198 protein-coding genes, 1 tRNA gene, 1 pseudogene and 1 riboswitch (2 of these 201 only partly in view) are annotated in these 230,686 nt (G+C 57.9%); of the genes and pseudogenes, 105 read left to right on the top strand and 95 right to left on the bottom strand.

The annotated features are described in order from the left end of the window. From AC5FXY_RS00235 to rplS, 8 genes are all read left to right on the top strand, one after another. On the top strand, positions 1 to 419 hold the 3' end of the coding sequence (locus tag AC5FXY_RS00235; protein WP_493554618.1) for a M43 family zinc metalloprotease. 3,097 nt of this gene lie to the left of the window's left edge; 419 of the gene's 3,516 nt are visible here — the last part of the coding sequence; its start codon lies beyond the left edge, outside the window; it ends in the stop codon at positions 417 to 419. Positions 420 to 682: 263 nt separating this feature from the next. Further along, on the top strand, positions 683 to 1,498 hold the full coding sequence (panB, locus tag AC5FXY_RS00240) for a 3-methyl-2-oxobutanoate hydroxymethyltransferase (protein WP_493554619.1): 816 nt from the start codon (positions 683 to 685) through the stop codon (positions 1,496 to 1,498). A 285-nt stretch (positions 1,499 to 1,783) separates the two neighbouring features. Continuing rightward, the gene (locus AC5FXY_RS00245) at positions 1,784 to 2,500 is read left to right on the top strand and encodes an RluA family pseudouridine synthase (RefSeq protein ID WP_493554620.1); all 717 of its coding nucleotides are present in this window, start codon (positions 1,784 to 1,786) and stop codon (positions 2,498 to 2,500) included. A 186-nt stretch (positions 2,501 to 2,686) separates the two neighbouring features. Then, positions 2,687 to 3,448: an acyl-CoA desaturase gene (locus tag AC5FXY_RS00250; protein ID WP_493554621.1), complete on the top strand. Its 762-nt coding sequence runs from the start codon at positions 2,687 to 2,689 to the stop codon at positions 3,446 to 3,448. 276 nt (positions 3,449 to 3,724) lie between these two features. Further along, complete coding sequence (locus AC5FXY_RS00255) at positions 3,725 to 4,273, top strand: 30S ribosomal protein S16 (RefSeq protein ID WP_493554622.1); 549 nt, start codon at positions 3,725 to 3,727, stop codon at positions 4,271 to 4,273. Between the two features lie 128 nt (positions 4,274 to 4,401). Continuing rightward, positions 4,402 to 4,992 (top strand): ribosome maturation factor RimM, encoded by a 591-nt coding sequence (gene rimM, locus AC5FXY_RS00260; protein ID WP_493554623.1) that lies wholly within the window; start codon positions 4,402 to 4,404, stop codon positions 4,990 to 4,992. 106 nt (positions 4,993 to 5,098) lie between these two features. Beyond that, positions 5,099 to 5,836 carry a tRNA (guanosine(37)-N1)-methyltransferase TrmD gene (trmD, locus tag AC5FXY_RS00265; RefSeq protein WP_493554624.1) on the top strand — a complete coding sequence of 246 codons (738 nt, stop codon included), beginning with the start codon at positions 5,099 to 5,101 and terminating at the stop codon, positions 5,834 to 5,836. 92 nt (positions 5,837 to 5,928) lie between these two features. Continuing rightward, positions 5,929 to 6,285: a 50S ribosomal protein L19 gene (rplS, locus tag AC5FXY_RS00270; RefSeq protein ID WP_493554625.1), complete on the top strand. Its 357-nt coding sequence runs from the start codon at positions 5,929 to 5,931 to the stop codon at positions 6,283 to 6,285. 87 nt (positions 6,286 to 6,372) lie between these two features. On the opposite strand, the gene AC5FXY_RS00275 is transcribed toward rplS, so the two are convergent. Then, positions 6,373 to 6,780, bottom strand: a complete 408-nt coding sequence (locus tag AC5FXY_RS00275; protein WP_493554626.1) for a hypothetical protein — start codon at positions 6,778 to 6,780, stop codon at positions 6,373 to 6,375. Positions 6,781 to 6,935: 155 nt separating this feature from the next. On the opposite strand from AC5FXY_RS00275, the gene AC5FXY_RS00280 reads away from it, so the two are divergent. After that, positions 6,936 to 9,923 carry a M1 family metallopeptidase gene (locus AC5FXY_RS00280; protein ID WP_493554627.1) on the top strand — a complete coding sequence of 996 codons (2,988 nt, stop codon included), beginning with the start codon at positions 6,936 to 6,938 and terminating at the stop codon, positions 9,921 to 9,923. Between the two features lie 121 nt (positions 9,924 to 10,044). Next, positions 10,045 to 10,533 (top strand): inorganic diphosphatase, encoded by a 489-nt coding sequence (locus AC5FXY_RS00285; RefSeq protein WP_493554628.1) that lies wholly within the window; start codon positions 10,045 to 10,047, stop codon positions 10,531 to 10,533. Positions 10,534 to 10,613: 80 nt separating this feature from the next. Here the strand turns inward: AC5FXY_RS00285 and AC5FXY_RS00290 are convergent, their stop codons facing one another. Beyond that, a complete protein-coding gene (locus tag AC5FXY_RS00290; protein ID WP_493554629.1) occupies positions 10,614 to 11,318 on the bottom strand; it encodes a hypothetical protein in 705 nt (234 codons plus the stop codon). Between the two features lie 264 nt (positions 11,319 to 11,582). On the opposite strand from AC5FXY_RS00290, the gene AC5FXY_RS00295 reads away from it, so the two are divergent. The 5 genes from AC5FXY_RS00295 (at position 11,583) to AC5FXY_RS00315 (ending at position 15,351) form a co-directional block, all read left to right on the top strand. Then, complete coding sequence (locus tag AC5FXY_RS00295; protein WP_493554630.1) at positions 11,583 to 11,990, top strand: 6-pyruvoyl trahydropterin synthase family protein; 408 nt, start codon at positions 11,583 to 11,585, stop codon at positions 11,988 to 11,990. Further along, entirely contained in the window at positions 11,983 to 12,648 is a 666-nt protein-coding gene (gene folE, locus AC5FXY_RS00300; protein ID WP_493554631.1) for a GTP cyclohydrolase I FolE, read from the top strand. The genes AC5FXY_RS00295 and folE overlap by 8 nt, the downstream gene beginning before the upstream one ends. A gap of 109 nt (positions 12,649 to 12,757) precedes the next feature. Further along, positions 12,758 to 13,687, top strand: coding sequence for a TIGR01777 family oxidoreductase (locus AC5FXY_RS00305; protein WP_493554632.1), 930 nt, complete (start codon positions 12,758 to 12,760; stop codon positions 13,685 to 13,687). Between the two features lie 103 nt (positions 13,688 to 13,790). Beyond that, on the top strand, positions 13,791 to 14,042 hold the full coding sequence (locus AC5FXY_RS00310) for a BPTI/Kunitz domain-containing protein (protein WP_493554633.1): 252 nt from the start codon (positions 13,791 to 13,793) through the stop codon (positions 14,040 to 14,042). 43 nt (positions 14,043 to 14,085) lie between these two features. Further along, positions 14,086 to 15,351: a hypothetical protein gene (locus AC5FXY_RS00315; protein ID WP_493554634.1), complete on the top strand. Its 1,266-nt coding sequence runs from the start codon at positions 14,086 to 14,088 to the stop codon at positions 15,349 to 15,351. On the opposite strand, the gene AC5FXY_RS00320 is transcribed toward AC5FXY_RS00315, so the two are convergent. The 8 genes from AC5FXY_RS00320 to AC5FXY_RS00355 all read right to left on the bottom strand — a co-directional run bounded on the left by AC5FXY_RS00320 (position 15,337) and on the right by AC5FXY_RS00355 (position 22,735). Next, entirely contained in the window at positions 15,337 to 17,733 is a 2,397-nt protein-coding gene (locus AC5FXY_RS00320) for a penicillin-binding protein 1A (RefSeq protein ID WP_493554635.1), read from the bottom strand. The genes AC5FXY_RS00315 and AC5FXY_RS00320 overlap by 15 nt on opposite strands. An 81-nt stretch (positions 17,734 to 17,814) precedes the next feature. Continuing rightward, positions 17,815 to 18,162 (bottom strand): hypothetical protein, encoded by a 348-nt coding sequence (locus tag AC5FXY_RS00325; protein WP_493554636.1) that lies wholly within the window; start codon positions 18,160 to 18,162, stop codon positions 17,815 to 17,817. 76 nt (positions 18,163 to 18,238) lie between these two features. Beyond that, positions 18,239 to 18,691: a hypothetical protein gene (locus tag AC5FXY_RS00330; RefSeq protein WP_493554637.1), complete on the bottom strand. Its 453-nt coding sequence runs from the start codon at positions 18,689 to 18,691 to the stop codon at positions 18,239 to 18,241. Further along, positions 18,673 to 19,476: a hypothetical protein gene (locus AC5FXY_RS00335; RefSeq protein WP_493554638.1), complete on the bottom strand. Its 804-nt coding sequence runs from the start codon at positions 19,474 to 19,476 to the stop codon at positions 18,673 to 18,675. Before AC5FXY_RS00335 ends, AC5FXY_RS00330 begins: the two co-directional genes overlap by 19 nt. 82 nt (positions 19,477 to 19,558) lie before the next feature. Further along, the gene (locus AC5FXY_RS00340; protein ID WP_493554639.1) at positions 19,559 to 21,220 is read right to left on the bottom strand and encodes a DUF4153 domain-containing protein; all 1,662 of its coding nucleotides are present in this window, start codon (positions 21,218 to 21,220) and stop codon (positions 19,559 to 19,561) included. Positions 21,221 to 21,248: 28 nt separating this feature from the next. Beyond that, a complete protein-coding gene (locus AC5FXY_RS00345) occupies positions 21,249 to 21,638 on the bottom strand; it encodes a hypothetical protein (RefSeq protein WP_493554640.1) in 390 nt (129 codons plus the stop codon). Between the two features lie 41 nt (positions 21,639 to 21,679). Continuing rightward, positions 21,680 to 21,979, bottom strand: a complete 300-nt coding sequence (locus AC5FXY_RS00350; RefSeq protein WP_493554641.1) for a winged helix-turn-helix domain-containing protein — start codon at positions 21,977 to 21,979, stop codon at positions 21,680 to 21,682. An 84-nt stretch (positions 21,980 to 22,063) separates the two neighbouring features. Then, a complete protein-coding gene (locus AC5FXY_RS00355; RefSeq protein ID WP_493554642.1) occupies positions 22,064 to 22,735 on the bottom strand; it encodes a hypothetical protein in 672 nt (223 codons plus the stop codon). A 398-nt stretch (positions 22,736 to 23,133) separates the two neighbouring features. On the opposite strand from AC5FXY_RS00355, the gene AC5FXY_RS00360 reads away from it, so the two are divergent. From AC5FXY_RS00360 to AC5FXY_RS00370, 3 genes are all read left to right on the top strand, one after another. Beyond that, the gene (locus tag AC5FXY_RS00360) at positions 23,134 to 23,919 is read left to right on the top strand and encodes a class I SAM-dependent methyltransferase (RefSeq protein WP_493554643.1); all 786 of its coding nucleotides are present in this window, start codon (positions 23,134 to 23,136) and stop codon (positions 23,917 to 23,919) included. 149 nt (positions 23,920 to 24,068) lie between these two features. Then, positions 24,069 to 24,956: a UbiA family prenyltransferase gene (locus tag AC5FXY_RS00365; RefSeq protein ID WP_493554644.1), complete on the top strand. Its 888-nt coding sequence runs from the start codon at positions 24,069 to 24,071 to the stop codon at positions 24,954 to 24,956. A 30-nt stretch (positions 24,957 to 24,986) separates the two neighbouring features. After that, positions 24,987 to 25,628, top strand: coding sequence for a hypothetical protein (locus AC5FXY_RS00370; protein WP_493554645.1), 642 nt, complete (start codon positions 24,987 to 24,989; stop codon positions 25,626 to 25,628). Positions 25,629 to 25,688: 60 nt separating this feature from the next. On the opposite strand, the gene AC5FXY_RS00375 is transcribed toward AC5FXY_RS00370, so the two are convergent. The 3 genes from AC5FXY_RS00375 to AC5FXY_RS00385 are packed head-to-tail and all read right to left on the bottom strand — an operon-like array spanning position 25,689 to position 27,158. After that, entirely contained in the window at positions 25,689 to 26,336 is a 648-nt protein-coding gene (locus tag AC5FXY_RS00375) for an SDR family oxidoreductase (protein ID WP_493554646.1), read from the bottom strand. Then, positions 26,326 to 26,484 carry an NAD(P)H-binding protein gene (locus tag AC5FXY_RS00380; RefSeq protein WP_493554945.1) on the bottom strand — a complete coding sequence of 53 codons (159 nt, stop codon included), beginning with the start codon at positions 26,482 to 26,484 and terminating at the stop codon, positions 26,326 to 26,328. The genes AC5FXY_RS00375 and AC5FXY_RS00380 overlap by 11 nt, the downstream gene beginning before the upstream one ends. A 17-nt stretch (positions 26,485 to 26,501) precedes the next feature. Then, positions 26,502 to 27,158, bottom strand: coding sequence for a DsbA family protein (locus AC5FXY_RS00385; protein WP_493554647.1), 657 nt, complete (start codon positions 27,156 to 27,158; stop codon positions 26,502 to 26,504). 138 nt (positions 27,159 to 27,296) lie between these two features. Here AC5FXY_RS00385 and AC5FXY_RS00390 point away from each other — a divergent pair, with 138 nt between their 5' ends. Further along, on the top strand, positions 27,297 to 28,178 hold the full coding sequence (locus tag AC5FXY_RS00390) for a DUF3667 domain-containing protein (RefSeq protein WP_493554648.1): 882 nt from the start codon (positions 27,297 to 27,299) through the stop codon (positions 28,176 to 28,178). A 185-nt stretch (positions 28,179 to 28,363) separates the two neighbouring features. Here AC5FXY_RS00390 and rho read toward each other — a convergent pair whose 3' ends face one another. Further along, positions 28,364 to 30,508 (bottom strand): transcription termination factor Rho, encoded by a 2,145-nt coding sequence (gene rho, locus AC5FXY_RS00395; RefSeq protein ID WP_493554649.1) that lies wholly within the window; start codon positions 30,506 to 30,508, stop codon positions 28,364 to 28,366. A 443-nt stretch (positions 30,509 to 30,951) separates the two neighbouring features. On the opposite strand from rho, the gene AC5FXY_RS00400 reads away from it, so the two are divergent. Further along, positions 30,952 to 31,389, top strand: a complete 438-nt coding sequence (locus AC5FXY_RS00400) for a hypothetical protein (protein ID WP_493554650.1) — start codon at positions 30,952 to 30,954, stop codon at positions 31,387 to 31,389. 147 nt (positions 31,390 to 31,536) lie between these two features. Continuing rightward, the gene (gene serS, locus AC5FXY_RS00405) at positions 31,537 to 32,811 is read left to right on the top strand and encodes a serine--tRNA ligase (RefSeq protein WP_493554651.1); all 1,275 of its coding nucleotides are present in this window, start codon (positions 31,537 to 31,539) and stop codon (positions 32,809 to 32,811) included. 199 nt (positions 32,812 to 33,010) lie between these two features. On the opposite strand, the gene AC5FXY_RS00410 is transcribed toward serS, so the two are convergent. The 5 genes from AC5FXY_RS00410 to polX all read right to left on the bottom strand — a co-directional run bounded on the left by AC5FXY_RS00410 (position 33,011) and on the right by polX (position 37,726). Further along, complete coding sequence (locus AC5FXY_RS00410) at positions 33,011 to 33,667, bottom strand: hypothetical protein (RefSeq protein ID WP_493554652.1); 657 nt, start codon at positions 33,665 to 33,667, stop codon at positions 33,011 to 33,013. A gap of 227 nt (positions 33,668 to 33,894) precedes the next feature. Further along, a complete protein-coding gene (locus AC5FXY_RS00415) occupies positions 33,895 to 34,164 on the bottom strand; it encodes a UBP-type zinc finger domain-containing protein (RefSeq protein ID WP_493554653.1) in 270 nt (89 codons plus the stop codon). A gap of 12 nt (positions 34,165 to 34,176) precedes the next feature. After that, the gene (locus AC5FXY_RS00420) at positions 34,177 to 34,644 is read right to left on the bottom strand and encodes an OsmC family protein (RefSeq protein WP_493554654.1); all 468 of its coding nucleotides are present in this window, start codon (positions 34,642 to 34,644) and stop codon (positions 34,177 to 34,179) included. Between the two features lie 119 nt (positions 34,645 to 34,763). After that, positions 34,764 to 35,828, bottom strand: coding sequence for a glycosyltransferase family 9 protein (locus tag AC5FXY_RS00425; protein WP_493554655.1), 1,065 nt, complete (start codon positions 35,826 to 35,828; stop codon positions 34,764 to 34,766). 128 nt (positions 35,829 to 35,956) lie between these two features. Beyond that, on the bottom strand, positions 35,957 to 37,726 hold the full coding sequence (gene polX, locus AC5FXY_RS00430; RefSeq protein WP_493554656.1) for a DNA polymerase/3'-5' exonuclease PolX: 1,770 nt from the start codon (positions 37,724 to 37,726) through the stop codon (positions 35,957 to 35,959). A gap of 122 nt (positions 37,727 to 37,848) precedes the next feature. Here polX and AC5FXY_RS00435 point away from each other — a divergent pair, with 122 nt between their 5' ends. From AC5FXY_RS00435 to AC5FXY_RS00450, 4 genes are all read left to right on the top strand, one after another. Further along, positions 37,849 to 38,253, top strand: a complete 405-nt coding sequence (locus AC5FXY_RS00435; protein ID WP_493554657.1) for a hypothetical protein — start codon at positions 37,849 to 37,851, stop codon at positions 38,251 to 38,253. Between the two features lie 126 nt (positions 38,254 to 38,379). Further along, positions 38,380 to 38,814 (top strand): EVE domain-containing protein, encoded by a 435-nt coding sequence (locus AC5FXY_RS00440; protein WP_493554658.1) that lies wholly within the window; start codon positions 38,380 to 38,382, stop codon positions 38,812 to 38,814. A gap of 348 nt (positions 38,815 to 39,162) precedes the next feature. After that, on the top strand, positions 39,163 to 40,647 hold the full coding sequence (locus AC5FXY_RS00445) for a hypothetical protein (RefSeq protein WP_493554659.1): 1,485 nt from the start codon (positions 39,163 to 39,165) through the stop codon (positions 40,645 to 40,647). Positions 40,648 to 40,714: 67 nt separating this feature from the next. Further along, the gene (locus AC5FXY_RS00450) at positions 40,715 to 41,278 is read left to right on the top strand and encodes a DUF4252 domain-containing protein (RefSeq protein WP_493554660.1); all 564 of its coding nucleotides are present in this window, start codon (positions 40,715 to 40,717) and stop codon (positions 41,276 to 41,278) included. A gap of 563 nt (positions 41,279 to 41,841) precedes the next feature. On the opposite strand, the gene AC5FXY_RS00455 is transcribed toward AC5FXY_RS00450, so the two are convergent. After that, the gene (locus AC5FXY_RS00455; protein ID WP_493554661.1) at positions 41,842 to 43,293 is read right to left on the bottom strand and encodes an OmpA family protein; all 1,452 of its coding nucleotides are present in this window, start codon (positions 43,291 to 43,293) and stop codon (positions 41,842 to 41,844) included. 272 nt (positions 43,294 to 43,565) lie between these two features. After that, entirely contained in the window at positions 43,566 to 44,858 is a 1,293-nt protein-coding gene (locus AC5FXY_RS00460; protein WP_493554662.1) for an aminopeptidase P N-terminal domain-containing protein, read from the bottom strand. A 492-nt stretch (positions 44,859 to 45,350) separates the two neighbouring features. Between AC5FXY_RS00460 and AC5FXY_RS00465 the strand changes: the two genes are divergently transcribed. The 6 genes from AC5FXY_RS00465 to AC5FXY_RS00490 all read left to right on the top strand — a co-directional run bounded on the left by AC5FXY_RS00465 (position 45,351) and on the right by AC5FXY_RS00490 (position 54,757). Further along, complete coding sequence (locus tag AC5FXY_RS00465; protein ID WP_493554663.1) at positions 45,351 to 46,400, top strand: glycosyltransferase family 9 protein; 1,050 nt, start codon at positions 45,351 to 45,353, stop codon at positions 46,398 to 46,400. A 161-nt stretch (positions 46,401 to 46,561) separates the two neighbouring features. Then, on the top strand, positions 46,562 to 47,800 hold the full coding sequence (locus tag AC5FXY_RS00470) for a M16 family metallopeptidase (protein ID WP_493554664.1): 1,239 nt from the start codon (positions 46,562 to 46,564) through the stop codon (positions 47,798 to 47,800). Between the two features lie 73 nt (positions 47,801 to 47,873). After that, positions 47,874 to 48,320 carry a YDG/SRA domain-containing protein gene (locus AC5FXY_RS00475; protein ID WP_493554665.1) on the top strand — a complete coding sequence of 149 codons (447 nt, stop codon included), beginning with the start codon at positions 47,874 to 47,876 and terminating at the stop codon, positions 48,318 to 48,320. A gap of 166 nt (positions 48,321 to 48,486) precedes the next feature. Continuing rightward, the gene (locus AC5FXY_RS00480; protein ID WP_493554946.1) at positions 48,487 to 49,131 is read left to right on the top strand and encodes an O-methyltransferase; all 645 of its coding nucleotides are present in this window, start codon (positions 48,487 to 48,489) and stop codon (positions 49,129 to 49,131) included. Between the two features lie 117 nt (positions 49,132 to 49,248). Continuing rightward, on the top strand, positions 49,249 to 52,209 hold the full coding sequence (locus tag AC5FXY_RS00485; protein WP_493554666.1) for a TonB-dependent receptor: 2,961 nt from the start codon (positions 49,249 to 49,251) through the stop codon (positions 52,207 to 52,209). A gap of 229 nt (positions 52,210 to 52,438) precedes the next feature. Continuing rightward, entirely contained in the window at positions 52,439 to 54,757 is a 2,319-nt protein-coding gene (locus AC5FXY_RS00490; RefSeq protein ID WP_493554667.1) for a LysM peptidoglycan-binding domain-containing protein, read from the top strand. Between the two features lie 229 nt (positions 54,758 to 54,986). Here AC5FXY_RS00490 and AC5FXY_RS00495 read toward each other — a convergent pair whose 3' ends face one another. Continuing rightward, positions 54,987 to 56,054: a fatty acid desaturase family protein gene (locus AC5FXY_RS00495; protein WP_493554668.1), complete on the bottom strand. Its 1,068-nt coding sequence runs from the start codon at positions 56,052 to 56,054 to the stop codon at positions 54,987 to 54,989. Positions 56,055 to 56,480: 426 nt separating this feature from the next. On the opposite strand from AC5FXY_RS00495, the gene dnaE reads away from it, so the two are divergent. Further along, positions 56,481 to 60,167 (top strand): DNA polymerase III subunit alpha, encoded by a 3,687-nt coding sequence (dnaE, locus tag AC5FXY_RS00500; RefSeq protein WP_493554669.1) that lies wholly within the window; start codon positions 56,481 to 56,483, stop codon positions 60,165 to 60,167. A gap of 191 nt (positions 60,168 to 60,358) precedes the next feature. Next, complete coding sequence (gene trxA, locus AC5FXY_RS00505; RefSeq protein ID WP_059072360.1) at positions 60,359 to 60,688, top strand: thioredoxin; 330 nt, start codon at positions 60,359 to 60,361, stop codon at positions 60,686 to 60,688. A 64-nt stretch (positions 60,689 to 60,752) separates the two neighbouring features. Here trxA and AC5FXY_RS00510 read toward each other — a convergent pair whose 3' ends face one another. The 5 genes from AC5FXY_RS00510 to AC5FXY_RS00530 all read right to left on the bottom strand — a co-directional run bounded on the left by AC5FXY_RS00510 (position 60,753) and on the right by AC5FXY_RS00530 (position 67,030). Continuing rightward, positions 60,753 to 61,694, bottom strand: coding sequence for a TonB family protein (locus AC5FXY_RS00510; protein ID WP_493554670.1), 942 nt, complete (start codon positions 61,692 to 61,694; stop codon positions 60,753 to 60,755). 949 nt (positions 61,695 to 62,643) lie between these two features. Continuing rightward, a complete protein-coding gene (locus AC5FXY_RS00515; RefSeq protein ID WP_493554947.1) occupies positions 62,644 to 63,108 on the bottom strand; it encodes an Lrp/AsnC ligand binding domain-containing protein in 465 nt (154 codons plus the stop codon). 88 nt (positions 63,109 to 63,196) lie between these two features. Next, positions 63,197 to 63,529: a hypothetical protein gene (locus AC5FXY_RS00520; RefSeq protein WP_493554671.1), complete on the bottom strand. Its 333-nt coding sequence runs from the start codon at positions 63,527 to 63,529 to the stop codon at positions 63,197 to 63,199. A gap of 129 nt (positions 63,530 to 63,658) precedes the next feature. Next, positions 63,659 to 64,807 (bottom strand): isoaspartyl peptidase/L-asparaginase family protein, encoded by a 1,149-nt coding sequence (locus AC5FXY_RS00525; RefSeq protein WP_493554672.1) that lies wholly within the window; start codon positions 64,805 to 64,807, stop codon positions 63,659 to 63,661. A gap of 27 nt (positions 64,808 to 64,834) precedes the next feature. Then, positions 64,835 to 67,030: a protein-disulfide reductase DsbD family protein gene (locus AC5FXY_RS00530; protein WP_493554673.1), complete on the bottom strand. Its 2,196-nt coding sequence runs from the start codon at positions 67,028 to 67,030 to the stop codon at positions 64,835 to 64,837. A 147-nt stretch (positions 67,031 to 67,177) separates the two neighbouring features. Between AC5FXY_RS00530 and AC5FXY_RS00535 the strand changes: the two genes are divergently transcribed. After that, positions 67,178 to 68,512, top strand: coding sequence for a hemolysin family protein (locus AC5FXY_RS00535; RefSeq protein WP_493554674.1), 1,335 nt, complete (start codon positions 67,178 to 67,180; stop codon positions 68,510 to 68,512). A 77-nt stretch (positions 68,513 to 68,589) separates the two neighbouring features. Here the strand turns inward: AC5FXY_RS00535 and AC5FXY_RS00540 are convergent, their stop codons facing one another. From AC5FXY_RS00540 to AC5FXY_RS00580, 9 genes are all read right to left on the bottom strand, one after another. Continuing rightward, a complete protein-coding gene (locus AC5FXY_RS00540; protein WP_493554675.1) occupies positions 68,590 to 69,105 on the bottom strand; it encodes a gamma carbonic anhydrase family protein in 516 nt (171 codons plus the stop codon). 82 nt (positions 69,106 to 69,187) lie between these two features. Next, positions 69,188 to 70,171, bottom strand: a complete 984-nt coding sequence (locus AC5FXY_RS00545) for a radical SAM protein (RefSeq protein WP_493554676.1) — start codon at positions 70,169 to 70,171, stop codon at positions 69,188 to 69,190. A 94-nt stretch (positions 70,172 to 70,265) separates the two neighbouring features. Beyond that, positions 70,266 to 71,030, bottom strand: coding sequence for an endonuclease III domain-containing protein (locus AC5FXY_RS00550; protein ID WP_493554677.1), 765 nt, complete (start codon positions 71,028 to 71,030; stop codon positions 70,266 to 70,268). Positions 71,031 to 71,080: 50 nt separating this feature from the next. Beyond that, positions 71,081 to 72,508 (bottom strand): alkaline phosphatase D family protein, encoded by a 1,428-nt coding sequence (locus AC5FXY_RS00555; RefSeq protein ID WP_493554678.1) that lies wholly within the window; start codon positions 72,506 to 72,508, stop codon positions 71,081 to 71,083. A gap of 137 nt (positions 72,509 to 72,645) precedes the next feature. Then, positions 72,646 to 73,356 carry a YiaD family glycine zipper/OmpA-like lipoprotein gene (locus AC5FXY_RS00560; RefSeq protein ID WP_493554679.1) on the bottom strand — a complete coding sequence of 237 codons (711 nt, stop codon included), beginning with the start codon at positions 73,354 to 73,356 and terminating at the stop codon, positions 72,646 to 72,648. A 412-nt stretch (positions 73,357 to 73,768) separates the two neighbouring features. Next, positions 73,769 to 74,071 (bottom strand): YMGG-like glycine zipper-containing protein, encoded by a 303-nt coding sequence (locus tag AC5FXY_RS00565; protein ID WP_493554680.1) that lies wholly within the window; start codon positions 74,069 to 74,071, stop codon positions 73,769 to 73,771. A 188-nt stretch (positions 74,072 to 74,259) separates the two neighbouring features. Then, on the bottom strand, positions 74,260 to 75,009 hold the full coding sequence (locus AC5FXY_RS00570; RefSeq protein WP_493554681.1) for a YiaD family glycine zipper/OmpA-like lipoprotein: 750 nt from the start codon (positions 75,007 to 75,009) through the stop codon (positions 74,260 to 74,262). Positions 75,010 to 75,224: 215 nt separating this feature from the next. Then, a complete protein-coding gene (gene accD, locus AC5FXY_RS00575) occupies positions 75,225 to 76,112 on the bottom strand; it encodes an acetyl-CoA carboxylase, carboxyltransferase subunit beta (protein WP_493554682.1) in 888 nt (295 codons plus the stop codon). Positions 76,113 to 76,256: 144 nt separating this feature from the next. After that, positions 76,257 to 77,309: a class I fructose-bisphosphate aldolase gene (locus AC5FXY_RS00580; protein WP_493554683.1), complete on the bottom strand. Its 1,053-nt coding sequence runs from the start codon at positions 77,307 to 77,309 to the stop codon at positions 76,257 to 76,259. 314 nt (positions 77,310 to 77,623) lie between these two features. Here AC5FXY_RS00580 and AC5FXY_RS00585 point away from each other — a divergent pair, with 314 nt between their 5' ends. Continuing rightward, positions 77,624 to 78,601, top strand: a complete 978-nt coding sequence (locus tag AC5FXY_RS00585; RefSeq protein WP_493554684.1) for an OmpA/MotB family protein — start codon at positions 77,624 to 77,626, stop codon at positions 78,599 to 78,601. Positions 78,602 to 78,669: 68 nt separating this feature from the next. Here AC5FXY_RS00585 and AC5FXY_RS00590 read toward each other — a convergent pair whose 3' ends face one another. The 3 genes from AC5FXY_RS00590 to AC5FXY_RS00600 form a co-directional block, all read right to left on the bottom strand. Then, the gene (locus AC5FXY_RS00590) at positions 78,670 to 79,902 is read right to left on the bottom strand and encodes a hypothetical protein (protein ID WP_493554685.1); all 1,233 of its coding nucleotides are present in this window, start codon (positions 79,900 to 79,902) and stop codon (positions 78,670 to 78,672) included. A gap of 262 nt (positions 79,903 to 80,164) precedes the next feature. Beyond that, the gene (locus AC5FXY_RS00595; protein WP_493554686.1) at positions 80,165 to 80,623 is read right to left on the bottom strand and encodes a hypothetical protein; all 459 of its coding nucleotides are present in this window, start codon (positions 80,621 to 80,623) and stop codon (positions 80,165 to 80,167) included. 7 nt (positions 80,624 to 80,630) lie between these two features. After that, positions 80,631 to 81,770 (bottom strand): cystathionine gamma-synthase, encoded by a 1,140-nt coding sequence (locus AC5FXY_RS00600; RefSeq protein WP_493554687.1) that lies wholly within the window; start codon positions 81,768 to 81,770, stop codon positions 80,631 to 80,633. Positions 81,771 to 82,361: 591 nt separating this feature from the next. Here AC5FXY_RS00600 and AC5FXY_RS00605 point away from each other — a divergent pair. Together AC5FXY_RS00605 and AC5FXY_RS00610 are read left to right on the top strand one after the other, a co-directional pair. Further along, complete coding sequence (locus AC5FXY_RS00605) at positions 82,362 to 83,075, top strand: TVP38/TMEM64 family protein (protein ID WP_493554688.1); 714 nt, start codon at positions 82,362 to 82,364, stop codon at positions 83,073 to 83,075. A gap of 108 nt (positions 83,076 to 83,183) precedes the next feature. Beyond that, positions 83,184 to 83,257 (top strand) — tRNA-Arg (locus tag AC5FXY_RS00610). Between the two features lie 104 nt (positions 83,258 to 83,361). On the opposite strand, the gene AC5FXY_RS00615 is transcribed toward AC5FXY_RS00610, so the two are convergent. Together AC5FXY_RS00615 and AC5FXY_RS00620 are read right to left on the bottom strand one after the other, a co-directional pair. Further along, a complete protein-coding gene (locus AC5FXY_RS00615; protein WP_493554689.1) occupies positions 83,362 to 84,069 on the bottom strand; it encodes a LytR/AlgR family response regulator transcription factor in 708 nt (235 codons plus the stop codon). Between the two features lie 57 nt (positions 84,070 to 84,126). Continuing rightward, positions 84,127 to 85,206 (bottom strand): sensor histidine kinase, encoded by a 1,080-nt coding sequence (locus AC5FXY_RS00620; RefSeq protein ID WP_493554690.1) that lies wholly within the window; start codon positions 85,204 to 85,206, stop codon positions 84,127 to 84,129. Positions 85,207 to 85,528: 322 nt separating this feature from the next. Between AC5FXY_RS00620 and AC5FXY_RS00625 the strand changes: the two genes are divergently transcribed. The 4 genes from AC5FXY_RS00625 to AC5FXY_RS00640 all read left to right on the top strand — a co-directional run bounded on the left by AC5FXY_RS00625 (position 85,529) and on the right by AC5FXY_RS00640 (position 92,859). Further along, positions 85,529 to 86,440 (top strand): ABC transporter ATP-binding protein, encoded by a 912-nt coding sequence (locus AC5FXY_RS00625; protein ID WP_493554691.1) that lies wholly within the window; start codon positions 85,529 to 85,531, stop codon positions 86,438 to 86,440. Next, a complete protein-coding gene (locus tag AC5FXY_RS00630; protein WP_493554692.1) occupies positions 86,437 to 90,060 on the top strand; it encodes an ABC transporter permease/M1 family aminopeptidase in 3,624 nt (1,207 codons plus the stop codon). Before AC5FXY_RS00625 ends, AC5FXY_RS00630 begins: the two co-directional genes overlap by 4 nt. Before the next feature lie 351 nt (positions 90,061 to 90,411). Further along, positions 90,412 to 91,305, top strand: coding sequence for a carbohydrate kinase family protein (locus AC5FXY_RS00635; protein ID WP_493554693.1), 894 nt, complete (start codon positions 90,412 to 90,414; stop codon positions 91,303 to 91,305). A 132-nt stretch (positions 91,306 to 91,437) separates the two neighbouring features. Beyond that, positions 91,438 to 92,859, top strand: a complete 1,422-nt coding sequence (locus AC5FXY_RS00640; protein WP_493554694.1) for a Glu/Leu/Phe/Val family dehydrogenase — start codon at positions 91,438 to 91,440, stop codon at positions 92,857 to 92,859. On the opposite strand, the gene AC5FXY_RS00645 is transcribed toward AC5FXY_RS00640, so the two are convergent. Then, positions 92,835 to 93,773: an alpha/beta hydrolase gene (locus AC5FXY_RS00645; protein ID WP_493554695.1), complete on the bottom strand. Its 939-nt coding sequence runs from the start codon at positions 93,771 to 93,773 to the stop codon at positions 92,835 to 92,837. The two genes, AC5FXY_RS00640 and AC5FXY_RS00645, sit on opposite strands and share 25 nt — an antisense overlap. 318 nt (positions 93,774 to 94,091) lie before the next feature. Between AC5FXY_RS00645 and pulA the strand changes: the two genes are divergently transcribed. Beyond that, entirely contained in the window at positions 94,092 to 96,107 is a 2,016-nt protein-coding gene (pulA, locus tag AC5FXY_RS00650; RefSeq protein WP_493554696.1) for a type I pullulanase, read from the top strand. A gap of 131 nt (positions 96,108 to 96,238) precedes the next feature. Here pulA and AC5FXY_RS00655 read toward each other — a convergent pair whose 3' ends face one another. After that, on the bottom strand, positions 96,239 to 98,962 hold the full coding sequence (locus AC5FXY_RS00655; protein WP_493554697.1) for a S8 family serine peptidase: 2,724 nt from the start codon (positions 98,960 to 98,962) through the stop codon (positions 96,239 to 96,241). 478 nt (positions 98,963 to 99,440) lie between these two features. Between AC5FXY_RS00655 and AC5FXY_RS00660 the strand changes: the two genes are divergently transcribed. After that, complete coding sequence (locus AC5FXY_RS00660) at positions 99,441 to 100,085, top strand: sce7726 family protein (RefSeq protein WP_493554698.1); 645 nt, start codon at positions 99,441 to 99,443, stop codon at positions 100,083 to 100,085. Here the strand turns inward: AC5FXY_RS00660 and dinB are convergent. Further along, positions 100,082 to 101,122: a DNA polymerase IV gene (dinB, locus tag AC5FXY_RS00665; protein ID WP_493554948.1), complete on the bottom strand. Its 1,041-nt coding sequence runs from the start codon at positions 101,120 to 101,122 to the stop codon at positions 100,082 to 100,084. The genes AC5FXY_RS00660 and dinB overlap by 4 nt on opposite strands. A gap of 179 nt (positions 101,123 to 101,301) precedes the next feature. Further along, complete coding sequence (locus AC5FXY_RS00670; RefSeq protein ID WP_493554699.1) at positions 101,302 to 101,499, bottom strand: hypothetical protein; 198 nt, start codon at positions 101,497 to 101,499, stop codon at positions 101,302 to 101,304. 373 nt (positions 101,500 to 101,872) lie between these two features. Here AC5FXY_RS00670 and AC5FXY_RS00675 point away from each other — a divergent pair, with 373 nt between their 5' ends. From AC5FXY_RS00675 to AC5FXY_RS00690, 4 genes are all read left to right on the top strand, one after another. Then, positions 101,873 to 102,745 carry a hypothetical protein gene (locus AC5FXY_RS00675; RefSeq protein WP_493554700.1) on the top strand — a complete coding sequence of 291 codons (873 nt, stop codon included), beginning with the start codon at positions 101,873 to 101,875 and terminating at the stop codon, positions 102,743 to 102,745. A gap of 405 nt (positions 102,746 to 103,150) precedes the next feature. Then, positions 103,151 to 106,252: a T9SS-dependent M36 family metallopeptidase gene (locus tag AC5FXY_RS00680; protein ID WP_493554701.1), complete on the top strand. Its 3,102-nt coding sequence runs from the start codon at positions 103,151 to 103,153 to the stop codon at positions 106,250 to 106,252. A gap of 246 nt (positions 106,253 to 106,498) precedes the next feature. After that, on the top strand, positions 106,499 to 107,515 hold the full coding sequence (locus tag AC5FXY_RS00685; RefSeq protein ID WP_493554702.1) for an NAD(P)/FAD-dependent oxidoreductase: 1,017 nt from the start codon (positions 106,499 to 106,501) through the stop codon (positions 107,513 to 107,515). Between the two features lie 148 nt (positions 107,516 to 107,663). Continuing rightward, the gene (locus tag AC5FXY_RS00690; protein ID WP_493554703.1) at positions 107,664 to 108,002 is read left to right on the top strand and encodes a 2Fe-2S iron-sulfur cluster-binding protein; all 339 of its coding nucleotides are present in this window, start codon (positions 107,664 to 107,666) and stop codon (positions 108,000 to 108,002) included. Positions 108,003 to 108,438: 436 nt separating this feature from the next. On the opposite strand, the gene AC5FXY_RS00695 is transcribed toward AC5FXY_RS00690, so the two are convergent. The 3 genes from AC5FXY_RS00695 to AC5FXY_RS00705 form a co-directional block, all read right to left on the bottom strand. Continuing rightward, positions 108,439 to 109,008 carry a hypothetical protein gene (locus AC5FXY_RS00695; RefSeq protein WP_493554704.1) on the bottom strand — a complete coding sequence of 190 codons (570 nt, stop codon included), beginning with the start codon at positions 109,006 to 109,008 and terminating at the stop codon, positions 108,439 to 108,441. Positions 109,009 to 109,134: 126 nt separating this feature from the next. Continuing rightward, complete coding sequence (locus tag AC5FXY_RS00700; RefSeq protein ID WP_493554705.1) at positions 109,135 to 109,824, bottom strand: 3-keto-alpha-glucoside-1,2-lyase-like domain-containing protein; 690 nt, start codon at positions 109,822 to 109,824, stop codon at positions 109,135 to 109,137. Between the two features lie 102 nt (positions 109,825 to 109,926). Beyond that, positions 109,927 to 116,208, bottom strand: a complete 6,282-nt coding sequence (locus tag AC5FXY_RS00705; protein WP_493554706.1) for an alpha-2-macroglobulin family protein — start codon at positions 116,206 to 116,208, stop codon at positions 109,927 to 109,929. A gap of 123 nt (positions 116,209 to 116,331) precedes the next feature. Here AC5FXY_RS00705 and AC5FXY_RS00710 point away from each other — a divergent pair, with 123 nt between their 5' ends. The 3 genes from AC5FXY_RS00710 (at position 116,332) to AC5FXY_RS00720 (ending at position 118,074) form a co-directional block, all read left to right on the top strand. Further along, positions 116,332 to 116,640: a porin family protein gene (locus tag AC5FXY_RS00710; protein WP_493554707.1), complete on the top strand. Its 309-nt coding sequence runs from the start codon at positions 116,332 to 116,334 to the stop codon at positions 116,638 to 116,640. Positions 116,641 to 116,667: 27 nt separating this feature from the next. Next, positions 116,668 to 117,099 (top strand): hypothetical protein, encoded by a 432-nt coding sequence (locus tag AC5FXY_RS00715; RefSeq protein ID WP_493554708.1) that lies wholly within the window; start codon positions 116,668 to 116,670, stop codon positions 117,097 to 117,099. A 213-nt stretch (positions 117,100 to 117,312) separates the two neighbouring features. Beyond that, positions 117,313 to 118,074: a fatty acid desaturase gene (locus AC5FXY_RS00720; RefSeq protein ID WP_493554709.1), complete on the top strand. Its 762-nt coding sequence runs from the start codon at positions 117,313 to 117,315 to the stop codon at positions 118,072 to 118,074. Between the two features lie 39 nt (positions 118,075 to 118,113). On the opposite strand, the gene AC5FXY_RS00725 is transcribed toward AC5FXY_RS00720, so the two are convergent. Then, a complete protein-coding gene (locus AC5FXY_RS00725; RefSeq protein WP_493554710.1) occupies positions 118,114 to 118,692 on the bottom strand; it encodes a DinB family protein in 579 nt (192 codons plus the stop codon). Between the two features lie 222 nt (positions 118,693 to 118,914). Between AC5FXY_RS00725 and AC5FXY_RS00730 the strand changes: the two genes are divergently transcribed. From AC5FXY_RS00730 to AC5FXY_RS00740, 3 genes are all read left to right on the top strand, one after another. Then, positions 118,915 to 119,730 carry an Hpt domain-containing protein gene (locus tag AC5FXY_RS00730; RefSeq protein ID WP_493554711.1) on the top strand — a complete coding sequence of 272 codons (816 nt, stop codon included), beginning with the start codon at positions 118,915 to 118,917 and terminating at the stop codon, positions 119,728 to 119,730. Positions 119,731 to 119,765: 35 nt separating this feature from the next. Further along, positions 119,766 to 120,503, top strand: coding sequence for a LytR/AlgR family response regulator transcription factor (locus tag AC5FXY_RS00735; protein WP_493554712.1), 738 nt, complete (start codon positions 119,766 to 119,768; stop codon positions 120,501 to 120,503). Between the two features lie 386 nt (positions 120,504 to 120,889). Continuing rightward, positions 120,890 to 121,258 carry a hypothetical protein gene (locus tag AC5FXY_RS00740; protein ID WP_493554713.1) on the top strand — a complete coding sequence of 123 codons (369 nt, stop codon included), beginning with the start codon at positions 120,890 to 120,892 and terminating at the stop codon, positions 121,256 to 121,258. A 22-nt stretch (positions 121,259 to 121,280) separates the two neighbouring features. Here AC5FXY_RS00740 and AC5FXY_RS00745 read toward each other — a convergent pair whose 3' ends face one another. Beyond that, a complete protein-coding gene (locus AC5FXY_RS00745) occupies positions 121,281 to 122,789 on the bottom strand; it encodes a hypothetical protein (protein WP_493554714.1) in 1,509 nt (502 codons plus the stop codon). Between the two features lie 611 nt (positions 122,790 to 123,400). Between AC5FXY_RS00745 and AC5FXY_RS00750 the strand changes: the two genes are divergently transcribed. The 3 genes from AC5FXY_RS00750 to AC5FXY_RS00760 all read left to right on the top strand — a co-directional run bounded on the left by AC5FXY_RS00750 (position 123,401) and on the right by AC5FXY_RS00760 (position 127,161). Further along, positions 123,401 to 125,149 carry an ABC transporter substrate-binding protein gene (locus tag AC5FXY_RS00750; protein WP_493554715.1) on the top strand — a complete coding sequence of 583 codons (1,749 nt, stop codon included), beginning with the start codon at positions 123,401 to 123,403 and terminating at the stop codon, positions 125,147 to 125,149. Positions 125,150 to 125,443: 294 nt separating this feature from the next. Next, positions 125,444 to 126,175, top strand: coding sequence for an ABC transporter permease (locus AC5FXY_RS00755; protein WP_493554716.1), 732 nt, complete (start codon positions 125,444 to 125,446; stop codon positions 126,173 to 126,175). Beyond that, positions 126,172 to 127,161, top strand: coding sequence for an ABC transporter permease (locus AC5FXY_RS00760; RefSeq protein ID WP_493554717.1), 990 nt, complete (start codon positions 126,172 to 126,174; stop codon positions 127,159 to 127,161). Before AC5FXY_RS00755 ends, AC5FXY_RS00760 begins: the two co-directional genes overlap by 4 nt. Before the next feature lie 657 nt (positions 127,162 to 127,818). Here AC5FXY_RS00760 and ftsH read toward each other — a convergent pair. Both ftsH and rsfS read right to left on the bottom strand, forming a co-directional pair. Then, complete coding sequence (gene ftsH / locus AC5FXY_RS00765) at positions 127,819 to 129,942, bottom strand: ATP-dependent zinc metalloprotease FtsH (protein WP_493554718.1); 2,124 nt, start codon at positions 129,940 to 129,942, stop codon at positions 127,819 to 127,821. A gap of 172 nt (positions 129,943 to 130,114) precedes the next feature. After that, positions 130,115 to 130,501 carry a ribosome silencing factor gene (rsfS, locus tag AC5FXY_RS00770; RefSeq protein ID WP_493554719.1) on the bottom strand — a complete coding sequence of 129 codons (387 nt, stop codon included), beginning with the start codon at positions 130,499 to 130,501 and terminating at the stop codon, positions 130,115 to 130,117. A gap of 42 nt (positions 130,502 to 130,543) precedes the next feature. Between rsfS and AC5FXY_RS00775 the strand changes: the two genes are divergently transcribed. The 5 genes from AC5FXY_RS00775 to rlmB all read left to right on the top strand — a co-directional run bounded on the left by AC5FXY_RS00775 (position 130,544) and on the right by rlmB (position 137,333). Next, positions 130,544 to 131,317 carry a biotin--[acetyl-CoA-carboxylase] ligase gene (locus AC5FXY_RS00775; RefSeq protein WP_493554720.1) on the top strand — a complete coding sequence of 258 codons (774 nt, stop codon included), beginning with the start codon at positions 130,544 to 130,546 and terminating at the stop codon, positions 131,315 to 131,317. A 272-nt stretch (positions 131,318 to 131,589) separates the two neighbouring features. Beyond that, positions 131,590 to 132,048, top strand: a complete 459-nt coding sequence (locus AC5FXY_RS00780) for a T9SS type A sorting domain-containing protein (protein ID WP_493554721.1) — start codon at positions 131,590 to 131,592, stop codon at positions 132,046 to 132,048. A 153-nt stretch (positions 132,049 to 132,201) separates the two neighbouring features. After that, positions 132,202 to 135,195 carry a glycosyltransferase family 117 protein gene (locus AC5FXY_RS00785; protein ID WP_493554722.1) on the top strand — a complete coding sequence of 998 codons (2,994 nt, stop codon included), beginning with the start codon at positions 132,202 to 132,204 and terminating at the stop codon, positions 135,193 to 135,195. Positions 135,196 to 135,312: 117 nt separating this feature from the next. Continuing rightward, on the top strand, positions 135,313 to 136,533 hold the full coding sequence (locus AC5FXY_RS00790; RefSeq protein ID WP_493554723.1) for a GWxTD domain-containing protein: 1,221 nt from the start codon (positions 135,313 to 135,315) through the stop codon (positions 136,531 to 136,533). Further along, positions 136,488 to 137,333, top strand: a complete 846-nt coding sequence (gene rlmB / locus AC5FXY_RS00795) for a 23S rRNA (guanosine(2251)-2'-O)-methyltransferase RlmB (RefSeq protein WP_493554724.1) — start codon at positions 136,488 to 136,490, stop codon at positions 137,331 to 137,333. The genes AC5FXY_RS00790 and rlmB overlap by 46 nt, the downstream gene beginning before the upstream one ends. A 172-nt stretch (positions 137,334 to 137,505) precedes the next feature. Here the strand turns inward: rlmB and AC5FXY_RS00800 are convergent, their stop codons facing one another. Together AC5FXY_RS00800 and AC5FXY_RS00805 are read right to left on the bottom strand one after the other, a co-directional pair. Beyond that, a complete protein-coding gene (locus tag AC5FXY_RS00800; RefSeq protein ID WP_493554725.1) occupies positions 137,506 to 138,591 on the bottom strand; it encodes a mannose-1-phosphate guanylyltransferase in 1,086 nt (361 codons plus the stop codon). 80 nt (positions 138,592 to 138,671) lie between these two features. Next, positions 138,672 to 139,652, bottom strand: coding sequence for a KpsF/GutQ family sugar-phosphate isomerase (locus tag AC5FXY_RS00805; protein ID WP_493554726.1), 981 nt, complete (start codon positions 139,650 to 139,652; stop codon positions 138,672 to 138,674). 79 nt (positions 139,653 to 139,731) lie between these two features. Here AC5FXY_RS00805 and recQ point away from each other — a divergent pair, with 79 nt between their 5' ends. Both recQ and AC5FXY_RS00815 read left to right on the top strand, forming a co-directional pair. Beyond that, the gene (recQ, locus tag AC5FXY_RS00810; protein ID WP_493554727.1) at positions 139,732 to 141,963 is read left to right on the top strand and encodes a DNA helicase RecQ; all 2,232 of its coding nucleotides are present in this window, start codon (positions 139,732 to 139,734) and stop codon (positions 141,961 to 141,963) included. Positions 141,964 to 142,069: 106 nt separating this feature from the next. Further along, positions 142,070 to 142,594, top strand: coding sequence for a dihydrofolate reductase family protein (locus tag AC5FXY_RS00815; RefSeq protein WP_493554728.1), 525 nt, complete (start codon positions 142,070 to 142,072; stop codon positions 142,592 to 142,594). A gap of 68 nt (positions 142,595 to 142,662) precedes the next feature. On the opposite strand, the gene AC5FXY_RS00820 is transcribed toward AC5FXY_RS00815, so the two are convergent. Then, positions 142,663 to 143,079, bottom strand: a complete 417-nt coding sequence (locus tag AC5FXY_RS00820) for a BrxA/BrxB family bacilliredoxin (protein WP_493554949.1) — start codon at positions 143,077 to 143,079, stop codon at positions 142,663 to 142,665. Positions 143,080 to 143,595: 516 nt separating this feature from the next. Here AC5FXY_RS00820 and AC5FXY_RS00825 point away from each other — a divergent pair. Together AC5FXY_RS00825 and AC5FXY_RS00830 are read left to right on the top strand one after the other, a co-directional pair. Beyond that, a complete protein-coding gene (locus tag AC5FXY_RS00825) occupies positions 143,596 to 144,648 on the top strand; it encodes a tetratricopeptide repeat protein (RefSeq protein ID WP_493554729.1) in 1,053 nt (350 codons plus the stop codon). Between the two features lie 26 nt (positions 144,649 to 144,674). Then, positions 144,675 to 146,735 (top strand): OmpA family protein, encoded by a 2,061-nt coding sequence (locus AC5FXY_RS00830; protein ID WP_493554730.1) that lies wholly within the window; start codon positions 144,675 to 144,677, stop codon positions 146,733 to 146,735. A 236-nt stretch (positions 146,736 to 146,971) separates the two neighbouring features. Here the strand turns inward: AC5FXY_RS00830 and AC5FXY_RS00835 are convergent, their stop codons facing one another. After that, a complete protein-coding gene (locus tag AC5FXY_RS00835) occupies positions 146,972 to 147,304 on the bottom strand; it encodes a hypothetical protein (RefSeq protein ID WP_493554731.1) in 333 nt (110 codons plus the stop codon). 10 nt (positions 147,305 to 147,314) lie between these two features. After that, complete coding sequence (locus AC5FXY_RS00840) at positions 147,315 to 147,599, bottom strand: hypothetical protein (protein WP_493554732.1); 285 nt, start codon at positions 147,597 to 147,599, stop codon at positions 147,315 to 147,317. Positions 147,600 to 147,738: 139 nt separating this feature from the next. Here AC5FXY_RS00840 and AC5FXY_RS00845 point away from each other — a divergent pair, with 139 nt between their 5' ends. The 5 genes from AC5FXY_RS00845 to AC5FXY_RS00865 all read left to right on the top strand — a co-directional run bounded on the left by AC5FXY_RS00845 (position 147,739) and on the right by AC5FXY_RS00865 (position 152,930). Further along, positions 147,739 to 148,392 carry a LutC/YkgG family protein gene (locus AC5FXY_RS00845; RefSeq protein ID WP_493554733.1) on the top strand — a complete coding sequence of 218 codons (654 nt, stop codon included), beginning with the start codon at positions 147,739 to 147,741 and terminating at the stop codon, positions 148,390 to 148,392. After that, entirely contained in the window at positions 148,373 to 149,158 is a 786-nt protein-coding gene (locus AC5FXY_RS00850; protein WP_493554734.1) for a UDP-2,3-diacylglucosamine diphosphatase, read from the top strand. Before AC5FXY_RS00845 ends, AC5FXY_RS00850 begins: the two co-directional genes overlap by 20 nt. Before the next feature lie 34 nt (positions 149,159 to 149,192). Beyond that, positions 149,193 to 150,050 carry a hypothetical protein gene (locus AC5FXY_RS00855; protein WP_493554735.1) on the top strand — a complete coding sequence of 286 codons (858 nt, stop codon included), beginning with the start codon at positions 149,193 to 149,195 and terminating at the stop codon, positions 150,048 to 150,050. A 183-nt stretch (positions 150,051 to 150,233) separates the two neighbouring features. Further along, positions 150,234 to 151,682 carry an amidohydrolase gene (locus AC5FXY_RS00860; protein WP_493554736.1) on the top strand — a complete coding sequence of 483 codons (1,449 nt, stop codon included), beginning with the start codon at positions 150,234 to 150,236 and terminating at the stop codon, positions 151,680 to 151,682. Positions 151,683 to 151,928: 246 nt separating this feature from the next. Further along, a complete protein-coding gene (locus tag AC5FXY_RS00865; RefSeq protein WP_493554737.1) occupies positions 151,929 to 152,930 on the top strand; it encodes a ComEA family DNA-binding protein in 1,002 nt (333 codons plus the stop codon). A 58-nt stretch (positions 152,931 to 152,988) separates the two neighbouring features. Here the strand turns inward: AC5FXY_RS00865 and AC5FXY_RS00870 are convergent, their stop codons facing one another. Beyond that, positions 152,989 to 153,777: a phosphatase PAP2 family protein gene (locus AC5FXY_RS00870; protein WP_493554738.1), complete on the bottom strand. Its 789-nt coding sequence runs from the start codon at positions 153,775 to 153,777 to the stop codon at positions 152,989 to 152,991. 150 nt (positions 153,778 to 153,927) lie between these two features. Between AC5FXY_RS00870 and AC5FXY_RS00875 the strand changes: the two genes are divergently transcribed. Further along, complete coding sequence (locus AC5FXY_RS00875; protein WP_493554739.1) at positions 153,928 to 154,812, top strand: hypothetical protein; 885 nt, start codon at positions 153,928 to 153,930, stop codon at positions 154,810 to 154,812. A gap of 80 nt (positions 154,813 to 154,892) precedes the next feature. After that, entirely contained in the window at positions 154,893 to 155,771 is an 879-nt protein-coding gene (locus AC5FXY_RS00880; protein ID WP_493554740.1) for an SDR family oxidoreductase, read from the top strand. Positions 155,772 to 155,933: 162 nt separating this feature from the next. On the opposite strand, the gene AC5FXY_RS00885 is transcribed toward AC5FXY_RS00880, so the two are convergent. The 3 genes from AC5FXY_RS00885 to AC5FXY_RS00895 form a co-directional block, all read right to left on the bottom strand. Next, on the bottom strand, positions 155,934 to 157,652 hold the full coding sequence (locus AC5FXY_RS00885; protein ID WP_493554741.1) for a hypothetical protein: 1,719 nt from the start codon (positions 157,650 to 157,652) through the stop codon (positions 155,934 to 155,936). Between the two features lie 209 nt (positions 157,653 to 157,861). Beyond that, complete coding sequence (locus tag AC5FXY_RS00890; protein WP_493554742.1) at positions 157,862 to 158,356, bottom strand: gliding motility lipoprotein GldH; 495 nt, start codon at positions 158,354 to 158,356, stop codon at positions 157,862 to 157,864. 3 nt (positions 158,357 to 158,359) lie between these two features. Continuing rightward, positions 158,360 to 159,817, bottom strand: a complete 1,458-nt coding sequence (locus tag AC5FXY_RS00895; RefSeq protein WP_493554743.1) for a PSP1 domain-containing protein — start codon at positions 159,815 to 159,817, stop codon at positions 158,360 to 158,362. A 607-nt stretch (positions 159,818 to 160,424) separates the two neighbouring features. On the opposite strand from AC5FXY_RS00895, the gene AC5FXY_RS00900 reads away from it, so the two are divergent. After that, complete coding sequence (locus AC5FXY_RS00900; RefSeq protein ID WP_493554744.1) at positions 160,425 to 161,231, top strand: M57 family metalloprotease; 807 nt, start codon at positions 160,425 to 160,427, stop codon at positions 161,229 to 161,231. Positions 161,232 to 161,478: 247 nt separating this feature from the next. On the opposite strand, the gene AC5FXY_RS00905 is transcribed toward AC5FXY_RS00900, so the two are convergent. From AC5FXY_RS00905 to AC5FXY_RS00945, 9 genes are all read right to left on the bottom strand, one after another. Beyond that, positions 161,479 to 164,139, bottom strand: coding sequence for a S8 family serine peptidase (locus tag AC5FXY_RS00905; RefSeq protein ID WP_493554745.1), 2,661 nt, complete (start codon positions 164,137 to 164,139; stop codon positions 161,479 to 161,481). A gap of 299 nt (positions 164,140 to 164,438) precedes the next feature. Then, positions 164,439 to 165,338, bottom strand: a complete 900-nt coding sequence (locus tag AC5FXY_RS00910; RefSeq protein ID WP_493554746.1) for an SDR family oxidoreductase — start codon at positions 165,336 to 165,338, stop codon at positions 164,439 to 164,441. 69 nt (positions 165,339 to 165,407) lie between these two features. Further along, a complete protein-coding gene (locus AC5FXY_RS00915) occupies positions 165,408 to 166,088 on the bottom strand; it encodes a peptidylprolyl isomerase (protein WP_493554747.1) in 681 nt (226 codons plus the stop codon). 35 nt (positions 166,089 to 166,123) lie between these two features. Beyond that, entirely contained in the window at positions 166,124 to 166,741 is a 618-nt protein-coding gene (locus AC5FXY_RS00920; protein ID WP_493554748.1) for a GNAT family N-acetyltransferase, read from the bottom strand. Between the two features lie 142 nt (positions 166,742 to 166,883). Next, positions 166,884 to 167,840, bottom strand: coding sequence for a hydroxymethylbilane synthase (gene hemC / locus AC5FXY_RS00925; protein WP_493554749.1), 957 nt, complete (start codon positions 167,838 to 167,840; stop codon positions 166,884 to 166,886). Between the two features lie 85 nt (positions 167,841 to 167,925). Further along, a complete protein-coding gene (locus AC5FXY_RS00930; RefSeq protein ID WP_493554750.1) occupies positions 167,926 to 169,068 on the bottom strand; it encodes a DNA polymerase III subunit in 1,143 nt (380 codons plus the stop codon). 35 nt (positions 169,069 to 169,103) lie between these two features. Next, positions 169,104 to 169,376, bottom strand: coding sequence for a hypothetical protein (locus AC5FXY_RS00935; protein ID WP_493554751.1), 273 nt, complete (start codon positions 169,374 to 169,376; stop codon positions 169,104 to 169,106). Positions 169,377 to 169,381: 5 nt separating this feature from the next. Continuing rightward, entirely contained in the window at positions 169,382 to 170,626 is a 1,245-nt protein-coding gene (locus AC5FXY_RS00940; protein ID WP_493554752.1) for a GlmU family protein, read from the bottom strand. Between the two features lie 175 nt (positions 170,627 to 170,801). Further along, positions 170,802 to 171,047: a type B 50S ribosomal protein L31 gene (locus tag AC5FXY_RS00945; protein ID WP_493554753.1), complete on the bottom strand. Its 246-nt coding sequence runs from the start codon at positions 171,045 to 171,047 to the stop codon at positions 170,802 to 170,804. 202 nt (positions 171,048 to 171,249) lie between these two features. Here AC5FXY_RS00945 and AC5FXY_RS00950 point away from each other — a divergent pair, with 202 nt between their 5' ends. The 3 genes from AC5FXY_RS00950 (at position 171,250) to AC5FXY_RS00960 (ending at position 173,156) form a co-directional block, all read left to right on the top strand. Then, entirely contained in the window at positions 171,250 to 171,666 is a 417-nt protein-coding gene (locus AC5FXY_RS00950) for a hypothetical protein (RefSeq protein WP_493554754.1), read from the top strand. 157 nt (positions 171,667 to 171,823) lie between these two features. Beyond that, positions 171,824 to 172,408, top strand: coding sequence for an RdgB/HAM1 family non-canonical purine NTP pyrophosphatase (gene rdgB / locus AC5FXY_RS00955; protein WP_493554755.1), 585 nt, complete (start codon positions 171,824 to 171,826; stop codon positions 172,406 to 172,408). A gap of 115 nt (positions 172,409 to 172,523) precedes the next feature. Next, positions 172,524 to 173,156, top strand: coding sequence for a uridine kinase family protein (locus AC5FXY_RS00960; protein WP_493554756.1), 633 nt, complete (start codon positions 172,524 to 172,526; stop codon positions 173,154 to 173,156). A gap of 83 nt (positions 173,157 to 173,239) precedes the next feature. Here AC5FXY_RS00960 and AC5FXY_RS00965 read toward each other — a convergent pair whose 3' ends face one another. After that, positions 173,240 to 174,889 carry a BatD family protein gene (locus AC5FXY_RS00965; RefSeq protein ID WP_493554757.1) on the bottom strand — a complete coding sequence of 550 codons (1,650 nt, stop codon included), beginning with the start codon at positions 174,887 to 174,889 and terminating at the stop codon, positions 173,240 to 173,242. Between the two features lie 232 nt (positions 174,890 to 175,121). On the opposite strand from AC5FXY_RS00965, the gene AC5FXY_RS00970 reads away from it, so the two are divergent. The 7 genes from AC5FXY_RS00970 (at position 175,122) to AC5FXY_RS01000 (ending at position 181,325) form a co-directional block, all read left to right on the top strand. Next, positions 175,122 to 175,859: a ferritin-like domain-containing protein gene (locus AC5FXY_RS00970; protein WP_493554758.1), complete on the top strand. Its 738-nt coding sequence runs from the start codon at positions 175,122 to 175,124 to the stop codon at positions 175,857 to 175,859. A gap of 27 nt (positions 175,860 to 175,886) precedes the next feature. Next, a complete protein-coding gene (locus tag AC5FXY_RS00975; protein WP_493554759.1) occupies positions 175,887 to 176,810 on the top strand; it encodes a ferritin-like domain-containing protein in 924 nt (307 codons plus the stop codon). 428 nt (positions 176,811 to 177,238) lie between these two features. Next, positions 177,239 to 178,009: a ferritin-like domain-containing protein gene (locus tag AC5FXY_RS00980; RefSeq protein ID WP_493554760.1), complete on the top strand. Its 771-nt coding sequence runs from the start codon at positions 177,239 to 177,241 to the stop codon at positions 178,007 to 178,009. 45 nt (positions 178,010 to 178,054) lie between these two features. Further along, positions 178,055 to 179,068, top strand: a complete 1,014-nt coding sequence (locus AC5FXY_RS00985) for a ferritin-like domain-containing protein (protein ID WP_493554761.1) — start codon at positions 178,055 to 178,057, stop codon at positions 179,066 to 179,068. A 197-nt stretch (positions 179,069 to 179,265) separates the two neighbouring features. Further along, a complete protein-coding gene (locus AC5FXY_RS00990; RefSeq protein WP_493554762.1) occupies positions 179,266 to 179,997 on the top strand; it encodes a ferritin-like domain-containing protein in 732 nt (243 codons plus the stop codon). A 16-nt stretch (positions 179,998 to 180,013) separates the two neighbouring features. After that, positions 180,014 to 180,895 carry a ferritin-like domain-containing protein gene (locus AC5FXY_RS00995; protein ID WP_493554763.1) on the top strand — a complete coding sequence of 294 codons (882 nt, stop codon included), beginning with the start codon at positions 180,014 to 180,016 and terminating at the stop codon, positions 180,893 to 180,895. Positions 180,896 to 181,130: 235 nt separating this feature from the next. Further along, complete coding sequence (locus AC5FXY_RS01000; RefSeq protein ID WP_493554764.1) at positions 181,131 to 181,325, top strand: hypothetical protein; 195 nt, start codon at positions 181,131 to 181,133, stop codon at positions 181,323 to 181,325. Here the strand turns inward: AC5FXY_RS01000 and queG are convergent. The 5 genes from queG to AC5FXY_RS01025 all read right to left on the bottom strand — a co-directional run bounded on the left by queG (position 181,317) and on the right by AC5FXY_RS01025 (position 185,535). Then, complete coding sequence (gene queG / locus AC5FXY_RS01005) at positions 181,317 to 182,300, bottom strand: tRNA epoxyqueuosine(34) reductase QueG (RefSeq protein WP_493554765.1); 984 nt, start codon at positions 182,298 to 182,300, stop codon at positions 181,317 to 181,319. The two genes, AC5FXY_RS01000 and queG, sit on opposite strands and share 9 nt — an antisense overlap. Before the next feature lie 118 nt (positions 182,301 to 182,418). Further along, complete coding sequence (locus AC5FXY_RS01010; RefSeq protein ID WP_493554766.1) at positions 182,419 to 182,619, bottom strand: helix-turn-helix domain-containing protein; 201 nt, start codon at positions 182,617 to 182,619, stop codon at positions 182,419 to 182,421. Between the two features lie 3 nt (positions 182,620 to 182,622). Then, positions 182,623 to 183,150, bottom strand: coding sequence for a DUF2975 domain-containing protein (locus AC5FXY_RS01015; RefSeq protein ID WP_493554767.1), 528 nt, complete (start codon positions 183,148 to 183,150; stop codon positions 182,623 to 182,625). Positions 183,151 to 183,403: 253 nt separating this feature from the next. Next, positions 183,404 to 184,453, bottom strand: a complete 1,050-nt coding sequence (ruvB, locus tag AC5FXY_RS01020) for a Holliday junction branch migration DNA helicase RuvB (RefSeq protein WP_493554768.1) — start codon at positions 184,451 to 184,453, stop codon at positions 183,404 to 183,406. A 143-nt stretch (positions 184,454 to 184,596) separates the two neighbouring features. After that, positions 184,597 to 185,535 (bottom strand): hypothetical protein, encoded by a 939-nt coding sequence (locus AC5FXY_RS01025; RefSeq protein ID WP_493554769.1) that lies wholly within the window; start codon positions 185,533 to 185,535, stop codon positions 184,597 to 184,599. Positions 185,536 to 185,745: 210 nt separating this feature from the next. Here AC5FXY_RS01025 and AC5FXY_RS01030 point away from each other — a divergent pair, with 210 nt between their 5' ends. Then, on the top strand, positions 185,746 to 186,777 hold the full coding sequence (locus AC5FXY_RS01030; RefSeq protein WP_493554770.1) for a hypothetical protein: 1,032 nt from the start codon (positions 185,746 to 185,748) through the stop codon (positions 186,775 to 186,777). 114 nt (positions 186,778 to 186,891) lie between these two features. Here AC5FXY_RS01030 and AC5FXY_RS01035 read toward each other — a convergent pair whose 3' ends face one another. From AC5FXY_RS01035 to AC5FXY_RS01050, 4 genes are all read right to left on the bottom strand, one after another. Further along, positions 186,892 to 187,329, bottom strand: coding sequence for a DUF2267 domain-containing protein (locus AC5FXY_RS01035; RefSeq protein ID WP_493554771.1), 438 nt, complete (start codon positions 187,327 to 187,329; stop codon positions 186,892 to 186,894). A 79-nt stretch (positions 187,330 to 187,408) separates the two neighbouring features. Next, complete coding sequence (locus AC5FXY_RS01040) at positions 187,409 to 187,840, bottom strand: hypothetical protein (protein WP_493554772.1); 432 nt, start codon at positions 187,838 to 187,840, stop codon at positions 187,409 to 187,411. 215 nt (positions 187,841 to 188,055) lie between these two features. Continuing rightward, entirely contained in the window at positions 188,056 to 188,826 is a 771-nt protein-coding gene (locus AC5FXY_RS01045; protein ID WP_493554773.1) for a DUF8737 domain-containing protein, read from the bottom strand. A gap of 70 nt (positions 188,827 to 188,896) precedes the next feature. Further along, positions 188,897 to 189,820 carry a helix-turn-helix domain-containing protein gene (locus tag AC5FXY_RS01050; protein WP_493554774.1) on the bottom strand — a complete coding sequence of 308 codons (924 nt, stop codon included), beginning with the start codon at positions 189,818 to 189,820 and terminating at the stop codon, positions 188,897 to 188,899. Between the two features lie 228 nt (positions 189,821 to 190,048). Here AC5FXY_RS01050 and AC5FXY_RS01055 point away from each other — a divergent pair, with 228 nt between their 5' ends. Then, positions 190,049 to 191,239, top strand: coding sequence for an MFS transporter (locus tag AC5FXY_RS01055; RefSeq protein ID WP_493554775.1), 1,191 nt, complete (start codon positions 190,049 to 190,051; stop codon positions 191,237 to 191,239). 3 nt (positions 191,240 to 191,242) lie between these two features. On the opposite strand, the gene AC5FXY_RS01060 is transcribed toward AC5FXY_RS01055, so the two are convergent. After that, the gene (locus AC5FXY_RS01060; protein WP_493554776.1) at positions 191,243 to 191,584 is read right to left on the bottom strand and encodes an HIRAN domain-containing protein; all 342 of its coding nucleotides are present in this window, start codon (positions 191,582 to 191,584) and stop codon (positions 191,243 to 191,245) included. 47 nt (positions 191,585 to 191,631) lie between these two features. Beyond that, positions 191,632 to 192,246 (bottom strand): annotated as a pseudogene (locus tag AC5FXY_RS01065) (acyl carrier protein); the annotation flags it as partial. 86 nt (positions 192,247 to 192,332) lie between these two features. Here AC5FXY_RS01065 and AC5FXY_RS01070 point away from each other — a divergent pair. Both AC5FXY_RS01070 and AC5FXY_RS01075 read left to right on the top strand, forming a co-directional pair. Further along, a complete protein-coding gene (locus tag AC5FXY_RS01070) occupies positions 192,333 to 192,794 on the top strand; it encodes a DUF4268 domain-containing protein (RefSeq protein ID WP_493554777.1) in 462 nt (153 codons plus the stop codon). Between the two features lie 78 nt (positions 192,795 to 192,872). Then, positions 192,873 to 193,286, top strand: a complete 414-nt coding sequence (locus tag AC5FXY_RS01075) for a hypothetical protein (protein ID WP_493554778.1) — start codon at positions 192,873 to 192,875, stop codon at positions 193,284 to 193,286. A 79-nt stretch (positions 193,287 to 193,365) separates the two neighbouring features. Here the strand turns inward: AC5FXY_RS01075 and AC5FXY_RS01080 are convergent, their stop codons facing one another. Together AC5FXY_RS01080 and AC5FXY_RS01085 are read right to left on the bottom strand one after the other, a co-directional pair. Continuing rightward, positions 193,366 to 194,100 (bottom strand): hypothetical protein, encoded by a 735-nt coding sequence (locus AC5FXY_RS01080; RefSeq protein WP_493554779.1) that lies wholly within the window; start codon positions 194,098 to 194,100, stop codon positions 193,366 to 193,368. 69 nt (positions 194,101 to 194,169) lie between these two features. After that, entirely contained in the window at positions 194,170 to 195,402 is a 1,233-nt protein-coding gene (locus AC5FXY_RS01085; protein WP_493554780.1) for an acyl-CoA dehydrogenase family protein, read from the bottom strand. A gap of 281 nt (positions 195,403 to 195,683) precedes the next feature. Between AC5FXY_RS01085 and AC5FXY_RS01090 the strand changes: the two genes are divergently transcribed. The 3 genes from AC5FXY_RS01090 (at position 195,684) to aroC (ending at position 199,425) form a co-directional block, all read left to right on the top strand. Continuing rightward, positions 195,684 to 197,504: a TrkH family potassium uptake protein gene (locus AC5FXY_RS01090; protein WP_493554781.1), complete on the top strand. Its 1,821-nt coding sequence runs from the start codon at positions 195,684 to 195,686 to the stop codon at positions 197,502 to 197,504. A 21-nt stretch (positions 197,505 to 197,525) separates the two neighbouring features. Beyond that, entirely contained in the window at positions 197,526 to 198,206 is a 681-nt protein-coding gene (locus AC5FXY_RS01095; protein ID WP_493554782.1) for a potassium channel family protein, read from the top strand. A 139-nt stretch (positions 198,207 to 198,345) separates the two neighbouring features. After that, positions 198,346 to 199,425 (top strand): chorismate synthase, encoded by a 1,080-nt coding sequence (aroC, locus tag AC5FXY_RS01100; RefSeq protein ID WP_493554783.1) that lies wholly within the window; start codon positions 198,346 to 198,348, stop codon positions 199,423 to 199,425. Between the two features lie 13 nt (positions 199,426 to 199,438). On the opposite strand, the gene AC5FXY_RS01105 is transcribed toward aroC, so the two are convergent. Further along, entirely contained in the window at positions 199,439 to 200,788 is a 1,350-nt protein-coding gene (locus AC5FXY_RS01105) for an HTTM domain-containing protein (protein WP_493554784.1), read from the bottom strand. A 491-nt stretch (positions 200,789 to 201,279) separates the two neighbouring features. On the opposite strand from AC5FXY_RS01105, the gene AC5FXY_RS01110 reads away from it, so the two are divergent. Continuing rightward, the gene (locus AC5FXY_RS01110; RefSeq protein ID WP_493554785.1) at positions 201,280 to 201,900 is read left to right on the top strand and encodes a NifU family protein; all 621 of its coding nucleotides are present in this window, start codon (positions 201,280 to 201,282) and stop codon (positions 201,898 to 201,900) included. Between the two features lie 317 nt (positions 201,901 to 202,217). Here the strand turns inward: AC5FXY_RS01110 and secDF are convergent, their stop codons facing one another. From secDF to AC5FXY_RS01125, 3 genes are all read right to left on the bottom strand, one after another. Continuing rightward, positions 202,218 to 205,193: a protein translocase subunit SecDF gene (gene secDF / locus AC5FXY_RS01115; RefSeq protein WP_493554786.1), complete on the bottom strand. Its 2,976-nt coding sequence runs from the start codon at positions 205,191 to 205,193 to the stop codon at positions 202,218 to 202,220. A 144-nt stretch (positions 205,194 to 205,337) separates the two neighbouring features. Next, positions 205,338 to 205,703 (bottom strand): hypothetical protein, encoded by a 366-nt coding sequence (locus AC5FXY_RS01120; protein WP_493554787.1) that lies wholly within the window; start codon positions 205,701 to 205,703, stop codon positions 205,338 to 205,340. A 200-nt stretch (positions 205,704 to 205,903) separates the two neighbouring features. Then, the gene (locus AC5FXY_RS01125) at positions 205,904 to 208,408 is read right to left on the bottom strand and encodes a TonB-dependent receptor (protein WP_493554788.1); all 2,505 of its coding nucleotides are present in this window, start codon (positions 208,406 to 208,408) and stop codon (positions 205,904 to 205,906) included. A gap of 60 nt (positions 208,409 to 208,468) precedes the next feature. Continuing rightward, a riboswitch (TPP riboswitch) is annotated at positions 208,469 to 208,571 on the bottom strand. Between the two features lie 379 nt (positions 208,572 to 208,950). On the opposite strand from AC5FXY_RS01125, the gene AC5FXY_RS01130 reads away from it, so the two are divergent. Next, positions 208,951 to 209,196, top strand: a complete 246-nt coding sequence (locus tag AC5FXY_RS01130; protein ID WP_493554789.1) for a hypothetical protein — start codon at positions 208,951 to 208,953, stop codon at positions 209,194 to 209,196. Between the two features lie 14 nt (positions 209,197 to 209,210). On the opposite strand, the gene AC5FXY_RS01135 is transcribed toward AC5FXY_RS01130, so the two are convergent. The 4 genes from AC5FXY_RS01135 to pnuC are packed head-to-tail and all read right to left on the bottom strand — an operon-like array spanning position 209,211 to position 211,730. Next, positions 209,211 to 209,624, bottom strand: coding sequence for a GNAT family N-acetyltransferase (locus AC5FXY_RS01135; RefSeq protein WP_493554790.1), 414 nt, complete (start codon positions 209,622 to 209,624; stop codon positions 209,211 to 209,213). A 1-nt stretch (position 209,625) separates the two neighbouring features. After that, positions 209,626 to 210,507 (bottom strand): aldose 1-epimerase family protein, encoded by an 882-nt coding sequence (locus tag AC5FXY_RS01140; protein ID WP_493554791.1) that lies wholly within the window; start codon positions 210,505 to 210,507, stop codon positions 209,626 to 209,628. Between the two features lie 6 nt (positions 210,508 to 210,513). Further along, complete coding sequence (locus AC5FXY_RS01145) at positions 210,514 to 211,092, bottom strand: AAA family ATPase (RefSeq protein ID WP_493554792.1); 579 nt, start codon at positions 211,090 to 211,092, stop codon at positions 210,514 to 210,516. After that, positions 211,092 to 211,730, bottom strand: coding sequence for a nicotinamide riboside transporter PnuC (gene pnuC, locus AC5FXY_RS01150; protein WP_493554793.1), 639 nt, complete (start codon positions 211,728 to 211,730; stop codon positions 211,092 to 211,094). Before pnuC ends, AC5FXY_RS01145 begins: the two co-directional genes overlap by 1 nt. 133 nt (positions 211,731 to 211,863) lie before the next feature. Here pnuC and AC5FXY_RS01155 point away from each other — a divergent pair, with 133 nt between their 5' ends. Continuing rightward, on the top strand, positions 211,864 to 212,190 hold the full coding sequence (locus AC5FXY_RS01155) for a rhodanese-like domain-containing protein (protein WP_493554794.1): 327 nt from the start codon (positions 211,864 to 211,866) through the stop codon (positions 212,188 to 212,190). 79 nt (positions 212,191 to 212,269) lie between these two features. Beyond that, entirely contained in the window at positions 212,270 to 214,810 is a 2,541-nt protein-coding gene (hrpB, locus tag AC5FXY_RS01160) for an ATP-dependent helicase HrpB (protein ID WP_493554795.1), read from the top strand. Positions 214,811 to 214,824: 14 nt separating this feature from the next. Here hrpB and AC5FXY_RS01165 read toward each other — a convergent pair whose 3' ends face one another. Beyond that, on the bottom strand, positions 214,825 to 215,661 hold the full coding sequence (locus tag AC5FXY_RS01165) for an FRG domain-containing protein (protein WP_493554796.1): 837 nt from the start codon (positions 215,659 to 215,661) through the stop codon (positions 214,825 to 214,827). Positions 215,662 to 215,887: 226 nt separating this feature from the next. Here AC5FXY_RS01165 and AC5FXY_RS01170 point away from each other — a divergent pair, with 226 nt between their 5' ends. The 9 genes from AC5FXY_RS01170 to AC5FXY_RS01210 all read left to right on the top strand — a co-directional run bounded on the left by AC5FXY_RS01170 (position 215,888) and on the right by AC5FXY_RS01210 (position 227,076). Further along, positions 215,888 to 216,655, top strand: a complete 768-nt coding sequence (locus AC5FXY_RS01170) for a DUF2490 domain-containing protein (RefSeq protein WP_493554797.1) — start codon at positions 215,888 to 215,890, stop codon at positions 216,653 to 216,655. A gap of 138 nt (positions 216,656 to 216,793) precedes the next feature. Next, positions 216,794 to 218,272, top strand: a complete 1,479-nt coding sequence (gene guaB, locus AC5FXY_RS01175) for an IMP dehydrogenase (protein WP_493554798.1) — start codon at positions 216,794 to 216,796, stop codon at positions 218,270 to 218,272. Positions 218,273 to 218,463: 191 nt separating this feature from the next. Continuing rightward, complete coding sequence (locus AC5FXY_RS01180) at positions 218,464 to 220,542, top strand: GAF domain-containing SpoIIE family protein phosphatase (protein ID WP_493554799.1); 2,079 nt, start codon at positions 218,464 to 218,466, stop codon at positions 220,540 to 220,542. Positions 220,543 to 220,562: 20 nt separating this feature from the next. Continuing rightward, positions 220,563 to 220,892 (top strand): STAS domain-containing protein, encoded by a 330-nt coding sequence (locus tag AC5FXY_RS01185; RefSeq protein ID WP_493554800.1) that lies wholly within the window; start codon positions 220,563 to 220,565, stop codon positions 220,890 to 220,892. 27 nt (positions 220,893 to 220,919) lie between these two features. After that, a complete protein-coding gene (locus AC5FXY_RS01190) occupies positions 220,920 to 221,330 on the top strand; it encodes an ATP-binding protein (RefSeq protein ID WP_493554801.1) in 411 nt (136 codons plus the stop codon). Between the two features lie 108 nt (positions 221,331 to 221,438). Beyond that, positions 221,439 to 223,760, top strand: a complete 2,322-nt coding sequence (locus AC5FXY_RS01195; protein ID WP_493554802.1) for a peptidylprolyl isomerase — start codon at positions 221,439 to 221,441, stop codon at positions 223,758 to 223,760. A gap of 266 nt (positions 223,761 to 224,026) precedes the next feature. Beyond that, the gene (locus AC5FXY_RS01200) at positions 224,027 to 225,403 is read left to right on the top strand and encodes a peptidylprolyl isomerase (RefSeq protein WP_493554803.1); all 1,377 of its coding nucleotides are present in this window, start codon (positions 224,027 to 224,029) and stop codon (positions 225,401 to 225,403) included. A gap of 132 nt (positions 225,404 to 225,535) precedes the next feature. Then, the gene (locus AC5FXY_RS01205) at positions 225,536 to 226,501 is read left to right on the top strand and encodes an AAA family ATPase (RefSeq protein WP_493554804.1); all 966 of its coding nucleotides are present in this window, start codon (positions 225,536 to 225,538) and stop codon (positions 226,499 to 226,501) included. A 113-nt stretch (positions 226,502 to 226,614) separates the two neighbouring features. Then, positions 226,615 to 227,076 (top strand): hypothetical protein, encoded by a 462-nt coding sequence (locus AC5FXY_RS01210; RefSeq protein WP_493554805.1) that lies wholly within the window; start codon positions 226,615 to 226,617, stop codon positions 227,074 to 227,076. A 95-nt stretch (positions 227,077 to 227,171) separates the two neighbouring features. Here AC5FXY_RS01210 and AC5FXY_RS01215 read toward each other — a convergent pair whose 3' ends face one another. Then, complete coding sequence (locus AC5FXY_RS01215; RefSeq protein ID WP_493554806.1) at positions 227,172 to 228,056, bottom strand: SDR family NAD(P)-dependent oxidoreductase; 885 nt, start codon at positions 228,054 to 228,056, stop codon at positions 227,172 to 227,174. Between the two features lie 217 nt (positions 228,057 to 228,273). Between AC5FXY_RS01215 and AC5FXY_RS01220 the strand changes: the two genes are divergently transcribed. Further along, positions 228,274 to 228,813 (top strand): GNAT family N-acetyltransferase, encoded by a 540-nt coding sequence (locus AC5FXY_RS01220; protein ID WP_493554807.1) that lies wholly within the window; start codon positions 228,274 to 228,276, stop codon positions 228,811 to 228,813. A 30-nt stretch (positions 228,814 to 228,843) separates the two neighbouring features. On the opposite strand, the gene AC5FXY_RS01225 is transcribed toward AC5FXY_RS01220, so the two are convergent. Continuing rightward, entirely contained in the window at positions 228,844 to 229,887 is a 1,044-nt protein-coding gene (locus AC5FXY_RS01225) for a lipid A deacylase (RefSeq protein ID WP_493554808.1), read from the bottom strand. A 266-nt stretch (positions 229,888 to 230,153) separates the two neighbouring features. Here AC5FXY_RS01225 and recA point away from each other — a divergent pair, with 266 nt between their 5' ends. Continuing rightward, on the top strand, positions 230,154 to 230,686 hold the start of the coding sequence (gene recA / locus AC5FXY_RS01230) for a recombinase RecA (protein ID WP_493554809.1). It continues 556 nt past the right edge of the window; the window shows 533 of its 1,089 coding nt (coding positions 1–533); the start codon lies at positions 230,154 to 230,156; its stop codon lies off the right edge, out of view.

Here is a 230,686-nt window from a genome sequence, read left to right on the forward strand (position 1 = left end):
TTGCCGGTCACGGCAATAGCACCCAGCGCTGGGACTACGAATTTGCCGATCAACAAGTGTCGCGCTATACTTCCCACTTACTTTACTACCGCCTCCGGCAGGTAGATACCGACGGCTCGGTACAGTTCTCGCCGGTTCGAACGCTGCGTATCGATGGGCTGCAATCCTTGTCGGTCACGGCGTCACCGGTACCCTTCAGCCACAGGGTAACGGTGGAAGTATTCGCCGCCGAAAACGGCCCTGCCGCCTTCCAGTTGCAGGACGCCCTCGGTCGCACCATACTCTCCCAAGCCGCTACGCTGTCCAAAGGGATAAACGCGGTGGAGATGGTAAAAGTAGCTAGCCTTCGTAGCGGCGCTTACATGCTGGTGGTGCAGCAGGGAGGCAAGCAAGTGCGCCTAAAAGTTGTGCGGGAATAACCCAGCCTTCCCTGTTCTAAAGCCCCGCTCGCTGCTTGGCGAGCGGGGCTTTATGTTTTGAACATGTGTATTTACCAGGGTGACGTACTGATGCAGTGCACCTGCTTTTCTTGTCGCCGGCGCGGCCAGGGAAGTAGGCATTATATCGCGCACGGCGCTGGACCGGATTACCTTCCTAGCTAAACGCCGAGGCAGCCGTTTTGCCAAAAAAACCGCAGTTTTACCACTTCTACCTTTACACCTCAACACCTCGTTCTTTTTCGATGTCGCAGCACAAGGAAATCAAGCGCGTCACCACGCACCAACTGCTGACCATGAAGCAGCGCGGCGAGAAAATCTCGATGCTCACCGCCTACGACTACTCCATGGCCAAAATCCTGGACGGCGCCGGCATCGACGTGCTGCTGGTGGGCGACTCGGCCTCCAATGTAATGGCGGGCCACGAAACCACGCTACCCATTACCCTGGACCAGATGATCTATCACGCTGCCTCGGTAGTGCGGGCGGTGGGCCGGGCCTTTGTGGTGGTGGACATGCCCTTTGGCTCGTACCAGGGCAACTCTTCCGAAGCCTTGCGCTCGGCCATTCGCATTATGAAGGAGTCGGGCGGGCACGGGGTCAAGCTGGAAGGCGGTGCCGAAATCAAGGAGTCCATCATTCGCATACTCACGGCTGGCATTCCGGTAATGGGGCACTTGGGCCTCACGCCGCAGAGCATCTACAAGTTTGGCACCTATACAGTGCGCGCTAAGGAAGAAGCCGAGGCCCAGAAGCTCATCGACGATGCCAAGCTGCTGGAAGAGCTGGGCTGCTTTGCCCTGGTACTGGAAAAAATTCCGTCCACCCTGGCCAAGCAAGTGGCTGAACAGCTCACCATCCCGGTTATTGGTATTGGCGCTGGCCCCGACGTAGACGGTCAGGTGCTGGTAGTGCACGACATGCTGGGTATCACTCAAGAATTCAAGCCCCGTTTCCTGCGCCGCTACGCCGAACTCGGCGACCTGATGCACCAAGCCGTGACTCAATACATCGAAGACGTGAAAAGCCGCGACTTCCCCAACGAAAAGGAAGCTTACTAAGCAGTAGGTCGACCCTCCAACCCAAGCCACCGGGGCGCTAATCAACCGATTGGCGCCCCGGTGGCTTATTACATCATGATCTGGAAACTCATTTTGGTGGCTTTCTCCTACTTGGCCAGCTTCTTGTCTGCTTCCGCAGGCGGCTATTCCAAACTCTGTCGTTAATTTGCATTTACCGTTGGATGGTGCGGCTCCCGGCTCCTGTGATGAGCGTGCGGTTTTGCTGCTGAGTTGACTTTTGCTGAGCCTCCCCCGACGCTGTGTTACCTTTTTCGGATTTCTATAGTGAATAGACCTGCCATCTGGTCGGAGCAGAAAGAAATTCTGTTCGAAGACAACCACCTGCTCATCGTCAATAAAACTGCCGGCACCCTGGTGCAGGCCGATGAAACCGGCGACGAGCCGCTCTCCGTCAAGGCTGCTGAATACCTGCGCCTGAAGTACAAAAAGCCCGGCAATGCCTTTGTCGGTGTGTGTCACCGCATCGACCGGCCGGTCACGGGTATTGTGGTGCTAGCCAAAACCAGCAAGGCTCTAAGCCGCCTGAACGAGATGTTCCGCGACAACCTCATGCACAAGACCTACTGGGCCTTGGTGGGCAAGACGCCGCAGCAAACGGAAGGGACGCTGGTGCATTGGCTGGTCAAAGACCCCATGCGCAACGTCACAAAGGCTTATCCTCAAAAGCACCAGCAAGGCCAGCGCGCCGAGCTGAACTTTAAAGTACTGGCCCAAGTAGGCCACCGCTACCTCATCGAGGTAAACCCAATAACCGGGCGGCCGCATCAAATTCGGGTGCAGCTTTCCACCGGCCTCGGCACGCCCATCACCGGCGACGTGAAGTACGGCGCCATGGCCCCCCTGCCCGACCTGAGCATTGCCCTGCATGCCCGACGGCTGTGCTTTAAGCATCCTGTTACGCAGCAGGAAATGGACATTGTGGCCCCACTACCCGATGCGGAAGTGTGGGACCCGGTCCGCAATGGCGAGCTGGTGAATTAGCCCTTCGGCCTTTTCAAATCCTCGAAGCAAGTCGCTGCGTTGCGCTTGAGTACCTGCCTGCACCTGACTAAAGTCAGCTTTTTCACCCGTTTCGTCGGTTGTACGTTTGCAGCTCAGCTTGAACTAATCAGCCTTGAGCGCGTTTAGCGTCCAAGGCGTTAACTCATTTTTTCCACACCACACCTCATGCCGATACTGCTGTTCTTCGTCGGGCACTGGTACCTGTCGCTGTTTGTGCAGACGTTTTACCTGCACCGCTACGCAGCCCACAAGATGTACACCATGAACCGTTTCTGGGAGCGGTTCTTCTTTGGGCTGACGTATGCCGCGCAAGGTTCATCGTACCTCTCCCCGCGGGCCTACGCGCTGCTGCACCGCATGCACCACGCCTACTCCGACACGGAAAAGGACCCGCATTCCCCCCACTTCTCGTCGAACGCATTTACGATGATGTGGAAGACTAAGAACATTTACAACGCCGTACTCCAAAACGACTACGAGCTGGCCAAGCGTTTCGACGGCGACTATCCTACTTGGAAGTCACTGGAGCGCATCGGCGACAATTGGATGTCGCGCGTGGGCTGGGGAACGGCTTACGTGCTGTTTTACGTGGCGTTTGCCACGGCGTGGTGGCAGTTTCTGCTATTGCCCATTCACTTCCTGATGGGCCCCATCCACGGAGCTATTGTGAACTGGAGCGGGCACAAGTACGGCTACCAGAACTTCGACAACAACGACAAGTCGCGCAACTCCCTGTTCTTCGACTTCCTGACCGGCGGCGAGCTGTTCCAGAACAACCACCACAAGCTGCCCATGCGCGTCAACTTCGGCGTGAAATGGTGGGAACTGGACCCCACCTACCCCGTTATCTGGAGCCTCGACAAAGTCGGCGTCATCAAGCTCAAGCGCAAGGTATCATCAGAAGATGCGGAGCGCATTGCAGCTTAAGGCGTAGGTTCTGTTTCCATCAAAAGGCCGCTCGGGTAATCCCAGCGGCCTTTTTGTTTTTCTGCACTTTGGATTCTATAGCAGTGCTTCTTTTTCCGACAGGATGCCAAGTAGCGGCCTACAAGTCCGCACAGGCCGTGCGCATAAACAGACGGGTGTTGTTCATACTTAGATTGTCTGTCTTAAACGCTCATGCCTGATTTATTTTGCTTACCTTTGCGGCCCATCTTATTTTTCACCCGACGGACGAGTTCCGTCACCTAACCGACACGGTTTATGGCAGTTAAAATCCGCCTCGCCCGCCGCGGCCGTAAAAAGGCCGCTATGTACGACATCGTAGTAGCTGATTCCCGCTCGCCCCGCGACGGCCGCTTCATCGAGAAGCTCGGCACCTACAACCCGCTCACCAACCCGGCTACCATCAACTACGATGCCGACAAGGCTTTCGATTGGCTGATGAAAGGCGCTCAGCCGACCGACACGGTGCGTGCGATGCTGTCGTACCGCGGTATACTGTTCCGCAAGCACCTGCAGCTGGGCGTTATCAAGGGCGCCATCACGCAGGATGTAGCGGATCAGCGCTACACCCAGTGGCTCGAGGAGAAGAACGCCAAGATTGAAAGCAAGCGCACCGGCCTGGGCGCCGCTAAGGACGAAGCGCGCAAGCAGCAGCTGGCCGCCGAAACCAAAGTGCGCGAAGCCCGCGCTGAAGCCCTGCGCCAAAAGCAAGCCGCTGCGGCTGCTGCCAACGCTCCGGCCGCTGAAGCCGATGCTACCGAAGGCGCCGAAGCTCCGGCCGAAAACGCTGAGGAAGCCAACGCGTAATCCCGTTCAGGAATCCTGAGTTTAGGAGTTTTTGGGTTTAAGAGTTGGGGCATTCCAAAAAGGAACTCCTACACTCTCAAACCCAAAGGCTCCTAAACTTTTTCCCTCTCACCCCAACCCGCAAAACCATGGCTATTTCGCTCGACGAATGCTACGAGCTGGGCCACGTGGTCCGGTCTCACGGCTTGCGCGGCCAGCTGGTGGCCGAACTCGACGTAGACGATATCGAGGCCTACCTCGATGTGGAGGAAGTGTACGTGGAGCGGCCGGCCGGCTCCGGCAAGCTGTACCGTTTCACGGTGGAGCGCATCTCCCAGCAGGCCAACTCGCGCGTGCTGCTCAAGCTCAAAAACGTCGACCGCGTAGAGGACGCCGAGCTGTTCCGGGGCCTGAAGTTGTTTCGTCCGCTGGAGGAGCTGCCCGAGCTGGAAGAAGACCAGTTCTATTACCACGAGGTCATCGGCTACACCATAGTCGATGCCAACTTGGGCAAATTGGGCACCGTGGAGAATTTCTACGAGATGAACGAGCACGACCTCTTGGCCATGAGCTATCAAGGCAAGGAGGTGCTGATTCCGGTGGTGGATGAGCTCATTCAGCACGCCGATGAGGAAAGCCGTGAGCTGTATGTAACGCTACCGGAAGGCCTATTGGAAGTGTACCTCAACCCCACCTCACGCGATAAGGACGAGCCCGACGAATTCGACGACGAGCCGTAGCAAGCCTGTCGGCTGCTATAGGCTCTTGCATCAGTGCCGACCAAACCCAGGCTTTCTTGCCCTTTGCCGCCATCGTGCACCCGGAGCATCACTTGTTCTATTCCCCATGCGCTTCGACATCATCACCTGCCAACCCGAGCTGCTGATCAGCCCCTTCGCGCACTCCATCGTGCGGCGGGCGCAGGACAAGGGCTTAGCCGAAATCCATCTGCACGACCTGCGCCAGTTTGCCATCAACAAGCACGGCCAGATCGATGACTACGCTTTCGGCGGCGGGGCAGGCATGGTATTGCGCCCTGAGCCCATAGCTGCTTGCCTCGACGGCTTACTAGCCGAGCGCCCGTACGATGCTATCGTCTACCTTACACCTGACGGGCCCACGTTTCGCCAGAGCACAGCCAACCGACTCTCGCTTACCCAGAACGTCATTCTGCTGTGTGGGCACTACAAGGGCATCGATGAGCGTATCCGGGAAGAGTACGTGACCGAGGAAATCAGCATCGGTGACTTCGTGTTGAGTGGCGGCGAGCTAGGCGCAGCCGTGGTGGTAGATGCGGTAGTGCGCCTGTTGCCGGGTGTGCTTGGCAACGAAGAATCGGCGCTGAGTGACTCGTTCCAGGATGGGTTGCTGGCGCCGCCTGTGTACACCCGCCCCGCCGAGTGGCGCGGCCGTGAGGTACCGGCTATTCTGATGTCGGGCGATACGCCCAAAGTTGACGAGTGGCGGCAGGAACAAGCCCTCGAGCGCACCCGCCAGCGCCGGCCCGATTTGTTGGCCGACTTACCGGCGGAAGCGTTTGAAGCGCCGTTAGCCCGCCGCCGCCGTAAAAAACCTAGTGCTTAGTATTGTAGCTAAGCAAAACTGCGCTATATTTGCGCCTCGTTACTGAAACCACTTGGGCGGCGGCGCCGTCCCTTTAAGATTTTTTTGCTGTCATGAGCCAACTTCTCGACCTCATCAACCAGGAAGCCAAAGAGCGCCGCGCCAGCTTCCCCGAATTTGCCGCCGGTGACACGGTTAACGTGCACGTTAAGATTCGCGAAGGCAACAAGGAGCGCGTTCAGCAGTTCCAAGGCGTAGTTATCCAGCGCCGGAACGCCAACACCAACGGCGAAACCTTCACCGTACGTAAGGTATCGAACCAGATCGGCACGGAGCGTATCTTCCCGATTATCTCGCCGAACATCGACAAGATCGAAGTGATTCGTCGCGGTAAAGTGCGTCGCGCTCGTCTGTTCTACCTGCGCGGCCTGTCGGGCAAAGCTGCTCGTATCAAAGAGAAGCGCGCCTAAAGCAACCGACTCCCGAGTACAAACGGGGCCTTCACCACACGGTGAAGGCCCCGTTTTTTGTGTACTATTTTTCTGGAACTAGCCTGTCTAGTTTTTGCGCCCGGCAGAATCCTGCCGCAAGTCTTCTTCCGGGGAGGTACGGCCGCCAGCTACTTCGCGGGCTGCTTCTTTGAGCGCCTGGCTAAGATTTTCGACGCGGGGGCGGACGTTGCCTTCGGCCAAGTGGGCAACCTTAGCGGTGTTCTCTCCGAGGCGGTGCAAGAGTTGCCCCACTAGTTTGCCATCGATGGCACCGCCGCCAAAGTGGGCCTTCAACGCCTGCAGATCCACAATGAGCTCATGAAAGTCCTGGTGGCCGGCATCTTTTAAATCCTCGATCCAGCGCTGCAGGTTGTTGTCGAGACCGGCGCGGCTGGCTTCTTCCTGTAGGTCGCCGCCGAGTAGTTTGGCAGCCGCATCGAGGTGTACCTCGTGCTGTACATACTTCTTATCCATCGGGCTTTAGGGGTATGGTTGAGCGATGCAGTGCCGCGTGGCACTGTGCACAGGCTAACGGGCAGCGTCGCGTCGGGGTTATGATTTGCGGGAGCAGCGGCCAACGTCATCCGCGCCGAACGCGTACTTTCGCCACGCATTCGCCTTTTCCTTCTATGCATAAACTATTCGTCGGCCTTGCGCTGGCAATGCTGCCGCTGGCGGCTGTAGCCCAATCTGCCCGCCCCTACTGGCAGCAGGAAGTCAATTACTCCATCGACGTGACTCTTGACGACCAGCAGCACGTGCTGACGGGCCGCGAGGAAATGCAGTACGTCAACAACTCGCCCGACGCACTGCCCTATATCTGGATTCACTTGTGGCCCAATGCCTACCGCGACAACAACACTGCCTTTGCCCGGCAACAGCGCCAAACGGGCAAGCGCAAGTTTGAATTTGCGAAGGCCAAGCAGCGCGGCTACATCGATCAGCTCGATTTTAAGGTAGACGGCCAAGCGGCCCGCTTGGAGTACGATCCGCAGAATCCCGACATGGCCAAGCTGCTGTTGCCGCAGCCGGTGCAGCCCGGCCAACGCATCAGCATCAGCACGCCTTTCCGGGTAAAGCTGCCCGATTCGTTTTCCCGCATGGGTCACGTTGACCAGAGCTACCAGATTACGCAGTGGTACCCCAAGCCCGCCGTGTACGACCAAGGTGGCTGGCATCCCATGCCCTATCTTGATCAGGGCGAGTTCTACTCTGAGTTTGGGTCGTTTGATGTGCGCATCACCCTGCCCGAAAATTACGTGGTGGGCGCCACCGGCGAGCTACAAAACCCCGATGAGCTGCAGCGGTTGGATCGGCTAGCCGCCGCCACTGCTACCAAGACCAAGCCGGAGGATTTCAGCAAGGACGAAGCCTTCCCGAAGTCCTCAGCCAACACTAAGACCCTGCGCTACACCCAGGACCGCATCCACGATTTTGCTTGGTTTGCCGACAAGCGCTTCAACGTGCTGAAGGATACTGTGCAGCTGCCTGGTTCGGGCCGCACCGTCACAGCCTGGATGCTGTTTACCAACCGTAATGCGGCCGATTGGCTGGCTCACCGCAACGACATTCGCTACGCGCTGGAAGGCTACTCGCGCTTTGTAGGCGAGTACCCCTATTCCGCTGCTACCGCCGTCGATGGTGCCTTGAGCGCCGGCTCGGGCATGGAGTACCCGATGGTGACGGTGACCGATCCGTTTGCCATTATCCATGAGGTGGGCCACAACTGGTTTTACGGCATTCTGGCTTCCAACGAGCGGGAGCATCCATGGCTCGATGAAGGCCTGAACACTTACACCGAAAACCGAGTAACGGAAACCTTCCAGCAGCCAGCCTCCGATCCGCTGGCTAAGGCCGTCAGCAGCCCTAAGGTGGCAGCTGCCTTCGGAGTAGAAGGCGTTCCTCCCCAAGCCGTGGCACAGCAGCAATGGCATGCCGTTGCGAGCCGCGGCTTGGATCAGCCCGTAGCGGGGGTACCGGCGGCGAAGTACACCAGCTACAACTACGGCGCCATCGTGTACGTGAAAACGGCCGGCTTGCTGCGCTACCTGGCGGGCTACCTGGGTCAGGAGAAATTTGACGCAGGCATGCGCCTGTATTTCGACCGGTGGAAATTCCGTCATCCTGGCCCAACCGATTTTCAGGCTGCCATGGAGGAAGGCGCCGGCCAGAACCTGGGCTGGTTTTTCCAGCAGATGATGGGCACCACCACCCGTTACAATGCCACGGTATCGGATCTGCTGCTGACTGATCAGCAGGTGAAAGTGCTGGTGCGTAACGAGTCCAACTCGCCGTGGTCAGTACCGGTGTCCACGGTGGATGCGCAGGGCAAAGTGCTCGAAACCCAATGGACGCCCGTATTTGGGGGCCGCGAAGCTGAGGACAAATCCGAAACCGAAGATACCGACGTCAGCCAGCTTAACTTCCGCCGCTCGTCGGAGGTAGCTGCCGTGGTGGTGGATGCGGAGTACCTCACGCCCCAGCTGAACCGCCGCGACGACCGCCGTGCGCTCGATGAATTTTTACCGACGGTGGAACGCTTGCGTCTGCGGCCGTTGCCAGGCATGGAACGCTGGGACCAGACGGCTGTGCAATGGGCTCCGGTGCTGGGCGCCAATACGTACGACAAGTTTATGCTGGGGGCTGTTTTTTACAACAACCCTTTAGTGCTGAACAAGCTGAGCTACGTGGCCATGCCCATGTTCAGCTTTAACCGCCGCGACCTGAGAGGCATCGGTCAGATCAACCTGACTGCCCTGCCAAGCAACCGTTATCTGCAGCGTGTTACGACCAGCTTCCTCGTTTCCAGCTTTGAGCGTTACACCAAGCTGGAGCCTAGTTTGACCCTTGAGCTGCCACGCACCGAGGAGTGGGGACTGCAACAGCAGGTGCAATTGGCTTACACCATCATTCGCTCCGATAGCCCGTTCCAGCGGTTTGCGTCCGACAACATCATCCCGACGGCTCGCTATGAGCTAAGCGGTGGCTCGGCCGTGCAGCAGTTCGGTGCCGATGTAGAGCTCAATGCATTCACTCCGCGCAGCGCTGGCACCAGCTACGACTCGCCGGCGCTGCTGCGCGCTGCGCTCAACTACAAGCGGTATTACAGCGAAAAACGCAGTGTTCGGGTGCGCGTATTTGGTGGCCGCTTTTTTCAGCAGCCCGCAGAGTCACCCTTTGTCATGGGCCTAAGCGGCAGCCCGGATTACCGCCGCCAGACAGCTTTCCTCGACCGCCGTCAGATTTCGACGACTCTGGCTGCCCAATCCCGCCAAACCGACGACCGCGACGGCGCCTTCAAAGCCTTCATCCCAGTTTATGCCGACAAGTGGCTGACCACTGTGAACTTGGAAGGCGACCTGCCCAAAACTTCCCTCATAGTATTCGCTGACCTGGGCACTGCCAACCGCCGCTTTGCCGGCAGCAGCACCTTCTACGACGCTGGCTTGGTAGTCCCGGTGCTCAATGACTTCTTCCGCTTGTATCTTCCCTTAGCGGGCACCCAATACGACAACGGTCTGCCCTCCAGCGGGCGTGAATTTTCCCGAAACATTCGCTTTGTTCTCAATCTTCAAAAAGCCAACCCACTACGCTTGCTCGATCAGGCGCTCCGCTAAGCGGCACCTGCTCCTAAGCCTGGGAGCCAGATCATTTCTGTTGGCAGCGGGTCTGACCGGCTGCCAACAGAAATACGATCAGTTGCCTGCTTACTCCGCGGAACGGCACCTGCTACAGGTTGTGGTAGAAACACCTGCGGGTACCAACCAGGTGCTACATTACAATCGCCACAACAACGATTTTCAGCCTGAGCAACGTGCTGGCGCTGACCAATCAGTACGCTTTCTGCCTCACCCGGCCAACGTAGGGTTCGTTCCCTCTACCCGGCTACCAGCTACCACAGGTTACCCACAGGGGCGTCCGCAGCCAGCGCTGGTACTAGCTGAAAGCCAGCCCCCAGGTACCGTGCTGGAAGTACTGCCCGTGGGGCTGCTTATGCTCGACAAAGCCGGCGAGTTAGAATCAGTTCTGATAACCGTACCGGCGCGGCCTAGCCAACAGATTCTCGCGGCAGAATCGTGGCAGGAGTTGACCAAGCGCTATCCAGCCGTACGCGACATGCTGCGTCTATGGTTCCAAAACTCGGCTGCTCCAGGGCAAGTGCGCGTGGTGGGATGGCGCGATGAGCAAGCCGCCGAACAACAAGTTCAGAAAGTGCACCAGCAGTAAGTGCTGAGCTTCTTTAAACGCAAAAACGGCCCCGCCTTTGTTGGCGGGGCCGTTTTTGCGTTCGGAGAGTCTTGTTACGACTACTCAATCTTGTTCATGCGCTCTTTCACCGACTCAAGTTGCACACGCATGTTAACAATGTCGGCGCGGGCGGCTTCCTGCTCTTTCAGGTTCGAATCAACCATGTTGTTGAGTTTCACCAGTTCAGCAGCGTTTTCGGCTAGCTGCTGCTGAATTTCCTGCTTCTTGGTCTTGTTCTTCTCGAGGTCTTTCTTGATGGCGTCCTGCTTGGCAATAACGGCCATGTGGTTGTTCTGCGAGTTGATCAGCGCCTTCTCAGCTTCAGCTACCTGTACGGCTACGTCTTCGCGGTACAGCTGACGAGCAAAGTCCTTCAGGTAAGCTTCAGCCGATTTCCACTGCTGGGGCGTAGCATCTTTGCTCAGGTAAGCGTTGCCAAGGTCAATTGACCACCATACGGTAGTGCCGGTGGGCACCGCGTCAACTTTGGTGATGATGCGGATGGGGGTCTTCGAAATGGACTCCACCACTACGCCCTCCATTGAGTAAACGCCTTTATCGGATTTTACTTTCCCGATTTTCTCGTTGATGAGCTTTACCCACGAGTCTTCCACGCGCTTGCTATCCAACTGGATAGTCACACGCTGACCTTTGCGGGGAATGCCTTTGATGGCCATATCCGTCTCGTCTACGGGCGAGCGTTGTGCAAAGCCGGCAGTCGTCAGGACGAACAGCAACAGGGAGAGGAGTACGCCTGATTTCATAGAATGTGAAATGAGTTTAAGAAATCAATGAGGAAGAGTGTTTCTGTCCGCTTTTGGATGAACAACTCACCAAATTTAACCAGCCAGCAACAAAGCGCCAGTCACTAACCTTGATTTTTTTTAGAGGATAGTCTTTTTATTAGATTAACAATTATTTATATTTGATAAGTGCAACATTAGAAAAATCTATGCTTGGTAAAGTCCTGTCAAAGAGCATGATGCAACTATTGAAACAAAGTATATCTTCCGCGGGTTAAGGGCACCATGATAGTAACTGTAGGACGTACCGAGCATTTCAATGCGGCGCATCGTCTATATAACCCCGACTGGACCGATGCCCGCAACGACGAGGTGTTTGGCGTATGCAACAACCCTAACTACCACGGGCACAATTACGTATTAACCGTCCGACTAAGCGGGGAACCCGATGCAGCTACCGGCTACGTATACGACCTCAAGCGTTTGAGCCAACTCATCAAGCGCGAGATTCTCGATAACTTTGACCACCGCAACCTGAATCTGGACACGGAAGACTTCCGCCAGCTCAATCCCACAGCCGAAAACATTGCCATCGTCTGCTGGCAGCGGTTGCGGCCTCACTTGGCCGATCATTTGGCCTTATCGGTTACGCTCTATGAGACGGACCGCAACTTTGTAGAATACCATGGCTAACCAGCCCGATCCGGCGGCCCTACCAGGAGCCGATGCCCACTTGGCCGCCGAGCTGCGCACCCCGCTGCGCCCCGATGCTTTTGCGCTCAGCGAAGACGATAAGATTGCCGGCATCACGGCGCATTTTCGTGAGATTATGCACCTGCTCGGCCTTGATCTTACCGATGATAGCCTGGCTGGCACGCCGCGCCGCGTGGCCAAGATGTTTGTGAACGAATGGTTTCGCGGCCTCGACCCACAGCACCGCCCTGAGGTACGGCTGTTTGAAAACCGCTACCAATACAATCACATCCTGGTGGAGCGAGATATTACGCTCTTCTCCTGCTGCGAGCATCACTTTGTTCCCATTATTGGCAAAGCCCACGTGGCCTACTTGCCCGGTGAGCATGTAGTAGGGCTTTCCAAGCTCAACCGCGTGGTGCAGTATTACGCCCGCCGTCCGCAAGTGCAGGAGCGCCTCACCCGTCAGATAGCGGAGGAGCTCAAACAGTCTCTACAAACCGATGATGTAGCTGTACTCATCGAAGCCGACCACCTGTGCGTGATGAGCCGCGGCGTCAACGACACCAGTAGCTCGACGATTACAGCTGAATACGGCGGGGCTTTTCAACGCGATGAGCACTTACGGCGCGAGTTTTTGCGGCTTATCGGTAAGTAATACTGGAGTCTACTCGGGCCACGGACTGAACATGCCAACCGGAGGCCGTACATTGCAAGCCCTTTTTGACCCAGGCTAACTTGCCGGGCACCGCGTACTGCTTTGAATCATGAAACCATTGTTGCGTAAAGTGTTGATTTCGGGGGGGCGCGGCCTTGTGGGCATGCGGCTTTCCGATATGCTCATCGATGCCGGCTACGAAGTGGCGCACCTCAGCCGGCAAACCACGCACGGGCATTATTGCTCGTTTCGCTGGGACCCGGCTACGGGGCAGATTGATGAAGCAGCCATCGGCTACGCTGATTTCGTGGTGAACCTTGCAGGTGCCAGCGTATCGGATGAAAAATGGTCGGAGGAGCGCAAACGCGAAATCATGGCCAGCCGTGTGGGCGGCACCAACCTACTGGCCCGGGAGCTCCGCGAACGGCCCAACCACGTGAAGGCCTTTATTTCCGCCTCGGCCATTGGTGTTTACGGCGACGCTGACGACCGAATGCTGACGGAAGAAACTCCGCCCGCCCCCGCCAACGACTTCTTGGCTGATGTGGCCACGCAGTGGGAACGGGCCGCTCAGCAAGTGCAGGAAATCGGCATCCGAACGGTCATTACGCGCATAGGTATCGTGCTCAGCGACGAAGGCGGCGCGCTACCCACCATTGCGCGTCCGGTAAAGCTCATGGCCGGTGCGGCCCTGGGCTCGGGTCGGCAGTACATGTCTTGGATTCACATCGACGACCTCTGCCGGTTGATTATTCAGATGATGGAGGAACCGGAATGGCAAGGCACCTACAACGCTGTGGCTCCCGATCCGGTCACTAACAAAGATTTCACGGCCACGTTGGCAGAGGTGCTGCATCGCCCCCTGGTGCTGCCCAAGGTTCCGGCTTTCGGCCTGAAGCTCGCCATGGGCGAGATGAGCGAAATAGTGCTGGCTTCGCAGCGGGTAAGCGCGGAGAAGATTTTGAAGCAGGGCTTCACATTTGAGCATCCGAAGCTACGCGAGGCTCTAGAATCCTTTTATCAGCGCGAAGAGGAATAGTAATACTATCATTCCAGCAACTGAGTGTGGTTAGCCTGTCACCAGTGGCCGTTTTGCCCGTTGAGCTCTGCAACCATTTCTAAGGTAGTGGGCTCAACAAATTATGAAACGCAACTACCCCACCCTGCTCTTACTATTCGGCGGTCTACTTCTGAGCTGCTCTAAGGATGGTGCCGTACCCAAACAGTGCACACTGCAGCCCGAAACAGGCCTCTGCAGAGCAGCAATGACTCGCTACTACTACGATCAGCAGGAGAAGCGCTGCAAAGAATTTACTTGGGGCGGCTGCGGTGGCGTAGTACCATTCGAAACGCTGCAGGAATGCCAGGAGTGCGGCTGCGATAAGAAGGATTAAGAAAGCAGGCCTGAATCTGCCGTCGACGTCGCAACTTGCCGGCATGACTGGGATTCTTCGAGGGCTTATCAGCGTGTCACTTGGGCTGGCCCTTGCATATCTGCTATACCTGAACGTAGCACTGCATTACCGCCCTTCCTTTACGAAGGGTGTTGACTTACAGAGCAATGCTGATGTACTGGCGCAGCTGCATTACTTAAAACCTAAACTGCATGCCGGCGCGGCTGAAGACATGCAGAGCCTTTACCCGGAAGGCTTTGTTTTTTTGAACGCGCTTTACAGCTTATCGTGGAGTGAAGTGGCTGCTGCGGCCCCTGCGTCCTCGAATCTGCACCGGGAAGCGGTGGCAGAAAGCCGCTGGGCCGTGCAGGAGATAGCCTCCACGCGGGGCCAAGCAGTGTTTGATGCGGACCTTCCTTTACCCTACGGCGCTTTTTACAACGGATGGCTCAATTACTCCCTCGGCAAACTGCTCATTGGGCAGAAGCCAGTTGAGTGGCAAAAGGCCGATGTCTCGCTGTTTAAAACTACCTGCCAACGCATCGCCCTTGCCATCGCCGATAGCCTTTCCCCTTATCCGGAATCTTACTTTGGGGCCGCCTGGCCAGCCGATGCCTCTGGGTGCGTGGCTTCCCTGGCACTGCACGACCGGCTGTTTACGCCGCGCTACCAGCCGCTTATTAAGTCTTGGCTGCGCCGGGTAGCAGCGCGGACCGATTCGCTGGGACTGATTCCGCACGAAGTGGGCCCAAGAACAGGCAACGTGCGGGAAGGAGCTCGGGGTTCCTCACAAAGCCTGACCCTGAGCCTATTGCATGAAATTGACCCAGCTTTTGGCCGGCAGCAGTTTAAGCTTTACCAGCGTTACTTCGTGGATGGGCGACTAGGCCTGCCCGGCATCCGGGAATATCCGAAGGGAGTGGCGGGCTCGGGCGACATTGATTCCGGCCCCGTCATTTGGGGAATAGGCGGCGCGGCTTCCGTGGTTGGGCGCCGCACCGCGCAGCAATATGATGATACTACCCTAGCAGTCGGTTTGCGCAACAGCATGGAAGCCTTTGGCATGCCTTGGACGCATAACGGACACAAGCGTTACCTCTTTGGCACCCTTCCCATTGCCGATGCCTTTATTGCGTGGAGCAATGCTTCACATCTTGGTCAAGAGGGACAAGCCGCTGCGCTCTGGATGTGGCGTTTCCATTTGTATTCGGCCATTGCCGGTGGTCTCCTGCTAGGACTAGTGCTCTGGCTTTGGCGGCGGGAGTTACCAGCGTTTCGGCGCCGGCGTACCCGCTTAGTTCACCCTTAGGCTGTCGGGTACGGCCATGGTGCCATTGTTCATGCGCTCCAGCAGATTATCGACTACGATAGAATCGATTTCCACGATCTGGCGACGTGGGCGGTAATCCTCGGTAGTGCAGATGTACTTCTTGTTGATTTTGCCGGTGTACGTGGGGAACGGACCGGGCGTAATACCCAGCTCCTTGTCTTTGTACAGCTTCTCCATAAAGGTACCGAATACGGGCAAGGCCATGCGGCCGCCTTCGCCTTGCTCAGACCGGAAGAAGTGAATACTGCGGTCTTCACCGCCCACCCACACGCCGGTCACCAGGTCCTTGGTAATGCCCATGTACCAGCCATCGGAGTAATTGGAGGTGGTACCGGTTTTGCCCCCGATCTGGTTGTCTTTCTTTTTCCACAGGTCGTAGTCCCAGAGGCCCTGTGAGGTACCGCCAGGCTCGTCCATACCACCGCGCAGCATATACACCATCAGCCAAGCCGTTTCGGCCGGAATCACGCGCTTCTGCTGCGGGTCGAACTGCACGATGACGTTGCCGTTGCGGTCTTCGATGCGCGTAACGATGAGCGGCTCGGTGCGGAAGCCGTTGTTGACGAAGGTGCTGTAGGCGTTTACCATTTCGTATACGCTTACGTCGCCAGCCGAGCCGAGACCGATGCTGGGCACGCCCAACAGCTTGCTGCGGATGCCGACTTTGTTAGCGTATTTAGCCACTTCGTTCCAGCCCACGCGCTCGGTGAGCTGCGCCGTCACGGAATTTACCGAGCGGGCCATGGCATGGCGCAAGGTCATGTTGATGCCCGTGTACTCGCGCGTTACGTTGTCGGGCTTCCACTCCATGGGTTTGCCGTTTTCCACGTAATTGATGGTCACCCGCTCATCCCGGATCCGGTCGCAGGGCGCGTACCCCTTGTCGATGGCGGTGAGGTACACGAAGGGCTTAAACGTGGAGCCGGCCTGACGCTTGCCTTGCTTCACGTGGTCGTACTGGAAAAAGCGGTAGTTCAGGCCGCCTACCCAAGCCTTGATATGACCGTTGTACGGGTCCATGGACATCATGCCGGCCCGCAGGAACTGCTTGTAATAAGCCAAGGAATCCAGCGGCGACAACAGAAGGGTAGTATCGCCGTCACCTTTCCAAGTAAACACCTTCATTGGACGCTTGGCGTGCAAGGCCGAATCCAATCGAGCAGGTTGGCCTTTGTAGCGCTCAGCCAAGTACTTGTACAACTCCGTGCGCTGAATCTGGGTCTCAATGAAATTAGGAATTTCATCCCCTTTCTCATCTACCCACGGTTTCTTACGCCGGTTGCGCCAGAAATTGTCGAAGCTGCGCTGCAAGGCCTTCATGCGCTTTTGCACCGCATCCTCCGCATGCTTCTGCATTCGCGAGTCGATGGTAGTATAAATTTTTAGCCCATCGCGGTACATGTCGTAGCCGTTCTTCTGGCACCAGTTGTTTACAAACTGGCTGATAGCCGTGCGGAAGTACGTTTCCGGGCCGTCCACGTGCTTTTCCACTTGATATTCCAGCGCGATGGGTAGCTGCTTTAGGCCCTGCAGTTGCTCGGCGGTCAGGTGGCCTGCCTGTGCCATGCGCTCGAGCACCAAGTTGCGGCGCTTAAGCGAGGCCTCGGGGTGGAATTTCGGATTGTAAGCTGTGGGGTTGTTTAGCACGCCGATGAGCACAGCAGCTTGCTCGGGCCGAAGGCTATCGGGGGTTGTGCTGAAAAAGGTTTTAGCGGCTACTTTGATGCCGTAGGCATTGGAGCCGTACTCCACTGTATTCAAGTACATCCGCAGAATTTCTTCCTTGGTGTAGCGGCGTTCCAGCTCCACGGCCGTCAGCCATTCCTTCATTTTGGCGACGAGCGTACTCACCACCGGCACCGAGCCGAGCACGCCCCGCTCCCCGCGACGGGTTTTGTAGAGGTTTTTGGCCAGCTGCTGCGTAATAGTAGAACCACCGCGTTTTTCGCCGCGAGCCGATGCATACACGGCTCCGAGGAGGGCTTTCGGATCGATGCCGGTGTGCTCGTGGTAGCGCACGTCTTCGGTGGCAATCAGGGCCTTCACCAGCCAGGGCGACATGCTGTCCAGCGGTACTGGGTAGCGGTTTTCGCGGTAGTAGCGGCCCAGCAGCACGCCATCCGACGTAAATACTTCAGAGGGCTGTTCCACCTTGGGGTTTTCTAGCTCCTCCAAGCTTGGCGACTTGCCGAACAAGAACATAAAGTTGCTGGCCACCAATATGGGCAGGAGCAAGAAGAAGCCCGTCGCAGCCGCAAAAGCGGCCCATGCCACGCGCGAAAGCCGGTTGGGCCACGTGCGTTTGGCCCGTTTGGGCTGGGGTGTCGACTGGTCTGTAATCTGAACTTCGGTAGAAGGCATCGGGCGGAAGGAGCCGGACATCAAACGCGTACACACTCCGGCGGAAATACAAATATACCGGATGCAGACCGGGTAGGCGGCTCAGGAAGAGCTAAACGTTTTCGCACAAGCACTTATCACCGCTACCAGCAGCAAAATTACTGCTGGCACCGCCGCCAAGCCGGCGCCCAGGGCCATTAGTTTGAGGGCGAGCCGCGCCACGGCCCACGGCAGCCGCTGGCTTACTCGCCAGCAGAACCACGGCCCCGTAGCCACCACCATAGCCGCGCCGGCGCTCAGTATTGCCAAGCTGCCAGGCTGCGCTTGAGGCGTGTGCGACCACAATTCCTCTTGTCCCAGAAGACTGACAGCAGCCAGCACCATCATCCCTAGGCCCCACCAAAGCGCTTTAGGAGCACAGGTCAAAACCAAGCTGATGACTTGTTTCATCGGCAAGAAGCTGCAATTGAAAATAAGCGAAGTGATACCGAAGTAAAAGTTGCTGCCTGACGCAGGCATTTCCCGCTTACTTGAGCTCCGCGTTAGCGTCGATGGGCTGCCCGGCGCTACTGGCCGCAGTTGGCAGTTCAAACAACGCAACCACCGAAAGGAGCGCTCCGAGTAAGTAGCCGGCGGCGAGAAAGTACCAGTTGGGAAATCCTGGCTCAGCAGGTTCCTGCCCAAGCGAGAAAAAGAGCCCTACGCACAGCACTTCGTGCCCGAGCGTCAGCCACCAGTGCCAGCGCGCGGCGGCAGGAGAATAGTCAGCGCGTAGCAGCTTCCAGCGCCAACAGTACAGAACAAGCCCCGGCACTGCGATGGGAATGATGATGGCGAATATCAGCAGCACGTTTAGCTGCATGATGGTAACGGTATCCTTCAGCAGCTGAATAATGGCCAGCACTCGGCTACCGTCCGCCGGGCTATCTGTTTCCGTTGCTGGGAAAGCTTTAGCGGGGTTTAGACTTGGGCGCTCCATAGGTCAGCGGCAGGATTAGTGAGCGGCGGCAGCAGCGCCGAGCGTGTATTGGTAGTTGTTGACTGAGAGCCACCGACGCGGACGCGGCCGGGGTTGCGCAGCACGCTTTGGGCTCGGTCCCACTCCTGCGCTACTCCGGCTGCAAAGCCTACCGGCCCCATGCCGCCGGCCCAGAGCGTGCGGTTGAACCACAGCCAAATCACCACGGCCGTACCGGCAGTGAGCACGCCGTGCAGCCGTTGCATCAGCCACCAACCCAACGTGCTACGCCGCGCCCGGAGCTGGCTTAGGGTATAACACTGAAAATTGACGTGCATTTCCTCGTCGCGCAGGATGCGCAGGCACAGCTGCTGGAGCAAGCCCGAGTAGGTGGCGTGGTACAGGGCGCGGAAGTACACCGTGGCCACTACCTCAGCGGTGAGCAGCACTCGAATGGTGGTTTCGTGAGAGCCAAAGCGCCGCAGGCCACGAAAGGCTTTATCTATCCACGACTGTCGCAAGCGCGGCAGGCCCTGCATGTCCAAGTACTGGCCCAATACCCGGGAATGGGCTCCTTCTTCGGCGATGAACAGCTGAATGGCTTCCTGATAAGCTGGGTCGCCGCTGGTTTGGGCGCGCTGGTACAGGTGCTTGCCTTCGGAAGTTTCGAAGCGTTGAAAATGCTGGAGTGAGCGGCCGGCGGCGCGTTTTTCGCGCTCGGTGAGGCGGTAAGGGTCGTCCCAGCTCAGGTTGTCGAGGTGGGTCCGATTGGCGCGGAAGTACGCAGCCCAGTTGGTGAAGTTCATAGCAGCCTGGCCCGCCGATTTCCCAGCAGAAGAGCAGGGAAATCGGCTAAGGACTTATGGTGAGTTGAGGAATTGGGTAGTACTAGTGGCCGGCTTGGGTGAAGGATACCGTCTTGGCCTTGGGCAACGCTTGGTAGGCTTGCCAATCGGCGAGCGTCCAGCTTTGCCAATTGGCTTTGTGACCCGCCACGTAAGCCCGCACACGGGAATCGAGCATGCGCTGGGCCGCTTCGGGCGTGATTTCCTCGTAGCTGTACCGGTTTTTCACGGCGATGTGCGGCACGTTGTTGAGGGCGGCTCGGTGGCGCAGCAGCTCGGGCAGCACCCGGCCGGGCATATCCAGCAGAAAGCCATAATCGACGCGGCTAAAGCCCGAGGTGAGGTTGTAGCGCGCAATCCAGATTTCCCAGTTGCCGACGGCCAACGCCAGCAGCACCAAGTAAACGGCCACGCTATTGAGGCGCACCAGCGCGAAAGCTGAGCGGCGCTGCCAGATTTTCAGCAGAATCGTCACCAGCCCGAATAGCACTAGCGCGAGGAAGAAGCACACGCCGATGCGCTTGTAAGCCAGACCCATGTGGCTGATGTAATAGTAGTTGCGCAGCCCAACTGACACCGCTAGCACGGCATTCTGCACCACCCACACCGTGGCGCCCCAGCGCAGCGCAGGTAGGCCGGGCTCGTAGAAATTGAGGTTGCGACGGAAAAACCACAGCACAATGCCCATAGCCAGCAGAATGCTGAAGATGAGCACGTACGTACCCTCGTGCACAAACTGGGCGAGGTCGAAGCCGGGCTCGGGCGTGAAGCCAAACCACAGCCACTGTACGTCGATGGCATTGACGGCCAGCAGCAGCAAATTGACGAGGCCGAACACGGCCAGCGCAGCCAGGTACTCCTTGCGCAAATCAACCAGACGGAAGTCGCGGCGGCTGAAATCGGGGTGGCGCACGGCGAAGGACGCAACCCGGTCGCGGCGGCGACGCACAAACTCACCGAAGTGGGCTTCCAGCTGCGCCAGCATGGGCACGGGCACGCGCAACAACAGCACTGCAGTGGCCGCTGTAGCCAGCACCCAAAACATTATGGGAGTTTGCAGCAGACTTTCCAGCAACCACAGCAGCCCCTCCCCTATGGGCGCCCATGCGCGGTTGACCAAGGTACTGTAGCGTGGGTTGGCCAGCAGAAATAACACGTGAAACACCGCCAGCACCAGCACAGGCACCAGCAGCAGCCGCGCATACCAGAGCGTACGCCCGGCCTTGGTGGTACGGCTGGGCAGGTAGCTGCGCAGCAGCGCACCCGGTAATCCCAGCAGCACCTCAGCCGCCGATAGCACCCCCGTCAGCAGCGCCAGCGAGGTTTGCTTCAGGAGCGGCTGGTTGGCGAAGCCGAACAGCATAATTCCCGACGCCATGCAGGCCAAAAAAGCCGTCGAGCCGTAGCAAAGCATGGCGCCAGCCGCAAGCACTGCCCCGGCCAGCACCAGCCGGAAGTAGCCCGAGCGCCACGCCGCCCGCGGGCGGCTGGCCAGCAGTACTGCCGCGCCCACTATGGTATAGAGCGTCATATTCAGGCCCAGTTCCTGCTCCCAGAACAAGACAAAGAAAGCCAGCACCCCCAGCGGCAGCAGCCATTTTTGGGTGGCGGTCAGCACCAATTGCGCCGGGCGCCAGCTTAGGAGGCCGTTGGCCGCAGGGGTGCGTGGGGCAGCGGCGGCGGAGAAAAGCGGAAGTGCTTCCATGATTAGTTCAGCGGTATCGTGGAGAATATCAAAAGCGCAGAAAGAGTCCAGAATCGGCGGCCAGCAGCAACAGAACCGACAGCGCCGCGAGAAAAAGCAGGTGATACAGCAGCCCTAACAGCAGTACCACCACGGCCAGCGGTTCGGTGCTGGCGCGCAGACAGCGGCGCCACATCGGCCGCATTACCCACCAAGCCACGGCGGCCTGGCTGGCTATTGGTAGCAGATAAGAAAGACCAATCAAAGTCCTCACCCAGCTGGGGTTACCAGCTGCCGCGATAATGCTTCCTGTTAGCAGCCACCAAGCCCCAGCCCAGCCGGCAATGCTCAGCACCAGATTGCGCGTTGCCGCGCCGGCGGTGGCTAAAGGAGCCGATGCAGCCGGCCAAGCGGGGTGTTCGTATCGAAGCAAACTCATTTTAAAGTACTTTGTATTTCAAAGTTTAAATGCAAAAAAAATCAGCTGTCAGTACGGAGCAGCTTTTCGAGCGTGGTCAGGTGGTCCTGAAAGGCTTGGCGGCCCTCGGCGGTAGCGGTGTAGGTCGTGTTCGGCTTCTTACCTACAAATTGTTTGCTGACTTGCACGTAACCAGCCTTTTCGAGAGCGGCTACGTGACTGGCAAGGTTGCCGTCGGTCAGGTCCAGGGTTTCTTTCAGGTCATTGAAGCTGACGCCGTCGTTGGCCATGAGCACGGCCATTACGCCCAGCCGCACGCGGTGGTCAAAGGCTTTATTGAGCTGATGGATGACGTGTTTCACGGCGGAGATAAACGGCGAGGCGACGCTTCGCAGGAAAAGGGCAATTCGGTTGCGACGGCCGACAGATTGGAGTGAGTGTACGCGTCAGCTGCGTTCGTAGCGGTTATACATCAACAGCCCGTACGCAATATGTCCTACCCCAAAACCGAGTGCAAAGAACAGGAAGGCGTAGCTGGGCAGCAAGCTTGCTATCAGGCCGAGACCTATCAGGGTAAAACCCAGCAGCTTAATTTCATCGAGAGTATACTTACTGGCGTTGAGCAGGGCCAGGCCGTAAAAGAGCAGCATGGCTGGCACTACTAGCCCGGCTGCTCCGCGTAAGTACAGTTGAATACAGAACAGGCCGCCCGCCACGAGCGGAATAGCCATGCTCCAAAACAAGCGCCGTACTACCGGGTCTTTCAGGGAACGGCCGTCATGCTTGGCGCGGCGCTGGGTGAAGTACGTGGCCACCAGCACTGCCAGTATGATGATGCCGCCGGCCAGCATCAGCAAAAACGGCAGCGTGGATAACCGTGCTTCCGCCGAGCCTTCCATCAGCTCCACAAAGCCGGTGTTACTATAGGGACTAGTGCCGTAAGCTGAACTTTCGCCGTACTGGGTGCTGAGGTACCAATGTCCAAACGCAGCGCCTGCCAGCGCCACCACCCCTGCCCCAACTCCGGAAAGGCCACTCAGGGAAATAAAGCGGGACGAGCGCTCCATGATGGCGCGAATCTCGGTGAGTTGAGCTAGAGGATCGACAGCTTGCTTCATGTTTTCAGAGCACTTTGTGGCACAAAGCTAACAAAACAATTGGTATCCGATCTTCCAAAATAAAAAACAACACGTACAGCATTGCTCTCCTCCCCCTCTCTATGATGCTTGCAGCTTCGGATACCGCACGACTTGCGCAAAGCCAGGGCTTACCGTTGGTATCAGCCACTGGCTTTGTCCTGTTACGTTTCTTGGCGAGTACGAGCTGCTTGTGGAACACCTGCCGCTTGGCTATCTAGCCTAGACGAGGGTTAGGAGCTTATTCACCCACATTCAATTCAAATGAGTAGGCAGTCTTTTTACAGGCCTTTACTAGTTTCAGAGCACCATATTTTTTTGCTTTCAGGTTGGCAGTATCCCCCATTTATCCTGCTGCTCTCACCCTCAGTTAGCTATACATGAAGGTACGCTTGCACCTGTTCGAATTCGAAGACCAACCGTGGTTTCCTAATGTGATTCGGGCGGGCATGATGGATTACCTACGCTTCATGATTACACACTTGCACACGTACCGGCCCATCGCGCCGCTGCTGGCCGAGGGCATGCGCCAAACCGGCCAAATGAGCGTCCTGGAACTGGGTGCCGGAGCCGGTGGCGGCTCTACCGATGTGCTACAGGCGCTGCAAAATCAGGCCTTGCCCGAGGCGCGCATCACCCTAACTGATCTGTATCCGCAGCCCGAAGCCTGGGCGCACCTGACGCAGGAAACCAACAGTGCCATCGGATTCGTGCCTGTTCCCGTCAATGCGCTGGCTGTGCCATCGGAGCTGCCGGGGTTCCGTGGCATCTTTTCGGCTTTTCACCATTTCACCCCAGCCGCGGGCGAAGCCCTGCTGCGCGATGCGGTGCAGGCCGGGCGGGGCATCGGCGTGTTTGAGGGCGCTGGCAAGCATTGGTGGGAAATTTTGCTGGCATGGACGGTGCTGCCCGTTGCACAGTTGCTCATCACACCGTTTATCCGCCCGTTTAGCTGGGGTCGGCTGTTCTTTACCTATCTGGTGCCGCTGATTCCGCTCTGCACCATTTGGGACGGCACGGTTTCCATCCTGCGTATGTACTCGCCCGAGGCCCTACTGCACCTAGCCCACCGCGCCGACCCCGATGGCCGCTACGCCTGGCAGGCCGGTAAAAAGCGGCACTGGTGGGGACCAGAAGTAACTTATCTGCTGGGTTGGCCAAAGTAGCATAGACTTCCGATTTACCGATCTTCGGTTGTAGTCCGCCCCTACAGTTAGTAACCTTCCAACGTCGGGCTACGATTCAGAGTACTATCGCCTGACGCACACTTGCGAAGTCTCCGCTGCATGCGCTACTGTCGCGCTACCTTTAGTCTATGCTCCTTGCCTACCGCCGCGCCTTGCCGCTGATGCGCATTCCTTTTTCGGTGTACCTGATGCCGGTGTACTGGTTTGGGCTGAGTGCTCTGCGCGGTTCCTTCTCAGCACCGAAGGCCTTGGGCGTGTTTGTGGTGCTGCATCTGCTGGCTTACCCGGCTTCCAACGGCTACAACTCTTGGTTCGACCGCGACGAAGGCAGCATCGGTGGGCTGGAACGGCCGCCGCAGGTCACGCCGGAGCTGTGGCGACTAGTGGTACTGTTTGATGTACTGGCGGTGCTGGGCGCCCTGCTGATTTCAGTGAAATTTGCCTTGCTGCTTACGGGCTACTTGCTCGTGTCAAAAGCTTACAGCTACGACCGGATTCGCCTCAAAAAGTACCCGGTCGTCAGCACCTTGGTGGTGGTCGTGTTTCAAGGCGCTTACACGTTTCTGATGACGCAGGTAGGCGCTGGTGCTACTTCAACCGAAACATGGTCGGCTGACAACCTACTGATTGCGGCCGTGAGCAGCCTGTTTTTGTGTGGTTCTTATCCGCTTACGCAAGTGTATCAGCACCAGGAAGACGCCCGCCGCGGCGACCAGACGCTAAGTCTACTGCTGGGCGTGCGCGGCACTTTTGCGTTTGCGGCGGTAGGGCTGCTGCTCGGCGCCGCCGTATTGGGGCTGGTCTACCTGCGCCGCGACGAGCCGCAGTTCCTGGCCGTCTTTGCGGTGGCTACGCTGCCGGTGGTGGCCCTATTTGGCCGCTGGGCTTGGCAAAGCTGGCACGACCCGGCCGCCGCCGACTTCCGCCGCACCATGCGCATGAATCAAGTATCGTCGCTGTGCCTGAGTGCGGCGTTTATCGTCATGCTGGTGCTGCGGCACTGGCTGGACCAGTAACTCAACACAAGCGAGCCTCGGCGCGTACGAATGCGCATGTTGACTTGCCGCTTCGTCCTAGCATTGGCGGCTGCGCTGCCGCTTGCCTGCTCCACTCCTTCCGACCGCTCTGCCAGCGCCCCAGTTGCGAGCGGCGCCGATACCGCCGACGCCGTGTCGCTGGAGCCCATGGATACCACCACGGCTTCGGTGACCACTGCGCTATCGGACACGCTGAATGTCGTACGCACCCGGCACCGCTTTTCCGCGCCCGTCGCGCCCGACCTTTTTGAGCTGGTACTGCGCGGCGATTCGCTGCTGAATAGCGAGGCCATGTTCACCATCACCGCGTCGGACGGCACCGTGATATTCCGCGAAAAGCTTGGCTCGGCCGATCTGGAAGCGGCCATGGTGTATGAGATGAAAAAGCCCGGTGCCACGCGTCAGGAGCGCGAGGCCTACCTGCGCCGACGCATGGACGAGTTTTTTGCCGAGAAGAACTTCCGCCAGCCTGCCATTGGCCCCAAAGACCCGTTTCAGCCCGGGACCGTGGACCGCGCTACTTGGGACGACTTGCGCGGCCGGGCCGATGCCGTGGGCTTTCAGTACCTCGTGGGCAAGGAAGATGGCCGCCGCATTGCATGGTCGCCGCTCAAAAAGCAAGTGGTGCGCTACGGCCGCTACGGCGGCTAGCTTTTGCTACTGCCGCTTAGCAAAACTGCGCACGGTGTCCTGCGGCTTTCCCAGTTCCTATCAAGTTTGCTCGGCCTGAAACGGCTCGGGCATTTCGTTGAGGGCTTTGATGATATGAGCACCGTAATTCATACGGGGTATTAAGCGAATCAGGCCTAACGGGGCATAGGCAACTCTTAACTTATGGCTACCATGGTGACGCGCTGCCTGCTGAGCGGCCTCCATGGAGGTCAGAGGCTCCGGCCCTTGCACGATGTACTCTTTGTTAGCCGATGCGGGCCGGCGCAGGGCGGCCGTTACCTGCCGGCCGTAGTCACAGGCCGATACCCAATACATACCGCTCCGTGCCGGTCCTGCTACCAGAATAAAGGGGCCCGCCAACTGCGTGTTGAGCAGCGTCTCCATAAAGGCCGACGGATTAAAGATGGTATAAGGCAAGCCACTGGCTTTGATTTCCCGTACGGCTTGCTTTTTCAGCTCAAATACCCACCACCGAAATCCAGAATACTTCTTGATCAACGACGACAGATAGATCACCCGGTGGACTTTCTGCTGCTTGGCCGCCAACAACAGAGTGCGCAGCCCGTCCAGCTCCGGGTGAAACTCGGACTGTTCTTCCGTCTGCCGCACTGAAAGGTTGAGGTACACGGCATCCTGCCCCGCCAAGGCTCGGCCCAAGCCATCAATATCGGCTAAATCACCGCGCACCAACTACACCGCCGCAGGCAGCAACCGACGAGCTTTTTTCAGGGTTGCGCACTATGGCTGTTACCGCGAAACCGGCGGCTACCAGCTCCTTGGTTACCGGACGCCCCAGCATCCCCGTCGCCCCAACAACAGCCACTTTCTGGATCATCTGCTCGGGCACTACGGTTATTCTTTGGTTTCGCTGAGCAGTTGCTCTAAGCCGGCCTTCAGTGATTCATACGGCTCGTAGCCACGGGCCAGAATGTAGCCCTGGTGCCCGTGTATCAGCACCAAGGTTGGAAAGCCCTGCACCCCGAGTTGGCGCACCATGTCAAACTCGTGTTGGGTTGCGTCGCGGGTGGCGTCGCTTTCGTACCAGCGGCGAAACTCGCCCGGATCAATGCTGTACGCCTTGGCCAACCGCTCGTAGGTCTCGGGCGCGTTCAAATCCTGACCTTCACCAAAGTGGGCGCGCTGAATATCGTGCGCAAAATGCACTTCGCGGTTGAGCGGATCGAGCTGCTTGAAGGCCATCAGGGCCCGGCTCGGCGGCTCGGAATTGTTGATGTAACTGCCTTCCGTGCCCAGCTGCTTAAAGGCGGCGCCGAACTGCGCACCCGTTACTCGCTCCACTTGCTCCAAGGCTTGGCTAACGTAGCTCCACTTGTTGCGGATGGGTTCCACCTCATCGCCCGTTACCATGCCGCCGCTGAGCACCGTGGTGGGCACGCGGTCGGCAAATTCATCGGCCAAGCGGGCTACTACTGGGCCCATGCCGTAGCACCAGCCGCACAGCGGATCGAAGATGTAAAGGAGCTGGTATTTGGAAGAAGCTTGTTCCATAAGCTCCAAAGTACTGGCTTGTGCCCTCGCTATGCAAGTCAGTGACTTAAGCAATTGACGCAGAACCTAGCAGCACTGCCTCCTAAGGACTAGCTTCTGTGTATCTTTTGCAGCTGGTGCTACTTCCCAGTTTGGTTTATGATTCCTGATTCTACTACGCTCGCCGCCGAGTCCGTTTCCGGTAGCCAGCTTGTTACCTGTGCTACCTGTCAAGCACCATTGCAAGGCAACTTCTGCTCAGAGTGCGGCGAAAAACGCCTGAACCGTCATGACTACGCTTTTAAGCATTTTCTGGAACACGCCATTGATACGGTTACGCACTTCGACCTACGCGTGCTGCGCGACTTATTGTGGCAGGCCCGCCGCCCTGGCTGGCTGGCAGCTGAGTGGTTGCGCGGCCGCCGCGTGCATCACGCCCCGCCAGTACAGCTCTTTCTGATTACCAACCTACTTTTCTACTTAGTCGCAGGCCTTTCTCACTTCAGTCCTTTCCAGACCAAGCTACAGTACCACTTGGGTTCCAGCTTTGGCGCCTTTGCTCAGCGGCTTGTCGCCGAACGCCTAGCCCGGACCAATATGCCGCTGGAAGACTTGACAGAACGCTTTAATGCGTTGGCTCACGTCTACTCCAAAAGCCTTGTTTTTCTGTTTATTCCGATGATGGCCTTGCCTCTGTGGCTGTTGTGCTGGCGGCAGCGGCGCTATTTTGTCGAGTGGCTGACGCTGAGCACTTACATGTTTGGCGGCATTCTGCTGCTTTTCGGCTTGGTAGCGCTAATTACCCTTACCACTCGCCTATTGCCTGCCAGCGGTTCTACGGTCATTAGCGACGACTTAATCGGCGCATTCATGTTTGTGTTGACCACTGGCTACTTAACCCTATTTCTGGGAGGCGTCTTTCCCAATCAGCAGCTCTGGAAACGGATTCCGAAAGCCATTTTGCTGACTTCCTTCTTCCTGTTAGCCTTAGTTATACCGTACCGCTTCGTGCTATTTCTGGTGACGTACTGGTCGGCTTAAGTGGCTAATAGGAAATAAAGGTGTGACAAGCTCGGTCATGCCGAACGCAACCGTAGCATCACACTGCGTAGGCCAAGGATATCCATAACCGAGTACATCAACCAGCCGACTACCAAACCCTGGCAAACAAACAAGCCCGCTACAGCAGCTGCAGCGGGCTTGTTTGTTTGCATTACCGATGTGGCTTAGCCGTTCATCGACACCAGGAATTCCATGTTGTCGCGGGTGCCTTTCATGCGGTCCTTCAAGAATTCCATGGCTTCGGTAGAAGTCATGTCCGACATGAACTTGCGCAGTACCCACACGCGGCTCAGTTCGTCCTTGCCCATGAGCAGGTCCTCGCGGCGGGTACCCGAAGCCGGAACGTCGATAGCCGGGAAGATGCGCTTATTGGCCAGCTTCCGGTCGAGCACCAGCTCCATGTTGCCTGTGCCCTTGAATTCCTCGAAGATAACTTCGTCCATCTTCGAGCCCGTATCAATCAGCGCTGTGGCAATGATGGTCAGCGAGCCGCCATTTTCCACGTTGCGGGCTGCCCCGAAGAAGCGCTTCGGCTTCTGCAGCGCCCCGGCATCGATACCACCCGACAAGATACGGCTGGACGACGGCTGCACCGTGTTGTAAGCACGGGCCAAACGGGTGATGGAATCAAGTAGAATCACCACGTCGTGGCCGCATTCCACGAGGCGCTTGGCCTTGTCGAGGGCCATGGCCGCGATTTTTACGTGGCGGTCGGCGGTTTCGTCGAAGGTCGAGCTGAGCACTTCGGCTTTCACCGTACGCTGCATCTCGGTTACTTCCTCGGGGCGTTCGTCGATGAGCAGAATCATCAGGTACACCTCGGGGTGGTTTTCGGCAATAGAGTTGGCAATTTCTTGCAGCAACACCGTCTTACCCACCTTGGGCTGCGCCACGATCAAGCCGCGCTGGCCTTTGCCAATGGGGGAAAACAGGTCCAGAATACGCGTGCTAAGCTGGTTGGGCGTGGTGGTGAGCTTCAGGCGCTCATCGGCGAAGAGCGGCGTCAGGTGCGAGAACGAAATCCGGTCGCGCACATCTTCCACCGAGCGGCCGTTAATGCTTTCCACCGAAACCAGCGCGTAGTATTTCTCGCCTTCGCGGGGCGGGCGTACGGTCGCCTTCACGGTGTCTCCAGCCTTCAGCGAGTACTGCTTCACCTGCTGCGGCGATACATAGACATCGTCGGGCGAGGCGAGGTAATTGTAGTAAGGCGAGCGGAGGAAACCATAGCCGCCATCGGGCATCATTTCCAGGGCGCCTTCGCTTTGGATGGTGATGTCAAGTGACTCCACACGTGGCGGCTGCGGCTGGCGCTGAGGCTGTGCCTGGCCGGGCTCAGCAACCGGGCGCGGGCCCTGAGGCTGACGCGGGTCACGTTCACGGTCGCCGCGGTTGAAGCGGTCCTCACGGCGTAGGTCATCGCGACGCGGCTCGCGGGGGTCACGTCCTTCGCGCGGCTCGCGGCCCTCACGCGGCTCCCGCACTTCAGCGCGGGGGTCACGCTCTTCGCGGGGCGGCTGCGGAATGATTACGGGTCGGGGCTGGTCGCTAGCCGGACGTGGCGCGGCAGGAGCGGCAGCCGGAACCGGGGCTGGAGCAGCCTGCGGCTCGCGCGCAGCGTTGCGGTCGGGACGCGGGGCGTCGCGGCGGTAGTCGGCCGGACGGATTTCGCGGGGCTCACGGCCGGGCTGCGGCACCACAAAGCGTACCGGACGCTGCTCGCGGGGCCCCTCTTCGTTCGGGCGCGGCACCGGCACCGGCGTCGGGGTTTCCGCAGGCGGCGTCTCGATGACGGGTAATGGCGAAGCCGGCGTTTCGATGGGCGGCGCTTCCACCGGCTCCATAGCAGGAGCCGTAGCTGGTATTTCTACCGGTTCTACGGCTTGCGGAGCCGCATTACGGCCTCGGGCCGGGCGTTGCCCACCGCGAGGAGCGCGGCCGTTGGTGGCCGGCGCTGGCGTTATTTCTGGTGCGGCTGGGGCTTCTGCCACTACTGCTTCAGCTACCGGAGCGGCGGCTACGGCAGCGGGCGCAGCGGCGGCGCGGCTGTTGCGCCGATCGGGCCGGGCCGGAGCAGCAGGGGCAGCGGCTACTGCGCTGCCATTGGAGGCAGGAACTTCAGCAGCCACATCGGTAGTTACTCCGCGCTTGCTGGGCATTTTATCAGGCGGCGTAATAGCTTGCTGATCCAGAATCTTATAGATAAGGTCCTGCTTGCTCAGGCGACGGAAATTGCCCACGTTTAAGGATTCGGCTATTTCCTTTAGCTCGGACAGCAATCGGTCCTTGAGCTCGTCAATAGTGTACATAAATGGGTACGGGGAGGGAGAAATTCGGGATGGAGATGCCCGGCAGATGCCGCCGTGGCCCTAAACGAGCCGCCACGGCACAAAACCAACAGATAAGCAGCGCAAAAGCGCGGGCAGGAGTGTCAAAAACGTAGATTCTCCGGGCGCTGGAAAGGATCGGGCCGTGTACCACCGAGGAGGCGGGGCCCGGCATCAGTCGCCGGCTTGCTTGCGCAATGTTACGCAATACGGCCAACAAGGCCAATAGGATGCGGCCTTTTTCTAGTCGGCCAGCAAGAATTTAACTTTTCACAGATTCATATAGTTCAGCCATTTGAAGAAAGAAGTGGCTTGGAGTTGATCAGCTAACACATGCCCAAGTGCGACCTGCACCAGGGTGGCTGAGCGCAGCTACTTGGGCTTCTTTTTACGCTTAACTTGCGTTCATAGCCACGCTCCTATTCATGAAACGCTTCGCTTATCTGTTGTTCGCAGCCAGCCTTTTGACCGGCTGCAAAGAAGACACGCCGAAACCCACAACGGTACCAACTATTGAGTACATCACTACGGTGGAGGTGAGCGTAGATGGCACAGCACCTTATGATTTGCTCGAAGCGCACGTCGTCTCTTCCTCCTACGATAACCGATTGGCCTCACTTACGGTAGCCGGAAAGCTTTACAGCAATAAGGCTCTTCGCCTGTCCTTTCGCCAAAGTATTCCTACGATCGGAGCCAACACGACCGACGTAGTTACGGCTACCCTGGATGGCGTGGGGGCATCGTCGGCTAGTGGACAGAGCCTGCGCGACGCCAGCACCAACAAGGTTTCGGGCACCTTCACCTGCACTTTCCCCAATAATGTGCAGGTCAGCGGCCGATTGCGGGGCGTGCAACTGCGGTAATTACGGTCGGGCCAACCCGGCCACACCGGGTACTGCACCTGTAAAGGCAGCAGAAGCCCGATCCTGTCAGAATGTTGGGCCAATGCCGGCTGCCGCGGGCGAAAACCGCTACTTTTGCCGCGTTCCATTGCGTATTGTCGCTGTAGTATGCTGCAAGTTTCCGTCCTGAAAGAGCAAACCGACCGGGTCTTAGCCGGATTGGCCAAGAAGCATTATCCAAACGCCGAAGCCGAGATAAACCGCATCCTCGAGCTGGATCAACGCCGCCGTCAGCTCCAAACCGAGCACGACACCGCCCAGGCCGAGGCCAACAAGCTGGCCCAGCAGATCGGCGGCCTGATGAAGAGCGGCGACAAAGCCGGCGCCGAGGAGCTGAAAGCCCGCACGGCTTCGCTCAAAACGCAGATCAAGGGCCACGCGGAGGAGCTCACGCAGGTGGAGAAGGAGCTGCACGAGCTGCTGGTGCGCCTTCCCAACCTACCCCACGAAAGCGTACCGCAGGGCCGCACGGCCGATGACAACGAGGTAGTGCGCGAAGTGGGCCAAAAGCCCGAACTGCCCGCCGGTGCCAAGCCGCACTGGGAACTGATCGAGCAGTACGACATCATCGACTTTGCCCTCGGCAACAAGATTACCGGCGCGGGCTTTCCCGTGTATAAAGGCCAAGGTGCCCGCCTGCAGCGCGCGCTCATCAATTTCTTTATCGATGAGGCACTAAATGCCGGTTACACCGAAATCCAGCCGCCCATTCTGATCAATGAGGCTTCGGGCTTTGGTACGGGTCAGCTCCCCGACAAAGAGGGCCAGATGTACCACGCCACCGCCGACGACCTGTACCTGATTCCGACGGCGGAGGTGCCAATCACGAACTTGTACCGCGACGAAATCATCCCGACGGAGCGCCTGCCCATTCGTAACGCGGGCTACACCCCCTGTTTCCGCCGCGAGGCTGGTTCCTGGGGCGCCCACGTGCGCGGTCTGAACCGCCTGCACCAGTTCGACAAGGTGGAAATCGTACAGATAGCCCAACCCGAGCAGAGCTACAGCATCTTGGAAGAAATGCTGGCCCACATCGAGGGACTGCTGCAGAAGCTGGAACTCCCCTACCGTGTGCTGCGCCTCTGTGGCGGCGACATGAGCTTTACGTCGGCCCTGACTTATGACCTAGAGGTATGGTCGGCGGCCCAACAGCGCTGGCTGGAGGTGTCGTCGTGCTCGAACTTCGAGACGTACCAGGCCAACCGCCTGAAGCTACGCTACCGCGCCGAAGGCGGCAAAACGCAGCTGCTACACACGCTGAACGGCTCGGCATTGGCGCTGCCGCGCATCGTGGCGGCCCTGCTGGAAAACAACCAGACATCCGAAGGCATCAAGCTACCGCAGGTGCTGCACCGCTACTGCGGCTTTGAGCAAATAGGTTAACACCCGTCTTGACCTAACAAAAAGCCCCCAGCAAAACGCTGGGGGCTTTTTGTTGGTTGGGAGGTTAGAGAAATCTGCTAAGCTAGAGTAACCAACAACACTTCCATTTCTTGCCGGAAGCCAACAGTGGTGAAACAGGATGCGAATAAAAAATGCCCCCGTGTGTACGAGGGCATTTGTGTAACGAGCAAGGGGTTGCTTAGCCTTTAACCGGCGTGTAAGGAAACTTCTTAGAGGCGTTGCGCATCAGCATATCCACGATGTTATCAGTAGAGCTGAATACTGAGCCAGAAGCTACGTAGTCGTACTTCCAAAGCAGTTTGCCAGCTTCAGCCTCGTGAATGTTTACTGTAATGTTAGCTTGGTTGGTAGCTCCCCAAGCACCTACTAGTAAGCCTACGGCTACAGCAGCACCGTCGCTCATAGGTTTGGTGGTGCGAACCGTGGAGCTTAGTACAGCATCAACGCCCAATATCTGGGCCAGTTCCTGAGGCGTCTTGGTACGGATGCTAGCGTAAGTGATGTTGTTTTGGTGCAGGAGAGCGTTGGTCTGGGTTACGTCCTGGAATTCAACAGTGTAGCCACGCTGCTGTCCACGGCGCAACAACCAAGAGTAAATTTTCTCCTGGAAATCAACACCGCTTTTATTTTCCATCTCGCGTTGCTGCTCGACGGTCATTTTCTTGGCTTGATTGGGGCGCAGCTCCATGGTCACCGATGCTGGCAAAATGGCTACGCGCTTGTGCTTAGGAGCATAGGAGCGAAACTCTTTGGCCAAATAAATAGACGGACCACAGGCAGTAAATACCAGTGCCACCATCATGAAGGCCAAGAACTTAAGTAGAGAATTACGCATGAAAGAAGTGAAGTAAGGAGAAGTAAGTTGAAAAAGTTGCTCGTTCACACAACCCTCAAAACTACTAAACCCTTTCTGCACTTTGTCAAGGCTTTATGACTTTGATGAGAATTAATTTTAAAGCGCTCTACATCGGCTTTTACAGATGTCCTTTCAATGGCTGTGTTTATAGTCAAGTATTTGATAATAACCCCGTAACAAAAACAGCTAACAACTAATGGCCTGCCTTAATATGCTGCAAACGACTCATCAGTAAAGCACCAGACCCACCGCTCACCTGGTTCGGCGGAGGCTATGACTGGATGCTGCGTAGCATGGTAATGCTGGGTGGCGTGCTTGTTCTTGGAATCGTTGCAGCAGCCGACGTGGCCGCACTGCTGACACACGCGCAGGTGCACCCAAGTGTCGCCGAGGGCTAGGCATTCGGCGCAAGCGTACTCGATGGCGGGCGTCACTTGCGTCAGGGACGCGAGGTGCTCACAAAGCTTGGGTTGCATAACAGTGCCGGTTTAAGCGGCAAAGTACTCGTTTTCAGCGATGAGCTGGGTGGTAATGTTTATTCCAGCCATCAAGGTTTTCTGCACCGGGCACTTGCTAGAAATCTGCTCGAGGCGCTGCCGTTGCTCGGGCGAGAGCGGACCGAGCAGGCGCAGTTCTTTGTGCACGTGGTCGAGGCGACTATCGGCGGCTTCGCAACTCGTGCAGTCGGTGGCATGCACGCGGCTATGACGCAAGCGTACTTCGATGGTTTCCAAAGGCCATTGCTTTTGATTGGCGTAAAGCCGCAACGTAATAGCGGTGCAGGCGCCAAGGGCCGACAGCAGCAAATCGTAGGGTGTAGGGCCCTGATCATGCCCTCCGGCATCGGTTGGCTCATCGATGACAAAGGTGTGGCGGCCGGCTTGTACGTCGGCCAGCAGGGCATCTTTGCCCACCTGTACCAGCACGGCGCGGGATTCTTGCTCGGTTAAGGTCATGGGAAGGAAACGGTTATTGGGCCTCGACGCAGCAATGCCGCTGCCTTTGCTTTAACCCCTGCAGGCCCTGACCTGTTTCATAGCTAGCACATTAGCTCATCTGAAATGCTTGGCAGCGCTTAGCGCGCGTCGCGAAATGGCGGCAAGTCCAGATCGAACCGAATATCGCGCATGCAGCGAAAATGGCCCTGCGGACATTTCGCGTAGCCGATCTTGGAGCACGGACGGCAGGCCAGGCCTTCCACTTCCAACACCCGGAACTCGGTTCGGTACGGGTACATTCCGAACTCGGGGACCGTGTTGCCCCACACGCTGAATATTTCTTTCCGAAAGGCCGCCGCAATGTGCATCAGGCCAGTATCGTGGCTGATTACCAATTGCGCCTGCTTCACCAGCGACGCCGATTGGTGCAGCGAAAACCGGCCACAGGCGTTATGGATTCGGGTGCGCGAAGGCGGCAACGCGTTCTTCTCGAAGTAATAAGGGCTGTAAGGCACCCGTGACTGTTCGGTGGGAACGACCTCGGCCGGTAGTTGATCGAAGTGCAGCTCCACCACGTGGCCGGTGCTTTCGTCCTCGGGGCCGCCGAGCAGCACCACGGGCCGGCGCAGTTGCGCGCACAGCTCAACGATACGCTCCACTGGCAGGCGCTTAGTAGCGTGTTGCGCCCCGATAGCGAAGGCAACATACCCATTATGAAACTCGACGGGTAGTGCCGATTCTACATCTACTTCCTGCTCAGCGGGAATAAAGTAGTCGAGCCCGCGGCCGTCGTCCTGCACGCCGAGTGGGGCGGCGGCGGCCAGATAACGCTGCACGATGTGCACGCGCGGCAGCACGTCCCATTTCAGGTTCACGCGGAGCCACTTGCGCAGGTTCAGCTTATCGAAGCTGGCGCCAGGGCGGCCCAAACGCAGCTTGATCATGAACGTGCGTAGGTTGTTGTGCAAGTCCACAACGAAATCAAACTCTTCAGCCTGCAGTTCGCGCACCAACTCGCCCAAAGTACCAGTAAGGCAGTGCACCTTGTCCACGTATGGATTGGCCTCCAGCATACCCCGGTACGCAGGCTTGGTGCAGTAATGCACCTTTGCGTTGGGTACCTGCTGCTTCAGGCCGCGCACCACGGGCGTGGTCAGGACAATGTCGCCGATGGACGAAAAACGCAGGACTAATATTTTCACCGCTGATTAGGCTGAGTTGAATGAGCTGTAGCGCGCGGAGTGTCACTTACCGGAAGTGTCACCGTTGGGGTCCGATGTCACCTTGTTCTCCTTGCTGCCAGTCGGGCCGGATAAGCCCGCGCTACGCGTTACCCGAACAAGGGCCCGTAGTCGACGGGTTTCTTTGTTGACTTCGGACCGGCAAATTTTGTTGCTTTTTCCCGGCGCTGGCGGAAATATGCATCCAACTCGTCGGCCGGCATAGCGTTGAGGGTCATGGCGGCGGTCAGGCCTCCTTTGCGGCCCTGCAGCACGCCGTAGCGCATGTCGGCGTAACCGTCAGTGTGGTGGGCGTCGGGGTTGATGCTCAAGCGTACGCCTTTCTGCAGAGCCAAGCGCACATACTGCCAGTCCAGGTCGAGCCGCCAAGGGTTGGCGTTGATTTCGATAACGACATTGTGTTCGGCGCAGGCGTCGATAATGGCGTCGAAATCGACGGGATAACCCTCACGGCGCAGCAGCAGGCGGCCGGTGGGATGGCCCAGTATGGTGCAGTAGGGATTCTGGATGGCACGCAGCAACCGCTCGGTGGCGCGGTCCTGATCCATCTTTAGTCCGCTGTGCACGGAAGCCACCACAAAGTCGAAGGAAGCCAGCACCTCATCGGGGTAATCGAGCGAACCGTCAGACAGAATATCGGATTCAATGCCTTTAAAGATGCGGAACGGAGCCAGTTCCTCGTTGAGCTGCTCGATTTCCTGGTGCTGCTCGCGCACCCGCTCGATGCTCAGCCCACCAGCGTAATGAGCAGCCCGCGAATGGTCACAAATACCGAGGTACTGGTAGCCCTGGTCGCGCAGAAACTCGGCCATCTGCCACAGCGAATGCGCGCCGTCGGAGTACGTGCTGTGGTTGTGCAGCGAACCACGCAGGTCGGCATCGGTGAGCAGGCGCGGGAGCTGCTGGGCCGCGGCTTCGGCTATTTCGCCGGTGCCTTCGCGCATTTCTGGCTCGATGTACTGCAGACCGGCTTTTTCATAAATGGCTTCTTCGGTAAAGAAGCGGGTGCCGCGCACCAACTGCCGAAGGGTGGCCGCGGGGGCCTTGGCCCCGAGCGGGGCCAAGAGGTGCGCATCGGAACCCGTCTGCAAAAACACGCACGTAGTAAAGTCCTCGGGCTTAGCCAGCTGCACCTCTACTTTCACACCTGATTGCGTAGCCGTGCCGCGCCAAGCAAAGGGGCCGGAATTGGCTTCGTCTTGCAGCAGTGCCTCCACGGCATCGAGCGCCTCGTGTGCCTTCCAGGCTTGGTTGGTACCCACTACCACGCGCACGGTTTCCACCACCGGCAACGCACGCCGCACTTCGCCGGCCACCTTCACTTGCTCGGTGCGCAGGGCTTCCTGTAGCAGTTCCACGAGCTGCTGTCCGAGCTGCTGAGCCTGCGGCAGCAGCAGCTTGCCCTTGCTCTGATCGGTAAATTCCAGGGCCTGCAAAATGGCTTCCTGCGTTTTGGCCCCGAAGCCTTTCAACCCGCTTACCCGGTTTTGCTCGGCAGCTTCGCGCAGGGCCGGAATGGTTTCCACGCCCAGCTCGCGCCATAGCACCCGAATCTTTTTCGGGCCAATGCCCTTAATGCCGAGCATTTCCACCACGCCAGGCGGAGTGGCTTCCTGCAGGCGCGCCAGCTCCGGAAACGTACCGGTGCGCAGCAACTCCTGTGCCGCTACGGCAGCGCTTTTGCCTAGGCCGCCCGTGGTGGTGAACTCGCTTGGGGCAAGGTCGGTAAGCGGGTGGTTGAGGCGGTCGATGGCGGCGGCGGCACCTTCGTAGGCGCGCACTTTAAAGGGATTTTCGTCGTGTAGCTCCAGCAGCTGGGCCATCAGGCGAAAGGCGCGAATGAGGGCGCGGTTTTCCAAGGCAAATCGGGTTTGGGGCAGTAAAGCTATACGCAAAAGCCGGAGCAAGCGGCACGCCCCCTGCCCGCATCACGTCAAAAAACTCACCGCTTGCGTATGTTAGATTCTGAATGCTAGCCTCTATGCGACTCCCCGTCCTACTTTTCGCCCTGAGCGTGCTGCTGCTTTCGAGCACCTGCCGCAACGAATCGGCCGTAGCCAACTCCCCCGAAATGCAAAAGCTCTACCGTACCTGGCTGCACGCCCATGAAGAAAGCCAAGGCGACGTGCAGGTCTACCGGCCCAACACGTACAACTTTCCGCCCTCGCGGGGCCGTACGGGCTTTGCGTTCGAGAAGAACGGCTTGTTCACGCAATACGATATTGCCCCTACTGATGGTATGGAAGGGCACAAAGGCAAGTGGACGGCCGCCAAAGAGCACACCCTCCGCATTACTCTTGACGATGAAAAGGAGCCGCCATACCTGCTGGAGGTTATTTCGCTCGATAACGACGTGCTGAAAGTTAAACGCGTCGAAGAAAAATAAACCCGGCAACAGCGCTGTGCTTTTTTATCTAAGGCCTGTTTAAGAGCGTCAACCTGCCGATAGTTGATGATGCGCTTCCGACGCGGGCAGATTCCGCGTCTGCCCGCGGCTTTGCAATTTTGCGGCATGACTCAATCCGCCGCTTCTGCTTCGCCTCGTTTCTGGCTTGTCAAATCCGAGCCTTCCGCCTATAGCTTCGCCGACCTCGAACGCGACGGCCAGACCGACTGGACCGGCGTGCGCAACCACCAAGCCCGCAACTGCCTGGCCCAGATGCAGCCCGGCGACCTGGTGCTGGTGTACCACAGCGTAACCGACAAAGAAGTGGTGGGCGTGGCGGAAGTAGTAAATCCCCCTGCCTCCGACCGCACCGCCGAGCCCGGCTCGCCCTGGGTAGCCGTAGACCTGCGCCCCCACCAACGGCTGCCCCGGCCGGTTTCCCTTGCCGCCATCAAAGCCGATGCCCGCCTGCAGCAGATTAGGTTGCTGCGTCAATCCCGCCTCTCGGTAATGCCGCTGCGGCCCGATGAGTTCGACACGATTCTGGAGCTGGGGCACTAAACCTTGCTGATGTTATTGGTACTGAACGGCCGTTCCGCTTTCTGGCGGGCCGGCCGTTTTCGTTAGCGTGGGATTAGCAGAACCCTATGGTAGAGTGCACCGCCCGTTGCGATTGAAACGAACAACGAGTGATTGAATGTGCGCTTGCAAGCAGCTTGCTGTTAAGCTCCGGTTTCCACTCATCCCTCACCTGATGCGGAAAACATATACCCTCGGTGTGCAATCGGCGGGCGTATTGCATCTACTTACACGTAACTAATCTCCGTCGGCCGGCGGCACTTCACTTTTGCCCTGCTTTGTCGTAATTTGATTTCCACCGCTCAGCATCTTTTTTCCGCTCCTTTTCCCATGTCCCGCACGCTCCTGCTGTTGCTCATGATGCTGCCCTTGTGGCTGCGGGGCCAGCCGGCTCCCACCCAGCCGTTGCGGCTGGAGCTTAAGCTTGATCCGTACGGCAGCGACGTGCGCGTGCTGCCGCTGCCCGACACCACGGTGGTGCTGTTCATCGAAAGCCAGCCTACGGGGAGCTTCCGCTCACAGTATAGTTTCCGGCACCTCGATCGGAATTTGGACACGTTGCGCGAAGTACCCATCGAGGTCAAGCCAGAATTTCAGCTGAAGCAGGCCTGTGCCGAAGCCCCGTTCGCTTACGCACTATTCCAGTCGGATTATGTAAAGGCCCGATTTCAGCTGTTTCGCCTTGATTTGCGCAGCGGCCGCACCATTGGCTTTGCCTTTGACACCAAAACCGTCAACGACCTCTACGACCTGGAAGCCCTCGACGGCAAGCTGTTCGCCACGGCCCAGCTCGACCGCCACCTAACGGTCCTGCACATTGACCCTGAGCGGGAGGAGTTTCGCTTGCTGCCATCGGTATACGAGTCCATCCCGACGCAGCTTTCGTTTTTGCCAGACTCAGCTACTAAACGCGCCGGCTACGTGCTCAGCCAGGACAACGGCCACCAGGCCCGCTTGCTGGTGAAGCAGCTATCGGCGCAGGGGCAGCTGCTCACTTCGCAGTATATCCAGGCCGAAAGCGGCCGGGGGCTGGTCACGGCCGAGCTCAGCCCCGGCGACAGCACCAAACGCTTACTTGCTGGTACTTATACCCTGCGCGACCCGCGTTACGCTCAGGGGCTATTTGCTTCCGATTTGTCGGGCGGGCCGGCAGTGCGCCCCCCCTTGCGCTTCTACGATTTTACGGTACTGAAGCACTTTTTTGACTTCATGAAGCCGCGCCGGGCCGAGCGACTGCGGGCCCGCAGCGCTCAGCGCCGGGCCGCCGGTCGCGAGTTGCGCCTGCGCTACCGCATCCTCACCCACCGCATGATGCCCTTCCAGGATGGCTACGTGCTGGTGGCCGAGGTGTACTACCCGCGTTACCGCTCCGATTCGCCGGGCTTCACCATGTTCGGTACCATGCGCACGTTTGATGGCTACCGCTCCAGCCACGCCATCGTGTGCGGCTTCGACCGCAACGGGACCTTGTTATGGGACAACACCTTCGTGCTGAAGAGCGCCGAAAACTACACCCTGACCGAAACCGTGCGCGTACGGCCCCTCCCCGACCAGAAACAGCTGGTGTTGGCCTATATGGAGGAGGGACTCATCCGGTATAAGGTGGTCGACCGAACGGCTTCATCCTCCAACGACCTGAACGTGCCCATTCTCACCAATACTGCCGGGGCCAAGGAGAAGACGCTCCACACCGAACAGCAAGGCCTGCTTCCGTGGTACGGGAGCCGGTTTCTGGCCTACGGTTATCAGCGCGTGCGCCCCGAAACCGGCGCCCAGCGGCAGGTATACTTTCTGAACGTGGTAGCCTTCGACTAAACCTTTCGGCGGGCGGCGTGCGTAGAGTTGAGCCAATGACAATGTGTCTTCGCTTTACTTCGCTTCCATGAACTACCGTCTTCTCCTTCGTTATCTGCCCGTGCTGGTTCTGCTGTGGCTGGCTTCTTGCCGCGCCGCCGGGCCCGAAAATCCCGCCCGTACCGTGGCTGAGTTTTTCAGCAAATACGAAAACCGCTCGGGCTTTCGCGCCACTACCTACGAGCCCAATTTGCTCACGCGCATTGCGATGGGCCGCTTGGGCCGCCTTTCCGATACCGATGCCCTGCAGGCACTGACGGCCGTACGCAACATTCGGGCCCTCACCTTCACTCCTACTTCCTCGGGAGCCCGCAACCTCACGGAGCGCGGTCTACTAAACGAGGTAGAGGGCTTGCTGCAAAACGAGCGGTACGAGCCTCTCACCACGCAGGCCGCTGAAGGCGGCAGCCCTGCCTACCGCTATTCCGTGCGCCGTAGCGGCGACCGGGTGCGCGAAGTAGTAGCCACCAGCCGCGTGCGCGACGTGCCCGACTCGTTTGTACTCATGTCCATCAGCGGTGACTTTACCCAGCAGCAGTTGGATCAGCTTACCAAAGTGCTGCCCGGCATTTCGGGTGAAGTTTTGAAGTAACCTGGCAGCCCTTGCAAGCCGCATGGCTTGTACCTGCCTCCATTACCGAAGGCCACGGCAATCCAAGCCGTGGCCTTTTTATATGGCATGTGGCTCAGGCGACGTTCTTGGGCCGACACCAGCCGCTAGTTAAGCCCGGCTGCAGTTTGCCGTTGCCCATCCTGTTGCGTGTCGGCGCAGCCCTTGATACAGACCAGAAACACAGCAACCGAAGTTCTCAACTGACTCAGCAGGCCAGGTGGCATAATTGAGATTTTTGATTGACCAGCCAGCAGGATACGCTTGGTGCTTTGTAAGGCCTGCAGAAATAAGTATTTCACGCGTTCTAACAGCACCACCACAACTTGACTCTAAACTGCTGGCCCAACTTTACTGCATGTGCACCGAGCGGAAATAAACTTGATTTTCAGTCTGATGCAAGTAGCTACAGAAACTAGTGACGAGGCTATGGGAAGCGGTAACCGAGCTTTTGACCCGTGCTGATTCGAAGCAGGCTGGACACAAAAAAGCGGCGCCCCGAACTCGGGACGCCGCTTTTCATTGCGTGGAGGTGCTACCGAGCCTTAGGGCTGTGGCGTGGCCTCCTGGCCAGGGATAAAGAACTCGAAGCGGAATTCTACGCGACGGTTCTGCGACATATTCTTGGCCGACGTGTTGGGCGCAGCCGGGGCGGATTCACCTAGGCCACTGGTCGGGATACGGCTCGGGTCGACGCCTTTCTTGGTGAAGTAGTTCTTCGCCGAGACGGCACGGCGCTCCGACAGAGCTTGGTTGTACTCCTCCGTACCACGGCTATCGGCGTGACCTACGATGCGCAGGCTGTACTGCGGGTTGTCCTGCAGGGCGCGCACCATCTTGTCGAGCGTCGGGTACGACGAGGGCAGAATCTGGGTGCTGTTGGTCCGGAAGCGGATCGGTTGCTCCAGCTTACGGATTTCCTGCGGAATTTCCGGGCAGCCGTTGGCGTCTACTTTAGCGCCGGCCGGGGTGTTGGGGCAGCGGTCCTGGGCATCCGGCACACCGTCGCCGTCGCTATCGAGCGGGCAGCCGTTGGCATCTACCTGGGTACCACGCGGCGTATCGGGGCAGCGGTCATTCTTATCGGCCACGCCGTCACCGTCGGCATCGGGGCAGCCGCGCAGGGCAGCCGTGCCAGGCTGATCCGGACACTCGTCCTCGGAGTCGCGCACACCGTCGTTGTCACGGTCGGGGCAGCCTTGCAGTTCTGGCTTACCGGCTTCGGTGGGGCACTGGTCCTGATAATCTGGTACCCCGTCCTTGTCACCATCGAGCGGGCAGCCATTTTCGTCCACGGCTACGCCGCTGGGAGTGTTGGGGCACTTGTCTTTGCGGTCGGGCACGCCGTCGCCGTCGCTATCCTTGGCTTTGCCGAGGTTCACGGTGAGGCCTACCGTATGCTGCAGGAAACGGTCGTCCCACTTGTTATCGTCGCGGGTAGGGTCGCCATCGAGGTTGGCGTTCAGCGGAATGTGCTGGCCCGTCTGAACGAACAAGCCTACCCCTTCACCGAGACGGAAATTGATACCAGCGGCGCCGAACAGGTCGAAGTAGCTTTTATCCTGGTCAATAGCTGCACCATTGAACGAGCCTTCGCGGCTGGTGTAAGTCAGGCCCGGAGCAGCTAGCAGATACGGCTGCACGACAGCATCCTCCTTGAAAGCCCAGCCGTTGTTCAGCTTGAATTTCAGGCCCAGGTTTACGTTTACCACATTGGTATTGAACGAGCGAAGGGAGTTGGGGCCGCCCTTGAGCTCTGCGTAGTTACCATGCAGCCCTAGATCAAGCCCGGGCGTGAGGTAGCGGCTGATGGAAATTCCGGGTCCATACTGCATGTTGCTGGAATTCCAGTAATCGGAACCGTAGTTTCCTTTGTACTGAAAACCGCTGACATTAAGTCCAATGGCTGTTTTTCGATCGGCCGTTTGGGCCTGCCCATGCGGGACTGACGCCAGCAGCGCCAGGCCCAGGACCGTGGTGGTTATAAGGTGTTTCATATGAGAAACGCTATGGTTGAAAAAAGCAGTTCGGGGCGCGAAATAAGCCTTCCGCGCCTAAACATTACCCCTTGCCTATACTTTCTGAAGCCCTAGTTGGTTGTGTATTCCCTTAATTTCCTCGCCTAACCACTGCTCAGGTTAAAGTCCTATCCACTGGAACTCAGGAGCTAGGCAATTGGTCAAAAAACCGCTGCTGCACTTCATTCCAGTGATAAAAAAAAGCCGACCTCAGTTGAGGTCGGCTTCCTACAATGGCACGTAAAGACGGTTTACGAGCGGCGCATCAGGCGCTCAATGTCGTCGGCTTCCAGCGGGATGTCGGCCATCAGATCCTCGCATTGCGAGCGGGTGATGACCACGTCGTTTTCCAGGCGAATTCCCAGGCCTTCTTCACGGATGTAAATACCCGGTTCCACGGTGTATACCATGCCTGGCTCGAAGGTGCGGTACTTGGCTCCCACGTCGTGCACATCCAGGCCGAGGTAGTGCGAGGTGCCGTGCATAAAGTACTTCTTGTACAGGGGCGCGGCAGGGTCTTGGTTGTTCACATCGCCCTGCGAAAGCAGGCCCAGCCCGATGAGCTCCTGCTCCATGGTGCGGCCTACGGCGGCGTGGTACTCCTCAATATTGTTGCCGGCTACCAGCTGCGATTTGGCGAATTTCATCACCCGCAACACGGCCTCGTACACCTCGCGCTGACGCGGAGTGAACTGGCCGTTTACCGGAATGCTGCGCGAGAGGTCGGCGGCGTAGTTGGCGTATTCAGCACCAAAGTCCAGCAGCATCACGTCGCCGTCTTTGCACTCCCGGTCGTTGCTGACGTAGTGCAGAATACAAGCATTGGCGCCCGAGGCGATAATGCTGCCGTAGGCCGGCCCGCGCGAACCGCTGCGGATGAACTCGTGCCAGATTTCGGCTTCTACTTCGTACTCCATCACGCCCGGCTTCACAAAGCCTAGCAAGCGGCGGAACGCGTTGCCGGTAATCTCGCAAGCCCGGCGCATTAGGCGAATTTCTTCTTCGCTCTTGATGGCCCGCAGGTAGTGCATGATGGTGGCAGCACGCTTGTAGTTGTGCAACGGGTATTGCTCCCGAATCCACTTGATGAAGCGCGCGTCGCGTGTTTCCACTTCCACCAACGAGCGGATGTGCTCGTTGGAGTTCAGGTACACGTGCTCGGCTTCGTTCATAAGCGCGTGCAGCACCTGTTTAAAGGAATCGAGCCACATGATGGTGCGGATGCCCGATTGTGCCCGTGCTTCGTCTTTAGTCAGCTTGTAGCCTTCCCACACGAGGATATGCTCACTTGTCTCCTTCAGAAACAGGATTTCGCGGTACTGCGGCAGCTTGGCATCGGGAAAGATCAGCAGGATACTTTCCTCCTGATCCACGCCGGAGAGGTAGAACAAATCGTTGTTTTGGCGGAAAGCCATGGTGCCGTCGGCGTTGGTCGGCATCACGTCGTTGGCCTGGAAGATGGCCAGCGAACCGGGCAGCAGCTGCCGCTCAAAATTGCGGCGGTTTTCGATGAAAAGGTCGGGTGAAATGGAGCCGTAGCGCATGAAATCGGAATAAAAGCACGGGAAAGACCGCCACCGGGGCGAGCGGTTGCAAGTTAAGCGGAATGGCAACACCCAAGGCAGGGCGGGTAGACTACCGTTAATGGCTAGCCAGCACCCTACAGAACTCTCTCATAGCTGATCGAAAGCTCGGCGCACCGCTATTAGCTAGTTGTTCTTACTGTTGGCTTGCCGTGGTAGCTATCTAAGGTATGCTTGCTACCTGTGTGTCAGATGCGGCATACCTATCTCCTATTATCAATACAACGAACTTCCAAGCGCTTTCCCGAATGCTTGACTTACTAACTCCCTGAAAAAGCAAGCACATCGTCCGTCAACCCGCACTAAAGCATTGACTTATTTTTAGAACTATTTTGTTAAAACCACGCAGGCAAAAATTATCACACTTTGCCCGTGAGTTTTGCACAAGAAATTGGACAAAAACAATTGTAGCGTTCCACTTGCTCGGTATATTTGTTTTCTTGCTCCCGCCCTATGCTCACAACCACTGCCCGCCCTTCTATTCTCCTGATTCAAACGGCTTTCATCGGCGACGCCATCCTGGCAACGGCTATGCTGGAGCGCTTACAGGAAACCGACCCCGACACTCCGGTGGATGTATTGGTTCGGCGCGGAAACGAAGGGTTGCTGCAGGGGCATCCGCATGTGCGGGAGGTGCTGGTATGGGACAAGAAAAAGGACAAGTACCTGGGCCTGTGGCGCCTGCTGCAGCAGATTCGCGCCAACCAGTACGACCGCGTCATCAACCTGCAGCGTTTTGCTTCCACGGGCTTCCTGACGGCCTTCTCCGGTGCCCGCGAAAAAATAGGTTTCGATAAAAATCCGCTGAGCTGGCTGTTTACGCACCAAGTGCTGCACGGCTTCGCACCGGGTCTGCACGAGGTAACGCGTAACCTAAGTTTGCTGGAGCCCGGCTTCAATGAGAAGCTAACGCCGCCGCGCCTCTACCCTACTCCAGCTGACGAGGCGGCCGTGGCACAGTACACCGCGGCCATGCCTTACGTGTGCATTGCACCCACCTCGGTGTGGTTTACCAAGCAGTTCCCGCTGGAGCAGTGGGCCAAGCTGCTGCGCGCTTTGCCGGAGCACTACACGGTGTATTTACTAGGCGCGCCTTCCGATGCCGAAGCCTGCCAGCAGCTTCAGATCATGGGTGGCCGCGACCAGGTAGTGAACTTGGCAGGCAAACTCACGTTGCTGGCTTCGGCAGCCTTGATGCGCGGCGCAGTGCTGAACTACGTGAACGACTCAGCCCCGATGCACCTCGCGTCGGCAGTGGATGCGCCTACCTGCGCGGTATTCTGCTCCACGGTGCCCTATTTCGGCTTTGGGCCGTTGAGCTCATTTGCCCGCGTGGTAGAATTGAAGGAAGAACTGGCTTGCAAGCCCTGCGGCCTGCACGGCTACAACAAGTGCCCGCTTAGCCACTTCCACTGCGCCCACGGTATTCAGACCAGCCAGCTGCTGCTGGCACTGGCCGAGGCCGAGCAGCACACTACGGCGTTGGCCGCCAACTTCGGGTAAGCTCCGCCGTAGCACTGCTGATGGCCATACCTTTTGGCCGCTTTGCTGTTGTACCTTTGCAGCCTTTCGCGGCCCGGCACATGCTGGGCTAGCTGCTCACATTTGTTTGCTGGCTTTTAGCGCTTTGGTCGCTTCCGCGCCCCACAGCGCCCTTTGTATCCATGCTCGAATACGATTTCTACGAGTTACCTAATGGCATCCGCGTGCTTCACAAGCAGGTGCTGCATACCAAAATCGCACACTGCGGCTTCCTGCTCGACATCGGCTCGCGCGATGAGCGGCCGGAACAGTACGGGCTGGCCCACTTCTGGGAACACATGGCCTTCAAAGGCACCGAGAAGCGCCGCTCCATTCACATCCTGAACCGCTTAGAGTCGGTGGGCGGCGAGCTGAATGCCTACACCACCAAGGAAAAGATCTGCTTTTACGCCTCGCTGCTGAGTACGCATTTTGAGCGGGCCTTTGAGCTGCTAACCGATCTGACCTTCAACTCGGTGTTTCCGGTCAAGGAAATTGAGAAGGAGCGCGGCGTGATTCTGGAGGAAATGTCGATGTACGTCGACACGCCTGAGGATGCTATCATCGACGATTTCGACGGCGTGGTATTTGGGCAGCACGCGTTGGGACACAACATCCTGGGCACCCGCGAAAGTGTATCGGGCTTTCAGCAACAGGACTTTTTCCGCTTCCTGCAAGAAAACCTGCGCACCGATCAGCTGGTGTTCAGCTCCGTCAGCAATTTGTCTTTTAAGCAGGTAAAGCGCCTCGCTGATAAGTACCTGGCACCGCTGCCCGCGCAGCTGGGCGCCCGGACGCGTCAGCCCTTCGCGGAGTACCAGCCGCAGCACCAAACCGAGCAGAAGCCGATTTCGCAGGCGCACTGCCTTATTGGCTGTCCGGCTTACGCCCTGCCCGATGCGCGCCGCCTGCCGTTCTTCATGCTGACCAACATTCTGGGCGGCCCCGGCATGAATTCGCGCCTGAACCTGGCCGTGCGCGAGAAGTACGGCTTTGTGTACAGCATCGATGCTAATTACGCGCCCTACACCGACACGGGCCTGTTCGGCATCTACTTTGCCACTGAGAAAAGCCGCCTGGAGCGCACCAACCAACTGGTGATGCGCGAGTTGCGCCTGCTGCGCGAAAAAGCCCTGACCACCTCGCAGCTGCACATTGCCAAAGAACAACTGATGGGCCAGCTGGCCATGGCCGAGGAAAGCAACGGCGGCATGATGCAGCTACTTGGCAAAAGCACCCTGGACCTTGGCCGCGTGGAGACGCTGAACGAAATATTCGAGCGCATCAGGCAGGTCACTTCCTCCGAGCTGCAGGACCTAGCCAATGACGTGCTGCGTGAAGATCAGCTGAGCATGCTGCAATACGTGCCGGAAGGCAGGTAGCCGGCTCTTTTCCCGTTCTGCTTTCATAGCCCAAGGTTCACGCCTTGGGCTATTTAGTCACCACGTAGTTCACATGCCCCACTTCGGACACATTGGCTCCTATCTGCCCGGCGACACGTTTCGCTCGCGTCTGGAACTGCGGCTTTCGGGTATGCACCGACCGGTGCGGGCAGGCATAGCCGGTTCGCAACACACCGGGGCCGAGAGCATCGTGATGTCGCAGGTGTACGAGGACGACGTGTTTGGCGAAGATCAAATCATTTACACGGGTCAGGGCGGCCGCGACCCCAAAACGGGGCATCAAATAACTGATCAGGTGCTCAATGACCGCAACCTTGCTTTGGTCAAAAGCGTGGAAACTGGCCTACCGGTACGGGTATTTCGCAAGGTTACGGATGAGGAAACTCAGGAGCAGGTGTTTCGCTACGAAGGTTTGTACCGCGTGACGGGTCACGCTTTTGAAACGGGAAAGTCTGGCGTAGGCGTGTGGCGCTTTCGGCTGGTGCCGCTCCAAAACTAGCGTTTATGTACCTGGCACGGAGCATATAGTAGAAAGTCACACCGAGCGCAGTTGAGGCACGACGTGCTGTGGAGCTCGACTTTGATGTTCCGGCCAACCAACCACTCAGTATAGTGCCCAAGGCGGCCAACCGTAGCTTTGCGCTTTGTTTTTAGCTTTTGATTTCATGTACAACGCCGACGAGCTTCAACTATACGCCGACGACCACACCTCACCCGAACCGCCGCTACTGGGCCGGCTGGTGCGCGAAACGCACTTGCAGACGCTGATGCCACGCATGCTGTCGGGCCATTACCAAGGGCGTTTGCTAAGCATGTTTAGTCACATGGTGCGGCCGCGGCGGGTACTGGAGTTGGGTACGTTTACCGGCTACTCGGCCTTGTGCCTGGCCGAAGGTCTGCCTCCTGATGGCGAGCTGCACACCGTAGAGCAAAACCCCGAGCTGCGCAGCCGCGTGGAGCGTTACGTGGCCGAAGCCGGCCTCGCAGGCCGCGTACACCTGCACATCGGCGATGCGGAGCTGATTATCCCGACGCTGGCGGAAACCTGGGACCTGGTGTTCATCGACGCCGACAAAATCCGCAACCGGGTGTACTACGAGCTGGTGCTGCCGCAGGTGCGGCCGGGTGGCTTCTTATTCATCGACAACGTGCTGTGGAGCGGCAAGGCCCTGCCTTCTTACCCGCTCAAACCTTCCGACAAAGACGCGCACGCCGTGCGGGTCTTCAATGACTTTGTGCAACAGGACGAACGCGTAGAAAACGTCTTTCTACTGATTCGCGACGGATTATTTCTAGTCCGCAAACTGTAGACGCAGAGCAGGTTAAGTCCAAACCATCCGATACGTTGGCGGTACGTATACAGCGGACGTTTAAACGCCCGCGCCGTTGCGCCATCTAAGCCGCTTGTTTGGCGCTGCTTTCCGCTCATGAATTATAGATCAGGACTACTTTCCGTTTGCCTGCTTACGGTTGCGCCGTGGGCCCTGGCCCAATCCGTTCCGGTGACGGGCCGCGTGCTCGATGCTCAAGACCAGTCCCCTTTGATCGGGGCCAACGTGCTGCTTACCCGCCTGCAAGCCGATTCGGCCAAAATCGGCGCTGCTGTAACGCCCGATGGCAGCTTCAGCATTCCAGGTGCCGGACCAGGCCGTTACCGCCTCACCGTCTCGTTTCTGGGTTATCAGTCGCTGAAGCGGACAGTGGACGTAGCCAACACTCCGCTGAACCTCGGCACGCTCACGCTGCAAGCAGCCGGCGTTACGCTGCGCGGCGTAGAGGTAACCGGTCGGGCAGCCGCGGCCGTGCAGAAAGGCGACACGGCGCAGTTTGACAGCCGGGCATTCAAAACCAACCCCGACGCCAACGCCCAAGACCTCATCACAAAGATGCCGGGCGTGACCGTGGGCGCCGATGGCCGCGTGCAGGCCCAGGGCGAGCAGGTGCAGCGCATTTTGGTGGACGGAAAGGAGTTTTTCGGCAATGACCCCGACGCCGTGCTCAAAAACATCCCGGCCGAGGTAATCGACAAGATTCAGGTGTACGACCGGTCCTCGGAACAGTCGCAGTTCACGGGCTTTGACGACGGCAACCAGCAGAAAACCATCAACATCGTAACCAAGCCGCAGTTTCGCAACGGGCAGTTTGGGCGTGTTCTGGCCGGTGCTGGCCGCGGCAACGACGGGCAGGAGCGATACCGCGCCAGCGGAAATATCAACTCCTTTAAAGGCAAGCAGCGCCTGTCCGTGGTGGCGCAGTCCAACAACGTAAATGAGCAGAACTTCGGCACCGATGACCTGCTGGGCGTGGTAGGAACCTCCCGCCAAGGTGGCAGTGGCGGCGGTGGACGCCCAGGTGGCGGAGGCGGTGGACGCCCCGGCGGCGGGGGCGGCGGAAACTGGCAGGGTGGTAACAACAACGCCAGCAACTTCCTGGTAAACCAAAGCGGCGGCATCTCGACTACGCACGCCATCGGCCTGAACTACTCGGACTCCTGGGGGCAGAAGACGGATGTACAAAGCAGCTACTTCTTTAACCTGAGCGACAACACCCTCAGCAGCAGTACTGCCCGGGCTTTCAACGTAGACTTGCTTCGCTACAATGAAAACTCGCTCACGCGCAGCCGCAACATCAACAACCGCTTCAACCTGCGCCTTGAGCACAAGTTCGACTCGCTGAACTCGCTGCTGTGGCAGCCGCGCCTGACGGTGCAGCGCAATACCAGCAACAACGAGCTGGACGGCGGCACCAGCCGTGGCGGCACCGGCAATGAGCCGGGCGAAACGCAGAGCACCAACGCCAGTGACTATCGCTCGGCCAACACGGGCATTACTTTCGGCAACCAGCTGCTGTACCGGCACCGCTTCCAGCGGCGCGGGCGTACCTTCTCATTGGGGCTGAACACTACCCTCAACGACCGCAACGGCAGCAACTACCTCACGTCGGAAAACCTCGACTTTACTACCACGCCGCCCGAGCGCCTGCTCACCGATCAGTACTCGCGCCTCGACCAACGGGGCTGGAACTGGAGCGCCAACGCCGTATACACCGAGCCGCTGAGCCCTAAGAGTCAGCTACAGTTCGACCTGAACTCCTCCTACGCCCCCAACGACTCCGACCGACGCACCTTCAACTTCGACAGCTCCACGGGTGTGTACTCGGCGCTGAATACACCGCTGAGCAACGTGTTTGAGAGCCGCTACCTCACCAATGCGGGCGGGCTGAGCTACCGCTACAACGACCAGCAGTTGCAATGGATGGTGGGCGCCTCGCTGCAGCACGCCACGCTGCGCAACGAGCAGGAGTTTCCGCAGGTGGCCAGCACGCGCCGCACGTTCCTGAACGTGCTGCCCAACGCCATGCTGCGCTACAACTTTAATAAGCAGCAAAACCTGCGCTTTGTGTACCGCATGCGCACCAATGCGCCGAGCATCAGCCAGCTGCAGGAAGTAGTAAACAACTCCAACCCGCTGCAAATCACTACCGGTAATCCCAACCTGGAGCAGGAATTCTCACACAACATGTTTGCGCGTTATTCCTCCGCGCAACCCGAGAAGTCAACCTCGTTTTTTGCTCTTATCGGCGGTTCCTACACTGATAACTTTATCACCAATAGCACCCTCATCGTGGACCGCCCCACGCCCATTGGGGGAGTGGTGGTGCCGGCTGGGGGCCAGATTACGCTGCCTGTCAACCTAAATCAGCAATACTCGCTGCGCACCTTTGCCAACTACAGCCTGCCGCTGGGCTTTATCAAGAGCAACCTCAACCTGAACGGCGGCGCCAATTACAGCCAGACGCCCGGCATCGTGAACGGCCAGCTGAACTACAACCGCTCCCCTAGCTTCAACCTGGGCGCGGTGCTCAGCTCCAACATCAGCCCCGAGCTGGACTTTACGCTCTCTTCGAACTCCAGCCAGACGTACGTGCGCAACTCCTTGCAGACCCAGGCCAACAACCAGTTTTTCCGCCAGAACACCTCACTGCGCCTCAACTGGATAGTGGCCAAGGGCGTGACCTTCTCGTCGGATGTCAACCACGTTTCGTTCCGCGGCCTATCTGCGGGCTTTAACCAGAATTTCGTGCTTTGGAACGCCAGCCTGGGCAAGAAAATCTTTGCCAAGCAGCAGGGAGAGATTCGCCTATATGCGTTTGACTTGCTGGGCCAGAACAACAGCATCCAGCGCAACATTACGCCGGCCTATACCGAGGACGTGCGCACCAACATTCTGCAGCGCTACGTGATGCTGATGTTTACTTACAACATCCGCAACTTCGGCGGCGCGGGCGCCCCTCCCGGCATCGACCGGCCCGAGGGCGGCCGTCCCGGCGGGTTCGGGCCGGGTGGCTCCGGCCCAGGCGGCCCTCCGCCCGGCAGCAGACCTTTTTAAGCAATGACAGCTAACGGCCGGCAGATTCTGCTGGCCGTTTTGCTGTTGAGTGCCACAGTTAGGCCCCGGCATCGGGATACTGAAACCAGCACAAAACAGCGCTTGCAGCTTGCTTAGGCTTGAAATAGAGCCTAAAACAGCTCTTTTCCGGCGATTTTTTCGCCTACTTTGTAGACTGAGATACCGGCCGGAGTACTGCGCGGTGCCGGTTTCACTGCTCAGCTTGCTTATGAAACGACTGCTGCCTGTACTACTTTGGACCATGCCCCTGCTGGGCGCGGCCCAAGGCCTGCCCAAAAAGACGGCTCCTGCGGCCTCCACCACCTTGGCTACGGTACCCGTTCCTGCCGAAATTCAGTTTGCGGGCTTGCGCCTGCGTCTTACTGAGGGAGGCAAAGCGGCGGTGCAGCAGAAAGTAGATGCCCTTCGTCGGCACCCGTCGTCGTTTCAGGCGCGAGTAGCACTGGCCGATGCCGCATTTCCCATCATCGATCGGGTGCTGCAGGAAGAAGGCGTGCCGCTTGATTTTCGCTACCTGTGCCTGCAGGAAAGCGGCTTGCAGGGCGATGCCCAGAGCATCCACGACGCCGTGGGCTACTGGCAGTTCAAGCGCGAAGCCGCCATTGACTTCGGCCTGACCGTGAATGATTACATCGATGAGCGGAAGCACTTGGTGATGGGCACTCGCGGCGCGGCCAAGTACCTGCAGCGCAGCCAGCGCCTGTACCAGAACTGGCTGCACACCCTGCTGAGCTACAACCTCGGACCCAGCGGCGTGAAGCCGTATACGCTGCCGACCGACGCCAACGCCACCGAAATGCCCGTTTCGGAGAAGACGCACCCCTACGTGCTGACTTTCTTGGCGCACAAAATTGCCTACGAACCCGCTATTGGGGCCAACCCGCGCCCGGCCATGATGCTGCGCGAGTACCCTGCCATCGGTGGGCAACCGCTGGCTGCGCTGGCCCAAGCCATCCAGGTTAGTCCGGCCGAGATGAGCAAGCACAACCGCTGGCTGCTGGCCACGGCCGTACCCACCGACAAAGCTTACACCGCGCTGGTGCCGGTTACGGACTCCTTGCAGCTGCTGGCCATGGCCGTGCAGCAGCGCCAGAATGCCACGAAGCTGGTAGTAAAGCCCGAAACCGACCCGACTAACGCGGCCTTCGTGACCGTGAATGGTTTGCGGGCGGTGGTAGCGCTGCCGGGTGAATCGAAGGAAGACTTAGCCCGCCGGGCTGGCCTGAAACTGCGCAAGTTCATGCAGTTCAACGATCTGCGCGCCTTCGACAACATTGTGGTTGGGCAGCCTTATTTCGTGCAGAAAAAGCGCGACAAGGCGGCCGTGGAATACCACGTGGCTCAAACGGGCGAAACAGTGGATGCCGTGTCGCAAAAGTACGGGGTGCGCAGCCGTGCTATCCGAAGCAAAAACCGCATGGCGGCCAATGAAACCCTACAGGCCGGACGACTGCTGTGGCTGCAACACACCCGCCCCCGCGAGGTAGCGGTAGAATTTGTACAGGATAAAACCGGCGCGGTGGCTGCTGCTCTCGAACGCCCCAGCGGCACAGCGGCGGTAGAGTCCACACCAGCGGCTACGGCAGTTAAACCCAAGGCACCAGAGCCTGTCTCCAAGCCGGTAGCTACAGCTCCGGCTACTCCTGCCCCAGCTCTTCCCGCCGAAGCTGACCAATCAACGCCAGACGAAAGTGCGGCCGATGCCGCAGTGGAAAACATAAACGAGGAGGTTTCTTCGGAATCGGCGCCAGTAGTAACCACCAAGCCTGCATCAGCCCCTGCCCCGACTACGGAGCGTGGGGTCTACACCGGCCAAGCTCCAACTAAAGCTCTACCGCCATCAACACCCGTAGCCGACGAGCCCACCGATACCGAGGAAGCTTCCGTTGAGTCAGTAACGGTCAGCAAGCCGGTGGCTACAGCTCCACCTCTGGCGAAGCCCGCTAATCCCGCGCCGGCTAGCCCCAAACCCGCTGCACCTACTTCTGCCCCGGCTAATCCGGCTCCTGCCCCGGCGGCCCCGGCTGCAACTCAGCCGGTAGCCACCACACCGCGCCCTGCGGTGCAGCCGCCGGCCGCGCCCGTACCGCCGACGAAAGTGGAGCCAATACCCGCCAACGGCCAGCACGTAGTGGAGAAGGGCGAGAACCTGTACTCAATCGCGCGCCGTTTTGCCCTGCGCCCGGCCGACATCATTCAGTGGAACGAGCTTCCGCCAAGCCCTTCGCTGCGCATTGGGCAGGTACTGCTGCTAGCGCCACCCGCTACAGCCTCCACCGCGCCTGCTACACCAACTGCTGCCCCAAAGCCGGCCAGCGCCCCCCCTGCCGCCCCGACTCCCACTGCTGGTACTACGCCCGCAGTAGTTAGCACCGGCACCATTAAACACACCGTTGGGGCTGGCGAATCGATGTATGGCATCTCGCGCAAGTATGGGGTAACGATTAAGGAAATCATGGACTGGAATGGCAAGCCCGATTTCAACGTGCGCCCCGGCGAGGTCCTGGTTATCCGACCGGCAAAATAGCCGTGATGATGTATTATAAACAAAGGCGGCCCCGAGGGGCCGCCTTTGCTGCTTCTATTGGTTGTGGCTAGCAGTTCCCATCATAATAGTGAGTCATTTTCTGCAAACTGACAGAAAGTATCTGCGAAGCTCTGATGACGCATTTCCACTTCTAGGACGCTACCAAATAATCGCATGGAAGCAACGTCAAGCACGCCGAACTGAAGTGAGTCTGAACCCGGAACCGAGCCTATGCAGCGGCTGCCATCTGCGTTGGAGGCGCTATGCGCTGGGTACGTTGCTTTAGCAATTCAATGACTTCAGCATCGGAGTTATAACGGCTACCGAGATTCACGAAGTGCTTGGCCATCAAATCGTAACGCTTAAACATCAGCCACGCAAATACGTGCAGAAAGTGAATGCCGTCAAATACAATGGCCTCATTCGCGGCGTACTCGTCCACCGTTTTGCGAAACTGATGGGGGTGTTCGGTCCAGTGCAGTGCCGGCTTGAGGTGATGACTGGTGTGGTAGCCATCGTTCCAGCACTTGTGATTGTACTTGGTATTGATGCAGGTGATGCTGTTACGGTATTCGTTGTCAGGAGCGGCGGGGTCGACAAAGGCGTGCTGAGTCCAGTTGCCGAGCATCATGATTACCCGCGAAATCAGAAACGGCAGGATAAACACTACCAGCGTAGCGGGCCAGTTGACGAAGCTCAAGCCTATGCACAAGGCAAAAAAGAACACCTCACCCCGGATGGAACGGACAAGAAACTTGTGCTTTTTGGTCTTAATGAAGTAGCTGGACAGGTCAATAATGCCAATGGTAATAAATGCACCCAAGTAATGCAGAAAGCTCCAGACCGAATCCCGCTGATAGCGCATGGTCGAGCTGGTATCGTTCGGCATGTTGTTTTCGGCGTGGTGCATGCCCATGTGGTGAGTGAAGTACGTCTCGGGCGTTTGTCCAAAGAACAGTCCGATTACCCACGGCAAATAGTGGTTCATGTACCCGTACTTTTTCTTGAACAGAAGGCGGTGACAGGTGCAGTGCAGCATCAGCCCAAAGGGGCCTTTGAAGGTGATGTTGTTCAGGAAAAGGTAAGTCACAGCCGCTGCCCACCACAACGCATTCGGCAAGCCCGGCATATACAGCAGCACTGCCAGCGGGATGAGGGTAAGGGTGATATTTAATATCAAGCGCATGAACGGCAGGTCGCGCTTGTCCTGGCAGAAGCGCAACAGCCCCTGATCAAGGCGGGAATAGTACTCCGGTTGTTGGTAAACAGGGTCGGTAAGTGGGCCTAACAGTTTCATCGTCGGGTTATTCTGTTCTCTAAAAATCAACTTTACAGGCGCACACGCCACCCGGCTCTGCAAAAGAACTGCGCATGCATTTACTTATTGCCTGCTGAGTATTAATACGGTTCGCCAGCAACTTCAGCCACTTAGTGGATAAGGCTTTCTTAGCCAACGCTGCTTTGTGCTACCGGAAACACTCGGCCCTAAAAGTAATCGAATCAGCCTTTTCCAAGCTGGTTCCCACAAATCCAACACCACGGTTGCCGCGCAGATAGTGCATAGGCCCGTTGCGGCAAATTCCGGGCTGCCTCGTGCACGAAGCCCCCCAATTTGTTTGTTCCGACATAACAAAAACATCGGCCGCCGCAACGTTTCCTTTCCCCTGCCCCGGCGGTAACTTTACTCTCGGTTCGGCGCCCTAATGCGCCGGCTAAGCTTGCCATGCCCACGTTCTCGCACCTCCATTGCCACACCCAATACTCCCTGCTCGACGGCCAGGCCAGCATCAGCGCGCTGATGAAGAAAGCCCAGGCCGACGGCATGCCCGCCGTAGCTCTCACTGACCACGGCAACATGTTCGGGGCGTTCAACTTCGTGGCCGAGGCCAACAAGTACAACGTGAAGCCCATCGTGGGTTGCGAGTTTTACCTGGTGGAAGACCGGCACAAGAAAACCTTCAGCCGCGAAAAGGGTGAGCGGGACGTGCGCCACCACCAGCTGCTGCTGGCCAAGGACCAAGCCGGATACCAGAACCTGGCCAAGCTCTGCTCCATGAGCTTCATCGAGGGCGTGTACTCCAAGTACCCGCGCATTGATAAAGAGCTGCTGCTGCAATACCACGAGGGGTTGATTGCCACCAGCTGCTGCATCGGTGCGGAGATTCCGCAGGCGTTGTTATGGAAATCGGAGGAAGAAGCCGAGAAGCTGCTGAAGTGGTGGCTCGATGTGTTCGGTGACGACTACTATCTCGAAATTCAGCGGCACGGGCTGATGAATATCGACAGCACTGGTAAAAGCCAGGAGGACCTGAACCAAGTGTTGCTGAAGTGGGCCAAGAAGTACAACATCAAGGTAATCTGCACCAACGACTCCCACTACGTCGATCAGAAGGACTTTGCCCCACACGATCTGCTGTTGTGCGTGAACACCGGCGAGGAGTACAGCATCCCGGTTGGTGATTTTCAGACCAAATACTTCCGTTTGATTTCGGGGCAGAACGAGGTACTCTACGACCACCTGGACAACCTGCGCCCCCTCGCCGGCCGCGACGACCAAGTGCGCCGCCAGCTCATGCGCATAGACGAGGAAATGCAGATGCCCAAGCCCAAGACGCGCTTTGGCTTCCCCAACGACCAGTTTTACTTCAAGACTCAGGCCGAGATGGGCGTGCTCTTCGCCGATGTGCCCGAGGCCCTGGACAACACAAACGAAATTGTTGATAAGATCACGCCGCCGAAGCTGCAGCGCGATATTCTGCTGCCCAATTTCCCGCTGCCGGCCGAACACCCTACCGCCGACTCCTACCTGCGCTACCTGACCTTTAAGGGTGCGTACGAAGGCGACCGACCGCGCTATACCGAGCGCACGCCCGAAATCGATGAGCGCCTCGACTACGAGCTGCGCATCATCGAAACGATGGGCTTCGCGGGCTACTTCCTCATTGTACAGGATTTCATCAACCGCGGGCGCGACATGGGCGTGGCCGTGGGTCCGGGCCGTGGCTCGGCCGCCGGTTCGGCGGTGGCCTACTGCATCGGCATCACCAACATCGACCCGATTAAGTATTCGTTGCTGTTCGAGCGTTTCCTGAACCCCGAGCGCGTGTCGATGCCTGATATAGACATCGACTTCGACGACGTGAACCGCCAGCGCGTTATCGATTACGTGGTAGATAAGTACGGCAAGACGCAGGTGGCGCAGATCATCACCTTTGGTACGATGGCCGCCAAGTCCTCCATCAAGGACGTAGCGCGGGCCATGGAGCTACCGTTGCCCCAGACCAACGAGCTGGCCAAAATGGTGCCCGAAAAGCCCGGCACGACGCTGGCCGGGGCTTTCGCTGAAAACCAGGAGCTGGACATGATCCGCCGCGACGATGCGCCGGACAACCTGCGCGGGCACATCCTGCGCTTGGCCGAGAAGCTGGAAGGCTCGGTACGCAACACCGGCATTCACGCTGCTGGCGTCATCATCGCCCCGGACGACATCACCAAGTACATTCCGGTCAGCACCTCGAAGGACTCGGACCTCTTGGTGACGCAGTTCGACGGCAAGGTCATCGAGTCGGCGGGGATGCTGAAGATGGACTTCTTGGGCCTGAAGACGCTCACGATTATTGTGGACGCCCTTACGCTCATCAAGAAGAACCACGGCGTCGACATCAACATCGACGACATCCCGCTCGACGACCCAAAGACCTACGAGCTGTACCAGCGCGGCGACACCATCGGCACGTTCCAGTTCGAATCCGAGGGCATGCGCATGTACCTCAAGGACCTCAAGCCGACGAACATCGAGGACCTGATTGCCATGAACGCCCTGTACCGCCCGGGCCCGATGCAGTTCATTCCGAACTTCATCAACCGTAAGCACGGGCGCGAGGAAATCGAATACCCGCACGACTTGCTGGAGCCCATTCTGAACTACTCTCAGGGCATCATGGTGTACCAGGAGCAGATCATGCAGGCCGCCCAGATCCTGGCCGGCTATTCCCTGGGCGGCGCCGACCTGCTGCGCCGCGCCATGGGTAAGAAGGACATGAAGAAGATGGCTCAGGAGCGGGAGAAATTCTGCAAAGGGGCCAAGGAGCTGCACAACATTTCGGAGAAGAAGGCCAACGAAGTCTTCGACGTGATGGAGAAGTTTGCGGCCTACGGCTTCAACCGCTCCCACTCCGCCGCTTACTCGGTGGTTGCTTATCAGACTGGCTACTTGAAGGCCAACTACCCCGCCGAGTACATGGCGGCGGTACTGACCAACAACATGTCGGACATCAAGAAGGTAACCTTCTTTATCGAGGAAGCCCGCCGGCAGGGCGTGCAGGTACTCGGCCCCGACGTAAACGAATCGGTGCTGAAGTTCAACGTGAACGAAAAGGGCCAGATCCGTTTCGGCATGGCCGCAGTGAAGGGCGCCGGCGAAGCGGCCATCGAGAACATCGTGGCTGAGCGGGAGAAAAAGGGGCCGTACTCGGATATTTTCGACTTTGCCAAGCGCGTGAACCTGCGCGCCGTCAACAAGAAAACCTTTGAAAGCTTGGCGCTGGCCGGTGCTTTCGATTCGTTTGAACGCTACCACCGCCGGCAGTTTGTGGAAGCGCCCGGCGGTGACCAAAACCTCATCGACAAAGCGGTCAAGCTTGGTCAGCAGCACCAGGCCGATCAGGACTCGGCCCAGCAGAGCCTGTTTGGCGGCGGAGCCTTCGGGGCCGTAGCCATGCCGCTCCCAAAGGTGGCCGACATGGAACCCTGGCCGACTACCGAACAGCTGCGTCGGGAAAAGGAAGTGGTAGGATTTTACCTCTCGGGCCACCCCCTCGACGATTACAAGCTGGAAATGAGCTCCTACTGCACTTGTTCGCTCGATAAAATCGAGACGTACAAAAACCGCGACATCAACGTGGCCGGGCTCATTTCGAACGTGATGTTCAAAACGACGAAGACTGGGCAGCCCTTCGTGTCGTTCAACATCGAAGACTACGACTCGTCGCTGAACCTGGCCTTGTTCCGCGACGACTACACGAAGTTTTCCAACATCATCAACCCGCGCAACTACGACAAGGAGCAGATTCCGCCCATGTTCATCCGCGGTAAGTATGCCCCGCGCTTCCGCGACTCCGATCAGTACGAGTTCAAGATCATGACCATGGAGCCGCTGTTCAACGTGGCCGAGAAGCTGGCTAACGGTGTGCGTGTACAGCTTGATCTGCGCACCATTACCGAGCCCTTCATGGACCGGTTTATGTCAGCCGTGGAAGAATGTGCCGGCTCCAAAAAGCTGGAAATCAAGTTTGCAGAACCGCATGAGCACCTGACGGTGGACACCTACTCCCGCAAATATCGCATCGAGCCAAAGTCGTTCATCTTCAAGATGCGCGAGATGGAAATTGACGCTTGCCAGTTGATCTAAGCCCGCAGTAACGAGATTAAACCATTGGCTTGGCTTAATCTGGTCTGTTGAAAACTGCCACAGTGAATAGGCTACGCTGCGTCAAACTTTCGGCTTGTCCTCATGTTTGACACAATCTGCTACCTTGCGCGCCCATCCTGCGTAAGCGGAGTAATCAACAAAGAACCCACTTTCACTAACTGAATACGACAATGGGACATAAAGCCATTGAAATCACTGACGCCAACTTCGACGAAATCATCAACTCGGATAAGCCCGTGCTGGTGGACTTCTGGGCCGAATGGTGTGGCCCCTGCCGCATGGTAGGCCCGGTAGTAGAAGAACTGGCCGGCGAATACGAAGGCCGCGCCGTTATCGGTAAGGTCGACGTTGACGCAAACCCACAGACCTCGATGAAGTTCGGCATCCGCAGCATTCCTACACTGCTGGTGTTTAAGAACGGCCAAGTAGTCGACAAGCAAGTAGGCGCTGTACCGAAGCACGTGCTGGCTCAAAAGCTCGACGCCCAGGTTACAGCCTAATCAAATTGCCTAACAACACCACGGGCCCCGCCACCTTCTGTAGGTAGCGGGGCCCGTGGTGTTGTTACCAGTTGGCCCGAGCTTCGACTGGCGCAGCCGGTGGCGGTTTTGGTCCGCCGAAAAGGTGAAACTGCGGCGCAAAATAAATGGGTACGGTATAGGTGAAGCTAGTAGGCACGTTGTATTCCTTGCCGGGCCTAAAGCGTGGCAAGCTTTCGACTACGCGTTTGGCCTCTAGATCAGTATCCGGTGAGAGGCCGCGCAGTACGCGCACTTGGCTGACCTTGCCGTCCTCACCCACTGTGTAACTCACATATACTTTGCCTGTGATGCCTTTGCGGCGGGCCTCCTTGGGATAGTTGGTTTGCCGGGCAAGGTATTCTACCAACGCTTGTTCCCCGCCCGGAAACGTTGGTGCCTGCCGGCGAGTAGGCAGCCCTTCCGAGCGGCTTCCATCTTCATTATAAAGCGTAAGGGCAATTGGCTGGCCCCGCTCGATGCGCTCCACGGCCGCCGTTTGTCCATTGTTATAGTAAAAACGCCATTCGCCGAAAGGCCGGCTGGCTAGGTAAGTGCCTGTTGAGCGTCGCTGCCCATTACGATGCACGCTTAACCAACGACCGGTTCGCTCACCAAGGTGAAACTCGCCGCGCTCCTGCACCTTGCCGTCTTCGTGCCACGACACGTATACGCCTTCCGGTTGATCGTCTTGAAAGTGTACTTGGCTTGCTTTGGCACCCGTCGGGTAATACCAGGTAAACAGCCCGCTACGCACCGGTGGATCTATACTAACAAGGTAACCACGGAGCAACAGCGTGCCATTCATAGCATATTCCCGCATGGGATGCAGGCCTGCCTCCAGCCGCTGCTCGATTACGCGGTAGTGCGTTGCGCTATCGGGTACGGTTTCCAGGTTCTGCTCATTCAGGTACACGGCAGGGAGGCTCTGGGCCACCACTACTGGTGCGCCGCCGCAGACTAATAATGCAGCTAGCAAGAGTTTCATGACCAAACAATGTGGACAACCGTTCCGAAATATACGCTACGCAACTCGAAGTAAAAGCCAAACAACACGGTTTTTTACAAAAATTAACGTCGACCGTGGCGCCACCCACGGCCGACGTTGCGCGCCTTTTTTCATTGGCGACGCATTTGCACCTAGTCCCGCTTCGTCTCCACCTACACGAAGCAGGGGCGTGGGTGCAACATTTTTTGCAATATATCAGCTGCTATTCAGCTGATTTCATGTTTGAACTCAGATCTATAAAGACTTTCTTACTCAATGAGTATTTGACTAATAACCCTGATTATCAAAGAATTGTTAACAAAATTTTAGTTATCAAGATTTCCTTAGCCCCTTGTGAGGTGAGATTAACGGACGAACCAAATTCGATGAACATCGCAGCCAATGGCTGTCTATCATTCGCTTCTTGCCGAATCTGGTTCTGCCAAGGTCTTACGGATCTTTAATTGTAATGGTCATTGTCATTATAACAATAATCCAAAACCGTAAGACAATTAACCTTTGGCGACACCTGAGTCAAAACTTGCAGCTTCACTTAGACAGTCGAAATCGGCTGATTGGCATCTGCCTTAGGCTTCCGTAAAATTTCTCCTCCAACAAGCGGAACTACAAGTCTCCCAACATGTCCCATTGTGTAAGCTATTACACTCCACGACACCCCTAAGGGTACGATGGCAATAAAGCGGCAAAGAATACATGGCAGGAATGCTAATTAGGGCGGGTGGTCAAGAGGCTGATCTAGCTAGGCAGAACCTTGCTCTAGATCAATTTCAGGTAATAATAGTACCATTAACGAGTAAATGAAATAATAAAAGCAAAACATATTCTTTTTATTTTCATATGTCCTACTTCCTAGGAATAAGTAAAACGCCGCTAACCCTTGTTTCAGTAGGGGTCAGCGGCGTTCTAGTTGCCTCAAAAAGAAGCAGAACTACTGAAGTTGGATAGGCCGATTGAGGGTTTCTTCCAGCGAGATGAGCGTTTCGGTGCGCTCAATCCCCTCTATCAGTTGAATCTTGTCGTGAAGCACGTCGCGCAGGTGTTGAGTATCACGGCAAACCAAACGGGCAAAGACACCATATGCTCCTGTAGTAAAGTGAATGCTGACCACTTCGGGTATATCGCGGAGTTGTTCGGCAACGCTGGCGTATACCGAACTCTTAAGCAGGTAAATGCCCAAGAAAGCATTTACTCCGTAGCCAAGCTTGGCGTAGTCAATCTTTAAGGTAGCTCCCCGCACAATACCTAGCTCCTCCAAACGAGCCATGCGTACGTGTACAGTGCCACCTGACACATGCACTCGACGCGCAATTTCTGTATAAGGCATTTTAGCATCGTCGAGCAACAAGGCTAAAATTTTGCGGTCGGTGTCGTCAAGTTCGTAATTCCGGGACATTTTAAAAGGAGTTGCTTGCAAATGTTGCAAAAGAGAGTGCCGTTTTCCAAAAACTGTGTAAAAATTATAGATTCACGATGAAATAATTTTAGAATTTGAATTCCTCTATTACATTTGTCTCAATACAACGCAGTCGGCGTTGCAAATTTTGTAGAACAATGGCGACAAACCAACTTTTGTCGCCATTCTTTGGGAAAACAAGGCCGTACACCAATAATGAACGGCTCGTTTTGGAAGGTTCGAATCCTTCTTCTACAACTTGGGTGGACCATGTGAGGAGGGAAAAAACAGGACGTATCTGGGTGGGTGCGTCCTTCATAAGAGGCGGCATCTGGGTGGGTGCCGCCTTTTTTGTGCCTTCGCGGGTCAAGGTAAGATTATCAGGAGTTACAACTGACTTTTCCTTTAACAGGACAGGCATTGCATTAATGACACCGAAAGGAGCATTTAGTTACAGGTTTAACTTAAGTTTTTCTTGACCAAGCGTTCTGGATCAATAAAAAAGCTGCTGCAAAGTCTCAACTTCGCAGCAGCTTTTTTATTGGGCGCTCTATTTATAGATAAGGATTTCCGTTTGCCCATTCGCTTTTATGTACCCTCGGTACATGCCTTCGGTGTTGAAGGGCATTGTGATGTTGCCTTGACGATCAAGCCCGATAAGGCCGCCATCTCCACCTAACTTGGCCACCTTATCAATGGCCGCTTGGGCAGCCTGCTGCAGGGGCTGTTTGCCGTACTCCATGCGGGCCGCAATATCGCGCGCCACAGTAGCCCGAATAAAGTACTCACCCCAACCGGTGCAGGAAATAGCGCAAGATTCATTGTCGGCATAAGTACCCGCACCGATGATGGGTGCATCCCCTACCCGACCGTAGCGCTTGTTGGTCATGCCTCCGGTGCTAGTAGCCGCAGCCAGGTTACCAAACTGATCAAGCGCTACAGCGCCCACGGTACCGTATTTGCGGCCTTCGATAAAAATAGGCGGCTCGGTGAAGCTTTGGGGCTTACCAGCTTTTTGTTTGGACTTGGCTTTTTTAGAGTCGGTAGCCGGCGTGGCAGCAGGGGCGGCTGCTTTGGTAGGCGTGTTAAGTTGATCGGTAACCGCACCTTTCTCGGAGGCCACAGCCTTTTGCAATTGCTTATAGCGAGCCTCCGTGTAAAAGTAGCTGGGCTCAACAATTTCCAGGTTACGCTCCTTGGCGAACTGCTCGGCACCAGGTCCAACCATCATTACGTGTTCAGACTTTTCCATTACGGCACGGGCCGCCGTAATAGGATTACGCACAGTAGTAACGCCCGCAACTGAGCCTGCCCGCTGGCTTTTACCATCCATAATGGACGCGTCTAGCTCATTGCGTCCTTCGTGGGTAAACACGGCACCTTTGCCAGCATTAAAAAGCGGCGAGTCTTCCATTACCCGCACCGTAGCCTCTACCGCATCGAGCGAGGTACCCCCTTTTTGCAGCACGGCATAGCCGGTTTGCAGCGCAAGGGTCATGGCTTCACGGTAGGCTTTTTCTTGTTCCGCCGTCATGTTCTGGCGCGTGATGGTACCTGCCCCGCCGTGGATAACCAGCGTAATACGTGTTGGATCAGCTGCGGCTTGCTTGGATGTGCTGGCAGGGTTTGCGGGAGTTTGGGCCTGGGCTGCGCCAATGCCGAACCACACCAGCGGCAACAAATACAGTAGCTTCTTCATAGATAGGCAGGTGAGAGAAGGGAAAAATTAGCGGGCTACCACGGCCTGCCGCGCACGGTGCCGTTGCAATCCGGCATCCAGAAACTGTACAAAGCGGTTGACATCCGACTCGTAAGCTACGGGCTCTACGAGTTTTTCGCCGTCGGGCGACAACAGCACGTAATACGGCTGCGCATTGGCCCCGAACCGGTCGATTTCAAAATCCAGATTCTGTTCACCGATGGCCTTCTTTACCCGACCGTCGCGTTTGGAGGTAAACCACTCGGTTTGGGGTAGCTCGGTCTTGTCATCCACGTACAGCGCCACCACAATGTAATCCTGGCGCAGACGCTTCAACACCTGCGGGTCGGACCACACCGATGCCTCCATCAGGCGACAGTTGCCGCAGTTGTGGCCAGTGAAGTCCACAAATACGGGCTTGTTAAGTTGCTTGGCGCAGGCCAAGGCCTGTTTTAGATCGAAGTACCCGTTCAGGTTGTGCGGCAACTCCAGGAACTCTGCGTGGCGCGGCGGCTCGCACTGTTCCGTGGCGCCAGTGCTGGTGCTGGCGGGAATGGCAAGGGCTGCGGGCGCCCCTAGGTTAAAATCGTGGCGGCTGGGCGGCGGTACCAGAGCCGACAAAGCCGGCAGCGGCGCCCCAAACAAGCCCGGCACTAAGTACAGCATGAACGTAAAGGCTGCCCCGGCCAGTAGTAGACGCGGCACACTTACGCGGGTGCTTTCATCATCGTGCGGCAAGCGGATGAAGCCCAACAGGTACAGTCCCAGCAAGCCGGCCAGTACTGCCCAGATGGCAATGAACAAGCCCCGGGGCAACAGGCCCCAGTGATAGGACAGGTCGGCGGAACTCAGAAACTTGAACGCCAAGGCCAACTCCACGAAGCCCATCGTGACCTTAAGCGTATTCAGCCAGCCACCCGAGCGCGGTATGCTCTTGAGCCACGATGGAAACAGCGCAAACAACACGAAAGGCAACGCAAAGGCCAAGGCGAAGCTCATCATGCCCAATGTAGGGCGCAACAGTTCCCCGCCCGCCGAGGCAATAGCGACGGTACCCACAAAGGGTACCGTGCAGGAAAAGGACACCAACACTAGCGTGGCGGCCATAAAGAACAGGCCCGACCAGCCGCCTTTATCGGCCTGCCGGTCTACCTTATTCACTAAGCCTGAAGGTGCTTGAATTTCAAACAAGCCCAGAAACGACAAACCAAACAGCACGAAAATGCCGAAGGAAACCAGGTTGGGCAGCCAGTGCGAGCTGATAACATTGGCGGCATCGGCACCCAGCAGCAGGCTCAACAACACGCCTGCACTCGTGTAAATGGCGATAATAGATAGACCGTAAACCAATGCTTTGGCTACTGACTGCGCCCTCGAACCACTCGTACCAGTAAAATACGATACCGTCATGGGTAGCATAGGATACACGCACGGCATAAGTACGGCTAGCAAGCCCGCGCCAAAAGCCAGCAGCATGTACTCTAGCAGCCCCAGCGACGGTTGTGACGTGGAGTCGGCAGACACGGCCTCGGCAAAGGGCTTTTCCGCGGCCCCCGGCGCCGCTGCAACGGCGGTTGGTGCTTGCTCCGGTGCACCGGCACCTGCGGCTGTATCTACCGCGGCTGGCGCGGCTGCAGGCCCCGTAGCTGATGTGGGAGCAGCGGAGTTGCTCGGCGTTATAGCGGTTACTGCAGGGCCAGACGCAGCGGTGGCTGGGGCTGTAGGCGTCGTTGCCGCGCCAGTCACTTCGATGGGACCGAAGTTCAGCGCCTGTTGCCCCGGAATGCAACGGCCATCGGTATCGGTGCAACTCTGGAAGTCGGCATCGGCTTTGATGGTGATGGTGCCGGGCTGCAGTAGCCGAACCCGTTGCCGGATCTGACCAGTGTTTTCGAAGTAGGTGACGTCGCCTTTGAAGATAGTATCAAACTTTTTTTTCGAGCCTACCGACTTGGGCGCGCCTAGCAGCTCGTAGGCTGGGGCTTTGGTCCAGTTAAAGGTAAAAACAGTCGGTCCAAGGTCGGGGTCGAAGTCAGTGGCATAGAGGTGCCACGTCGGGTCAATACGAGCATTAACGACCAGCTCGACCTCCTCGCCTACTTTGGCGGTGGTTTTGCTGACCGTGGTGCTCAGCTTGGTGGGTTCCTGAATCTGAGCCGCGGCAGGTACGCTCCCCGTGAGCAGCAACGCCCAGCTCAGCCAGGAAATGATTCGTAAAAACATATGGAATCTGGAATTTCCGCAGAAGAAACAAAGTTACGCTAACCGTTGCATCCCGCACTTGGGCACGTCGCCCGAACCGCTTGAGCGGATTCTCGTACTTTTGTTTCATACAGGGACGAACCGCGGGTGCCGGTGGTCTCTGCATCTATGGGCTTAAACATCCTTTGGACCCTTCTGTTGGTTTTGGCGAATGGCTTTTTTGTCGCCGCCGAGTTTGCCATCGTCAAGGTCCGTCTTTCTCAAATAGAACTAAAGGCGCAGTCCGGCAACCGTTTTGCCAAGCTGACTTTACGCCTCGTCCAAAACCTCGACGCCTACTTATCGGCTACGCAGCTAGGCATTACGCTGGCTTCGCTGGCCTTGGGTTGGGTAGGCGAAGGCGTAGTATCCGAAATTGTGGTGGCTATCATGCACCAGCTCGGTTACAACTTGACGCCGGCGGCTGCTCACAGCATAGCTTTACCCATTTCGTTTGGTCTGATTACGCTGCTGCACATCGTGTTGGGCGAATTGGTTCCGAAGTCGTTGGCTATTCAACGTTCTGAAACCGTGAGCTTGGTAGTGGCCGGCCCGCTGCAGGCTTTCTACTACGCTACGTTCCCGCTGATCTGGGTGATGAACAAGCTCAGCAACGGCATTCTGCGGTTGATGGGCTTTCAAACAGTATCAGAATCGGAGGTGCACACTGCGGAGGAGCTGCGTCTGCTGATTGATCAAAGCAAGCAGAGCGGCGAGATTCAGGAGTCGCAGCACGAGCTGATTGAGAACGTCTTCCAGTTCAACGACCGGATGGTGAAGCAGATCATGGTGCCGCGCACCCGAATTTCGGCCATCGATGTCAACTCTACGGAAGAGGAAATCGTGGAAGCGGCCTTTAACGAGGGCTACTCGCGCATTCCGGTGTACGAAGACAACATCGACAACATCGTGGGCATCCTGTACGTGAAGGACATGTTCGCGCTGATTCGCCGGGGTGAGGAAATCAACCTAGCCAAAATCATGCGCCCGGCCTTCTTCGTGCCCGAAACCAAGAAGATTAACCGCCTGCTACGCCAGTTTCAGCGCAAGCACCTGCATATGGCCATTGTATCGGATGAGTTCGGCGGCGTGTCGGGCATTGTCACCATCGAGGATATCATGGAGGAACTGGTAGGCGAAATTCAGGACGAGTACGACAACGAGGTACCCGTGGTGGAAAAGGTGTCGGAGCTGGAATACCGCGTCAATGCGGCCACTGCCATCAGCGACGCCAACGAGTTTCTGCCTTTCGCCTTGCCCGAAGGCGACGACTACGAAACCGTGGGTGGTCTTGTGAACGTCATCTACGGCACCATTCCAGAAATCGGCGACGTGGCCGTGTTCGAAAACTACGAGTTCCGCATCCTGAACCGCTCGCGCCGGGCCGTGGAACTGGTACAGCTCCGCGTACTCGAACTAGCCGACCGCCAGGCTGCCGGCGACATGCCAGACTTGGAGGAATAAGATGAGCCTATAAACCAAGCGCCCCGCGCCGCCAGTACATCGGCAGCGCGGGGCGCTTAGTTTATGGCCCAGTCGAATTAGCTTTTAAACCAGCCGGCGTACATCACATAGTTGTCGGCAGTTCGGCCCATGTTCTGGGTTTGCTGCTCAGTCACGGGCTTGATCTTCTTAGCTGGTACGCCTGCATAGAGGTAGCCTGGCTCGCAAATCGTGTTTTCCAGCACAATGGCCCCGGCCGCAATGATACACCCACGGCCCACCACGGCATTGTCCATCACGATGGCGCCCATACCCACCAACACATCGTCTTCTACCGTGCAGCCGTGCACAATGGCGTTGTGGCCAATGCTCACGCGTGAGCCGATGGTGGTAGCCGCCCGCTGATACGTGCAGTGAATCACGGCCCCGTCTTGGATGTTGGTCTTCTCGCCGATGCGGATGGCATTTACGTCGCCGCGCACCACGGCATTAAACCATACGGTGCATTCGGCGCCCATCTGCACATCACCGACGATGGTGGCATTATCAGCCACGAAGCAATCGGGGCCCAGTTGGGGATGCTTGTCTTGCACGGGCAGAATGAGCGGAGGCATGCGCAAAAGTGGTTGGAAAGTGAATAATTCGGCAGCTTAGTGCCGCCCCGATGGCTTATGAAGCAAGTAATACTTACCCTTGTTACCGCGTGAGCATCCGTTTCCAGGTGCCTTTGTACCAATTGTATTTGAGCGTGCTGGGCAAGGCTTGCCAGAAGTATTTGCTGGTTTCGACGGCGAAGCTCGGCTGCATATAGCAATTGATGGTGCAGCCTTCGCATTGCGGCAAACGCCCTTCCAGCGCAGCCAGTTGCTGCACCTCTTCTGAACGGTAGAGGTCGTGAAGTTTGCCTTCGATGGGGAAGGCCTTGGTACCAAGGTGGTAGCAAGGCAACACCAGTTCATTGGAAGGCGAAATGACCAGCGTGGTGCTTGCGGCCCGGCATACGGGCGTAGCTACGTGGTTCCCGCCGTCGCGCCGGAGCTGGATGAAGGCTTCGTTTAAATACACGCCGGGGCGCTTGCCGAAAGCCGACAGAAAGCTGAGTTCTTCGGCCGTAAGTTGCTCGCCGGTTTCTACACCGTTGTATTCGAAAGCGGGATTAATAATCAGCATCAGCCCGTTGGGCTGGGTGATGTCACGGTACACCGCTTCCAGCTGGTGCAGGTTTTGGCGGAAAACGGTAAACAGGATATCAGGCCTTTCCCCCAATTCTTTGGCTACCCGAATGCTTTCGAGCACGAAAGCAAAACAAGCTACCCCGCGGCCCCGGTCGTGCTGCTCTTTGTCGCTGGAATCAAGGGAAAAATGCAGCATATCCACCTTGCCGCGCAGCCGCTCGGCGTATTTGGGATACAGCAGGCCGTTGGTGGTGACGGTGGTGATAAAGCCCATATCGTGGGCCAAAGCCAAGAACTCCGGCAGCTGTCGGTGCAACAGCGGCTCACCGCCCGTAAAATCGATAACCGATACGCCCAGCCGCTTCAGGTCGCGCAGATTTTGCGCTACATCGGCTAGCTGAATGTAGGGCGAAGGCTTTTCCCAGATGTCACAAAACGAGCACTTGGCATTGCACCGATAGGTGACGTAGTAGTTGCACAAGACCGGGTGACGAACGAGGCGCATGGCTCAAAGATAGACCACAGTTTCTGGCTGACAGTGTTGGGAATGCTAGGGCAAGCAGCTGATGTGCTTCAAAAGAGCCGCGTTCTACGTGGCTTCAGTGCAGCTTCTCCCCGTCCCACTGCGGCGGCACAGCGGCCAGCGCGGCAGCATCGGCCGGGCCGTAGTGCTCCAGATAGTAGTTGCAGATGCCCTTAAGCGGACACACCGGGCAGTTGGGCTTGGTGAAGAAGCAAATGTGCTGTCCCAGCCAATAGTTGTGCTTGTGAAAATTCAGCAATTCCACGGCATCAGCAGGAAGCTGGGCCAGCAGCACCTGGTGCGCTTTCTCCACCGACACTTTCGATCCAATCATTCCCACGCGCTGGGCCACGCGATGCACGTGCGTATCTACCGGCAGCACCGGCTTCTGGAAGTTGAAGAGCAGCACCAGCGAAGCTGTTTTCAGCCCAATGCCGGGCATATCCGTCAGCCAGGCTAGAGCGCGCTCAGTAGGCCACTCGGCCAGCGGCTCAAGCGTGTAGTCGCCAAACGCCGCCTTAATGCGGCGTAAAATTTCCTGAATGCGCGGTGCTTGCGTATCGGGCCAGCGGGTAGTGCGGATGGCATGTGCCAGCTCGGCCGTAGGCGCCTGCTCTACGCCCTGCCAATCTCCGAAGGCTTCCAGCATACGGTCGTAAGCCAGCTCTTCGTCGCGGTGCGTGGTGCGGTGCGAGAGAACGGTACTGATCAGCTCGCGCATCGGTGAGCGGCGCGGGGCTACTGGCAGCGGCCCGTAAAATGCGTGCAGAATCTGGTGGTCTTCCAGTGTCTTTTGGGCGGGCGTCAGGTCGTAAGCGGCGGCAAGGGCGGTGATGGGCATGCAGAGGTGTACCGCTGCGCTTGGTCCCAGGTTGCAGCACCGGTTGGTCCCTACTTCAAATCTTTGGAAGCCAATTCCCGCTCCCAAAGCAGTTTACCGGTAGCGTCCATGATTTTTATTTGCATGCGTCGGTCAAAGCGCGGCCCCGTTACATCCACGATGGCGAAGTTGCGCTGCATCACCAAGGTACCGTCCACCCGGCCCGTATTAGCCTCGTCTTTGGCCCCGAAGGCCGGCCCGCTGGTCAGCGGCGACACCGTCAGGTCGTAAAGCGGATAGGCACCGGGCCGCTCCAGTCGCGTCAGCTCAGTGTGGTGCCGATCGCCGCTGAGAAACACCACTCCGGGTACTTTAGCGGCCGCAATAGCTTCGAGCAGCTTGCGGCGCTCCTGCTCGTAGTTGCTGTAATTTTCGAACGCCTTCACTGGGTTCAGTACCTGTCCGCCCACGGCCACAACCTTAAAGGTTGCGGAGCTGCCCGCCAGCGCATCGATTACCCACTGCAACTGCGACTCACCGAGGTAGCTGGCATTGGCTGTTGGCAAGGTATTGGGCGCACGCAGCCATCGGTCATCGAGTAAGAAAAACTGGACGTCGTTCCACTGAAACGTGCCGGTGATGCCGCCTCCGCCTTGTCCGTAGTTGGGATTCGCCCAAAACATCTTGAACGCTTCCAGCGTGAGTTGCTTTTGCGCAAACGAGCGGTCAGAATCATTGGGGCCGTAATCGTGGTCGTCCCAAAGCGCATAGTTGTGCGTGTGCCCCAGCAAGGACTGCATCTGGGGAAGGGCCCGGGTATGAGAGTTACGGTGCACGATGCCCGTGCGCGTGTTCCAGTCCACTTCGCGCAAATAGGTATTGTCGCCCAGCCACAACATGAGGTCAGGTTTCTGCTGGTCGATAGCCGTGAAAATGCTGTAGTTGCTGCCGTAAGGCTCGCCGGGGCGGTCGTACGCTGCCTCGTTTACATACACGCAGCTGCCCATGGCAATGCGAAAATTTGCCGGGTCCTTGCGCCATTGCCACAATTCCTGGCTTTGAAACTCCAGCGCGTACGGCCGCTCTACTTTCTTGTTGTTCAAGTATAGTGCGTATTCATAGCGGCGGCCAGGCTCCACCGCATTAGCTAGCAAGTGTGCCGTTAGACCCGCTTCATCGGTGGTTTCTACCTCGGCGGTACGGTGCAGTTGGTCAGGCTTGCCTTTTTCCCAATACTCTATTTGGGCGGTAGCAGGCTCTGTTGTTTGTACCCAAAGCATCACCTCGCGCATCTCGGAGTAACCCACCATAGGGCCCGAGCGCAACAGACGAATTGGACCGCGTGGCGGAGTCGCCTTCGTGTTGACTTGTTGGGAGGCTCGCGTTGGGGCCGCGGGGGCTGAGGTTGGTTGGGCCAACGCCGGCACGACTCCCAGCCCTAGCAGCAAGCTGCACAAGCTCAAAAAGCCCCGACGCCGCAAGAAGTAGAAGTACGGCATACGCAGTAAATATAGGCTTGTAACCCATCTACTGCCCCTATTATCTTTTTATGAAGTTAACAACAAAAAAATCCGGCGGCCTCCCCTAAGGGAAACCGCCGGATGAGCAACGGGACTGCGGCGTTGGCCGGCCCGGCTTAGATCTGGCCTTTTTCGGCTGCTTTTTTCAGTTTCTCGTTGGCGTAGATAGCTACTTCTACGCGACGGTTCTGACGGCGGCCATCTTCAGTGGTGTTGTCAGCTACCGGCTGCTTCGAGCCATAGCCTTTCACTTCGAAACGCGACGACTCTACGCCCTGGTTCATGGTGTAGTTGGCTACGGCCTGAGCGCGGCGTACCGACAGCGGGTCGTTGATGGCATCGGTACCGGTGTTATCGGTGTGGCCTTCAATCAGCACGTTGGTGTCGCCGTACTTCTTGAGAGTGGTGGCCAGCACGCCGATGTTTTCTTGGGCAGCGGCGGTCAGTTCCGATGAGTTCTTGGCAAACAGAATACCCGAGTCGAAAGTGATTTTGATGCCTTCACCTACGCGCTCTACGCGGGCACCGGCCATATCACGCTTGAGCTCTTCGGCCTGCTTATCCATGCGACGGCCGATCAGGGCACCGGCGCCACCGCCTACAGCGGCTCCGATTACGGCACCGGCTGCGGTGCCTTTCTTGCCGCCAATTACGCGGCCCAGCACAGCACCGCCGGCGGCGCCGCCCAAGCCCCCAATGATACCGCCCTTAGCGGTTTTGCTCATTGGTTTCTTCTCTTTAGTAGTCGTTTGGGCCTGTACCGAAGCCGAGGTCATCAGCAGTACAAAAGCCATCAGTAAGGCGAACGTTGAACGAAGCGTGTTCATAATGTGTGGTTTGGTTCTGGGTTGATTAGTCCAGAGGGGTTGAGTGAAGGTTCTGTCGGAGGAGTACCTCTGGGCTGCCTAGTGGTAGGCAACCACCTTGCCAAACTTATCCGAAGGTGCGTTTCAAGCCTTCCAATCATCTGCTTTTTAAGCAAATAAATTTAAAACTTAGTCCTGCCGATAGTAAGGGCGAAAAGGAAATTAAGGTTTTTAACGGCCGAAGCTATAGCTTCATTGTCTTCTGCGCAAACTGTACCAAAGCTATGCTCCCGTGGAAAGTGAATTGTGGCCCTAAAACGCGGCTGTGAGATTCTTGTTGCCAATTTAAAAGCAAAAGCCCTGCCGTTGCCAGCAGGGCTTTCACTCACAGAATGTTATTCTGACTAACAATACCGGCGCGAACCGGCTTTAATTAGTCTTTGCGCGAGTACTGCTCGTAGCGCTGAGGATCTTTCTTCTTGTCTTTTTTACGTCCGATGAGCGCGCCGCCCACGGCGCCAGCTGCACCACCAACCAGGGCACCTGTGCCTCGGTCGCCTTTACCAGCTACCACGGCACCCGTGACTGCACCGGCGCCAGCACCTACGGCCGCACCTTTACCTTTTTTGCTCCACCCCTTTTTAGGCTGGGTATCCTGGGCCTGAGCCGTGGCGGCCGTGCCGCCAAACAACGCTACCGATAGTACCGCTGCGATGAATGCTTTATGAAGTTTCATGGTCGTTTGCGTTTTGAGTACTCGGTTTAGAATATTGATAAATGCCGAGATTCTTGGACTAAAACGCAAACACCTACACCTTAGGTTACATTGCTTATCGCAGTGCTGGGCATGGGCGAATGGTTTATAAACAAGAAGACCGCGCTGAGGCGCGGTCTTCAAAGCTAAAGCAGGAAATGAGACGCGGATTACAGTTCGCCGCGCTCGGCTGCCTTCTTCATCTTTTCGTTGGCGTAGATGGCCACTTCTACGCGACGGTTGGCTTGGCGGCCTTCAGCCGTGGTGTTGTCGGCAATCGGATCCGTCGAACCCAAGCCTTTAGTAGTAATGCGCGAAGCTTCTACTCCTTGCTGCTGCGTGTAGTTGGACACAGCCTGGGCGCGGCGCTCCGACAAAGGTTGGTTGATAGCATCAGAACCGGTGTTGTCGGTGTGGCCTTCCACCAAAATGTTGGTGTCGGGGTACTTCTTCAGCACTTCAGCCATGCGCTGAATTTCCGTCTGCGAAGCCGGGCGGAGGTCCGATTTATTCGTGTCGAACAGGATGCCGGCGTCGAAAGTGATTTTGATGCCTTCACCTACGCGCTCTACGCGGGCGTTCTTCATGTCACGCTGCAGTTCTTCGGCCTGCTTGTCCATCTTGCGACCGATGATGGCGCCCGTAGCACCACCCACTGTGGCACCAATGATGGCGCCTGCGGCCGTACCCGACTTACCGCCAATTACGCGGCCCAGTACCCCGCCTGCTACCGCACCACCGCCGGCACCGATGATACCACCTTTAGCCGTGCGGCTCATGCCGTCTTTACGCTCCCCAGAGCCGTTGCCAGTAGGCAGGTCGCGGGGGGCGCTCGTAGAGGCGGTGCGCGAAGATTGGCAAGCGCTAAACAGCAGCGCAAATACCACCAGCAGCGAAAGGATTGATTTAAATGACTTCATGTGCTTAAAAGGAAAGGTTGAGAGAGAACAATGGTTGGGTTTCAGCCGCACTTACTGCATTTATGCATAAAATGTTCGCAGCACACCCTGGGGTTTAGTCGTAAGTGCAGCCGTGCGCTATGCGGCTAACAAGAAAGAGCACATCGCAAAAAACCCCGTCTAGAAGCTCAAATAGGCTTCTGGACGGGGTTTACCAACAAGCGTGCCGAAGTATGCTAGTGGCGGTTACCGTTGAGGCTCGGCGTAGCCGGAACCGTCGCGGGCTGCAGCATGGTAAGCAGGTCGGTCAGCCTCTGCTTCAACTGCTTACGATCCACGATGAAGTCCAAAAAGCCATGCTCCAATACAAATTCGGCGCTCTGGAAGCCCTTTGGCAAATCTTTACCAATCGTTTCTTTAATAACCCGCGGACCAGCGAAGCCGATGAGGGCACCAGGCTCCGAGATATTGAAGTCGCCGAGCATAGCATAAGAGGCCGTCACGCCGCCGGTGGTGGGGTCGGTGAGCAGCGAGATGTAAGGCACGCCAGCTTCGGCCAATAGGGCCAGTTTGGCCGAGGTTTTGGCCATCTGCATCAGCGAGTAGCCGGCTTCCATCATGCGCGCGCCTCCCGATTTGCTGATCATCAAAAACGGAATGCGGTGCTGGCGGGCATAATCGATAGCGCGGGCAATCTTTTCTCCCACTACTGAGCCCATGGAGCCACCAATGAATTTGAAGTCCATGCAGGCTACCACCAAGTCCAGGCCGTTGATCTTACCGTGGGCCGTGCGCACGGCGTCTTTCAGGCCGGTGGTGCGCTGCGTAGCACTGATGCGCTGCGGGTAAGCTTTGGTGTCAATGAAATTCAGCGGGTCGCCGGAGGAAAGATTGGCATCGAGCTCCGTGAAACGGTTATTGTCAAACAGCACCTCGAAGTACTCAGCAGAGTCGATGCGGTCGTGGTAGTTGCATTTGGCGCAGGTGTGAAGCATGCGGCGGTGCTCCCCCATGTCGCTCACGGTGCCACACTCCGGACACTTGTACCAGAGGCCATCGGGGGTTTCTTTTTTCTGCTCCGTTGGCGTAATAATGCCTTTCTCCTGACGCTTAAACCAAGCCATTTCTATGTAAGCTATTTGCTATCAGCTGCCGGCTGTTAGCTGATGGTGGACTGAAGGAACAAAAAAGCTGCTGACCGTTGGCCGCGCTTTCTTTATGCAAAGAAAGCTAACAGCTAACAGCCAGCAGCTATTGGCCCTAAAAACTTACGCCAGCGTGATGCTCTCGTCGAGGTACACGTCCTGGATGGCGTTCAGCAGGTCCACGCCTTCGCCGAAGGGACGCTGGAAAGCTTTGCGGCCCGAAATGAGCCCTTGGCCACCGGCGCGCTTGTTGATGATGGCCGTGCGGATTGCGTCCTCGCGGTCAGAAGCGCCTTTGCTTTCGCCGCCGGAGTTGATCAGACCGATGCGGCCCATGTAGCAGTTGGCCACCTGGTAGCGGGCCAGGTCGATGGGGTTGTCCGAGGTCAGCGACTCGTACATGGCCTTGTGCGTCTTGCCGAACTTCAGCGTGCTGAAGCCGCCATTGTTTTCGGGCAGCTTCTGCTTGATGATGTCTGCTCCGATAGTCACGCCCAAGTGGTTGGCCTGGCCGGTGAGGTCGGTGGATACGTGGAAATCCTTTTCCGAAGTCTTGAAAGCGTTGTTGCGGGTGTAGCACCACAGCACCGTGGCCATGCCCAGTTCGTGGGCGCGCTCAAAGGCGGCAGCCACTTCCTGAATCTGGCGGCTTGACTCCTCGGAGCCGAAGTAAATGGTAGCGCCCACGGCGGTGGCGCCAAGGTTCCAAGCTTCTTCCACCGAGCCAAACATGATCTGATCGAACTTGTTCGGGTAGGTCAGCAGCTCGTTGTGGTTGATTTTCACCAGGAACGGAATCTTGTGCGCGTACTTGCGCGCTACCGTGCCGAAAGTGCCAAAAGTGGTGGCTACAGCGTTGCACCCGCCCTCAATAGCCAGCTTAATGATGTTTTCGGGGTCGAAGTACATCGGGTTCGGGCCAAAGGAGGCGCCCGCAGTGTGCTCGATGCCCTGGTCCACGGGCAGGATGCTCATGTAGCCGGTGCCGGCGAGGCGGCCCGAGTTGTAAAGGTGACCTAGGCTGCGCAGCACCTGCGGCGAACGGTTCGACTGCAAGAAGCAACGGTCGATAAAGTCGCCACCGGGCTGGTGAATCTGGTCTTTGGTGATGGTTTGGCACTCGTGCTGGAGCAGCGCTTCTACTTCAGCGCTTACCTGGAGGGTGCTGGTTTCCATGCGTGGGAAGAAAATTATGGTGGGAACAGAGTGGAATGTGAAAGCAAATATAGCCTGAAAACCATTCTGCAATAGCCGGCTTTTATCCACTTACATCTTCCTTTGTTACTGTATTATTACCCACCAGATTGATCTGAAAGGCAAATTGAATACCTCATTAGCCTGTAAACCAACATTGCCTGATCAGCCATCTGATTGGGAGTTAGTGCTCGATGAGTTACCTTGCCATGGTTGTGTGTCCGGCTAAGGAGTCGGGGTCTTTTTGCTCAATTTTGTCTGTGAAGAAGTCAACTCTACCTCTGCTACTCGGTGCAATGCTTACGGCCAGTGTGGCTCTGCCTGGCTGTGTAGCAGCCAAGAAGCACCAAGATTTACAGGCTCGTCAGGAAGCCACTCAACAGGCGCGGGAGTCGGCCGAGCGCCAAGCCCGCGAGGCCGTGGCCGAGTTGAAGAAAGCCACTGAATCACTGACGCAGCTACGCCTGGAGAATAAGCGCCTCGTCAATGATTCGGCGCAGACGGGCACCATCTTGCGCCGCACGCAGGGCCTGTACCGTGAGCTGAATGACAGCTTTGAAAAGCTGCTAAAGAACAATGAGAAGGCATTGGCGAACAAAAACGCCGACTACCAGAAGGTAGCCCAAGACCTGGCCCGCCGCGAAGCCGAGTTGGGCGACCTGGCTGCCAACCTCAACAAGAGCCGCTCGGAAATCGATAAGCTATCGGCCGACGTGAAGGCACGCGAGGCGCGGCTGGTGGAGCTGGAGAAGGCGCTGGCGGAAAAAGATGCTGCCGTGAATGCCTTGCGCGCCAAGGTGAGCAACGCCCTGCTGGCGTTTAAATCCAACGAGTTGCAAGTGAAGGTGAAAGACGGCAAGGTGTACGTGTCGCTTTCGGAGCAGCTGTTGTTTAAATCGGGCTCCACCAAAGTGGACCCCAAAGGCCAAGAAGCCTTGACCAAGCTGGCGGCCGTGCTTAAGGAACAGTCCGACGTGAATGTGGTGGTGGAAGGCCATACCGACAACGTACCCATTCTGCGCGGCACCGCCGGCATGCAGGACAACTGGGACCTGAGCGCCCTGCGCGCCACTGAAATTGCCCGCCTGCTGACCACCGGCGGCGTTCAGCCCGAGCGCGTGACGGCCTCTGGCCGCTCCCAGTACATTCCGGTAGCAGCCAACGACAACGCCGCCAACAAGTCCCTGAACCGCCGCACCGAAATAATTCTGACCCCCAAGCTGGACGAGCTGTTCCAGCTATTGGATGCGAATTCGCAGGCGAAAACGAAGTAGCTACTGGCTTATCTCAAGCACGTGAAACGGGCCACCCAGTACATGGGTGGCCCGTTTTTTTATACCGGTTACAGACTTGCTCTATATTTACCAAAGCTCAGCCTTGCCTTTTCGAAATGCGGAATGGCCATTTGGTATAAGTCCTTTCCCACTGATAGGAGGACTACGGTAAACAAACCCGCGACTAATTGAGGGTTGAAAATCCACAAAGTGGAGTAGTCCGGCAAAGCCAAGTATTGCTGCACCCACTCCAGATTGAGCACGTAGGCGAGGGATGCCAGTACATACGCCCAGTAACGGCGTTGCAGCAAGCTGTAAGCCCCCAAAAACAAGATACACGGATGCCAGTACCGCTCGTGCATCTCGGTGTTGAAGTAGCAGAATAACAGTGGCAGCATCGCACCGGTGAGTATCACTAGCGGATACTCGGCAGAACGGAAGCCAACTCGCTCCTGCACCTTGCGCAGCACCAGTAGCAGCACCGGCAACAGCGCCACCCCAGATGTACCCACAAAGGCTAGCAGCCCCCATTGCTTGTACGTCAACCCCAGCTTTACTAGGGAGTCGCGGGTCCAGGACAGCCCATGCTCAGGCATCAGCAGCACCCATACATTGAAAGTATTGACGGTCACGTAGGGATAGAAGCTGACGTTATGCAGGTTCAGGCCGATGATATCCGGCAGGTAGTTTCGGTCACCGGCCCAGATGAAGGGCGCTAGCACCACCACCTGCAGACCGGCGGCTACTGACACGGTTTGCCAGAAAGCATGCCGGCAGCGAAACCAGTTGGGCAGCCACAGCAGCAGCAGCAGCGGCAGAAAGACGATGGCCTGCAGCTTAGCGTTCAGCGCCAACACGTAACAGGCTGCACTCAAGGCTGGCCGGTGGCGCACTGCCAGCACCACAGCGGCAAACACCAAGGCGGTAAAAATGCCGTCTACCTGCTGCCAGATAAGCGTGTTGTAGAGGTAGCCCACATTCAGCAGCAACCACAGCGAGCCAATGAAACGCTTACGGGTCCCCTTCAAGAAAGAAGCCGCCAGCATAGCACCGGCAAAGTCAAAGACCAACGTAACAGCCTTCAGCGCGTGTCGATGCCGTAAGATGTCTTCTTCGGAACCAGCGAACTGGCCGTACGCCCACAACACGTACTGATACAACGGGTTGTAGTTGTTGCTGGGCAACGCGTACGTGTTGCCCAAGCCCTGTTGAAAAATGTGTGTGGCCCACTGCATCCAGTACCCCATGTCGCCGGAAAATTCGGCTGGGTACGTTGCGGCTAGTAGTAAAATGAATAGCATCGCGTAAAGCGCGATGTACAGCCAGCCCGACGTGCTTCTCCCCTTTTGTTGTTGGCCAGAGCTTCGATCGGTAAGCTTTGAGGAAAAAATCATTGATTGAGCAGGTTCCAGCAGCGTAGGCGAGGTGCAAGTTACTTTAAACCTATAGCTGGCATGGAATGCCGCTTGAGGTTTGCTCAGACGTGACATTCGCGCTAAAACACTGCGCGGCGAAGAAGCAAACCAGCTTCTTCGCCGCGCAGTGTTTTCGGCATTGGATTATTCAGCGCCGTGCAAAGCGCACAGCACCGCTCCCGAAGAGCCGCGCCGTTTTCTCAAGCTGGCGGAAGCTGCTTTTGGCCGGCGACCATTCAAAACCGATAAACTCGGCCGGGAAGTGCGGCTTGCCAGCCAGTTCGGGCATTTGATATTGTCCCGTGAGGGTCACGCCGCCGGTTGTGCGCTCTACCTGGATGATCAAGGGCCAACCCTGCCCTCCCGCCTCGATGCCGGGCTGGGTAAGCAGCCGGCCGTCGCGGCTAGCCTGCTCGTCGATGGCGTACCCGCGTTGCACCAAGTGTAGTGCCAACGCCTGCAGCACCGAATCGGGCGGTGCCGACGTGTAGAGCAGCACCGCGTTGGCTTTCCTGAAGGGCTCCGAAGCTTCGCCAGTGGCTTGCGCGCGGGCTGTGCTCAGAGCCCCGACCCACGCGCAAAGCACCAACAGCAGACGAACAAGCATCAGTAGCCTAGCCCAAGGCTTGCGCCAAGTCAGCAATAAGGTCTTCGGCATCCTCGATACCCACGCTCAGGCGGATAAGCGAATCAGACAGGCCAGCTTTGCGGCGCTCTTCGGCCGGAATGCTGGCGTGCGTCATGGTGGCCGGGTGGCCCGAGAGGCTTTCCACGCCGCCGAGGCTTTCGGCCAGCGAGAACAGCTCAAACTTCTCCAGCACGGCTACGGCATCCTCTACGCGGTCGTGCTCCAGCACGAAGGAAATCATGCCGCCGAAGTCACGCATCTGCTGGCGCGCCACCTGGTGATTGGGGTGCGACTCCAGGCCGGGCCAGTATACCTTACCCACTTTGGGGTGCTGACGCAAATATTCGGCTACCGCGCGGCCGTTTTCGCAGTGGCGCTGCATGCGTACGTGCAGCGTCTTAAGGCCGCGCAGAATCAGGAAGCAGTCCTGCGGACCAGGCGTACCGCCGGAAGCGTTCTGGATAAAGGCCAGCCGCTCGTGCAGTTCGTCATCTTTCACAATAAGGGCGCCCATTACCACATCGGAGTGGCCGCCCATGTACTTCGTGAGCGAGTGCATCACCACGTCGGCTCCCAGGTCGAGCGGCGTTTGCAGGTAGGGCGTAGCGAAGGTATTGTCGACCACCAGCAGGGCCCCGAACTCGTGCGCCACCTCGGCCATAGCCTTGATGTCGATGATGTGCAGCAGGGGGTTGGTGGGGGTTTCGGCCCATACCAGTTTGGTGCGCTCCGTCATGGCAGCGCGCACGGCCTGCACATCGTGCATCGGCACGAACTTAAACTGGATGCCGTACTTGGCGAAGATCTTTGTGAAGATGCGGTACGAGCCGCCGTACAGGTCGTTGGTAGCCACCACTTCATCGCCGGGCTCGAGCAGCTTTACCATCGCATCGATGGCAGCCATACCGGTGGAGAAGCACAGGCCGTGGGTCCCGTTTTCGAGGGCAGCCAAGGCGTTTTGCAGTTGGGTGCGGGTGGGATTGTGCGTGCGCGAGTACTCGTAGCCTTTATGGTCGCCCGGCGAGCGTTGCACGTAGGTCGAGGTTTGGTAGATCGGTGTCATGATGGCCCCGGTGGTGGGGTCCGGGTGCACACCGGCGTGGATAGCTTTGGTTCCGAATTTCATGCGTACTGAATGAAAGTGCAGGGGCCGCAGAGCTGCGACCCATCAAAGGTAACAGGCTGTTTTCAACCCCTCGTCGGCAGCCCTGCTCGGGGTATCGCAGTGCTGGGATTGGTGTTCTAACTGGGCACTCGCCTGAACCGCCTTGTACGCACCTTGTAATGCTTGATGTTCGCGTTAATTGTGCCTTCAGTCGGTGGCTGCGCGCCTATTAATCCACCTGCCTTGCTTAAGGTTCAGCTTTAGCATTGCCTTCTTCCGCTACCCGACTATCAAAATTTAATTGACCGGTGACTTCGACACCATTAACACAAGGGCCCAAGTTTTCTTGGTGTAGCGCATAGCCAGGCAGGTCCATCAACATCTCCGATATCCTCGGCAGTACTACCCAAAGCTTCAAGGCATATAGTTGCCCCCTAACAAAGACGTGCTCAGTCAAACCACTGGAGAATCTCGTGGTGCAGCGGCAACTGAGCCCACCGAAGCGGAGTACGTTCCAATGAAGGAAGTGTAGCTTCGCCTGGCACTTTTTCGTTGAGCCTGTAATCGGGTCGGTCTGTTGGCCGGCCCGATTAGCTTTTGCCGCCTTTGCCCATGCGCTTTCTCCGCGAACTATTCCGCACCAACTTTTCCACCCTGCTCTCCATGGGGCTGCTGGTGGCCATGCCAGTTGTCGGCAGCTCGTCGTTGACGTGGCTGCTGTACCAAAACCAAGCGCTGCTGCAGCAGCTAAGTCCGGTACAGGTGCTGCTGTACTTCGTAGTTATTGCCTTCACCATGGCCTTTGCCCTCACTCCTACCACCTTCGTGGCGCTGGTGACGGGTTTTTATTTTGGCTGGCTAGGCTTTCCGGGCATGGTAGTCAGCTACGCGCTGGCCGCGTTGGTAGGCTATAGCATTGCCTCTTCCCTGGACCACGGCAAGATGACAGCTTTCCTGCGGCACTTTCCAAAAGCTGACGCCGTGATGACTGAGTTGAAAAATGAAAGTTGGCAACTCATTTTGCTTACGCGCATTTCACCGGTACTGCCTTTCGCCCTGATGACCTTTGTACTGGCCGTGATGCGCGTGGAAAAAAAGCGGTTTTTAACCGCTTCGGTGCTGGGCATGCTGCCGCGCAGCCTGTTCTTCTACTGGCTTGGCACCAAGGCTCAAGATGTGTACACTTTGGTGAGCGACCCCGACAGCGGCACCGCCGGCAAGGTGCTGGTGGCCGCGCTTATTGCCATATCGGTCTTCGGTTTATACTGGCTATTCGACCGGGCGCTGAAGCGGGCTTTGAAAAAAACGCAAAAAAATTCCGCCTGACTTTCAACCGCTTGCCCCTAGCCTGAGCCCTTAGCCACCGGAAATATTCGCTTAACATTTGCAGAAGCCAAAATCAGAGCCCTATCTTTGCACCACAATAACGGAAACGGTCACGTAGCTCAACTGGATAGAGCACCTGGCTACGAACCAGGAGGTTTGGGGTTCGACTCCCTACGTGACCACAGGAAAGGCCCTCAGCGCAATGCTGAGGGCCTTTTCCATTTTTAGTACTTATTGGATTGGCTAAGGCGTTAACCTCTTCGTTCGTTCAAATTCAGGCTATACCTTAAGCGCCTGTGCCACGGGCAGAAAGGTGTAGTTGCGGCAGGTACGTCGCACCAATGGGCACGCAAGCACCGCCGATACTAACTTGGTGGCGTTCAATCCTGTCGATTCTATTGTTGGCGACGATGTACGAGCGGTGGATGCGGGTAAACCGATCCGCCGGCAACAGCTCTGTTACTTCCTGAATGGTCAGGCGCGTGAGCAGGCGCCTATCGATCAGCACGAACGTGATGTAGTTACCGGCGGCTTCCAGATACAGGATTTCGTCGAAACGCACCTTTACCTGATCGTAGCCCGTCTTTAGAAATAAATACTCTTTTGCAGCCGGGACTACCAGAGGCTGGCTTTGGCCACGCAACTGTAGCATCTCGTGGGCCTTGTTGCAGGCTTTCAGAAACCGGGCCAGCGAGAATGGCTTCAGCAGGTAGTCCACAGCATCCAGTTCAAAGCCTTTCACGGCGTGCTCGGCGTAGGCGGTGGTGAAGATGATGAGGGGCCGCTTGGGCAGGCTGCTGACAAACTCCAGGCCCGAGATGTCGGGCATGTTGATGTCCAGAAATAATACGTCTACCGGTTCTCGCTGCAGGTACTCCAAAGCCTGAAAAGCATTGGTGAAACAAGCCTGAAGTTCCACAAACGGCACCTTTGCGGCCAAAGAGCGCACTACCTCCAGCGCAAAGGGTTCGTCGTCGATGGCAATAGCTTTCATGCGAAGCGGCTGATAGCGCTTGGTGGGCTTGGATATCGTTGCACGCTAAAGATAGGGCTACAGTTCCACCGTGAGGTGCACGAAGTATTCGCCGAGCGTTTCACGGATAATCAGTTCGTGCTTATTGGGGTAAAGCAAGGCCAGACGCTGCTGCACGTTGGCCAAGCCCACGCCGGAGGGCTCAGGCAGCCGGTCTTGCTCGCGCTGGGGGTGAGTGCTGTTGTACACGTCGAAATAGAGCTTGTTTCCCTCACAGTACAAGGTGGTTTTGATCCAAGATTTGCGCTGGAGGCTGATGCCGTGCTTAAAGGCGTTTTCCACAAAAGGAATCAGCAGCATGGGCGCAATGGCGCTGCCTACGGGCACCTCATCAATGCAGGTTTCGATGCTGATGCCGGGCGAAGTAGCAATGCGCAGGGACTGCAGCTCGATGTAATTGCGCAGGTACTCGATTTCGCGGGCCAGCATGATGCGCGGCTGATGATTTTCGTGCAGCATGAAGCGCATCATGTCGCCAAGCATCTGAATGCCCTGGGCGGTTCGCTCGCTGTTCTCTTGCAGAGCCGTGCCATAGAGCGTGTTCAGGGCATTGAAGAGAAAATGCGGATTGATCTGTGAACGAAGCAAATCCAAGGAAGCGGTAGACTGCCCAAGCTCCTGCTTCAGCCCTTCGATGGCCTGCTGACCGCGTAGGCGCCAACGAAACAACAGCCAGGAAAAAGGCACCGTGAACACGAAGTGAAACAGCGCTTGGAAGCCGCCAAACCCAGCCGCGGTTTCGGGGTCATTGAGCAAGCCCAATACCGTCAGCCCGAGCAACACGGTGGCTAATACGAGCATCAAAATAGAATTCCCCAGGTAGCGGAGAAAGGCGCGCTTGCGGCCGAGCGCCGAAGGAATCAGCCAGCGGCAGGCGAAGCTGTGCAGCACCAAGCCGCTCAGTGCCAACAGGCTCCAAAGCAGCACCATCTCACCATTTCCGCTGACTAGCAAAAGCAGCAGAACGCTGATACCCCAAAACAGCATCCCCACTGACTGGTCGCGCCGGATGCTGGCAGAAGAGGATGGCCCAGCTTCGGCAGCCGGCCACACGAAGGCCCCGACGCGGTGCGCCAGGGACGGTAAGTGGAGGACCATAGGTCAGAGAAAAGAAAAACGATTCGGCTAAGCCTGTACAAGGATAGAGTACCCGAGTTCGTGCTGCCACAACCTGGGACGAATACCCCATAGAATGTGACCAATCATGCCCCGGCTGCTTCTGTGATGCTATCATGAATCACGGCGACCCCGCCAACTCGATTTCCACCCCTCCCGGCGCATTCGTCACAAGCTCTGCCCTATCCGTCACATTTAGTTTACGCCCTTGCGGTGCCTGCCTAACCTTGCTCCGTGGCTGATCTGGTGCCCTACCAACACCCAGGTAACACCCGATCAGCAGTACCGCTAACTACGTGAACTCATGGAGCTAACTATCCGCAACGTTTCCAAAACGTACCCCAACGGCACCCGTGCGCTGCGCGATGTGTCGCTGAGCATTCCGCCGGGCATGTACGGCCTACTGGGCCCCAATGGCGCTGGCAAATCCACTCTGATGCGCATCCTGGCCACGTTGCAGGAACCCGACGCGGGCGAAATTCACCTCGGAGGCATCGATGTGGTGCGGCAAAAAGACAAGCTGCGCAGCACGCTGGGTTACCTGCCGCAGGAGTTTGGGGTGCACCCCAACATGCGGGCCGAAGACCTGCTCGATTACTTTGCCATGCTGGAAGGCATGACCAGCCGTGCAGCCCGACGCGAAGTGGTGGAGGTACTACTCCGCAAAACCAACCTTTGGGAACTGCGCCGACAGAAGCTGGGTGGCTTTTCGGGCGGCATGCGGCAGCGCTTCGGGGTGGCCGTAGCCTTGCTCGGCAATCCGCGCCTGATGATTGTGGATGAGCCCACGGCAGGCCTGGACCCGGCTGAACGAGTGCGTTTTTTGAACCTATTGAGCGAACTAGGGGAGCACAGCGTGGTCATTCTGAGTACGCACATCGTGGAGGACGTATCGGAGCTGTGCACGCGCATGGCCATCGTCAACAGCGGCGAGATTCTGCTGGAAGGCGAGCCACTCAGCGAGGTGGCCGCGCTTCGGGGCCGCATCTGGCGGCGCGTGACTACCCGCGCGGAGCTGCCAATACTAGAACAGGTGTACGCCGTCATTTCGACCAAGCTGCTGGCCGGGCGCACGCTCGTGCATGTGTACAGCGAGGAGCATCCTGGCCCCACGTTCGAGGCCGTGGAACCAGACTTAGAAGATGTGTACTTCAGCGTCATGGCCGGGCATCGCGGCCAGCTTGTGCGTCAACCTCAACTGGTAACGGCCCGATGAAACTCTGGGGAATTTTCCGCTTCGAGGTAAGCTACCAGCTGAGCCGCGTGGCCACCTGGGTCTACCTAGCCGTGTTCTTTGGCCTCACCATCTGGCTCAGCCTGGGCTTTATGGACGATGCGCGCCAGGGCGATTTTTATTTCAACTCGCCCATCATCATTGCGGCCCTCACCATCATCACCAGCCTGCTGGGGCTGCTGGTAAGTGCTGCCGTGGCCAGCGACGCCGCCACCCGCGACCTGCATACCCGCCTGGCACCGCTGCATTACACCGTACCCATCAGCAAGGCCGAATACCTAGGCGGGCGGTTTCTGGGGGCATTCGCAGTCAATGCCCTGCTGTTCTTGGTGGTGCAGCTGAGCCTTGTGCTTGTTGGCTGGCTTCCGGTAATGGAACCCGGCCTTTGGGGGCCGTTTCGGCCGGCTGGCTACCTAGGCGCCTACGTGCTGCTGGCCCTTCCCAATGCTTTTGCCGCTACGGCGCTGCTTTTCACGCTGGCGGTGCTCAGCCGCCGGGCAGTGGTCAGCTACGTGGGAGCCGCTTTGCTCTTCGGCCTGACGTTGGTAGCCCGGGAAGTTGTTGCAGGCCATTTCGGGCAGTGGGAACTAGGCAAGCACCTCGACCCGGTGGGCTTTACGGTGATGAGTGCGCTGTGGCGCACCTGGACGCCCACGGAGAAAAACACGTTGCTAATCGCTGCGGAAGGTGCGCTGCTCACCAACCGCTTACTGTGGCTGGGCATTGGCCTGGGCGGGCTGACGCTGGCTTATGCTCGCTTCCAGTTTGCTCACCACGCGCAGGGTGGCGGATTCAGCCATTGGCTTCGTCGGCTTGGCCTCAGGATACCCAACCACCCCGCACCCGTGCCCACGCCCCCAGCGGCGGCCTACGCATCGGACAAATGGAGCTACGAGGCTGCAGTGCCCCAAATTGGAGCCGACTTGCCGCTGAGCGCACGGCTGCATCAGGTATGGGGCATTGCACTACGCTCGTGCCGAGAAATCCTGACGAGCCGGCTAGCCATAGCGCTGCCGCTGGTAGCGGTGCTGCTGGTTATTGTGGGTCCTGAGCTGCTGGAAGGGGAGCTGGGCACGCCCAGCTTGCCCAACACAGGTCGCATCACCGCCTTTTCGGGGCAGCTGATCGTGGACATAATGATAGCCACGCTTACCACCTTGTTTGCCGGCCAGCTGGTGTGGCAAGAGCGTGATGCAGGCCTGAGTGAATTGGTCGATTCCTCGCCAGTGCCCACCTGGGCGGTGTATACCGGCAAGTTTCTGGGGCTAGTGCTGATGCTTGTGGCCCTGCAGGCCGTGGTTATGGCCTCGGGCATTATCGTTCAGCTGCTGCAAGGGTATTATCACTTTGAGATTGGCCTCTACCTGCGCGTGCTGTTCGGCTTCCGGTTGCTGAATCACCTGCTATTTGCGGCGGTGGCCATGGTGGGGCACGCGCTGTTACGTGATAAGTACACAGGGCACATGGTGGTGTTCTTGGTATACCTCTACACGGCTTACGCCGAGCAGCTCGGCATCGAGCACAACTTACTGATTTACGGGTCCGACCCCGGCCTGCGCTATTCCGACATGGGCGGCTTCGGCGCCTTTGTTGCGCCGTGGCTATGGTTTAAGCTCTACTGGGTTGGCTGGGCTTTGCTTTTTTCATTGCTGCTGATGCTATTCTGGGTGCGGGGCCGTGAAACCAGCCTTAAAGCGCGTATGCAACTAGCACGTCGGCGCTTCACACGGGGCCCTTTGGTAATAGCAAGCGCTTCGGCGGGGCTTCTCCTGCTGTTTGGTGGATTTATTTTCTACAATACCAACGTGCTGAATACCTACCGCTCGGAAGCAGCCCGTGCCGCATTACAGGCCACGTACGAACGTCGCTACGGCCGGTACCGAGCCGCCGCTCAGCCGCTGCTTACCGGCACCCAGCTGCACGTAGAAATGTACCCGGCGAAAGGCCGGGCCGAAGTGCGTGGCACCTACCGCCTCGTCAACCAGAGCAAAGTGGCTATTGACTCCATTCACCTGGTTTCGCACTCCGAGGCACAAACCAAATCGGTGCGTTGCGACCGGCCAGCGCGCGTAGTCCTGACCGATGCCGCGCTCGGCTACCACATCTTGGTGCTGGCAACGCCGCTGCAGCCCGGCGACACGTTGCGCCTGCATTTTGAACAGGCGTTGGGCTCCCGTGGCTTTACCAACAGCAGTTCCCGCGCCCCCGTGGTGCCCAACGGCACTTGGCTGGAAAAGGACTGGCTGCCAGCCGTGGGCTACCAGCCGCGCCGCGAATTGCACAACGCCGGCACGCGCCGCCAGCATCGTTTGCCCGCTCGCCCAGCCGTGCCGACCCTGCACGATGCGGCGGCGCGGCACAACCTGACTGGCCGCGAGCGAATCGATTTTGAAGCCACCATCGGAACCGATGATGGCCAGACGGCGGTGGCGCCCGGCACCCTACGCCACACCTGGAAGCGGCCCGGTCGCCGCTACTTCCACTACGTTGCTACCTCCCCCATTCGCAACATTTACGCGTTGTTCTCGGCCCGCTACGCGGTGTATGAAACGCGCTGGCGCAACATCCCGATTCAGGTGCTTTACCACCCCGGGCACAGGCACAACCTGAAGCGCATGGTGCAAAGCCTGCAAGCCTCGCTGGCCTACTATACCCAGCAGTTTGGCCCTTACCAGCACGATCAGCTTCGGCTGGTAGAAACGCCGGGCGTTAACAGCAGCACGCGCCTGACGGCGTATCCCGGCACCATCATGTACACGGAGAACTTTGCTATGGTTGATCCGCGGGAAGACCAGCGCCACCTAGATTTACCTTATGCCGTGGTAGCCCACGAAGTGGCGCACCAATGGTGGGGTCACCAAGTGGTACCTGCTCAAGCCGAAGGCGGCGCGTTGCTTAGCGAAAGCCTCGCCTGGTACAGCGCCATGATGGTCGTGGAAGCCAGCTTTGGGCCAGAGCACCTGAACCGCCTGTTGCACATGATGCGCCGCGAATACCTTAGCCCCCGTCCGGAGGCTGATGTACCGCTATTGCGCGCCGCTGACTATTTCGGGGTGTACCGCAAAGGCCCCTTCGCGATGTATGCGCTGCGCGAATATGTCGGCCAAGAGCCCATCAATACGGCCCTGCGGCGGCTGCTTCACAGGCACGGCGCTGGCAATCCGCCCCTGCCGGTTTCGCTCGATTTGTACCGGGAGCTGCAGGCCGTCACGCCCGATTCACTACGCTACTTGCTTACCGACTTGTTTGCTCGCAACACATTTTGGGAATTACAGGCTAAACAAGTCCATACCGCGCCCCTAAGCGGCGGCCGTTGGCAGGTGCGCCTCGAAGTGCGGGCCCGCAAGGTGACGGTGGACAGCACGGCCATCGAACACGAAGTACCCATGAATGACTGGGTAGAAGTGGGCGTGTACGACGAAGCGAGCAAAGAGCTGTACCGCCGACAGCACCGCTTCAAAGCCGGCACGCAGACCATCACCATCACCGTTCGCTCAGAGCCTGCCGAAGCGGGTATCGACCCGCGCCGCTTGCTCATCGACCGGAATGTGGATGACAACTTCAAGCCCATTCAGCGCAACAACCAGCCACCGGCCCTGTAGCTAATTCATGCGGTGGCCCCTGACTACAAGAAAGAATTGGTTTCCTTCCTCTACTGAGGAGGGAGACCAGCTTTCGTTATGGTCCTTAACCCGCGGCAGGAGCTAACAGACTTTTATACTCTCGCCTGATCATAACACGCCGCGCGGGTGCGCGTGAAATGCCAGGGCCTACGCCACCCTTACCTACCCCGCTGACGTGCTAATGCGACGGAACAAATGCGTTTTGGGAGCTATTGGCTTGCTTACGTCTGGACCAAGCAACGGAATTGAAAACCCAGGGCAGGCATACCATGGCCCATCAAACGTATGTTGCCAGAGGTAGAATCAACTCTTCACAAATAGACCTCCTCCATGTCCAACCCTAAAGTTGTCTGCTTTGGCGAAGTTCTGTGGGATGTGCTTCCCTCCGGCAAACAGCCCGGCGGCGCGCCCTTCAACGTAGCGGTGCACCTGCGCCAGTTTGGCGTGCCGGCGCAGCTCATCAGCCGTACCGGCGACGACGACCTAGGCGCGGAACTGCGCCGTTTTATCACTTCCAAAGGTTTAAGCACCGATTCCGTACAGCTCGCTTCCGACCACCGGACAGGCGTGGTACACGCCAACGTAGACGACGCCAACGAAGTAACTTATGATATTGTACAGCCCGTGGCCTGGGACTATATCCAGCCCGATGCCGCGCTGGATGCCTTGGTAGCCCAAGCCGATGTATTCGTATTTGGGAGCCTGGCAGCCCGCAGCACCGTCACCCGCCAAACTTTGCATCGGTTGCTCGAGCGGGCCCGCTTCCGTGTGTTTGATGTAAACCTGCGGCCGCCGCACTACAGCCGCGCCTACGTGGAGCAGCTGCTTGGCCAAACCGATTTGGTCAAAATGAACCACCACGAGCTGGCCGAAATCATGGGCTGGTTCGGGTTGAAAACCGACCAAGCCGCCGCCATGCAGTGGCTGGCCGAGCAATTTCAGCTGCAAGCGGTGTGCGTCACGCGCGGCGCTGAAGGCGCCGTGCTCTGGACCGGTGGTCAGCTTTACCGGACCGCCGGCATACCAGTGCAGGTGCACGACACCATCGGTAGCGGCGACTCTTTTCTGGCAGCGTTGCTGAAAGGCTGGTTGGTCGGTCAGGAACCGGGGGCATGCCTCCGATTTGCCAGTGCTACTGGTGCACTAGTAGCCACGTACCCGGGTGCCACGCCCACCATCACGGAGGCCGAGGTGCAGGAATTTCTCGCATCTCGGGCAGTCTGATGCCACTTAGCACGCTTCCAAGTATCAACGGGTTTGGCTGCTGTAACAAAGGCCTGATTTATCATTTCCCCACAACTGAACTGTACTTTTCCTCGTTGGAACCAAGATACTCCCACCCTAATCCTAGTTCGTATGAGCCAGCCAATCCAGGGAAAAGATTTCTACGACAGCGTACTGCAGTTCTACGACCAAGCTGCACGCCATTCCAAGCTTGACCCAGGCATTCTGGCGCAGATCAAGGCCTGCAACAGCATCTATAAGGTAAACTTTCCGGTGGAGGTGGATGGCCACGTACAGGTATTTGAGGGCATTCGGGTACAGCACAGCCACCACAAGCTGCCCAGCAAAGGCGGCATTCGCTACAGCGTGCACGTGGACGAAGATGAAGTAAAAGCTCTGGCCACGCTCATGACCTTCAAATGCGCCTTGGTGGACGTACCGTTCGGGGGCGCCAAGGGCGGTGTAAAACTCAACCCTCGTACCACGCCGGTGGACGTGCTGGAGCGCGTGACGCGCCGCTACGCCAGCGAGCTGATCAAGAAAAACCTCATTGGGCCGGGCACCGACGTGCCGGCACCCGACTACGGCACGGGCAGCCGCGAAATGGCTTGGATAGCCGATACCTACCTCGCCTTTAAGTACGGTGACACCAACGCGCTGGGCTGCGTCACGGGCAAACCCGTAGGCCAGGGCGGCATCCGGGGCCGGACCGAAGCCACCGGCCTGGGCGTGTTCTTTGGGCTGCGCGAGCTATTTGCGGACGAGGAAATGCTCAAGCCGCTGGGTTTGAGCACTGGCCTGGCCGGCAAGCGGATCATCGTACAGGGCCTCGGCAACGTGGGCTACTACGCGGCGCACTTCCTGCAGCAGGAAGGCGCAATCATTACCGGTATTGCCGAGCGCGAAGGCGGCCTGTTCCACGCCGATGGTCTCGACGTAGAAGCCGTGATGAAGCACCGCACCGACAGCGGCTCCATTCTCAACTTTCCCGGCGCCGAAAATATTGGGGACTCGGCCACGCTGCTGGAGCGCGAGTGCGACGTGCTGCTGCCAGCTGCCCTGGAAAACCAGATTCACGAAGGCAACGCTGGCCGCATTCAGGCCAAAGTCATTGCCGAAGGCGCCAACGGCCCCGTGACGCGCGGTGCCGAGCTGATCCTGCTGGAGCGCGGCGTGGTAATTCTGCCCGACCTGTACCTGAATGCCGGCGGCGTAACCGTCTCGTACTTCGAGTGGCTTAAGAACCTTTCCAACGTGCGCTTCGGCCGCATGGGCAAGCGCGCAGAAGAAGCCTCGCTGCGCCGCTTGGTCAACACCATTGAGCAAACCACCGGCAAGAGCATCAGCGCCCAGGAGCGCGACCTGATTGTGCGCGGGTCCGACGAAATCAGCCTTGTGCGCTCGGGCCTGGAAGACACCATGATCTTGGCCTACCACGAAATTCGGAGCGTGATGAACCAGATAAAAGGCATCACCGATATGCGCACGGCAGCTTTCTACAGCGCCATCGAAAAAATAGGCATCAGCTATCAGTCGCTGGGCATCTTCCCATAAGGCGCCGTCTGTTGCCTGGCCACGTTTTCCGGCGCTGCTCCCACAAACGGGAGCAGCTGTCGGTAGATGATGTTGCGCTTCCAATACATCTGCAATATCATGGGCACATGCCTTCGGGTGGGCTGCAGGGTATAACCGGGCGTGTGACCCAGCGCCAGCAGCCGCTGCCGAAACTCCTCGCTGCTATTGATAATCGAGGGGTACGACTTGCCGCCGACGAAGAGAAGAAACGGCGGACTTTGCGGCGTCAGGTGGTGATAGGGCGACACCTTTCGCCACACGCTGGAGTCGCGACCGAAGGAAGTATAGTAATCCTCGTCGCCGGGGTACTGCAGGCGCAGCAAGTAATTATACATATTGAGACCGGCCGGGTCGTTAAGAATAGCGCCACGTACCGGGTTTTTCGGTTGCCCGTGGCGGGCGAATAGTTCGCCGTCAGTAGCCAGCAAGGCCGCTAGTCCGCCGCCGGCCGAATGACCCATGGTGAAGATGCGCTGCGCATCGCCGCCGTACTCGCCGATGTGTTGCTGCGTCCAAAGCACAGCGCGGGCGCAGTCGTCGGCCATGGCGGGCACTTGTACCTGCGGTGCAAGGCGGTAATTGATGATAACGGCTACCACCCCTTGTTTGGCGAGGCGGCGCCCGATGTAGGCGTAAATGTTCTTGCGGCCGCTGTTCCAGTTGCCACCGTGGATAAATACTACTACGGGCAGCGCCGTAGCCGAACGCCGCCGCGGTGCATATACATCAAGCAGATGCCGCTCGGCGTCGAAGTCAGGGGCTTGGGGGTTGACGTAGGCTATGTCGGCGGTGCGGAGGCTCGGGCGGGCGGTGGCGTATTCGCCGGCGCCTATCAGCAGCGCAGCACCCAGCACCAGGCCGGCTGAAACGGAAAACAAACGGGAAAAACGCATAAGAAACAGGTAAGCCGGCGTGGCGGAGTCAGCAGCTATACGCTAGGGTAAGTGTAGGCGGTTTGCTGATAGCGAGTAAACCTATATTGATGGCTCGCCTTAAGGAGGATTTGCAGGGTCGGAAGTTGCTCCTTTAGCGCGGCAGTTTGGCCGAGCTATTCTTTCGGCCCGAGTGGCGTACTTATTAATTGGAGCTACAAATAGTCCCGTTCCTCATTTGAGAAGGCAGCAAGCTTCAGCCACTAATTCTGCGACTCGACCAGCATAAATAAACTCCGCAACAAATAGCAACACTTCATTACTCTTTCTACTGCTGTCATGCCCGAACTTGCGGGCATGAACCGCCTCCTGCTGCTCTCCCTGCTGTTTTTGCTTCGCCCCATTTTTGCTACTGTGGCCCAAGCGCTGCCCGACTTCGCTCAATACCCGGTCTACAACGGAACTGACCTCGGCCTGACGTTTGCCCAAAAGCTGGGCACTTTGCGTGTGTGGGCGCCGACGGCCGAGGCCGTACAGTTGCGCATCTACGATGCCGGGACCGGCGGCTCGGCCCGCGCCACTTTTCCCATGCGCAAAGCCGAAGGAGGCACCTGGACTTACTCATTGCCCGTCGGCACCACCGGCTTCTATACTGTGCAGGCTACTATCGGCGGCAAAACGCTGGCTGAAGTAGCCGACCCATATGCCAAAGCGGTAGGCCTGAACGGTGTGCGGGGCGCCTGGCTCGACCCGGAGACCGTAACCCCGGCCGGCTGGGCACAAGACAAGCGCCCACCGCTCAGGCATGCCACCGACATTGTCATCGGTGAGATTCACGTGCGCGACTTGTCGGTGCACCCCCAGTCGGGCATCCGGCAGAAAGGCCAGTTTCTCGGCTTCACTGAAACCGGCACCCGCGGTCCGGGCGGCGTACGTACCGGCCTCGACCACCTCGTGGAAATGGGCCTGACTCACGTGCACTTGCTGCCCACCAACGATTTCGCCTCCATCGATGAAAGCCTCTCGCCCACGAAGCGCCCCTTTAACTGGGGCTACGACCCGCTGCATTACTCTGCGTTGGAAGGCTCCTACGCCTCCGATGCCGCCAACCCTACGGCCCGTATCCACGAGTTTAAGCAACTGGTTCAGGCACTGCACCGCCACAACCTGCGTGTGGTGCTCGATGTAGTGTACAACCACACCGCCGGCGCTAACCGTCACCCTTTCGAGCAGTTGGTGCCCGGCTACTACTACCGCCATACCCAGGATGGCCGCTTGTCCGATGCCGCTGCCTGTGGCAACGAAGTCGCTTCCGAACGGCCCATGGTGCGCAAGCTCATTGTGGAATCCGTCGCGTATTGGGCCCGCGCATATCGTGTGGATGGGTTTCGGTTTGACCTGATGGGTATTCTGGACCTCGAAACCATGCGCGCCGTGCGTACGGCGCTGGATCAGCAGGACCGTTCCATTTTCGTGTACGGCGAAGGCTGGACCGCCGGCGCTAGCCCCTTGCCGGAAGCGCAACGCGCCGTGAAGGCCAACGTGTTGCGCCTTGACCGCGTGGCTGCCTTCGGCGATGAGCTGCGCGACGGCGTGAAAGGCCACTGGGCCCGTCAGACCGAGCCCGGCTTTGCCAGCGGCCAACGCGGGCTGGAGGAAAGCGTGAAGTTTGGCATCGTGGCTGCCACCCGGCACCCGCAGCTCGATTATCGGAAGGTCAATTACTCGCAAGCGCCGTGGGCAGCCACGCCGGCGCAGGCCATCAACTACGTGGCCTGCCACGACGACCGGGTACTCTGGGACAAGCTGCAGGTAGCTAATCCGGGCGCCTCCGAAGCTGAGTTGATCAAAATGGATGTGCTCAGCAACACCATCGTTTTTACCTCGCAGGGCGTACCCTTTTTGCCCGTCGGCGACGAGTTCCTGCGTACCAAGGGCGGTTCGCACAATTCTTACAATCAGCCTGACAGCGTGAACCAGCTCGACTGGGGCCGCAAGCAGCGCTACGCCGCCGTATACGACTTCTACCTCCGCCTCATTGCCATGCGCCGCGCTCATCCGGCCTTCCGCCTGCCCACCCAGGAGCTGATTCAGCGCCACCTAGAGTTTTTGCCCAATCCGCCCGCCGGCACCATAGCTTACCGCCTCCGCGACCACGCCGGCGGGGATAAATGGCGGAACATTGTGGTGCTCTTCAATGGAAACCGCCAAGACGCCCAAATCAGCATACCCGCCGGTAGCTACACCGTGGTGCTCCGCGGCGACCAGCTGAATGAGCAGGGCCTGGAGAAGCTGCAACAAACGACCGCGCCGCTGGTGCTGCCCGCTTCCACCGCCATGATTCTGGTGCAGTAGCTACAATTCGGGTGAGTTAAGTTTCTTATTGTCATGATTTGACAGCGCTTCGCATAACTATTAATGAAAAGCCATAAACACAAAGCCCCGCTGAATTCAGCGGGGCTTTGTGTTTGAAAGGCGGCAGCGGCTTACTGCACTACCAATTGCTTGGAAGTTACTTGCTTGCCGGTCTGAACCTTAAACATGTAAGTCCCGCTCGACAGGCCATTGCCATCCAGCTTCACTTCATGCTGCCCAGCCGACTGCGCCTTGGCTACCAGCGTCCGCACCTTGCGCCCCAGCACGTTGTACACCTCTACCGTCACGAAGCCATCCTGCGGCACGGTGTAAGTGATGGTGGTGCTGCCAGCGAAGGGGTTTGGGTAAGCAAAAGTACCTTGCTCCATCGTGGCCGTAGCTTGGCTGGCTACCGTGCCGCGAGCGGCCGGCTGCGTTAGCGCTTCCCACTGCGCGAAGGTGCGCGTCACAATGACGGCGAAGTCACCACGGGTAACGACCTGCATGGGCTTGAAGGTGGCATGCAGCTTGGGCTGCAGATCGAAGGGCCCCTGGGTGAGGGTGTAGAAAGCGTTGATCAGGTTCAGCTCCAGCGCTACACTCACGTAGCCTTCCATACCGGCCGGAATCTGGCTGGCATCGTCTACTGGAATGCTGCGGCCATCCACGGTTACCGTTACGGCGCGACCGGTGCGAGCCAATGCCTGCTGCTGCAGACCCAGACCTTGTACCAGCGAGTAAGCCAAGGCGGCACGGTTGACGGCGGCAGTGGGCGCAAACTGGCCCGTAGCCGAAGGCATCATTACGCCGCGGAAAGCGTGCTCCCGGTCGCGCAAAACAGCACCACGGGCCGTTACCGATTCGGCCAACAGCAGGTCACGGCCTTGTACATCGGTGTAATTGCGGGTGCCGTTGGTGGGCAGGAACTGGCGTACGCCCTGGCCCATCAGCAGATAATCGGCCAGCTGAATGCGAGTCAGCACATCGTTGGGCCGGAACCCACCGCTCAGGCCATCTGCCAGCCGCGAGGATACAGCCATTTTGATAGCGGCTTCAGCCGGGTGGCCAGCAATGTCGGCCAGACCAGCGGTACCGGCGGCGGTGAGCATGCTGATGTTGCCGCGGATGTTTTCGGGCAACGCTACTGCACCGCGCAAGCCCTCAATGGCCACTCTCCAAGTGCCAGGAGCCGGCGACGCCACGCTCACGCCGCGGTCGTAGTACAAAGCAAACAGCGCGCTAATGCCCGAGCTGTAGCGGGTGCCGTCGGGCGCAATCAGCACCAGGTTCACGGGGTTGCCGGTTTCGCCCACGGTGCCAGCGGCAATAGCCTTAGCCTCTAAGCTGGTTACGCCGCTGCCCACGGTAAAGGTGGTGCTGTTGGCAGCCGTAGTCAGCGGGTTGTAGTTGACGCTGAACGGCGTATTGGTAATCTGAGAATTAACGCTGCTGTTGAACGTGCGCGTCAGATTCACCGTCGGGCCGTAAGGTGTGCTCTGGAAAGCATGATCCACGGCGGCGTAAGCATTAATGTAGCCGGCGCCCACTTCCCACGACTCACGGCCGGGCATGTTGGTAGCCGTCTTTTCCAGGATCTGCTTTACCTGCATGGGCGAGAGCGAAGGCTTGGCCTCCAGCATCAGCGCCACTACGCCCGCGGCGTGCGGTGTAGCCATGGAAGTACCGCTCATGTGGGTGTAGAAAGGCACGTGGGCTGGCTCGAGCTGCTCCACATCCATCTGTGCGCCCAGCGAAGCCACCGGCGCGATGACGCGGGTTGAAACCACATCTACCCCGGGGGCCACGATGATGGGCCGGTTCTCGAAGGTCCAGCTTTGACCATCGATGGTGAAGGTGCCGCTTTCGTTTTTCACGCCGCGCGACGAGAAATCGGCCAGCTTGCCATTCTTGTCGCCAGCGCCCACCGAAATAACCCACGGCGCCACGGCATAGGGGTTGTGCGTATCGGAGCTGGGTCCTTCGTTGCCGGCCGCAAACAGCGCTACGATGCCGCGGTCATAGGCTTTCTTGGAAGTGATGTTGATCGGGTGCTCGGGATTGAAATCACCTGATGAGCCCCAGGAATTGCTGATGACGCGGATGTTGTACTGCGCCTGGTGCGTGAGGGCGTAGTCGAAGCCGCCGATGCCGTCCAGCACGAACAGCGCGCCGCCCGAACCGTAGCCGATCAGCGAAGCACCGGGCGCTACGCCTTCGTACTTGCCGCTGGATTTGGCGCCATTGCCGCCGATGGTGCCGGCGCAGTGGGTACCGTGGCCCGAGTTGGTGTCGGTATTCACCACTCCTTCCACGTACGTCACGGGCAGCAGGTCGCTGTAAGCCTGCAGATTGGTGCTGCCCAGCACGTTTTGCACCAGGTGCGGGCCGTACTTAATGTCGTCGTGAGTGCCATCGACGCCGCTGTCGTTGACCACTACGCCCACGCCTTTACCCGATACGGGTAGGCCGTTATTGCGGGCAGTCAGGGTTTGATCGAGGCGCAGGCGCTTCACGCCAGTCAGGTGCGTGTCGTTGTAGTTGTAGTACGAGAGGCGTTTGTTAAGGAAGATGGAACGGACTTCGGGGCGTTGGGCCAGGGCTTGTACCTGGGCAGAGGTAGCCAGGCTTCCTACGATGGGCAGCGCCCGGAACGTAATGCCTTTGGTGATACCCAACTGCTGTAGCAAGCTCAGTTGCTGCGGCGCCGGAGCGCCGTTGCCGTGGAAAGTAATTACGACCGAGGCGGTGGGGTTGGCTTGTAGGGCAGCCCGAACTTCGGGGTCTACCACGGCTTGGGCCAGCAGGCTGCTGCTCGTCAGGCATGCCAAGACGAACGCCGATAAATGTTTGGTCATGTAGGGAGTTGGTTGGAGTGAACAATGACCGGAAAAAGCACCCCACCCGAAAGAGCTGAACTAGCCAAAGTTCAATTTCACCCCATGCCATTTACGGCCTGGCCTGACCAGCAGCGACAAGCACTACTGTCCTCCTTGCAAGCGTGTGTTTCTTACGGCGGCTGGTTTATTTACGGGTTCCATACTGTAAATGGTTTTTGCAAATGAGAAATAAAATTTTACACCCATTCTTTTGAACATATCCCAATAAATGCTGCTATTTTAGCCAGCTTCGCCCTGTTTTTATTAGTCAATCCTACTTCCTTTACCCAGAATAGCAAGCAACGTTGACGACTTACTCGGCAAGCATAATTATTAAATATTTACTATTTATTTTCTACCGACGCAGGCTTAGGAAGTGTACTCACACTCGTAGCTTTGCTGAATCACAGGCCTTTGCCACCCGCCGGATAGCCGCGTGCTGTTGGCTCTTGCTTCCATGAACGACCCGGAAATTCGTGCCTTGCTGTATCCGCTGCTTACCGACGGCGTCTACGTCGATGAGCTGCCGACTGCCACCACCCGCGCCGATGTAGTACACATCCGGTCCGAATTCATGCACGGCTACGAGATAAAAGGCGACAATGACACGCTGCTGCGCGTAGCCAAGCAACTCCCCTGCTACACCCGGGCCTACGACTTTGTCACCTTTGTGGTGACGGAAAAGCACGTACCAAAGCTGCTCCCGCTACTGCCCGAATGGGTAGGCATACTGGTAGCCACTCCGGCTGGCCTGCGCCCCCAGCGCCCGGCTCAGTATAACGCCGCCGTGGAGCGCGCCGGCGTAGCGGGTTTGTTGCGCCTCTCGGAAGTAAAGCAGTATCTGATGCAGAACTACAGCCTGCACCACGTGAACCTGCTTCCCCGGCGTGCCATCAGCAAGCTGCTGGATACTGCGCACTCCATTCCGCTTTCCCATCTGGCGCAGTTCGTGCGGCATCAGCTCATGGCCCGGATGCCCCAGCGCCTGGAGGCCCGCGCCGAACGCAAAGCCGAACGCCAGCGCCTGAGCAAGCCGCGGCGCAAGCGTAAGACCAAAGCGGCCCCCAAGCGCAGTACCCGCAAGGCAGCAGCCAGTCACTAAAAAGTCAGCATCAGCTGCCGGCCCACCATGTCCTCAGTGGTTTCCAAGTTCGACAGCGACACACCCAGTAACCGTACGCCTTTGGGCAGAGGCAGCAGGCCATGTATCAGATCCAAGCTGAGGCGCTCCAGCAGCCCGCGGCTAGGTATAGCCCCGAGGCTGGTCCGGCTGCGGGTGATGAGCTGAAAGTCGGCGTACTTCACCTTCACCGTCACGGTGCGGCCCAGCACGCCGGTACGCTGGCAATATTCCCACACTTCCTCCAGGCAGGGCTGCAGGCCAGCTACCAGCTCCTCCAGCGTAGTCAGGTCCTGCTCGAAAGTGGTTTCGGAGCCTACGGATTTGCGCACGCGGTCCGGCACCACGGGGCGGTGGTCTTCGGCCCGGGCAATGGCGTAATAGTAACTGCCTGCCTTGCCGAAGTGCTGCCGCAGAAACGCTTCCGACTGCTGCCGCAGGTCCAGCCCGGTAAAGATGCCCAGCTGGTTCATCTTGGCGGCCGTCACGTTTCCGATGCCGTGAAACTGCCCTACTTCCAGCGTTTCTACAAAAGCTAGGCCCTGCTCCGGCCGGATGACGAACTGCCCGTTCGGCTTGCGGTAATCCGAAGCCAACTTGGCTAGAAACTTATTGTAAGAAATGCCCGCTGAAGCTGTGAGTTGGGTTTCGTCCCAAATGCGGGCTCGAATTTCGCGTGCTATCTGCGTGGCTGACGCTATCTGCTTTAGGTTGTCGGTTACGTCCATGTAAGCCTCATCCAGGGAGAGCGGCTCGATAAGGGGCGTGTACTCGGCGAAAATCGCACGTATTTGTCGCGAAATGGCTTTGTACACCTCAAAGCGGGGCCGCACAAAGACCAGTTCCGGGCAACGCCGCAAGGCTGTGACGGAGGCCATGGCTGAGCGCACCCCAAATTGGCGGGCCTCGTAGCTGGCCGCTGCCACCACGCCGCGCTGCCGCGAGCCGCCCACGGCTACGGGTTTGCCGCGCAGTTCGGGCTGGTCGCGCTGCTCCACGGAAGCGTAGAACGCGTCCATGTCGAGGTGAATAATCTTGCGCTGTGCGTCCGGCCCCACTGCTGCTGTGCTGCTAATCGTATCGACTACGAAGATAAAGCCTGGCGCCCTGGCCTGCGGCATTGTGGCCCGCTATTGCTGGTATTGGCGCCACAGGGTGGCCGGCACAGCCGCCGCTGAATGGTCCTGACCGTGGAGCCCTAATCGGAGGAAAGAGCCGCGCGTTCGTGGGCATCCCGCTCCTCCGACGTCAGGTTTCCCAGCCCAATTGCATCGGCCACGCTGCGTACGCAAGCTCGCATGCTAAGCCCGATGACAAGCAGCAACGCCAGCAAAAGCACTTTGTCGATTGCATGCCGGGCCCACGTCCGCGACTCGGGTGACTGAGGAACGCTCATGCCCAAAAGTAGGTAACAATTTCTTAACCTATGGCTGCACCCCTTGCGCCCATGGGAGTAATGCCAACAAAAAAACCCTGGCTTGCACCAGGGCTTTCTAGTTAGGATAGAGGGTCTTCACTCACCTTGTTAAATCCTGATATAAAAGTTGCTAAGAAAAATCAGACTGCCGCTATGCCTCTTTTATTATTTAAATAAATCACGCAACAAATTCCTGGTGAAACCAGCTTGGCTGCTTGGTCGAGGTGCCCAAGCTCCGTCAAGCTGATGTCAAGATTTAGGCTTGTATAAGGAGCTTAGCGAGGCGCTCGGGCGAGCAACCTTTCGCCGGGGTGGCGGGTAGAACAAGGCCTAACCAAAACCCTTTCGTACCATGGCAAATTACGATCAGTACCGCGACGAGGACCGATATAATAACCGTGGCCGCGACCAGCGCTCCGGCAACGACTACAACTCCTCCGACCGCGACCGATACAGCCGGCCTGACTCCGGCCGCAACCGCCGCGACGAGGACGACCGCAGCCGCATGTACTCCGGCCAAGGGGGCTACGGCCGCGGCATGAGTTCAAACCGCTACTCCGAAGACTTCGGCGGCCAGGGCTACTCCGGTGACCAGCATTCGGGGGCCGACCGCATTCGTTCGCGCTCCGACTTTGGCATGAGCCCGGGCATGGACGATGACAACCGTGGCTACTCGTCGGGCATGGGCAGCCGCGGGCAAACGCAGGGCCGCGGCATGGACTATGGCCGCAATAATTACGACCGTGGCTCCTCAGGCTACCAGCGCGGTGGTTTCGACCAGGGCTCTTACGGCAACCTGAGCGGCGGCAGGGGCAACATGGGCCGGGGCGGCTCATCGGATGATTTTGACACCGACGGCTACGGCCGCAGCAACTTCCGCGACGAGTCGCGCGGCAGCGGTATGCGTGGCCGCGACCAATCCTTCAGCCGGGATATGGAGCGTTATGCCGGTGGGCGAAGCGGCCGCGACGATGCGCGCAGCAGCTACGACAACACCGACAACTACCGGGGCGGTAGCCGCCGCGACACCCGCAACACTGAAGACATGAGTGGCCGCGGCAACTTGACCTATGGCTCGGCTTACGGCTCCTATGACACCTCGCTTTACGGTTCATCGTTCGGAGGCGAATTTACCGACAGCATGGACGATGACTATGGCTACGGCAGCCGCCGCAACCGCTCCCGCGACGATGACGACGACCGCAACAACCGACGCCACCGCTAGTAATCATTAGCCACCGTTTTTACCAAGCCGGCCCGGATCAGAATCCGGGCCGGCTTGGTTGTTTCTACCCCTTGCCTGTCTTTGCCAACTGCAATTTGGCATTATTATACACGGTTAGCCGCATTTAACAGCCTGTTACAGGCACAAACCACTATTTACTCAACAATAACTATCATGGATGAACCATCAACCTCATCATCAATTATGTAACCTTGAAGCACAAAGGTAAATACGTCGTTGCTGAGCCTTACCCTTTCAGGTGCAAGTTGATGGCCGCTGGTACTGATGCAGGCCCACAACGACGCAAATAGTACAATTTGTTGGCTTTTGCATTTATTGCAAAATTCATATTATTTATGATAATAAATTAATACATTCATTCATCACAAACCAAACCCACTACTTATGACCCATTTGCTACGCTTCCTGCACCGGCCTTTGCTCTTGGCCGCCCTGCTGGCGGGTACTCAGTCCGCCATAGGGCAAAATAGACAAGCCGTTCCCGCCAAAAACATCCCCCAGGCTGCGATTGAGCACCTGCGCCAAAACAAACAGGCACTCCAGCTAGCTGATGAAGACTTAACGGACCTAGCCCTGAGCAGCGAGGCCCGCACCACCAGCAATGGCTTGCGGCACCTTTATGTGCAGCAGCGCTACCGCGGCATCGAAATTCATGGTGCCGTATCCACCATCAACATGACCAGCGACGACCGGGTGGTGAGCGTGGGTAACCGGTTTTATCACGAGCTAGGGCGGAAAGCGAAGGCTTCCCAGGACATCATGGCGGCCGACGCCGCCGTAGCCGCCGCCGCCCGGCACCTGGGTCTGAGCGTAAGAGAATCACTGACGGTGCGCAGCCGCAGCAACGAGCCCAACCGCGAAACCGTGTTTAGCACCGGCGGTATCTCGCTGGAGCCCATTCCGGCGAAGCTAGTGTACCAGCCCCTGCCCGACGGCAGCCTAAAGCTGGCCTGGGAAGTATCCATCTACGAGCTCGACGCTCAGAACTGGTGGACCATCCGGCTGGATGCTAGTTCGGGCCAGGTGCTCGACAAAAACAACCTGGTTACCCACTGCGAATTCGACAACCACGGTGCAGGCGGCACTTTCATTGATGGCAAGCGCCAGATAGCTGCTCCGCTGCTGGCCCGCACGGTGGCGGTACCCTTTGCCACTCCCACCGAAAACGCCTACCACGTATTCCCGGTGCCTTACGAAAGCCCCAGCCACGGCCCGCGCGAGTTTGTGAGCGGCACAGTTGCCGATGCCGTGGCCTCGCCCTACGGCTGGCACGACGTCAACAGTGTGGCGGGTGCGGAATACACCATCACGCGTGGCAACAACGTGCACGCCTACGAAGACCCTACCAACAACAACAATACGCTCGGCACGAACTACAGCCCCAATGGCGGTGCTTCACTGTTGTTTGATTTCCCCATCGACTTCACCCAGCAGCCGGTGACCTACCGGGACGCGGCCATTACCAACTTGTTCTACTGGAGCAACATCATGCACGATGTGTGGTACAAGTATGGCTTTGACGAGGCCAGCGGCAACTTCCAGGTAAACAACTACAGCCGCGGCGGCGCCGGCAACGACGACGTGCGCGCCGAAGCCCAAGACAGCCGCAACATCGCCACCACGCGCAACAACGCGAACTTCTCCACGCCCACCGACGGCAACCGCCCGCGCATGCAGATGTACCTGTGGAGCGGCATTCCCGACCGGGAAATGTTCCGCGTGACTTCGCCTGCGGCGGTGGCTGGCTTCTATCCGGCCGTAGAGGCCACGTTCGGACCGCGTCTGACGCCTACGCCCATTACCGGCAAGCTGGCGCTGGTAGCTTCCAGCACCGGCACCAGCCAGGAAGGCTGCGGCACGCTGACCAACGGCAGCGACATCAGCGGCAACATTGCCGTGGTGTACCGCGGCAACTGCGACTTCTGGCTGAAAGTGGCCAACGCCCAACAAGCCGGCGCGCGGGCTGTGGTGGTCATCAATAACGTACCTGGCGCCCCCAGCGCCATGGGTGGCACGCCCACTACGGCCATTACCATTCCCTCGGTGATGATCAGCCAGGCTGACGGCCAAAGCATCCGGCAGCAGCTGGACGCAGGCCAGGAAGTAACCATCGCGCTGAAGAACAACGGCTCGGGTCCGGAAATCGACGGTGACTTCGACAACGGCATCATTGCTCACGAGTACGGCCACGGTATTTCCATCCGTCTTACGGGCGGCCGACTGAATTCTGGCTGCCTGAGCAATGCCGAGCAAGGTGGCGAAGGCTGGAGTGACTGGTTTGGGCTGATGCTGACCATGAAGCCCGGCGACACGGGCGCCAAAGTGCGCGGCATCGGCACCTATGCCCAAGGCCAGCCTACTACGACCCGCGGCATTCGTCCGGCACCTTACAGCACCGACTTTGCGGTGAATAATTACACCTACGCCGCCACCAACAATACCGCGCTAAGCCAGCCGCACGGCATTGGCTTCGTGTGGGCTACCATGCTGTGGGACCTAAACTGGGCGTTCATCAACAAGTATGGCGTAAGCACCGACCTCTACAACGGCACCAAAGGCAACAACATGGCCATGTACTTGGTCATCGATGGCCTGAAGCTGCAGCCTTGTAGCCCTGGCTTCGTAAATGCCCGGGATGCCATTCTGCAGGCCGATCAGCTGCGCTATGGCGGCGCCAACCAGAAAATGATCTGGCAGGTATTTGCCCGTCGTGGCCTGGGTTTCAGCGCGTCGCAGGGCTTGTCAACCAGCCGCAGTGACCAAGTGGAAGCCTTCGACATGCCGCCCATGTACGCCTGCGTGCCGCCCACTATTACGGTGGTACCCATGTCCAACGTGTACACCGGTGGCGACAACAACACCCTGTACCTGGGCTACGGTCCGCAAAGCGTACGCCTGCAAGCCAACGGTACCAACATCACCACCTACAGCTGGTCGCCGGCTACTGGGCTAAGCAACGCAAGCGCTGCCAACCCGGTGTTCACGCCTACTACAGCCGGTACCTACACCTTTACGGTGACGGCTACGGATGCCAACATGTGCGTGGAAACGGCTCAAGTAACTATCACTGTGCTCGACGTCCGCTGTGGCAATAAAAACGACAAAGTCATGGTGTGCCACAACGGCAGAGAACTATGCGTGGATGCCACCGGCGCGGCCGACCACCTGGCCCACGGCGACCGACTGGGCAGTTGCAATGCTACGGCCAGCACCCGGACGGTGTCTGATGCCGTGCTTACAGCAGCTCCAAACCCTGCTGCTGCCCGCACCACCCTCGCCTTCGAGCTGCCCCAGGATGGTCACTACCGCCTGGAAGTAGTGGATATGCAAGGCAAAGTGGTAGCTGTACTGGCCGAAGGCGAAGGCCGCGTCGGTCAGGTATACCAGTACGAGTTTGTGAAAGGCCAGCTCCGTGGCGGCCTCTACATTGCTCGCCTGGTAACTGACAAAGCCAGCAAGTTTACGCGCATCGAGCTGCGGGACTAACCTATTCCTTTCCCAGCCAACGGGCGGGCGCACTGAAGTGCGCCCGCCCGTTGTGCTTTAAAGCCCGGGCTGACCCAGATACGGCTTCTTTATGGCCGGGCGGCTATGTTTTAACCGAAGCGCCGTACCTTTGCCGACGTTTTTGCGCACGCAGCAACCTCTTGCCCCCGGCAGTGGTTATCTACTTGATTCCAACGGAAGAGCGGCCTGTTTTGCAGCCGTCCCGCCGCCTGTTTTACCCTTGTAATGCACCCTACCATTTCCACTGACATCTGCATCATCGGCGCCGGCCCCGTGGGGCTGTTTGCCGTCTTCGAAGCCGGTTTGCTTAAGCTCCGCTGCCACGTAGTCGACGCCCTGCCCCAAGTAGGCGGGCAGCTGTCGGAAATCTACCCGAAGAAGCCTATCTACGATATCCCGGGCTACCCCGAGGTGCTGGCCGGCGACCTGGTTCAGAACCTGATGCGCCAGATCGAGCCCTTTCACCCCACCTTCACCCTGGGGGAGCGGGTTGAGAAGTTCGAGAAGCTGGACGACGGCACCTTCCACCTCACCACCACCGATGGCACCTTGATCCACTGCAAGGCTATTGCCATTGCCGGCGGTCTGGGCTCCTTTGAGCCCCGCAAGCCTGCCGTCGAAGACCTGGATAAGTACGAAGGCGGCCGCGGCGTGTACTATATGGTGCGCGACCCGGAAACCTTCCGCAACCAGCGCATCGTCATTGCCGGTGGCGGCGACTCGGCCCTTGACTGGACCATCTTCCTCGCCAACGTCGCCAAACAGGTAACCCTGGTACACCGCGGCACCACCTTCCGCGGCGCTGCCGACTCGGCCGAGAAAGTGAAAGCCCTGCACGATGCCGGTAAGGTGAACTTGGTCCTGAGCTCCAACGTGACTCACGTGCACGGTCAGGAAAACCTAGAAGCCGTTACCATCACCGCCAACGACGGTTCTACCAACACCATCACCGTTGACAGCTTTATTCCGCTGTTCGGCCTCACGCCCAAGCTCGGTCCAATTGGCGACTGGGGCCTGGAGCTGGAAGACGACGCTGTGAAGGTGAACACGCTGGACTACTCAACCTCGGTGCCCGGAGTGTACGCCATCGGCGACATCAATACTTACCCCGGCAAGCTGAAGCTCATTCTGTGCGGCTTCCACGAGGCGGCCCTGATGGCCCAGGGTGCTTACAAGTACATGTTCCCCGATAAGAAGTACGTGCTGAAGTACACCACCGTGAACGGTGTACCTACGCTGTAAGCGGTTATCAGCTCTATCGTAGACAAGAACCGGGCACCGATGCAGGTCGGCTCCCGGTTTTTGCGTTTTTTCGCACCGGCAATAGTACCTGCCGTTTGTTCGCGTACGCGTCACGAGCAGTCAACATCGAAAACGAGTAACTCCTGATATGAGCCTGGAAGAAGTAAACGAAGTCCGCGTATACGTAGAAGAGGCCCCCGGCCAGCGCGTGGAACTGGTAGCCCCTACCGACATGAGCCTGAGCCTAATGGAGGTAATGAAGGCCTCGGGCTACGACATTCAGGCTACCTGCGGCGGCATGGCCCTGTGCGGCACTTGCCACGTAGAAGTGCTAGCCGGTCCCGAGCTACCCGAGCCTGGGGACGACGAAATGGCCATGCTGGAGTCGTTGCCGATCATGTCGAACGGCAGTCGCCTTTCCTGTCAGATCCGCATCACGCCCCGCCTAGATGGGCTGGTGGTGCGCCTGATGCCTCAGAACGTGTAAGTATTCTGACGACGCGATACGCAGCATCGGTACTTCACCTTTCTTAGTGAGATTTATTCCCGGGACCTGTGCTGTGCTCGTTGACCTCGCAAAGCCGCAGCCTTTGGGTTTGCGGCTTTCTGTTTCTGCGGACTACTCAGGCCATAATGGCCCAGCAGGGCTTCTCAATAAAGTTGCAGTTTGGTTTGGGTATGGCTACAACAGCATTTGGCAGGCAACTTTTCTCACGCAGCAACATGGCACTTATACGCTCCTGCAGTTAGACTATGAGATTGAATTTTCACATGCTGAGCCCCACCTCGCTGCTGGTCCACGCCTCACTACAGCATAGACGTGGTTCAACCCGCACCCACTGAAGCGAAAGGTTTTGAACCAGCAGGATAACAAAGGCCGCCCTTGAGGCGGCCTTTCATGCTTTTGAGAAGTGGCATCCGGATTACCGACGACGCCGCGAAGAGGAGCTTTTCTTCTTACTGCTGGTTGATTTCTTGGCCGATGATTTCTTGCTGCTAGCCTTCTTTGCGGAAGACTTCTTTTTACTTGAAGAATTGCGGCTGGCCGAAGACGACTTTCCCCGGCTGCTGTGGCTCCGCGAGCTGCTCCGGTGGCGCGACGAGGAAGATCGTGTGCGCGGCGCCGTAGCTTCAGCCGCTTCGGTCTTGGCGGCTTCTTCAGCGGCGGCTTCCGCAGCGGTGGGAGGCCCAATGGCCAACGTCTTGTGCCCCTCCGCACCGGCTTCCGATGCCGTTGCAGCTTCAGCAGGCTGCACCGAAGGCATCTTCTTGCGCACAGGCATCAGGAAAGTGCGCTCGGCGCGCTCCTGCGCCGTAAGCTTTTCCTCACCGGCCAATACGGGCCCGACCGGAATGGCAGCCTTGCCGGCCGTATCGGCTGCTTTAGCGTGCGAAGCCTTGGTGTGCGACGCCGAAGGTTTGCGGCCCTGCTGGGCGTGGGCGGTCAGCGCAAGTGCGGCCAAAGTGGCCGTGAGTAGTGCGGTTCGTATCATCAGCAATCCTCCTTAAAAAAACCGAACCGCGAAATTACCACCATTCTAAGGAAGTGACAAACCCGCTGTTGAACAGCCTTGTAGGAGCCAGTTTATTATCAAAAGAGTGACAGCCGACCTGCGCGGTTAGCGCTGGGTCCGGATGCGCAGGTTGGCAAAGTCGCCATCCGAATTATCCGACACGTAGAGACCGAGCCGCTGGCCCTGCGGGGCGCGCAGCTGCGTCACGCGCAGGCTCGCGTGTGGGGTGTCGTTGACGTACACTTCTACTCGTGGTGCCTGCACCACCACGCGCACGTGAAACCAAGCTGCCGGATCTGGCGCCGGCACCAGCGGGGCCTCGTACACGTCGGGCTGTTCTTGGCGCAAACGTTTCCAGGTACGCTGCGGGTGCGAGATGTACTGCACGGCGTGGTTGCGCCGTCCTGGGTCGGCGGCGCGGAAGTTGAAGGGGCGGAAGTACACGGCTTCGAACGTGGAATCGTTCTGGCCGTGAAAAGCCACCCCTACAAAGCTGCGCTGAAACGTATCCTTGCCCCGCACGTCGAATTCGATGGTGCCGTTGGAGAAGCTGACATCGGGCAGCCAGAGCAGTCCATCCAGAGGGCGTGAATCGAAGCGCAGGCCACTGGTGCCCGCTTCTTCCAAAGGCTGCACGGCCCGGTTTACTACCGCGGTCCGGCCGTTGCGGGCCAGCGCCGCCAGATCAGGCCGTACTTCCCCATCACTGGGGCGAGAAACTGCACACCCAACCAGCAAGGAAACTCCACAGGCAACAGACAGCAGCCGGACGGGTACAGAGGGCACAATACGCATGGCATGTAAGTTTATTGCTGGCATAGTCGCAGCCCACCGGTACGTGTTGCACGCCGCGCATCGCATGAATTAGTGATGCGCGGCGTGCTTTTTATCAGTAAGCTACTGCCCCCCGATGCGCAGACGCTGACCGGCCGAGTGGCTGGTAAACTCCGGCGCATAAAGGCACTGCACCTGGCTAATGCCCGAGGAAAAGTCGCCGGCCTGGGCCGCACGCAGGCGGTATTCGAATACATGCGTGCCGCGCGGTAACCAATCCATAAAGAAGTTGGTGGCCGCGTCGCGGGGGCTTTCGTAGTAGCCCAGGCCTTGCTGGTAGCGGTAGCCGGAGGTTTGGTTGATGAGCTCCAGTCCGGCCGCCCGCGTGTCTTTCAAGTGCACGAACTCCAATTCACGGTCTGACTTCAACACCAGCCTTACCACCAGTGCCTCGCCCACCCGCAGCGGCGCGCCAATCTGCATGGGCGTGAGCACCGGGCCAGCAGCACCAGGTGTTTCCCGGAAGAGCTGGCGCGTGAGCGTGATGGGTGCTTTGTCGGCTTGCGTTATTTTGTCGAGCTGTTCGAAGTATTGCCAATACAAGCCACCCCAGGCTACGCCGGCATCTGTTTTCTGTACGCGTACTTTGCCCATGGCGGGCGTCACGGCGGCGCTGGCAAAGCTTTGCTTCAAGTAGCCCGTGCCGGCTTGGCCCCCCTCGGTAGTATTGATGATTTGGGTGCCGAGCGTGACTTGCAGCGGCTGGGCGGGGTCAAGCCAGTTACGCGGGCCCTGCAGTAGTAAGGCGTAGCAAGCATCGGCAGTGGCACGGGTGCTTTCCCAGTGGTGCGTACGCTTATGGCTCAGCAGCCAGAGCTTCATTTCTTCCACTGATTGCTGATCCTGGGCTACTTCATCGAAGGCTTCGATGAGCTGGGCCTGGGTTTCGGTGGGTGCCTGCTGCCAATAGAAGCCGGCTTGTACATCTTTCCAGTACATACCCAGTTCGTCGGAGCGCAGGGCATTCTGGCGCAGGGCTTCGATGATTTCGCGGGCTGGTTTGGCTTGGCCGGCCCGGTGCAGCACCACGGCCGCGAAGCCTTGCAGGTAGCGGTTGCGCTTGGGCCAGTACGTGGCGGCTTGCTCGCGGAAGTACTCGTAAGCCGGCTTGGCCTCGGCTGACGGCGCCAGCTCACTGGCCCAGAAGGAGCGGGCGTACAGGGTATGCAGCGCAACGTCGGACAAGTGGTCATCGGTCAGCTTCACCCCTTTTTGCTTGCGCAGGCGGGCATAGTCATCCGCCATTTCGCGGTCGAGGTAAGTTATGGCCCGGCGCAGCATATCGGCCGTGCGTTCGTCTGCTTGGGCATCGAAGGCTCCTAGCCTGCGCAGGCGGCCGAGGCCCGCTACCACCAGTTGGGTGATGTAGCGGTTGTCGGGCATCTGCTTGAACCATGGAAAGGCGCCGCTCGGGCTTTGCAGTTCCTGCAGCTTATGAACAGCGCGTTGGGTTTCGGCATGCAGCCGAGGTTCGTTGAAAAGGTCGGCGAGGCGGCGCATGCGTTCCGTATCGGACTGGCCTTCGCGCACCCACGGCGTTTCCTGCAGCAGCAGGGCCTTCAGCTCCTGATTCTGCTCCAGCTTGGAGCGTAAAGCTGTCTTATCACCGCTGACGGCAGCCCGCTTCCACTCGTCCAGCATGGGTCGGATGCGCGGATTCTGCTCCACGATGCGGGCGGCGAGGGTATTGGCGTAGAGGCGTGAGAAAACCTGCTCGGAGCATTCGTAGGGGTACTCCATCAGGTAGGGCAGGCTTTGCACGGCGTACCAGGCGGGGTTACTGGTCAGCTCCAGCGTGAGGCTCTGGGTCCGGCGTGTGGGTGAGGTGGTGCTGGTCAGCTTACGCAGCTCAAACTCGCGCACCGAGTTGCCGCGCACTGTGAGCGGCAGCGCTTCCAGCACCAGCAGCCGGTTGGGTAGCACGGGCAGGGTGTTTTCCTCGCCGTCGGAGAAATTCTTAGCCTGCGCCACCACGCGATAGGTCACGGCTTCTAGGCCGGCCGGAATGGTCAGTTCCCAGCCTAGGGTGGTGCTCAGGTTCGCCCCTACTTTGAATTTCTCCTTGCCATTGCCTTTCAATAGTTGCTTGTCGATGGGCTGATTGGTGCGCGCATCGAACAGCAGCAGCTGCGCATTTCCGCTCAGGGCTTTGCTGGTAAGGTTGCTGATTTTGGCCGTCAGGCGCAGTTGGTCGCCTTCGCGGAAGAAGCGTGGCGCATTGGGTGTCACCATTAGCTGCTTTTGCGTGACGAGTTGCCGGGCCAGCATGCCGGTTTGCAAGTCGGGCGTGTGGGCCAGCGTGAGCAGTTGCCAGCGCGTCACAGCTTCCGGCATTTGGAATTCCAACACCACTTCACCTTTACTGTTGGTGCGCACGGCGGGCTGCCACATGGCCGTTTCGCGGAAGTCGGAGCGGACGGGCACAGTGGCGAGGTCGGGTCCTTTCTGTCGCTGCGGCGCACCTGCACCGGTTACCCCCACTTCGTTCAGTTGCTTTTCTTCAGCTGAAAAGCCAGCGGAAGCGTCGGCTGCTTCCATGGCAGCCATGGGTGCCGGGGCGGCCACACTACTGTTTCCACGCAGTACTATTCTTCTTCGGCCACCGCCATTGCCGGTTACAATCACCTCTGAATCTTGCTTGATGACTGGAGGTGTAAATTTGGTGGTGCCCGACTTATCCTGCAGCTGACGCCATTGCCAGTATGTGGTGCGCAGTTCTGGATAGTCGTAGCTCTGCGCACCTGCGGATCGACCACCAAACTCATTGAACAACGTCTCCCAGGATGCTATTCCAAACTGCCCCGACCACCCAAACCGCGCGCCGAAGTACGGCGCCGGCACTTCTGGGCGCACAAAGGCGTGCGGCCGGAAGTAATCGAGCGACTGATCGTAGAGCGAGGCCAGTAGCTCCGCTGCGGCGGGCTGATTCTGGCTATTGCGGATAGTAAGGCGCCAAGTTTCCTTCTGGCCCGGCTGCAGCTTGTCGCGGAAGGTGCTGATAGACAAATTCAGCGGCCGTTGCCGCTCAGCTACCTGCACCATGGCTTCCTGCTGGTAAAAGCGCCCCCCGTGCACAAACACCAGCCGCACGTGCAGCGGCCCAGTTTCCGTGGCCGTGGTAGGTACGCTGATGAGCCGCTGCTCACGGCGCAGGGTCAGCCACTCGGCGCGCAGGAGCTGGCCGTGGCTTTCCACTTCAAGCCGCGCCCGTACTTCCTCAAAACCAGTACCGATAAGCAGTTGGGCAGCCTGTCCCGGTGTTACCGTATCCTGCAGGCTTACGAGCCATTCGGGCGTAGGGAGCGGCGGCTGCGCGGCTGTAGGATTGTAGAGTGTAATGCCGAGGCGGGTCTGGGCAGTATCATTGCCGGAGCGGCTGCGAGCTTCGAGCACGTAAGCGCCGGGAGCTTGGGCAGCCAGGGCCTTGGTTACTTCTGGCAGCTCAGCACCCTTTTTAGTGTCGAAAGACCATTCCCCTACCGTTATGCGCGGCCAAGTATCGGGGTCATCCTCGCGCAGCCAGGCATCCAGCGAGAATAGCTCTTGGTGTTGCTCGCGGCTGAGGCCAGCTTGGTCGGGCCGCTGCCACAAGCGCGGGCGCAGAGTGCGCGCAGGCGGGGTGAGGCGGTACAGGCGTACGGTGCCGGTGGCGGGAACCGGCTCCCCGGTCGCGTTCTGGCTGCGCAAGGCAAAGTTCTCGGTCAGCTGTTGCTGATTGACCTGTTGCGGACCACTAAGAACCAGATTCAACGCAGGCCCTCCGAGCGAAATGCCTCGCTCAGCCGAGCGGGTTTCGCCGTTGGGGTCGGTGACATCGGCGGTTACTTCAAATACGTAGGTGGGCCGCCACGGGCCCGGCGGGCGGTAGTCGTCCTGCTCATCCTCGTTGCCCTCATCCTGGTTGAGAGCTTCGTCGGGCGGTGTGGCAGTGAAGCGGATGCGGAAGCGCCCTTGGGCATCGGTGTGAGCAGTGCCGGTAGCTATCTGCTGTTCGGCCCCGCCCCGGCCAGGGAAATACGGTCGGGCACCGCTGCGGCCTCCACCAAAGCCGAAGTCCAGCGCATGCCAGGCAAACATCGGCCACACCGTGCGGCGCACCACACGGTACTGTAACGTAGCGCCGTCCACGGCCGGGCCGGCGTAGGCTGTGGCCGTACCGCGTACCGAGAGCGTGTCGCCCAGGCGGGGCGTACCCTGCACCGGGTCTAGGGTCACGGAAAATGTCGGGCGCTTATAGTCCTCAACGGCAAAGGCCTGACTACCCAGCCACTGCTCCCGCCCAAAGTCGGTGGTTACCGCGACTAACTGCATCTGCCCATTGAGCAAGCCAGTAGGCAGCGTGAGCGAACCGTTAAAGGAGCCGTAATCCGATGTGGTAAAGGGAAGTTCCTGCACCTGCTGACCGTTTACATCCAACAAACGTAAGCGCACCTGCGTGTTCTTGAGCACCGCGCTGCGGGCCTGCTGCCGTTCGGCCACGATGCCTTTGAAATAAAGCGTCTGCCCGGGGCGGTAAATGGCGCGTTCGGTGTATATAAAGGCGCGTTGCTGCTTGTCCTGCCCCTCAGGACGCGGCGCGACGCTGTAGTAGTTCAGCTGATCCTGCAGCACCAATGAGTCGCGGCCTTTGCTCAGCAGCACGGCACGCAGGTATCGGCGTGGCTGCTCAGGCGCGCGCAGGCCTAGGTGGCCATCGGGCGCGGTGGTTTGCCCCTGACCTTTTTCGTACCGCAACCCTTTTGGCGTGTACTCTTGAAACCACGGTTGTACGGTTACCTCGCCCTGGGGCTGCCCAGTACGCCGGTGCACCGTCCAGAGGTCGGCCCCGCCTTCCGGCGCGGCGCGGTGCATCACTCCCAGCTCGCTCACCGATACAAACGCGTAAGTAGTGGCCTCGTTCGGCCGCGACTTAGCAGGCTGCTCGGAGGCGGTGCTGACCACCACTAAATAATGGCCCAACGGCAATTGCGGGCCGGCCAGCTCAGCGCGGTGTGAACGGTAGTCTTTAGGCCCAGGCAGGGTCATGTGCCAGTATGCTGCAGGCTTTTGCGCCAGCACTTTAGCAAAGGCTTTCGGCAGTTCCTTGTTGCGCTGATTAAGCTGCTCCCGCAGCATGGCAGAGGCCGGGATGCGCCATGCATAGCCGTGCACCTGTTGCAAGTTGCGGTAGCGCAAGCTCAGTAGCATGGCTTCGCCGGGCAGATGCACGGCAGCTGCTTGCACCTCCACTTCAGGTCGCTCCAGCTCGGCGATAAGCGTCCGCGCCTGGGCCGCGCCTACCGATTTAGGAAAGCGCTGCACAGCGGTGCGGGCCAGTTCCACAGCTTCGGGTAGGCGCTTTTGCTGCCGCGCTACTACGGCTAGCTCAGCCTGAAAATTCGACCAAGCCGGCAAGGCTTCGTAGCGGGCCTGCGCACGGCGCAACGCAGCGGCGTAGGAGGTGGTTTTGTCGGGGAAAGCAGCATACTGATGCACGAAGGCGAGGCGCAACCGTTCCACATCGGCCAGGGCCGATAGGTTTTGGGCATTGCGCAGTCGAAAGGCAGTGAGCTGCTGCCACAGGTGCAGAGCGTGTAGCGGCCCATCAAGCGAGTCGGCGGCCGGCGCGTTAAGCGGAAGCTGCGCAAAAGTTTCGTTTGGGCTGAGCAGCTGGGCATCGGTAAACCGAAACTGCTCGGCGGGGCGGGTGAGGTACAGCTCGTCGTCGTTGAGGCCTTCGATGGCGCGGTGCGCCAGCAGGTCGTAGAGCGTGGGGCGCAACTGCTGGCCCGCGGTATTGGCGGGCGTGGCCAGCTGGCCCAGCTCGCTCAGGCCGGTTTGCTGCTGGCGCACGGCATCGGTTTCTATCGAGGCGCGGTAGTGGCGCACCACCTGCGCGGCCAAGCGGGCGGCGTCCCAGGTCTGGAGGTCGGCGGCGCCGAGTGCATCCGCGGCTGGCACCACATTGGTGCGGTCGTACAGGCGGTAGCGGTTTTGGCGCAGGTACTGGTGGTATTGCTCGGCCAGCAGGCTATGCAACAGCGGCCGGGCTGGAAACGCAGCCGTGGGTAGGTCGGCTTCGAGCAACGCTATGCCTTTGACGTCGGCGTCCTCCTCGCGCCGGTTCAGCAGGTGCAAGCGGTACACCAAGGCGCGCACGTAATCAGCCGTTTGCTGCCGTTCGCGGGCTTTTCGGTAGATATCCAGCACCAGCTTTTGGGCCGATTCGCTTTGATCTTTCGCCAGCAGAGCGTCGATTTGCTTCCACTGCACGGCGTATGGGCCGCCGGCGGGCGGGGCCGATGCATTGGAAGGCACAACCATGAGCAACAGCCAGGCGGCGAGTAATACGAGGGTGGAGCGCATATAAAAGCGAAAGTGGCGGCAAAATGATAAATAGTGGATGCCAAAACCCCACCAATTCCACAACGTGCCCGGCACTAAATGCTGTACAGCGGCGCTTCTAAATCCACTGCCATGCTGAGCGCAATGATCTTGACCCGCTTATCGCTGCTCGCTAGCGTTGGTTTTCCTGCCTTCATTATCCCCTCAGCTCATGCCCAAGGCCGTTTCCGGTTTGGCCTCTTAGCAGGCACCTCACTCACGTGGCTCCACACCGAAGGGCGCCCTGCCGAGCGCACCTGGGAACGGCTTGGCTGGCAGACGGGCTTTGTGGGGGATATACGTCTAGGTCACCGCATCGGCTTGCAAAGCAGTCTGCTGCTAGTCGATAAAGGCTACCACACCCGGTCCGACAGCACTTATCACCGCGGCACTCCCAATGAAGTACGCATCTAAACGGCTACTACCCTGCGCCTGCAGTACATGCAGGCGGCGCTGCACCTGATTTTTAGTCCCATTGGTGAGCATAGCCACGGCTGGCAACTGTTTGTCGGGCCGTACACGGGCCTGGGCGCGGCGGGCAGGCGACTGTATCGCGAGGAGCGTGACCATATCAGCGGGCCTCTGGCCGGCAATCAGCGGAATGAATGGGCGCGACTTATTAAGTATGGCTACCGCGGCTCCAGCGGCGGCGGCTTCTTCAGTTCATCTTCTCCTGCTGCCGACATCCGCAGTTTCGATGTCGGCCTGGACGTGGGGCTGGCGCGCCGCTGGACAAACTTCCAACTTCAGGCCGCTTTCGCGCTGAGCACCTCACAGCTGTTGCCAGCGCATTTGGAGCGACAGTACGGACACCAATACGATCTGCGCAACGGGCGTATAGCAGCCACTTATTTTCTGGGCCGCAGCAAGTAAATCAGCTTCGAATCACATCCTATCAAGCCCAGTTACGGTCTTTTTACTCGTATTGGGATAAGCAATTTGCTCCGCTTCAGGGCTTGCTCTTAGCAAGGGCATCACCCTGCTTCGCTTTTTTGCAATACTTGTTCGCCTCACCGGCGGCGCGTAAAAAGCCCCTTTCGGGAAGAAGTGCGTGAGTAACTTAGGGTTTCGCTAGCTGCTACCACCATGAAGCCCTCCGCTGCCTTCGCTCACCTGCGCCTTACCCCTGCCCAACGCTGGCTGGAGCTATTGCGTCCCTGGCTGCTGCTGGCTGCTTACATCGGCGCAGCTGTGGCTGGCTGGTGGTGGCTGGCGGTGCCACTGGCCGTAGCCGTATGCCTAGCCACCTTCGTGCAAATGCACGACGCTATGCATCAAGCCCTAGGGCTTTCGAAGACCCGCAACGCCCGCGTACTGACCCTGAGCGGGCTGCTGCTGCTCAAAAGCGGCCACGGCCTGCAGGTAACGCACCTGCGCCACCACGCCCGCTGCCTCACCCCCGATGACCCAGAAGGAGCGCCGGCCACATGGCGTTTCTGGCGCGTGGTGTGGCAGGGCCCCTACCACATTCTGGCATTACGCCGCGAGTCCTTGCGTATGGCCCCGCACACGCGCCGCATTCAGCTCATCGAGACTGGCCTGACGCTGCTATTGCTGGTCGCGTTTCTAGCGGTTTATGTCTGGCTGGGCAGCCTAATAGGCCTGGTGTACTGGGCAGTAGCTTTCGTGATGAGCGCTACCTTGTCTATCTGGGCAGCTTACATTCCGCATCATTTAGCTTCCCGCAACCCAGCCGTGCGCGTCGCTGCCGCGGCGGCCCAATTCTGGACGCCGGTCATGTCGTCGTTTGCCTTCCACCACGTGCATCATCACTACCCGCGCGTGCCCACAGCATTGCTGCACCGGGCCGCCGCAGAACTTCCACCTCCACCCGACCACGAGCACTAAAACCTATCAATCTGCTTCGGCACCTAACGCCCGCTGCTCCTAACGCGGCCGCGAATCCAGCACGCGTTCGGCTTGGGCTATGTGCCGCTGTAAGTGCGCAATCAAGAACGCAAACTGATCCGTTAGGCGCAGGCGCAACAGCGGAATGATGGCGTTTGGAATCCGCACGGTATTAATGTTCACCTCCCGAGCCATCTGCAGGAGATGTAGCAGTTCGTCGAGTTGCCGCACAAACACTTCCACCACCGTTCGTGGCAAGCGCGAGCCGCTTGGGGCAAATTGCTGAGGTGTTTTTAAGGGCTTTTCCCGCGCTGGCACGAGCATCGCGGCTGTCATTCGCCGGCCGACAAATCCATTTTTTACGTACTCGGCTGGGGTTGTTCGGCGCTCCTGCGCCCGTCGAATCCGCTGGTTCATCACGGGGAGGTACATACCCCCGATGATGTTCAGGTGCTCCATGCACTGGCCTACGCTCCATTTGCTAGGTGACGGACGACGGTTAAGCTGGTCTTCGTTTAACGTCCGAAAGCGTTCCTGAGCCACGCGACGGGCCTCTTCCACAACGCGGGTCATCTGATCCAGAAAATCGGCGGTTCGGAGGGGGGAAGAGGGAGGCATCAGTAAACGGTAGAGGCAAATACAGCAGTACAAAGAAGCATGCGGCCGCAGCAAGGTACAGCGCCCCCTCCGTTTTGCCAACGGGAACCGTTGTTTCCGCGTTGTATTGGGCACGCTCCGGAGGCCCGCAAGAAGCCATTAGCTGGGCCCTTTGTGGTTTGGTGAAGCCTCCACCTGCTTGTTCTGCTTCCCCTCCTGATCTTACTTCACTAACTTTAGAAAGTGAAGTCAACGGGAAAGCTCCTGCCAACGCCGCCCGAGGAAATCTCCTCGCCTGAGCCCTGCCCGGTACTGCTCATCAGTACCGATGAATTCCTTTACGAGGAAATCGCAGCAATACTTGATGTTATCCATGTGCAGGTGGTGCCAGCCTCCAATGCCGCCGAGGCCATAACCGCTGCCCGTTCACAACCTTTCCAGGTTGTGCTCCTTGATGCCGACTCCGACGCCAATGTCCGGTCTTTGATTTGTCAGCTTGATTCTTTGCGGCCGGCATCGGTGCCAACGCTCATGATAGCCCTGTGCCCTTTGGCTGAAGACGCTGCTATGGAGCACCCTTTCTCTGCTAGCACAGATGTCGTGCTGCACAAACCTTTGGAACCAGCGGCCCTCTATGCGCACTTGTGGCCCTTCCTGATTTCTAGCAGCCAGGAGCCACATTCGAATTGCCAGCATTCAGATTTATTAGCTCTTACCAAGCCAAATCTGCAGCTTCTGGAGGAGCTATCCATGGGCAATCGGGCATTTATCATTCGTATCATTGACACCTTTATGCGCGATGCCCCACCACTGGTCGGAAAGCTGCAAAAGGCATTCTTTGAAGCTGACCTGCCAACCATAGCGTCGACGGCGCACCAACTTCGTGGCCAAACTGCTTACTTCGGCGTGCCCGATTTACACACGGCCCTCGGTGCGCTAGAAGGGCAAGCCCGCGCGGCAAGCCAACTTCCCAAACCCTTAGTCACCCGCATTATTAGCCAGTTTGCGCTGTTATTTCCGCAGCTTCAAAGCCACCGTCACCGCCTCACCCCTGGCTAAGCTAGCCCACCGCCCGAAGCGCTAATTTTGCTGTTATGCCGCTATCTTCTAGCCCCACTACTATTCTGCGTTGCTTGCTTGTCGACGATGATCCTCTGGCGCTGCAGGTTCTGGAGAATTGTATTGCTAACACGGATTTCCTGCGAATAACTCAAAGCTGCTCCAGTGCCATGGAGGCCGCCAATGTGTTGCGCTCTACCCCAATAGATTTGGTGTTCCTTGACGTGGACATGCCCCAGATGAGCGGCTTGGACCTGCTCGGGACTTTACAAGCGCCTCCACTAGTCGTACTAGTGACAAGCAGTGCTCAGCATGCCGTAGCAGCCTTCGAGCACAATGTGGTCGATTACTTGATGAAGCCCCTAAGCTATGCTCGCTTTCTAAAGGCTGCGCAAAAAGCCCTAGAGCTAGTTTCTTCACAAAGTTCGGTTGGTCCTCAAGGTGCAAAAAGCCCACCCTCTGCCGACCATACTTTTCTGAAAGTAGATAACAAACTCGTTCGCGTCGCCTTTGAGGATATCCGGTTCGTGGAAGCTTTAGGTGACTATATACATGTAGTGACGGAACAGCATAAGCTAATAGTATACAGCACCATGCGAGCCGTCGAAGAGAAATTTCCTGCCCAGCAGTTTGTTCGGGTGCACCGTTCCTTTATCGTCAATTTGCAACATATAGAAGCCATTGAAGACAATTCAATCTTAATTGACGGCAAGCACATACCTATTGGTCAAACGTACCTGCGGGAGGTCTTACAACGTCTGAACAAATTTTAACTCCTCGCTCACTCGCAATTCTAATACCATGTGTAAAGGAGCAAGTTGCTTACAGTTTGTCCCTTTACACATGGTAAGTCCGTCCAAACGTGTTTTAGTTTGTATGGATACCTCATCAAGGCTGGAAGACTGGACAATAGTTCTTATGCCTTCCGTCTTACCATAAGCTAATCCTAGCATTATAACACAATAATTTGTAGGGTTTCATCCATTAATTATTGACGAAGAGGCCCTTTCAGAGTAAAAAAACTACTTGATAACCAGAATATTACAAGTCAGTTCATTACATCGTACAAAAAATTATATATATAATTAAGTTATATAGATAAAGTTTGCTTTATTTGTTACATCATCCAATTTTCTCCACCATCAATCCTAATTCCACCATGAAAGCGCTACTTATTACTGCAGTCCTGGCATGCGGCCTTACTAATGCTTTTGCGCAAGGCGGCGAATCAATCAATCAACGCGCAGCCGAAGTGACCCGCGCACTAACGCCGCAGCTGGGCTTGGACGACGCACGTATCATTCAAGTAAAGCGCCTCACTGCCGCACGTTTACAGAAAGAGCAAGAAGTGCAGCGCATGTATGCTGGCGACGACTCAATGCGTCAGAGCAAATTACAGAGTGTAGCCGATGAGTATTACTCCCAACTGAAGAGTGTGTTATCTGCTGCTCAGCTACAACGCTATGAGCAAATCGCAGCTCTTTCCTCGGCATCGGCTACTGCCGGCAACGTGGCAGCTAAGCCTTGATACTTATCCTAATTGCTGTTACTCAGTTGTTGTCGGGCATGTGCCGCAACAAATCCAAAGTTTGTTCCCAAAGGTTTTCATAAGGAATAATCTCTATCTCAGCAAAGGCCTCTCCAGGAGGAGGCGTATCGCGCAGACGAGTAAGCAGGGCGTAGCCCTTTTTCTCGCACACTTGCGGATTAAAATTCTCCTTTACAGTCAGTTGCAGCAGCCGGAACATCAACCGGCTGCGCAACGTGCTGGCTTCACGTAAGTGCGCACTTTCATATTTGCGCAGTCCTTCCAAGCGTGCCAACAAGGCCTCCACGTTGCCTTGGCGTAAGTAATGCAAAAACTGTAGGATCAGAATGGCTACGTTATAGCCTTGCTTGTCTCGACTATGGTCAGGAATGCGCTGAACCAACTGCGCAAAGTGCAAGGGGCGTAAGCCTGCTTCTTCAGGCCGAACAAAGTACAAATAAGCTCGCATCAGTTCCCAACGCTGCTGCGCAGGCACTGGAATTTTAGTAACAAAAGGATTATGCTGCATTCGGCGCAATAAAGTGCCGGCTAGCGCATACTCGCCATCGTGCATGGCGAGCAGGTAATAATGCTCTAAAAAGGCGAACCAGTTGTTATTAGACCGGTGGAACGCTTCTAGGTATCCTTCGGCCAGCGCTAACCCTTCCCTTAGACGTCGTGCCCTTAGGTGCGCATAAAGGCTGTAGAACTTAGTAAAGCGACCGTCGAAGCGTTTGGGGTTGAGTTTGCCCTGTGCATGCAGCTGCTCGGCAGCCGTAGTAACCCGTATTATCTCCTCAAAATTTCCGCTCAGTTCGTGTTGCATTAGCCGCAGTTTGAGCAGCGGATCAAATACGTTGTAGGAGCGCACCTTCTGGTACATTTCTTCCAACCTGCTTATAGTTTCAGGCAGTTCGTGCAGCAACCGTCGCCGAGCGGATACAGAACGCACGAGCTTCATTTTAGCATCCCAAAACAACCGTTGAGCTTCCCGTTCCACTGCAAATGTATCGTGCAGCTTTTGAAGCTGCTTTACACTAGAATGGTAACGGGCATAATCGTTTGATTCAGCATAGTAGCCACGCAGCATCTCACAGGCATTGATGGCATGCACCGTGAATTCGCCGTCCAGTGCCAACCGCAAAACCTTCCGCAACAACTGCGGCAACAACACCCGCTCACTTTCCCGCAAAAGCATTGCAGCCTGGAAAAGCATATCCAGACACTGTTGTTCATACCGGCGAAACGCAGGGTGACGCTCGTCCGTATGATCTAAAAAAAACAAATGGCTCATCAGCTTGTGCTGCAGCCTTTGTTTAAGCTTACGCACCGCCGCTTGACTGGTCGCCGAGGTGCTGTTATACATGCGCTTGGCAACCTGCAGGTTGGTTAGGCTTTCGCCAGAAACCAATAGATCCAACAACTGCTCCTCTTTGGTCTTGCTTTCGCCTTTCCCCGCAAAAGACACTAGTGGTAAAGTTGTGAGCCTTCTATTGGTCACAATTTTGGCTAAATTTATTAGGTCATTCATTTAAAAAAAGCCTTTTAAAGCCACATTATTCAGTTCCTGAACAAAGAAAGTTTAACATCAGGATGTCACAACAAGAACGCATTCTTCCTTGGATTTCACCTCCTTGAATTCCCAGCTTTGCTTTCTGAATAATGCGTCATCACGAAAGTATAATGTCACAAATATTGGAAAAATACCTACCCCATTAACACCTAATTTATCAGTCATTTGAGCTTTTAACTAGTAGTAACTCCTGTGTAACTACGCAAAAATTTATTTCGTTATAGTCACACAGGATCCACTTTCTTCCTTTACATCAGTATACTTCAGCAGGTAAGTTTGTGTCAGTCAAGTTATTGACACCTCAAAAAAAACAGCGTCATGTTGGAGCTTCTGATCATCGCCCTAGTACAAGTATATACACTGTTTGGCACCGGTTCATCAGCTGACGCATCGATGACGGGTACTGACACCACTACCCAGGAATCAACTCCGACACCAGCACCCGGCCCGTCACAACCAGCCCCCCCCCAAGCAGGTGGCAACGGCTGGGGCGAAGGCCATTAGAGCAGGCTTATTATTACCATTCGGTAACTTGGCGTCATCTACTCCCACCGGGTAGCACCCGCTTTATGCACCGTTTGTCATACAGTAAACTCCTTATTTGCGGAATTAGCGCGTTCGTAGCGTGCTCTTCCCCCTCTTCCCAAGAGTCCTCTGCTCCGGCCAGCGTACGAATATGTTGGCCTCGGGACCCCGAAACCCTCAACCCCGTTACCTTACCTAACACTTATGCTATCCAAGCCGGTAATCTGCTTTACCAGAGCCTGCTTACTGTTAATGCCACTGACCGGAAGTTTGAGCCGCTTCTGGCTGTAAGCCTGCCCACGATTGAAAAAGCTGATTCGCTTACTTTAATACACTATCGTTTACGCCCGGAAGCAACCTGGGACAACGGTCAACCGATAACGGCTCGGGATGTACTATTTACGTTGAAGACACTGGCCTGCCCTGGCTTACCCAATGAGAACCAAGGCAGCGCGGTAAGTTTCATCAAGGATGTGCGCTTGGACCCGAAAGACTCTCGCAGTCTTACTATGGTGTGCCGGGGATACGCGCCTGAGTACGATACGTTTAGTGGTGACTTTCTCGTGCTACCGGAGTATCTGCTTGATCCGGATACGCTGTTACGTCCGGTCCCGCTTATGGCTTTTACCAACGCCCCCAATGCTGAAGCGGCCGAATTACCCCGGGTGAAGGCATTTCAGCAGCGTTTCAATCAAACGGCTCAGTGGCGTAACCCACAATACCTACGAGGCAGTGGCCCTTACGAATTGGGCTCTTGGGAAACTGGCCAGCGGCTAGTCCTGACCCGCAAAAAGCTATGGTGGGCCGATCAGCTAACCCAACCCCCTGCTCTCCTTGCCGCTCATCCACGTCGGCTAGAATTCCACATCGTGCCAAACGCTACTACGGCGCTGCTGGCACTACGACGGGGAGAACTTGATGTATACGCGCACGTGGGCGGTGCTGAGTTCGATCAATTACGCCGAAGCCAGCCCGATAAATTCCACTTCTTCGCTCCACCGTCGTACCGCGTGGTGGTCATGGAAATAAACACTCGTCAGCAAACGTTGCGCGATGCTCGGACCCGTCAGGCCTTTGGTCGCTTAGTAGATGCGGAGCAGTTACTACGCGCTACGCAGTATGGCCAAGGCCAGCGAAGCACGGGTTTGATTAATCCTCGCGAAACCCAAGTGTATCACGATAGCCTGCCGCTCATAACTTACGATCCGCAAGCCGCGGCCCAGCAACTCCAACAAGCCGGCTGGCAGCGGACTGAGCGAGGCTGGACACGTAATGCCGGCAAGAAGGTGCAATTGTTGGCTCCCCGACTCTTTTATGCTGCCGGAGACCGGGCTTACGAGACAATTGCCTTGACTTTTCAGCAAGCAGCCCGCCAAATCGGGCTGTCCGTATCGCTTCATCCTACTGAATCAAGTGCCCTATCCGTTATCCGTCGCAACGGGGAGTTCGACATGTGCCTACGCACCTTGTTCGGCAATCCTTTCTCTTACGATTTGCGCCCGTTGCTTCACACCAGCAGTATAGGCGAAGGCGGCGTGAATCGCACAGGCTTCGGAAACGCAGCTTCCGACCAACTACTCGAACGCATCGTAACCACTGAAGATCCAAACCAAAAGAAGCGCTTGCTGCGAAATCTACAGACCCTGCTGTATCGGGAAGCTCCTCTGATTCCTATTTATTTCGAGCCGAACCGTCTCGTGGTAGCAAAACGGTTCAACAATATTGCGCCTAGTGGCCTTGAGCCGGGCTACAATATCCAGAGTTTCACAATAGATCAGCCTCAAGGCAAGTAAGCTTACCCGATGGTGCAGCAGCTTCTTCGCCGAATTGGAACGGCCTTCTGCGCCACGTGGCTGATTGCGTCTGCTGCTTTCCTACTAAGCCGAACGGTAGCGGCCCCGAGTACCCTACCGGATGACACAACAAACGGCGTACACTTGCCAGCCCAGCGGGCAAGCCGCCAGGCTGCTTACCAACAGCGGCTGGGCTTACAGGACCCTCTTTTTTATTGCAGCTTGCTACCTTGGCGTTGGCATGGCCTGCGCAACCAATACCATGCATGGCTCAGTGATTTGCTGCAAGGGCACTTGGGCAATTCCTACCGCGACGGCACGCCCGTGGAGGAGCGTTTGGCTGATTCACTGCGTGTAACCCTGCCCCTTACTGCAACAGCGTTGGTACTTTCTGCCGGACTGGCTTTGCTTGGAGCTCTCAGCACAGCCCGACGTACCGGTTTGCAACGTGTGCTGCTTCCTGTTGCTTATGTTGTCGATAGCCTACCCCTTTTCGTGATTGGTGTATTCTTACTGCTACTCTTCTCCAATCCGGATATCCTACCCCTATTCCCCGCCTTCGGGCTGGGGCAGGAACCCGGTACCGATACTCCAACGCTGCTAGGCCTGCTTGATCTTGCTTATCATCTGGCGTTACCGGTAGGCAGTTTGGTTCTGGTTAGCGTTCCTACTCTCTTTCTGCCAACACAAGCGGCCCTACGTCAAGAGTGGCGCCAGCCCTATGTAATTACAGCTCTAGCCAAAGGAGCAGCATCCCACACTGTCTGGATACGCCACGTGCTGCCCAATGTATTACCGATATTCATTACACGCTTTAGTGATTTGCTACCGGGCGTGGTTGCTGGGGCAGTGGTAGTAGAAGTGGTATTTGCCTTACCTGGTATGGGGCGACTATTGGCCGAAGCTGCTGCCGCCCGTGACTTGCCCGTGCTGATTGGCGGGGTGCTACTCATTGCGGGGGTTCGGCTGTTCTCTTGGCTGCTTGCTGATTATTGCCAGCGCGTACTAGATCCGCGGCTGCAATGAAGCGTTGGTTGACCAATCAGCAGTCAGTTCGTTGGTGGGCTTGGGCTTGGCTAGCTGTTTTGTTCCTGGGTGCGTTGCTACAGGTGATTTTTCCGTCAGCGCTTCCCCCCTACAGCATTGACTTACAACAGATCAGTCACCCTCCATCGAAGCAACATTGGCTGGGAACCGACCCCTTTGGCCGCGATGTACTTACCGAACTGATTGCTGGTGCTTATTCGTTGATAACGCTCAGCTTACCGGCGGCGACCCTTACCTCTGCGCTAGGCATTGTACTTGGGGGGGCAGCCGGCTTTTGGGGCAATCGAGGCTTACGCCTGCGACGCTGGGCCGTTCTTACGCTACTACTCGGCCTATCAGGCAGCTTGCTTACCAACATCGCCGCGCTTCCTTGGTGGTGCTTGGGAATAGCATTGTGCATTAAGCTGGCTTATGTGCTGCCTGGTGAGAAGCGTTCTTTTGCTATTCCGCTTGACCAGGTCATACTGACTTGCGCGGCATTTATAGGTTCAATTCCCCGGTTAGTTCTGGTTCTCGTGCTAACCGCTTTACAACCCGCATCCGCTAGCTGGCTGTTTTTAGTGCTGGTATTCACGTGCTGGCCGAGTACAGCCCGTTTGGTTCGTACCACAGTGCTGAAACTACGTCAGCAAACCTACGTGGAAGCAGCTCAAGCCATGGGGTATTCTGAAGCCCGATTAATCAGCAGGCATATTCTTCCTAATGCCTGGACTACAGTGCGCGCCGTGCTGCCGCTCAACATGGCTGCATGTATCGGCTTGCAAACAACTCTTTCCTTCTTGGGATTGGGACTACCGCCCGACCAAGCTGAGTGGGGACGTATGCTTGCCAATGCGCGACTTGACTTTTCGGCTTGGTGGGTAATTCTGAGCGCAAGCATTCCCATATCGGTCACAATCCTTGCCTTGCACGCCATTCTTCCTAGCTCAGCCACAGCCTCAGAAGCAACAAAGGGCTACACTTAACGACATGATTTGTCACAAAAAATACTTGAAATTGACTGGACAATACTACTCATTAAAACAGTCCTCAATCCATTAATAGCAACATTACCAACTATTTAATCTAAAACTAACTAACCGATAAGCTTACAAGCAACGACAATTTTGTTTAGCTCATTGAATAATATATGTCACACAGAACAAGCTTTCTTCCTTTATCCGGCCTTATTGCTGCCGTAATGTTGTAATCACAAAGGCACGGTGTCAGACGGACAACGAAAAGCCAACAGCTTATCACAAACAACTTGTCGCCTCGACAACTATGGATGCCAACACTACCCACGCGGCAAATCAATGCCCTGAGGAAGACATTGATTCCATGTGCACCACCGACGGTGAGTTGATAGCTGATGTCACAATAGAACAAGCAATACGCAGTGGTTTGGCCATGCGTATCGGAGATATCATAGTCGGGTTTCTGGCTCCTACGGAGCGTTCGGCTTAGAGTACCATATTCCGGAGGACGAGCTGGTTTTCAGCAAAGCCTTCTGTATAGGTTGTTGCAATAGGTGTGTTGGAAAAACCGCAGGCTTTGCCGGCGGTTTTTTTCTTTATGCACGGTTAACAAAAAAGGCACCCTGTACACAGGGTGCCTTTTAAATACTAGTTGTCAGTTAGGCCTTAAGCCACTGTGCTACCAGTAGTAACATTTTGACCCGTCGAAGGCTCGCTACCGTTGCCTCCCAAAGGCTGGCCCGGCAGGTTCAAATCAGGCAAGTCGTTGCTGAGCGGCACCGGATGCTCCTGCTTACGCTCACTCAAGGTTTCGCTACGATCGGTGCCAGCGGTATGGGCCTGATAAGTGGTTTGGGTAGCAAATGGGCGTGGGCCCACCAAGCGCTCCAAATCGTCCTGCAAAAGGATTTCTTTTTCTAGCAATTCGCGGGCTACGGTTTCCAGCTCACGGTTGCGCTCGGTCAGAAGCTGCTTCGTACGCAGGTAGGCATTCTCAATGATGGTCCGTACTTCCTCGTCGATCATCTGCGCCGTAGCTTCGGAGTAAGGCTTGCTGAAGCCATACTCGTTTTGGCCCTTGGAGTCATAGAACGAGACGTTGCCGAGCTTCAGGTTCATGCCGTACATCGTGACGATGCTATATGCCATCTTCGTGATGCGCTCCAAGTCAGACAAGGCACCGGTCGAAATCTTCCCGAAAACGAGTTCTTCAGCGGCACGGCCACCCAAGGCCATGCACATCTCGTCGGTGAGTTGCTCCGTGTTGTACAGGAACTGCTCTTTGGGCAAGTATTGGGCATATCCCAGCGCAGCTACGCCGCGCGGCACGATGCTTACTTTCACCAACGGATCGGCGTGCTCCAAGAACCAGCCAGCAATAGCGTGGCCAGCTTCGTGGTAAGCCACGATTTTCTTCTCCTCGGGCGAAATGATTTTGTTCTTCTTTTCCAAGCCGCCAATCACACGGTCGACAGCGTCGGTGAAGTCTTGCATCGTTACCATCTTCTTATCGCGGCGTGCGGCGATAAGTGCGGCTTCGTTACAGACGTTGGCAATTTCAGCGCCGGCAAAACCAGGCGTTTGAGCGGCTAGCTTGCGTGCATCTACGTCAGGGCCAAGCGTAAGCGGCTTCAGGTGCACTCTAAAAATCTCGGTGCGGCCAACGATATCGGGTTTATCGATGCTGATCTGGCGGTCGAAGCGACCGGGACGCAACAAAGCGGAGTCCAGCGTATCGGGGCGGTTGGTAGCGGCCAGGATGATAACCCCGGAGTCGGTACCAAAACCGTCCATCTCCACCAGCAACGAGTTCAGCGTGTTTTCGCGCTCATCGTTGCCGCCGGGCACGTTGCCGCGCGAGCGGCTGCGGCCAATAGCGTCAATTTCATCGATAAAAATGATGCACGGCGCCTTGGCTTTGGCCTGCTTAAACAGGTCACGTACGCGGGCAGCACCCACCCCGACGAACATCTCTACGAAGTCGGAGCCCGACAGCGAGAAGAACGGCACATCAGCCTCACCAGCCACAGCTTTGGCCAGCAAAGTTTTGCCGGTACCGGGAGGTCCTACCAGCAATGCACCCTTCGGAATCTTACCACCAAGGATAGTGAACTTTGATGGGTTCTTGAGGAACTCCACGATTTCCTGTATTTCCTCTTTAGCTTCTTCCAGGCCGGCTACATCCTTGAAGGTAATCTTCACTTTATCGCCGCCTTCGAAAAGCGCTGCGCGCGACTTCCCGATGCTGAAAATCTGCCCACCGGGCCCCCCCGCGCCACTCATGCGGCGCATCAAGAACCAGAAGCCCACCAAGAGGATGATGAAAAAGCCCCAGCCGGTGAAAATTTCACCGAAACCGGTGCGGGTATCCACGCCCAATCCTACGCGCTGGTCGGGCGGGATGTTGGCCTGTAGCTTGTCGTAGTCGTCTTTAAAGGTTTTACCGTCGATTACGCGGAAGGCGTAGTGCGGACCTTGGTCCGTCACGAGCGGACCACGGTTTTTGAGCTGCTGACGGTATTTGTCGTTTTGAAGGGCTTCGCGCTTCAGCGTTACTTCCACCGACCGGTCGTTAACCAGGGTGACGTCGCGCACGTCGCCGGCGCGTAGCATCTGCTCAAAATCCTGCTGCTTGATTTCGACTGCCGTGCTCCCTTTGCTCAGGTAATAAAACCCGAACACGAGCACCGTCAGCCCCAGCAGCACCCACAGCTGCACACCTGGGCGCGGAGCACCGGGCGTAGGCAGCATGGGCTTTTTCTTTTTCGGAGAAGGGGTGTTATCTGGCATGTATAAGAAAAGTCTTCAGCAAAGGAAGGTCACTAGGCTGAACACCGCGCCGAAGCGGAATGTTCGGGGCCAGCAATACTAGAGCTGGCTGGGATATTGAGGTTGACGGGGCAAGGTGCTTTTTACTTTAAAAACCAACTGCCCACGTCACCGGCTTAATTTTATCAGCCGATTACTTTACGGCCGTCTCTTCCTCGATGTAGGAAATTTCGGCATCGCCCCAAAGCTCTTCCAGAGCGTAGAACGAGCGCCGGTCGCGCAGAAATACGTGCACTACTACGTCTACGTAGTCGAGCAGCACCCACTCCCGGTTCTGACGGCCCTCGGTTTGCCAAGGATTTTGCCCGGTAGCTTTGTCCACTTCGTCTTCTACCGAACGGGCAATGGCATCGAGCTGGGTATCGGAAGACGCCGAGCAGATGACGAAGTAATCGGCAACGGCGTTTTTGAGATTTTTAAGATTTAGTACAACGATGTCAGCAGCTTTTTTTTCCTGCATGCCGCGTACGATGATGTCTGCCAAGTTGTCCGAATCCTGCCGAACCGGGGTAATTTTCATGTTAGAGAAGTAGGTTTGTCAACACAAAGTAGGAAAAATCAGGTGGAGCAAATTAGCCCTCAAACCCTGTTCACGGGCCAACAGGTAATATGGTTGCCCAATTGCGGCTCCACCAACACCGAAGCCCGCAATATAGTTGTCCAAAACCGCGCCACGGAAGGTTGTACCGTCATAACGGACTGCCAAACGGCGGGCCGGGGACAACGGGGTAACCAATGGGAGGCCGCGCCGGGCGAAAACCTGACGCTATCGGTGGTGTGGCGCCCGGTGTTTTTGGAAGCCGCCGCTCAGTTTAGACTGAACCTGGCAGTAGCCCTTGGCGTGCACGACTGGGCCGGCCGCCTGCTGGGCCCCGACCCAGCCCTTCGGCTAAAGTGGCCCAATGACTTGTTTTACCAAGATCAAAAGCTGGGTGGCATCCTGATTGAGAACACGCTTAGCGGTTCACAAATTCAATTTAGTGTTATCGGCATCGGAATAAATATCAACCAGACGATGTTCGCAGTGCCTACAGCCACTTCACTCAGCCGATTGACTGGGCGCGCTTATTTGCTGGCCACCCTAATCACCCAGTTGCTAGAATGCCTAGAGCGCCGGTATCTCCAATTACGGGCCGGGCACTATGAAGCCCTGCACCAAGCTTACCTGCAGGTGCTGTACCGGCACGACGAATGGCATCCTTTTGAAGTAGACGGCAAGCCGTTACAGGGCCGTATTTGCGACGTAACCGAGGCTGGGCAACTGATGCTACAGTTGCCTAATGGGCAGACGAGGTCTTTTGGGTTGCAGGAAATTCGGCATGTGCTGAACGGATAATGCACGTTAAGTCCGCCTTATCAGGTTCACTCTGAGTAGTCTCAACCCGAGCAAGACTGATGGCGCCTGTTCCCTTATTGAAGGGCGTAATCAATTGGCATCAATAAGCTTTCAAGCTTGAGCTCTGTCAGAAGTAGTTCATGCATCATTCTCGGCATGGTGCTTGTCTATTCATCAGCAGGCTTTCACAGCTGCCCCAAGCTCTTGTCAGCTTAAGTCATTATCTTACAAATTCTTGCCGCTTACACCGGCATTTCCCAGCGTCAACCCACATGCATAAATCTACTCTCTGGCTTATAGTACTTGGTTTGCTAATGCAGCTGACAGCCACGGCAGCGACGTTTGGCGTCGCGGTGCGCTTTCAGCAGAGGGAGGGCAGGTATTTCTCCACCTCCGCCCCGCGTTCAGCCGGTCAGCTTGCGGCCACAGTCGCTGCAGGTGCGCAAGAGCCTACGAATGCAGTAGCAGCCTCGCTGCTGAGCGTATATCCAAACCCGGTACGCGGCGGGCAAGCTACCGTCGTGTTTGCCGAGGCCAAAACCGGCCAAGATTACCGCCTACGCGTGAGCAACGTCATTGGTCGCGAAATGCGGTTCGTTACCCTTCGCTCTGATCTAATGCGCACCGGCCAGTCCTTGGATTTGTCGACGCTACCGGCCGGTATCTACTTCTGCACCTTGCTTAGCAATGACAAAGTGATAACCACCAAGCGTGTAACCGTTCAAAACTAATTCTGGTCATCTCTGCCTCTCTGTAGGCGAAGCCACTGCTCTTTTGGGCAGTGGCTTTTTCTTTGCCCAACTGCACTCCCAGGTCTATAAGCTGTATTGGGCTGGGCAGGTGCCGCTTTTATGCCTACTTTTGACATTCCTGAACATCCCTCTATGCAGCGTTACTCGCGTTTGAATAACCTGGTGGGCTGGCTGGTTTTCGCCATTGCCACCGTTACCTATCTGCTCACGCTTGAGCCCACAGCAAGTTTCTGGGACTGCGGCGAGTTCATTGCCTGCTCCTATAAGCTGCTCGTTCCCCACCCGCCCGGTGCTCCTACGTTCCTGCTACTAGGCCGCTTGTTTTCCCTGTTTTCCTTCGGCGACGTAACGAAGGTTGCGGTACTGGTCAATGCGTTGTCAGCCTTGAGCAGCTCGTTCACGGTGCTGTTCTTGTTCTGGACCATCACCATGCTGGCCAAGAAGCTGGTCATGCACCGCCCCGGCATGCACGACGACCGCAACCTGGAGCCTACCTCCGGCCAAACGCTGCTCATTCTAGGCAGCGGCGTGGTAGGGGCTCTGGCGCTGACGTTCTCGGATTCGTTCTGGTTCAATGCCGTGGAAGCCGAGGTTTACGCCATGTCGTCGTTGTGCACGGCTGCGGTGGTGTGGCTGATGCTGAAGTGGGAAAACCGCGCCGATGAGGCCGATTCCGATAAGTGGCTGATTCTGATTGCCTATGTAATGGGCCTCAGCATCGGGGTGCACTTACTCAACCTGCTGGCCATTCCGGCCCTGGGCCTGATCTACTACTTCCGCCGCACGGCGCAGCCGAACTGGATGGGCGGCTTGATTACGCTCGTTATTAGCAGCATTATCGTCGGGCTGATCCTAGTGGGTATCATTCCCGGCCTGCCTACTTTGGCCGGCAGCATGGAAGTGTTTTTCGTCAATTCCTTTGGCTTACCCTTCAACTCGGGCGTAATCTTCTTCCTGATTCTGTTCATCGGGCTGATCTGGTTTGGCTTCCGGTACTCCTTCCGTACCGGCAACCGCCTGCTTAACACAGCGCTGCTCAGCCTTGTATTCATTCTGATTGGCTACACCTCGTACCTGATCATCCCAATTCGCTCATCCTTCCTGCCCACCATCAACGAGAACACGCCCAACGATGTGCTGTCGTTTGTAAGCTACCTGAAGCGTGAGCAATACGGCGACCGTCCGTTGCTTTACGGCCCGCAGTTCAACGCCCAGCCCATCGATCAGAAGGAAGGTGCTCCGCGCTACGTGCGCAGCGGCGACAAATACGTGGTAGCCGAGCATCGCCTGGAAACCATCTACGCCGATGCCGACAAGATGCTGCTGCCGCGCCTGTACTCGCCCGACCCCGGCCACATTCAGCAGTATAGAAAGTGGGTCGATATTCGGGAAGATGCCCGCCCAACCATGGGACAAAACCTTGGGTTTCTGTTTCGCTACCAGATGGGCCATATGTTCTGGCGCTATTTCGGCTGGAACTTCGTAGGGCGTTATTCCGATGTGCAGCAGTCCGGCGTGCTTTGGCCCCTGGGTAGCAACAAAAACGGCCTCCCGGAGCGCATTGCGGAAAGCAAGGCCCGCAATAATTTCTTTGCTGTTCCGCTGTTGATGGGCCTCGCTGGCCTATTCTTCCACGTGCGCCGCGACGGCCGTAATGCCTTGGTGGTGGGGCTGCTGTTCTTGTTCACGGGCCTGGCCATTGTGGTGTACCTGAACCAGCCGCCCATCGAGCCGCGCGAACGGGACTACACGTTCACCGGGGCTACTTATGCCTTTGCCATCTGGATTGGCCTAGGCGTGCTTGGCTTGGCTGAATTGCTGCGCTCGGTACTGAAATCCGAAGGCCTGCGCGGTGGCGTAGCACTGAGTGTGGGCTTGCTGGCGCCCGCCCTGCTGGCTGCCGAAGGCTGGGACGACCACGACCGTTCTGACCGCTACAACTCGGTAGATTCGGCCAAGAACCTGCTGAATTCGCTGCAGCCGAACGCCATTCTGTTCACCAACGGCGACAACGACACCTTCCCGCTTTGGTACGCTCAGGAAGTGGAAGGCGTACGCACAGATGTACGTGTAGCCGTGCTCAGCTACCTAAATACCGATTGGTACATCGACCAGATGAAGCGGCGCTCTTACGAGTCGCAACCGCTGCCCATCTCGATGAATAACGCTACTTACCGGCAGGGCACCAACGACTACCTCCCGTATGTCGAGAATCCGTCGGTAAGCCAGGTGAACTTAGGTGAGTTTTTGCAGCTTGTGAAACAAAATTCGCCGCTGCTGCAGGTGCAGACGCAAAGCGGCCGCGCGTTGCTTTCCTTCCCCACGCGCAAGTTTGTATTGCCCATTGATACCGCGGCGGTGGAAAAGCTGGGCATTGTACCGGCAGAGCGCCGGGGCCAGCTCGTTTCGCGCATGGAGTGGAACATGGGCAGCAGCGCCATCGAGAAGAAAAACTTGGTGATTCTGGACATGCTGGCTACCAATAACTGGCAGCGTCCGATCTACTTCTCATCCACGGTAAACACGCAGGACTTTATGAACCTGCAGCCCTACTTCCAGCTGGAAGGCTTAGCCTACCGCATCCTGCCCATCCGCGACCCGAACTTTGATCCGCGTGGCAATGCTGAAGGCTACGTGCAGAAGGATCTGATGTATGACATCATGATGAAGCGCTTTGCCTTCCGCAACCTCGACCGCGCCGACATCTTCTACGATGAGAACAACCTGCGCTTCCCGGCCAACTACCGCGACAAATTCTACCGTTTGGCCCAGGCCTACGTGGATGCCGGCGACCTAGCCAAAGCCAAGGAGGTAATGAACTACTGCTTCAAGGTGATGCCCGACAAGAGCATCCCCTACGACTACTACGTGCCGCAGTTCGTGGTACCGCTGGCGAAAGTAGGCGAGACGCAGAAGGCCAACGAAATCATGGATACCATGACCAACCGCGCCCAGCAAGCCCTAGCTTACTACACCACCGCGCCCGAAGCCAGTCTTTTTGACTTGGAAGTGCAGTTGAACCTGCTCACGTTGCAGAGTGTGTACCGCGCCGCCGAAGAAATTGGTGACCGGGCCCGCGCTACCAAGGCGCTACAGCTGCTGCAGCAGTACTACCCGCAAGGATAAACTCTGCATAACGCGCTTTTCTTCAACCGGCCCCGCAGGATTGCGGGGCCGGTTTCGTTTAGTTCTATTGCTTTAAGTTCAGACGTAGCTTTTTTCACGGCCCCAACGTTATCTACAATGATGACGCGTTTGTTGCTGCTTCTTTTTCACCTTGTTGTTGCGGGCTCGGTCCTAGCTCAGCGCATGCCCAGCCCGTGGCGGCTAGACTTTGCCGGTCAGTACCAGCCCAACCGCCCCAGCATGGATGCCCGGCGCGAAGGCGACAGTTTACGGCTGTACGTACGTTTTCCGGCTGGCACCTCTCCCCGGGCCGATCAGCCGTTACACGTGGTGAGCTGGGGCAGCTACGAAGCCAGGCAGCCCAACTGGCACGAAAACCTCGGGGTTTTCGGCCAAACCAGCCGTGGTAATGATGTGGTGGTCAGTTTCTGTGTACCACTGGCGCCACTGGCGGCCACTAATGTGCTGGCCGTGGGTTCCAACGAATCAATCAGCAATGCCCCCGAAGCTACGGCTTGGCTTTCCCTGACTGCAGCCCTACGAGCCCGGCCTTTTATTTTGACTGACAGCGCTGACCGACCGCTGCTGCGCCGTTACCTGCGCGTGGGCGAGCTGGTAAGACTGAGCAGTTCCACCACTACCCCCACCGTGACGCTGCGTCAGTTTCCAGCCGAATTTACGCCTGCCCTTCCGCCCCACACCGATCCGGGAATGCAGCCCCGCAACGCGCGAAGCCTGAAAGCTGAAGTAGTGCAAGAAATACCAGCCGATCAACCCATCCGATTTGCAGAACCGGGCTTGTACACCCTCCAGCTGGGAGATACTCCGCCCTTGGGCGTGCTGGTAGAAGCTGGCACTTTTCCGGAGGTATCCACCGTATCTGAGTTGATCGAGCCCCTGCGTTACCTAAGCACTTCTGCTGAGCGGGAACGAATGCGACAAGCTGAGGTCCCTAAACGAGCCATCGATGAGTTCTGGCTACACGTGGCCAACAACCAACAGAGCGTGGCCCGGGTGCTTATTCGGGATTTTTACGGCCGGGTGGAAGCGGCTAACCGCCTTTTCACAGCTCACAAGCCCGGCTGGATGACCGACCGTGGTCTACTCTACACCGTGCTCGGTCCTCCCGACCGCGTGGAACGTTCCGCCAACTCGGAACGCTGGGAATATGAAGGCACCGAACGACGAGCAGCTTATACGTTCCGCGCTAAACCGAGTACCTTTGCCCCTGATTATTACGAACTGGTGCGTAAGCCTGAGTACGAATGGCTCTGGATGCGTGCTGTGCAGCAATGGAGAACAGGCAAGAACGCCCCCGCCCCTCGGGCCGGCCGCTGAATGAGCGTCGCCCCGACTTTAAGAAATATCCGCCGCGCGCCCAAGACCGCAGCATCGATATGATTTTCGGCCTGCGCCCCATAATGGAGGCGCTGCAGGCTGGCAAGACCCTGGAGAAAATCTATCTGCTCAAAGGGGCCAAAAACACCTTGGTAAGTGACATCAGCGCGCTGGCTCGCGCAGCGGCCACGCCCATTTCGCTGGTGCCCAATGAGAAACTGGACAACCTCACGCGCAAAAATCACCAGGGTGCGGTAGCGTTCCTGTCCCCCATCGATTATGCTCCGCTGGATAACATTCTGCCGAGCCTGTTCGAACAGGGCAAGAGCCCGCTCATCTTGGTGCTTGACCGCATTACTGATGTGCGCAACTTTGGCGCCATCGCCCGCTCAGCCGAGTGCCTTGGCGTCGATGCCATTGTGGTGCCCACTCACGGGGCAGCTCAAATGAACGGCGATGCCCTAAAAACCTCTGCTGGCGCCCTTACCAGAGTGCCCGTATGCCGTGAATCGAACCTGCACGCCACGCTGCGCCGCCTGCACGATTCAGGCCTGCAGATTGTCGCTTGTACCGAGAAAGGCGACGCCAGTTTGGAACAAGCGCCCATTGACATGACGGGTCCGCTGGTGGTAGTAATGGGCAGCGAAGAAGACGGCATCAGCCCCGAGCTGCAGGAACTATCCGACGCACGCATTCGCATTCCGATGATCGGTCAGATCGGTTCTCTGAACGTATCGGTGGCTAGCGGTATTTTGCTCTACGAAGTGCTGCGTCAGCGTTTGGTGACGGGTGACAAGTAACAGGACTGTGCTGCTAAGCAAGACCTGTCCAGCCCTTGGCTCTACCTAGTGACCCTCAACGCGCCAATCCAAGAAAAAGGCCGGCTGCTCAATTGAGCAGCCGGCCTTTTTCTTGGAATAGTAAAACAAGCGTCGGGTAACAGTAAAACCTGTGACGTGTTACCGCTACAACTTAATTATAGCCTGCGCCTTTTTTCGATTTGACGTCCGCTACAAAGTCCTTTACGCGCTGCTCTTCCGTGCGCTTGCAGATCAGCAGCACGTTATCGTATTCAGCTACGATGTAGCCTTCAAGTCCCTGCACCACCACCAAGCGCTCCGAGGGTGTTTTGATAACGCACTCTTTGGTATCGTACAGGATGGCGTCGCCGTCGATAACGTTGTTCTGCTCGTCGCGGCGGCCCATGCGGTGCAGCGAGTCCCAGGTACCCAGGTCACTCCAGCCAAAGTCGGCGGGCAGTACGAACACGTTATCGGCCTTTTCCATCACACCGTAGTCGATGCTGATGTTGCGGCAGCGGGAATACGCCTCGTCAACAAAACGGTTTTCCTCTGGCGTGCCGAGCTGCTCGGCGCCTTCATCGAACACCTCGGCAATATCGCCCAGGTACTGATGGAAGGCGTGTACAATTACATCGGCACGCCACACAAACAGGCCGGAATTCCACAAGAAGTCGCCGCTGTCAACAAACATCTGCGCCAACTCCAGATTAGGCTTCTCGGTGAAGGTTTTCACCTTACGCAGGTTGGTATTGCCTAGGCTCTGATCGTCGATGAACTGAATGTAACCGTAGCCGGTATCGGGGCGTGAAGGCTGAATACCCAGCGTGATCAGCACGTCGTTTTGACGAGCAGCATCTACCGCTTGCCGGATAACATCCTGAAATATATCTTCTTTCAGCACGGCATGGTCGGCCGGCGTCACAATGATGACGGCGTTGGGGTCGCGTTGTGCAATGCGGTAGCTGGCGTAGGCAATGCACGGCGCCGTATTGCGCCCGATAGGCTCACCAAGAATCTGGTCGGGCTGCAGTTCCGGCAGGTGTTGCTGTACCAGTTCGGTATAATCCCGATTGGTTACCACAAACACGTTTTCTGGTGGGCAAATGCCCTCGAACCGGTCGACCGTGAGCCGCAGCATTGATTTGCCCACGCCCAGCACGTCGTGAAACTGTTTGGGATTGTTGGTACGGCTGAACGGCCAAAACCGGCTGCCAATGCCGCCGGCCATTACCACGAGGTAAGTATTCTGATTCATTAAGACAAAGGTAGCAAAGGCGGAAATGGGCCGGCCAAGCCGGCGTGGGGCACTTGAGCTGAACTAAGTTAGCAATTCGATTATACCAACCCTTCGCGCAACAAATCATGCAGGTGAATGAAACCCTGGAAGCGGCCTTGCTCCGTCACCACCAATTGGGTGATGTTGCGGGCCTGCATACGGGCCAGCGCTTCGGCAGCAAATTCATCGACCTCGATTGTCACGGGTTTAGGCGTCATAATGGCTTGGGCTTGTAATTCGCCGAGCACTTCAGGGGCAAAGTTGGTGAGCATGCGGCGCAGGTCACCATCAGTGATGATACCCAGCAGCACGCCAGCGCCGTCCAATACGGCTGTTGCGCCCAAACGTTTACCCGATATTTCCAGAATTATTTCGCGCAGACCGGCGTTATTCAGTACCTGTGGAGCTTGGTTCTGCCGGCTCAGGTCACCTACTTTGAGGTAAAGCTTTTTGCCGAGAGTGCCACCGGGATGCAAGTGGGCAAAGTCGCGGGAAGTAAATCCGCGTGATTCAAGTAACGCCACCGCCAGTGCGTCGCCCAAGGCAAGGGCGGCCGTAGTGCTAGTGGTAGGTGCTAGGTTGTGCGGGCAGGCTTCCCGGTCGACGGGGGCGTGCAGGATGTAATCAGCCTGCTGGGCGAGGTAGGAAGTACGGTTGCTCACCAAAGCAGCCATGGGCACTTGTTTGCGACGAAGCAGCGGCACGAGCACCTTAATTTCGGGGGTGTCGCCGCTTTTGCTGATGCAGATAACAAAGTCGCCTTCCTGAATCATGCCCAAGTCGCCGTGAATGGCATCGGCAGCGTGCATGAATAAAGAGGGCGTGCCGGTGGAGTTTAGCGTTGCCACCATTTTGCCGGCAATATGAGCGCTCTTACCAATACCCGTAACGACCACTCGGCCATGAATACCAAGTATCCGCCGCACACATTCTTGGAAATCTCCGGTTTGGGTAATAGCTTCAGCTACACCCCGAATGGCCTCTGCTTCTTGCAGAAGCACATTTTTTCCGATGGTATTGACGTCAGTCAACGGTTTCAATCTAAATTTGTCTAGATTGAGCAGATAAGCCCGTACGTAGTTTTCGCCGGATTACCCCTTTGCTCAGCGAGGAAGAACGATGTCAGAAGCAGCAAATACAGCAGAACTTGCGGCTCCCGTAAGAAAGGCTGCCAAGCCCGTGGGGGCTGATTTGAAAGCCAAGTTAAAGGAAGTTTTTGGCTACGGTCAGTTCCGCGGCACCCAGGAGGCCATTATCCAGAACGTTATCGAGGGCCACAACACCTTCGTGATTATGCCTACGGGCGCTGGTAAGTCCCTGTGTTACCAGCTTCCGGCTCTGGTGCTACCGGGCACTGCCATTGTCATTTCGCCGCTCATTGCCCTGATGAAAAATCAGGTCGATCAGCTGAACGCGTTTGGGGTAAACGCGCAGGTGATGAACTCCACGCTGACGAAGACCGAGGCCAATAAGGTAAAGCGCGACGTCATCAACGGGCAGGTGAAGCTGCTGTACGTGGCGCCGGAATCACTGACCAAAGAAGAAACGCTGGACTTTCTGCAGAAGGCTCAGATTTCATTTGTGGCCATCGACGAGGCGCACTGTATTTCGGAGTGGGGCCACGATTTCCGGCCGGAATACCGCCGCATCCGGGGCATTATTGATGATCTGGGCGTTGACGTGCCCATCATTGCCCTGACAGCCACGGCCACCCCGAAGGTGCAGCTGGATATCCAGAAAAACCTGCAGATGGACGACGCTTCGGTGTTCAAATCGTCGTTCAACCGCACCAATCTATATTACGAGGTTCGGCCGAAGCACCAGACCAAGAAGGCCCTCATCCAGTTTGTAAAAACGATGAAAGGCCAGGCCGGCATTGTGTATTGCCTGAGTCGCAAAAAGGTAGAGGAAATAGCGGAACTGCTGCGCGTGAACGACGTGCGCGCCCTGCCCTACCACGCCGGCCTCGACCCGCAAACGCGCATGCACAATCAGGATGCCTTTCTGAAAGAGGACTGTGACGTGATTGTGGCCACCATCGCCTTCGGCATGGGCATCGACAAGCCGGACGTGCGTTTCGTGATTCACTACGACACGCCGAAGTCCATCGAGGGCTACTACCAGGAAACCGGCCGTGCCGGCCGCGACGGCCTGGACGGTCACTGCCTGATGTTCTACAGCTACGACGACATCGTGAAGCTGGAGAAGTTCAACAAGGACAAACCGGTAACCGAGCGCGACAACTCCAAGCTGCTGCTGCAGGAAATGGCTAACTACGCCGATTCGGCGGTGTGCCGCCGGCGCCAGCTGCTGCATTACTTCGGCGAGACGTACGGCAAGGACTGCGGCTTCTGCGACAACTGCCGCCACCCGCGCGAAAAGTTTGAGGCCAAGGAGTACGTGAAACTGGCCCTGCAAGCCGTGGTACAAACCGAGCAGCGCTTCGGCATTGAGCACCTGACGGCGGTGCTCACTGGCATGATGAACCCGCACATCGAAAGCTACGGCCACGATAAGCTACCAGTGTACGGCAAGGGCGCCGATCAGGACATTGCGTTCTGGCACTCGGTGCTGCGCCAATGCATGATTGGGGAAATGCTGGGCAAAGACATCGAGAACTTCGGCGTCGTGCGTATTTGCGAGAAAGGCGAGCAATTCCTGATTGAGCCGCACAGCATCAAGTTCTCGAAGGATCATAACTACGAGGAGGAGGTACAGCAGGAAGAGCAAAAAGAGGAAGTTCAGCAGGCCGCCGGGCACGATGCAGCCTTGTTCGACATGCTGAAGGCCCTGCGCAAGAAGCTGGCTACGCAGAAGAATCTGCCTCCCTACGTGCTGTTCCAAGATCCTTCGCTGAAGGAAATGGCCACCACCTTCCCCACGAAGATGGAAGACCTAGCCCACGTATCGGGCGTGGGCCAAGGCAAAGCGCAGAAGTTTGGGGCACCGTTCCTGGAGCTGATCAAGAAGTACGTCGCCGAAAACGACATTGTGACGGCGGCGGACGTGGTGGTGAAGTCGGCCGTTAATAAGTCGAAAATCAAGATTTACATCATTCAACAGATTGACAAGAAAATGGACCTGGAGGAAATTGCTTCCTCGAAGGGCATCGACATGCGCGAGCTGATTGAGGAAATCGAGCACATTTGCTACTCCGGCACCAAGCTCAACCTTGATTATTACATCGACTCGGTGCTGGACTACGACCGGCAAGACGAGATTTACGAGTATTTCATGCAGTCGCAGACCGACAACATCGCGGTGGCGCTGAAGGAGCTCGGCACGGATGATTACACGGAGGAGGACTTGCGCCTGATGCGGATCAAGTTCTTGAGCGAGGTAGCCAACTAGGCTACGGGTTCAGACAGGTCTTGAGACGCCCGCGGCTTCGGCTGCGGGCGTTTTTTTATACCCACGTGGAGGCCGTTGCGCTCCGGACAATTATTACCTTAAAGCCATGCGAGAAACGGTATTGTACATCGCCACTTCGCTCGATGGCTTTATTGCCGACGAGAGTGGCAGCGTGGAGTTTTTGAAACCTTTTGAGCAATCGGGCCAGGATTACGGCTACGGTGCCTTTGTACAGAGCCTAAAGGCGGTGGTGATGGGGTCCCGCACCTACGAGCAGGTGCTGGGCTTCGATATGCCTGAGTGGCCCTACAAAGGCTTGGATACCTACGTGTGCACCAAACGCCCACTGCCTACCTCAGCCGACCCGCGCATCTGGCTCTGGCCCGATGCGGTACAGGAACTGGGGGCGCAGCTGCCCGAAGGCCGCACTTGGTTGGTGGGCGGCGCCGCGCTGATCGACTCATTCAACCAAGCTGGACTGATTAACCGGCTGATGCTGGCCATCATCCCTGTTTTTCTTGGCCGCGGCATCAAACTACTAAATCAGCCACCGCCCCAGAGCCTCAAACTAGAGCAAGTGACGCGCTATGATGACGGTGTAGTGATGCTAGAATATGCACTTCGGCGGTAGCTACATTTACGTAAAAAGGCCCGCAGCAAGAGCGGCGGGCCTTTTCAGTGCATGAAAAACTTTTACTATTAGCAGTATTCGGCGAAAGCGCCCTGAAGGTTATCCACGATGCGCATCAGGTCGTTGCCTTCGATGTGGTAACGCTCGATCATGTGTACCAGCTCGCCGTCTTTGAACAAGGCAATGCTGGGGGACGAGGGCGGGTACGGCAGCATATGCTCGCGCACCTTGGCTACAGCTTCGGTTTCCATGCCGGCAAATACTGTTACGAGTTTGGCAGGCCTCTTATCGGAGCTCGACAGCGCCATTTTGAGGGCCGGACGGGCCTTGGCAGCGGCGCAGCCGCATACCGAGTTGACGGCCACCAGCACGGTGCCGGCTTGGGGGGTTAGGGCGGCATCCACTTCTTCGGGCGTCATCAGTTGCTCGAAGCCAGCCTCGGTGAGGTCTTGGCGGATGGGGGCCACCATGTATTCGGGGTACATTGCCATGGTTGACAAGGAATTGGGGGTACAGAAATCTAATGCAAAGCCGGAGCCCGGCCTGCCGTGCTGCAAAGCTACGCAAACCGCGGCTGGCTGAGTCGCGTGTATAACCATTGGCATGGGGCGATAAGTTTTGTTTCACCCGTATCCATCTCTTTTGATCCAATGACCGAAGCCGAATTTGCCGCTACGCTGATGACCACCGCTGCTGCGCGCCCTCTGGCACGAGCACCGCGGTGATTGGCATGCCGCGCACGAACTAGCGCAAGCCGACGAAACCAATCCGCTGGCCAACTGGCTCCACGCTTACCTACACCGTCGTGAAGGCGACTTGGCCAATGCCGGCTACTGGTACCGCCGGGCCAGGCGGGCCCAATTCATTGGCACTGAGGACGCGGAAAGGGCCGCACTCCTACAAGCTGCCCTGCAGGAAGTAGAGCCCAAAAACTAGAGGCTACGGGAAAATGCAATATCTTTCGACTAGCTCCGCCCTTGACCATGGAGTTTTAGCCGTCGATGAAACAATACTTATTTCTAATTGGAGGGCTTTTAGCGGGCTTTAGCGCCCAGGCTCAAACCGATACCGTGCGTGCCTCCACGCTGCCGCCCGCTCAGCAAGCCGAGAAATATTACAATAGCGGCGTGGCGAAGTTCAATAATAAGAGCTACCAGTCGGCGCTAGCGGACTTCGATAAAGCCCTGTCCGCCAAAAACGACTTCGCTAAGGCTTACTACAACCGCGCCGCCACCCGCTACGAGTTAAAGCAATACGCCCCAGCCGTGCAGGACTACAACGAGGCCATTCGTTTGGAGCCTACAAGCTTCACCGCTTGGTACGGCCGCGCCCAAGCCCGCCAAGCCCAAGGGCAGAACAGCGAAGCCGAGCAGGACTTCGCCAAAGTAACCGAGCTCAAGCCCGACTATGCTGCCGCCTGGTACGACCGCGGCGCGCTGCGCTTCGAGCGCGGCGAATACCAAGCAGCGCTGAGCGACTTCACGCAGGCCACCCGCATCGACCCGAAGTACGCGTACGCCTGGCACGACCGCGCCAGCACGCAGCGCCAGCTGGGTAACCACACCGCCGCTGTGCAGGATTACACCGAGGCCTTGCGGCACAACCCTGAGCTGTACGTGGCCTTGCTGAACCGAGCTGCCACCAAGCGCCTGCAGAAAGACGTGCAAGGTGCCCTAGCCGACTATTCTGAGTACCTCCGCCGCCGCAACGACGACCCCGTGGGCTACCTCGGCCGTGCTACCGCCCGCTACGACGCCAAGGACTACAAAGGTGCCGTGGAAGACCTCACGCAGGCCCTGAAACTAAAAGCTGATTACGCCCTAGCGCTGAACAACCGCGCTGCTGCTTACCTCAAGCTGGAAGACTACAAAGCCGCCGCCGCCGACGCGAGCAGTGCCCTGCAAATCAATCCGCAGCTGGCTGAAGCCTACCTCAACCGCGGCCACGCCCGCGAAATGCTGCGCGACCCCAACGCCTGCCAGGATTGGCGCAAAGCCGCCGACATGGGAATTGAATCGGCCAACAGCTACGCGGCTGCCGCGGGCTGCCAGTAAACGAGGCTCTTATTTTGATTGAACCGATGCACAAGCTTCGTTACATCCTGGGCCTTGCGGCCGCTTTGCTCTTCACGCTCCCCGCAGTGGCGCAAAGCGTGGAGTTTACCAAAGACCAGTTTAGCAACAATAAAGACGGGCTCAAGACAGCTCTGAAAGAGCTTAAAGCCGGCGACGAGTGGTTCCAGTCAGACCCACCGCGCTACGAGCAGGCGCTGCCGCACTACCTGGCGGCACAGCAGCTCAACCCCAACAACGCCCTGCTCAACTTCAAGATCGGGGCCTGCTACTTGGGCTCTACCTATAAGTCAAAGGCCCTCCCCTACCTGCAGAAAGCGTATCAGCTCGACCCCGTGGTGGATGCGCGCATCCGCTTTATGCTGGGTCGCGGCCTGCACCTGAATGCTCGGTGGGAAGAAGCCATTGCCGAGTACAAGGCAGCCATGCCCGCTGCCGGCACGAAGAATGCCTCTGGGCTGCAAAACGACATCCGGAAGAAAATCCAGGAATGTGAGTCGGGCATGGCGCTGCAGAAGGCTCCCGTGCGCACGTTCATCGACAACGTGGGCACGGCCATCAACACGCCTTACCCCGAGTATGGCCCGGTCATCACGGCCGACGAATCGGTAATGCTCTTCACCTCGCGCCGCGAAGGCGGCGTGGGCGGTGAAAAGGACCCAGAGAGCGGCGGCTATTTTGAAGACATATGGCAGTCGGTGAAAGGTGCCGATGGCAAGTGGCAGCCGGCCAAAAACTTGGGCGAAACGGTGAACACCAAGGGCCACGACGCCGTGGTGGCCCTCTCCCCCGACGGCCAGAAACTCATTACCTACGTAGAGGACGGCGCCGGAGACCTGCACGAAGCCGATCTGCAGGGCACCAACTGGCGCAAGCCTTCTTCGCTGGGCCGCCGCATTAATGGTGGGCAGACGCATGAGCCGTCGGCGGCGTACGCGCCCAACGGCCGCATGCTGTACTTCGTGAGCAACGGCGGCGAGGGCAGCCGCGGCGGCCACGATATCTGGCGCCTCGACATCGAAGGCAAGGGAAAGGCCGAAAACCTCGGCTCGGTCATCAACACGCTCTACGACGAGGACGGCATCTTCGTGCACCCCGACGGCAAGACCATCTACTTCTCGTCGCAGGGTCACAACTCCATGGGCGGCTTTGACATATTCAAGTCGGTGTGGCAGAACGGACAGTGGAGCAAGCCCGAAAATCTGGGCTGGCCCATCAACACCCCCGACGACGACGTGTTCTTCGTGCTGTCGGCCTCGGGCCGCCACGGCTACTACGCTTCCTCTCGCGACGACTCGCAGGGCTCCCGCGACATTTACATGGTGACCTTCCTGGGGGCCGAAAAGCCGCCGGTGCTCACAGCTGAAGAGCCTTTGCTAGCCTCGCGCGCGGCGCCCGTACGCCAGACGCTGCTTGCGCCCGCCGTGCCCATCGCCTCGGCCCAGGTGACCATCCTGAAAGGCGTGGTGACCGATGCCGACTCCAAGCAGCCGCTCGACGCGACCATCGACCTCGTCGACAACAACCTGAACCAGACCATTGCCTCGTTTAAGAGCAACGCCAGTTCGGGCCGCTACCTCGTGTCGTTGCCCTCAGGCGTGAACTACGGCATCGTGGTGCGCAAGGACGGCTACCTCTTCCACTCCGAAAACTTCGACCTACCCACCGGCGCAGCCTACTCCGAAGTGGTGAAGGACATTCCGCTCAAGAAGCTGGATGTGGGCGCCAAAGTGGTGCTGAACAACATCTTCTTCGACTTCGACAAAGCCACGCTGCGTAAGGAAAGCACCGCCGAGCTGGAGCGCCTCGTGCAGCTGATGACGACGGAGTACCCCGCACTGCGCATCGAAATTTCGGGCCACACCGACAACGTCGGCAAAGCCGCTTATAACCAGGACCTGTCGCAGCGCCGTGCTAAGGCCGTGGTGGATTACCTCACCAGCAAGGGCGTAGCCGCTGCCCGCCTCACCTCGGCTGGTTATGGCGATACGCAGCCGGTAGCCCCGAACACCACCAAGCAAGGTCAGGCCCTGAACCGCCGAACGGAGTTTAAGGTGATGGGTAAATAGACCACGGATTTCTGCGGACTTATCGAATTCCGCGAATTTTGTAGACGATTAAAAACAAGCTGCGGCTCCAACCTTAGGTTGGAGCCGCAGCTTGTTCTCGGTTCCTTGGTAAAGGTTAGTTCAATTGTAATACCGCTCGAAATAGTCGTCGAACTGGCGGTATTGACCTAGGTTAATAGTATCGAACTCGTCGGTCAGCAGTCCATGCCGCACGCCTAGTAGCCGTAGCGCTGAATTTATGTCACACTGGTGACAGGCATCAGCACTTGATCGGCTTCGTACACGGCTGCATACTGCGTACCAGCGGCGCCGAAGTAGTTGGTGCTGATGAGGGCGTAGCGGCAGAGGCCAAGTGCTTGGGCCAAGTAACGCGTGACGTCGTTATTGAAGAGAATGTCAGAGTAGTTACGGTGCGCAATGCCTAGCCTTTCAGCCCAGTAGTCGCGGTGGAGAGCGTGCAGGCCGATGATGGCGAAGCCACTTTCTTCGAAGCACGGCAATTCATAAACTGCGGCTTGCTTTCGGTCGACGAGTTCGGCGGTAATGATGGCGGTGATATGGTGGCTCATGGGCAAACCACTACGTCCATAAGTGCCCCCGCACTTTTACCAAGCGAATCAGCATAGTATTGTCTTCCTCAAACTGACTCGGCGTCCATATCCAATCCACGCCTTCCTGCTGGTCTCTACGGACGCGCGCCTGCCACCAGTGGTACAGAGCCTGCAACTCGGCTTTTACGCCCTGACGATTGTCGGCCTCCCAATCGCAGTGGTTCAATAAATCTTCCTTCTCGATGCAGTCTGTCAGCAACTGAAAGCAGGCGTGCAGCATTACATTGTCTTTATCTGACCACTGGGTACTCAAAGAATGAATGTGAAGCAGATTGGCTGGTTGCATAGTTAATGGTACAATTAAAGCGAATGTAGAATCTACCAGCCGTATGGTAGTCCACGAAATCCGCGTAATCCATCCGATCCGCAAAAATCCCTGATTAGCTTTGCATATGCCCGAATCCTCTCGCGACATCATTCTGCGGCGGGTGCGCGAAGCCTTGCAGCAGCCCAGCCCGCACCAGCCCGCCGTGCCCAACTTCACGGCCCCGCTGTTTTCGGTTCCGCCCGATGACTTGGTGGTGCAGTTCGCCGAGAGCTTCGTGCGGGTGGGCGGCACCTTCTATTACTGCGCCACCGAAGACCACTTCTTCGACCTGCTCTACGCCCATAAGAAGGAGCGCAACATCGAGCACCTGTACGTGTGGGAACCGGAGCTGAAGAAGCTGCTGCACACGGCGGGCATCGTGCACACCGGCGACGAAACCGACTTTATTGCCCACGCCGACGCCGGCCTGACCTCTTGCGACGCACTGGTGGCGCGCACCGGCTCGGTGGTGCTCACGGCCGCCACGGCCAGCGGCCGGCGCCTGAGCATTTACCCCGATCAGCAGTTTGTGTTTGCCCGCGCTTCGCAAGTGGTGGCCGACATCGGCGACGCCCTTCAGCTGCTGCAAAGCAAGTACGGCGCCGACAAGCTGCCTTCCATGATTTCGCTGGCTACGGGCCCCAGCCGCACCGCTGACATCGAGAAGACCTTGGTGCTGGGCGCGCACGGCCCGCGCAGCATCACGTTGTTTTTACTGGATGACCTCTCCGCTGCCTGAATTGCCCGCCGTCCGCCTGGAGCCGGGCCGCCGGGTGTACTTTGCTTCCGACTTTCACCTTGGCGCCCCCGACCTGAACAGCTCCCGCGAGCGGGAGCGGCGCATCGTACGCTGGCTCGACCATGTGGCACAGGATGCCGCCGCCATTTACCTCGTCGGCGACATTTTCGATTTCTGGTTTGAGTACCGCCACGCCATTCCGCGCGGCTTTATCCGGCTGCAGGGTAAGCTCGCGGAGTTGACCGACGCTGGCCTGCCCGTAACCTTCTTCACCGGCAACCACGACATGTGGATGTTTGGCTACTTCACGCAGGAGCTGGGCATTCCGGTGCTGCGCCACCCGGTAAGCTTGAATATTGGTCCGCACCGCTTTCACCTCGCCCACGGCGACGGGCTAGGGCCGAAGGATTACACGTACAAAATGCTGAAGCGGGTGTTTGCTTCGCCGGTAGCTCAGTGGCTGTTTGCACGGATTCACCCGAACGTAGGCATCGGCATTGCCAACGCCTGGAGCCGTCGCTCGCGCATCAGCAACACGGCCAAAGACGAGATTTACCTCGGCGACGAAGAGTGGCTGCTGGTGTACTGCCGCGAACTGGAACAGCGTTTTCACCACGACTATTACGTGTTTGGTCACCGCCACCTGCCGCTCAACGTACCAGTAGGCCAGCACAGCCGCTACGTCAACCTCGGCGAATGGGTCAATTATTGCACGTACGGGGTTTACGATGGCCACAACTTGTCTTTGGAGCACTTTAAGGGCTAACGCCTGCCTAGCAGCTGCCGCGGCAGTTTTGCTGTTGACGCCCAGCGCCGCGGCCCAGACGGCCACCACGCCGCCCTCGGCGCCGGCAGCCGTGCGCCCGGCCGGCCAGCCAACCCCAACTGTGCCCTCCACCGATGCCGCCGGCCTCACGCTGGTGCGCACGCTCACGCTTCCCAAGCCCGGCCCCGCTTCGCTCGACCGCAAAGGCAACCTGTACGTGACCGACGCGCAGAACAATCTCAGGCAATTTGCGCCCGATGGCCAGCCGCTGGCCGTGTACTCGCCGCCGCTGCCGGGCCACACGGCGCAGATAGAAGCCTGGAACACCACCAAGATTCTCATCTTCTACGACGATCGGCAGGAGCTACAGCTACTCGACCGGTTTATGGCGCCCATCGGGGCTACGCGCCTCAATGAGCTGACCAACGACGGCGGCCTGGTTCGCGTGGCCACCCTGGCGCCCGACGAAAATATTTGGCTGCTCAACGAAAGCAACCTCACGCTCAATCAGCTCGGCCGCGGACAGCAGCAGCGCTACGCCGTCAGCACCCCGCTGGACCTGCTACTTGGCCGAACAAAGCCCGATTTTCGGTTTCTGCGCGAGTACCAAAACAATCTTTATCTGGTCGACCGCACATCCGGCGTGTGGGTATTCGATAACCTCGGCAACTACCGGAAAAAGCTGCCCTTCACGGGCCTAAATTGGATCGGCTTTCGCGGCGATGAGTTATACTACGTGAAGGACGGGCAACTGCACTTCTTCCATCTCTACGCGCTGAAAGAGCGAACCATACCGCTCCCCTCTGCCGATGCGACGCAGGTATTAGTGGGCGAGCAGTTTCTGTATAGTCTCACGCCGACTGGCGTAAGTGTCCATCAACTCCCGCGCTAGTCCGTAGCGCGGCAATCCGTTCCGTGCTACCTCCAAAGCGTTCCTGTGGTCGCACCTACGACACTGACTAAACAGGGTCTTTGTTCCGACCTGTCTTAGCACAGGCCCTTAGGGAGTAAGATCATGCCGAGAGTTGCGCCACAACGATTAGCTTAGCCAGCCGCTTTGCTTTACCGTTCTTATATGCGCCACTCTGTTCTCAGTTTACTGCTCTGCGGGTTTTTATTGGGCGCGGCTCCGGCCCCCCATACTACTCCGGCTTCCTCCAATGCGCTAAAAAGCCAGGTCGTCAAAAACCTGGACGCCGCTTACCCCACGATGCGCGACGTTGCGCTGCAAATCTGGAATTTTGCTGAGGTAGGCTACAAGGAAACGCGCAGCTCCGCTTTGCTGCAGCAACAGCTTCGCGACAACGGATTCAGTGTGGAGGCCGGCGTAGCGGGCATGCCCACTGCTTTCGTGGCCACATATGGGAGTGGCGAGCCCGTCATCGGAATCTTGGCCGAGTTTGACGCTTTGCCGGGGCTTTCGCAACAGGCTACACCTACCCGACAACCTGTGGTGGGGCAAGACGCGGGCCACGGCTGTGGGCACCACTTGTTCGGGGCGGCGAGCGTGGCCGCAGGCATCGAGCTGAAAAAACAGCTGGCCGCCGGTAAGCTAAAAGGCACGCTGAAAGTTTACGGTACCCCAGCCGAAGAAGGCGGCAGCGGCAAGGTGTACATGGTGCGGGCTGGGCTGTTTAAAGGCGTAGACGCCGTGATTCACTGGCACCCGGCCAATGAGAACCGCACCATGCTCAATAATTACCTGGCCAATACCTCGGCAAAATTCCGCTTCCGCGGCGTGTCGGCGCACGCAGCCATGGCGCCGGAGCGCGGCCGCAGCGCCCTCGACGGCGTGGAGGCCATGAACACCATGGTGAACATGTTGCGCGAACACGTGCCCCAGGAAACGCGCATTCACTATGTCATTACCGGTGGCGGCAAGGCTCCAAACGTGGTACCGGACTTTGCTGAGGTGTACTACTATGTGCGCCACCCCAAGAAGGACGAAGTCAAAGCCATTTTTGAACGCGTGGTGAAAGCAGCCGAGGGTGCGGCCTTAGGCACAGGCACCACCATGGATTACGAGCTGATCGGGGGCACTCATGACTTGTTGCTCAACCAGACCCTAGCCCGTGCCCTGCAACAGAACCTGGAGCGAGTAGGCGGGGTGCGCTACGCCGAGCCGGAGCTAGCCTTTGGTAAACAAATCCAGGCGTCGCTGGGGTTTGCGGCTCCACCATTGACGGCGGCGGCCCAAATTGGTCCTTACACCATGCACGAGGGCGGCGGCAGCACCGACGTGGGCGACGTAAGCTACGCCGTGCCCACCGTGGGGCTAGAAGCTGCTACCTGGGTGCCAGGCACACCGGCGCACAGCTGGCAGGCGGTAGCCTGCGGCGGTACCGAAATCGGTACCAAAGGCATGCTGGTAGCAGCCAAAACCATGGCGCTGACCGCCGTAGACTTATTCACCACGCCCGCGCTGCGGCGACAGGCTCAGGATGAGTTTCGCCAAGCCGTAGGCACTTACCGTTACCAACCGCTGCTCGGTGACCGAGCGCCGGCCCTCAATTACCGTGACTAAGCGCTAAGGTTCGCTCCTGGTTCACCTGATTGCGGCAGTAAGGTTTTAGAGCATTTACGTGGTCAGCCCTGAAGCTAAGTACTCCGGTAGGTTCAGTCATTGAACAACTTCAGACAATAAAGTCACCTATGCTGGGCCGCGTCGCTACGGTATGCACGTGGCTCCGCTTTTTTACATCAGCGCAGCAAGCCTCTGCGTGAATCGTTGTAGCTTTTGCGCTCAATTTGTGTAGTTAGTTAGGTTACGATGTCCTTTATCAATCCCATACGGCGCTTTATTCGTCGTCACTTTGGCTTTTCGCGGGCCGAAACCAACGGCTTTGCGTTGCTGCTAATACTACTGGTCGCTTTGCTGGCTGCCCCGCAACTCCTGCGTCCGGCGCTTCCCCACTACGACCCGACCACCGACCGTCAGCAACTAGACCAAATAGCGAGCGAACTAGCCGCCGTTCGTCCTACCAGTGCCCCACGACGGTTCACGACCTCGCGCCCGGCCTATGCCCGCGTGGAGCGCATCGCATTGGCACCTTTCGATCCAAATACCGTGGACGAAGCCGGTTGGCAAGCCCGCGGACTGCCGCATTTTCTGGCCAAACGCTTGGTCAAGTACCGCGCGTCCATCGGGGGCTTCCGGGCCAAAGAACAACTGCGCAAAGCTTATGGCTTAGACGACAGCACCTACCAGCGCCTGGCGCCTTATCTCTTGCTACCCGATCAGTTACCGGCACGCGATAAAGCGGCCTACGCTAGCCGCTACCCCGAGCATACCGGTGGTTTCGGCACCGATAAGTCTGGCGTCGGACCTGACCCAGCACCGCGCTACCCGCGCAAGCCGCGCAACCTTCAGCCGTTTGACCTAAATACCGCCGATACCACTCAACTCATGCAGATTCGGGGCGTCGGGCGCAAGCTTTCGGCGCGGGTGGTGGAATACCGCGAGCGGCTGGGCGGCTTCATCCGGCTGGATCAGGTAGCTGAAATCTACAGCCTGCGCGATGCGCCTGACCTAGTGGACAGCCTGCGTAAATACACCTTCGTAACGCCGGCTTACCAACCGACTCCATTAGACCTGAACAACGGCGCGTTCGAGCAAATCAGCCAACACCCTTACATGGGCAAACGCCTAGCGCGCATCGTGGTGGCTTACCGGCAACAGCACGGCCCTTTCCGCCAGCCCACCGACTTGCGACAGATTCGGGTGCTGGACGAGCCCACGTACCAGAAACTATTGCCTTATCTGCGTTTTTAGGACCTGCCAGCGTGTTGTTGCCTTCATAAGCTAAGCCCGAGGTGCCCGGTCCTGCTACCTAATTTTTGCCCAGTCCTGGTCGCAGCGAAACCGACAGGCCTGCTGTGCGCGGCCCTACCAAAGGCATTACCATGATTTTCTTAGCGAAAGGCGCCTTTATGCGCTGTTGGAGCCACGGGTACACCCGCCACGCCACTTCGGCGGAAAAAATACCAATGCCCGCGCCAGCCGCCACATCGGCCAGCCAATGCCGGTCGTTGAGCATGCGCATGGCACCGGTGGCCGTGGCAACGGCATATCCCCCTACACTGATCCACGCGCTCTGGTGGCGGTATTGCTCATGCAGCAAGGTGGCGGTGAAAAAGGCCTGGCTGGTGTGGGCCGAGGGAAACGAGCTGCGGTCGGCGAAGTTATCGGGCCGGCTTACGTTACCGATGCGCTTCAGCTGTCTGGTAAGGGTACTGTTCAGCAGGTGGCCACCTAGGTAAATCAGGCTGAAATCGACGGCTTTGTACTGGCCTTTCACCCCGGTCAGCGGCAGCAAGTAAGCTGCTACCAGTGGAGCGTGCCGCGTGTAGTCATCAATTCGGGTCCGAAACTGCGGAAATTCTTCGCGCAGCTCCTCGCGCATTTCGGCGTTGATGGTGCTCTGATAATTCTGAGTGTTCTTAGTGAGCAACCCGTAGCCGAACAAAGCAGCCGGCACCAGTATGCGTGGCGCCAAACGGGGCCGTGCGGGCGCTATAATGGCCCTCGGCGCCGGGGCAAAAACGGTGGTAGAGTCAGGAACACGAGTCGAGTCGGGCGCTAGGCTGAGTAGCGCAATCGGCAGGGTAAGTAGGCTCACGCAGAAGGGTTTATCCTCCTAATTTACCGTAACCTGGTGAAATACAAACGAATATTATAGACAAATCGACCAAAAAAGCTGCCTTTTCGTAGGTGAGAGACCAAAACGGCACGCCATTTCAAGGGCCTCCTTCGAATCTCACAAATTACTATGTTGTTTATACTACGCGACAAACTGGTCCCGCTAGCGGTTTTTATGTACTCCGTGCTGTGCGGCTGCACCAAGGACGATAACCGGGGCAGCTTTGAACGCGTCAGCAAGGAATACACGGTGCGCACCGTGGGGCGCCTGCACAAAAACGAGGTAGTGGAAAGCTCCGGCCTGGCGGTGGCTTCGCCGGAAGGCGACCTGTGGACGCACGGCGACGGTGGCAACACCACCTGGCTGTACCTCGTCACGCCTCAAGGCGACCTACTGCGCACGCACCCCGTACGCGGGGCCTCCAATGTGGACTGGGAAGACCTGGCGCAGGACCGGCAGCGCGGCCACCTGTACATTGGCGACTTCGGCAACAATGCCAACAAACGCCGCGACCTGCGCATTTATCGCCTTAGCGGTCCGCAGTTCACCCAAGTCGACACCATTCACTTCCGTTACCCCGATCAGCGCGCTTTTCCGCCTAAAAAGCCCATGCGCAATTTCGATTGCGAAGCCTTTTTTTACCGCAACGACAGCTTGTACCTGTTCACCAAAAACCGCGGTAAGGGCAACTGGGTGAAGGAATACCACTTACCCGCCAAACCCGGCGACTACGTAGCCCGCCTGGCCGATAGCATCCGCATCAATACCTGGATTACGGCGGCCGATATGAGCCCCGACGGCCGCACCCTGGCGCTGCTGGGTTACGGCCACGTGTACCTGATCGAGACGAAGCCCGGCGCCAAGCTATTTGACGGCGCCAAAAGCTGCCTGCCGCTGCCTTCCAGCGGCCAGGCCGAAGCGCTGGTATTTCTCAACGACGATGACTTCGTCGTCAGCAACGAGAAGGGCAAGATATACAAGGCCTCGCGCAACGATAAAACCGCCAGCCGCTAGTCGCGCATCCGAACAATGTGTCCGGCAACTTGGTAGTTCACTACTGCCCTTTCTTTTCTATCCCTCTACCCTACACCTTCATGCCCGAAACCATTCTGATAACCGGTGCCACCGGCACCGTTGGCTCCGAGCTGGTGCACGTTCTGCTGAACCGGGCCGTGAACGTACGTGCCGCCGTGCACTCCATCATCAAAGGCGACCGGCTCCGGCAATTCAACCTCGAAGTGCAGCTTGTCGAGATTGACTTCGAGCGGCCCGAAACCCTACCCGTAGCCTTTACCGGCGTCGACCGCGTGTTCCTCATCACGCCGTTTTCTGATGCACAGGTAGCCATGGGCCGGCAACTCATCGATGCGGCCAAAGCTGCCGGCGTCAAGCAAGTGGTTCGGCTCTCGGCCATGGGTGCCGATGCGGAACCGGGCATTCAATTGGGCCGCTGGCACCGCGAGGTGGAGGAATACCTCGCGCAGAGTGGGCTGAGCTACGTCATCCTGCGGCCTAACAGCTTCATGCAGAACTTTCTCAACTACCAAGGCGACTCTATCCGGGAGCAAGGGGCTATTTATATGCCCTTGGGCGAAGGCCAGATCAGCTACATCGACGTCTTCGATATTGCCGAAACCGCCGCCGCTATCCTTACTGCCGACCCGGCCCAGCACCACGGCCAAGCCTACGCCCTTACCGGCCCGCAAGCCATTGGCGTAGCCGAGGTAGCCAGCACCCTCAGCGAAGTGTTGGGCCACCCTGTGCAGTACGTAAATGTGCCTGAGGAGGCAGCCCGCCAAAGCATGCAGGGTGCTCCACAATGGATGGTGGATAGCATGATGGAACTGAACGCCATCGGGCGAGCGGGCTACGCGGCGGAAGTCTCATCCAACGTAAAGCATCTGACAAGCCGCGGGCCGCGCAGTTTCCGCGAATTCGCGGAACAGAACCGCCAACATTTTCTCGCAACCTAGTCATACGGTCCCGCCACCAACACTAGGAAGAGGATTGAGTCAGAAGCCTCTTTGTGTTGCTAAACACTCTTCTTTGCGAGCTTGACTCTACTCACAGATGCCACAAAAAAAGGCCTTCAGCAACTGCCGAAGGCCTTTTTTTGTGGACTAGACTAAGCAGGCTTAGTAGCGGTCATCATCGTCGCGGCCACGGTTGCGGCCGGGCATGGAGCCGTAATCTGAATCGTCATTGTCATGATTGCGGAAGTTGCCGCGGTTCTGCTGGCCGTAGTTCTGGCTCCGGTCTTCGTTGCGCATATCGCCGCGCGATGGGGAACCCATGCGCGAGTTACGGTCCGAAGAATCATACTCGTCGTTGTAGGAGCCACCGCGGGAGCCGAAGCCTTGGTCGCTGTTACCCATATAACCGCCACGGCCTTGGTTGTAGCCGCTGCGCGAGCCGTAGTTTTCCTGCTGCGAGCCGTACGACGAGCCCGAGCGGCCCGAACCGTAACGGTCATCGTTGTAGCCGCCGCCGTAGCCACTACCTATGCTGCCACCGCCCATGTTGCTACGGCCATGGTCGCCCTGGGCACCCCCACGGTAGTTGTCACCGCCGCGGGCCGAGCCCTGGTTATCGTAGCCACCGCGCGAAGATGTACGGTCCTGGTCTTCGCGCTGGTTGCGCCGGCCGTACTGGCCATAGTCGTCCTGGCCTTGGCCGTAACCACCTCGCATGCCGCCACGGCCGCTCATGCCACCGCCTTGCTGGCCGTAGCCGCCGCCCATAGAAGATTGGCCGTAATCCTGGCTGTAGCCCTGGCCGCGGCCATAGGGCGACTGATTATCATTGGGGCTGCGGTAATCGTCGCCCTGGCTGCCGTAACCGCCCTGCATCCCGCTACCGCCGTAGTTGCGGCCACCGTAGTCACCGCCTTGCGAGCCGTACGAGCCCTGCATACCACCGCCGAAGTTACTGCCGCCTTGCTGACCGTACGAGCCGTACGAATCACGCTGGCCGTAGTTGCTATCTATATGCCCTGAGCGCTGCTGGCCGAAGTTGCTGCCGCCCTGGCCGCCGCGGTTGCTCATGCCACCACCTTGCTGGCCATACTGGCCACTATAACCGCCTTGGTTGCCGTAGGCGCCGCTTTGGCCGTAGCCACTGCCGCCGTAGCCGCCACCGCCCTGGAACTCATCGCGGCCGCTGTACTGACCGTAGGAGTTGCCGTAGCGGCCACTGTTGTCATCTTGTCCGTACTCGCCACCGCGCGAACGGGTGTCGAAGTCACGGTTTTGGTTGCCGTAGCCTCCTTGCGTATTACCGTAGCCTTGCGAGCCGTACTCACCGCGGCTGGCACCGCTATACATGTTTTCGTCCCGGTCGCGGTCTTGGTAGCTGCCTTGGGTGCTGTTGCCAAAGTTCCCGCCGTAGCTGTTGCCGCTCATGCCCGAGCTAACCTGCTGGTCGCCGCTCTGGTTTTGGTCCTTGTTTTTGCTGGCCGATGAACCGCTTTTGCTCGACGAGCCAGATGCCTTCGTGCTGCTGCCCGATTTTTTGGCCGTAGCCGACGACGCGCCAGAGCCAGTCGCCGATTTGCTGCCGCCTTTGTTAGCCGGCGAACCGCTGGTTTTGCTACCCGATCCGCTACCAAGGCCACCTTGGCCCGCACTCATTTCCGACGAAGCCAATGACTCGCTGGAAGTAGTCGAGCCCAACGAACGGCCACTGTTGCCGCTGGTCAGGCCCGAAGAGGAAGATTCGGATTGGTTGCCCGTGCTGCCTTGCATACCGCCCGCAGTGGAGCCCATGCCTGTCGCGCCCGAGCCAGAGGTGCTGCCTTGCGAAGAGCCAGTTGTTTGGTTCTTGGCATCGTCCTGGTTTTTCGTGTTGTCCGCCATAGCTGGTGTAATTGGTTGGGTGAGAAGTAGTACGGAAAGTGGTAAGTCTATACGCCACGGCCTAACGCGTAGTTGTGCCGACCTGGTTTTTCAGCCCTTTGCGCAGCCCTATAGCCCAGCGCTACTTTCCTATTCGGCCACAAAAAAGCCACCCCGATAATGAGGTGGCTTTTAAGCGAATAAGCACTACTTGAAGCGAGTGCGGTGGGCTACTTGGCCTCGTCTCTTTCTACCCGCACGCCCACGGCCATGATGCCGGGTAGCACGTCTTGGCGCATGTACTGCTCCAGCACGAGACGGTAAGTGCCAGCCCGCCCAAACTGCTGCTTAGGCAGGGCCAGAAATTGGTGGTCGAAGATGTCGCCGGTACCGTTGCCGCGCGGCTCACCGGTCTTCGGGTCCATCAGAATCATCTGGTGCAGCAGCGGCTTACCTACTAGCCCGGTTGGGCCAGTAAGCGTGTGCTTCACGTACAGGTTGTAGTACCCGTACATAGAGGCGTTGCGCACGTTGAGGTACACGTTGTAACGCTGGGTTGTGTCTTCGATCTGGAACTCAAATGCAGGCTTGTTCTGCACCGACCACGCGTAGTCTGGCAGATCCACATTGGTTTCGTACACGCGGTTGGCGTCGCAGGCCGTCAAAGCTGGCACTAGCAGCACCAGCGCTACGCGTAGAAAACGGTGAAGAAAGGAAAGCAGCATAAATCAGGAAACAGGTGATGAATTAGGCGTGGATTTAGCGCTGCCTTCATCTCCCCCACCCGACCGCCGGCCCCCGCGCCGCGAACGGCCGTTGCGCCCCGATCGGCCTTCTCCATCTGCGTCAGCACCATTGGCTGCATTGCCACCACCAGTCGGCGCACTGCCTTCGTTGGGAGCCGTGTTTTTGAAGCGCGGATCAAAACGCGGTGCCGGCCGTTCGGCCCGGGGTGCATCGGTGGTCATGTTCCGCCCACGCCGCCCCGAACGCGACGACTTGCCCGAACGGTTTTCTCCATCCACCGGCGTCACTCCACCCGATGCGTTCAGCGGACCAGGCTTGGGCTCGGTACGCGGCCGCGGCGCATCCCGTGGCACCGCCACGGTGGGTTTGGGCTGCACAATGGAAGCAGGTGCAACCGACGACTTTTCCTTCTCTTTTTTCTTTTTACGCTTGTTGCGCTTTCCGGCTTTGATCTTGTCGTCGAGGCGGTCGAGGGAGCCTTCCACGTGGTCCTGCACGCTGGGTGCGGGCTCCGGTTCTACTATCGGCGCCAGCAGGGTATCGGGCTTTTCGCCGGCCTTGTTCAGGGCTTGTATTTCCTTTACGCGGTCGGTGCTGAGCAGCACCCAGTTGTTGTCGCCGCGGAGGGCAAACCACATGCGCTTCTTGAAGATGTCGGTCTTCTGCAGAAACGCCTCGCCCTGCTGCGTCTGAAGCGGCCGCGAAACCTGTGGAATGTCGCGCAGCGCGTCGAGATAGGTATCTAGCTCGTAGTTCAGGCAGCACTTCAGTCGGCCGCATTGCCCCGACAGCTTGGCGGGGTTCAGGCTTAGGTTTTGGTAGCGCGCAGCAGTGGTGCTCACGCTCTTAAACTCCGTCAGCCAGGTGGAGCAGCACAGTTCGCGCCCGCACGACCCGATGCCGCCCAAGCGGCCCGCTTCGTGGCGCAGCGAAATCTGGCGCATCTCCACGCGCACCCGAAACTCCTCGGCTAAGCGCTTGATCAGGTCACGAAAGTCTACGCGGTCTTCTGCCGAGTAGAAGAACGTGGCGCGGGTACGGTCGGCCTGGTACTCGACGTCGGAGAGCTTCATTTTGAGTTGCAGCTCTTCGACCACTGAGCGGGCCTTAAACATGGTACCTAGTTCCAGATTGCAGGCCGCTTCGTAGCGCTCTACGTCCTGTTCAGTAGCCACGCGCAGAATGTTGCGAATGTCCTTGCCTTCTGGCTCTGCTTTCTTCTTGCGCATCTGCAAGCGCACCAGCTCACCCTTGAGCGAGACGTAGCCCAAGTGCCAGCCGTTGCCGCTGGCTTCTACTACCACGGCGTCGCCCGTCACGAGCGGCAGCCTATTTACGTTGCGAAAAAACTCTTTACGTCCGCCCTTAAAGCGGATTTCGACGATGTCGAATTCTTTAAAATCGACGGGCAGGTCTAGGTCCTGCAGCCAGTCGAACACGTTGAGGCGCGTGCATCCGCCGGATTTGCAGCCCCCTTTGGAGCCACAACCAGTGGTGGAGCATCCGCCTCCGCTGGAACATGAAGTGCAAGCCACGGAACGAATCTATTATCAAGCAGGCGCCATACGACGCCCGCGAACATGAGGGGGTTTCAAACAAAGATAAGGATTTCAGGGGGTGGCCCTGAGTGCAGCTGTAACGGCTAGAGCGGGTCGCTCGTTCCGCCGTTTGTCCAAGCAGGCCCAATGCCGTGCTGCCGCGTCCGGCCGGTCAATCTACGACTGGCAGTAGAGTTTGTAGCACATTCCAGATGATTGTAGCAATTGCCAGAGCAAACGCACTAGTCCAAACACCCAAACACAACAAAATCGACATCCATATTTTACTAAACCAAACGTTTGTTTGAGATAGACCCTAATCTGACAATAATCCATGTAACTACCGGATTTACAAATATCCTTTTAGTTGCATATCAAGGAACGTGTGCGCGTATGCACACGTGTACCGCTGCGACTTGTATGAAGTTTTGGTTATTTTTTTTTGATTATTTCAAAATATAACCTGACCTTTTGCACATCGTTCAACCCAACCACAACCAAACCATTTATGAAGTTCAACAAAGTACTGTCGACTGCTGCTGTATGCGCCTTCGCTTCCCTGGCAATGTCCAGCTGCTCCAAAAAGGATAATGTTCAAATTAAAGATCAGGTTTCGGACGAGGTAGTCACCAAACTCCACGACTTGGGTTTTAACACGGACAACGTACAGAAAGTCGATGACGGCTATCTGGTGGAAGGCGACATTTTCATGTCGGAAGCTTCCTTGTCAGATGCTGCCGTAGCCAATCGCCTCCGTGTAGGTGCTGAAGAGCAGTACCGCACTACCAACCTCGTGAGCGTGGGCTCAGGCCGCACTATCAACGTAGCTGTTTCCAGCACGCTGCCTTCAGCTTACATCACGGCTACCGATGAAGCCATCCGCCGCTTTAATGCGGAGAACCTGCTGATCCGCTTCCGTCGCGTGTCTTCGGGCTATAACATTCTGCTTTCTAAAGCGCCCAGCGGCTCTACGTACCTTGCCTCTGCTGGCTTCCCCTCGGGCGGCAACCCCTACAACAGCGTTCGGGTGAACTCCGATGCTATGGGAACGGCTAATGCCAGCACCTACATCGCTACGGTACTGGCCCACGAAATCGGTCACTGCATCGGTTTCCGCCACACCGACTACATGAACCGCGCTTATAGCTGCGGCGGTGCTTACACCAACGAAGGCGCCAGCACGGTTGGAGCTATCCACATCCCCGGCACGCCTACTTCGGCTGATCCCAACTCGTGGATGCTCGCTTGCATTGGTTCGGGTGGCAACCGTCCGTTCAACACGAACGACCGCACGGCTCTGAACTACCTGTACTAAGCTTTACCTGGCTTAGCCACCGTTCATCAAGCCCGGTTCCGCAAGGAGCCGGGCTTTTGGTTTTGTAGTTGGCAGTTAAACACCCGGCCAGAAGTAGGTATATGGAAATGAAGTTCCCACTGGACTCAATTGAACTGTGAGAAGGTTACGATAGAAGCTTCCCTACGGTAGCCTTCTATTATAGGGAAACGCTAGAGCGGTTTGGCAGCGCCCAACATCACTCTTCCTGGCTTGGCATCCACAAGCCTTAGAGCACCATCAGGCGCCGCGTTACTACTGAATCATTAGCCAGCCGGATGCGCAATACATACGCGCCGGCACGCAGGCCGCTGGTGCTCAATTCGGGCAGCACGGCATTATTGGTAATGGACTGACGCAGCAGGCGGCCAGCAGAGTCGTAGAGTTGCCAGTGCAACGACTGATCAGCGCTGCTTACCAACTTTACCGCTTCGCCACTGGTCACGTAGTTGGGTAACACCAATACCTCTCCCGGGCGTACGAAGTAAGCCGTTTCTACTTGGCTGTAATAGCTACGCCCAGTAGTCGTTTCGAGCCGCGCACGGTAACGATAGAAGCCGGATTCGGTCGGTTCGTCGGTGAATACATATTGCAGTTGCGTTGCTGCAGCCGTCTGCGACTGAACCAATTCGAAACCGTTGGCCGATTCGCGCTCCAAATGCACTGCGCGCAAGCGATACGTACTGCCTACTTCCAGATCAAAGGTCACCTGCTCATCGACCAGCTGCCTAGGTAGGAAAGTGCGCACATAACAACCGGTGCTGAAGCGCGAGTAATCTATAGTGCGGCTGCGTACTGCCAGATTGCCGCCGGGCAGTAACGGCGTTACGGCATAGTGTTTTATGGGCAATTGGGTGGCGCTGAGCTCCAAGGTAGTGCCGCCCGTGGTGGCTAAGGGTAACAGCTGCGTGGCCCCTAGTTGAAACACCTGATACCCCGAGGCCCCTGCTACTGGCGACCAAGTCAGCAAGGCTTCCTCATCGCAGGCGAAGCCGACGTTCATGAACGTCGGCTTGCTCTGTACAAAGCTGCCGGAGGGGTAAGTGGCCGCAGTCGTCACCAAACGCACTTCGGCTACGGCCGTAGTATCGGGCAGCCTCCAGGCGTAAATGCCGCTGGCTAAGTCTACGCTTGGCGCAATGGGCAGCCAACTGCCGCCCGCCAAGCGGTACTCGAGGCGCCCTACGCCGGCCGCCCCTTGCCACTGCCAGCGCAACCGCTGGAGCTGATCGACGCGCAGCGCAGCGCCGGGAACCGGGCTACTCCAACTCAGGCCCTCGGTGCCAAACTCGTAAGCCACGGCAAAGCTCTGGCTGGCTCCAATGGCTAGCTGGTGGCCACGCACCTGCACTTGGTAAATGCCAGCTGCCGGCGCAGCCAACGTGATTTGCTCCACGTTGTTGAGCCGATCTACCCCGCGCCGCGCGGGTAAGCCCAGTGAATCGAGGTGCGGATGGACGCTGAGTACCCAGGGCCGCCAGCGTTGCCCGCCCGGCCCCACCAGTTCCACGTCCAGGTCATTTACGAGAGCCTGCGCTGCGTTGGCAGCGGCCTCCGGGTCGGCCCAGGCCAGGGTAATTTTCAGTTGCCGCACCCCGGCAGATACCGTCAGGGGAAAGATACGCGTAGCGCCAGCGCCCACGGCATCGAGTCGGTAATGGTTGTTCAACACCGTTTGTACCGCGCCCAATGCATCGGTCTGCCCAAAACCAGATTCGAAATCCGGGCCAGGCCGGCCTACTTCGTCGGCGCTGTTTAGAAGCACGGCTTTTACCAATGCAGCAGGCGGCAAGCTCCCACCCTGCTGGTCGCGGTAGGCTTGCTGCACTAGCAAGCTCACGCCCGATACCACGGCGGCGGCATCGGAAGTACCGGTTTCGCCCAAGGCTACTAGCTCGGGCTTGATGCGGCCATCGTGCGCGGGGCCGCGGGAGCTTATTGCAGCCACGCGCCCCAGGGCATCGGTAGCGCCTACACTGAGCGTATTTTTGGAAGTCTTGAACTGCCCGGTAAGGTTGGCCGCATTGGTCAGGCCCGCATAGGTGCCCAACCCACCGGGACGGTGCCCCTGATTGCCGGCCGAAAACACATGCAGCAGCGTGGGGTATTGCCGGGCCTGCTGGTCATAGGCCCGCGCTTCCAGGCCATAGTAGTTTTCGACCGTTGCCACGCCGTATGAGTGGTTCTGAACGGAGACATTGGCCGCAGCCAACTGTTGGCCATCGTCGGGGAGCAATTGGGCGTAGCTAGCCGTGGCCAACCGTACCTGCCAGGCCACCCCCTTGCCCACAGGCGAAGAGTTGCCGCCGCCACCAATTAGCGTAGCCATGGTGCTAGCGTGGTCGGAAGCGGAGCTGCCAAACAAAGAACTACTCACCACGCGGCCCTGAAAATCGATGTCGTTGCGGTCGAAGGCTTCCTCCTTGAGCGACACGGTGAGGCCTTGACCAGTCAGATTGGGGTAAAGATGATGCACGGGCCAAACGCGGTTGGCGCCCAGATCAAGACCATCAAGTTCCTTTTCGGGCTGAGCGCGGCGGTCGGCCACGTCTACAAAGGTTACCAAAGGGCACTCGGCCAGCTTAGCCAGCTGCCGACGGCCCCGTACGGTAAAAAGGTGGGCATCGGAAGCAGAGGACTGAAGCTGCGCACCGGGCAAGTGTTGCTGCGCCCAGCGGCGAAAAGCAGCGGCATCTTGTACCTGCACCCGATAAGCACGTGCATTATTGCCTTCCTGAACTGCCTGTAAGGGAGGCGCCAGCTTGGTCGATGGAAGCGCTTTGCCCTGCTGAGCGTACGCTCCGGCGGCCAGCCCCAGGCTAAGCAGACAGGCGGTTGCCCCGTGCGTCAATAACTTTTTCAGACCCGGCAGTTCGTAGTAATTCGTCATTCCGACCAGCTAATAACAACGTACCAAGCCGGGGAGTAACAGGCGCAGCTTGGTTCAGCAGTAAGTTAAAAATTCTGCCCGAGCTGTTGGGCTTCTCAGTCTTGTGCAGGCCTCTTTAAATACAAAAAGAACCTGCCGCGGCAGGTTCTTTTTGTGGGTACGAGCAATGCCGGCACTTATGGCCCATACCACTTGGGCACAGGTTATCTGTCCTATTGTGGAAGATGTCGTAGCCATGCAAAGCTTCAGCTAAGAAAATCAGTCAGCTTTCGAGCACGAATCTTATAGCGCGCGTTGCTTTACGCCTGCGCAGCCACGATTTCAATGCCCTCTTCGAAGGTACAGGGCCGATAGCCTAGCTCTTGCTCGGCTTTATCGATGATAAACCCGGTGCGTGGAGGGCGTTTGGCGGGCTGCGTAAATGTACTGGCGTCGACTTTGGTGATGAGCGACTTATCGAGCTCAAAGTAATCGGCTACGCGCAAAGCTATTTCGTAGGGCGTGAGCTGCTCGCGGCCGGAAATGTGGTAGATACCGTGGGCGCTTTGCTTAGCTATCAGCCAGCAGCCCCGGGCCAGATCTTCGGCCAGCGTGGGCGTGCGCCATTGGTCGCTTACCACTTTTATTGGCTTGCCGGCGCGCAACGAGTCGCGTACCCACAGCACGATGTTGGTCCGCCCGCCTCCATGCACCACGCCGTACACCAGCACCGTCCGCGCAATGGCCCAGCGCAGCCCTTGTACGGCCTGCACAGCTTGCTCGGCCGCCAGCTTGCTGTGTCCATAGTGGCTGATGGGGTTCGGCGTAGCGTCTTCGGCAAGAGGGCCGTGCGTGCCGTCGAAGATGAAGTCTGTGCTTAGGTGCGTGAGGTGCACATCGTGGGCCGCGCAGGTGCGGGCCAGGTTTTCCACGGCCGACACGTTTTGCGCCCAGCAGGCATCTTGGTTAAGCTCGCACTCGTCCACGTTGGTCATGGCTGCCGTGTGAATGACGTGCGTAGCCTTCCACTTTCCGATTACCTGTTCTACTTGGGCGGCGTCGGTTACGTCCAAGGACGTGAAGGGTACGTCGGGGTAAAGATCGGCCAAGCGGTTGACGCCCCGCGAAGTCGCCATCAGTTCCACACCTGGCTCTTGGTGCAACAATCCAATCAGCTTCTGACCCAACAAACCGTTGGCGCCGGTAATGAGAAGACGCATAGGCAGTAAGGCAGTAAAAAGACTACGTGACGAACTGGCGAGTTTAGTATTCACCACCTCGGCCGTTTGCTACTGATACTGATAGCCGTACAGCTTGGTAATCTTCTTCTTTTTGAGCTTCTCCACCTTCACGGTCATCTTCACATCCTGCTCGGGGCGGTCGTTGTAGTTGCGCTTCACCTGGGCAATTTTATCAACGACGTCCTGCCCCTGAATCACCTGTCCGAACACGGTGTACGAGCCGTCTAGGTGCGGTGTGCCGTTGGGATTGTGCACGATGTAGAACTGCGTGTAGCTACTGGGCGTGCCAGCCGGGCCGCCCTGCCGGGCCGCAGCCACAGCGCCGCGCTTGTGCTTGAGTTCGGGGCGCAGCTCCGCCGGAACGGTGGGATCTTCGGGACGACCCATGCCATCGTTGTTGGGGTTGTCGTCCTTGGTGTTAGGGTCGCCGCCCTGCACCATGAAGTTTGGGATGACGCGGTGGAAGGTGGTGCCGTTGTAGAGGCCACCGGTGGCGTGCTTCAGGAAGTTGGCCTTGTGCAGCGGCGTCTGATCAAACAGCACCAAGCGAATATTGCCCAATGAAGTACCGTTCTGGGTAACCTGCACGGTTACTAGCTGGTCCTTTTTGCTGGGCTTAGCGGTTTTTACTTTCGTTTTGGTTTCGGCCTGTTGGGCGTGCACGACGGGTGCAGTACCGAGCATCAACACGGCTGCGCCGAGCAGGGTCAGACGGGAAACTGGATTCATAGCAAACGGGTCAGACAGGAAATTAGATAGCGAAGCTACGGCGTTTCGGCGGAGCTGTTTAGCCAGTCGGTGCTGAGCAGGTCGTAATACTCCACATCCGCGATGGAGCCATCGTCGCCGCAGCGGAACTCGCGGCGTAGCAGGCCGCTGCGCCGAAAGCCAAGCGCCAGCAACAACTGGGCGCTGCGCTGGTTGTCGGGCAGTACCCGCGCAAATACTTTTTCTAGCCCTACCACTGCAAAAAGTGCTTGCAACACCGCAGGCAAGGCCTCGCGCAGCAAACCTTGGCCTTCGTACGGTGCTGCTATCCAGTAGCCAATTTCGGCCTTGGGCACATCGAGAGGCGTCCAGTGCATATCACGTGCGCTGATGGAGCCGATGCAGCGCTGCCCACGCCCATTAGGCTCCGGAACCCACAGCCCGTACTGGAAGGCTGTGCGCAGGGCCCAGTCGGTTTCGCGTAGCTTGATGAAGGCTTCCGCCGAAATCTCATCCTGAATGGCCCCGAGGGTCCGGGGAAAATCGCGCAGCAGACGCGGCCGCTCCGCTTGCAACAACTCGGTTAGGTGAGTTGCGTCAGCTAGCGTAAACGGGCGCAGGAGCAAGCGGGCTGTGCGCAGCTGCGTGGGCGGATAGGGGCCAGTAGCGGGCATGACGGATAAGAAGAACGACAGGCGCGGATGTAGCGCGGACGTCAGTCCGCGTCCGCAGATAAGAACTTCTCACCGTCGTTCAACGGTTGAAAATAATATCTACCGGACGCCGACTGACCTCCGCGTTGCGTTATGCTTTCCCTTAAAAAGTCGTCGATTCTGAGTCGCGATGCTGGCGGATGTCGGCTAGAATAGCCTTGCCGCCGCGGCCCAGCACTGTTTCGGCCACGGCCACGCCTAAGGCTTCCGCCCCTTCCGGGTCGGTGATGCTTTGCGTTTCTTCCACATACTGCTGCCCATCGAGGCTGATAAGGCCACCGCTGAGTTGCAGGGTGCCCTCGTCGGTGAAAGTGGCCAGCGCAAACGACGGAATGCTGCAGCCGCCTTCCATGGTCCGCAGATAGGCACGCTCCGCCTGTAGGCAAATGTGCGTATCAGCATCGTCGAGCAGGTCGCGCAGCTGCAGCTTGCGGCTCAGCTCTAAGGTTTTGGCGCACTCGATGGCTACCGAGCCTTGGCCGGCGGCGGGGATAAATTGCGTTTCGGGCAGTACCTGCACGATGAGGTTGTCGTACTCCATGCGGTGTACGCCGGCAAAAGCCAGCACCAATGCATCGTACTGGCCTTCTTCCAACTTGCGCAGGCGCGTCTGAAGGTTGCCGCGGGCTTCGGCCGTAATGGCATGCGGGTAGTGGCGCTTCAACAGAGCCCGGCGGCGGGTGCTACTGGTACCCAGCACGATATCGGGCCGGTCGAGCGTGAATGACGGATCAAAGCTGATAATGACATCGTTGACCTTTTCGCGGGTCATAAAGGCCAGCAACTCCAAATCGTCAGGAATCTGGCTTTGCACGTCCTTGGCGCTGTGCACCGCAATGTCAATGTGCCCGGTGCGCAGGCTTTCCTCGAGTTCTTCAGTAAACACACCCTTCGCCCCGATCTTGTCCAGGGAGCGGTCGAGCACCACGTCGCCTTTGGTAGTGATGATGACGATTTCGGTTTCGAGGCCGGCCGCGTTCAGCGTATCGGCTACGTGGTGGGCTTGCCACAGCGCCAGCTTGCTGCCGCGAGTACCGATGCGAATGGGACATTGGGACATATGGTGAGGTGGTGATTGAATGAAGTAGCGCTAGGGTGAAGTAGTAAGCAGCGTTGAACGTCGATTCACCGCTTCACCGTCCGGCTTAATTAACCGCTACGCGCAGCAGATCGGCTACTTGCAGCGACGTATCTACGAACACAATGCGCGGGTGCGCGTTCCGTTCGATGTGAAAATGCGCCGCGTTCAGCACCTGTGCTAAGCCCTCTGCATTATGCCGGTGCACAAAGGGGCTGAACTTGCCAATGAACGTTTGCTCGGCGGCGGGCAGGTGGGGCACCAGTTGCGGATCGAGGCCGTATAGCAGCACCTTGCGCACCAAACCCAATGCGTACTGCAAGAATTCCTTTTGGTTCTCGCGGCCCATCTTTTGAAACTTATCGGCCGACTCCACCAGCTTGTCCAGGTTGCGCTCGGCGGCAAAGCAGCTACGCATCCAGCTGGTGAAAAACTCGAAGTAATCGTTGTCGGGGGCGTTCCGGGCAGCTACGGCGGCTGCCAGGCTGCCTTCGCTCACCAGGGCCAGCTGCCGGGCTTTTACTTCCGGCACCTGGTACTGCGCTACCAGATGCTCCGTGATTTCCGGCTCCCGGAACAGGCGCACCGGCACCACTTGCACGCGGCTGATGATGGTGGGCAATAGCTTATCGGGCTGCTGACTTACGAGCAGAAATACTGTGGCGGGCGGCGGCTCTTCCAGTAGCTTGAGCACAGCATTAGCGGCGGCCGGGTGCATGAGCTCGGGCAGCCAGATGACCACCACTTTGAAATGCGCTTCGAAAGCTTTCAGCGACACCAACTTGAGCAGCTGCACGGCCTCATCCTTGCTGATGCTGCCCTGCTTGTTGTCGGCCCCGATGTGCTGCATCCAGTCGTTCAGGCCTTGGTAGGCGCCGCCTTCGGCCAGCACAAACTGCCGCCAATCGGCCGCAAACTTATGGCTGAGCGCATCCTTGCTCACCGCTTTGGTAGTGGTGACGGGCAGAATGAAGTTCAGGTCGGGATGCACCAAGCGGTCCACCTTGCGGCAGTTGGGGCATTCGCCGCAAGAATCCTGCGGCTGGCGGTTTTCGCAGTTCAGAAAAGCTGCGTATGCCAACGCCAGCCCCAACGCCCCGGAGCCTTCTGGCCCTCGAAACAGCTGCGCGTGCGCCACATGCTGCCGCTGCACCGATTGCCGCAGCACCTGCTTTACCTCGTCAAGCCCGGGAATGTCAGCGAAACGCATCCTTAGTTATCCTCTCTATCAATACACAACGTGCGTCAGCCGACGAGCACCTTGCTCAGCACAACCCGTACCATCAGTACACCCATTACCATCAGCCCGGCTCCTACTAGCCGGTGCAGCTTGGGCCGATCGGATTTTAACGTGCGAAACATCAGCCACAAGCCTAGCGCTGTAACCACAATGGAAGCGGCCCCGAGCGTGACCGAACGCATGATATCCAACACGGCACCGGTGGCTAGTAGCATGGTGGAAAACATAGCCACCGCAAACTCGGCGCCTTGCAGGCCCGAAGCTGGTTCGTCGCTCATCGGGCTTACAGTTCAAAAGTGACGTTGTCGGTGGGGCCGGCCAGGGTGCTGGCCCGCTCCCATACGCGGTCCTTGGTGGTCAGCTCAAACACCTTGGTCATGATGCCTTTTTCCACCTCGTTGTAAGGCAGGGCGCGGCGGGCCATGACACGCTCGGCCACTTCCGCCACCTTATTGAGGCGGAACGTTTCGAAGCCCGAGGCGCCGCCCCAGCTAAACGACGGAATAAACTGCCGCGGGAAGCCAGCGCCGAAAATGTTGGCTGCCACACCCACCACCGTGCCGGTGTTGAACATGGTATTGATGCCGCACTTGCTGTGGTCGCCCATCATCAGGCCGCAGAATTGCTGGCCGGTGTTCACAAAACGGTTGGCGGCGTGGCTCCAGATTTTCACGGGAGCGTAATTGTTCTTCAGATTCGAGGTGTTGGTGTCGGCCCCGAGGTTGCACCACTCCCCTATCACGGAGTTGCCCACGTAGCCGTCGTGGCCCTTGTTAGAGAAGCCGAAGAAGATGGAGTTGCCCACCTCACCGCCCACTTTGCAGTGCGGGCCTACGGTGTTGTCGCCGCGCATCTTGGCGCCGGCATTGATGTGCGCGCCTTCGCCCAGCGCCAGCGGGCCTTTGATGATAGCGCCTTCGTGTACCTGAGAATTTTTGCCGAGGTAAATAGGGCCGTCTTCCGCATTCAAGATGGCCGCCCGAATCTTCACGCCTTCCTCAATGAAGATGTTTTCCGGCGCGTACACGATGGTGTGCGCATCATTCACCGGCTGCGACTCGCGGCCTTTGGTAAGCAAAGCGAAGTCGCGACGAATTTCAGCGCCGTTGCGCAAAAACAGGTGCCAAGGATGCTTGATAGCATCGGCCGGCTCGGCTACCTCGTGCGTTTTGCTGAAGCCGTCCTGAATCAGCTCCGCCACTTTTGCTGCGTCGGCTAAGTGAGCCGCTACCAGCATCTCGCCGTCGTACAGCGCCTCGCCAGGCTGCAGGGCCTGCACCTGCTGGGTGAGCAGGTCGTCCGGGCAGATGGCGCCGTTGATAACCAGAGCCGGGCCTTCCGTAGGACCGGCCGGGAATTTGGCTTGCAAGTACGGCTCGGTGAGGTAATGCACCGGCTGGCCCAAGCGGTGCTGCCACTTTTCGGCAAGCGTCAAGATGCCGCAGCGCAGCGCCGCCACCGGGCGCGTAAACGTGAAGGGCAGCAGGTTGGGCCGGATGGCGGGGTCGTCGAAGAGCAGAACGGTCATCGGAGTTGGCAGTTGTCGAGGGCGAGTAGCCAGCGGAAAGCCCGCTGCGCCGGTTACTGGGTGCAAAGGTCGGCTTACTCGTTCAGTTTAAAAACAAAAACTCCCGCTGGCGCGAAGCCGGCGGGAGTTTTCGAATGCTTTATCGGCTGTAGTTGGCAGCCGACAAACATCGTAATTACTTCTTCTGGTAGCGGTTGCGGAATTTTTCCACGCGGCCAGCGGTGTCGATGAACACGTTTTTGCCCGTGTAGAACGGGTGCGACTGGCTGCTAACTTCCACCTTGATGACGGGGTAGGTTTTGCCGTCTTCCATCGTGATGGTCTCGTTCGAAGTCATCGTCGAACGGGTGATGAATTTGAAGTCGCTCGAGGTGTCCTGAAACACGACCTCGCGGTACTCGGGGTGGATGTCCTTTTTCATGGCGCTTGATGCGGTTATTTCCTTGTGGCCCTGCCGATTTTGCGGAAGGGACGGCAAAGATACAACGTTGACAGTGAAAAGAAAAGCGCCGGCTTTTTTACCGACTTAATAGAATCTTTACCTTACAGGATTGACCAAAAGGTTTATTTTTGGAGCCGGTCCGGCCCGCCGCCCCGCCCTTCCCCATTCCCAGTGCCGCCGCATGACCCGCCGTTATCTTTTTCTAGCCCTCTTTGCGTTGTTGGCCGCTGTCACCTCGGCCTGGGCCGTCACGGTCACCTTGTTCCAGGCTAGCCTCGACGGTACCTCGGTGCGGATAGAATGGGAAGTGCTCAGCGAAAGCGGCCTTTCAGGCTTTGACCTGTACCGCAAAGGTGCCACCGATGCTGGTTTTGCCCGTATCCACAACGTGGTGCCCACCGGTCAGCGGCGCTATCAGCACCTCGACGCCAACTTATACCGCGGCACCAGTGGCACCGTCGGCCCAGAAGGCGGCCCTTATACCTACCGCCTCGTGGTACGCACCAATTCTGGCGAGCAGGTATACATGACGGTGCTTAGCCAAACGCCAAATACCGTGCAACGCTCCTGGGGTAGCATCAAGTCGATGTTCCGGTGATAGGTAATAGGAAGGACCTTTTGACTAAACGAAGTAACCGGCGCGGCCGGTTTTTTTGTGCTTGGCTGGGAGCGGTACTTTTGCCCCAACAGCACCGGCTTTTTCAGTGCGCACGACTTGCCACGTGTCGCCTCTCACCTCATCATTCCCTAAACCCATGCGCCTCTGCTTCGCTTCGAACAATGCCCATAAGCTCGACGAGATTCGCCCGCTGCTGCCGGCTCACATGGAACTGCTCAGCCTGGCCGATATCGGCTGCGAAGAAGAACTGCCCGAAACCCAGGAGACGCTAGAGGGCAATGCGCTGCAGAAAGCGCGCTATGTATGGGAGCATTACGGAGTGCCCTGCTTCGCCGATGATACGGGGCTGGAAGTGACGGCACTCAACGGTGCCCCCGGCGTGTACTCGGCCCGTTACGCCGGCCCACTGCGCCTCGCCGCCGACAACGTGCGCAAGGTGCTGGATGAACTGCAAACCCAGTCTGACCGCTCGGCCCGCTTCCGCACCGTGGTGGCGCTGGTGCTGTCCGATGATGAGCAGCACACCTTCGAAGGCCACGTCGACGGCCAGATTGCGCCGGAACCTCGGGGGGCTGGAGGCTTCGGCTACGACCCTGTTTTTGAGCCTGAGGGCTTGCCTCACACCTTCGCTGAAATGTCGCTGAGCGAGAAAAACAAGTTGAGTCACCGGGCTCGTGCAGTGACCCGGTTCGTGGCCTTTTTGCAGCAGCTGGACAGCTAAAACGACCGTTTGCACGCCGTATTTGTCTTCCCGTGGCTGATTTTGGCGGTGGCTAAGCGGTTAAGCCTTATTTTTGCAGGGTTGGCCCTGCTGGTCGGGCCGCAGTCAGCACCCCATGCAACAACCTTTTATCGTAGGTATCACCGGCGGCAGCGCCTCTGGCAAGACTACCTTTTTGCGCCGCCTGCTCGCCGCCTTTCCGGAAGAGGAAATCTGCCTGATTTCGCAAGACAATTACTACCACCCCCGTGACGTCCAGCAAGTGGATTCGCAGGGCGTCACGAATTTCGACCTGCCTTCGTCCATCGATTCGGCAGCTTACGCGGCCGATGTATTGCGCATCAGCCAAGGCCTGGAAGTACGGCGGCAAGAATACACTTTCAACAACCCCAATGCCCCGGTTACGGAACTCGTGTTCAAGCCGGCGCCTATTGTGGTGGTGGAGGGCATCTTCGTGTTTTACTTCGAGGAGGTGGCCAAGCTGCTGGATTTGAAGGTGTACATCGATGCCCGGGAGCACGTAAAAGTGCTGCGCCGCATCGTGCGCGACCGTGACGAACGCGGCTACGACTTGGAGGATGTGCTGTACCGCTACACGCACCACGTAGCGCCCACGTACGAGAAGTACATCAAGCCGTTCAAGCAAGACGCGGACATTATCATTCCGAATAACCGCCAGTTCGACCGCGGTCTGGACGTGCTGGTAGCCTTCTTGAAAAGCAAAGTGCAAGCCGGGCGCCTATCGTAAGCCCTGCTCTACGTAAAGTCAGAACAAGCGTCTCCTGAACCTCAGGGGGCGCTTGTTGCTTTTGGATGCGGCCTGCTCAGCTCCTACGGCCGCCGCGCCGTCCACCAGCCGATGAGGGCCACGCCCAGCAGCACGGCCAGCACGATGTTGGCGTAGCGCTTGATCTGCCGGTCCGAATCCAAGTCGCGGAGGGTGTTGCTGGCGCTAGCCAGTTGCTGCTGGTAAAACGGATCGGTGCGCACAAAAGCGGTGACTTCCTGCGGCGGCGCCACGGGCGGACCGATTACGTTGAATTCCAATTCCGGCCGCAGGGTGATGTAACGCCCGGCTGCGAAATCAAATACCGGCACCGCAAATATGTCGCGCAACGCTAAGAGGCCCGGCTGCCGCGGTACCAGCCGGTACTGCAGCACTTTGCGCCCGGTCACACGGCCGTTTTCGCGGGTGGTTTCCTGGCGGACATCGGGTCCGTACACCTCCAGCCCGGCCGGAACTTGCGGCACTGGCGGCATCAGAGCGGTGAGGTTGCCTTCACCCTCAATGGTGAGCGTGTAGCGGATGGCTTCGCCGGTAGGAAACTTGGTTTGCACCACTCCTTCGCGCAGCCGGTACCGCCCTACAGCGGCCACGTCCTTTTCCGGACCGGCCGGCAGCGCCCGCACAGCTACTGTGCGGGGCCGGGTGAAATACGTTTTGAAGCCCTCCATGCGGTTGTCGGCGCCGGGAATGGGGTTCTTGGCTATGCGGTATTTCTTCATCTGCAGCGCCAGCGCCGGAAAGTCGAGAGGCTTGGTGCTGAGTGGATAATATACGGCTTCATAGAGCCGGTAACGCAGGAAAGGCTTGCCCCCAACGCGAACCGAATCGGGCAGGATATCAGTTTCGTCGAAGGTTTCTTCCCAGGCCGAGGGCTGCCGCAGTTGCCGCAGCAAGGCGGGCAGTTGCTCTCCGAAGCGGTAAAAATCAAGCAGGCCCTGATCAGTGGGCGCAAGGTAGAAGTACAACCCCACGCGCAAGGGCTCCCCTACCCAGACGGCGGCTTTGTCGGGCTCTACAGATAGAAATGCATAATCGGCCGGCTCGGTGTATTCGTTCGGCTTAGGCTTGCCCAGCAACTGATCGAGCAGCCCGATGCCTTGCAGCGGCTGCTTGGCGGCGGGAGGAGAGCCGGCAGTTGGCGCAGTGCCCGCGGGCGGCGTGGGCTGCGTCGTGACGTGCAGCGTAGCGCCGGCTGAGCGCAGCACCTGCCCGTTGACGCTCATGGTAAAAGGCTTCAGGACAAAGTCACCTTCGGCATAGGCGGCGTAGCGCTGCGTCAGAACGAGTTCCACGCTGCTTTTACCGCCGACAGTGCGCGTGGTGGTGGTAGAGGACTTACCACTTTTTTTGAACCCCTCAATGTCTGGGAAAGCCGAGTACCGCTCCAAAGGTGCCCCGCTTAGGCGAATGGCAATGGTGAAGTATTCATTGACCGGGAACGACGTGCGCCCCAATTCCAGCTCAGCCTGCTGCCCGGCCGGGGGAGGCGTAACTGGTGGCTGAGTTGCCGCTGGCGGCGTGCTCGGCGCGGGGGTAGCCGCCGGGGCAGGCGTGGTAGCGGTAGCGGGCTTCGTGGCCGATGGATTTTGCGCACTGGTTACTGGCATAAGCCACCACAGCGACACCAGCACGGTCCACAAAAAGAAAATCTGACGCCACGGCATATTATCAAAGCTACGCAAAAACGTCACCATACCCTCCGCAAGGGCTTTTAAGGGGCCAAAGACATACCTCACTTAACCAAAGTCAACCCGGTAGAAAATAAATTTTTTCTACCGGTAAATCCAGCTCGGGCAGTGAAGTCGTAGGTGCTGAAAATCCATTCCCGGTAAGGTGCATTTCCTTCTTCCCCAGAGCCAAAAAAGCCTTGGGCAAGTCCGCCTTTTGCCTCTGGGATTCTGTTCAACCAAAATCCATTTACTCGACATGGCTACCCAACCCCACAATCCCGCACCGGAAGAGGCGGGCATCGGCCGCCACTTGGCGCAGCCGGTTGACCGCCGCCTGTTTATGCGCTATGCCGGTCTGACAGCCTGTGCCACCGGCTTGATTCTAGCCGGCTGCGACAGCGACGATGACGAAGGCGGCAACATGACGGCCGAAGTGCAGCTAGGCACCGGCAACGTAGGTGTGCTAAACTATGCGTATGCATTGGAGCAGCTGGAAGCAGCGTTTTATGCACAAGTGGTAGCCACGCCTTACACTGGTATCACGGCCGATGAAACAGCGGCCTTACGCGCCATTGCCCGCCACGAAGCCATCCACCGCGACTTCTTCAAAGCGGCCATCACGGCAGCGGCCCCTACACAAATCATCGGCAACCTCACGCCGAACTTTTCCGCGGTGAATTTCACCAACCGTCAATCGGTGCTGGAAACGGCCCGTACGTTTGAGGACCTCGGCGTAGCGGCTTATAACGGTGCAGGCCGCTTGATCAACACTTCTGACGCCGCTGGCATGACTTACCTGTTGCTAGCTGGCAAAATCGTATCGGTGGAAGCCCGCCACGCGGCCCAGATCCGGGATATCATCCAATTGGGCTCGTTTGCCAACGACGTGGTCAACGCCGTCGGCCTCGATCAGGCGCTGACGCCAACAGAGGTCCTCAATGCCGCTCAGCCTTTTATTCAGGAGCGCATCAACGGTAGCCAGATCGGCAGCTAATCCACCCCACCCTTTTCCGGAACAATTATGAACCTGTTCAAAATCCTCGCCGAACTCGAGAAGGTGGATCCTGAAGTAATGGACCGCCTGAATCACCGCCGCAGCGCCTTAGCTGCTATCGGCAATATCACCAAGAAAATCACGCTGGCCTCGGCTCCCATAGCTTTAGGTGCTGCCTTCAACAAAACCCTGGCGCAGGGAGCCGGCAGCCCACTTGCCGACGTGCTGAACTACGCCCTGCTGCTAGAGCGCCTCGAAGCCGCCTTCTACACCCAGGCGCTGCAAGCTCCAACACTCACGGCTGCCTTCACCAGCAACGCCAGTATTCGTACCGGCATTCAGAAGATTCGTGACAATGAAGAAGCGCACGTACGCCTACTGGAAGCGGCGCTGGGCTCCGGTGCTAATGCTGCGCCGCGGGGCTTCAACTTCACTGCCGCTTATGCCAACTTGCCTACGTTCCTGACATTTGCGCAGGCATTTGAAGACCTTGGGGTACGCGCTTACAAAGGCCAGGCCGGCAATATTCCGCGTACGGCTATGGCTACCATCCCGTCGGTTACGGTTGTCAACAACGGGCAGTCGAGCACTGTGCCCATTGGTACTTTCAACGTGCTGCAGGTAGCTCTTCAGATTCACTCTACTGAGGCGCGGCACGCCGCTTACGTACGCTTTCTGCGTCGGCAGGCTGCCTTGGGCTCAAACGGCAGCGCGGGTAACCAGTTTGGCTGGATTACGCTTGACCAGAGCAACGGTGCGCCAGCCGCTGTGTACGGCGCCGGCAATGCAGCTGCTTTCCCATCGGAAGCCAATACCACGCAGGCCGGTACCAACCTCACGGCGCTGATGGCTACGCCCGCTTACACAGCAGCTGAAATCAGCGAAGCCTTCGACGAAGCACTGGACAGCACCACGGTGCGCAACATCGCCTCGTCCTTCATTATTCCGTAGCGCCTGCCCTCACTAGGTTCTACAAGGCCAGCTCTTCATCAGAGCTGGCCTTTTTTTGTGTCTCGTTGGCTTCTGACTGGATGAGGTTGGGCTTGCTTGCGCTAAATATGATACATTAACTACGGATTTATCCTCAAAAATTTCAATACCAATATTGAATTATTTCAAGTATTCGCATTCTACATTATTAGGTTCTACAATGCAGATTATCAACTTGCAACATGCTTATAAGTAGTTGAGCTTCAAATATTAATACTCAACAATAAGCCAAAAAAATAACGTAAAACCTAGCATCTGAGACCTGCAAATCAGCGTAGTGCACTCTAATTCCTTCCCTCGCATCCTATTTAATAATTCTAGTGCTTCCCCGGCACTGGCTGATTGCTCATTGCCTTTGAAAACTACCAACCAAAACTCTTAAATCCTTTATGACCACACCCAAACACTCCCCCGACCGGGACGAGGCCGTCATCAGCAATCCGCTGCTGCAGCCCATTGAACGCCGCTCCTTTCTGCGCTATGCTGGCGTGACTGCCGCCGCTACCGGGTTACTGCTGGCGGGCTGTAACAACGATGACGACGACGTGCAGAACACGGTGAACGTGGGCACGGGGGATGTCGGCATCCTGAATTATGCCTTTGCCTTGGAGCAGCTGGAAGCCGCTTTCTACGCAGCCGTTAGAACAGGTACCTACTACACCGGGCTAGCCGCCAACAGCGCGGAAAAGCAGATTATCGATGACTTGGCACTACACGAAAAGATCCACGCCGATTTCTTCCGCGTGGCCATTCCCGCTAACGGTGGCACGCTGATCCGTGACTTGGAGCCCGACTTCTCTTCTATCAATATGAACGACCGCAACAGCGTACTGACGGCGGCGCAGGCGTTCGAAGACTTGGGAGTAGCTGCTTACAACGGTGCTGGCCGTTACCTCAACAACCCGGTATTTTTGGCCATTGCGGGCAAAATCGTGTCGGTGGAAGCCCGGCACGCGGGACTGATTCGAGACCTGCGTCAGTACAACACCTTCGTGGCCAACGATGTGGTGGATGTGTTTACGCCTACTTCGGCGACTTCAGCGCCGGGGGAAGGCAGCGGAACCGGCATGGAACGTTCGAAAACGCCCAGCGAAGTGGTGGCCGTAGCCAACACCTTCCTGCGGGAAGGCTCACGGCTCAACGTTTCCGGAATCGGCTAGTCCCGCCCGTAGTATATCCGTCCTAACCCCATCAGCCTTAGCATCATGGATCTGTTTCAAATTATTACCGACATCGAAAAGGTAGACCCCGAAGTGTACAACCGCTTCGATACCCGCCGTCGGGCTTTTAAATACCTCAGCGGCATGGGCCGAAAGCTTACTGCCGCCGCCTTGCCGGGCTTTGTAGCTACCATGTTCAACAAAGCCTATGGCCAGGGTACCGGTACTACGCTGCCGCCCGAAGTAGCGGCCGTGCTGAACCTAGCTCTGCAGCTCGAGTACCTGGAATTCTATTTCTACGACACCGGCCTGCGCACTCCCGGTCTGATTCCGGCTACCGAAACAGCGGCCATCACCGCCATTCGCAACGACGAGTCGGGTCACATTAAGGTACTGCGCGGTGCCCTCGGTACGCAGGCTTTTAGCCAGACGGCTCCGCCCGCTACGGCCTTTGATTACACCGGTCAAGGCAGCTTCCCCGATGTATTCAGCAATACGGCCCGCTACTTCGGTGTAGCACAAGCCTTCGTGGATACGGGTGTACGGGCTTACAAAGGCGGTGCTCCCATCCTGATGTTGGCCACCAACCGCGACATTCTGCAGGCTGGTCTGAACATCCACTCCGTAGAGGCTCGTCACTCATCGCACATCCGCACCGTACGGCGCGGCTTGGCAGCAGGCGCCGTGGGCACTACGGTGCTAGCCGACCCACAGCTGCCGATGAACGCCCGCCCCAAAAGCTGGATTTCGCTGCAGGACAACGGCGGCCCCTCGCCTACCACACCAGTATCGACGCGGCCGGTGTACGGGGCTGGCGCAGCCGTAGCGGTACCGGCCTCCGGTAGCATACCGGCAGCGAGTATTCCTTCACCGGCTGAAGACAACGTCACGCACGCCACCGTAAACGTGCAAACCGGCACGACAGCTCCGGCTGGGCTGACCGTAACGCCTGCTGCGGCTTCCGAGGCCTTCGACGAGCCGCTCGACGCTAACACTGTAAAAGCCATTGCCCGCAACTTCCGGTCCCCGGCTGGGGCCACGCTGGGTCTCTTCAACTAAGCTTATTTCATAAGCAAGCTCTGCACAGGGCCGCTCCGTTGGGGCGGCCCTGTACTGGTTTTGAGCTGGTGCAACCTTGCCCTGCTGGCCGGGCTCTGGTATTTAGGTGCGCCATTGGTCGGTTCAGTCACGGTGGGTTACCTTTGTCAATCCGCCTCGGGCTGTAAGCCAGTGGCTCTTATGTTTTTTTGCTGCGTATGTCCGACGCTTCTTCTTCTTTCCGCCCCCAATCGGAGCGCCCACCCCGCCGCCAGTTTTTGCGCCAAGCCGGCGCGGTGGCAGCGGCATCCTTGGTCATCAGCGCCTGCGGCAACGATGACGACGACCCCGTAGTACCTACCGGGCTGGGGTACGAGCTGGGCACCGGCGATGCGGGCGTAATGTCCTATATCTACCTACTCGAGCGGTTTTCGGCTGACTTTTATACCCAAGTGTTGGCCACGCCTCCTACCGACCTCACGGCCCCGGAATTGGCTGTGCTACGCGACTTAGGCCGCCACGAAATTATCCACCGCGAGCTGTTGCAACTGGTGTTTGCCGATACCGGACTTCTATCCGGTGGGCAGCTGCCGGTACTCCAAAGCATCACCTTCAATTACACTGCCTTGGCAGCCACCACCCGGCAAGGATTGCTCACGGCGGCTCGCATGATCGAAGACATGGGCGTAGCTGCGCTGTGCGGGGCTACCCGGCTGCTTAGCACAGCAGCTCCCATGCGGTTGGTCATGAAAATGACCGCCGTCGAGGCTCGCCATTCCGCTGCCGTCCGCAACCTATTACAGGCTAGCAGCTTTGCCGCCGCTGATGTAGTAGAAGATACTGGCGCCAATGCCGGCCTGAACATGCTGCTGACCCCAGCCCAAGTACTGACCGAAATCAACAAGTACAGTTCCATCACGATTACGGGGACGAGCTTGCCTACCAGCTAAGGAAGCCTATTCACACATGAATCTTTTCTCGCTTCTTCAACACCTGAGCTCGGCCGACGCTTCGGCAGAATCTACGCCCCGCCGCGACGCCCTTTCCAATCTGGCGCGTACCGCGGCTGCGGCTCTGCCAGCAGCCCTGAGCCTTATTACGCAGCCAGCCGAGGCCCAGCGCACCGGCACCCAGTTGGATGGCTTGCTGATTATTCTGCGGATGAGCTGGCTGCAGGACGAGTTTTACAGCCGCGTATTGGGCCTGACGCCTGTCACGCCAACTGTTTCTCCCAGCTTAGTACCCGCTAGCCTGCGAGCCGACTTGACGCTTATGCGTACCCAACAGCGCCAACAGATTGCGCTGATTGAAAGCCTGATTAGCACTTCTGGAGGCACCTTGCCCGCACGCCCCACTTACGACTTTACTGGCAGTGCCAACGGCACACGTACCCCCGTATTGTTCCCCGGCGTATTCAGCAATACCGACGATATGCTAGCCGTAGCGCAAGCCATCGAAGATGCTGCTGTGCGCACTTGCATTGGTCAGATTACGCTACTTAATGCCAGCCGCTCGCTCACCGAACTCTCTACCCGCATCATGGCGGTGGAAGGCCGCCATGCGGCTCACCTGCGCACCGTGCGTCAGCAGCGCGGCGCTACCGTGAAGCCGTGGATCAGCGGCACCGACGGCGGTGGCCCACAAGCCCCAGCTACCGCCCCCTTCTACGCCGGCGAGGACTTGGTGCTACAGCCCACCTCTGCCACGCTGCAAAAGGACACAACGACGCTCTTACCCGCTACTACACCACTCACCGACGCCGAAAAACGGGCGGCTGCCACCGAGGCATTTGACGAGCCCCTGAGCCTCGCGGCTGCTCAGGCGCTCATTGCCCTGTTTACAGCATAACCTCCTGATTTCTAATAGTGTTTTAATCCCGGCTTCGTTTGCACGAAGCCGGGATTTTTTATTCACATAAGTGAACAAAAACCTTGCATTTCCTATTCTATTTATTGTAACTTTCTTCGTAGCCAAAGCACTCGAACAAGGTCGTACGACTTTTTTCGTTTCCTACCGTATAGGTAGCCGCCAACCCACATTACTAGCCATTTCCCCACAATCCCACCCAAACACCCTTACGACAATGCTGGAATATGTGAAAACCATTCTCTCTAAAGTTAGCTTCGACCGCATGCTGTTCGAGAAAGAACTCCGCAAAGCCCTGCGTATGCTGGTGCCGGAAGAAGTCACTGAGTTGAAAGCGTGGTGCTACCAGCAGTTCTCCAAACTTTACCGCCGCATCCTGAACCGGGTATTCCGGCAGGTGCGCTTAGCTTAGCCCGGTTTCCGTCGCCGGCGGTACCGCTGCCGGCTCCCCGGCGACAAACCGAATATTGCGCGTCAGGCCTTGATAGCCGGTACGCTTAACGGCTGAGTGCCGGAACAAAGTCTGAAACACTTCCTGCGTGATATCCAGCCAGTCGCTCTCACGCATCTCTTTAAGTTGCGGATGCGGCCGGAACTGCTCTTCCTCCGAAGCCCGCGCAAAGCGGTTCCAGGGGCACACATCCTGGCAGATATCACACCCAAATATCCAATTGCCCAGCTGACCCTGTACGTCGGCGGGCAATTGTTCTTTTAGCTCGATAGTAAAGTAGCTGATGCACTTGCTCCCATCCACTACATAAGGCTCTACTATAGCCTGAGTGGGGCAGGCATCGAGGCAGCGCGTACAGGAGCCGCAGTAGTCCCGGATAGGGCCGTCGTAGCTGAGTTCCACATCCACGATCAGCTCGGCAATGAAGTAGAACGAGCCGGCACCGGGCGTAATCAGGTTGGAGTTCTTGCCTACCCACCCCAGCCCGCTTTTCTTAGCCCAAGCCTTATCCAGCACCGGCGCCGAATCCACAAAGGCCCGGCCGCCCACCTCGCCAATGTGCGCCTGCATATCCTGCAGCAGGGTCTTGAGCTTGTCTTTGATGACGTGGTGGTAGTCGCGGCCGTAGGCGTACTTGCTTACTTTGAGCGTATCGTCGGGCTGCTGGTCTTCCGCGGCTGGGTAATAGTTCAGCAACAGCGAAATCACCGACCTAGCACCGTCCACGAGCAGGCGCGGGTCGAGGCGCTTGTCGAAGTGGTTTTCCATCCAGCGCATTTGGCCCTGCATGCCTTTCGCTAGCCACTGCTCCAGCCGCGGGGCTTCTTCCTCCAGAAAATCAGCCTTGGAAATGCCACAAGCCATAAAGCCCAGCTCCGCCGCCCGCCGTTTAATGAAGGCAGTCCACTCAGCACGGGTCAGGTCGGAGGCAAGCATAAGAAGCTCTGGTGAGCGGCAGAATACCGCCGGTAGGGAAAAATTTGCAGCAGGCCGCAGCCTACGTGCTCAGGCAGCACAACAACTCGGCGGGCATTGGTAGTTTCAGCGCGGCGGATCAGCGGCATTCTAGTATGTCGCCGGGCTGACAATCCAAGGCTTTGCAAAGTGCCTCAAGCGTGCTGAAGCGTACGGCTTTGGCTTTGCCGGTCTTCAAGATGGAAAGATTAGCCAAGGTCAGGTCGACCTTTTCAGAAAGCTCGCTCAGGGACATCTTTCGTTTAGCCATGATAACATCCAGGTTCACGATGATGGGCATGGCTTATACGGTCAGGGCATTTTCGGCTTGGATATCGGTGCCCTTCTGAAACACCTTGGCAATGATGAAGATGATGCCGGCCAGCAGCAGAAACTCTCCCCCCGGCCAAGTCATCGTTTCAACGGCACCGCTTTTTATCAGCCATTTGGTGTACCTGGTCGCGCCCAGGCCCACCAAGCCGGCCCCCAGCGCAACATGGCTGATTTTGGTTATCAGTACGGCCACTTCCGTACTGAATGGTGCCGCGAAATCTATTGTTCGGAAGATCTGAATGACCAAGTAGGCCATATAAGCTTTGATTACCAGAAAATATACCGTGAGGGATACCACACCAGCATAATGCACTTCGCTGTAGCTTCTCAGGTCCGAAAAATTTAGCCCCATGTAGAGATTCTGCGCGGCCACCGGGTTGACAAACTCACTCACAAAAAAGGAGATGAGTACGGACCCGGTTTGAATGCAGAACCCAATAAACAGCACCCAGAACACCATGTGCATGACCTTTAGAACAAGCGTAGAATCCGTTTTCATAAAGCTTTGAGTTGAATAGTTGCCCACCCGGTAGCCCCCACTCGTTGACGTGAGCAACTTTCCGCTGAGCAATTATCAATAAATTTTTATCGTTAATCAATGAATATGAAACAAAAATTCTTCCGTTCGCAGTTAGACCCGGCTGAAATCGAACGACTCTGTTAATCAAAGCCAGCCCCAGTACCCTGCAAAAGCCAAGCGGCAGGTAACGGGTTAAATGCCGTTACCTGCCGCTTGGTTATTCAAAAGGAAGCTATTCCTGCGAGAACAAGTCGCCCGCTACGTTGCCGCGCATGTGAGCGGGCAGCGGGCGACCAAGGTGCGTGTACGCCTGCTCGGTGGCTTCGCGGCCGCGCGAGGTGCGCTTGATGTAGCCTTCCTGAATCAGGAACGGTTCGTACACTTCTTCGATGGTTTCGGCTTCTTCACCGCAGGCCGTGGCAATGGTGGTGATGCCTACGGGGCCACCCTTAAACTTGTCGATGATGGTCGACAGGATGCGCTTGTCCATGTCGTCGAGGCCTTGGGAGTCCACGTCGAGGGCGTTCAGAGCGAACTGGGCAATTTCGCGGGTGATGGTGCCGGTGCCTTTAATCTGGGCGAAGTCGCGGGTGCGGCGCAGCAGGTTATTCGCAATACGGGGCGTACCACGCGAGCGGCGGGCAATTTCGAAGGCGGCATCCTCGTAGATGGGCGTGCCCAGAATGTCGGCCGAGCGCTGCACGATGTCGGTGAGCAGCTTGGCATCGTAGTACTCCAGGCGCGAGCTGATGCCGAAGCGTGCCCGCAACGGCGCCGTGAGCATGCCCGAACGCGTCGTAGCCCCGATGAGCGTGAAGGGCGACAGCGAAATCTGCACGGAACGGGCATTTGGGCCCGAATCGAGCATGATATCGATGCGGTAGTCCTCCATGGCTGAGTACAAGTACTCTTCCACCACTGGGTTCAGCCGGTGAATCTCGTCGATGAAGAGCACATCGTGCGGGTCGAGGTTGGTGAGCAGGCCCGCCAAATCGGAAGGCTTGTCGAGCACCGGGCCCGAGGTCATCTTGATGCCGGAGCCCAACTCGTTGGCGATGATGTGCGAGAGGGTGGTTTTGCCGAGGCCGGGAGGGCCGTGCAGCAGCACGTGGTCGAGGGCATCACCGCGCTGTTTGGCAGCAGCCACAAACACCTTGAGGTTTTCCACCACCTTGGCCTGACCTGCAAAGTCATCGAAGCTAAGGGGGCGCAGGGCCTTGTCTATTTCCTTGTCGGTAGCGTCCATATGGGAGTTGCTGCCAGTCATGTACGGTTCGCGCATACGATTCGAAGCAGATTTCTTCGGTCGATAGTTTCAGAGGTAAAGTAACACCCTATGGCCGCAAATAGTCCCGCTAGCGCAATTTTTTTAGCAAAAATTCTCAAAGAATACTTATGCCAAAAATATTAGCTAGCCCAAGACATTTATTGGCCGCCAAGCATGCGATAAGGCCCTTGAGGGGCCAAGGGTTGCCGCATGGTAAGGGTTTGATAAAGGTACTTGGCAGCTACTTTCCAATTGGGCGAAGCGCCGGGCAAATCCAGCCTTCTGTCGGTGGCGAGGGCCGCTTCGTAATCGGCGGCGCCGAACTCAAACGGGTCCTTACGCAATAACCGATTGGCTCCTTCGTCAGCGACTTTGAAGCCCTCGGCCCCGATCATCAGCAACTTACCTTCCGCATCCAGCAGAGCGCCCGTTAGCGTAAGCACGGGCTCGAGCGCATCAAGCGCACGCAGTGCCGTACGCTCCAAGGTGTAATTGGAGCCCAGATCCAAGTAATAATGCGTGGCTGAAGCTCCGCTAGTGCTTACAACGCTGCCCGCACTAACGCGGGCCGATGGATAGATAAACGACTCCCGCAGGATGGGAACCAGTAGGTATTGTACTTGCTGCGCCCGCATTTGCTCACGCAAGGCTGCCAAGGTTTTGCCCTGCCCATTGAAGCCCGCCAGCAGCACGCATCCGGACTGCCCATCTGGGCACTCTGAGCGCACATACGGCGGCATCACCATCTCGCCCGCTGGGGCGCCGAAGTACACGTCGGGCAGCCAAGCGGCCTTAGCAGCGGGGGGCAGTGCTACAGGGACCAATTCGCGGCTGCGCAGGTAACCGTTGATAGAATCAAGCAGCGCGCCAGCACGGGTGCGCTGCAGAATACGGTCGGCGGCCGGGTGCTGCAGGCGAGCCGGCAAAAAACCGATACGAGCCGTGGAAGGCACCATCGCCCGCCGCTGCAGTTGCAGGTAATAAGGCGCAGCGCTCATGGCCCGCTGTGAACCCACCGTGGGCTGTGCCACCACCGGCCCGACAAATAACAGGGCAGCCGCCAAAGCCGCCACGCGAACATTATCCATTAAGCTCATGAGGAAATCGGGCTGCTTAAAAGTAGCTGGCCCCGTGTACAAAGTAACGTCTCCAGCTACACAAGCCCAATCAAGCAGAAAGTGTAGAAGCTTAATTCAAATTGAACATAACTAATAAGCACTTGCCTCGTTCAAAGATTAAAGACCTATCGCAAAGCAAGTTCAGCTTACCCGTACCGCGTATCGCCCTTCTGCTACCCCACCATAGCTATGAGCCCCCACGACCACCTCTTTGGCGCTTCTTCGGCACCTATGTTGCCTTACCGTACGCTACAGCCATACCTATCGTGGCTCGTGATGGGCTACGGACAGCTGTTTCAATTTCCGCAAGCGCCTGTGCCTAGGTTGGTAACCGAGCTTCTGGGACTTAATGAGGAAGTGGTGGAGCGCATCGGTCAGGTACGCGACGACGACGGCCTGAACCAACTATGCACCAGCGACCCGCTGCAATTCTACGTGTACTTCCGCGTAGGTAGCTTCTGCCTGGATAGTCCACTCGCCGACCCGGTGTTCGACTACCTGGAGCGTACGGCCGAGCTTTCCGCAGAGCAGCGTCGGACGCTGCAGGCACAGATGCTGCGCGGCACCCGCGCCGTATCCGATACGCTGCAAAACTTGCTGGCAGAGGTGCTCGACGAATTTGAATCGGTGCAGTGGCGGCTCGACGAAGTGGAGGAAGCCTTCCGCTCGCAGGCGCATACCCTGCTCTGCCCACTGGTCGATTTTGAGGGTGCGCAGCCCTCGGCGGTGGAACAGCCAGTGCTGGACTTATCCCTATCAGAAACGCAGCTGCAGCTGATGCGTCTGGCCGTGCTGCTGCCGCCCGTGCTACCCGCCCACGCCGACGACCCGCTGTTGCTGGCAGCCTCGCGCCTGTCGGAGCTGCAGCCCGTAAGCAGGGTGTTGGCTTTGCGCCGCCGCTTGTACGAGCTCAAGATGAACGAAACCATTTCGCTGACTTTGAAAGAAGTTTTGACCCTGATGCAAGCCGTTCAGGCTTGTGCGGCCCTACTGCTGTCGGATGCATTGCCGGCGGTGCTGGGTGCCGAGTCGACTTTGGGTGGTAGCCGGGGGGCCAAGCAGTTTTCGGCTGTGTTTACTCCCGAGCGTCAAACCTTGCTGCGCGATTGTATGTGCAGCTTGGCGCAGGCTTTTGTGGAGCACATGGTCAGTGCCCTGCCCCAGGAGCAGTCGATACATACAGCGCGGTACGAAGCTGCCACACTTGCGGAGTGGCTGTGATGTTTTCCGGCAGGTTTCCTGCTGATGCCGAACAGGCCTGAAGCCATATTTACTAACAAAACTCCCCACCCCAGCTTGCCGGGGTGGGGAGTTGCTCTTTATGCCAGCGGTGCTTTAGTGCACGTACAGCAGCTCCTGAATTTCGGTATGGAGCGCATCGACAACCTGCGAATACTGACCAGGCGACAGCAACTCTTCCAAAGCCTGCATTACTCCGAGAAAAGCCCGTCGTGTATGTTCTGCCGTTGGGAAATCATGGCCTTCAGCAAAAGCATCGTAGGAGGCTACGAAAAGCAACCACTCCTGCGCGTTACGAATGACAATTGGCTCTTTGCGCAGCTTGAACCCATCGAAATAGATGCCTTTCCACACGATGGGAAGTTGCGCACCCAGATGCACGGCTTCGGCAATCTGGATACGGTCGCGCAGGGCGTGTAATACGGCCCGAAAAATGCGCCCCGCCTGCTGCCGGTCGTGAATGCCGAGGTGTCGGTTTACTACGGCCAGCCACTGGTTGGCTTCGGTGCAATACCTATCGAAATTGAGCGACATGGCGAGAAACAGTTGGCATGGAAATCAGCATCTGATCAGCTAGCAGGTGTGCCTGCCGCTCGGCGACGATAACCCGGCGCTATACCTGGTCGCCGCTGCGCGACCCTTTGCGGCCGCTCTCGCCATGGTCGTGCGAGTTGCCCTGGGACTGATGCGAGCCTTGAGCACTGGGTGTACGCAGATGACCCTGGTCGGCACTTTTGGAGCCACCGCCCTGGGTTCCGCCTTGGTCGGCATTGCCGCTTACGGTGTTGGTGTCCTGCACGCGGCCGCCAGCGCCAAGGTTATTAGCGCCCGAGCCAGCGGTAGTTTTGGCTACCCCGTCGGAGGTACCGTCGTCGGCAATGGTGTTGAAGTCCTGCGTGGCGTCGCCGTCGTCTTGCGGGTCACGGTCGTGGTGGCGCTGGGGGTTGTTGCGGTCGGGCTGAAAGCGCGACTCGGGGGCATTGCGGTATTCTTCTTTATCCTGTTCGCGGCGCTCTTGGCGGCGCTCATCAGCGTTCTGAGACATAGCGGTATGGTGCTTGGTTGAGATATGCTATACGGCTTATGTCCGCAGCTAGGTACTGCCGAGTTTAGAACCCAGAGGCTTGTAGCAGGGCTTACCTCCTTGGTAATCAATACCAAGCAACCCCATCCTAGCCATTACGAAACGCTTATTGGCTACGCGACTAACAGCTTGCTGATGTTCATGGAAGCACAGACGGCCATAACTCAGGTGCCAGGCTACCCAGCGGCTACCAGGGGCTGCGCTGCTACCCGGACAGCGCGCCGGCGCCGCCATAGCTGCCGCAGAGAAAGCACGTGCGCCGTGTAGGCCAGTGGCACCACGAAGGTGGGCAGCCAGATCATGGGGAAGCGGGTGACGATGGTATTGGCCGGCTCGTTGAAGAAATAGCGAATGGGCAACGGCGCCGAAAGGAAGGCAATGGTGACGATGTTGGCGACCAGTACCAGCCCCACGATGTTCCAGCCGAAAGCCACCTGCCAGGGCCAGGTACGACGCCGGAAGCAGAAGTAAGCCACTACCGGCGCCGTTAGGCCCGTCAGGATATCCCAGTTTAAGCCTTCAAAGGTCATTTGCACGGGTATTTCGCCGCCCAGAAACAGCAGCCATAGCACCACCTCCACCACCACGCGGCAGCTTTGCAGCGCCACCAGCGCGCCGCGCGGCAGTACATCCAATAATCGGCCGACCGTTTCTGACTTAACCAGCCATGCCAGTGCTAGCAACGGCAATGGCACGAGCATAACCAAGCGCGGCGGCCGCGCTTCAAAATCGGAGAGCAAGCCGACGGCAGCCAGCCCGGCACTTAGCGCCAGCCAGAGCAACGTACCCGCCCCTACCCAGCGCGTACGGCGGATGGCCTGCGCTGCCAAGTGCGGCTCGGGCAATCGGCGAAACGCTTGCTGCACCCCCAGCAATACACAGCCCCACAAGACGAGTACTAAACCGATAAATAAGGCGCTGGCCCACTGCAGTGCGTTCGTTTCCATGGCGTTTGAGCATTGAGAGGTGAATGCCCAAAACTAGGTGGCATTACCACGGAGGCGTTGACCAAAATTGCTAATTCGCGGCATGCGTAGCCTGAAAGGCCAGTGGCCAGCGGCCGGTGCTCTGGTGCAGCGCCCGCCCAAAGGCGCTGCTGCTTTCGAAACCCACCAAGCTGGCCACCTCTACCACCGGCAATTGCCCGCTGCGCAGGAGCTCTTGGCCCTTGCGCAGGCGTAAGGTGCGCAGGTAGGCGTAGGGTGTCTGGCCGTGTAGGGCGCGGAACAAGCGCAGGAAATGAAATTTTGACAAGCAGGCGACTTGGGCCAGCTCCTCCAAGCTAAGGTCTTGGGCGTAGTAGCTATGCAGGTAATCCACCGACCAGCTTAGTCGGCGAAAAATTTCCTGCTGGGTGGTGTGCTTGACGGCGGGCAGCTGAGCGGCCTGACGCTGGGCATCGTGGTGGCGCTGCACTAGGTAGGCCAGCACAGCCAGCAGAAGCTGGTCGCGCAGCAGTTTATGCGCGTTGAAGGCTTCTCGCTGTGCTACCACCTGTCTCACCAACGCATCGAAAGCAGCATCCCGCGGGTAAAGCTTGGTAAAGAAATGCACGGGTGGCGCTGCCCGAAAAGGGTCGTCGAGCAACTTTGTGGCGGTGGTGGCGGAGTCGCGCAACACGGTTTCGGCCAGCTGTTCACCGAAGTGAAAGTTCAGCGTCTCCGTCTGGCCGGGCTCCTCCACATCCAGCGTGTAGTGCTCGTGGGGGTTGGTTAGAAAGTAGGTATCGGTTTCGATGCGGACACGGTGCCCCGGCACAGCGCAAGCCGAGCTGCCGCGCAGGTTCATAAACAACGACAGCGGACCGCGGATATCGGGCCGGTGCACCGTCGTGGCAGGCCGTGCCTGAATGACGACGCTGGGCCAGCCTACCCCATCGGCAAAGCGGCGGTCTACTTCGCGCTTGAGCCAAGTGAGGTCAGGAAAATCGGTGCGGTACATGAGGCCTCGGGTGCAGAGCGTTAAGATACTGCCTCTCCCCTACTGGGGCCACTGCCGGGTCGTTAAAAATGAGCGTTGGCTGACATGCCATACGCCATGCCAATTTACCACTGTATACCTCTAGCGAATGGCCTACTTAGCTGATGCAGTCCCACGGCAATTGCGTTATTTCGGCTGCCCCCGCTATTCGCCACCGTGGGCGCCCATTTCACTCTTCTTTACCTGCCTATGCGCCGCGTTTTACCAGTTATCGTGCTGGCACAGTTTTGCTGCACGTCTCTTTGGTTTGCCGGCAACGCCGTGGCGCCGGATATGGCTAGCCGGTTTGGCTTGTCGGGCAGCTTTGTGGCCTATCTGACCAGTGCTGTGCAGCTGGGTTTCATCAGCGGTACGCTCGCCTTTGCGGTGCTGGCCATAGCCGACCGCTTTCCACCCTCGCAGGTGTTCTGCGTCAGCGCCTTGCTAGCTGCCTTGTGCAACGTGGGCATCAACGTGGAAGCCGCCGAAGTAGGGCACATGCTGGCCTTGCGCTTTCTGACCGGTTTTTTCTTGGCTGGCATCTACCCCGTAGGCATGAAAATAGCCTCCGATTACTTTCAGGCGGGCTTGGGCAAGTCGCTCGGCTTTCTGGTGGGGGCGCTGGTGCTGGGCACGGCATTTCCCCACTTGCTGAAAAGCGCCACGGCGCAGCTGCCGTGGCACTATGTGACCTTGGCCACTTCCGCACTGGCGGTAGCAGGCGGCGTGGCCATGCTGCTGCTGGTACCCGATGGTCCCCACCGCAAAGCCGGTCAGCAGTTACGGTTCACGGCATTCCTGACGGGCTTCCGGCGGCCACTCTTCCGGGCGGCCGCCTTCGGCTATTTCGGCCACATGTGGGAGCTTTACACTTTCTGGGCTTTCGTGCCGGTGCTGCTCACTACTTATAATGGCCTGCACCCCAGCGCTGAATTGCCGGTGTCAGTACTTTCCTTTTTCATTATCGGCGTGGGTGGGCTGGCCTGCGTGGCCAGCGGGCTGCTGTCGCAGCGGGTAGCACTGCGTACGGTGGCCACGGCGGCACTGGCGCTGTCGGGCTTGTGCTGCTTACTGTCGCCGCTGGTGCTTCAAACGAACTACGTGCCGCTGCTGCTGGGCTTCCTTTTCTTCTGGGGCCTGATGGTGGTGGCCGATTCGCCGCTGTTTTCCACGCTGGTAGCCCAGAGCGCCCCCGAGGCTACACGCGGTACCTCCCTTACCATCGTAAACTGCCTGGGCTTTGCCATTACCATTATCAGTATTCAGCTGACGAGCTGGCTGGCGCATCACCTCAGCCCCCACTACTTGTATTTAGTGCTGGCCGCCGGGCCCGCGGCGGGCTTGCTGGCCCAAGTAGCCAACCGCCCCGAGCCCGCGGCCGCCGTGGCCGGGCAGCTTTAGCGCTTACTCGTGTAGCAGCACCTCAATGTTGAGGTACAGCCACTCTTCCTCCCACGACTTGTAAGTAAGCCGCGCGGTGATGTTCCGCCCGGCATCGAGCAGGCGGGCCACGGTTTCGTTGCGGCCTTCGGGCAGGTAGCCCAGCCATACGTCGCCGTCTTCGGGACGGGTGCGCACCTGCACGGCCCAGTCGTCATAAGAGCTGTCGGACTCGCGCTGCAGTACTAAGGGCTGATCAACGTGCAGATTGGGCTCGTGCTCGGCGAGGTTTTCGCGGTGCGAAGTACCGGCGACGAGACATTCAAGCAGGACGAGTGGAGCGACGAAAACGGGGGTGGCGGACATGCGGGGAAGGGCTTATCGGTTGCAAAATAGCACGTAGCAGCCGTGCGTCAATCCATACCCAGGTCATTGGTGAGGCTGTCCTGCAGCTGAATCTCCCAAACCTCGACTCCTGACTTCTCAGCAACAATGCCCGCAACAGCCCTCGATACGTCGTAGGCATTACCATTAGCACGATTGGCAAAGTCCTCTGCTGGGAAAAAGGATCGGTAATTGTGCGACATAATCCAGCCTGCTAAGTCCGCCAAGTTATTCTGAGTCCAGTCGGGCCAACGGGCGGGCTTACGCCCCAACAGCCGAAGCGTCCAACTGCTTTCCACAGGCCTGATGGCGCGCAGACAAGGCACCAGCCACCCGGTCTGCCTGGCTAAGTAGTTTAGAAAGGGCTGATCCAATGCCTCGTCGGCTGCTGCCAGGTACTCACCCAGCAGCTCATCGGCAAAAGGACGCTTCGCCAACCGGAGCACCGCCTGCAGCTCCCTCCTCAGGGTGCTGAATACAATGTAAAAAGTGCGGCTTCCCGCAGTTGTTCCGCCGTAAGTGAGCTTTCGGTTCACTACCCCGGCCAAGTCTCCTACGGTACGCACCTGTTCGGCATCGGTATCAGGAATGGTGATGTGGAAATACGTTTCTATCTCCAGGATCAGTTCGACGGTATCCAAGCTCATGCGCTGCGTAACATAATCAGAGCCCTAACATACTCCGTAAGACGTAAGGTACCTTCGCGCCCCGCTTACGCTTCTTTCCTCCGATGTACAGCAAAACCGAAGCCGCCCAGTTGCGCCAAGCATTCTGGACCACCCTGGGCCAATACATGCGCCCGATTCTTTCTTCGGAAGGTCTGCCCGTGAACTGGATCAATTACAAAACTGGCCTGAAGCACGTGTACTTCCGCATGCACGCTGACACGCGTCGCGCCTCCATCGGCATCGACATCACCCACGCCGATGCGGGCCTACGGGAACTGTTCTTTGAGCAGTTTCGGGAGCTGCGCCTGATGCTGGAGGAAGCCACCGGTGAGGAGTGGATCTGGGAAGCCGAAGCTACCGATGAGTACGGGCAGCCACTCAGCCGCATTTACCAAGAGCTAGCGCCGGCCAACATGTATAACCGCGACGAGTGGCCGCGGCTGATTTCGTTTTTCAAGCCGCGGCTAGTGGCCCTAGATGAGTTTTGGTCGTCGGGGCAATACGCGTTTGAGGAGCTGCGCTGAGTGCCCAGACGGTGAATCTGGCTTGGTTTCTGCGACGGAGCAGGACGATTATTATTTCACCTTCATCGCTCCGTATTCATGCTCAAAACTACCCTGCTGCTGGGCTTACTTTTGACGGCCAGCGCCGCCTCCGCCCAACAAACTACAACTCGCTACCTGATGCTCATTCGGGAGCAGGAAAACGTGGGTTTGGCTCAGATGCGCTCAGCGTTGACGCTGATTGAACCTGATGGCACCATCAAAACGGAGGAATCGGTCACCCATTTCAACAGCGTACCGAGGAAGACCCTCAACGCGGTCCTCGTTAAAGGCCTTCCCGATTCTACCACGGCCTTCCAACGGCGCACCCGGTACGCCACCCACAAGATGTACCAGACGGAGGTGCAGAAGCTGAACGAGCTCAGCGTCCAGGGCTGGACTCTGGTAAATACCATTCACGAAGGCAACACCACGCGCTACCTCCTGAGCAAGGAGGTGCCGGTAGCGAAATAGTAGCAGAGCCGCCTGTTGAGGGCGCCTCTTTAAGTTTCATCGAAGCATGCCGTAGATGCATTAATGCACCTTAAGTTGATCAGCTAATCCAGCTAGTAATTACCTTAATTACCTGCCACTTACCTTGCTTTCGACGCACAACAAAAGTTTCGCTTCTACCGCAAAGGCCACAACATACTTGCCCTACTTCTACTATGACAGTTGAATAATCACGCGAGAACAAGGGCATAGCAATAAAAGCATGAATACCCGGCCCATATTGTTTTTCGATTTCGCTGCAAAACCCGCTGCTACGTTTGCCAAGGGCTTTTAGGCACTGTTCAACGGCCCACACACTGTCACTTGGGATTATCGTGTATTCTGGCAACAAAGCGGCTTGTACTTTAAAGCCTGAAGATGTTGCCATTTGTTGATGCATAAACACCGTGTCAGCTGCTGTCAGTAATTTATCATGTTTTACAAGTGTCGCTAAAGCATTATCCTTAAGGTCAGGAATCGTCTCTGCCCTTGGGCGACCTGGCCAACTGGGCGGCACCCACTTAGGGGGCTGCTCATAAAGGGTTTTTCCTAATGAAGCACCTTTTAAAAACAGCTTTCCGCCCTCACCCTGCTCTAATAAGTCGCGCAGAAATCGGTGAATAGCCGTGTCCGGAACCAACAGTCTGCATTCGGCCCAATGCAGCACCTTCGGTTTCACTAGATTTTCTTCAACTCCTCTTGAGCCAACCCACCAATCTTCATTCGACCTTTCACGCTCAGAGCATCCTAACAGCAGTACACTTGAACAGGCCAGAAAGAGGTATCGGTAAACCATTGTACTATGCAAATTAAAAAACGGCCGTTCTTGCAGAAGAACGGCCGTTTTCCTTAGGTATTGATCGGCTTACTTAAACGCCTGAATACCGGTGATATCCGCCCCGGTAATCAGCAGGTGAATGTCGTGGGTGCCTTCGTAGGTAATCACCGACTCCAGGTTCATCATGTGGCGCATGATGGGGTACTCGCCGGTGATGCCCATGCCGCCGTGAATCTGGCGGGCTTCGCGGGCAATATGCAGGGCCATGTCCACGGAGTTGCGCTTGGCCATCGAAATTTGGGCCGAGGTGGCTTTGCCTTCATTCTTAAGCACACCCAGGCGCCACGCCATCAGCTGGGCCTTGGTAATCTCGGTAATCATTTCGGCCAGTTTCTTCTGCTGCAACTGGTAGGCGGCAATCGGCTTGCCAAACTGTTCGCGCTGCAGAGAGTACTTTAGAGCCGACTCGTAGCAGTCGATAGCAGCACCGATGGCGCCCCAGGCAATACCGAAGCGGGCCGAGTCCAAGCAGCTGAGCGGACCTTTGAGGCCGTCGATGTTGGGGAGCAGGTTTTCCTTGGGCACCTTCACGTCTTCGAACACCAGCTCGCCGGTGCAAGAGGCACGCAGGCTCCACTTGTTGTGAATTTCGGGGGTGGTGAAGCCTTCCATGCCGCGCTCCACGATGAGGCCCTTGATGCGGCCCTGCTCGTTTTTGGCCCATACCACGGCTACCTGGCACTCCGGCGAGTTGCTGATCCACAGCTTGGCGCCGTTGAGCAGGTAGTAGTCGCCCATGTCCTTGATGTTGGTGGTCATGCCACCGGGGTTGGAGCCGTGGTCGGGCTCGGTCAGGCCGAAGCAGCCCAGCCACTCGCCCGAGGCGAGTTTGGGCAGGTATTTGCGGCGCTGCTCCTCGGAGCCGTACTGGTAGATGGGGAACATCACCAGCGAGCCTTGCACCGAAGCGGTAGAGCGCATGCCGGAGTCGCCGCGCTCAATCTCCTGCATGATCAGGCCGTAGCTGATGTAGTCCAGCCCGCCGCCGCCGTACTCGGTGGGGATGGTGGGGCCAAAGGCGCCTACCTCGCCAAACTTGCGCACAATCTCGGAGGGGAAGTGCCCGTCTTGGGCCCACTTCTCGATGCTGGGCGAAATCTCGCGCTTCACGAAGTCGCGGATGGTCTGCCGGATGAGCTTGTGCTCGTCGGTGAGCAGGCCGTCGATGTCGTAGTAATCGGTGAAACCGGCGGCGTTCAGGGAGCCTTTGTTTTGCTGCACCTGGGCCTTGGGCGAGAGGACGTCGGCTTGGGAGGACATGAGGGAGAATTGGTTGGATGGGAAGCTCAAAGATAAAAATTTCGGGACGGCACCGGTAGTTTAGCTTTATAGGCAGTGCCATAGTGAAAACAGCTGCGCGACGCGGGGGTTCCCGGCCATCCGGATTCCATTTCTCATCTTTCGGCCGCCAAAGTGCGTAGCGCATATCCGCCGCTGGGCTGATTGCCCGGGCAGCCACGCTGAAAGACAGCGCAAACTGCCACCCCCCTCGGTGATGTACGCCGAATGGCATTCCTACGCAGGGCTCCAGTTCAATTCAGATGTACCGTCCTCAGTTAAGCAAACACTTTCATGAGCGCCTGCAGGAGCACCGCCCCCAGCTGCTCAGCCGGGCCGATTCTACGCTGTTTTACCTGAGCCTGGGCGGCCTGCTGGTGTTTCTCTACGACATGGGCTTTGCCCATTCGGGGCAAGCCGAGCACGTGCTCAATATTTTCTACGGCGTGTATACGCTCGGCATTATCATCGTGCTGGTAGTAAGGCTATTTCTGCTCAACAAAGCCGGCGTCCCCAAGGGCTGGGTGGTGGTAGAAGTGCTACTCATTCTGCTGGCAGGCTACGGTGTCATTCAAAGCTTTCTGCCCGAGCCGTTTCTACTGGACGGCACCCGGCTGGGGCGCTACCTGGAGCAGGATCTGCTGATTCTGGGCGTGTTGCTGTACATCTTCCTGATTGAGTTGTCGCGCCGCTCGCTCAATTTCTACCGCCTGCAGTACAATCCCGCCCTACTGTTTGTCGGCAGCTTTATTGCCCTTATAATTCTGGGAATGAGCCTGCTGCTGCTGCCGCGGGCCACCGTCAACGGCATCAGCCCGCTCGATGCGCTGTTTACCTCGGCCAGCGCAGTGTGCGTCACAGGCCTGATAACCGTGGATACCGCCACGGTTTTCACCACGTTTGGGAAAGTGGTCATCCTGATCCTAATCCAGCTGGGCGGATTAGGCATCATGACGTTTACAAGCTTTCTGGCGCTGTTTTTCCAACGCTCGTCGTCGTTTCAAAACCAGCTATTTATGCAGGGACTGATCAACGAGGAAAGCATCGGTAATACGATGCGCACCATCGGCAACATCGTCTGGATTACCTTTCTGGTGGAGTTTGTGGGGGCATGCCTGATCTATCTATCCATCGGGCCAGCGGAAATACCGCACATGCACGACCGGGTGGGCTTCGCCATTTTCCACTCTATTTCGGCTTTCTGCAACGCAGGCTTCTCCACGTTGTCGGCGGGCCTGTTCGATATCAACTTTCGCTTCAACTATGCTTTGCAGCTGGTAGTCATGAGCTTGATTATCATCGGCGGTATCGGCTTTCCTATCATCTTCAACTTGTACCGCTACCTCAAGGAGCGGACCCGCAGCCGCTGGCGGCAGCTGTACCACCACGAGCGGTATGTGTACACGCCGCGCATCATCAACGTCAATACCAAAATCGTGCTGCTGACCTCAACGGCCCTGCTGCTGCTAGGTACGCTGCTGTACTTCATGCTGGAATACGAAAGCACCCTGCGTGAGCACCGCGGTCTGGGCAAGCTGGTGGCGGCGCTCTTCGGGGGCGTGACGCCGCGTACGGCCGGCTTCAACACCGTCGATATGACTCAGATGACGGTGCCAACGGTACTGGTGTATCTGTTGCTGATGTGGGTTGGGGCCTCGCCGGGCTCCACCGGCGGCGGCATCAAAACGACCACATTCACGCTGGCTTTTCTTAACATCTACAGCATTGCGCGCGGCAAGGAGCGCCTTGAAATATTTGGGCGGCATGTGCCCAGCAAGTCAGTGCAACAGGCGTTTGCCGTTATGATGCTCTCGTTCTTGGTTATCGGCCTCGCTACGCTGTTAATTTCTTACTTCGACCCGCAGATTCCGCTACTCAATGTGGCTTTCGAGTCGTTTTCGGCTTACAGCACCGTAGGCCTGAGTTTGAATACCACCGCCGAGCTAAGCGCGGGCAGCAAGCTGGTGGTTATTCTAACCATGTTTTTGGGCCGTGTAGGCACCTTTACGCTCATTGCGGGGGTGGTGAGCAAGGTCAATGACTTGCATTATCAATACCCGTCGGAGAACATCATCATCACGTAACATCCTGCAACACATAGCCGCATGCGATACATCATTGTTGGGTTAGGTTATTTCGGCTCGTCGCTGTCGATGAAGCTTACGGAAATGGGCCACGAGGTAATTTCCGTCGACAACGACATTGCCAAGGTCACGCAGTTCAAAGACCGCGTCACGCACACCGTGTGCCTAGACGCCAAGGACCAGCAGGCCCTGTCTACCCTCCCGCTCAGCGACACCGACGTGGTGCTGGTCGGCATCGGCGAAGACTTTGGCGCCTCCGTCATGGCCGTGGCCAACTTCAAGCAGTTAGGCGTGAAAAAGCTTATCGGCCGGGCCATCTCGCCCCTGCACCAAACGGTGCTGGAAGCCATCGGTGTGGATAAAATCATCCGGCCGGAAACGGAATTTGCCGAGCGCTTGGCCAAGAGCCTCGACATGAAGGGCATTTTGGATTCACTGGACCTGACGGAGGATTACAACATCATTCAGGCCACGGTGCCACCGCGCTACGTGGGCAAAACGATTCAGGAAGCCAACTTTCGCCAGAAGTACAACATCAACGTGCTGACCATTATCCGGCTCAAAGATTCCACCAACCTTTTTGGCCGTTCGCACCGCAAGCCAGCTGCCATTGGGGTAGTCGCCGCCGATACCGTTTTCCTGGCCGATGATATCATGGTGCTCTTTGGTAAGATGGACGACATTAAGAAGGTGCTGCAGTAGGAGCATTTATGCGGGCCTGCGCCTCGTTGTCGGCAGGCTGAGGGCGGAACGCGAGACTGTCCGATGACCAACGGAAGCTAGGCACTGACTTGTGTAGCCCTGCAGCACCGCAATGCGGTCCGTACTCTACCTTTGCCGCATGAGTAATTCTTTCGGTACCCTGTTCCGTATTAGCACCTTCGGTGAGTCACACGGCGCCGGCATTGGCGTCGTCATCGATGGCTGCCCGGCTGGGCTGGCGGTAGACGTAGCCGACATCCAGGCTGCGCTGGACCGGCGGCGTCCTGGTCAGTCGGAACTGACCACGCCGCGCACCGAGGCCGATCAGGTGGAGGTGCTGTCGGGCCTGTTTGAGGGCCAGACCACCGGCACACCCATTGGCCTGTTTATCCGCAATGCCGATCAGCGCAGCCACGATTACTCGCACATTCAGCACGCCTACCGCCCCTCCCACGCCGACTACACCTACGACCAGAAGTACGGCCACCGCGACTACCGAGGCGGCGGCCGCTCCTCGGCCCGCGAAACGGCCGCCCGCGTGGCGGCCGGAGCAGTGGCCATGCAACTGCTGAAACACTACGGCATTCAGGTCCGCAGCTACGTGTCACAGGTGGGTGCCGTGGCGGTGCCAGTAGGTTATGAGCAGCTTGATTTGTCGCTCATCGAATCCAACATGGTGCGCTGCCCCCACCCCGAAACGGCCGAGCGAATGACGGAGCTTATTCGCCAGACCCGCGACCGGCACGACACAGTCGGCGGCATCGTAACGGGCGTGGCCACGGGTGTGCCGGCTGGCCTGGGCGAGCCGGTGTTCGACAAGCTGCACGCCGAGTTGGGCAAGGCGATGCTGAGCATCAATGCGGTGAAGGCTTTTGAATACGGCTCCGGCTTCGCGGGCACGCTGCTGTTCGGCTCGGAGCACAACGACGCGTTCTATACCGATGGAGCCGGACAGGTACGCACCCGTACCAATCATTCGGGCGGCATCCAGGGCGGCATCAGTAACGGACAGGACATCTACTTCCGCGTGGCTTTCAAGCCCGTGGCTACCATTTTGCAGCCCCAACAAACCATCAACGATCAAGGCGAAGCCATTGAGTTGGCTGGCCGCGGCCGCCACGACCCCTGCGTGCTGCCCCGAGCCGTGCCCATCGTGGATGCTATGACAGCACTGGTGCTTGCTGATATGCTGCTGCGGGCACGGGCTAATAAGCTGTAGCAAGGCCGCGCGGTTACTTTATCGGGCCTGGCAGCACCCAGCTGTAATGGCCCAGGTGCCGCCGCTGCGTCAACAGATTTAGCTCGGGGCTGACGAGTGGCCGGGGCGGATGTCCGTTTAAGCTCAGCTGCGAATTGCAAAAAATGGCGGTGGGTGCCAAGCCGCGGCGACGGTAATCGGCGGCCAGCAGGTGCGCGAATTCGAGCAGCAAATCGGGGCTGGCAACCAGCTTCTGGTATTGGTTGGAGGTGAGGTACTGCTGCGGCAGTACCATTTCCTCGCGGCCGTCGGGCAGGCGCACGCGGAAGGCCGCATGGCCAGTTTTGGCGCGCAGCATCAGGTGCCAGCTGAAGCGGTGCCCTTGCTCGGTCCAGTGCGCGTCGCCGGGATAGAGATAGTGCCGGAGCGGCAAGGCCAGTTGCAACACGGCGTAGGCATACAACCCGGCCAGCACGAAGCGCTGTTGTGCTCGTGCCGGGCGTTCTTGAGTAGCTTCTTGTGCTGGAACGGGCACCTGCTGCTGAAACCACCGGCCTACTAGCCCGGGCAAGTGTCGCGGAAAATCCGGGGCAAAGTAGAGCGTGGTCAATAGCAACGCCAGCCACGGAAAGGTAGCCAAGCCGAACACGGCCACGTTCATCAGGTGAAAAAGCACTGCCGCCCCAAACGCGTACCAGCGCGTGGGTCGCCAGAGCAACCCTGGCACCACTAGCGCATCAAAAATCAGCCCGCCGTAGCTCATCAACCATGGCAGTTCCGGCCACGTCAGCAGCGGGCCGATGAGGGGACGCGTGGCCTTACCCGCCAGCCACACGGTAAGGGGCCGGGCAGCCAGCCAGTCGGCATTCAGCTTGGCCAATGCCGCGAAAAGGTAAACGATGGAAATCTGGAACAGCACCAGCGTACGGGTCCAAGCCGGGACCGACGTGAGGGGTGCTACGCGACCGGCGCGTACATCGAGCGAGGCCGCACGGTGAGCCGGCAGTAGCCAGAGCACCGCGGCTAGCAGGGCATAGAGGTAAAAGTGGTTGACGTACTCGGTTTCTTCGAGCACCAGCATTACGGCGTAGCAAAGGGAGAGAATAGCGGCTGCCCAGCGGTAGCGCCAGCCAGCAGCTACGGCCAAGCCACTCAGCAGCACGGCCAAGTAAAGCATATAGATAAACCAGGCGGGTGGGTGCGGTAGTCCCTCCAGCAACATGTAACGCAGGTGAAACTGCGGCGCGGTATAGTTGCTCACCCGATCTGCCAGTAGGCCGTTGGTATGCTCAGCGGCCAGCAGCACCCCGGCCCCGATGCGCAGGTACACCAGCCAGGCCATATCAATGGGGCCGAACAGGGCATCGGTCAGGCGACGAAGCATGAAAACGAAGGTTATTGATTCAGAACACTGTACGGTTTCAAACTGATCATCAGTTTGGGTTCAGTAGCCAAACTAAAAGCCTTGCAGGAGTGCCTAAAGCAAGCCAAAACGCACGATTATAGAACAGACGGGGTTATAAAAGGTATGAAAGCCATCTGGAAAGAGTACGATCAAGCTTGTGCCTGCGCTATGCTTAGCATCCAGGGCCTGCGCACAGGCCGCGAAACTACGTTCCATCAAGCGCAGGACCAATTTTGGGGTCGCGTCAAACGTACGATGCGAGCTACTCTACGTACGGCGGTGGGTCCGGCCGGCCTGGGCAAAATGCCACCGCTGCTACCTGGCTAATTAACCGCAGTCGGTACATAGGTTGCGCTGCGTTGGCTACATCCAAACTGCTACTTTTGCAACCGTGGGGCGCCCGTTGCGGTTATACACCATGACCGCCGCGCCGCGGCCTTCCCCAATCTCACAAGCAGCACTGTATCACTATGAATACTACTTCCGCGGGCTCGGTTTCGATCTATGCCGAAGCCTCCCCCAACCCCGAATCCATGAAGTTTGTGCTCAACTCCCAGCTCGTGCGCGAGGGAGTGAGCGTAGACTATCCCGATGCCGAAGCCGCCGCTAACTCGCCGCTCGCCTTGGAACTGTTCAAGTTCGACTACGTGGGGCGCGTGTTTATTGCTGCCAACTTCGTGACGGTGACCAAAAACACCGAGCACACCTGGACGCAGCTTATTCCGGAGTTGCGGACGTTCTTGAAGTCCTACGTGGAATCGGGTGGCCCGATTTTCACCGTGGATCCGGCTGCAGAGCAGCGCGCTGCCCAGGAAGCCGCCGGTGCCGAAGGCTCGGCTGAGGACCAGCAAACCGCCCAGAAAATCATCGATCTGCTTGATAACTACGTGCGCCCCGCCGTGGAGCAGGACGGTGGCAATATTACCTTCAAGAGCTACAATGATGGCATTGTAACCGTAAACCTGCAAGGCTCGTGCTCCGGTTGCCCCTCGGCTACCGTTACTTTGAAATCGGGCATCGAGAACCTGCTCAAGCGCATGGTGCCAGAGGTGAAAGAAGTAGTAGCTGAAGGCGTAAACGGCGGCTTCTAATACTGCATACAGTCAGCACTGAATGCAAAACGTCCGGCCAACTAGCCGGGCGTTTTTTTGTGGCGCATTGTACCACGTTGCTACTTAGAAAGGTCAGAGAATGGTCTGCGGTATTTAGTCCATCTGTCGCCCTGAGCTTACGAAGAGTGTTTTCACTGCAGCGCAAGTTGTTCAAACGTGACAAAGTCCCCCGCAGGCTCTGGATGCCGGATAAATAAACCAATGGTGTGAAATCAAAACAGCCCGACCTACCAGGTCGGGCTGTTTTGTAGTTAATAATCCACGGAATCTGAAGACTCTGCAGCAATTCGTGGCTTTTACTGCACTGCCGTCGACAGCTTCGGTGCGTCGGCCGGGGTAGCTGCCTTCTCCTTTTCCTTGTAGGTATCCAGGATCAGCGGCGCGGCGATAAACAGCGACGAGTACGTACCGGCAATCATACCGATAATCATGGCAAACGAGAACGAGCGGAGCGTTTCGCCACCAAAGATGTACAGTACCACTACGACCAGCAATACAGTAGTAGCCGTGATGATGGTACGCGAGAACGTGCTGTTCAAGGCCGGGTTCACCACTTGTGCAAACGACAGGCTGGGGTTTTCGCGCAGGTATTCCCGAATACGGTCGTAGATAACTACGGTGTCGTTCATGGAGTAACCGAGCACCGTAAGCACGGCGGCTACGAATACCTGGTCCATTTCGAAGTTTAGGCCAAACAGACGAGCAATCGGGTACGAGGCAACTACGAACAAGGCGTCGTGGAACAGTGCCACTACCGAAGCCATGGAGTACTGCCACTTTTCAAAGCGGAACAACACGTACACGAAGATGCCGAGCAGCGAGAGGCCCAAGCTGAGCATCGAGGTCTTCTTGATGTCATCGGCGATGGTAGCGCCTACTTTCGAAGTGCTTTGAATTACCGGCTGCGCTGCGCTGTATTGCTGCAGACCGCGGTCGAGGGCGGCGCGTACTTTGTCGTCGGCCTCGGTGCTTTCATCGTTGCCGAGGTAGCCCGTGGTAATGCGCAGGCGGTTGGCGGCGCCGTAGGTTTTTACTTCGGTGCCGGCGCCCTGGAAGGCATTTTTGGCCAAGGCCTCCCGCACGTCCGAAGCCACCATGTCCTGCTTGAAGTCGACCACGTAAGCACGGCCGCCGAGGAAGTCAACACCCAGGTTCGGACCGCCTTGCACAGCCATCAACACGAAGCCCACGATGATGTAGAGAGTTGAGCCGATGTAGGCGAGCTTGCGCTTGCCCACGATGTCGAAGTTGACATTCTTGAACAGGTTGCGCGACAGGAACGTGGTGAAGGCCATGTTCGTCGAGTCTTTGCCTTTCATCATCCATTCGATGATGAGGCGCGACACATATACCGCCGAGAGGAACGAAGTAAATACCCCGATGCCCAACGTTACGGCGAAGCTTTGTACCGGACCCGTGCCGAAGAAGCCCAGGATGACAGCGATGATGAGCGTAGTTACGTTGGCATCGAAGATGGCCGAGAAAGCACGGTCGTAGCCTTTCGCAATGGCGTCTTTCACTTGCAGGCCGTGGGCCAGTTCTTCCCGGATGCGTTCGAAGATCAGTACGTTGGCGTCAACGGCCGTACCGATTACGAGAATAATACCAGCAATGCCGGGCAGCGTAAGCGCAGTGCTGAACTGAGCCAATACACCCAGAATCAGGAACATGTTGAACAGCAGGGCTGCATTGGCCACCAGACCGGCACGGCCATAGTACACGGCCATGAACAGCATGATGATGGCCAAACCAGCTACTGACGAGTACAGACCCTGGTTGATAGCTTCCTTGCCCAGCGACGGACCTACCACCGCTTCTTCCACGATGCGCGTGGGAGCAGGCAGTTTACCAGCCTTCAGTACGTTAGACAAGTCTTGTGCTTCTTCGATGGTGAAGTTGCCCGAGATACTAGAGTTGCCACCCGCAATTTCCGACTGCACCACCGGCGCCGAGTAAACGTAGTCGTCGAGCACGATGGCCACCTGACGACCGATGTTAGCAGCAGTCAGCTTTTGCCACTTGCGGGCCCCCGTGGGGTTCATTTGCATGGATACCTCGGGGCGTCCACCCTGGTCGTAGTCCTGGCGAGCATCTGATACCACTTCGCCGCCCAGCGGAGCCGACGTAGCATCGGCCGTCTTGCGCACGGCATTCAGCTGCAAGTACTCCTGGCCTTCGATGGTGGTGGGCTTCACATCCCACAGGAAGGTCAGGTTAGGGGGCATTACGGCGCGTACTTCCGGCGAGCGAAGCACCGCATTCACGCGGGCGGTGTCGCGGATATTGGCCCCGAGGGCACCGGGCATGGTGAACAACTTGGCGAGGCCGGAGCCAGCCTGCTGAGCCGTTTTAGTTGAATCGGCAGCGGCGGTGTTTTTCTTAGCGAGCTGGCTGGCCAGCGAGGTAGAGTCGCCGGTTGCAGCAGTGGTAGCGTCGGTGCCAGTAGTAGCAGCGGCGGTAGCGGCGGGCTGGTTGAGGGCTTCCTTGGCCTTCAGCACTTCATCGAGTTGCTGCAGGTAGGGGAAGAATTCATCCTGGCGCCATACCTCCCAGAACTCCAGCTTGGCCTGGCCCTGGAGCAGCTTGCGCACGCGCTCGGGGTTGTCGACGCCGGGCAGTTCGATCTGAATGCGGCCGGTGCCTTTCACGCGCTGAATGTTGGGCTGGTTCACGCCGAACTTGTCGACGCGGGTACGCAGAATGCGAAAGGCGCGGTCGATGGCCTCTTCTACTTCCTTGTCAATTTCCTGCAACACTTTCTGGTCCGACGAGCTAGCATCGATTCCGCGGCTGCGGTTGGTAGTGTTGGCGAAGACGCGCGACAGACGGTCGCCGGGAGCTATTTCGCGGAAAGCGCGAGCAAACAGCGCCGTAAACGACGTGCTGGGGTCCTGCTTCTGCAGTTCCTGGGCGCGGGTCAGCGCCTGGTTGAACTTGGCATCTTTGGAGTTGCCGGCCATGGCCCGCACAATCTCCACCGGCGACACTTCCAGCGTCACGTGCATGCCGCCTTTCAGGTCAAGGCCAAGGCCCAGCTCCGAGGCCCGCACATCGCGGTAAGTGTATTCGGCGCCCAGCACGTTGGTTACCGGGGCGCGCCATACCGAGTCAAGGTAGCGCTGGCGCAGGCGCTGATCAACGTTGCCGTTGCGGGTAGCGTACTGCACGGCGTCGTTCTGGACGCGCCGCGAGACGAAAGTAAAATAGAGGAAGTAGACGCACAACGCTGACACGATAAGCGTCAGCGTTATGACTAAACCTTTGTTACGCATCGAAAAAGGGAAAAAGAGAATTGCGAATTGGGGTGCCGCAAGAGTGCGGCAAAGCCGTCGTTGCAGCAAGGGGAAGTCACCGACTTGCTACCCTTGAAGGGCCTGCAGTCACAGCTAAGCCTGTGACCGGGCCCGGAGTGGACGCTAGGGGGCGTGCGGCGACAGCGCTGCTTCGAGCAGGCGCGTGCGAAACCAATCGGGCACGGCCGAGGGCCGTACGGCCGGGGCTACAGCCCGGAACCAGGCAATTCGTGTGAGGGCCGCGGGGGCGGCTGGCTCCCAAGCTTCGGCGGCGGGCATCAGCCACGGACCCAGAGGCGAAGTGGCTTCCAACGTCACTTTCTGCTTCACCACGGTGCCTTTGGCGGCGTCCGTCACCTGCGTGGTCCCGCTTTTGGCAGGTACCCGGAAGGTGGCCACGGCTCGGTTGTTTAGCCCAACCACCAAAAGAATGGTGGCGGCTATCAGGCCGAAGCGCAGACGGGAGAATATATCGGTGAGAAACAGCACGATGCAAAGCAAGGGTTACAAATATAGCTATTCTACCGGCGCAGCGAAAGAGCCTTGTCTTTTTCCAAGCGGCCAACAGGACTTCACTTCTACCCGTTCCCAAGCGCACAAAAAAGCCCAGCGCAGCTGTGGAACTGCACCGGGCTTTTTGAGTAGGGCCGTTACCAAGTTGGCTACAAACAGCTTGCAGCCGTCGGCAATTAAAACTTCACGCCCACCGACGCCAAAAAATTGCGCGTGGCCTGCGGGAAGTACCAATTGAACGTTTGCTGCCGGCCAGCGGCATCGGGGTAACCGTAGGTGTAGCCGTTGGCCACGTATTCGCGGTTCAGCAGGTTATTCACCAGCAGGCCCAACTCTATTTCCTTCACAAATACCGGCCGGATGGTGTAGCGCAGACGCAGGTCCATCACCTGGTACGGCCGAATGCGCCGGTCTTCGCTGGTGGAATTGTCGAGGTACTGGCGGCTTACCGTCTTGTACAGCAAGGCCACGCGCAAGCCGCGCAGTGGCTGACCTTCCAGGGTATGCGCCGACACCACCGCGGGCGAATACGAGATGGTAGCCGAGCGGCTTTCAGCTTCCACAACCGGGTTGTAGTCGCTGTCGTAGGAGACTAACCGGAAATCCCGGATGCGGTTGCGGCTGAGGGTGAGCGTGCTGCTCAGGCTAATTTTATCATTGGCTGATGCAAAGCCCGTCAGCTCCACGCCGGTGCGGTAGCTGCTGGGCACGTTGGTGCGCAGGGCAGTGCCCACATCGTTCAGCTGGCCGGTAGCCACCAGCTGATTGCGGTAGTTCATGTAAAAGTAGTTGGCTTCGAAGCGCAGAAGCGTGTTGACGCCCAGCCAGCTGGTGTTGGGCAACGATAAGCGGTAACCGCCTTCAAAGTCGTTGAGCCGCTCAGGCCGGGCGCTGACGTCGCCGGCAGGGCGGTCGGTAAAGTCGGAGCGAACGGGTTCACGCTGGCCCACCGCAAAGCTGCCGTAGAGCTGTTGGCCTTCGCCGAGCGTGAACGTAGCCCCGGCCTTGGGGTTAAAGAAGGTGTAGCGGGCGCGGGTGGTCACGTCGTTCTGATCGTCCTCCACCCCATCAATGGTGTACTTAATGTGGCGCAGCTGCAGGTCGCCGTACACACCCAGGCGCGGCAGCACCTGCCAAGTGGCGCGGGCGTAGCCGTGGTAGTCGGTTTTCTGGGCGTCGTTACCGTAGTAACGGTGCCGCATGCCGCCATTGGAAGCGTATTGCGCCCAGATTACTTCGCCGTAGTGGTCGTTATTGAAGCGGTTCCACGCGCCGCCCACGGTGGCCTGAAACCGGTCGTTGTTGCGAGGCTCGTAGTTAAGCGCGAAAGTGCCGCCGTAGAAGTAGTTATCCAGCCACTTCTGGTCGATGAGGTTAGTGCGGGTGATGATGCTGTCGCGGATGACCACGTTGGCCAAGTTGTAGTCGGCGAACTTGCGGCGGGCGCGGTAGCTTTCGTAGTAGCCAAAGCCCCGCGTGAGGTGCAGGGCCGCGCCCAGGTTCCAGTCGGCGCCCAAACCCTGCGAAAGGTGCAACTGGTAGTGGTTCTGCTGGTAGTTGTCGGTCTGGTTGTCGTAAGTGTAGTAGCTAAAGCGGCGCCCCTCACGCAAGGCGCGCTCAGCCTCGGCTTCCGACCGCTCCCCCAGTTCCCTGTTGTCGACAAATTGCTGCTTCAAGGCCTGATTGCCAGTCAGGGCAAATTCCGGCACGCCGTTCCACGACTGATACGTCTTTTCGCGGCCCGAAAAGGTGATGAACTTCAGCAGCGTGTTGTTCTGCTGATAACCGCCCGAGAAGTAGTACGATTTCAGGTCCGAAGCACCGCGGTTCACGTAGCCATCGGAAGCAATGCGCGACAGGCGCCCGTCGAACGTAAAGCGCCCGCCGATGAGGCCGGTGCCGAACGAGACGTTGTTTTTCCAGGTATTAAACGAGCCAAACGAGTTCTGCGACTCGGCATAAGCTTCGCGGCGGTTGTCGAGGGTGCTGATGTTGATGCTGGCCCCAAAGGCAGCCCCGCCGTTCTGACTGGTGCCCACCCCGCGCTGAATCTGCAAGCTCTGGATGGAACTGGCCAAATCGGGCAGATTCACCAAAAACGCCCCGCGTGACTCCGGGTCGTTCAGCGGCACCCCGTTGATGGTCATGTTGATGCCGGTGCTATTGGTGCCTCGGATGCGAATATCGGTGTAGCCTACGCCGGCCCCGGCATCCGACGTAACCACCACGGAAGGCGTCTGATCGAGCAGGTAAGGAATGTCCTGACCGAAGTTGCGCTCCTGCAGTTGCTCCCGGCTCACGTTGGTATAAGCTGTGGCAGTGCGCTCGTTGGCGCGGGTGGCCGTTACCACGGCTTCGCCGGTGAGCACATCGGCGGGCAGCAGCGCCGCGGTAAGCTGCTGCGGCGCAGGCTGACCCGATATGCGGCGCAGCAGCGGCTGGTAGCCCACGTAGCTGACGCGCAACTCGTGAAGGCCTGCTTCGACGGTCGGCAGCTGAAATGCGCCACTGGCATCGGTAGTACCAATGGCAGCACCGTCGAGAGTGATGGTGGCACCGGCCAATGCCTGGCCGCTACGTGCGTCGGTGATGACGCCTGACACGGGGCCTTGCGCCCATGCCGCGCCGACGGGCAGCCACGCAAATAGCGCTGCAGCCGGCAGAATGCGAGAAGTAAACAAAATGTGGTAAGAAAGAAAAGTGGAACGAAACCATACCCCAGGGGTCGGAGCATGGCTTTCCCGTTCGCGGACCGTTTTTTCCCTTCGCCGGTACTAGCCGGATCAGGTTCAATGGGTATCATCTCAGCCATGCTGCGTAAGCAAGGCACCCCTAAACGCGGCACAAAGGTATGCGCTAGGCCGCGCTTGATGCAATGGTTTATTGAGCGCCGAACTTTTTGGTCCGGCTCAGGGGCACTATTGCCGCCGATCCTTTTGCCCGTTTGGAGTACGCCAAAAGGAGCCGGCAGTCCCTCTTTGCTGATTCTATTGAGCAGGATTCGGAGAGTAATCCGTCGAGCTGCAGTACCCGTTTTTTACAGACCTACGAATTCCTCGCCAAACAAAACTCTAGCATAAGGGTCTACATATAAGTATATTACTCTTAGTAGTAGACGCTTGAAAAAAGCCGCGCCGGAGCAAAACCAGGCCGGCCCTTGTCCCGTTACCTGCAAGACAGCCAGTTCCTTTCTACTGGTTCTCACCACAGCCCGAATACCGCCATGATTAGCCTTGTTTATACGCTCGTGGTCCTTACCATTCTGGCCTACTTCATGGTAATGCCACGCCGTACTGCTTCCCGTCCCCCATCAGCTGACAACGACGACGAAGGCGGCGAACCGCTCGATGACGGCCTGCCGGACCTCGACCTGCCGCCTGGCATTACCCGGCCCATTAACGACTGGGAGCCCGACTACAACCGCCGGCCTTACCGTCCGGTGAAGCCACGCGAGCCAGCGCTTTCCTAAAGTCTCGGTCTGCTTTAAGGCAGCCTTCGGCTCATGCGCACGTACGGAAACGGTCCCTTATAAAACGTGGAGCCATCCACTTGAAACCCGAACCGGTGGTAAAAGCCGGCAGCTTCAGCGCGTGCGTCGCACCATAAGCTTTGGGCGCCTAACAGCTCTGCTTGGGTTATAATATGCCCTAGCAAAGCTGAGCCAATGCCCTTTCCCTGCTGATCGGGTCGGGTAGCGAACTTGCGGAAGCGCGCCTCCTGGCCGGTCACGAACAACGACACGACGCTCACCAGCTCCTCAGCTTGGAATGCCCCAAAGTGCAGACCTGCTTCATCGTCGGGGATGCGTACATATTCCAGAGGCTTGTCGGGCCATAGCACCGCCTGCCGCAGCGCGTAGGTCTCGGGAGCCGTTATGAGCCGGATATCCGCGCCCATGTTATTCCGCCGTAATGGTATAGCGGGCCGAAAAAGTAGCGCCGGGCGCCAGTGTTAGCATTCCTTCTTTGTCGCGCAGCTCGGGGGAGCTGTCCACGGAGCTGGCAATGCCGTGCCAGGGCTCGATACAAACAAAGGGCGCCTCGGGGCCTTTGGTCCATAGCCCGAGGTAAGGAAAGCCGTCGAACTGCATCTGCACGGCGCGAGGCGAGCGGCGACTGGCCAGGGCCACGCGGGTGAAGTCGTAGTGCTTGAGCACCAGCGCATCCTGGCTGAATAGCTCGTACGTGAGCGGCAGCTCAGCAGCATTTTCCAGAATGGTCTCGGTTTGGCCATTGAGCAACCCGCCCTGGAGCAGGTGCCGCTCCAGCGTCACGGGATGATCGAAGCGGAAGGCATAATCTTCAAACGACTCCCCGGGTAGCAGCGGGCAGCGAAACGCCGGATGCGCCCCAATGCTGAACAGTAGCTCGGCATCGGCGGCTGTGTTGCGCACTTGCCAGGTGACGTGCAAGGTGTTTTCCTGCAGGCGGTAGCCAATGGTCAGTTCGAAGGCAAAAGGGTACTGCTCGCGGCTTTGCGCGTCGTCGGTCAGGCGCAATTGCACGCTGGTAGCCGACTGTTTTACCAAAGCAAAGGCTCGGTCGCGGGCGAAGCCGTGCTGAGGCAGCTGATAGGTTTGGCCGTTGTGCTGATAGGTATCATTAGGCAGGCGGCCGACTATCGGAAACAGCACCGGAGCGTGCCGGGCCCACACGGCCGCATCGGCCTGCCACATATACTCCAGTTCACCGAGGTCCTGCCGGACAAAGCTGCTGAGTTCGGCGCCGTGCTCGTTGATGCGCACGCGGCACTGGTCGTTCTGGAGGGTGTAGGCAGTCATGAGGCTTCAGTGTTTGGGGTTGGCGGCTGCTTGCGTAGCGGGCTCGTAGCCGTGGCTGAGCAGGAGCTCATCTACCAGAAAACAGGCTTGCTCCAGCCGCCGTTGCGGGCAACCGCTGACTTCGGCAAAATTGGACAGCCGATCATCCAGCTCGCGGCGGTAGAGGTCGTAAAAGTACTGGCGCTGGTGCGGGTGCTCTCGCAGCGGGTCGGGTTGCCACGGAATGTCTACGCCCAGCAGCAGAATCAGATCATACTGCCGCTGCTCGATCTCCTGCTGAATCCATTCCGGGCAGTGCCCAAAAGCGTGTTCGGACCACACTTTGATGACCAATAGCTCCGTGTCGCAGAATATTACGGGACGGCGGCAACGCTCGGCAGCTACCACGGCGGCATCTTCGGCGGCTATTTGCCCACGGGCAATTTCCTCGATGTCCTCCAGCGTATACGCCAGGCCGGCAGGCCGGGCCTCCAGATATTCCCGCGCAAACTCCGGCACCCAAGCAGTATGGTAGTGCTCGGCCAGTTGCTGGCTCAAAGTGGTTTTGCCCGTGGATTCGGGACCAGTAAGCGCAACTCGGAGCATCAGCGGGCGGATAAAGCAGAGGAAACGCTGGGTTCGGCCGGACGCTTCATCAGCCGGCGCCACTCCCAGTAACCGTAAGCGGCCAAGGCCAGAAAAATGACGTACTGCACGCTGAACAAGGCAAGGCCGCGGTGCAGGTAAAGCGCCACGTATACCACGTCTACCGCTATCCACAGCAGCCAATTCTCCAGCTTCTTACGAGTAAGCAGATATTGGGCCACTAGGCTGATTGCCGTGGCGCCGTTGTCCCAGTAAGGCGCCGCAGCATCGGTGTACTTATCGAATAAGTAGCCCGCGACAAGCGTAAATGACCCGCCCAGCCCGGCCAGCACCAGCCACAACCGGGCGCCGGTCCGGCTGATGTGCAGCGTTTCCTGTTGTGGCCCTTTGCGCAGCCACAGCCACCAGCCGTACACAGCTAAGCCAATGAACACTACTTGCAGCCCCGTGTCAGAGTACAGCTTGGCATCGAGATATACTATACCAGCCAGCAGGCAAGCCACAATCGCCACCGGAAAATTCCAGACCGATTCGCGCGCGGCTAGCCACACGCAGGCCAAGCCGGTCACAAAACCCCATATTTCATAGGAGCTACTGGCCAGCAGAGCCGACCAGAACTCAGACCAAAAAGCACTCAATGGATACTGCTAAACGGGCGGAAAGTACGGCCGGAGCCAGGGCTTGGGTGGAAGCCACGGCCAAAACTAGCGAGTGTTAGGCTACTTTTGTGCACGCTACCAATGGTTTCTGCCCGGCCAGCCCCGATTTTTTATGTCTTTGCCTGAACTGACGCCCGAACAACTTCGCGACCGACTTGCCGCCGGCGAAACCCTCCAGCTCATCGACGTGCGCCAGCCCGAAGAGTATGCTTACTGCCGTATCGAAGGCAGTCAGCTGATTCCGCTTGGCGAGCTGCCGCGCCAAGCCGAGGACATCGACCCCGACACGCCCACAGTGCTCATCTGCCACCACGGCGTCCGCTCCATGCAGGCCCTGGCTTACCTGCAACACCGCCACGGCCTCACCAACCTGCTGAACCTGCGCGGCGGTATCCACGCTTGGTCCGTCCGCGTCGACCCATCAGTACCGGTTTATTAGCGGCGAGGCAACAAATTTGACCTTCCGCTACTCATTACCACCTCGCCAACGCACCACTTCACCAATTTCTAAACTCCCCTTGACCTTCCCCGATCTGCCCATTCGCGCCGCGCTGCCCGAACTCACGGCCGCGCTCGAAGCCAGCAACCGCGTGGTGCTGCAGGCACCGCCCGGGGCCGGCAAAACCACTCTCGTTCCGCTGGCTTTGCTGGCGGCTCCGTGGCGGCAGGAAGGCAAAATCTTGATGTTGGAGCCTCGGCGTCTCGCCGCCCGCGCCGCCGCCACGCGCATGGCGCAGCTGCTGGGCGAATCGGTGGGTCAGACAGTAGGCTACCGCGTGCGGCTGGAAAACAAAGTATCGGCCCAAACGCGAATTGAGGTTGTAACCGAGGGTATCCTCACCCGCCTTGTGCAAGACGACCCCGCCTTGGAAGGCATAGCGGCGGTGCTGTTTGATGAATTTCACGAACGCAGCCTGCAGGCCGATCTGGGCTTAGCTCTTACGCTGGATGCCCAGGCCGTACTGCGGCCTGAACTGCGGCTCGTCGTAATGTCCGCTACGCTGGATGCCGCTCGGCTGGGCGTCTGGCTACAAGCGCCGGTGGTGACCAGCGAGGGCCGCATGCATCCGGTGGAGACACACTACCTAAGCATTCGTCGGGCAGCCAGTGTTTCCAATCGGCCTCACGAACGCTTGGCGGAACTCACGCCGGCCACCGTGCGCGAGGCCCTGGCTGAGCACTCCGGCGATGTGCTGGTATTCCTGCCTGGCCTAGCCGATCAGCGCCGCGTGAGCGAGCGGCTGGAACCGGCGCTTTCCGCTGATGTGGACTTGCACGTGCTGCACGGCGAGCTTCCGCTTGATAAGCAGGATGCGGCCCTGCGCCCCGCGCCCACCGGCCGCCGCAAAGTGGTGCTAGCCACCAGCATTGCCGAAACCAGCCTTACCATCGAAGGCGTGCGCGTGGTGGTGGATGGCGGCTACGCCCGCGTGCCGCGCTTCGTGCCACGCACCGGCCTGACTACCCTCGAAACTGTACCCGTCAGCCAAGCTGCCGCCGATCAGCGCCGGGGTCGGGCCGGCCGCCTCGGGCCAGGCATCTGCTACCGACTCTGGGCTGAAAACGACCACGCCGCGCTGCCGGCCCACCTCGCGCCCGAAATCCTAACCGCTGACCTCAGCAGTTTAGCGCTGGAGCTGGCCTTGTGGGGCACCACCGATGCCACATCCTTGCAGTGGCTCGATGTGCCACCGCCCCCCGCCATGGCCCAGGCTCGGGAGCTATTGGTACGGCTAGGTGCTCTCACTGCTACGGGTCAGCCCACAGCTCATGGCCGCGAACTGGCCCGATTGGGTTTGCCGCCCCGACTGGGTCACCTCGTAGTGCGTGGCCGCGAGCTGGGTCACGGCCCCACGGCCTGTGCGCTGGCTGCGTTGCTAGCCGAGCGTGACATCCTGCGTGCCGCCGACGGTCAACCGGCTCCGCCCGACCTGCGCCTGCGTCTTGAGGCACTGCAAAGTGGCCGCGCCCCGTTGCCCGGCTTGCATCCCGACGCGAGTGGACTGCGCCGCGTGCGCGAAGCCGCCCAGGCCCTGCGTAACCGCGCTGGAGTAAAATCAGCCAACCTCGAACCCGATGTAGCAGGCGTGCTGGCGGCCCTGGCATACCCCGACCGCCTTGGGCAACGCGAAGGCGGCGAGCGGCTGCGCCTCGTCACAGGGCAACGCGTCACGCTGCCGGCCGAGTTCTTTGCGGCGGATGACGCGTTCTTTGCGGCGGCTCATTTGGACGGGCCCGCCAACTCGCCCCGTGCGGCCTTGGCAGCACCGCTCTCCCGCAGCGAAGTAGAAGATTTGTTCGCCGAGCAAATAGAAGAGCAGGCCGAAGTGCGCTTTGATGCAACGACTGGCCGGGTGCTGGCACGCCGCCTGCGCCGTTTGGGGGCTCTGGTGCTGTCGGAAGCCGCCCAGCCTAAGCCCGACCCGGAAGCGGTAGCAGCAGCTTTGCTGGAAGGTATCCGGGCGCAAGGTCTGCGCAGCCTGCACTGGACTGACGCCGCTCAGCACCTTCGCGACCGGCTTGCCTTTCTGCACGTTCACTTTGCGGCCGACTGGCCTGCTGTTTCCGATGAAACCTTGCTCAGTGACCTGGACAGCTGGCTGGGCCCTCACCTGGTTGGCCTACGCAGCCTAGCCGACGTAGCACGACTGGACGTTACGGAGCTTCTGCTGGAAAGACTTCCCAATGGTTGGCCGCAGCGCCAAGAGCTTGACCGCCTGGCCCCTTCACACCTAGAAGTACCCAGCGGCTCACAAGTTCGCATCGATTATACCGACGCCACGGCCCCGGTGCTGGCCGTGAAGCTGCAGGAGCTGTTTGGCTTAATCGAAACGCCTACCGTGGCGGCTGGCCGGGTACCGTTGCTGCTGCATCTGCTGTCGCCGGGTGGCCGCCCGGCTCAGGTTACCCGTGACTTGCGCAGCTTCTGGCAAACGGGCTACTTCGAGGTACGCAAGGACCTGCGCGGCCGCTACCCCAAGCACCCTTGGCCCGACGACCCCATGAGTCACGTGCCCACCAAGCTGACGAAGAAGCGCTTCGAGCAAAGCGGCCAATAGGAAGCCACCACAGATCAGTCGCCAGGAATCCGGTCGGTGCGCGGGTCGTGGCTCTGGGCGGGGCTGTAGTGCCGGTGTAGCCAGCGGCTGAGCCCGCCAAGGCCTGGAAATAGTACCCGTTCGGTAATATTGGCTTGGTCCAGCTTGTCGCGGGCTTCCCATTTCAGTCGCGCCGGCACAATGATGCGGAAGTACAGTTCGGGGTGCTCTTCCAGCCAGTTGTCTAGGCAAGCCTGGGCCGTCGACATCAGCGCGAAAAGTGCGTACTGATGGATGATGCGCGCATCAAGCGAAGGTGGCTCCAGGAAAATCAAAAAGGGCTGTTCGGGCTGCATGTCGGCCAGTTCGCGCAGGTTGCGGCATACGGGCTCCAGCAGATCCGGCGTAAATACATTAGAGCCTTCGGCTTTCAGCGCCTGGCGCAGCCGCTCGGGCATGTACTCGGCGGCCTTCACGTAGTTGAGTGCCCAAATGACCCCGTCCTCGTGGTAGGCATCGAGGTCATCGGTAGCAAAATGGAGCGCAACGTAGGGCGAGTAAGTCCAGTCGAGCAGGCGCGTGGGTAAGCCGTGGTGCTGCGCTACCGACAGCCAATCCCAAACCGAGGACTTATCGGGAATGGAGGTATCGTGGGCATACTTGCGAAAATTGCGCAGCAGGTGATGCTCCAATTCGTGGTACGCTCCGCCCATGCGCTGCAGGCTGGTGGCCAGATTGTAGTCGTGCGAACGAACGCCGCGGTACACGAAAGGCGAGCGAAAACGGCCGATTCGGCCATCCCAGGCATCACGGAATAAAGCGTGTTGCAGCTCTTCCCAAGAGCTTACTTTTAATTCGTTGGGCGTGTTCACGGAAACGTGCTTGGGTGGGGCGGCAATGTTAGGTACGCAAAAATGCACGGCAATGCTTCATCTACCTGCTGTGTTCTTCACCCCGACTCTCAGTTTGCCTGCGTAGCCCTCCATTTGAGGCCATTCCTTCTTTGTGCGTTCCAACCCGAAAAACTTAACATAGCCAATCGTAACATTTAGGTAACATAGACCGATATTGGATAACATTTCCTTAACACTCGGTGCTATGGCCCTACGCCTACTACTCTTTTTGCGGCTGGCTTGCTTAGCGCTGCTGGCCTTGGCAGCGCGGCCGGCACTAGCCCAAATGCCGGAAGGTCGCGTAGCCGACCCCAACCGCCACCTATGGCTGGTGTACAACGGCAGCTTTCGGCTTTCCGAGCAGTGGGGTGTGTACACCGAGGCCCAGGCCCGTCGCGCCGATTTCGGCAGTAAGGCTCAGCAGAACCTAGCCCGCATTGCGGCCGACTACCACTTGTGCAAATCACTGATTTTGACTGGTGGCTATGCTTTTCAGCTGTCATACCCCTATGGTGAGTTTCCGGCTGCCGAACGTTCTCCCGAGCACCGCCTGTACCAGCAAGTGCTGCTGCGCGACGAAGTAGGCTCGCTGCATCTGCAGCACCGCTACCGCCTGGAGCAGCGCTGGATTCGCTGGCCGCAGGAGGAACCCTTTACTTATCAAAACCGCTTCCGCTACCAGCTGCGCCTTGCTGTACCGCTCTTCGGCCAGGAAATGATGCGCGGCATGCCGTATTTAGTAGCTTCCGATGAGCTGATGCTCAACTTTGGCCGCAACGTGCGCAATAACATCTTTGACCAGAATCGGCTGTATGCCGGCTTCGGCTACGTGGCCAGCCGCAACGTGAACATCGAGGGCGGCTACCTGCACCAGCTAGCCCAACAGCGTAACGGCCGCGTACTGGAACACAATCACACCTTGCAGCTAAGCGTAATCCTGAACGTTGATTTGCGCCCAGAAACCCAGTTCTAGCCCTGACTGAAACAGTAAGCAGGTCGCGTATTTCAAGCTGTTGAAGCATAAGCGTAACATAAGGCTACGCGCGGTTCCGGAAAAAACGCCGTAGCTTTGCGTGGCAAAAGGAGTCAACCACGTAACCAGCCTTTTGCTATGGCCGCCGAACCTGCCGCCAAGATTGCCTTCGAGGCGCTGACCTACGACGACGTACTGCTGCTACCTGCCTATTCGGAGGTATTGCCCCGCGACGCCGACACCCGTACCCGCCTTACCCGCCGCATTCAGCTGAACATTCCGTTCATCTCGGCCGCCATGGACACCGTCACCGAAGCCGAAATGGCCATTGCCATGGCGCAGGAAGGCGGTATTGGCATCATTCACAAGAACATGAGTGTGCGGGCGCAAGCCGAGCTGGTGCGCCGCGTAAAGCGCAGCGAAAGCGGCATGGTGCTCGACCCCATTACGCTTAATGAGCAGGCCACTCTGGCCGATGCACAAAAGCTGATGCGGGAAAACAAAATCGGCGGCATTCCCATCGTCGACGGCGACCAGCGCCTGTGCGGTATCCTTACCTCGCGCGACATGCGCTTTGAAAAGGATTTGACCAAGCCTGTAACAGCCGTAATGACGCCCGGCGAACGGCTCATCACGACGCCCGTCGGCACGGACCTGGCCCAGGCCGAAACCATCCTACAAAGTAACCGCGTAGAAAAACTGCCGGTGGTGGACGCCGATGGCCGCTTGCAGGGCCTCATCACTTACCGCGACATCCGGAAGCGTCGCTCCCGCCCCCGCGCCTGTAAAGACGAGTTCGGCCGCCTGCGCGTCGGCGCCGCCGTAGGCGTCACGCCCGACACTCTGGAGCGTGTAAAAGCTCTAGCTGATGCCGGAGTCGATGTTATCAGCATCGACACGGCCCACGGCCACTCCAAGGGCGTACTCGAAATGGTGCGCCAAGTAAAAGAGCAATTCCCGAAGCTGGACCTCATCGCCGGCAACGTAGCCACCGCCGAGGGCGCCCGCGCCCTAGCCGACGCCGGTGCCGATGCCGTAAAAGTGGGCGTTGGGCCTGGCTCCATTTGCACCACCCGCATCATTGCCGGTATCGGAGTACCGCAGCTCTCGGCCGTAATGGAAGCCGTGCGCGGTTTGGAAGGTACCGACGTACCGGTGATTGCCGACGGCGGCGTGAAGTTTTCCGGCGACGCTGTGAAAGCCTTGGCCGGTGGGGCTTCCACCGTCATGATAGGCTCGCTGCTGGCCGGCACCGAAGAAGCCCCTGGTGAAGTACTGATCTACGAAGGCCGCAAATTCAAAACCTACCGCGGCATGGGCTCGGTGGAGGCGATGGAAGACGGTTCTAAGGACCGCTACTTCCAAGACGCCGAAGACGACGTGAAAAAGCTGGTTCCCGAAGGCATCGTAGGCCGCGTGGCGTTCAAAGGCAGCACGGCCGAAGTGCTGTATCAGCTGGTGGGTGGCTTGCGGGCCGGCATGGGCTACGTAGGCGCGGCCGATGTGCCTGCCCTGCAGCAGGCCCGCATGGTACGCATCACCGGGGCTGGTCTGCGCGAATCGCACCCGCACGACGTGCAAATCATGCGCGAAGCTCCCAATTATAGCTCGCGCTGATAACTAGCTTGATTTTATAGCTGTTGCTCCCTTACAGCCGCCGCTCGGGCCCGAGCGGCGGCTGTTTTTTGCCCGGTGCCGGGCCCACGGTACTAGCCCAGTTTAGTTGGCATTCGTATCTTGGTCATCCCTTTCGGCCCGCGTTGCGTAAGGCAGGCTGGCTTTTTGACGTTTCCACCTCACTTCACTGCATGACTGCTTTCCACTCAAAGTTACTTCCGGCCGCACTGCCCTTGGCGGTATTGAGCTGGTTGGCTTTGCTGGTCTGCATGCTGCTACGCGCCGCTCCCGATGCAGCGGCGCAGTGGGGCACCCCTCCCGATTGGCTGATTCTGGTTACGCAAGCTGTTTTTGCGGCGGGCGTGTTTGCCTACGAACGTACCGTGCCCGACCGCTTGCGCGGCACCGAGTTTGTACCTCTGCTGCGGCAGTTGCTCGGCCCTGGCGTGCTGGCCGTTTTGTGCGTGCTTGCGCATCTGGCGGAGCAGACTATAGCTTCCGGGCGCACGACTGATAATCCACTGCTGCTCAATGCGCTTTACGCCCTTAACCTGGGGCTTTTTGTGTATTTTCTGGCACGTACCTGTTATACGTGGCGGTCCTTGGTGTTTTTCCGTGCGCAGCCCCGAACCCGGCAAGAGTGGTTATGGTTTGAGCTGCTACTGGGGGCTACACTCCTTTTCCGCCTGACCCAAGGCCAGAATCTGCACTGGCTCCTGTTGCCTGCGTTAGCCCTATTAGCCGGTCTGGGAGTTTACCTGTGTGCGCATCAGCAGTGGGTAGCTTATTTGAACCGACGCCAGAAGTGGGAAGTGGTATTCTTGCAGTTGGCCATATTGGGCATCATGGCGGTGTTCCTGCTGTATTTTCTCCGCCTGCAGCGCGTACCCATGCTGGTTGGCCCACTGGCCCAACACGCCTTTCTTTTGCTGGCCAGCTCCTTTGCTGCGTTCTACGCCATCATGGGCCTGCTGGTCACCCTCTTCAATTTACCTACAGCCGGCGTGTTCGAGCAGAAGCGGGAAGAAATTCTCAGCATGCAGCGACTTGCCCAGCTAATTCAGAAAGGCCAAAACGAGCAGGAAGTTTACAACTTACTCTTCGATTCGGCGGTGAAAACGGTGGAAGCCGACGCGGCCTGGCTCGATGTAAGCAACGAAAGCACCAACCCTGCCCTGCAGCACCGCCTCGACGGCAACACGCGGGAGGGCATCTGTAGTTTGCTGTCCGAATACAACATCGGTCACATTGAGTACCTCAACAACGATCTGCCTAACAGCGCTGGCTTTCGCGCTTTGGACCTGCCCTACGGCTCGCTTATCGTGATGCCGCTGCGCTCTAGTAAGCGCCATTACGGTACCCTGTACTTGCTCAAGAACTTCCGCCAGGGCTTCGACCGCGAAAACCTCAACCTGCTGCAGATTTTCACTAGCCAGACGGTGCTTAGCATCGAAAACCTGCGTCTGCTGGAAGAGTCGTTGCAAAACGAGCGGGTAAAGGAAGAGCTGAAGATTGCCAGCATTGTTCAGGAAGGCCTGATTCCCAAAGCCTTACCCGCCGACAGCTGGTTTGAGATACGCTGGCACAGCCAGGCCGCCCGCGAAGTAGGCGGCGACTTTTACGACTTCCTGCAGCTCAGCGCCTCGCGTATCGCCATTATCATCGGCGATGTGTCGGGCAAGGGTACCACGGCCGCATTCCACGTGGCGCAGATGAAGGGTATTTTCCACTCGCTGATGCTGCTTGATCAGCCCGAAAAAGGCCAGCCGCTGCAACCCAGCAAGTTTATGTCGATGGCCAACCAGGCGCTGAGCCATTGCTTGGAGCGCAGCTCGTTTATCACGGCTTCGTTTTACATCGTCGACTACAAAGAGCGTGGCTTCGCCTTTGCGCGAGCTGGGCACTGCCACACGCTCTATTACAATGCTATTACGGAGGAAACGTTCTACTTTCATACGGAGGGCCTGGGCTTGGGCATCATTCGGGATGCATCTTATGAAAAGCGCATCAAGAACATGTACTACGACTATAATCCCGGCGACGTGATGGTGATATACACCGACGGTATAGTAGAAGCCCGCAATACCGAGGACGAAGAATACGGCGAAGACCGCCTGCTTCAGATGCTGATGCGCAGCCACTTTCTGGAAGCCGAAGACATCAAGCAGGCTATTGTAACGGACTTGCAACACTTCAGCCGCGGCCTGCCAACGTTCGACGACCAAACCTTGCTCGTCATCAAGTTCAAGAATGCTCAACCCATGGCGTAGCTGCCGCGTAGAAACGGGCTATGAAAATTGTACAGAACACAGCCAACGATACCCTAACGCTCGGGCTTGACGGTGAGCTCGACGCCAGTTCCTCCGTGCTCCTAGACACTGAGCTTACGAAGCCCGAAATCCTCAATTACCGCAAGGTAATGATCGACTGCAAACGCCTGAATTACATCTCCTCGGCAGGCCTTGGAGTGTTTATTTCGCACCTGCAACGCTTTCAGGACGCGGGCGTTAAACTCGTGTTTTTCAATATGCAGGAGAAAGTGCACAACGTATTTGAAATCCTGGGTCTTGATTCGCTCATGACCATTGTGCCCAGTGAACAGGAGGCTACGGCCATCTAATTTGACTTTGCTAACTCTGACCGGCCCATGAAGCACACCATCCGTATCAGTTGCAGCCGCCGCAACCTGAAAACGGTGCGCGACTTCGTGGGCGGAGTGTTGGCCTCGTATAATCTGTCGGATATCCTGCAGAACCAGATCATCCTGGCCGTCGATGAGATAGTGGCCAACCTGATAATCCATTCCAACCACGAAGACGAAACCAAGAACCTGGATATCCGGGTACTCGTGAACGACAACGTCTTCCAGTTCGAGGCCGAAGATGACGGCCAGTCTTTTTCGCCAGCTGCCTACCAAGACCCGGACATTGCGGAGCACATTCGCATCGGTAAAAAAGGCGGTGTCGGTATTGCCCTGGTCAACCGGATCATGGACAGCGTGGAATTTACTACCATCGGCACCCGCAACTTTTGCCGCCTGAGCAAGCGCCTGACCTAAGCCTTAACGGGTCGTAGGCATCCGAAAAATGCTTAACATTGCATCAAGCAGCCGTCCGCAACTGGCGTGAGCAGGGTGTGGACGGCTTTTTCGTGTCATTTTTATCGTATGCGTAGTAACCGCATTTTGTTCTCGGGTGCCGCCTTCGCGGCCACTGTGTTGGCCGCGTGCCAGAGTACCAAACCCACTGCTACTACCAAACAACCGGTCTTGATGACGCTGGGCACCCAGGAGGTCCCCGCTTCGGAGTTTGCGTATGTATACCGCAAAAACAACAGTTCTGCCCCCGATGCCGGCACTCGTGCCAGCGTGCAGGAGTATCTGGATCTGTACACCAACTTCAAGCTGAAGGTACTGGAGGCAGAAACCCGGGGCTTGGACACCACCCAAGCGTTCAAGCGGGAGCTGGATGGGTACAAACAGCAACTGGCCCAGCCTTACCTAACAGAAAAGAGCGTAACGGACCAGCTCGTACGCGAGGCCTACGACCACATGCAGAAGGAGGTCAACGCCTCTCACATTCTGGTGCGTATTACTCCCGATGCCGACCCCAAAGACACCCTCACCGCCTACCAGAAGATCCAGGCCCTGCGCCAGCGAATCAACGGCGGCGAGAACTTTGAGCAAGTAGCCCGCGAAACTTCTGAGGACCCCTCGGCCCGCGAAAACGGTGGTCGCTTGGGCTACTTCACGGCCCTACAGATGGTGTATCCGTTTGAAGCTGCCGCCTACAAAACCCCTGTTGGCCAAGTGTCGCAGCCGATTCGCACGCGGTTCGGCTACCACATCATCAAGGTAAACGACATGCGCCAGGCCCAGGGCGAAATAAAAGTGGCTCACCTGATGGTGCGCGCCACGCCGGGCATGCCGAAAGCCGACTCTGTAACAGTAAAGAAGAAAGTAGACGAGCTATATAGCCGTTTGCAGAAAGGCGAAAACTGGGAGAAGCTTGTAGCGCAATTTTCGGAAGACGCCGGCTCGGCGGCCAACGGCGGCGAGTTGCCGCCCTTCGGCACGGGCCGCATGATTCCCTCGTTTGAGGAGGTTGCTTTCAAACTGCAGAAGCCTGGCGACTTATCAGCCCCGGTACAAACGCCTTACGGCTGGCACATCATCAAGCTGATTGAAAAGCAGCCCGTGCCGGCGTTTGAGCAGATGGAGCCCAGCTTGAAGCAGCGCGTAGCCAAAGACTCCCGCTCCGAGCTGAACCGTACGGCTTTCCTCAAGCGCATCCGCACCGAAAACAAGTTTACCGAAGCAGCGCCCGTACGCGAGGCCTTACTCGCCCAAGCAGACACTTCGCTGACGACCGGACGCTTTAAATCCGACGCCTTCCTGAGCAAGTTTGGCGGTCAGCAAGCTAAAGGCAGCAAGAAAAACACTGTAGCTGCCACCACGCCCCTATTCACCATCGGTGTGAAGCCTTACACGGTACAGGAGTTCCTCACCTTCGCCGAACAGCGCCAGCAGGCCCGCCCCGGAGCTTCGCCTTCGTTTGTAATGCAGCAGCTCTACGATCAGTTCACGGAGCAAAGCCTGATGGACTACGAGCGTGCTAACCTAGAAACCAAGCACGAAGACTACCGCATGCTCGTCAAGGAGTACCGCGACGGTATTCTGCTGTTCCAGCTGATGGACGAGAAGGTATGGTCGAAAGCCATCGAAGACACGGTAGGCCTGCAGAAGTACTTCACTGAAAACCAAGCCAAGTACCAGTGGGAGCCCCGTGTACAAGCTACCGTCATCAGTGCTGCTACACCGGCCCTGCTCACCAAGGCCCAGCAGCAACTTGCCACCGGCCGCTACACAATTAAGCGTGGCGTACCGGCCGAGCTGACCTTCCAGCCCAACAAGGACGTTCTGACCAAAGCCAGCGCCATGAGCTCCATGGACCTGGCCCAGCGCCTGTCGGCCGACACTACGCTGACGGTACGCATCACGGGCCAGATCAAGGCCGGTGAAAAAGGCGCCAACCTAGCGTTGCGCCGGGCCCAGCACGTGGCTGATCAGCTGAAGCGCCGCAAGGTTTCGGCCAACCGCATCAGCACCGCGGCAGCTCCTCGTGCGGGCAAGGCTGTGGCCAGCATTACCGTGACTACCACGCAGCTCAGTGGGCTGGAGGAAATGCTCAATGAGCAGAACCCGCTGGCCGTGCAGGTGCAGCAACGTGCTTTCCCAAAAGGTGAAAACAAGGTAGTAGACAGCGTACCGCAGCAGCCCGGCTCGTACAACGCGCAGCAGGACGGCCGCTACTACACGGTACGGGTAGAAAAGGTATTGCCGGCTGGTCCTAAAACTCTCGCCGAAGCCCGTGGCCAAGCCACTTCCGACTACCAGAACTACCTGGAGCAGGAGTGGATCAAGGAACTGCGCAGCAAGTACCCGGTGAAAGTAAACGAAGCCGAGGTGAATAAGCTCGTGACTAAATAAGCTGGCTCTGTAGCCCGCCAAAATTCAAAAACCCCGGCCAACATGCCTTGGCCGGGGTTTTTCATTGCTGCCGGGATGCAACCACCCGCCGGGTGAAGCGGCTCTTGCCCTTACGTCGTGGCTTATTTAATGCGTTTTTGTCTGCGCGGCTAATTATGCTGAAATTTACCGGCCGCTTTTGGCGTTTGCCTAGCGTAGAGGTCAGCGTTGTTGCCCAAGTCTAATCGGTTTGGGAAGTTGATTTCGGAGTTGCTTTTTGTTCTGACATGACTCATTTGTTTCGTTTGGCGGCATTGCTGCTGCTGACCTTGGTAAGCCTCAGCGCCCAGGCTCAGACCCTAGCCCGCATGTCGCGTCCTACTAATAATAAGCCGGTTGTCGACGGCATTATTGTGAAGGTGGATAATCAGATCGTGCTGCGTTCTGACTTGGATGGTATCTATCAGCAGCAGTTGCAGCAGGCCGAAGGCAAGCCATTGCCGCCCGATATTCAGTGCCGCATTCTGCAGTCGCTCACGCTGAACAAGCTGCTGCTAGCCAAAGCCGAAACTGACTCGGTAGTAGTAAGCGACGATCAGTTGAATGGCGAGTTGAACCGCCGCATGAACTACTTCGTCCAGCAAATCGGCTCTGAGAAAAAGCTGGAAGAATACTACAACAAAACGCTACGCCAGCTGAAGGAGGAATTGCGCGTGCAGGTGAAAGAGCAGCTGACTCAGCAGAAGATGCAGGATCAGATTGCCGGTAAAGTCACCGTGACGCCCCGTGAGGTGCGCCAGTTTTTTGCGCGCATTCCCAAGGACTCACTGCCCTACTACTCCACCGAAGTGGAAGTAGGCCAGATTGTGAAGCTGGCCAAGCCTGACGTCAAAGCCGAACAGGCCACACTGGCCAAAATGAACGATATCCGCGCCCAGATTCTGGCTGGAGCGGATTTCGCAGCCTTGGCCCGTCAGTTTTCGGAAGACCCGATATCGGCTAAGGACGGCGGTAACTTGGGCTTCTTTAAGCGCCGGGAACTGGTGCCGGAGTACGAGGCCGCGGCCCTGCGCATGCAGCCGGGCGGCTTGTCTCCCATTGTGAAGTCCCAGTTCGGGTACCACTTGATTCAGCTCATTGAGCGTAAAGGCGACTCGTACAACACCCGCCACATCTTGATGAAGCCCACCGCCGGTGGCGCCGACGTGGATGCCTCCAGCACTGAGTTGGCCAAGCTCCGCGTCCGTATTCTGGCCGATAGCATCAGCTTTGCTAAGGCTGCTAAAGACTTTTCGGAAGACAAAGAAACCAGCGGCAATGGCGGCTTGCTTCAGAACCGCCGCGACGGCAGCTCCTACCTACCCCTCGACCAGCTGGACCCTGCCATCTTCTTTACCATCGATACCATGAAGGTGGGCAGCATCAGCAAGCCTCTACCCTACCGCACCGACGACGGCAAAGATGCTGTGCGTATCATCTGGTTGAAGTCGAATACCCCGCCTCACCAAGCCAACCTCAAGGACGATTACCAGAAGATTGCCGCGGCTGCGCTTAATCAGAAGAAAAACAAAGCGCTTGACGAGTGGTTCTTGCGCAACCGGGGCACCGTATTTATCGAAGTAGACCCGCAGTACGCCGGCTGCAAAGTGCTGGACGTAGAGTAATAGCGGTTGCGAGTTGTCAACTACGCACAGTCAGTGGTCGAACCCACGCAGCCTCCCGGCGCGAAACCCGACCATATCCAACTGGCAGGTGCCCATCTACTACCAGCAACCGACCACTGATAACACTCTTTGATGCGACAATTTTCATCGGATAAGGAAGCCGCCGACGCGCTGGCACAGTCATACCGCACGCTACGGCAGGAAATCGGGAAGGTAATTGTAGGGCAAGATGAAGTGGTGCGGCTATTGCTGACGGCCGTTTTCTCGCAGGGTCACGCTTTGCTGGTGGGTGTGCCGGGCCTAGCCAAAACGCTGCTCGTGCAAACCATCAGCGACGCGCTGGACCTCTCCTTCAACCGCATCCAGTTCACGCCCGACTTGATGCCCTCCGATATCGTAGGCTCGGAAACGCTGAATCAGCAGCGGGAATTTCACTTCGTGAAGGGTCCGATCTTCGCCAATATTATTCTGGCCGACGAAATCAACCGCACGCCGCCCAAGACGCAGGCGGCCCTGTTGGAATCGATGCAGGAATACGCCGTAACGGTGGCAGGCCAGCGCTACGCCCTGCAACGGCCGTTTTTTGTGTTGGCTACCCAGAACCCCATCGAGCAGGAGGGCACGTACCCGCTACCCGAAGCGCAGCTGGACCGCTTCATGTTCAACATCACGTTGGGCTACCCTAGCTACGAAGCGGAGCTGCAGATCGTGAAGAATACCACGGCCGACATCAAGCTTAAAGTGCAGAAGATCCTGCATGCCGATGAGATTGAAGCCTACCAGCACTTGGTGCGCCGCGTACCGGTTACCGACAACGTTATTGAGTACGCCGTAGGGCTGGTACACAAAACCCGTCCTGGCACCGACCGCGCTTCCGCCCGTGCCACGCAACTGCTGGAATGGGGCGCCGGTCCCCGCGCTTCGCAGCATTTGATAGTCGGTGCCAAGTGCAACGCCCTGCTCAACGGCAAGTATTCGCCTGACATCGAGGACGTGCGCGCCGTAGCGCCGGCCATTTTGCGTCACCGCATCGTTCGTAACTTCAAGGCCGAAGCCGAAGGCGTCACGGTGGACCAGATTGTGCAAGAATTGCTTTAAGTCGATTGAAGGTTGAAAACGAAAATCAGCAGCTCTCACGCGTTTCATGCTTAGGCCCTGAGTAGTTCCTTTTCAGTCTTTGATTCCTCATTCTTAATTGACCCTGACTCCCCATGGAAGTCCAAGCCTACTACGAGAGCTTTCCCCGCAACCTGCACATGGTGGACGACGCCCTGCGGGCTGGCCTCGACCTTCGCACTACGGCCTTACTAACCTCGCTGCCGCTGGAAGTCTACGTGTTGGCCGAAATTCTGAATCACGGCGGCGCTGCCTTCCGGCTTACTACCGATGGGCTGCCCCGCGTAGCTGAGTTCAAACAGCAGTACGAAGCCCATTTCGACCAGGCCAACGCCATCATGCGGCAGCAGCTCGACGACTGGAAGTCGTACATGAAAACGCCGGAAGGCCGCGTGCTGACCAAGGAAATGCTTATCCGCCGGCTGGAGTTTTTTAACGAGGCCGCTCGTCAAATGAACGTCATGCGCACGCAGCAGTCCTTGGGTAGCCCCGCGCAGTACAAGCACCCGCATTTGTCCGAGGCAGCACTGATTTCTACGCTGCCCGTTCAGCGTTAATCTCCGCTGTAAGCCTCAAGCGGCAAACCAGCACACGCAAAACCAAAGGCCCCGGCTACATAGCCGGGGCCTTTGGTTTATCACTTACTGGCAGCCTAGCCCAGATGCTTCCATTCGTCTTGGCTGCGAATTTCAGCGTGCCCATCCATAGCATGCTCGAGCTTCAGTTCGCCTTCGGGCTCTTTTTTAAGCTTGCTGGGTACTTTGGCCCCATGTGCGCCTTTCGAGTTTGTAACGCCCCCGTCGACGAAGTACAAGGCGCCGGTCACAAAGCTGGCTTCGTCGGAGGCCAGGAATAAGTATACGTTGGCCACTTCCTCGGGCGTGCCGCGGCGGCCCATGGGTGTCCCCTCTACGGTTTCTTTCTCCATCTTGGAGCTCATCGGGCCGGTTTCGCTGTGCGTCCAGGCCGTATCCACGGGGCCGGGGCACACGCAGTTGGCTCGCACGCCGTTTTGCGCCTGCTCCGTAGCTACTCCTTTCATGAAGCCGTGCACAAAGGCTTTGGTACCGCCGTACGGGGTGTTTTCAGCAATACCCATCCAGCCTGCCTCCGAACCAGCGGAAATCACATTCCCCTGCGTCTTCTGCAGCTCCGGCATGGCCGCACGGGTCATCATAAAGCAGGAGTAGATGTTGTTTTTGATCATGTACTGGAACGCATCAGCGGGGTACTTATCGATGGTGGAGGTGGCCGGAAAGACACCCGCGTTGTTTACCAGAATATCAAGCTGACCGTACTCTTTCACGGCTGCGCGCACGCAGGCTTCGGCCTCTTCAGGCTTAGAGATGTCGCCAGTGTAGGCAATGGCCCGTCCGCCTGCTTTCAGAATTTCCTCGGTTACCTCATTGACGGGGTCTTCGGGAAATCCGCAAACCACCACTGCTGCGCCTTCTTTAGCAAATTTTTTACAGATGGCTTCGCCGATGCCCGCGCCGCCCCCAGTGACGATGGCCACTTTGCCTTCCAGTCGGTTCATAATCTTGGTATTTGGTTGTGAGTAGGAGCCCCGGTGCATCTGATGACGGCACAGAGGCATGCCTAAACCTAACGAGCTCATTCGTCAGGGGTTACACCAGGCGACAAAGCAGATTTTCGCAGCCCACCGCAATGCTTGAGCTAGCGCAGGTCAATTTGTTGTAGTCTCCGTGCAACAGTTTGGCGCTTGCGTGCGTGTGCTTAGTGTTGCCTCCGCTATGTCCTTGCTGCCTTCGTTAGTTCCTTCGCCTCTCGTTACGGCTCGCCTATTGCTTCGCCCTTACCTCCTGGCCGATGCCCCGGCGTTCTTTACACTTATCCACACCGAACGTCACCGCTTGGAGCCAGCCTTTCCACGGCGGGTGGCTTCCGTCGGCACGTTGGCTGAAGCCGAAAAAACCCTGAGCACTTTCGCTGAGAACTGGCGGCAACGCCGGCTGCTAGTTTGGGGCATTTGGAACACCGAAGGCGCCTACATCGGCGACATCAGCCTCCAACCCGACTCGCCTCGCATCCGGTCGGGCGAAATTGGGTACTACCTGGCGGCTACGGCTGAAGGCAACGGCTACGCCCGCGAAGCCTTGCAGGCAGTAGTGAGGTTTGCCTTCGAAAAACTGGAAGCTCGTCAGCTTACCCTGCGCTGCCGGCCGGAAAATACCCGTAGCCAAGCTACTGCCGAGGCTGTAGGGTTTGAACCGTCGCCCTCCTTTGATGGTCCCGGTATAAAGTCGTATGCCTTGCGCAGGGCCGCGCATTAGATTTCTGCCTGCACTGGTGCCTACCTAGGCTTAATTGTGTCGCAGCGTAGTCAGGAAAAACTCCCGGTTGAAATTGATGTAAGTGCCGAATGAAAACTCTACTTGCCGGCGCGTAAAGTCATAGAATGGTTCGAAACGCGTCGACAGCGTCAGGCCCTCGGTAAGCTTATAGTCGCTGAATAAGCGTAGAATCAATAGCTGACGGTTGCGCTCCGTGTAACTTGGGTCGTTCACGGTGTAGGAAATCGACTGATAGAGTGGCCCCCCTTGCGGCGCTATAAAACCATTGCCGCGCCAGTAACTGAGCTGAATTTTGGATAAGCGCGTATCGGCACCAAGGTTCAGGTACAGGCCGGTGCCGCGCTTGTAAGGTAGCTCGCGCGTAAAGGAGTAGTCTTGATAATACACGCCGTAGAAATCGGCGTATACGCTCTCCACAAACGAGCCCTTGCCGCGGTCCTGGCGCAGCCGCAACCCGCTAGCTAGGTTGAAAAGCGTAACGAGGGGCTTATCGATGGTATCGATCTGGCCACCGCGGTGAATAGCCAGAAACTGAAACGGAACCCGCACCAACCACCCGGTGGTAGAGTCGTGGGCCACGGTGGCATCAGCTACCAAGCCCCCGGCTACCTCCTCCTGAAAGTCGCTGAACCGGTACTGTTGGCGTTGCCAGTCTACCCAGGCATCCACGGCCAAGCGTCGGGTATTGTATTGATACTGCATACCCTCCTCCAGCCGGTTGAGCATCACCCGCTCGAAGTCGAAGATGGGCTCGATGTAGTTGTGATTGAGGTGCCCGTCGATGTTGCCAAACAGGATGCGGTGCGGGCCAGTCTGGTACACGGCCGTAAACAGCGGCCGCACTTGCCGCAAACGCGGGTTACCGTAATCTTTCCACAAGAACACACCACCTTCTAAGCGGATTTTGGGACTGGGGAAGTACACGAGGCGCGGCGCTAGCTGCGTGCCGTAGTAAGTGCGGCCCTCAAAAATCTTGTTGAAATACTCGTTGTCTTTGGTAAACAGAAACGCCTGCACCGCCAGCCGCAGCTGATTATCGTACTCCGGACGCACGGGGCGACGGTACTGAAAGGCCCGGTTATCCAGCTGAGCCCATGCTAAAGAACTCGTAAAACACAGAACCCCAATAGCTAATAGTTTTAGCAAAGATTTTCTCATATATTTATTGCTCGGCTGGCACAAAAGCGGGGTCGGCTGTGTTAAGAAAAGCTGCCTGAGACGGACGCTAACAAGGTTTTTTTCGATCTTGGAACCCGTACCGGCGGCATCGCCCGAAAGCGACTTCAAACCTACATTATATCTCCACAACGCACGCACACATGGCTGCTACCACTGACAAAACGGTGAACCAGAACGCCGAGAAACTCAAGGCGCTCCAACTCACGATGGACAAGCTCGACAAGGCTTACGGCAAGGGCACCGTCATGAAGTTGAGCGACAACAAGGTTGGCGACATTCCCGCCATCAGCACCGGTTCGCTCGGTTTGGACATTGCCCTCGGTATTGGCGGCCTACCCAAGGGCCGTATCGTCGAGATTTACGGCCCGGAATCGTCGGGTAAAACCACGCTCACGATGCACGCCATTGCCGAGGCTCAGAAAGCGGGTGGCATTGCGGCCTTTATCGATGCCGAACACGCCTTCGACCCGCAATACGCTAAGAAGCTCGGCATCGACACCGAAAACCTCATCATCTCACAGCCCGACAACGGTGAGCAAGCTCTCGAAATCGCCGACCAGCTGATTTCGTCGGGTGCTATCGACATCTGCGTAATTGACTCCGTGGCCGCTCTTGTGCCGAAAGGCGAACTGGAAGGCGACATGGGTGATTCTAAAGTGGGCTTGCACGCCCG

The sequence above is a fragment of the Hymenobacter sp. FMD4 genome (assembly GCF_058932745.1).

Bases quoted from the DNA above. Each gene is read 5' to 3' on its own strand.
- panB (WP_493554619.1), top strand. From the start codon at position 683: ATGTCGCAGCACAAGGAAATCAAGCGCGTCACCACGCACCAACTGCTG.
- AC5FXY_RS00250 (WP_493554621.1), top strand. From the start codon at position 2,687: ATGCCGATACTGCTGTTCTTCGTCGGGCACTGGTACCTGTCGCTGTTT.
- AC5FXY_RS00255 (WP_493554622.1), top strand. From the start codon at position 3,725: ATGGCAGTTAAAATCCGCCTCGCCCGCCGCGGCCGTAAAAAGGCCGCT.
- rimM (WP_493554623.1), top strand. From the start codon at position 4,402: ATGGCTATTTCGCTCGACGAATGCTACGAGCTGGGCCACGTGGTCCGG.
- trmD (WP_493554624.1), top strand. From the start codon at position 5,099: ATGCGCTTCGACATCATCACCTGCCAACCCGAGCTGCTGATCAGCCCC.
- rplS (WP_493554625.1), top strand. From the start codon at position 5,929: ATGAGCCAACTTCTCGACCTCATCAACCAGGAAGCCAAAGAGCGCCGC.
- AC5FXY_RS00275 (WP_493554626.1), bottom strand. From the start codon at position 6,780: ATGGATAAGAAGTATGTACAGCACGAGGTACACCTCGATGCGGCTGCC.
- AC5FXY_RS00280 (WP_493554627.1), top strand. From the start codon at position 6,936: ATGCATAAACTATTCGTCGGCCTTGCGCTGGCAATGCTGCCGCTGGCG.
- AC5FXY_RS00290 (WP_493554629.1), bottom strand. From the start codon at position 11,318: ATGAAATCAGGCGTACTCCTCTCCCTGTTGCTGTTCGTCCTGACGACT.
- AC5FXY_RS00295 (WP_493554630.1), top strand. From the start codon at position 11,583: ATGATAGTAACTGTAGGACGTACCGAGCATTTCAATGCGGCGCATCGT.
- folE (WP_493554631.1), top strand. From the start codon at position 11,983: ATGGCTAACCAGCCCGATCCGGCGGCCCTACCAGGAGCCGATGCCCAC.
- AC5FXY_RS00305 (WP_493554632.1), top strand. From the start codon at position 12,758: ATGAAACCATTGTTGCGTAAAGTGTTGATTTCGGGGGGGCGCGGCCTT.
- AC5FXY_RS00310 (WP_493554633.1), top strand. From the start codon at position 13,791: ATGAAACGCAACTACCCCACCCTGCTCTTACTATTCGGCGGTCTACTT.
- AC5FXY_RS00315 (WP_493554634.1), top strand. From the start codon at position 14,086: ATGACTGGGATTCTTCGAGGGCTTATCAGCGTGTCACTTGGGCTGGCC.
- AC5FXY_RS00320 (WP_493554635.1), bottom strand. From the start codon at position 17,733: ATGCCTTCTACCGAAGTTCAGATTACAGACCAGTCGACACCCCAGCCC.
- AC5FXY_RS00325 (WP_493554636.1), bottom strand. From the start codon at position 18,162: ATGAAACAAGTCATCAGCTTGGTTTTGACCTGTGCTCCTAAAGCGCTT.
- AC5FXY_RS00330 (WP_493554637.1), bottom strand. From the start codon at position 18,691: ATGGAGCGCCCAAGTCTAAACCCCGCTAAAGCTTTCCCAGCAACGGAA.
- AC5FXY_RS00335 (WP_493554638.1), bottom strand. From the start codon at position 19,476: ATGAACTTCACCAACTGGGCTGCGTACTTCCGCGCCAATCGGACCCAC.
- AC5FXY_RS00340 (WP_493554639.1), bottom strand. From the start codon at position 21,220: ATGGAAGCACTTCCGCTTTTCTCCGCCGCCGCTGCCCCACGCACCCCT.
- AC5FXY_RS00345 (WP_493554640.1), bottom strand. From the start codon at position 21,638: ATGAGTTTGCTTCGATACGAACACCCCGCTTGGCCGGCTGCATCGGCT.
- AC5FXY_RS00355 (WP_493554642.1), bottom strand. From the start codon at position 22,735: ATGAAGCAAGCTGTCGATCCTCTAGCTCAACTCACCGAGATTCGCGCC.
- AC5FXY_RS00360 (WP_493554643.1), top strand. From the start codon at position 23,134: ATGAAGGTACGCTTGCACCTGTTCGAATTCGAAGACCAACCGTGGTTT.
- AC5FXY_RS00365 (WP_493554644.1), top strand. From the start codon at position 24,069: ATGCTCCTTGCCTACCGCCGCGCCTTGCCGCTGATGCGCATTCCTTTT.
- AC5FXY_RS00370 (WP_493554645.1), top strand. From the start codon at position 24,987: ATGCGCATGTTGACTTGCCGCTTCGTCCTAGCATTGGCGGCTGCGCTG.
- AC5FXY_RS00380 (WP_493554945.1), bottom strand. From the start codon at position 26,484: ATGATCCAGAAAGTGGCTGTTGTTGGGGCGACGGGGATGCTGGGGCGT.
- AC5FXY_RS00385 (WP_493554647.1), bottom strand. From the start codon at position 27,158: ATGGAACAAGCTTCTTCCAAATACCAGCTCCTTTACATCTTCGATCCG.
- AC5FXY_RS00390 (WP_493554648.1), top strand. From the start codon at position 27,297: ATGATTCCTGATTCTACTACGCTCGCCGCCGAGTCCGTTTCCGGTAGC.
- rho (WP_493554649.1), bottom strand. From the start codon at position 30,508: ATGTACACTATTGACGAGCTCAAGGACCGATTGCTGTCCGAGCTAAAG.
- AC5FXY_RS00400 (WP_493554650.1), top strand. From the start codon at position 30,952: ATGAAACGCTTCGCTTATCTGTTGTTCGCAGCCAGCCTTTTGACCGGC.
- serS (WP_493554651.1), top strand. From the start codon at position 31,537: ATGCTGCAAGTTTCCGTCCTGAAAGAGCAAACCGACCGGGTCTTAGCC.
- AC5FXY_RS00410 (WP_493554652.1), bottom strand. From the start codon at position 33,667: ATGCGTAATTCTCTACTTAAGTTCTTGGCCTTCATGATGGTGGCACTG.
- AC5FXY_RS00415 (WP_493554653.1), bottom strand. From the start codon at position 34,164: ATGCAACCCAAGCTTTGTGAGCACCTCGCGTCCCTGACGCAAGTGACG.
- AC5FXY_RS00420 (WP_493554654.1), bottom strand. From the start codon at position 34,644: ATGACCTTAACCGAGCAAGAATCCCGCGCCGTGCTGGTACAGGTGGGC.
- AC5FXY_RS00435 (WP_493554657.1), top strand. From the start codon at position 37,849: ATGCGACTCCCCGTCCTACTTTTCGCCCTGAGCGTGCTGCTGCTTTCG.
- AC5FXY_RS00440 (WP_493554658.1), top strand. From the start codon at position 38,380: ATGACTCAATCCGCCGCTTCTGCTTCGCCTCGTTTCTGGCTTGTCAAA.
- AC5FXY_RS00445 (WP_493554659.1), top strand. From the start codon at position 39,163: ATGTCCCGCACGCTCCTGCTGTTGCTCATGATGCTGCCCTTGTGGCTG.
- AC5FXY_RS00450 (WP_493554660.1), top strand. From the start codon at position 40,715: ATGAACTACCGTCTTCTCCTTCGTTATCTGCCCGTGCTGGTTCTGCTG.
- AC5FXY_RS00455 (WP_493554661.1), bottom strand. From the start codon at position 43,293: ATGAAACACCTTATAACCACCACGGTCCTGGGCCTGGCGCTGCTGGCG.
- AC5FXY_RS00460 (WP_493554662.1), bottom strand. From the start codon at position 44,858: ATGCGCTACGGCTCCATTTCACCCGACCTTTTCATCGAAAACCGCCGC.
- AC5FXY_RS00465 (WP_493554663.1), top strand. From the start codon at position 45,351: ATGCTCACAACCACTGCCCGCCCTTCTATTCTCCTGATTCAAACGGCT.
- AC5FXY_RS00470 (WP_493554664.1), top strand. From the start codon at position 46,562: ATGCTCGAATACGATTTCTACGAGTTACCTAATGGCATCCGCGTGCTT.
- AC5FXY_RS00475 (WP_493554665.1), top strand. From the start codon at position 47,874: ATGCCCCACTTCGGACACATTGGCTCCTATCTGCCCGGCGACACGTTT.
- AC5FXY_RS00480 (WP_493554946.1), top strand. From the start codon at position 48,487: ATGTACAACGCCGACGAGCTTCAACTATACGCCGACGACCACACCTCA.
- AC5FXY_RS00485 (WP_493554666.1), top strand. From the start codon at position 49,249: ATGAATTATAGATCAGGACTACTTTCCGTTTGCCTGCTTACGGTTGCG.
- AC5FXY_RS00490 (WP_493554667.1), top strand. From the start codon at position 52,439: ATGAAACGACTGCTGCCTGTACTACTTTGGACCATGCCCCTGCTGGGC.
- AC5FXY_RS00495 (WP_493554668.1), bottom strand. From the start codon at position 56,054: ATGAAACTGTTAGGCCCACTTACCGACCCTGTTTACCAACAACCGGAG.
- dnaE (WP_493554669.1), top strand. From the start codon at position 56,481: ATGCCCACGTTCTCGCACCTCCATTGCCACACCCAATACTCCCTGCTC.
- trxA (WP_059072360.1), top strand. From the start codon at position 60,359: ATGGGACATAAAGCCATTGAAATCACTGACGCCAACTTCGACGAAATC.
- AC5FXY_RS00510 (WP_493554670.1), bottom strand. From the start codon at position 61,694: ATGAAACTCTTGCTAGCTGCATTATTAGTCTGCGGCGGCGCACCAGTA.
- AC5FXY_RS00515 (WP_493554947.1), bottom strand. From the start codon at position 63,108: ATGTCCCGGAATTACGAACTTGACGACACCGACCGCAAAATTTTAGCC.
- AC5FXY_RS00520 (WP_493554671.1), bottom strand. From the start codon at position 63,529: ATGCCTGTCCTGTTAAAGGAAAAGTCAGTTGTAACTCCTGATAATCTT.
- AC5FXY_RS00525 (WP_493554672.1), bottom strand. From the start codon at position 64,807: ATGAAGAAGCTACTGTATTTGTTGCCGCTGGTGTGGTTCGGCATTGGC.
- AC5FXY_RS00530 (WP_493554673.1), bottom strand. From the start codon at position 67,030: ATGTTTTTACGAATCATTTCCTGGCTGAGCTGGGCGTTGCTGCTCACG.
- AC5FXY_RS00535 (WP_493554674.1), top strand. From the start codon at position 67,178: ATGGGCTTAAACATCCTTTGGACCCTTCTGTTGGTTTTGGCGAATGGC.
- AC5FXY_RS00540 (WP_493554675.1), bottom strand. From the start codon at position 69,105: ATGCCTCCGCTCATTCTGCCCGTGCAAGACAAGCATCCCCAACTGGGC.
- AC5FXY_RS00545 (WP_493554676.1), bottom strand. From the start codon at position 70,171: ATGCGCCTCGTTCGTCACCCGGTCTTGTGCAACTACTACGTCACCTAT.
- AC5FXY_RS00550 (WP_493554677.1), bottom strand. From the start codon at position 71,030: ATGCCCATCACCGCCCTTGCCGCCGCTTACGACCTGACGCCCGCCCAA.
- AC5FXY_RS00555 (WP_493554678.1), bottom strand. From the start codon at position 72,508: ATGCCGTACTTCTACTTCTTGCGGCGTCGGGGCTTTTTGAGCTTGTGC.
- AC5FXY_RS00560 (WP_493554679.1), bottom strand. From the start codon at position 73,356: ATGAACACGCTTCGTTCAACGTTCGCCTTACTGATGGCTTTTGTACTG.
- AC5FXY_RS00565 (WP_493554680.1), bottom strand. From the start codon at position 74,071: ATGAAACTTCATAAAGCATTCATCGCAGCGGTACTATCGGTAGCGTTG.
- AC5FXY_RS00570 (WP_493554681.1), bottom strand. From the start codon at position 75,009: ATGAAGTCATTTAAATCAATCCTTTCGCTGCTGGTGGTATTTGCGCTG.
- accD (WP_493554682.1), bottom strand. From the start codon at position 76,112: ATGGCTTGGTTTAAGCGTCAGGAGAAAGGCATTATTACGCCAACGGAG.
- AC5FXY_RS00580 (WP_493554683.1), bottom strand. From the start codon at position 77,309: ATGGAAACCAGCACCCTCCAGGTAAGCGCTGAAGTAGAAGCGCTGCTC.
- AC5FXY_RS00585 (WP_493554684.1), top strand. From the start codon at position 77,624: ATGCTTACGGCCAGTGTGGCTCTGCCTGGCTGTGTAGCAGCCAAGAAG.
- AC5FXY_RS00590 (WP_493554685.1), bottom strand. From the start codon at position 79,902: ATGCTATTCATTTTACTACTAGCCGCAACGTACCCAGCCGAATTTTCC.
- AC5FXY_RS00595 (WP_493554686.1), bottom strand. From the start codon at position 80,623: ATGCTTGTTCGTCTGCTGTTGGTGCTTTGCGCGTGGGTCGGGGCTCTG.
- AC5FXY_RS00600 (WP_493554687.1), bottom strand. From the start codon at position 81,770: ATGAAATTCGGAACCAAAGCTATCCACGCCGGTGTGCACCCGGACCCC.
- AC5FXY_RS00605 (WP_493554688.1), top strand. From the start codon at position 82,362: ATGCGCTTTCTCCGCGAACTATTCCGCACCAACTTTTCCACCCTGCTC.
- AC5FXY_RS00615 (WP_493554689.1), bottom strand. From the start codon at position 84,069: ATGAAAGCTATTGCCATCGACGACGAACCCTTTGCGCTGGAGGTAGTG.
- AC5FXY_RS00620 (WP_493554690.1), bottom strand. From the start codon at position 85,206: ATGGTCCTCCACTTACCGTCCCTGGCGCACCGCGTCGGGGCCTTCGTG.
- AC5FXY_RS00625 (WP_493554691.1), top strand. From the start codon at position 85,529: ATGGAGCTAACTATCCGCAACGTTTCCAAAACGTACCCCAACGGCACC.
- AC5FXY_RS00630 (WP_493554692.1), top strand. From the start codon at position 86,437: ATGAAACTCTGGGGAATTTTCCGCTTCGAGGTAAGCTACCAGCTGAGC.
- AC5FXY_RS00635 (WP_493554693.1), top strand. From the start codon at position 90,412: ATGTCCAACCCTAAAGTTGTCTGCTTTGGCGAAGTTCTGTGGGATGTG.
- AC5FXY_RS00640 (WP_493554694.1), top strand. From the start codon at position 91,438: ATGAGCCAGCCAATCCAGGGAAAAGATTTCTACGACAGCGTACTGCAG.
- AC5FXY_RS00645 (WP_493554695.1), bottom strand. From the start codon at position 93,773: ATGCGTTTTTCCCGTTTGTTTTCCGTTTCAGCCGGCCTGGTGCTGGGT.
- pulA (WP_493554696.1), top strand. From the start codon at position 94,092: ATGCCCGAACTTGCGGGCATGAACCGCCTCCTGCTGCTCTCCCTGCTG.
- AC5FXY_RS00655 (WP_493554697.1), bottom strand. From the start codon at position 98,962: ATGACCAAACATTTATCGGCGTTCGTCTTGGCATGCCTGACGAGCAGC.
- AC5FXY_RS00660 (WP_493554698.1), top strand. From the start codon at position 99,441: ATGAACGACCCGGAAATTCGTGCCTTGCTGTATCCGCTGCTTACCGAC.
- dinB (WP_493554948.1), bottom strand. From the start codon at position 101,122: ATGGACGCGTTCTACGCTTCCGTGGAGCAGCGCGACCAGCCCGAACTG.
- AC5FXY_RS00670 (WP_493554699.1), bottom strand. From the start codon at position 101,499: ATGAGCGTTCCTCAGTCACCCGAGTCGCGGACGTGGGCCCGGCATGCA.
- AC5FXY_RS00675 (WP_493554700.1), top strand. From the start codon at position 101,873: ATGGCAAATTACGATCAGTACCGCGACGAGGACCGATATAATAACCGT.
- AC5FXY_RS00680 (WP_493554701.1), top strand. From the start codon at position 103,151: ATGACCCATTTGCTACGCTTCCTGCACCGGCCTTTGCTCTTGGCCGCC.
- AC5FXY_RS00685 (WP_493554702.1), top strand. From the start codon at position 106,499: ATGCACCCTACCATTTCCACTGACATCTGCATCATCGGCGCCGGCCCC.
- AC5FXY_RS00690 (WP_493554703.1), top strand. From the start codon at position 107,664: ATGAGCCTGGAAGAAGTAAACGAAGTCCGCGTATACGTAGAAGAGGCC.
- AC5FXY_RS00695 (WP_493554704.1), bottom strand. From the start codon at position 109,008: ATGATACGAACCGCACTACTCACGGCCACTTTGGCCGCACTTGCGCTG.
- AC5FXY_RS00700 (WP_493554705.1), bottom strand. From the start codon at position 109,824: ATGCGTATTGTGCCCTCTGTACCCGTCCGGCTGCTGTCTGTTGCCTGT.
- AC5FXY_RS00705 (WP_493554706.1), bottom strand. From the start codon at position 116,208: ATGCGCTCCACCCTCGTATTACTCGCCGCCTGGCTGTTGCTCATGGTT.
- AC5FXY_RS00710 (WP_493554707.1), top strand. From the start codon at position 116,332: ATGATCTTGACCCGCTTATCGCTGCTCGCTAGCGTTGGTTTTCCTGCC.
- AC5FXY_RS00715 (WP_493554708.1), top strand. From the start codon at position 116,668: ATGCAGGCGGCGCTGCACCTGATTTTTAGTCCCATTGGTGAGCATAGC.
- AC5FXY_RS00720 (WP_493554709.1), top strand. From the start codon at position 117,313: ATGAAGCCCTCCGCTGCCTTCGCTCACCTGCGCCTTACCCCTGCCCAA.
- AC5FXY_RS00725 (WP_493554710.1), bottom strand. From the start codon at position 118,692: ATGCCTCCCTCTTCCCCCCTCCGAACCGCCGATTTTCTGGATCAGATG.
- AC5FXY_RS00735 (WP_493554712.1), top strand. From the start codon at position 119,766: ATGCCGCTATCTTCTAGCCCCACTACTATTCTGCGTTGCTTGCTTGTC.
- AC5FXY_RS00740 (WP_493554713.1), top strand. From the start codon at position 120,890: ATGAAAGCGCTACTTATTACTGCAGTCCTGGCATGCGGCCTTACTAAT.
- AC5FXY_RS00745 (WP_493554714.1), bottom strand. From the start codon at position 122,789: ATGAATGACCTAATAAATTTAGCCAAAATTGTGACCAATAGAAGGCTC.
- AC5FXY_RS00750 (WP_493554715.1), top strand. From the start codon at position 123,401: ATGCACCGTTTGTCATACAGTAAACTCCTTATTTGCGGAATTAGCGCG.
- AC5FXY_RS00760 (WP_493554717.1), top strand. From the start codon at position 126,172: ATGAAGCGTTGGTTGACCAATCAGCAGTCAGTTCGTTGGTGGGCTTGG.
- ftsH (WP_493554718.1), bottom strand. From the start codon at position 129,942: ATGCCAGATAACACCCCTTCTCCGAAAAAGAAAAAGCCCATGCTGCCT.
- rsfS (WP_493554719.1), bottom strand. From the start codon at position 130,501: ATGAAAATTACCCCGGTTCGGCAGGATTCGGACAACTTGGCAGACATC.
- AC5FXY_RS00780 (WP_493554721.1), top strand. From the start codon at position 131,590: ATGCATAAATCTACTCTCTGGCTTATAGTACTTGGTTTGCTAATGCAG.
- AC5FXY_RS00785 (WP_493554722.1), top strand. From the start codon at position 132,202: ATGCAGCGTTACTCGCGTTTGAATAACCTGGTGGGCTGGCTGGTTTTC.
- AC5FXY_RS00790 (WP_493554723.1), top strand. From the start codon at position 135,313: ATGATGACGCGTTTGTTGCTGCTTCTTTTTCACCTTGTTGTTGCGGGC.
- rlmB (WP_493554724.1), top strand. From the start codon at position 136,488: ATGGAGAACAGGCAAGAACGCCCCCGCCCCTCGGGCCGGCCGCTGAAT.
- AC5FXY_RS00800 (WP_493554725.1), bottom strand. From the start codon at position 138,591: ATGAATCAGAATACTTACCTCGTGGTAATGGCCGGCGGCATTGGCAGC.
- recQ (WP_493554727.1), top strand. From the start codon at position 139,732: ATGTCAGAAGCAGCAAATACAGCAGAACTTGCGGCTCCCGTAAGAAAG.
- AC5FXY_RS00815 (WP_493554728.1), top strand. From the start codon at position 142,070: ATGCGAGAAACGGTATTGTACATCGCCACTTCGCTCGATGGCTTTATT.
- AC5FXY_RS00820 (WP_493554949.1), bottom strand. From the start codon at position 143,079: ATGTACCCCGAATACATGGTGGCCCCCATCCGCCAAGACCTCACCGAG.
- AC5FXY_RS00825 (WP_493554729.1), top strand. From the start codon at position 143,596: ATGAAACAATACTTATTTCTAATTGGAGGGCTTTTAGCGGGCTTTAGC.
- AC5FXY_RS00830 (WP_493554730.1), top strand. From the start codon at position 144,675: ATGCACAAGCTTCGTTACATCCTGGGCCTTGCGGCCGCTTTGCTCTTC.
- AC5FXY_RS00835 (WP_493554731.1), bottom strand. From the start codon at position 147,304: ATGAGCCACCATATCACCGCCATCATTACCGCCGAACTCGTCGACCGA.
- AC5FXY_RS00845 (WP_493554733.1), top strand. From the start codon at position 147,739: ATGCCCGAATCCTCTCGCGACATCATTCTGCGGCGGGTGCGCGAAGCC.
- AC5FXY_RS00850 (WP_493554734.1), top strand. From the start codon at position 148,373: ATGACCTCTCCGCTGCCTGAATTGCCCGCCGTCCGCCTGGAGCCGGGC.
- AC5FXY_RS00860 (WP_493554736.1), top strand. From the start codon at position 150,234: ATGCGCCACTCTGTTCTCAGTTTACTGCTCTGCGGGTTTTTATTGGGC.
- AC5FXY_RS00865 (WP_493554737.1), top strand. From the start codon at position 151,929: ATGTCCTTTATCAATCCCATACGGCGCTTTATTCGTCGTCACTTTGGC.
- AC5FXY_RS00875 (WP_493554739.1), top strand. From the start codon at position 153,928: ATGTTGTTTATACTACGCGACAAACTGGTCCCGCTAGCGGTTTTTATG.
- AC5FXY_RS00880 (WP_493554740.1), top strand. From the start codon at position 154,893: ATGCCCGAAACCATTCTGATAACCGGTGCCACCGGCACCGTTGGCTCC.
- AC5FXY_RS00885 (WP_493554741.1), bottom strand. From the start codon at position 157,652: ATGGCGGACAACACGAAAAACCAGGACGATGCCAAGAACCAAACAACT.
- AC5FXY_RS00890 (WP_493554742.1), bottom strand. From the start codon at position 158,356: ATGCTGCTTTCCTTTCTTCACCGTTTTCTACGCGTAGCGCTGGTGCTG.
- AC5FXY_RS00900 (WP_493554744.1), top strand. From the start codon at position 160,425: ATGAAGTTCAACAAAGTACTGTCGACTGCTGCTGTATGCGCCTTCGCT.
- AC5FXY_RS00905 (WP_493554745.1), bottom strand. From the start codon at position 164,139: ATGACGAATTACTACGAACTGCCGGGTCTGAAAAAGTTATTGACGCAC.
- AC5FXY_RS00910 (WP_493554746.1), bottom strand. From the start codon at position 165,338: ATGCGTCTTCTCATTACCGGCGCCAACGGTTTGTTGGGTCAGAAGCTG.
- AC5FXY_RS00915 (WP_493554747.1), bottom strand. From the start codon at position 166,088: ATGAATCCAGTTTCCCGTCTGACCCTGCTCGGCGCAGCCGTGTTGATG.
- AC5FXY_RS00920 (WP_493554748.1), bottom strand. From the start codon at position 166,741: ATGCCCGCTACTGGCCCCTATCCGCCCACGCAGCTGCGCACAGCCCGC.
- hemC (WP_493554749.1), bottom strand. From the start codon at position 167,840: ATGTCCCAATGTCCCATTCGCATCGGTACTCGCGGCAGCAAGCTGGCG.
- AC5FXY_RS00930 (WP_493554750.1), bottom strand. From the start codon at position 169,068: ATGCGTTTCGCTGACATTCCCGGGCTTGACGAGGTAAAGCAGGTGCTG.
- AC5FXY_RS00935 (WP_493554751.1), bottom strand. From the start codon at position 169,376: ATGAGCGACGAACCAGCTTCGGGCCTGCAAGGCGCCGAGTTTGCGGTG.
- AC5FXY_RS00940 (WP_493554752.1), bottom strand. From the start codon at position 170,626: ATGACCGTTCTGCTCTTCGACGACCCCGCCATCCGGCCCAACCTGCTG.
- AC5FXY_RS00945 (WP_493554753.1), bottom strand. From the start codon at position 171,047: ATGAAAAAGGACATCCACCCCGAGTACCGCGAGGTCGTGTTTCAGGAC.
- AC5FXY_RS00950 (WP_493554754.1), top strand. From the start codon at position 171,250: ATGACCCGCCGTTATCTTTTTCTAGCCCTCTTTGCGTTGTTGGCCGCT.
- rdgB (WP_493554755.1), top strand. From the start codon at position 171,824: ATGCGCCTCTGCTTCGCTTCGAACAATGCCCATAAGCTCGACGAGATT.
- AC5FXY_RS00960 (WP_493554756.1), top strand. From the start codon at position 172,524: ATGCAACAACCTTTTATCGTAGGTATCACCGGCGGCAGCGCCTCTGGC.
- AC5FXY_RS00965 (WP_493554757.1), bottom strand. From the start codon at position 174,889: ATGGTGACGTTTTTGCGTAGCTTTGATAATATGCCGTGGCGTCAGATT.
- AC5FXY_RS00970 (WP_493554758.1), top strand. From the start codon at position 175,122: ATGGCTACCCAACCCCACAATCCCGCACCGGAAGAGGCGGGCATCGGC.
- AC5FXY_RS00975 (WP_493554759.1), top strand. From the start codon at position 175,887: ATGAACCTGTTCAAAATCCTCGCCGAACTCGAGAAGGTGGATCCTGAA.
- AC5FXY_RS00980 (WP_493554760.1), top strand. From the start codon at position 177,239: ATGACCACACCCAAACACTCCCCCGACCGGGACGAGGCCGTCATCAGC.
- AC5FXY_RS00985 (WP_493554761.1), top strand. From the start codon at position 178,055: ATGGATCTGTTTCAAATTATTACCGACATCGAAAAGGTAGACCCCGAA.
- AC5FXY_RS00990 (WP_493554762.1), top strand. From the start codon at position 179,266: ATGTCCGACGCTTCTTCTTCTTTCCGCCCCCAATCGGAGCGCCCACCC.
- AC5FXY_RS00995 (WP_493554763.1), top strand. From the start codon at position 180,014: ATGAATCTTTTCTCGCTTCTTCAACACCTGAGCTCGGCCGACGCTTCG.
- AC5FXY_RS01000 (WP_493554764.1), top strand. From the start codon at position 181,131: ATGCTGGAATATGTGAAAACCATTCTCTCTAAAGTTAGCTTCGACCGC.
- queG (WP_493554765.1), bottom strand. From the start codon at position 182,300: ATGCTTGCCTCCGACCTGACCCGTGCTGAGTGGACTGCCTTCATTAAA.
- AC5FXY_RS01010 (WP_493554766.1), bottom strand. From the start codon at position 182,619: ATGCCCATCATCGTGAACCTGGATGTTATCATGGCTAAACGAAAGATG.
- AC5FXY_RS01015 (WP_493554767.1), bottom strand. From the start codon at position 183,150: ATGAAAACGGATTCTACGCTTGTTCTAAAGGTCATGCACATGGTGTTC.
- ruvB (WP_493554768.1), bottom strand. From the start codon at position 184,453: ATGCGCGAACCGTACATGACTGGCAGCAACTCCCATATGGACGCTACC.
- AC5FXY_RS01025 (WP_493554769.1), bottom strand. From the start codon at position 185,535: ATGAGCTTAATGGATAATGTTCGCGTGGCGGCTTTGGCGGCTGCCCTG.
- AC5FXY_RS01030 (WP_493554770.1), top strand. From the start codon at position 185,746: ATGAGCCCCCACGACCACCTCTTTGGCGCTTCTTCGGCACCTATGTTG.
- AC5FXY_RS01035 (WP_493554771.1), bottom strand. From the start codon at position 187,329: ATGTCGCTCAATTTCGATAGGTATTGCACCGAAGCCAACCAGTGGCTG.
- AC5FXY_RS01040 (WP_493554772.1), bottom strand. From the start codon at position 187,840: ATGTCTCAGAACGCTGATGAGCGCCGCCAAGAGCGCCGCGAACAGGAT.
- AC5FXY_RS01045 (WP_493554773.1), bottom strand. From the start codon at position 188,826: ATGGAAACGAACGCACTGCAGTGGGCCAGCGCCTTATTTATCGGTTTA.
- AC5FXY_RS01050 (WP_493554774.1), bottom strand. From the start codon at position 189,820: ATGTACCGCACCGATTTTCCTGACCTCACTTGGCTCAAGCGCGAAGTA.
- AC5FXY_RS01055 (WP_493554775.1), top strand. From the start codon at position 190,049: ATGCGCCGCGTTTTACCAGTTATCGTGCTGGCACAGTTTTGCTGCACG.
- AC5FXY_RS01060 (WP_493554776.1), bottom strand. From the start codon at position 191,584: ATGTCCGCCACCCCCGTTTTCGTCGCTCCACTCGTCCTGCTTGAATGT.
- AC5FXY_RS01070 (WP_493554777.1), top strand. From the start codon at position 192,333: ATGTACAGCAAAACCGAAGCCGCCCAGTTGCGCCAAGCATTCTGGACC.
- AC5FXY_RS01075 (WP_493554778.1), top strand. From the start codon at position 192,873: ATGCTCAAAACTACCCTGCTGCTGGGCTTACTTTTGACGGCCAGCGCC.
- AC5FXY_RS01080 (WP_493554779.1), bottom strand. From the start codon at position 194,100: ATGGTTTACCGATACCTCTTTCTGGCCTGTTCAAGTGTACTGCTGTTA.
- AC5FXY_RS01085 (WP_493554780.1), bottom strand. From the start codon at position 195,402: ATGTCCTCCCAAGCCGACGTCCTCTCGCCCAAGGCCCAGGTGCAGCAA.
- AC5FXY_RS01090 (WP_493554781.1), top strand. From the start codon at position 195,684: ATGTACCGTCCTCAGTTAAGCAAACACTTTCATGAGCGCCTGCAGGAG.
- AC5FXY_RS01095 (WP_493554782.1), top strand. From the start codon at position 197,526: ATGCGATACATCATTGTTGGGTTAGGTTATTTCGGCTCGTCGCTGTCG.
- aroC (WP_493554783.1), top strand. From the start codon at position 198,346: ATGAGTAATTCTTTCGGTACCCTGTTCCGTATTAGCACCTTCGGTGAG.
- AC5FXY_RS01105 (WP_493554784.1), bottom strand. From the start codon at position 200,788: ATGCTTCGTCGCCTGACCGATGCCCTGTTCGGCCCCATTGATATGGCC.
- AC5FXY_RS01110 (WP_493554785.1), top strand. From the start codon at position 201,280: ATGAATACTACTTCCGCGGGCTCGGTTTCGATCTATGCCGAAGCCTCC.
- secDF (WP_493554786.1), bottom strand. From the start codon at position 205,193: ATGCGTAACAAAGGTTTAGTCATAACGCTGACGCTTATCGTGTCAGCG.
- AC5FXY_RS01130 (WP_493554789.1), top strand. From the start codon at position 208,951: ATGATTAGCCTTGTTTATACGCTCGTGGTCCTTACCATTCTGGCCTAC.
- AC5FXY_RS01135 (WP_493554790.1), bottom strand. From the start codon at position 209,624: ATGGGCGCGGATATCCGGCTCATAACGGCTCCCGAGACCTACGCGCTG.
- AC5FXY_RS01140 (WP_493554791.1), bottom strand. From the start codon at position 210,507: ATGACTGCCTACACCCTCCAGAACGACCAGTGCCGCGTGCGCATCAAC.
- AC5FXY_RS01145 (WP_493554792.1), bottom strand. From the start codon at position 211,092: ATGCTCCGAGTTGCGCTTACTGGTCCCGAATCCACGGGCAAAACCACT.
- AC5FXY_RS01155 (WP_493554794.1), top strand. From the start codon at position 211,864: ATGTCTTTGCCTGAACTGACGCCCGAACAACTTCGCGACCGACTTGCC.
- AC5FXY_RS01170 (WP_493554797.1), top strand. From the start codon at position 215,888: ATGGCCCTACGCCTACTACTCTTTTTGCGGCTGGCTTGCTTAGCGCTG.
- guaB (WP_493554798.1), top strand. From the start codon at position 216,794: ATGGCCGCCGAACCTGCCGCCAAGATTGCCTTCGAGGCGCTGACCTAC.
- AC5FXY_RS01180 (WP_493554799.1), top strand. From the start codon at position 218,464: ATGACTGCTTTCCACTCAAAGTTACTTCCGGCCGCACTGCCCTTGGCG.
- AC5FXY_RS01185 (WP_493554800.1), top strand. From the start codon at position 220,563: ATGAAAATTGTACAGAACACAGCCAACGATACCCTAACGCTCGGGCTT.
- AC5FXY_RS01190 (WP_493554801.1), top strand. From the start codon at position 220,920: ATGAAGCACACCATCCGTATCAGTTGCAGCCGCCGCAACCTGAAAACG.
- AC5FXY_RS01195 (WP_493554802.1), top strand. From the start codon at position 221,439: ATGCGTAGTAACCGCATTTTGTTCTCGGGTGCCGCCTTCGCGGCCACT.
- AC5FXY_RS01200 (WP_493554803.1), top strand. From the start codon at position 224,027: ATGACTCATTTGTTTCGTTTGGCGGCATTGCTGCTGCTGACCTTGGTA.
- AC5FXY_RS01205 (WP_493554804.1), top strand. From the start codon at position 225,536: ATGCGACAATTTTCATCGGATAAGGAAGCCGCCGACGCGCTGGCACAG.
- AC5FXY_RS01210 (WP_493554805.1), top strand. From the start codon at position 226,615: ATGGAAGTCCAAGCCTACTACGAGAGCTTTCCCCGCAACCTGCACATG.
- AC5FXY_RS01215 (WP_493554806.1), bottom strand. From the start codon at position 228,056: ATGAACCGACTGGAAGGCAAAGTGGCCATCGTCACTGGGGGCGGCGCG.
- AC5FXY_RS01220 (WP_493554807.1), top strand. From the start codon at position 228,274: ATGTCCTTGCTGCCTTCGTTAGTTCCTTCGCCTCTCGTTACGGCTCGC.